At 58.1% G+C, this 226785-nt stretch carries 234 protein-coding genes, 1 other RNA gene and 9 pseudogenes (1 of these 244 only partly in view); 104 read left to right on the plus strand and 140 right to left on the minus strand.

Annotation, left to right across the window (positions count from 1 at the left end):
• Positions 1 to 194: 194 nt before the first annotated feature.
• Positions 195 to 893: a DUF2726 domain-containing protein gene (locus AC097W_RS10330; protein WP_479602443.1), complete on the plus strand. Its 699-nt coding sequence runs from the start codon at positions 195 to 197 to the stop codon at positions 891 to 893.
• Positions 894 to 922: 29 nt separating this feature from the next.
• Here the strand turns inward: AC097W_RS10330 and AC097W_RS10335 are convergent.
• The 3 genes and pseudogenes from AC097W_RS10335 to AC097W_RS10345 all read right to left on the minus strand — a co-directional run.
• Positions 923 to 1207 (minus strand): annotated as a pseudogene (locus tag AC097W_RS10335) (tripartite tricarboxylate transporter substrate-binding protein); the annotation flags it as partial.
• Between the two features lie 78 nt (positions 1208 to 1285).
• Complete coding sequence (locus AC097W_RS10340) at positions 1286 to 1960, minus strand: RloB family protein (protein ID WP_479602445.1); 675 nt, start codon at positions 1958 to 1960, stop codon at positions 1286 to 1288.
• Complete coding sequence (locus AC097W_RS10345; protein ID WP_479602446.1) at positions 1960 to 3228, minus strand: AAA family ATPase; 1269 nt, start codon at positions 3226 to 3228, stop codon at positions 1960 to 1962. The genes AC097W_RS10340 and AC097W_RS10345 overlap by 1 nt, the downstream gene beginning before the upstream one ends.
• A 214-nt stretch (positions 3229 to 3442) precedes the next feature.
• On the opposite strand from AC097W_RS10345, the gene AC097W_RS10350 reads away from it, so the two are divergent.
• The 29 genes from AC097W_RS10350 (at position 3443) to AC097W_RS10490 (ending at position 30114) form a co-directional block, all read left to right on the plus strand.
• Positions 3443 to 4249: a ParB/RepB/Spo0J family partition protein gene (locus tag AC097W_RS10350; protein WP_479602448.1), complete on the plus strand. Its 807-nt coding sequence runs from the start codon at positions 3443 to 3445 to the stop codon at positions 4247 to 4249.
• Positions 4250 to 4454: 205 nt separating this feature from the next.
• Positions 4455 to 4826, plus strand: coding sequence for a MarR family EPS-associated transcriptional regulator (locus AC097W_RS10355; RefSeq protein WP_479602450.1), 372 nt, complete (start codon positions 4455 to 4457; stop codon positions 4824 to 4826).
• Complete coding sequence (locus tag AC097W_RS10360) at positions 4823 to 5083, plus strand: GDP-mannose 4,6-dehydratase (RefSeq protein WP_479602452.1); 261 nt, start codon at positions 4823 to 4825, stop codon at positions 5081 to 5083. Before AC097W_RS10355 ends, AC097W_RS10360 begins: the two co-directional genes overlap by 4 nt.
• A 138-nt stretch (positions 5084 to 5221) precedes the next feature.
• Complete coding sequence (locus AC097W_RS10365) at positions 5222 to 6520, plus strand: nucleotide sugar dehydrogenase (RefSeq protein WP_479602454.1); 1299 nt, start codon at positions 5222 to 5224, stop codon at positions 6518 to 6520.
• A 41-nt stretch (positions 6521 to 6561) separates the two neighbouring features.
• A complete protein-coding gene (locus AC097W_RS10370) occupies positions 6562 to 7620 on the plus strand; it encodes a Gfo/Idh/MocA family protein (RefSeq protein ID WP_479602456.1) in 1059 nt (352 codons plus the stop codon).
• A gap of 1 nt (position 7621) precedes the next feature.
• A complete protein-coding gene (locus AC097W_RS10375) occupies positions 7622 to 8200 on the plus strand; it encodes an acyltransferase (RefSeq protein WP_479602459.1) in 579 nt (192 codons plus the stop codon).
• Positions 8201 to 8217: 17 nt separating this feature from the next.
• On the plus strand, positions 8218 to 9321 hold the full coding sequence (locus AC097W_RS10380) for a DegT/DnrJ/EryC1/StrS family aminotransferase (RefSeq protein ID WP_479602461.1): 1104 nt from the start codon (positions 8218 to 8220) through the stop codon (positions 9319 to 9321).
• Positions 9322 to 9326: 5 nt separating this feature from the next.
• Positions 9327 to 10601: a lipopolysaccharide biosynthesis protein gene (locus AC097W_RS10385; protein WP_479602463.1), complete on the plus strand. Its 1275-nt coding sequence runs from the start codon at positions 9327 to 9329 to the stop codon at positions 10599 to 10601.
• Between the two features lie 35 nt (positions 10602 to 10636).
• Positions 10637 to 11635 (plus strand): NAD-dependent 4,6-dehydratase LegB, encoded by a 999-nt coding sequence (locus AC097W_RS10390; RefSeq protein ID WP_479602465.1) that lies wholly within the window; start codon positions 10637 to 10639, stop codon positions 11633 to 11635.
• A 5-nt stretch (positions 11636 to 11640) separates the two neighbouring features.
• A complete protein-coding gene (locus AC097W_RS10395; RefSeq protein WP_479602469.1) occupies positions 11641 to 12807 on the plus strand; it encodes a LegC family aminotransferase in 1167 nt (388 codons plus the stop codon).
• A 41-nt stretch (positions 12808 to 12848) separates the two neighbouring features.
• Complete coding sequence (locus tag AC097W_RS10400; RefSeq protein WP_479602471.1) at positions 12849 to 13484, plus strand: PglD-related sugar-binding protein; 636 nt, start codon at positions 12849 to 12851, stop codon at positions 13482 to 13484.
• On the plus strand, positions 13481 to 14482 hold the full coding sequence (gene neuB, locus AC097W_RS10405; RefSeq protein WP_479602473.1) for an N-acetylneuraminate synthase: 1002 nt from the start codon (positions 13481 to 13483) through the stop codon (positions 14480 to 14482). The genes AC097W_RS10400 and neuB overlap by 4 nt, the downstream gene beginning before the upstream one ends.
• Positions 14479 to 15642 carry a UDP-N-acetylglucosamine 2-epimerase gene (gene neuC / locus AC097W_RS10410; RefSeq protein WP_479602475.1) on the plus strand — a complete coding sequence of 388 codons (1164 nt, stop codon included), beginning with the start codon at positions 14479 to 14481 and terminating at the stop codon, positions 15640 to 15642. Before neuB ends, neuC begins: the two co-directional genes overlap by 4 nt.
• 15 nt (positions 15643 to 15657) lie before the next feature.
• A complete protein-coding gene (locus AC097W_RS10415; RefSeq protein ID WP_479602477.1) occupies positions 15658 to 16713 on the plus strand; it encodes a nucleotidyltransferase family protein in 1056 nt (351 codons plus the stop codon).
• Between the two features lie 33 nt (positions 16714 to 16746).
• Positions 16747 to 18060, plus strand: a complete 1314-nt coding sequence (locus AC097W_RS10420) for an N-acetyl sugar amidotransferase (protein ID WP_479602480.1) — start codon at positions 16747 to 16749, stop codon at positions 18058 to 18060.
• Positions 18057 to 18827 (plus strand): imidazole glycerol phosphate synthase subunit HisF, encoded by a 771-nt coding sequence (gene hisF, locus AC097W_RS10425; protein WP_479602482.1) that lies wholly within the window; start codon positions 18057 to 18059, stop codon positions 18825 to 18827. Before AC097W_RS10420 ends, hisF begins: the two co-directional genes overlap by 4 nt.
• The gene (hisH, locus tag AC097W_RS10430; protein WP_479602485.1) at positions 18820 to 19461 is read left to right on the plus strand and encodes an imidazole glycerol phosphate synthase subunit HisH; all 642 of its coding nucleotides are present in this window, start codon (positions 18820 to 18822) and stop codon (positions 19459 to 19461) included. Before hisF ends, hisH (AC097W_RS10430) begins: the two co-directional genes overlap by 8 nt.
• Positions 19458 to 20171 (plus strand): acylneuraminate cytidylyltransferase family protein, encoded by a 714-nt coding sequence (locus tag AC097W_RS10435; protein ID WP_479602488.1) that lies wholly within the window; start codon positions 19458 to 19460, stop codon positions 20169 to 20171. Before hisH (AC097W_RS10430) ends, AC097W_RS10435 begins: the two co-directional genes overlap by 4 nt.
• A 173-nt stretch (positions 20172 to 20344) precedes the next feature.
• On the plus strand, positions 20345 to 21619 hold the full coding sequence (locus AC097W_RS10440) for a hypothetical protein (RefSeq protein WP_479602490.1): 1275 nt from the start codon (positions 20345 to 20347) through the stop codon (positions 21617 to 21619).
• Between the two features lie 40 nt (positions 21620 to 21659).
• Positions 21660 to 22268, plus strand: coding sequence for an imidazole glycerol phosphate synthase subunit HisH (gene hisH, locus AC097W_RS10445; protein WP_479602492.1), 609 nt, complete (start codon positions 21660 to 21662; stop codon positions 22266 to 22268).
• Complete coding sequence (locus AC097W_RS10450) at positions 22265 to 23032, plus strand: AglZ/HisF2 family acetamidino modification protein (protein ID WP_479602495.1); 768 nt, start codon at positions 22265 to 22267, stop codon at positions 23030 to 23032. Before hisH (AC097W_RS10445) ends, AC097W_RS10450 begins: the two co-directional genes overlap by 4 nt.
• Entirely contained in the window at positions 23029 to 24150 is a 1122-nt protein-coding gene (locus tag AC097W_RS10455) for an N-acetyl sugar amidotransferase (protein WP_479602498.1), read from the plus strand. Before AC097W_RS10450 ends, AC097W_RS10455 begins: the two co-directional genes overlap by 4 nt.
• Before the next feature lie 2 nt (positions 24151 to 24152).
• Entirely contained in the window at positions 24153 to 25220 is a 1068-nt protein-coding gene (locus tag AC097W_RS10460) for a hypothetical protein (protein WP_479602501.1), read from the plus strand.
• Positions 25213 to 26307 carry a glycosyltransferase gene (locus tag AC097W_RS10465; protein ID WP_479602503.1) on the plus strand — a complete coding sequence of 365 codons (1095 nt, stop codon included), beginning with the start codon at positions 25213 to 25215 and terminating at the stop codon, positions 26305 to 26307. Before AC097W_RS10460 ends, AC097W_RS10465 begins: the two co-directional genes overlap by 8 nt.
• Before the next feature lie 339 nt (positions 26308 to 26646).
• The gene (locus AC097W_RS10470; RefSeq protein WP_479602505.1) at positions 26647 to 27768 is read left to right on the plus strand and encodes a glycosyltransferase family 4 protein; all 1122 of its coding nucleotides are present in this window, start codon (positions 26647 to 26649) and stop codon (positions 27766 to 27768) included.
• A complete protein-coding gene (locus tag AC097W_RS10475) occupies positions 27765 to 28742 on the plus strand; it encodes a UDP-glucose 4-epimerase family protein (protein WP_479602507.1) in 978 nt (325 codons plus the stop codon). Before AC097W_RS10470 ends, AC097W_RS10475 begins: the two co-directional genes overlap by 4 nt.
• Complete coding sequence (locus AC097W_RS10480; protein WP_479602508.1) at positions 28726 to 29286, plus strand: sugar transferase; 561 nt, start codon at positions 28726 to 28728, stop codon at positions 29284 to 29286. The genes AC097W_RS10475 and AC097W_RS10480 overlap by 17 nt, the downstream gene beginning before the upstream one ends.
• Before the next feature lie 220 nt (positions 29287 to 29506).
• Positions 29507 to 29806 (plus strand): hypothetical protein, encoded by a 300-nt coding sequence (locus AC097W_RS10485; protein WP_479602509.1) that lies wholly within the window; start codon positions 29507 to 29509, stop codon positions 29804 to 29806.
• Positions 29807 to 29811: 5 nt separating this feature from the next.
• Complete coding sequence (locus AC097W_RS10490) at positions 29812 to 30114, plus strand: type II toxin-antitoxin system RelE/ParE family toxin (RefSeq protein ID WP_479602510.1); 303 nt, start codon at positions 29812 to 29814, stop codon at positions 30112 to 30114.
• Between the two features lie 131 nt (positions 30115 to 30245).
• Here the strand turns inward: AC097W_RS10490 and AC097W_RS10495 are convergent.
• From AC097W_RS10495 to AC097W_RS10580, 18 genes and pseudogenes are all read right to left on the minus strand, one after another.
• Positions 30246 to 30671 (minus strand): annotated as a pseudogene (locus tag AC097W_RS10495) (lysozyme); the annotation flags it as partial.
• 309 nt (positions 30672 to 30980) lie between these two features.
• A pseudogene (locus AC097W_RS10500) lies at positions 30981 to 31145 on the minus strand (Arm DNA-binding domain-containing protein); the annotation flags it as partial.
• Positions 31146 to 31553: 408 nt separating this feature from the next.
• Positions 31554 to 31838 carry a type II toxin-antitoxin system RelE/ParE family toxin gene (locus AC097W_RS10505; RefSeq protein ID WP_479602511.1) on the minus strand — a complete coding sequence of 95 codons (285 nt, stop codon included), beginning with the start codon at positions 31836 to 31838 and terminating at the stop codon, positions 31554 to 31556.
• Complete coding sequence (locus tag AC097W_RS10510; protein WP_479602512.1) at positions 31835 to 32122, minus strand: CopG family ribbon-helix-helix protein; 288 nt, start codon at positions 32120 to 32122, stop codon at positions 31835 to 31837. The genes AC097W_RS10505 and AC097W_RS10510 overlap by 4 nt, the downstream gene beginning before the upstream one ends.
• A gap of 438 nt (positions 32123 to 32560) precedes the next feature.
• Positions 32561 to 33178: a type IV toxin-antitoxin system AbiEi family antitoxin domain-containing protein gene (locus tag AC097W_RS10515; protein WP_479602513.1), complete on the minus strand. Its 618-nt coding sequence runs from the start codon at positions 33176 to 33178 to the stop codon at positions 32561 to 32563.
• A gap of 119 nt (positions 33179 to 33297) precedes the next feature.
• Positions 33298 to 33552, minus strand: a complete 255-nt coding sequence (locus AC097W_RS10520; RefSeq protein ID WP_479602788.1) for a YpsA SLOG family protein — start codon at positions 33550 to 33552, stop codon at positions 33298 to 33300.
• Entirely contained in the window at positions 33549 to 35441 is a 1893-nt protein-coding gene (locus tag AC097W_RS10525) for a hypothetical protein (RefSeq protein WP_479602514.1), read from the minus strand. The genes AC097W_RS10520 and AC097W_RS10525 overlap by 4 nt, the downstream gene beginning before the upstream one ends.
• 73 nt (positions 35442 to 35514) lie before the next feature.
• Positions 35515 to 35931 (minus strand): hypothetical protein, encoded by a 417-nt coding sequence (locus tag AC097W_RS10530; protein ID WP_479602515.1) that lies wholly within the window; start codon positions 35929 to 35931, stop codon positions 35515 to 35517.
• A gap of 21 nt (positions 35932 to 35952) precedes the next feature.
• A complete protein-coding gene (locus tag AC097W_RS10535) occupies positions 35953 to 36705 on the minus strand; it encodes a phage tail tube protein (protein WP_479602516.1) in 753 nt (250 codons plus the stop codon).
• Positions 36702 to 36917 carry a DUF7210 family protein gene (locus AC097W_RS10540; RefSeq protein WP_479602517.1) on the minus strand — a complete coding sequence of 72 codons (216 nt, stop codon included), beginning with the start codon at positions 36915 to 36917 and terminating at the stop codon, positions 36702 to 36704. Before AC097W_RS10540 ends, AC097W_RS10535 begins: the two co-directional genes overlap by 4 nt.
• Before the next feature lie 5 nt (positions 36918 to 36922).
• Positions 36923 to 37126: a hypothetical protein gene (locus AC097W_RS10545; protein ID WP_479602518.1), complete on the minus strand. Its 204-nt coding sequence runs from the start codon at positions 37124 to 37126 to the stop codon at positions 36923 to 36925.
• 12 nt (positions 37127 to 37138) lie between these two features.
• Positions 37139 to 38143: a major capsid protein gene (locus AC097W_RS10550; protein ID WP_209396597.1), complete on the minus strand. Its 1005-nt coding sequence runs from the start codon at positions 38141 to 38143 to the stop codon at positions 37139 to 37141.
• Positions 38144 to 38188: 45 nt separating this feature from the next.
• Positions 38189 to 38569, minus strand: a complete 381-nt coding sequence (locus tag AC097W_RS10555) for a head decoration protein (protein WP_479602519.1) — start codon at positions 38567 to 38569, stop codon at positions 38189 to 38191.
• 18 nt (positions 38570 to 38587) lie between these two features.
• A complete protein-coding gene (locus tag AC097W_RS10560) occupies positions 38588 to 39994 on the minus strand; it encodes a S49 family peptidase (protein ID WP_479602520.1) in 1407 nt (468 codons plus the stop codon).
• 2 nt (positions 39995 to 39996) lie between these two features.
• Positions 39997 to 41277, minus strand: a pseudogene (locus tag AC097W_RS10565) (phage portal protein); the annotation flags it as partial.
• 180 nt (positions 41278 to 41457) lie between these two features.
• The gene (locus tag AC097W_RS10570) at positions 41458 to 41949 is read right to left on the minus strand and encodes a hypothetical protein (RefSeq protein WP_479602521.1); all 492 of its coding nucleotides are present in this window, start codon (positions 41947 to 41949) and stop codon (positions 41458 to 41460) included.
• Between the two features lie 22 nt (positions 41950 to 41971).
• Positions 41972 to 43927 (minus strand): phage terminase large subunit family protein, encoded by a 1956-nt coding sequence (locus AC097W_RS10575; protein ID WP_479602522.1) that lies wholly within the window; start codon positions 43925 to 43927, stop codon positions 41972 to 41974.
• Between the two features lie 28 nt (positions 43928 to 43955).
• A pseudogene (locus AC097W_RS10580) lies at positions 43956 to 44273 on the minus strand (elements of external origin); the annotation flags it as partial.
• Positions 44274 to 44304: 31 nt separating this feature from the next.
• On the opposite strand from AC097W_RS10580, the gene AC097W_RS10585 reads away from it, so the two are divergent.
• The 4 genes from AC097W_RS10585 to AC097W_RS10600 are packed head-to-tail and all read left to right on the plus strand — an operon-like array spanning position 44305 to position 46775.
• A complete protein-coding gene (locus AC097W_RS10585; protein ID WP_479602523.1) occupies positions 44305 to 44730 on the plus strand; it encodes a DUF2924 domain-containing protein in 426 nt (141 codons plus the stop codon).
• Entirely contained in the window at positions 44727 to 46088 is a 1362-nt protein-coding gene (locus AC097W_RS10590; RefSeq protein ID WP_479602524.1) for a recombinase family protein, read from the plus strand. Before AC097W_RS10585 ends, AC097W_RS10590 begins: the two co-directional genes overlap by 4 nt.
• Complete coding sequence (locus AC097W_RS10595; RefSeq protein WP_479602525.1) at positions 46085 to 46522, plus strand: LacI family transcriptional regulator; 438 nt, start codon at positions 46085 to 46087, stop codon at positions 46520 to 46522. Before AC097W_RS10590 ends, AC097W_RS10595 begins: the two co-directional genes overlap by 4 nt.
• A gap of 25 nt (positions 46523 to 46547) precedes the next feature.
• Entirely contained in the window at positions 46548 to 46775 is a 228-nt protein-coding gene (locus tag AC097W_RS10600) for a hypothetical protein (protein ID WP_479602526.1), read from the plus strand.
• 416 nt (positions 46776 to 47191) lie between these two features.
• On the opposite strand, the gene AC097W_RS10605 is transcribed toward AC097W_RS10600, so the two are convergent.
• The 6 genes from AC097W_RS10605 to AC097W_RS10630 form a co-directional block, all read right to left on the minus strand.
• Entirely contained in the window at positions 47192 to 47614 is a 423-nt protein-coding gene (locus tag AC097W_RS10605; protein WP_479602527.1) for a hypothetical protein, read from the minus strand.
• Positions 47602 to 48207, minus strand: a complete 606-nt coding sequence (locus AC097W_RS10610; RefSeq protein ID WP_479602528.1) for a type II toxin-antitoxin system MqsA family antitoxin — start codon at positions 48205 to 48207, stop codon at positions 47602 to 47604. The genes AC097W_RS10605 and AC097W_RS10610 overlap by 13 nt, the downstream gene beginning before the upstream one ends.
• Before the next feature lie 7 nt (positions 48208 to 48214).
• Positions 48215 to 48622, minus strand: a complete 408-nt coding sequence (locus AC097W_RS10615) for a hypothetical protein (RefSeq protein ID WP_479602529.1) — start codon at positions 48620 to 48622, stop codon at positions 48215 to 48217.
• 143 nt (positions 48623 to 48765) lie between these two features.
• On the minus strand, positions 48766 to 49362 hold the full coding sequence (locus AC097W_RS10620) for an adenylyltransferase/cytidyltransferase family protein (protein WP_479602530.1): 597 nt from the start codon (positions 49360 to 49362) through the stop codon (positions 48766 to 48768).
• Complete coding sequence (locus AC097W_RS10625) at positions 49335 to 50228, minus strand: hypothetical protein (RefSeq protein ID WP_479602531.1); 894 nt, start codon at positions 50226 to 50228, stop codon at positions 49335 to 49337. The genes AC097W_RS10620 and AC097W_RS10625 overlap by 28 nt, the downstream gene beginning before the upstream one ends.
• 2 nt (positions 50229 to 50230) lie before the next feature.
• Complete coding sequence (locus AC097W_RS10630) at positions 50231 to 50884, minus strand: hypothetical protein (protein ID WP_479602532.1); 654 nt, start codon at positions 50882 to 50884, stop codon at positions 50231 to 50233.
• Between the two features lie 791 nt (positions 50885 to 51675).
• On the opposite strand from AC097W_RS10630, the gene AC097W_RS10635 reads away from it, so the two are divergent.
• The 10 genes from AC097W_RS10635 to AC097W_RS10680 all read left to right on the plus strand — a co-directional run bounded on the left by AC097W_RS10635 (position 51676) and on the right by AC097W_RS10680 (position 65487).
• A complete protein-coding gene (locus tag AC097W_RS10635) occupies positions 51676 to 53241 on the plus strand; it encodes a recombinase family protein (RefSeq protein WP_479602533.1) in 1566 nt (521 codons plus the stop codon).
• On the plus strand, positions 53238 to 54134 hold the full coding sequence (locus AC097W_RS10640) for a ParB/RepB/Spo0J family partition protein (RefSeq protein ID WP_479602534.1): 897 nt from the start codon (positions 53238 to 53240) through the stop codon (positions 54132 to 54134). Before AC097W_RS10635 ends, AC097W_RS10640 begins: the two co-directional genes overlap by 4 nt.
• A 1-nt stretch (position 54135) precedes the next feature.
• On the plus strand, positions 54136 to 55017 hold the full coding sequence (locus AC097W_RS10645) for a plasmid partitioning protein RepB C-terminal domain-containing protein (protein WP_479602535.1): 882 nt from the start codon (positions 54136 to 54138) through the stop codon (positions 55015 to 55017).
• A 4-nt stretch (positions 55018 to 55021) separates the two neighbouring features.
• Positions 55022 to 56437, plus strand: a complete 1416-nt coding sequence (locus AC097W_RS10650) for a YfjI family protein (RefSeq protein ID WP_479602536.1) — start codon at positions 55022 to 55024, stop codon at positions 56435 to 56437.
• A 442-nt stretch (positions 56438 to 56879) separates the two neighbouring features.
• A complete protein-coding gene (locus AC097W_RS10655; protein ID WP_479602537.1) occupies positions 56880 to 58376 on the plus strand; it encodes a type I restriction-modification system subunit M in 1497 nt (498 codons plus the stop codon).
• On the plus strand, positions 58373 to 59884 hold the full coding sequence (locus AC097W_RS10660) for a type I restriction-modification system subunit M (protein WP_479602538.1): 1512 nt from the start codon (positions 58373 to 58375) through the stop codon (positions 59882 to 59884). The genes AC097W_RS10655 and AC097W_RS10660 overlap by 4 nt, the downstream gene beginning before the upstream one ends.
• A 5-nt stretch (positions 59885 to 59889) precedes the next feature.
• Positions 59890 to 60447, plus strand: a complete 558-nt coding sequence (locus tag AC097W_RS10665; RefSeq protein WP_479602539.1) for a DUF6680 family protein — start codon at positions 59890 to 59892, stop codon at positions 60445 to 60447.
• Positions 60440 to 61624, plus strand: coding sequence for a restriction endonuclease subunit S (locus AC097W_RS10670; RefSeq protein ID WP_479602540.1), 1185 nt, complete (start codon positions 60440 to 60442; stop codon positions 61622 to 61624). The genes AC097W_RS10665 and AC097W_RS10670 overlap by 8 nt, the downstream gene beginning before the upstream one ends.
• The gene (locus AC097W_RS10675) at positions 61611 to 64610 is read left to right on the plus strand and encodes a type I restriction endonuclease subunit R (protein WP_479602541.1); all 3000 of its coding nucleotides are present in this window, start codon (positions 61611 to 61613) and stop codon (positions 64608 to 64610) included. The genes AC097W_RS10670 and AC097W_RS10675 overlap by 14 nt, the downstream gene beginning before the upstream one ends.
• A gap of 43 nt (positions 64611 to 64653) precedes the next feature.
• Positions 64654 to 65487, plus strand: coding sequence for a hypothetical protein (locus tag AC097W_RS10680; RefSeq protein WP_479602542.1), 834 nt, complete (start codon positions 64654 to 64656; stop codon positions 65485 to 65487).
• On the opposite strand, the gene AC097W_RS10685 is transcribed toward AC097W_RS10680, so the two are convergent.
• The 30 genes from AC097W_RS10685 to AC097W_RS10830 form a co-directional block, all read right to left on the minus strand.
• Positions 65441 to 65923, minus strand: coding sequence for a DUF488 domain-containing protein (locus AC097W_RS10685; protein ID WP_479602543.1), 483 nt, complete (start codon positions 65921 to 65923; stop codon positions 65441 to 65443). The two genes, AC097W_RS10680 and AC097W_RS10685, sit on opposite strands and share 47 nt — an antisense overlap.
• A gap of 148 nt (positions 65924 to 66071) precedes the next feature.
• Positions 66072 to 66527, minus strand: a complete 456-nt coding sequence (locus tag AC097W_RS10690; RefSeq protein WP_479602544.1) for a lysozyme — start codon at positions 66525 to 66527, stop codon at positions 66072 to 66074.
• Positions 66524 to 67000, minus strand: a complete 477-nt coding sequence (locus AC097W_RS10695; protein WP_479602545.1) for a hypothetical protein — start codon at positions 66998 to 67000, stop codon at positions 66524 to 66526. The genes AC097W_RS10690 and AC097W_RS10695 overlap by 4 nt, the downstream gene beginning before the upstream one ends.
• Positions 66997 to 67290, minus strand: a complete 294-nt coding sequence (locus AC097W_RS10700) for a DUF6127 family protein (protein WP_479602546.1) — start codon at positions 67288 to 67290, stop codon at positions 66997 to 66999. Before AC097W_RS10700 ends, AC097W_RS10695 begins: the two co-directional genes overlap by 4 nt.
• Before the next feature lie 70 nt (positions 67291 to 67360).
• Positions 67361 to 67711: a DUF2793 domain-containing protein gene (locus AC097W_RS10705; protein ID WP_479602547.1), complete on the minus strand. Its 351-nt coding sequence runs from the start codon at positions 67709 to 67711 to the stop codon at positions 67361 to 67363.
• An 11-nt stretch (positions 67712 to 67722) separates the two neighbouring features.
• Positions 67723 to 68319, minus strand: coding sequence for a glycosyltransferase family protein (locus tag AC097W_RS10710; RefSeq protein WP_479602548.1), 597 nt, complete (start codon positions 68317 to 68319; stop codon positions 67723 to 67725).
• 35 nt (positions 68320 to 68354) lie between these two features.
• Entirely contained in the window at positions 68355 to 68957 is a 603-nt protein-coding gene (locus tag AC097W_RS10715) for a glycosyltransferase family protein (protein ID WP_479602549.1), read from the minus strand.
• Positions 68954 to 71227, minus strand: a complete 2274-nt coding sequence (locus AC097W_RS10720) for a phage tail protein (protein ID WP_479602550.1) — start codon at positions 71225 to 71227, stop codon at positions 68954 to 68956. The genes AC097W_RS10715 and AC097W_RS10720 overlap by 4 nt, the downstream gene beginning before the upstream one ends.
• Positions 71228 to 71229: 2 nt before the next feature.
• Positions 71230 to 71472: a hypothetical protein gene (locus AC097W_RS10725; RefSeq protein WP_479602551.1), complete on the minus strand. Its 243-nt coding sequence runs from the start codon at positions 71470 to 71472 to the stop codon at positions 71230 to 71232.
• On the minus strand, positions 71469 to 71705 hold the full coding sequence (locus AC097W_RS10730; protein ID WP_479602552.1) for a hypothetical protein: 237 nt from the start codon (positions 71703 to 71705) through the stop codon (positions 71469 to 71471). The genes AC097W_RS10725 and AC097W_RS10730 overlap by 4 nt, the downstream gene beginning before the upstream one ends.
• Positions 71706 to 71729: 24 nt before the next feature.
• Positions 71730 to 72530, minus strand: coding sequence for a phage BR0599 family protein (locus AC097W_RS10735; protein WP_479602553.1), 801 nt, complete (start codon positions 72528 to 72530; stop codon positions 71730 to 71732).
• Positions 72531 to 72532: 2 nt separating this feature from the next.
• Positions 72533 to 74119: a hypothetical protein gene (locus AC097W_RS10740; RefSeq protein WP_479602554.1), complete on the minus strand. Its 1587-nt coding sequence runs from the start codon at positions 74117 to 74119 to the stop codon at positions 72533 to 72535.
• A gap of 30 nt (positions 74120 to 74149) precedes the next feature.
• Positions 74150 to 75217, minus strand: a complete 1068-nt coding sequence (locus AC097W_RS10745; RefSeq protein WP_479602555.1) for a hypothetical protein — start codon at positions 75215 to 75217, stop codon at positions 74150 to 74152.
• 3 nt (positions 75218 to 75220) lie between these two features.
• Positions 75221 to 77827, minus strand: a complete 2607-nt coding sequence (locus tag AC097W_RS10750; RefSeq protein ID WP_479602556.1) for a phage tail protein — start codon at positions 77825 to 77827, stop codon at positions 75221 to 75223.
• Positions 77827 to 78468, minus strand: coding sequence for a DUF6441 family protein (locus tag AC097W_RS10755; RefSeq protein ID WP_479602557.1), 642 nt, complete (start codon positions 78466 to 78468; stop codon positions 77827 to 77829). Before AC097W_RS10755 ends, AC097W_RS10750 begins: the two co-directional genes overlap by 1 nt.
• Positions 78465 to 78620, minus strand: coding sequence for a hypothetical protein (locus tag AC097W_RS10760; RefSeq protein WP_479602558.1), 156 nt, complete (start codon positions 78618 to 78620; stop codon positions 78465 to 78467). Before AC097W_RS10760 ends, AC097W_RS10755 begins: the two co-directional genes overlap by 4 nt.
• Positions 78621 to 78661: 41 nt before the next feature.
• Positions 78662 to 79051 carry a hypothetical protein gene (locus tag AC097W_RS10765; protein ID WP_479602559.1) on the minus strand — a complete coding sequence of 130 codons (390 nt, stop codon included), beginning with the start codon at positions 79049 to 79051 and terminating at the stop codon, positions 78662 to 78664.
• An 8-nt stretch (positions 79052 to 79059) separates the two neighbouring features.
• Positions 79060 to 79812 (minus strand): phage tail tube protein, encoded by a 753-nt coding sequence (locus AC097W_RS10770; protein WP_479602560.1) that lies wholly within the window; start codon positions 79810 to 79812, stop codon positions 79060 to 79062.
• Between the two features lie 53 nt (positions 79813 to 79865).
• On the minus strand, positions 79866 to 80294 hold the full coding sequence (locus AC097W_RS10775; RefSeq protein WP_479602561.1) for a hypothetical protein: 429 nt from the start codon (positions 80292 to 80294) through the stop codon (positions 79866 to 79868).
• Between the two features lie 7 nt (positions 80295 to 80301).
• Positions 80302 to 80628: a hypothetical protein gene (locus AC097W_RS10780; RefSeq protein WP_479602562.1), complete on the minus strand. Its 327-nt coding sequence runs from the start codon at positions 80626 to 80628 to the stop codon at positions 80302 to 80304.
• On the minus strand, positions 80586 to 81590 hold the full coding sequence (locus AC097W_RS10785; protein WP_479602563.1) for a major capsid protein: 1005 nt from the start codon (positions 81588 to 81590) through the stop codon (positions 80586 to 80588). Before AC097W_RS10785 ends, AC097W_RS10780 begins: the two co-directional genes overlap by 43 nt.
• Positions 81591 to 81621: 31 nt before the next feature.
• On the minus strand, positions 81622 to 82002 hold the full coding sequence (locus tag AC097W_RS10790; RefSeq protein WP_479602564.1) for a head decoration protein: 381 nt from the start codon (positions 82000 to 82002) through the stop codon (positions 81622 to 81624).
• Between the two features lie 3 nt (positions 82003 to 82005).
• Positions 82006 to 83331 (minus strand): S49 family peptidase, encoded by a 1326-nt coding sequence (locus AC097W_RS10795; protein ID WP_479602565.1) that lies wholly within the window; start codon positions 83329 to 83331, stop codon positions 82006 to 82008.
• 112 nt (positions 83332 to 83443) lie between these two features.
• Positions 83444 to 84949 (minus strand): phage portal protein, encoded by a 1506-nt coding sequence (locus tag AC097W_RS10800; protein ID WP_479602566.1) that lies wholly within the window; start codon positions 84947 to 84949, stop codon positions 83444 to 83446.
• Positions 84949 to 85170 carry a phage head-tail joining protein gene (locus tag AC097W_RS10805; RefSeq protein WP_479602567.1) on the minus strand — a complete coding sequence of 74 codons (222 nt, stop codon included), beginning with the start codon at positions 85168 to 85170 and terminating at the stop codon, positions 84949 to 84951. The genes AC097W_RS10800 and AC097W_RS10805 overlap by 1 nt, the downstream gene beginning before the upstream one ends.
• A gap of 8 nt (positions 85171 to 85178) precedes the next feature.
• Complete coding sequence (locus tag AC097W_RS10810) at positions 85179 to 85763, minus strand: hypothetical protein (protein ID WP_479602568.1); 585 nt, start codon at positions 85761 to 85763, stop codon at positions 85179 to 85181.
• 10 nt (positions 85764 to 85773) lie between these two features.
• On the minus strand, positions 85774 to 86565 hold the full coding sequence (locus AC097W_RS10815) for a hypothetical protein (protein ID WP_479602569.1): 792 nt from the start codon (positions 86563 to 86565) through the stop codon (positions 85774 to 85776).
• 19 nt (positions 86566 to 86584) lie between these two features.
• Positions 86585 to 86941, minus strand: a complete 357-nt coding sequence (locus tag AC097W_RS10820; RefSeq protein WP_479602570.1) for a hypothetical protein — start codon at positions 86939 to 86941, stop codon at positions 86585 to 86587.
• 16 nt (positions 86942 to 86957) lie between these two features.
• The gene (locus tag AC097W_RS10825; RefSeq protein ID WP_479602789.1) at positions 86958 to 88964 is read right to left on the minus strand and encodes a phage terminase large subunit family protein; all 2007 of its coding nucleotides are present in this window, start codon (positions 88962 to 88964) and stop codon (positions 86958 to 86960) included.
• A gap of 35 nt (positions 88965 to 88999) precedes the next feature.
• Positions 89000 to 89584 carry an elements of external origin gene (locus AC097W_RS10830; protein WP_479602571.1) on the minus strand — a complete coding sequence of 195 codons (585 nt, stop codon included), beginning with the start codon at positions 89582 to 89584 and terminating at the stop codon, positions 89000 to 89002.
• 98 nt (positions 89585 to 89682) lie between these two features.
• Here AC097W_RS10830 and AC097W_RS10835 point away from each other — a divergent pair, with 98 nt between their 5' ends.
• Genes AC097W_RS10835 through AC097W_RS10845 form a run of 3 tightly spaced genes read left to right on the plus strand, consistent with a single transcriptional unit; the run spans position 89683 to position 90840 of the window.
• Positions 89683 to 89919 carry a DUF6900 domain-containing protein gene (locus tag AC097W_RS10835; RefSeq protein ID WP_479602572.1) on the plus strand — a complete coding sequence of 79 codons (237 nt, stop codon included), beginning with the start codon at positions 89683 to 89685 and terminating at the stop codon, positions 89917 to 89919.
• A gap of 55 nt (positions 89920 to 89974) precedes the next feature.
• The gene (locus AC097W_RS10840; protein WP_479602573.1) at positions 89975 to 90469 is read left to right on the plus strand and encodes a DUF3489 domain-containing protein; all 495 of its coding nucleotides are present in this window, start codon (positions 89975 to 89977) and stop codon (positions 90467 to 90469) included.
• A gap of 11 nt (positions 90470 to 90480) precedes the next feature.
• A complete protein-coding gene (locus tag AC097W_RS10845) occupies positions 90481 to 90840 on the plus strand; it encodes a hypothetical protein (RefSeq protein ID WP_479602574.1) in 360 nt (119 codons plus the stop codon).
• A 66-nt stretch (positions 90841 to 90906) separates the two neighbouring features.
• On the opposite strand, the gene AC097W_RS10850 is transcribed toward AC097W_RS10845, so the two are convergent.
• Complete coding sequence (locus AC097W_RS10850; RefSeq protein WP_479602575.1) at positions 90907 to 91188, minus strand: HU family DNA-binding protein; 282 nt, start codon at positions 91186 to 91188, stop codon at positions 90907 to 90909.
• A gap of 171 nt (positions 91189 to 91359) precedes the next feature.
• Between AC097W_RS10850 and AC097W_RS10855 the strand changes: the two genes are divergently transcribed.
• Entirely contained in the window at positions 91360 to 91728 is a 369-nt protein-coding gene (locus tag AC097W_RS10855) for a hypothetical protein (protein ID WP_479602576.1), read from the plus strand.
• Here AC097W_RS10855 and AC097W_RS10860 read toward each other — a convergent pair.
• On the minus strand, positions 91719 to 93017 hold the full coding sequence (locus AC097W_RS10860; RefSeq protein WP_479602577.1) for a site-specific DNA-methyltransferase: 1299 nt from the start codon (positions 93015 to 93017) through the stop codon (positions 91719 to 91721). The genes AC097W_RS10855 and AC097W_RS10860 overlap by 10 nt on opposite strands.
• 48 nt (positions 93018 to 93065) lie before the next feature.
• Here AC097W_RS10860 and AC097W_RS10865 point away from each other — a divergent pair, with 48 nt between their 5' ends.
• On the plus strand, positions 93066 to 93287 hold the full coding sequence (locus AC097W_RS10865) for a hypothetical protein (protein ID WP_479602578.1): 222 nt from the start codon (positions 93066 to 93068) through the stop codon (positions 93285 to 93287).
• A 316-nt stretch (positions 93288 to 93603) separates the two neighbouring features.
• Here AC097W_RS10865 and AC097W_RS10870 read toward each other — a convergent pair whose 3' ends face one another.
• From AC097W_RS10870 to AC097W_RS10945, 16 genes are all read right to left on the minus strand, one after another.
• Positions 93604 to 94008 carry a DUF6362 family protein gene (locus AC097W_RS10870; protein WP_479602579.1) on the minus strand — a complete coding sequence of 135 codons (405 nt, stop codon included), beginning with the start codon at positions 94006 to 94008 and terminating at the stop codon, positions 93604 to 93606.
• Positions 94001 to 94213 (minus strand): hypothetical protein, encoded by a 213-nt coding sequence (locus AC097W_RS10875; RefSeq protein WP_479602580.1) that lies wholly within the window; start codon positions 94211 to 94213, stop codon positions 94001 to 94003. The genes AC097W_RS10870 and AC097W_RS10875 overlap by 8 nt, the downstream gene beginning before the upstream one ends.
• A 1-nt stretch (position 94214) precedes the next feature.
• A complete protein-coding gene (locus AC097W_RS10880; RefSeq protein ID WP_479602581.1) occupies positions 94215 to 94709 on the minus strand; it encodes a crossover junction endodeoxyribonuclease RuvC in 495 nt (164 codons plus the stop codon).
• A gap of 143 nt (positions 94710 to 94852) precedes the next feature.
• The gene (locus AC097W_RS10885) at positions 94853 to 97171 is read right to left on the minus strand and encodes a phage/plasmid primase, P4 family (RefSeq protein ID WP_479602582.1); all 2319 of its coding nucleotides are present in this window, start codon (positions 97169 to 97171) and stop codon (positions 94853 to 94855) included.
• Positions 97164 to 97442: a hypothetical protein gene (locus AC097W_RS10890; RefSeq protein ID WP_479602583.1), complete on the minus strand. Its 279-nt coding sequence runs from the start codon at positions 97440 to 97442 to the stop codon at positions 97164 to 97166. The genes AC097W_RS10885 and AC097W_RS10890 overlap by 8 nt, the downstream gene beginning before the upstream one ends.
• Positions 97439 to 98176, minus strand: a complete 738-nt coding sequence (locus tag AC097W_RS10895) for a hypothetical protein (protein WP_479602584.1) — start codon at positions 98174 to 98176, stop codon at positions 97439 to 97441. Before AC097W_RS10895 ends, AC097W_RS10890 begins: the two co-directional genes overlap by 4 nt.
• Positions 98173 to 98664, minus strand: a complete 492-nt coding sequence (locus tag AC097W_RS10900; RefSeq protein ID WP_479602585.1) for a DUF6511 domain-containing protein — start codon at positions 98662 to 98664, stop codon at positions 98173 to 98175. The genes AC097W_RS10895 and AC097W_RS10900 overlap by 4 nt, the downstream gene beginning before the upstream one ends.
• Positions 98661 to 99515, minus strand: a complete 855-nt coding sequence (locus AC097W_RS10905; RefSeq protein ID WP_479602586.1) for a P63C domain-containing protein — start codon at positions 99513 to 99515, stop codon at positions 98661 to 98663. Before AC097W_RS10905 ends, AC097W_RS10900 begins: the two co-directional genes overlap by 4 nt.
• Positions 99516 to 99525: 10 nt before the next feature.
• Positions 99526 to 100176: a hypothetical protein gene (locus AC097W_RS10910; protein ID WP_479602587.1), complete on the minus strand. Its 651-nt coding sequence runs from the start codon at positions 100174 to 100176 to the stop codon at positions 99526 to 99528.
• 14 nt (positions 100177 to 100190) lie between these two features.
• Positions 100191 to 101039 (minus strand): ATP-binding protein, encoded by an 849-nt coding sequence (locus AC097W_RS10915; RefSeq protein WP_479602588.1) that lies wholly within the window; start codon positions 101037 to 101039, stop codon positions 100191 to 100193.
• The gene (locus AC097W_RS10920) at positions 101036 to 101518 is read right to left on the minus strand and encodes a hypothetical protein (protein ID WP_479602589.1); all 483 of its coding nucleotides are present in this window, start codon (positions 101516 to 101518) and stop codon (positions 101036 to 101038) included. Before AC097W_RS10920 ends, AC097W_RS10915 begins: the two co-directional genes overlap by 4 nt.
• 14 nt (positions 101519 to 101532) lie before the next feature.
• The gene (locus AC097W_RS10925; protein ID WP_479602590.1) at positions 101533 to 101796 is read right to left on the minus strand and encodes a DNA-binding protein; all 264 of its coding nucleotides are present in this window, start codon (positions 101794 to 101796) and stop codon (positions 101533 to 101535) included.
• An 85-nt stretch (positions 101797 to 101881) separates the two neighbouring features.
• Positions 101882 to 102835 (minus strand): hypothetical protein, encoded by a 954-nt coding sequence (locus AC097W_RS10930; RefSeq protein WP_479602591.1) that lies wholly within the window; start codon positions 102833 to 102835, stop codon positions 101882 to 101884.
• The gene (locus AC097W_RS10935; protein ID WP_479602592.1) at positions 102825 to 104261 is read right to left on the minus strand and encodes a hypothetical protein; all 1437 of its coding nucleotides are present in this window, start codon (positions 104259 to 104261) and stop codon (positions 102825 to 102827) included. The genes AC097W_RS10930 and AC097W_RS10935 overlap by 11 nt, the downstream gene beginning before the upstream one ends.
• A 99-nt stretch (positions 104262 to 104360) precedes the next feature.
• Positions 104361 to 105188: a hypothetical protein gene (locus tag AC097W_RS10940; RefSeq protein WP_479602593.1), complete on the minus strand. Its 828-nt coding sequence runs from the start codon at positions 105186 to 105188 to the stop codon at positions 104361 to 104363.
• On the minus strand, positions 105189 to 105464 hold the full coding sequence (locus tag AC097W_RS10945) for a helix-turn-helix domain-containing protein (protein ID WP_479602594.1): 276 nt from the start codon (positions 105462 to 105464) through the stop codon (positions 105189 to 105191).
• 242 nt (positions 105465 to 105706) lie between these two features.
• Between AC097W_RS10945 and AC097W_RS10950 the strand changes: the two genes are divergently transcribed.
• From AC097W_RS10950 to AC097W_RS10970, 5 genes are all read left to right on the plus strand, one after another.
• The gene (locus AC097W_RS10950) at positions 105707 to 105910 is read left to right on the plus strand and encodes a hypothetical protein (protein WP_479602595.1); all 204 of its coding nucleotides are present in this window, start codon (positions 105707 to 105709) and stop codon (positions 105908 to 105910) included.
• Positions 105910 to 106365: a DUF2924 domain-containing protein gene (locus tag AC097W_RS10955; protein ID WP_479602596.1), complete on the plus strand. Its 456-nt coding sequence runs from the start codon at positions 105910 to 105912 to the stop codon at positions 106363 to 106365. Before AC097W_RS10950 ends, AC097W_RS10955 begins: the two co-directional genes overlap by 1 nt.
• The gene (locus AC097W_RS10960; protein WP_479602597.1) at positions 106362 to 107744 is read left to right on the plus strand and encodes a recombinase family protein; all 1383 of its coding nucleotides are present in this window, start codon (positions 106362 to 106364) and stop codon (positions 107742 to 107744) included. The genes AC097W_RS10955 and AC097W_RS10960 overlap by 4 nt, the downstream gene beginning before the upstream one ends.
• Positions 107741 to 108103, plus strand: a complete 363-nt coding sequence (locus tag AC097W_RS10965) for a site-specific recombinase resolvase (protein WP_479602598.1) — start codon at positions 107741 to 107743, stop codon at positions 108101 to 108103. The genes AC097W_RS10960 and AC097W_RS10965 overlap by 4 nt, the downstream gene beginning before the upstream one ends.
• 87 nt (positions 108104 to 108190) lie before the next feature.
• Positions 108191 to 108637, plus strand: a complete 447-nt coding sequence (locus tag AC097W_RS10970; protein WP_479602797.1) for a hypothetical protein — start codon at positions 108191 to 108193, stop codon at positions 108635 to 108637.
• 74 nt (positions 108638 to 108711) lie between these two features.
• On the opposite strand, the pseudogene AC097W_RS10975 reads toward AC097W_RS10970, so the two are convergent.
• From AC097W_RS10975 to AC097W_RS11050, 16 genes and pseudogenes are all read right to left on the minus strand, one after another.
• Positions 108712 to 108973: pseudogene (locus AC097W_RS10975) on the minus strand (copper-transporting ATPase); the annotation flags it as partial.
• Positions 108974 to 108975: 2 nt separating this feature from the next.
• On the minus strand, positions 108976 to 110238 hold the full coding sequence (locus tag AC097W_RS10980) for an MFS transporter (RefSeq protein ID WP_479602599.1): 1263 nt from the start codon (positions 110236 to 110238) through the stop codon (positions 108976 to 108978).
• Positions 110235 to 110885, minus strand: a complete 651-nt coding sequence (locus AC097W_RS10985) for a DUF6629 family protein (RefSeq protein WP_479602600.1) — start codon at positions 110883 to 110885, stop codon at positions 110235 to 110237. The genes AC097W_RS10980 and AC097W_RS10985 overlap by 4 nt, the downstream gene beginning before the upstream one ends.
• A gap of 70 nt (positions 110886 to 110955) precedes the next feature.
• A complete protein-coding gene (locus tag AC097W_RS10990; RefSeq protein ID WP_479602601.1) occupies positions 110956 to 111189 on the minus strand; it encodes a DUF2789 family protein in 234 nt (77 codons plus the stop codon).
• A 15-nt stretch (positions 111190 to 111204) separates the two neighbouring features.
• On the minus strand, positions 111205 to 111693 hold the full coding sequence (locus tag AC097W_RS10995; protein ID WP_479602602.1) for an SRPBCC family protein: 489 nt from the start codon (positions 111691 to 111693) through the stop codon (positions 111205 to 111207).
• The gene (locus tag AC097W_RS11000) at positions 111690 to 114125 is read right to left on the minus strand and encodes a heavy metal translocating P-type ATPase (RefSeq protein WP_479602603.1); all 2436 of its coding nucleotides are present in this window, start codon (positions 114123 to 114125) and stop codon (positions 111690 to 111692) included. The genes AC097W_RS10995 and AC097W_RS11000 overlap by 4 nt, the downstream gene beginning before the upstream one ends.
• Before the next feature lie 21 nt (positions 114126 to 114146).
• Positions 114147 to 114647: a TPM domain-containing protein gene (locus AC097W_RS11005; RefSeq protein ID WP_479602604.1), complete on the minus strand. Its 501-nt coding sequence runs from the start codon at positions 114645 to 114647 to the stop codon at positions 114147 to 114149.
• Between the two features lie 2 nt (positions 114648 to 114649).
• Entirely contained in the window at positions 114650 to 115522 is an 873-nt protein-coding gene (locus tag AC097W_RS11010; protein ID WP_479602605.1) for a TPM domain-containing protein, read from the minus strand.
• The gene (locus AC097W_RS11015) at positions 115519 to 116151 is read right to left on the minus strand and encodes a LemA family protein (protein ID WP_479602606.1); all 633 of its coding nucleotides are present in this window, start codon (positions 116149 to 116151) and stop codon (positions 115519 to 115521) included. Before AC097W_RS11015 ends, AC097W_RS11010 begins: the two co-directional genes overlap by 4 nt.
• A 35-nt stretch (positions 116152 to 116186) precedes the next feature.
• Complete coding sequence (locus AC097W_RS11020; protein ID WP_479602607.1) at positions 116187 to 116513, minus strand: heavy-metal-associated domain-containing protein; 327 nt, start codon at positions 116511 to 116513, stop codon at positions 116187 to 116189.
• A gap of 32 nt (positions 116514 to 116545) precedes the next feature.
• Positions 116546 to 117196, minus strand: a complete 651-nt coding sequence (locus AC097W_RS11025) for a methyltransferase family protein (protein ID WP_479602608.1) — start codon at positions 117194 to 117196, stop codon at positions 116546 to 116548.
• Entirely contained in the window at positions 117193 to 117489 is a 297-nt protein-coding gene (locus AC097W_RS11030) for a DUF2933 domain-containing protein (protein WP_479602609.1), read from the minus strand. The genes AC097W_RS11025 and AC097W_RS11030 overlap by 4 nt, the downstream gene beginning before the upstream one ends.
• A 32-nt stretch (positions 117490 to 117521) precedes the next feature.
• Entirely contained in the window at positions 117522 to 118571 is a 1050-nt protein-coding gene (locus AC097W_RS11035) for a YVTN family beta-propeller repeat protein (RefSeq protein ID WP_479602610.1), read from the minus strand.
• A 42-nt stretch (positions 118572 to 118613) separates the two neighbouring features.
• Complete coding sequence (locus AC097W_RS11040) at positions 118614 to 120206, minus strand: multicopper oxidase family protein (RefSeq protein ID WP_479602611.1); 1593 nt, start codon at positions 120204 to 120206, stop codon at positions 118614 to 118616.
• 69 nt (positions 120207 to 120275) lie between these two features.
• On the minus strand, positions 120276 to 120764 hold the full coding sequence (locus AC097W_RS11045) for a hypothetical protein (protein WP_479602790.1): 489 nt from the start codon (positions 120762 to 120764) through the stop codon (positions 120276 to 120278).
• Positions 120765 to 120910: 146 nt separating this feature from the next.
• Entirely contained in the window at positions 120911 to 121318 is a 408-nt protein-coding gene (locus tag AC097W_RS11050) for a hypothetical protein (RefSeq protein WP_479602612.1), read from the minus strand.
• Between the two features lie 91 nt (positions 121319 to 121409).
• On the opposite strand from AC097W_RS11050, the gene AC097W_RS11055 reads away from it, so the two are divergent.
• On the plus strand, positions 121410 to 121886 hold the full coding sequence (locus tag AC097W_RS11055; protein WP_479602613.1) for a hypothetical protein: 477 nt from the start codon (positions 121410 to 121412) through the stop codon (positions 121884 to 121886).
• A gap of 875 nt (positions 121887 to 122761) precedes the next feature.
• On the opposite strand, the gene AC097W_RS11060 is transcribed toward AC097W_RS11055, so the two are convergent.
• The 4 genes from AC097W_RS11060 to AC097W_RS11075 form a co-directional block, all read right to left on the minus strand.
• Complete coding sequence (locus tag AC097W_RS11060; RefSeq protein WP_479602614.1) at positions 122762 to 123121, minus strand: copper-binding protein; 360 nt, start codon at positions 123119 to 123121, stop codon at positions 122762 to 122764.
• Between the two features lie 26 nt (positions 123122 to 123147).
• A complete protein-coding gene (locus AC097W_RS11065; protein ID WP_479602615.1) occupies positions 123148 to 123639 on the minus strand; it encodes a cupredoxin domain-containing protein in 492 nt (163 codons plus the stop codon).
• A gap of 69 nt (positions 123640 to 123708) precedes the next feature.
• Positions 123709 to 125097, minus strand: coding sequence for a multicopper oxidase family protein (locus AC097W_RS11070; RefSeq protein ID WP_479602616.1), 1389 nt, complete (start codon positions 125095 to 125097; stop codon positions 123709 to 123711).
• Positions 125098 to 125127: 30 nt separating this feature from the next.
• Positions 125128 to 126234, minus strand: a complete 1107-nt coding sequence (locus AC097W_RS11075; RefSeq protein WP_479602617.1) for a TolC family protein — start codon at positions 126232 to 126234, stop codon at positions 125128 to 125130.
• A 141-nt stretch (positions 126235 to 126375) separates the two neighbouring features.
• On the opposite strand from AC097W_RS11075, the gene AC097W_RS11080 reads away from it, so the two are divergent.
• The 4 genes and pseudogenes from AC097W_RS11080 (at position 126376) to AC097W_RS11095 (ending at position 129540) form a co-directional block, all read left to right on the plus strand.
• Positions 126376 to 127062 carry a heavy metal response regulator transcription factor gene (locus AC097W_RS11080; protein ID WP_479602618.1) on the plus strand — a complete coding sequence of 229 codons (687 nt, stop codon included), beginning with the start codon at positions 126376 to 126378 and terminating at the stop codon, positions 127060 to 127062.
• On the plus strand, positions 127059 to 128471 hold the full coding sequence (locus AC097W_RS11085) for a heavy metal sensor histidine kinase (protein WP_479602619.1): 1413 nt from the start codon (positions 127059 to 127061) through the stop codon (positions 128469 to 128471). The genes AC097W_RS11080 and AC097W_RS11085 overlap by 4 nt, the downstream gene beginning before the upstream one ends.
• 188 nt (positions 128472 to 128659) lie before the next feature.
• Positions 128660 to 129241: pseudogene (locus AC097W_RS11090) on the plus strand (DUF6920 family protein); the annotation flags it as partial.
• The gene (locus AC097W_RS11095; RefSeq protein WP_479602620.1) at positions 129238 to 129540 is read left to right on the plus strand and encodes a hypothetical protein; all 303 of its coding nucleotides are present in this window, start codon (positions 129238 to 129240) and stop codon (positions 129538 to 129540) included. The pseudogene AC097W_RS11090 and the gene AC097W_RS11095, both read left to right, overlap by 4 nt.
• An 80-nt stretch (positions 129541 to 129620) precedes the next feature.
• Here AC097W_RS11095 and AC097W_RS11100 read toward each other — a convergent pair whose 3' ends face one another.
• From AC097W_RS11100 to AC097W_RS11115, 4 genes and pseudogenes are all read right to left on the minus strand, one after another.
• Positions 129621 to 132500 carry a cation-translocating P-type ATPase gene (locus tag AC097W_RS11100; protein ID WP_479602621.1) on the minus strand — a complete coding sequence of 960 codons (2880 nt, stop codon included), beginning with the start codon at positions 132498 to 132500 and terminating at the stop codon, positions 129621 to 129623.
• Positions 132497 to 133630, minus strand: a complete 1134-nt coding sequence (locus AC097W_RS11105; RefSeq protein WP_479602622.1) for an acetate/propionate family kinase — start codon at positions 133628 to 133630, stop codon at positions 132497 to 132499. The genes AC097W_RS11100 and AC097W_RS11105 overlap by 4 nt, the downstream gene beginning before the upstream one ends.
• A complete protein-coding gene (locus AC097W_RS11110; RefSeq protein WP_479602623.1) occupies positions 133597 to 135993 on the minus strand; it encodes a phosphoketolase family protein in 2397 nt (798 codons plus the stop codon). The genes AC097W_RS11105 and AC097W_RS11110 overlap by 34 nt, the downstream gene beginning before the upstream one ends.
• A pseudogene (locus AC097W_RS11115) lies at positions 135986 to 136678 on the minus strand (phosphohexomutase domain-containing protein); the annotation flags it as partial. The pseudogene AC097W_RS11115 and the gene AC097W_RS11110, both read right to left, overlap by 8 nt.
• Here AC097W_RS11115 and AC097W_RS11120 point away from each other — a divergent pair.
• A pseudogene (locus tag AC097W_RS11120) lies at positions 136677 to 138461 on the plus strand (copper-translocating P-type ATPase); the annotation flags it as partial. The pseudogenes AC097W_RS11115 and AC097W_RS11120 overlap by 2 nt on opposite strands.
• 1260 nt (positions 138462 to 139721) lie before the next feature.
• On the opposite strand, the gene AC097W_RS11125 reads toward AC097W_RS11120, so the two are convergent.
• The 5 genes from AC097W_RS11125 to AC097W_RS11145 form a co-directional block, all read right to left on the minus strand.
• Positions 139722 to 140396 carry an RloB family protein gene (locus AC097W_RS11125; RefSeq protein WP_479602445.1) on the minus strand — a complete coding sequence of 225 codons (675 nt, stop codon included), beginning with the start codon at positions 140394 to 140396 and terminating at the stop codon, positions 139722 to 139724.
• Positions 140396 to 141664: an AAA family ATPase gene (locus AC097W_RS11130; protein WP_479602446.1), complete on the minus strand. Its 1269-nt coding sequence runs from the start codon at positions 141662 to 141664 to the stop codon at positions 140396 to 140398. Before AC097W_RS11130 ends, AC097W_RS11125 begins: the two co-directional genes overlap by 1 nt.
• 193 nt (positions 141665 to 141857) lie before the next feature.
• Positions 141858 to 142475 (minus strand): type IV toxin-antitoxin system AbiEi family antitoxin domain-containing protein, encoded by a 618-nt coding sequence (locus AC097W_RS11135; protein ID WP_479602624.1) that lies wholly within the window; start codon positions 142473 to 142475, stop codon positions 141858 to 141860.
• 96 nt (positions 142476 to 142571) lie between these two features.
• Positions 142572 to 142982, minus strand: a complete 411-nt coding sequence (locus AC097W_RS11140; protein WP_479602625.1) for a hypothetical protein — start codon at positions 142980 to 142982, stop codon at positions 142572 to 142574.
• A 35-nt stretch (positions 142983 to 143017) separates the two neighbouring features.
• Complete coding sequence (locus AC097W_RS11145) at positions 143018 to 144124, minus strand: hypothetical protein (RefSeq protein WP_479602626.1); 1107 nt, start codon at positions 144122 to 144124, stop codon at positions 143018 to 143020.
• Positions 144125 to 144131: 7 nt separating this feature from the next.
• Here AC097W_RS11145 and AC097W_RS11150 point away from each other — a divergent pair, with 7 nt between their 5' ends.
• From AC097W_RS11150 to AC097W_RS11165, 4 genes are all read left to right on the plus strand, one after another.
• Positions 144132 to 144914 (plus strand): ImmA/IrrE family metallo-endopeptidase, encoded by a 783-nt coding sequence (locus AC097W_RS11150; RefSeq protein ID WP_479602627.1) that lies wholly within the window; start codon positions 144132 to 144134, stop codon positions 144912 to 144914.
• Between the two features lie 348 nt (positions 144915 to 145262).
• Positions 145263 to 145763, plus strand: a complete 501-nt coding sequence (locus AC097W_RS11155; protein ID WP_479602628.1) for a DUF2924 domain-containing protein — start codon at positions 145263 to 145265, stop codon at positions 145761 to 145763.
• Positions 145760 to 147121 (plus strand): recombinase family protein, encoded by a 1362-nt coding sequence (locus AC097W_RS11160; RefSeq protein WP_479602629.1) that lies wholly within the window; start codon positions 145760 to 145762, stop codon positions 147119 to 147121. The genes AC097W_RS11155 and AC097W_RS11160 overlap by 4 nt, the downstream gene beginning before the upstream one ends.
• Positions 147118 to 147567: a LacI family transcriptional regulator gene (locus AC097W_RS11165; RefSeq protein WP_479602630.1), complete on the plus strand. Its 450-nt coding sequence runs from the start codon at positions 147118 to 147120 to the stop codon at positions 147565 to 147567. The genes AC097W_RS11160 and AC097W_RS11165 overlap by 4 nt, the downstream gene beginning before the upstream one ends.
• Positions 147568 to 147917: 350 nt before the next feature.
• On the opposite strand, the gene AC097W_RS11170 is transcribed toward AC097W_RS11165, so the two are convergent.
• The 6 genes from AC097W_RS11170 to ompA all read right to left on the minus strand — a co-directional run bounded on the left by AC097W_RS11170 (position 147918) and on the right by ompA (position 152455).
• The gene (locus AC097W_RS11170; RefSeq protein ID WP_479602631.1) at positions 147918 to 148400 is read right to left on the minus strand and encodes a hypothetical protein; all 483 of its coding nucleotides are present in this window, start codon (positions 148398 to 148400) and stop codon (positions 147918 to 147920) included.
• A gap of 9 nt (positions 148401 to 148409) precedes the next feature.
• On the minus strand, positions 148410 to 149555 hold the full coding sequence (locus AC097W_RS11175) for a helix-turn-helix domain-containing protein (protein ID WP_479602632.1): 1146 nt from the start codon (positions 149553 to 149555) through the stop codon (positions 148410 to 148412).
• A gap of 393 nt (positions 149556 to 149948) precedes the next feature.
• Positions 149949 to 150337: a transfer-messenger RNA gene (ssrA, locus tag AC097W_RS11180) on the minus strand.
• A gap of 12 nt (positions 150338 to 150349) precedes the next feature.
• The gene (locus tag AC097W_RS11185) at positions 150350 to 151021 is read right to left on the minus strand and encodes an HAD-IA family hydrolase (protein ID WP_479602633.1); all 672 of its coding nucleotides are present in this window, start codon (positions 151019 to 151021) and stop codon (positions 150350 to 150352) included.
• On the minus strand, positions 151021 to 151740 hold the full coding sequence (ubiG, locus tag AC097W_RS11190; protein WP_479602634.1) for a bifunctional 2-polyprenyl-6-hydroxyphenol methylase/3-demethylubiquinol 3-O-methyltransferase UbiG: 720 nt from the start codon (positions 151738 to 151740) through the stop codon (positions 151021 to 151023). The genes AC097W_RS11185 and ubiG overlap by 1 nt, the downstream gene beginning before the upstream one ends.
• 70 nt (positions 151741 to 151810) lie before the next feature.
• The gene (gene ompA, locus AC097W_RS11195; RefSeq protein ID WP_479602635.1) at positions 151811 to 152455 is read right to left on the minus strand and encodes an outer membrane protein OmpA; all 645 of its coding nucleotides are present in this window, start codon (positions 152453 to 152455) and stop codon (positions 151811 to 151813) included.
• A 232-nt stretch (positions 152456 to 152687) separates the two neighbouring features.
• Here ompA and gyrA point away from each other — a divergent pair, with 232 nt between their 5' ends.
• The 12 genes from gyrA (at position 152688) to AC097W_RS11255 (ending at position 166836) form a co-directional block, all read left to right on the plus strand.
• On the plus strand, positions 152688 to 155327 hold the full coding sequence (gyrA, locus tag AC097W_RS11200; RefSeq protein ID WP_479602636.1) for a DNA gyrase subunit A: 2640 nt from the start codon (positions 152688 to 152690) through the stop codon (positions 155325 to 155327).
• Positions 155328 to 155400: 73 nt separating this feature from the next.
• Positions 155401 to 156528 carry a 3-phosphoserine/phosphohydroxythreonine transaminase gene (gene serC, locus AC097W_RS11205; RefSeq protein WP_479602637.1) on the plus strand — a complete coding sequence of 376 codons (1128 nt, stop codon included), beginning with the start codon at positions 155401 to 155403 and terminating at the stop codon, positions 156526 to 156528.
• Between the two features lie 7 nt (positions 156529 to 156535).
• On the plus strand, positions 156536 to 157618 hold the full coding sequence (gene pheA, locus AC097W_RS11210; protein WP_479602638.1) for a prephenate dehydratase: 1083 nt from the start codon (positions 156536 to 156538) through the stop codon (positions 157616 to 157618).
• Between the two features lie 23 nt (positions 157619 to 157641).
• Positions 157642 to 158517, plus strand: a complete 876-nt coding sequence (locus tag AC097W_RS11215; RefSeq protein WP_479602639.1) for a prephenate dehydrogenase — start codon at positions 157642 to 157644, stop codon at positions 158515 to 158517.
• Complete coding sequence (locus AC097W_RS11220; protein ID WP_479602640.1) at positions 158517 to 160523, plus strand: bifunctional 3-phosphoshikimate 1-carboxyvinyltransferase/cytidylate kinase; 2007 nt, start codon at positions 158517 to 158519, stop codon at positions 160521 to 160523. The genes AC097W_RS11215 and AC097W_RS11220 overlap by 1 nt, the downstream gene beginning before the upstream one ends.
• Positions 160524 to 160616: 93 nt before the next feature.
• On the plus strand, positions 160617 to 162299 hold the full coding sequence (gene rpsA / locus AC097W_RS11225; protein WP_479602641.1) for a 30S ribosomal protein S1: 1683 nt from the start codon (positions 160617 to 160619) through the stop codon (positions 162297 to 162299).
• A gap of 77 nt (positions 162300 to 162376) precedes the next feature.
• On the plus strand, positions 162377 to 162688 hold the full coding sequence (locus tag AC097W_RS11230) for an integration host factor subunit beta (RefSeq protein WP_479602642.1): 312 nt from the start codon (positions 162377 to 162379) through the stop codon (positions 162686 to 162688).
• A 38-nt stretch (positions 162689 to 162726) separates the two neighbouring features.
• Positions 162727 to 163026 (plus strand): LapA family protein, encoded by a 300-nt coding sequence (locus AC097W_RS11235; protein WP_479602643.1) that lies wholly within the window; start codon positions 162727 to 162729, stop codon positions 163024 to 163026.
• Positions 163016 to 164173, plus strand: a complete 1158-nt coding sequence (gene lapB / locus AC097W_RS11240; protein WP_479602644.1) for a lipopolysaccharide assembly protein LapB — start codon at positions 163016 to 163018, stop codon at positions 164171 to 164173. Before AC097W_RS11235 ends, lapB begins: the two co-directional genes overlap by 11 nt.
• Complete coding sequence (gene rfaE1 / locus AC097W_RS11245; RefSeq protein ID WP_479602645.1) at positions 164170 to 165120, plus strand: D-glycero-beta-D-manno-heptose-7-phosphate kinase; 951 nt, start codon at positions 164170 to 164172, stop codon at positions 165118 to 165120. The genes lapB and rfaE1 overlap by 4 nt, the downstream gene beginning before the upstream one ends.
• Positions 165121 to 165130: 10 nt before the next feature.
• Positions 165131 to 166150, plus strand: coding sequence for an ADP-glyceromanno-heptose 6-epimerase (rfaD, locus tag AC097W_RS11250; RefSeq protein ID WP_479602646.1), 1020 nt, complete (start codon positions 165131 to 165133; stop codon positions 166148 to 166150).
• 146 nt (positions 166151 to 166296) lie between these two features.
• Positions 166297 to 166836 (plus strand): ComEA family DNA-binding protein, encoded by a 540-nt coding sequence (locus AC097W_RS11255; RefSeq protein ID WP_479602647.1) that lies wholly within the window; start codon positions 166297 to 166299, stop codon positions 166834 to 166836.
• Positions 166837 to 166981: 145 nt separating this feature from the next.
• Here the strand turns inward: AC097W_RS11255 and AC097W_RS11260 are convergent, their stop codons facing one another.
• Entirely contained in the window at positions 166982 to 167380 is a 399-nt protein-coding gene (locus tag AC097W_RS11260) for a DinB family protein (protein ID WP_479602648.1), read from the minus strand.
• Positions 167381 to 167503: 123 nt separating this feature from the next.
• On the opposite strand from AC097W_RS11260, the gene AC097W_RS11265 reads away from it, so the two are divergent.
• From AC097W_RS11265 to AC097W_RS11275, 3 genes are all read left to right on the plus strand, one after another.
• On the plus strand, positions 167504 to 168286 hold the full coding sequence (locus AC097W_RS11265; RefSeq protein ID WP_479602649.1) for an SDR family oxidoreductase: 783 nt from the start codon (positions 167504 to 167506) through the stop codon (positions 168284 to 168286).
• A 23-nt stretch (positions 168287 to 168309) separates the two neighbouring features.
• Positions 168310 to 168690 (plus strand): fluoride efflux transporter CrcB, encoded by a 381-nt coding sequence (gene crcB, locus AC097W_RS11270; RefSeq protein ID WP_479602650.1) that lies wholly within the window; start codon positions 168310 to 168312, stop codon positions 168688 to 168690.
• Positions 168691 to 168756: 66 nt separating this feature from the next.
• Positions 168757 to 169251, plus strand: coding sequence for a hypothetical protein (locus tag AC097W_RS11275; protein ID WP_479602651.1), 495 nt, complete (start codon positions 168757 to 168759; stop codon positions 169249 to 169251).
• Between the two features lie 23 nt (positions 169252 to 169274).
• Here the strand turns inward: AC097W_RS11275 and AC097W_RS11280 are convergent, their stop codons facing one another.
• Positions 169275 to 170873, minus strand: a complete 1599-nt coding sequence (locus tag AC097W_RS11280; RefSeq protein ID WP_479602652.1) for a methyl-accepting chemotaxis protein — start codon at positions 170871 to 170873, stop codon at positions 169275 to 169277.
• A gap of 206 nt (positions 170874 to 171079) precedes the next feature.
• Between AC097W_RS11280 and AC097W_RS11285 the strand changes: the two genes are divergently transcribed.
• From AC097W_RS11285 to AC097W_RS11300, 4 genes are read left to right on the plus strand one after another with little or no spacing between them, the layout of a single operon-like run.
• Positions 171080 to 171679, plus strand: a complete 600-nt coding sequence (locus AC097W_RS11285) for a TRAP transporter small permease subunit (protein WP_479602653.1) — start codon at positions 171080 to 171082, stop codon at positions 171677 to 171679.
• A 14-nt stretch (positions 171680 to 171693) separates the two neighbouring features.
• Positions 171694 to 173472 (plus strand): TRAP transporter large permease, encoded by a 1779-nt coding sequence (locus tag AC097W_RS11290; protein ID WP_479602654.1) that lies wholly within the window; start codon positions 171694 to 171696, stop codon positions 173470 to 173472.
• 59 nt (positions 173473 to 173531) lie between these two features.
• Positions 173532 to 174212, plus strand: coding sequence for a ProQ/FINO family protein (locus AC097W_RS11295; RefSeq protein WP_479602791.1), 681 nt, complete (start codon positions 173532 to 173534; stop codon positions 174210 to 174212).
• Positions 174209 to 174871 (plus strand): ABC transporter ATP-binding protein, encoded by a 663-nt coding sequence (locus AC097W_RS11300; RefSeq protein ID WP_479602655.1) that lies wholly within the window; start codon positions 174209 to 174211, stop codon positions 174869 to 174871. The genes AC097W_RS11295 and AC097W_RS11300 overlap by 4 nt, the downstream gene beginning before the upstream one ends.
• A gap of 61 nt (positions 174872 to 174932) precedes the next feature.
• Here the strand turns inward: AC097W_RS11300 and AC097W_RS11305 are convergent, their stop codons facing one another.
• The 4 genes from AC097W_RS11305 to AC097W_RS11320 form a co-directional block, all read right to left on the minus strand.
• Positions 174933 to 176012, minus strand: a complete 1080-nt coding sequence (locus AC097W_RS11305; protein WP_479602656.1) for a TRAP transporter substrate-binding protein — start codon at positions 176010 to 176012, stop codon at positions 174933 to 174935.
• 196 nt (positions 176013 to 176208) lie between these two features.
• The gene (dxs, locus tag AC097W_RS11310) at positions 176209 to 178095 is read right to left on the minus strand and encodes a 1-deoxy-D-xylulose-5-phosphate synthase (protein WP_479602657.1); all 1887 of its coding nucleotides are present in this window, start codon (positions 178093 to 178095) and stop codon (positions 176209 to 176211) included.
• Between the two features lie 77 nt (positions 178096 to 178172).
• A complete protein-coding gene (locus AC097W_RS11315; protein ID WP_479602658.1) occupies positions 178173 to 179108 on the minus strand; it encodes a polyprenyl synthetase family protein in 936 nt (311 codons plus the stop codon).
• Entirely contained in the window at positions 179105 to 179368 is a 264-nt protein-coding gene (locus AC097W_RS11320; protein WP_479602792.1) for an exodeoxyribonuclease VII small subunit, read from the minus strand. Before AC097W_RS11320 ends, AC097W_RS11315 begins: the two co-directional genes overlap by 4 nt.
• A 238-nt stretch (positions 179369 to 179606) precedes the next feature.
• Between AC097W_RS11320 and AC097W_RS11325 the strand changes: the two genes are divergently transcribed.
• From AC097W_RS11325 to AC097W_RS11335, 3 genes are read left to right on the plus strand one after another with little or no spacing between them, the layout of a single operon-like run.
• Complete coding sequence (locus AC097W_RS11325) at positions 179607 to 180821, plus strand: aromatic ring-hydroxylating oxygenase subunit alpha (RefSeq protein ID WP_479602659.1); 1215 nt, start codon at positions 179607 to 179609, stop codon at positions 180819 to 180821.
• Positions 180821 to 181708, plus strand: a complete 888-nt coding sequence (locus AC097W_RS11330) for a DMT family transporter (RefSeq protein WP_479602660.1) — start codon at positions 180821 to 180823, stop codon at positions 181706 to 181708. The genes AC097W_RS11325 and AC097W_RS11330 overlap by 1 nt, the downstream gene beginning before the upstream one ends.
• 23 nt (positions 181709 to 181731) lie before the next feature.
• Positions 181732 to 182625, plus strand: coding sequence for a sulfurtransferase (locus AC097W_RS11335; protein WP_479602661.1), 894 nt, complete (start codon positions 181732 to 181734; stop codon positions 182623 to 182625).
• A 201-nt stretch (positions 182626 to 182826) separates the two neighbouring features.
• Here AC097W_RS11335 and lysA read toward each other — a convergent pair whose 3' ends face one another.
• Positions 182827 to 184104 carry a diaminopimelate decarboxylase gene (gene lysA / locus AC097W_RS11340; RefSeq protein ID WP_479602662.1) on the minus strand — a complete coding sequence of 426 codons (1278 nt, stop codon included), beginning with the start codon at positions 184102 to 184104 and terminating at the stop codon, positions 182827 to 182829.
• An 81-nt stretch (positions 184105 to 184185) separates the two neighbouring features.
• Between lysA and AC097W_RS11345 the strand changes: the two genes are divergently transcribed.
• Positions 184186 to 185148, plus strand: a complete 963-nt coding sequence (locus AC097W_RS11345; protein WP_479602663.1) for a LysR family transcriptional regulator — start codon at positions 184186 to 184188, stop codon at positions 185146 to 185148.
• On the opposite strand, the gene AC097W_RS11350 is transcribed toward AC097W_RS11345, so the two are convergent.
• The 4 genes from AC097W_RS11350 to AC097W_RS11365 form a co-directional block, all read right to left on the minus strand.
• Entirely contained in the window at positions 185136 to 185942 is an 807-nt protein-coding gene (locus tag AC097W_RS11350; RefSeq protein ID WP_479602664.1) for a ZIP family metal transporter, read from the minus strand. The genes AC097W_RS11345 and AC097W_RS11350 overlap by 13 nt on opposite strands.
• Positions 185943 to 186038: 96 nt before the next feature.
• Positions 186039 to 186950, minus strand: a complete 912-nt coding sequence (locus AC097W_RS11355; RefSeq protein ID WP_479602665.1) for a dienelactone hydrolase family protein — start codon at positions 186948 to 186950, stop codon at positions 186039 to 186041.
• A gap of 118 nt (positions 186951 to 187068) precedes the next feature.
• The gene (msrB, locus tag AC097W_RS11360) at positions 187069 to 187512 is read right to left on the minus strand and encodes a peptide-methionine (R)-S-oxide reductase MsrB (RefSeq protein WP_479602666.1); all 444 of its coding nucleotides are present in this window, start codon (positions 187510 to 187512) and stop codon (positions 187069 to 187071) included.
• Between the two features lie 16 nt (positions 187513 to 187528).
• The gene (locus AC097W_RS11365; RefSeq protein WP_479602667.1) at positions 187529 to 188125 is read right to left on the minus strand and encodes an RNA polymerase sigma factor; all 597 of its coding nucleotides are present in this window, start codon (positions 188123 to 188125) and stop codon (positions 187529 to 187531) included.
• 129 nt (positions 188126 to 188254) lie between these two features.
• Between AC097W_RS11365 and AC097W_RS11370 the strand changes: the two genes are divergently transcribed.
• On the plus strand, positions 188255 to 188968 hold the full coding sequence (locus AC097W_RS11370; protein WP_479602668.1) for a response regulator transcription factor: 714 nt from the start codon (positions 188255 to 188257) through the stop codon (positions 188966 to 188968).
• A gap of 10 nt (positions 188969 to 188978) precedes the next feature.
• Positions 188979 to 190571, plus strand: a complete 1593-nt coding sequence (locus tag AC097W_RS11375; RefSeq protein WP_479602669.1) for a sensor histidine kinase — start codon at positions 188979 to 188981, stop codon at positions 190569 to 190571.
• A gap of 49 nt (positions 190572 to 190620) precedes the next feature.
• Here the strand turns inward: AC097W_RS11375 and AC097W_RS11380 are convergent, their stop codons facing one another.
• The 3 genes from AC097W_RS11380 to polA form a co-directional block, all read right to left on the minus strand.
• A complete protein-coding gene (locus AC097W_RS11380) occupies positions 190621 to 190827 on the minus strand; it encodes a hypothetical protein (protein ID WP_479602670.1) in 207 nt (68 codons plus the stop codon).
• 184 nt (positions 190828 to 191011) lie between these two features.
• Complete coding sequence (locus tag AC097W_RS11385) at positions 191012 to 192571, minus strand: methyl-accepting chemotaxis protein (protein ID WP_479602671.1); 1560 nt, start codon at positions 192569 to 192571, stop codon at positions 191012 to 191014.
• Between the two features lie 103 nt (positions 192572 to 192674).
• A complete protein-coding gene (gene polA / locus AC097W_RS11390) occupies positions 192675 to 195500 on the minus strand; it encodes a DNA polymerase I (protein ID WP_479602672.1) in 2826 nt (941 codons plus the stop codon).
• A gap of 83 nt (positions 195501 to 195583) precedes the next feature.
• On the opposite strand from polA, the gene AC097W_RS11395 reads away from it, so the two are divergent.
• Genes AC097W_RS11395 through AC097W_RS11405 form a run of 3 tightly spaced genes read left to right on the plus strand, consistent with a single transcriptional unit; the run spans position 195584 to position 198104 of the window.
• On the plus strand, positions 195584 to 196576 hold the full coding sequence (locus AC097W_RS11395) for a homoserine kinase (protein WP_479602673.1): 993 nt from the start codon (positions 195584 to 195586) through the stop codon (positions 196574 to 196576).
• Positions 196573 to 197352 carry a BPSS1780 family membrane protein gene (locus tag AC097W_RS11400; RefSeq protein ID WP_479602674.1) on the plus strand — a complete coding sequence of 260 codons (780 nt, stop codon included), beginning with the start codon at positions 196573 to 196575 and terminating at the stop codon, positions 197350 to 197352. Before AC097W_RS11395 ends, AC097W_RS11400 begins: the two co-directional genes overlap by 4 nt.
• Complete coding sequence (locus AC097W_RS11405; protein WP_479602675.1) at positions 197349 to 198104, plus strand: FecR family protein; 756 nt, start codon at positions 197349 to 197351, stop codon at positions 198102 to 198104. The genes AC097W_RS11400 and AC097W_RS11405 overlap by 4 nt, the downstream gene beginning before the upstream one ends.
• A gap of 18 nt (positions 198105 to 198122) precedes the next feature.
• Here AC097W_RS11405 and AC097W_RS11410 read toward each other — a convergent pair whose 3' ends face one another.
• Positions 198123 to 200081 carry a PhoX family protein gene (locus tag AC097W_RS11410; protein ID WP_479602676.1) on the minus strand — a complete coding sequence of 653 codons (1959 nt, stop codon included), beginning with the start codon at positions 200079 to 200081 and terminating at the stop codon, positions 198123 to 198125.
• Between the two features lie 271 nt (positions 200082 to 200352).
• Between AC097W_RS11410 and AC097W_RS11415 the strand changes: the two genes are divergently transcribed.
• Entirely contained in the window at positions 200353 to 201984 is a 1632-nt protein-coding gene (locus tag AC097W_RS11415; RefSeq protein ID WP_479602677.1) for an ice-binding family protein, read from the plus strand.
• A gap of 93 nt (positions 201985 to 202077) precedes the next feature.
• On the plus strand, positions 202078 to 203238 hold the full coding sequence (locus AC097W_RS11420) for an outer membrane beta-barrel protein (RefSeq protein WP_479602678.1): 1161 nt from the start codon (positions 202078 to 202080) through the stop codon (positions 203236 to 203238).
• 33 nt (positions 203239 to 203271) lie between these two features.
• Here the strand turns inward: AC097W_RS11420 and AC097W_RS11425 are convergent, their stop codons facing one another.
• Entirely contained in the window at positions 203272 to 205716 is a 2445-nt protein-coding gene (locus AC097W_RS11425) for a UvrD-helicase domain-containing protein (protein ID WP_479602679.1), read from the minus strand.
• Between the two features lie 155 nt (positions 205717 to 205871).
• On the opposite strand from AC097W_RS11425, the gene AC097W_RS11430 reads away from it, so the two are divergent.
• A complete protein-coding gene (locus tag AC097W_RS11430; RefSeq protein WP_479602680.1) occupies positions 205872 to 206849 on the plus strand; it encodes a GMP reductase in 978 nt (325 codons plus the stop codon).
• 8 nt (positions 206850 to 206857) lie between these two features.
• On the plus strand, positions 206858 to 207727 hold the full coding sequence (locus AC097W_RS11435) for an NAD(P)-dependent oxidoreductase (RefSeq protein WP_479602681.1): 870 nt from the start codon (positions 206858 to 206860) through the stop codon (positions 207725 to 207727).
• 98 nt (positions 207728 to 207825) lie between these two features.
• Here the strand turns inward: AC097W_RS11435 and AC097W_RS11440 are convergent, their stop codons facing one another.
• Both AC097W_RS11440 and orn read right to left on the minus strand, forming a co-directional pair.
• The gene (locus AC097W_RS11440) at positions 207826 to 209742 is read right to left on the minus strand and encodes a DEAD/DEAH box helicase (protein ID WP_479602682.1); all 1917 of its coding nucleotides are present in this window, start codon (positions 209740 to 209742) and stop codon (positions 207826 to 207828) included.
• A 228-nt stretch (positions 209743 to 209970) separates the two neighbouring features.
• The gene (gene orn, locus AC097W_RS11445) at positions 209971 to 210540 is read right to left on the minus strand and encodes an oligoribonuclease (RefSeq protein ID WP_479602683.1); all 570 of its coding nucleotides are present in this window, start codon (positions 210538 to 210540) and stop codon (positions 209971 to 209973) included.
• Between the two features lie 37 nt (positions 210541 to 210577).
• On the opposite strand from orn, the gene AC097W_RS11450 reads away from it, so the two are divergent.
• The 3 genes from AC097W_RS11450 to rsgA are packed head-to-tail and all read left to right on the plus strand — an operon-like array spanning position 210578 to position 213175.
• Positions 210578 to 211870 (plus strand): M48 family metallopeptidase, encoded by a 1293-nt coding sequence (locus AC097W_RS11450; protein ID WP_479602684.1) that lies wholly within the window; start codon positions 210578 to 210580, stop codon positions 211868 to 211870.
• Between the two features lie 13 nt (positions 211871 to 211883).
• Positions 211884 to 212213, plus strand: coding sequence for a 4a-hydroxytetrahydrobiopterin dehydratase (locus AC097W_RS11455; RefSeq protein ID WP_479602685.1), 330 nt, complete (start codon positions 211884 to 211886; stop codon positions 212211 to 212213).
• 14 nt (positions 212214 to 212227) lie between these two features.
• Positions 212228 to 213175, plus strand: coding sequence for a ribosome small subunit-dependent GTPase A (gene rsgA / locus AC097W_RS11460; protein WP_479602686.1), 948 nt, complete (start codon positions 212228 to 212230; stop codon positions 213173 to 213175).
• A gap of 26 nt (positions 213176 to 213201) precedes the next feature.
• On the opposite strand, the gene AC097W_RS11465 is transcribed toward rsgA, so the two are convergent.
• From AC097W_RS11465 to rpsP, 6 genes are all read right to left on the minus strand, one after another.
• Positions 213202 to 214122 (minus strand): cobalamin biosynthesis protein, encoded by a 921-nt coding sequence (locus AC097W_RS11465; protein WP_479602687.1) that lies wholly within the window; start codon positions 214120 to 214122, stop codon positions 213202 to 213204.
• Between the two features lie 65 nt (positions 214123 to 214187).
• Positions 214188 to 214865 (minus strand): CoA pyrophosphatase, encoded by a 678-nt coding sequence (locus AC097W_RS11470; RefSeq protein WP_479602688.1) that lies wholly within the window; start codon positions 214863 to 214865, stop codon positions 214188 to 214190.
• A gap of 53 nt (positions 214866 to 214918) precedes the next feature.
• Positions 214919 to 215296 carry a 50S ribosomal protein L19 gene (gene rplS, locus AC097W_RS11475; RefSeq protein WP_479602793.1) on the minus strand — a complete coding sequence of 126 codons (378 nt, stop codon included), beginning with the start codon at positions 215294 to 215296 and terminating at the stop codon, positions 214919 to 214921.
• Positions 215297 to 215401: 105 nt separating this feature from the next.
• Positions 215402 to 216148, minus strand: coding sequence for a tRNA (guanosine(37)-N1)-methyltransferase TrmD (gene trmD / locus AC097W_RS11480; protein ID WP_479602689.1), 747 nt, complete (start codon positions 216146 to 216148; stop codon positions 215402 to 215404).
• Between the two features lie 11 nt (positions 216149 to 216159).
• On the minus strand, positions 216160 to 216729 hold the full coding sequence (gene rimM, locus AC097W_RS11485) for a ribosome maturation factor RimM (protein WP_479602690.1): 570 nt from the start codon (positions 216727 to 216729) through the stop codon (positions 216160 to 216162).
• Between the two features lie 53 nt (positions 216730 to 216782).
• Positions 216783 to 217034 carry a 30S ribosomal protein S16 gene (gene rpsP, locus AC097W_RS11490; RefSeq protein WP_479602691.1) on the minus strand — a complete coding sequence of 84 codons (252 nt, stop codon included), beginning with the start codon at positions 217032 to 217034 and terminating at the stop codon, positions 216783 to 216785.
• Positions 217035 to 217154: 120 nt separating this feature from the next.
• Here rpsP and AC097W_RS11495 point away from each other — a divergent pair, with 120 nt between their 5' ends.
• Together AC097W_RS11495 and AC097W_RS11500 are read left to right on the plus strand one after the other, a co-directional pair.
• Entirely contained in the window at positions 217155 to 217688 is a 534-nt protein-coding gene (locus AC097W_RS11495; RefSeq protein ID WP_479602692.1) for an N-acetyltransferase family protein, read from the plus strand.
• Positions 217685 to 218158: a TM2 domain-containing protein gene (locus AC097W_RS11500; RefSeq protein WP_479602693.1), complete on the plus strand. Its 474-nt coding sequence runs from the start codon at positions 217685 to 217687 to the stop codon at positions 218156 to 218158. Before AC097W_RS11495 ends, AC097W_RS11500 begins: the two co-directional genes overlap by 4 nt.
• On the opposite strand, the gene AC097W_RS11505 is transcribed toward AC097W_RS11500, so the two are convergent.
• The 6 genes from AC097W_RS11505 to AC097W_RS11530 form a co-directional block, all read right to left on the minus strand.
• Positions 218139 to 219149, minus strand: coding sequence for an inorganic phosphate transporter (locus AC097W_RS11505; RefSeq protein WP_479602694.1), 1011 nt, complete (start codon positions 219147 to 219149; stop codon positions 218139 to 218141). The two genes, AC097W_RS11500 and AC097W_RS11505, sit on opposite strands and share 20 nt — an antisense overlap.
• 19 nt (positions 219150 to 219168) lie before the next feature.
• Positions 219169 to 219816 carry a DUF47 domain-containing protein gene (locus tag AC097W_RS11510; RefSeq protein ID WP_479602695.1) on the minus strand — a complete coding sequence of 216 codons (648 nt, stop codon included), beginning with the start codon at positions 219814 to 219816 and terminating at the stop codon, positions 219169 to 219171.
• Positions 219817 to 219912: 96 nt separating this feature from the next.
• A complete protein-coding gene (locus tag AC097W_RS11515) occupies positions 219913 to 220278 on the minus strand; it encodes a DMT family protein (RefSeq protein WP_479602696.1) in 366 nt (121 codons plus the stop codon).
• Positions 220279 to 220364: 86 nt separating this feature from the next.
• Positions 220365 to 222962: a bifunctional aconitate hydratase 2/2-methylisocitrate dehydratase gene (locus AC097W_RS11520; RefSeq protein ID WP_479602697.1), complete on the minus strand. Its 2598-nt coding sequence runs from the start codon at positions 222960 to 222962 to the stop codon at positions 220365 to 220367.
• Between the two features lie 41 nt (positions 222963 to 223003).
• A complete protein-coding gene (locus AC097W_RS11525) occupies positions 223004 to 224053 on the minus strand; it encodes an HpcH/HpaI aldolase/citrate lyase family protein (RefSeq protein ID WP_479602698.1) in 1050 nt (349 codons plus the stop codon).
• 3 nt (positions 224054 to 224056) lie between these two features.
• Positions 224057 to 225043, minus strand: a complete 987-nt coding sequence (locus AC097W_RS11530; protein WP_479602699.1) for a malate dehydrogenase — start codon at positions 225041 to 225043, stop codon at positions 224057 to 224059.
• Between the two features lie 190 nt (positions 225044 to 225233).
• Between AC097W_RS11530 and AC097W_RS11535 the strand changes: the two genes are divergently transcribed.
• From AC097W_RS11535 to sdhD, 3 genes are all read left to right on the plus strand, one after another.
• Positions 225234 to 226040: a GntR family transcriptional regulator gene (locus AC097W_RS11535; RefSeq protein ID WP_479602700.1), complete on the plus strand. Its 807-nt coding sequence runs from the start codon at positions 225234 to 225236 to the stop codon at positions 226038 to 226040.
• Between the two features lie 104 nt (positions 226041 to 226144).
• On the plus strand, positions 226145 to 226588 hold the full coding sequence (gene sdhC / locus AC097W_RS11540; RefSeq protein ID WP_479602701.1) for a succinate dehydrogenase, cytochrome b556 subunit: 444 nt from the start codon (positions 226145 to 226147) through the stop codon (positions 226586 to 226588).
• Positions 226589 to 226644: 56 nt separating this feature from the next.
• Positions 226645 to 226785 carry the 5' portion of a succinate dehydrogenase, hydrophobic membrane anchor protein gene (sdhD, locus tag AC097W_RS11545; protein ID WP_479602702.1) on the plus strand. Its footprint extends 225 nt past the window's final position, so only the first 141 of its 366 coding nucleotides appear in the window; the start codon lies at positions 226645 to 226647; its stop codon lies off the right edge, out of view.

The raw sequence follows: 226785 nt of genomic DNA on the forward strand, positions 1-226785 counted from the left end.
ATATCGGTCACGATCCCCGGAATCGTCGGTCACGATCGCGGAATCCCAGATTTACCCCGTTTCGGGGCATCGGTCACGATCAGCGGAATGACCGGTCACGATCCTCCGGAATACCCACAATTACGATCAAAGCACGGTAAACTGCAATCGCTTGTAAAGCCCCGTTAGATGGCTGAGTAATCAGGGTAAATGAAATGTTTTATGCTTTTTTTGTCGGTTTGGCAGTAGGGGCGGGGCTACTCTACTGGCGCAACAAGATGGTTGCACGCGAGAGTCGGCGTATTCCCAAGGAATGGCCGCTGAAAGTGCGGCCGCTCGTCAATAACCGCGAAAGACGGGTGTGGGTATGGCTTACCAAGGTCATGTTTGACCAGCAAATACTCATAAAGCTGCCAGTCACCCGATTCACGACACCGTCCCACCAAGAAGAAGCAACGCATTGGTACAAGCTGCTCAATGGCGTTTACTGCACGTTCACCGTCTGCAATACCGAGGGTCAGGTGATTGGATGTGTGGATGTGCCAGGTCCCAAAGGGTTGTCGATGGGCAACCAGACACTCAAGCACACATTACTCTCGCAGTGCGGCATTCGCTATTGGGTGGTAGACCCTGCCAACTTGCCCCATCTGACGCAGATTCGCACGGCATTTCTGGGTGAAGACGCGGTCAAGGGAAATGAGCGCGATCATCTTGAGAGCCGCTTCAAGGACGTCAAGGACAACCTTCAGGCAGCGGTCACTCGGCAACGGCACAACAAGAGCAGCAGCTTTACCCGGCTGGAGTCCACGCTGGGAGACACTTCGGATTTCGCAGAAAGTCGGCTTGGATCCGGCTGGGAGCAAAACTCCTTCGTCACACCGCTGGACAGCCGGTCCGCACCTCTGGGCTCCTAGTCACAAGGCAATGGTTCCGATTGCCAGGGTTAGTCCACCTTGGCACCAGACGTTTTAACGATCTGCGCCCATTTTCTGGATTCTTTCTGAATATAGGCAGCGAATTCATCTGGCGTGTTGCCAATGGGATTTGCACCTTGCGCCATCAGCTTCTCCTTGACTGCCGGACTGGCCAGTGCGCGGGCGATCTCTTGCTGAAGTTTGATAACAATTTCCTTTGGTGTACCCGCAGGAGCCAGAATGCCAAACCAGGAACTGGCTTCAAAATTGGCAAAATCTCCACCACTCTGGGCGATAGGTGCCACCCCTACCAACTGCAAAGCAAGCGGCGTGACACGTTACCAGCTACTGCCTTGGACTGCAGCCTCAGGCAACTCTCACATTTCACGCATTCAGCCGCGAAGCGTAGTCAGCAGCTTTACCAGTTCAACAATGGCGGTGAAAGGCTCAGGGTCCGTGCGCGCGGTAAAGTGCACCGCCAATCGTTCTGCACGCTTGGTGGCGACGGCCAAATGCACATTGGTGGTCGCGAACGCGTTGCCCGCGCCTTTGTCATAGCCCGGCATGTGCAGCTTGAGGCGGCGCATCACTTCATCACGATGCAGCGGAGCCTGTATGTCCTCAAAATGCAGCAGCAGCCACAGCTCAAAACTGGGCACCGATGCAATGGCCTGAAAGGAGACCGGCTGCTTGGCATCATTCCTGAGCTTGCCGTCCAGCGAGGCTGCCAGCGTCAGAGCCTCGTGATAGCTGTCATGGTCGTCACGGTCAAACACGGCATAGACCTTCTCGAACGCACGACGCTGAATGTTCTTATAGCGGTCGCCATCCTCAAACAATTCTTTCGCATACTGCACAACCTGAATTGGCGCGGTCCCCAAGTCGCTAGGCTGAACCTCCACGTTGGCGGTGTGCAAGCGATGGATAGCGCGAATCTCGAGAAAATAATTCGGCTCCGTCTTGCTGCCCTCGGAAACGATCAGGATCCGGTCGTAGCTGGCACGCCGCCCCTGCTTACGCTCCAGCTGCTTTTGTTGGCGCTCCTTTGGGGAATTGTCGCGCGCCATCAGTGTTTCAACCCCAGTGTGTGGTCGAGAAATGGCACACCACCGTATCTACCCATCAGGTAGCCCCGCTCCATATCTTCATTCTTACGCGGGCTGAATTCTGACAAGCTGACCAATGCCGAGGTCTGATCGCGATTTTTTTCCACGAACCACACCTGATCTCGCCGAAACAGATCTGGCGCGTCCAGCAACGACGTGTCGTGCGTTGTGAAGATCAGTTGCGCACCGCCGGTGTTGATCTCGGGTCGGTGGAATAGTCGCACCAATTCGCGCACCAGCAAAGTGTGCAAACTGGTGTCGAGTTCGTCGATAACAAGTGTCAGCCCTTTGCTGAGGATATCCAGCACTGGCCCTGCAAGAAACAGCAGATTGCGCGTGCCGTTGGACTCGTCCATCAAATCAAACTCAGCTTTGCCCTGTTCGGTGACATGGTGAAAGCGCAGTTTGTGCTCTTCCATCTCTTCTGATCGCACTTCGGTTTTTCCGGCGACCAAGTCAAAGTGAACAGCCTGCCCAGGAACTTTGCGCGTTTCCACATCGATGTCGGCGATGCTGATGTCGGCGGCAGAGAGAAAGTTGCAAATTTCTTTGCGGCCTTCTGCCTGCTTGAGCATCTGAATAGACACCTGAGGACTGAGCTGGGCTTGCTCATTGAAGATGACCAGTCGACTCGTGAACCAGTCGAACACCGGGCGCAAGGCTTCGCTATTGAGTTGCACAGCCATTGACAGGAACAATGCGTTCGGTCGGGTCGCCCCTTCCCACAGATTCTTGGGACCTTTAAGACCAGGGCCAAATTCGTAGACATCTTTTCCGGTAACTGTGTCGAAGTGGCGCGTGAACCAGCGCTGGGGCTTGAAAGCCTTGTAAACCAGCAAATGCTCACTCACGATGCGCTGTGCGGTCATGGCAAAGCCATACTGGTAACGCACACCATCAATCAGGAAAGTTACTTCAAACTCGCTGGGCTGGCTGGCGGAATCGGCATCGAGTCGGAATGGCTGCACTGCAAAGGTCTGGCCAGGTTGGATCGCCGTCGCCGACTCAGTCACCACGCCACGCATATATTGCAGCGCTTTGATGAGATTGGACTTGCCGCTCGCGTTTGCGCCATACACCACCGCACTGCGCAACAGAGTCGGGGCAGCGCTGATGCCTGTTGTTTGTGTATGGGTGTCCTGCAGGGTCTTGTCCTTGGATGCAACAAGACTCAGCACCTGTTCGTCGCGCAGGCTTCGGAAGTTCTTAACGCGGAACTCTATCAGCATTGAATTCACCTTGAGACATGATAATAAATCAACATTTTGCAATAGTAGCGCAAAAAATCAAGTTATTAATGCGATAAAGTCATGTTTTTAGGTGCTCAGGAAGGCAACGTCGCCTGGCTGTGAGCGGGAGTCATGGCCGCGTCCAAGCTCAGTTGCTTCAGACGTGCTCGGTTCGATGCCGTCAGATTTCGACTCATGTTGTCACGTTTTCCAGATGCCCACCAAACCGCTCAACACCCTGCTTGGGTTTGACCTAGAAACCTATCAAATCCCGATTGACCAACTGCTGCCCAGCAAAAAGGTGCCAGACGGCATCATGAGCACGCGCAAATACAAGCAAATCGTCTCATCCATCCATGAAATTGGCCTGATCGAACCCCTGGCCGTCATCCAGCCCGATCCCAGCAAGTCTGAATACCTGCTGCTGGATGGCCATTTGCGCGTGCTGGCTTTCAAAGAACTGGGCCTGAACGAAGTGGCTTGCCTGTTTGCCAAAGACGACGAAACCTACAGCTACAACCACCGGATCAATCGCCTGTCAACCATTCAAGAGCATTACATGATCCGCCGCGCCATTGACCGGGGCGTGAGCAAAGAGCGCCTGGCGCGCGCCTTCAATGTGAATTTGAGCTCGATCAACCGGCGCATCAACCTGCTCTCAGGCATTTGCCCCGAAGCCATTGCCCTGCTGCAAGACCACCAGTTCACCCCGGATGTAACCCGCATTTTGCGCAACATGAAGGCCGCCCCCATGGAGCAACTGGTCAAGCTGGAGAAAGAGATGAGCCAGGTTCAGGCCACCTATAAAGATGCGGAAAGCAACTACGGCTCTGAATTGCTCAATCTGGTGGTGGCTAAAGGCTACTTGACCAAGTTGCTGGCCAATGCAGCCGTCAAAAGCTACATCGAACGCCGCGAACCGGAGATTTTGAGCCACCTGGAACTGGTGGCCAACACCGTCAGCACGGAAGAGGCGGTGCAGCAGCAACAGGGTGAAGCGGTGCTCAGCGTGGAGCGGTAAATGCTGGATAGGACGGTAGTCGGACGCGAAATTATTTTGCATCGCACCAAATTGGTAAATCCGAGGCTAAAATTGTTTGAAATCAAAACAATAACGCTTTACCGGCCAACCTGTCACACGCCCATCTGGGCGCCCACTGGCTGCGGTAGCTATTCTGAATTTACTTATTTTCAGCTCCCAGAACTTGCCAGACCGAATTTACCCGATGACCACACGCCGCCAGACCGCCAACGACGACACCCTATTTTGGACGCTCAAAGTGCTCCAGGAAAAACCTGGCGTGACGCAGCGCACCTTGGCAAAGGAAGTCGGCATCAACGTCAGCACCATCAACTTCTGCCTCAAAGCGCTGGTTGAAAAAGGCTGGATCAAAATGGGCAGCTTCAGCAAGAACCCCGACAAATTGAGTTACGCCTACCTGCTTACTCCCACCGGCATGGCTGAAAAAGCTGTACTGACCCGACGGTTCTTGCAGCGCAAGATGGCGGAATATGAAAAACTGCGTGAAGAATTTGAAGCGTTGCAGCTTGAAGCTGACCAGCCATCTCAATCCACATCAGCGCAATCCGGTTCATGAGCAACATCCAAAAAAATCTATGTAGCAGGCCGCCTTGGCATGGTTGGCTCACCGGTGTCAATGAAGTAGGCTATGCAGTCGTTCCTGGCGCATTGCGTGAGGCGGCAATAGTCCGCATCGACCCCCGCTACTTCCGCCCCACCGAAGTCGAGACCCTGCTCGGTGACCCCACCAAGGCCAAACAAAAACTAGGCTGGGGGCCTGAGATCACCGCGCAAGAAATGTGCGCTGAGATGGTCGCCAACGACCTGGCTTAGGCCAAAAAACACGCCCTGCTCAAGCACCACGGGTACAGCGTCAACGTCAGTATTGAATGAAATCGGCCTCTAACCCCTGTCCATCCTTCGTAAGCAGCTACTAGAACAGAAGCAAAATAACTTCACCGCCACCCTGTCATGAACCTGAACAACAACAACAAAATCGCCATCATCGGCCTTGGCTACGTAGGCTTGCCGCTTGCCGTTGAATTTGGCAAACAGTTTGACACCCTTGGCTTTGACATCAATACCCAGCGCGTCGCGCAATTGCGCAGCGGGCAAGACCGCACGCTTGAAACCACGTCTGAAGAGTTGGCGCTGGCCGCGCGGCTGCAATTCAGCGCCGATGCCGCGGCGCTCGCCGACTGCAACGTGTTCATCGTCACCGTGCCCACGCCCATTGACAAAGCCAACCGCCCCGACCTGACGCCGCTGGTCAAAGCCAGCGAAACGGTCGGCAAGGTGCTAAAGCCAGGCGACATCGTTATTTATGAGTCCACCGTGTACCCTGGAGCCACCGAAGAAATTTGCGTGCCTGTACTGGAACAATTTAGCGGGGAAAAGTTCAACGTTGATTTTTTTTGCGGCTACAGCCCCGAGCGCATCAACCCCGGCGACAAGGTCAACACACTCACCAAGATCAAAAAAATCACCAGCGGCAGTACGCCTGAAGTGGCTGAGGTCGTAGACGCCCTGTATAAAAGCATCATCACCGCAGGTACCTTTAAGGCAAGCAGCATCAAGGTCGCGGAAGCAGCCAAAGTCATTGAGAACACCCAGCGCGACCTGAACATCGCCTTGGTCAACGAGTTATCCGTCATCTTTGACCGCTTGGACATCGATACCACTGAAGTGCTTGAAGCGGCCGGCAGCAAATGGAATTTTTTACCGTTTCGACCTGGTATGGTGGGTGGCCACTGTATTGGTGTCGACCCGTATTACCTTACCCACAAGGCTGAAGAGGTGGGTTACCACCCGCAAGTCATTCTGGCCGGTCGCCGCATCAACGACAACATGGCGCGCTACGTTGCCCGCAACGTGATCAAACGTATGTTGCGCAACGGCATTGACGTCGCGCGCAGCACAGTCGGTCTGCTGGGCATCACCTTCAAAGAAAATTGCCCCGATATCCGCAACAGCAAAGTCGTGGACATGGTGCGTGAATTCGAAACATGGGGCATCAGAGTCGTGGTTACCGACTCATGGGCCAACGCTGAAGAAGTGGCGCACGAATATGGCGTTGAACTTGGCACAGTCGATGCCGACCACCCGGTGGACTCCCTTGTCATCGCCGTAGGCCACAGCGAATACCGCAATCTGACCCCCGCTGACCTGCGCCTGCTTTGCCGGGGTGACAAGCCCGTCTTGGCCGATGTCAAAAGCCTCTACAACCGCCACGAGGCCGCCGCAGCCGGTTTTACCGTCTTCCGTTTGTAGTTCTCATGCTGCAGCAACACCCAAGAAATTGAAGAGAAAAGATGTACAACTACGCCCCCATCACCAACCGAAAAATACGCCTCGCCCTGATTGGCTGCGGCCGCATTGCCAACAACCACTTTGCAGCCATCGAGAGCCACGCTGAAAACGTAGAACTGGTTGACGTGTGTGATGTCAACGCCGACGCCCTGGCGCAAGCCGTCACCCGCACCAAGGCCACCGGCCACAGCAACTTGGCTGACCTGCTAAAGACCACCACGGCAGACTTGGTGGTGTTGACCACCCCCAGCGGCCTGCACCCCGAGCAAGCGATTCAGGTAGCCGCGTCTGGCCGCCACGTCATGACCGAAAAGCCCATGGCCACCCGCTGGCACGACGGTGTGCGGATGGTCAAAGCCTGTGACGATGCCAATGTGCGCCTGTTTGTGGTCAAACAAAACCGACGCAACGCAACCCTGCAGCTGTTAAAGAAAGCTGTTGAACAAGACCGCTTTGGGAAAATTTACTCGGTGGCCATGAATGTGTTCTGGACCCGCCCACAAGCGTATTACGACAGTGCCAAATGGCGCGGTACCTGGGAATTTGATGGCGGAGCCTTCATGAACCAGGCCAGCCATTACATCGACCTGCTGCACTGGATGATTGGCCCGGTCGAAAGCGTTATGGCCTACACCGCCACGCTGGCGCGCAACATCGAAGTCGAAGACAGCGGTGTAGCCGCCATACGCTGGCGCAGCGGGGCCATGGGCACCTTGAACGTCACCATGCTTACCTACCCCAAAAACATGGAAGGCAGCATTACCATCCTGGGAGAAAAAGGCACGGTGCGCATTGGCGGCGTAGCGGTCAATGAGATACAGACCTGGGAATTTGCCGACACCCGCCCGGAAGACGCTGAGGTGGCTGCCAGCAGCTACCAAACCACCTCGGTCTATGGCTTGGGCCACCCGCTCTACTATCGCAACGTAATCGAAACCCTGCGCGGTGAAGCCGAACCGGAAACCGATGGCCGCGAAGGACTCATCACACTAGAGTTGCTCATCGCCATGTACCTATCGTCCCGTGACGGCAAGCGAGTTGCCTTGCCGTTGGAATACTGACATGAGCGTCACCATTCACCCCACGGCTATTGTTGACGAAGGTGCACAAGTTGGCGACGGTAGCCGCGTCTGGCACTGGGTGCACATCAGTGGTGGCGCCCAAATCGGCCGCGATTGCTCGTTTGGTCAAAACGTGTTTGTGGGCAACCGCGTGGTGATTGGCAACAACTGCAAGATCCAGAACAACGTCTCGGTCTATGACAACGTGACTTTAGAAGACGACGTATTCTGCGGCCCCAGCATGGTCTTTACCAACGTGTACAACCCTCGCAGCGCAGTGAGCCGCAAAGACGAATACCGTGACACACTGGTCAAACGCGGCGTTACCCTGGGGGCCAACTCCACGGTGGTTTGCGGCACCACACTGGGCGAATACGCTTTTGTGGCGGCTGGTGCGGTCATTAACCGAAACGTCAAACCCTACGCCTTGATGGCAGGCGTGCCAGCCAAACAGATCGGGTGGATGAGTCGGTTTGGCGAACGGCTGGGCTTGCCGTTGGGTGGTAATGCCGAGACGCTTTGCCCGCATACCGGGCTGAAATATGTGCTGCGCGACGGCTTCTGCAGCGTTCAAGAATAAATGACAGGAATAAAAAGATGGAATTTTGTGACCTCAAAAGCCAATATCAACGGCTGAAAGCTGACATTGACGCGGGCATCCAGCGCGTACTAGACCACGGCCAGTACATCCTCGGCCCCGAAGTGACGGAACTGGAAGAAAAACTGGCCGCCTTTACTGGTGCCAAATACTGCATTACTTGCGCCAACGGCACCGATGCACTGCAAATCGCCCAAATGGCCTTTGGCATTGGCCCCGGTGACGAAGTCATCACCCCCGGTTTTACCTACATTGCCACCGCCGAAACCGTGGCCCTGCTCGGCGCCAAGCCGGTGTATGTGGATATTGATCCGCGCACCTACAACCTGGACCCACAATTGCTGGCAGCCGCCATCACCCCGCGCACCAAAGCCATCATCCCGGTCAGCCTCTACGGCCAGTGCGCCGACATGGATGCCATCAACGCCGTTGCCGCCAAACACGGCATCCCGGTTATAGAAGACGCTGCTCAAAGTTTTGGCGCCACCTACAAAGGCCGCAATAGCTGCAACCTAAGCACAGTTGCCTGCACCAGCTTCTTCCCCAGCAAACCGCTAGGCGCCTATGGCGACGGCGGCGCCATTTTCACCAATGACGAAGAACTGGCCAAAGTGCTGCGGCAAATCGCCCGCCACGGCCAAGACAGGCGCTACCACCACATCCGCGTCGGTGTCAACAGCCGCCTGGACACCCTGCAAGCCGCCATTCTGCTACCCAAACTGGCCATTTTTGAAGAAGAAATTGCCCTGCGCCAGCAAGTAGCAGCTCGGTACGCATCCATCTTTGCGAGCGAGGCGCGGCAATCCATGCCCCCGACAGTCCTACCCCACATCGAACCTCACAACACCAGCGTCTACGCCCAATACACCATCCGCGTGCAGGACCGCGCCGCCGTGCAGGAAAAGTTGAAGGCAGCCGGTATCCCGACCGCCGTGCATTACCCGATCCCGCTGAACAAACAACCGGCGGTGGCTGATGCAGCTGTGCAACTGCCAAGAGGCGATGAAGCCGCAGAGCAAGTGATCAGCTTGCCGATGGGGCCGTATCTAACAGCACCGCAACAGCGCCAAATTGCGCAGAGCCTCGCAGCTATTGAGGCCTGATTGCTGTGAATCTTCGGAGCAAGCTTTTTGGCAATGCGGCGATTTACCTTGGGGCGAATATCCTCAATGCCGGAATTCCATTCCTGCTTTTGCCAATTTTGACTCGGGTGCTCACACCGGCCGATTACGGAACCGTAGCCATGTTTGGCTTGGTGCTCAGCGTGATGGGGGCATTCACTGGTCTGAGTGTGCATGGGGCTGTAGGCGTACGTTATTTTCAGCTGGAAAAGAAGGCACTCGCGGAGTATGTTGGCGCTTGTGTCGGGATATTGGTGATCAGCACGGCAGTGCTTTTTTTGCTGGTTGCGGTATTTGGGGTGTGGCTTGCGGGGGCCTCCGGGGTGCCCTCAGATTGGCTTCTGGTGGCGGTTGTGCTTTCAGGCTTCCAGTTTCTCGGTAACATTCGCTTGGCACTCTGGCAGGTTTCTGGCGAGGCTAAAAAATACGGTGCGTTCCAGATTAGTCAGAGTTTGCTCAATGCGGCCGTTTCGCTGGTCTTGATATTAATGGTTGGCATGGCTTGGGAAGGCCGGGTTCTGGGGCAGACTGTGGCAGTCATGCTGTTTGGAATAATTGCTCTGTGGTGGTTGATGAAGGATGGTCTGATGCGGCCTTCAAAAGGCTGGCGTGTGCATTCCCGTGATGCTTTAAAATTTGGTGTGCCTCTGATACCTCATGTGATTGGTGGGTTGTTGATCGTCGCTGCTGATCGGTTTGTGATTGTCAAGCTGCTTGATGTTGCGCAAGCGGGTATCTACATGGTTGCTTTGCAGGTCGGGCAAGCACTTGGCCTCATGACCGAGTCGTTTAACAAGGCCTATGCGCCTTGGTTAATGAAAAATTTATCAAAGCCAACCGATGCATTACGTGTAACGATTGTGCGTGGGACCTATCTTTATTTTGTCTTGGTGCTCGCGGCCGCCACGACGTTCGGCCTCTTGGCTCCGTTGTTTGTCGGTTTCCTAGTAGGCGAGTCTTTTCGGGCAGCAGGCGAACTTGTTATTTATATCGCCCTTGGCTTTGCATTTGGTGGCTGTTATTTCATGGTTACCAACTACATTTTTTTTGAGAGTAAAACCAAGGTTCTTGCTTTTGTAACCTTTGTCTCTGGCCTTGCAAACATTCCCTTAATGTTTGTTCTTGTCGGGCATAGCGGCATCACTGGCGCAGGGCAGGCATTCATGCTGACAAATGCACTTAGTTTCATCGGCACGTGGTGGCTTGCTCAGAAGCTGCACCCAATGCCTTGGTTGAAAGCATTCCGGTCAACGGCTGGCTGACGACCGCGTTTATGCGAATTTATTGAATGCGACTTATGAAGAAAATCTTGATTACCGGAGCCGACGGCTTCATCGGCTCCCACCTGACCGAAGCACTTGTACGCGCGGGCTACGATGTTCGAGCATTCGTGCTCTACAACTCGTTCAACTCCTGGGGTTGGCTCGACCGCTGCAGCGCGGACGTCAAAGGGAAGTTCGAAGTGTTTGCTGGCGACGTGCGAGATCCCAACGGCGTGCGTACCGCCATGAAAGACTGCGACGCGGTGCTGCACCTCGCGGCCCTAATTGCCATCCCTTATTCATACCACTCGCCCGACACCTACGTTGAAACCAACATCAAGGGGACGCTCAACATCGTCCAGGCGGCGCGCGACCTGGGCGTGAGCAAGGTGGTGCAGACTTCGACGAGCGAGGTGTACGGCACGGCGCGCTTTGTGCCGATAACAGAAGATCACCCGCTGCAAGGCCAATCGCCTTATTCGGCTAGCAAGATTGGCGCAGATCAAATTGCCATGTCGTTTTATTCATCGTTTGGTACACCAGTTACGCTACTTCGACCTTTTAATACCTTCGGCCCGCGCCAGTCCGCTCGCGCCGTGATCCCGACCATCATCACCCAGATTGCCCATGGTCAACGGCAGATCAAGCTCGGCGCGGTGTCCCCCACGCGCGACTTCAACTACGTGGCGGATACAGTGGCTGGCTTTATTGCTGCCTTGGAGTCGGACCGTGCCGTTGGTGAGGTCATTAACCTTGGCAGTAATTTCGAAATTTCCATTGGTGACACTGCCCACGCTATCGCCGAAGCCATGGGAACATCCATAGAAATAATTACGGACGAACAGCGTTTACGCCCTGAGAAAAGCGAAGTTGAACGTTTGTGGGCATCCAACACCAAAGCACGAGAACTGCTCGGCTGGCAACCGCAATACGGTAGCCGCGAAGGCTTCTTGCGTGGCCTGACCGAGACCATCGCCTGGTTCCGTGAACCCGCGAACCTGTCAGCCTACAAAGCTGACACCTACAACATCTAAGCGCCATGAATACGACCAGCAATCTACCGCAGGACATCGTTCAAGCCATTAAGTCGGTGGTGGGCCCTGGGCCGCTCGCCCTGCACGAACCTCGTTTTCGCGGTAACGAATGGGCCTACTTGAAGGAATGCCTCGATTCAACCTTCGTGTCCTCCGTGGGTAAGTTTGTTGACCGTTTCGAGGATGACTTGGCCGCCTTCACCGGTGCCAAACGCGCGGTAGCCGTGGTCAACGGCACGGCAGCGCTGCATGTATCTCTGCTCTTGGCTGGTGTGGAAGCGGGCGACGAAGTGTTGTTGCCGGCACTCACCTTCATCGCCACAGCCAATGCTGTGGCCTATTGCCAAGCAACACCGCATTTTGTTGACAGCGAGGCGCGCTCGCTCGGCATGGACGCTCACGCTTTGCGGGACTACCTCACCAGCACGACCGAAATGCGCGGCGGCCATTGCATCAACCGCAGCACCGGCCGCGTCATCCGCGCGATGGTGCCGATGCACACCTTTGGACATCCCGTTGACATTGAAGCGCTGCTCGCACTCGCGCACGACTTCCACCTGCAACTTATCGAAGATGCCGCCGAATCCCTGGGCAGCACCGTGGGCGGGCAGCACACCGGCACCTTTGGGCTGATGGGCACCTTGAGCTTCAATGGCAACAAGACTATTACCACCGGTGGCGGCGGTGCCATCCTCACCAATGACCTCGAACTAGGCAAGCGCGCCAAGCACCTGACCACGACGGCCAAGTTGCCGCATCGATGGAACTTTGTGCATGACGAGGTGGGCTACAACTACCGGTTGCCCAACCTGAATGCTGCGCTGGGCTGCGCGCAGCTTGAGCAATTGCCAGGTTTCTTGGCCGACAAGCGCCACCTGTATGAGCGCTATCAATCAGCATTTGCCGACGTTAAGGGTGTTCGCCTGGTCGCCGAACCGGCGGGGTGCCACAGCAACTTCTGGTTGCAGACGCTGTTGCTTGACGATTCACTCGCCGACCAACGCGACGCGGTACTGACCGCCACCAACGATGCTGGCCTGATGACACGCCCGGTCTGGTCGCTGATGAATCGCCTGTCGATGTACAGCAACGCGCCTAAGGCACCTTTGCCGGTGGCCGAATCGCTGGAGCGGCGCTTGATTAACATCCCGAGCAGCTCGGGTTTGCTCTAGTCCCGCGGCAATACTCAACCCACACGAAAAGTCAATCAACAATGAAATCCTTAGGCATCTTCGGCACATCCGGCTTCGCGCGAGAGGTCAACGACATTGCCAACGAGCTCGGATACCGGACTGTGTACATCGGCCGCGATCAGGCTGAGCTCGACGCATGGACCTCACCCGGCGACGTCATGCTGGAATGTGACGCCGGTCGGCACGGTGACATGCAGTTCGCGATCGGCATTGGCCAAAACACCGTGCGGCAAAAGGTGGCCCAACGCTTCGGTGACGAGCTGCGCTTCGTCAACCTGATACATCCGAGCGCGAGCTTCGGTAAGGGGCAGCTCAACGCTATTGGTACCAGCAAGGGCGTAATCGTCTGTGCAGGGGTGAGGTTCACCAACAACATCCGGGTCGGCGACTTCACGATTTTCAACCTGAACGCGACGGTCGGCCACGATGTAATTGTTGATGACTTCGTCAACGTGTCCCCAGGCGCGAACATCTCAGGCAATGTGCACATTGGCACGCGCTGCTGGGTGGGCACTGGCGCGGCGGTCAACCAAGGCACGGACAGATTGAGGCTAATCATTGGCGCCGATACCGTGATCGGGTCGGGGTCCGTGGTTGTGAAGGACTGCGAACCGAGCGCTGTGTACGTTGGCATCCCGGCAAAGAGGATCAAATGAAGACACTGATCATTGCCGAGGCAGGCGTGAACCATAACGGCGATCTCGCCTTGGCGAAGAAGTTGGTCGCAAGCGCTGCCGCTGCGGGCGCCGACTTGGTTAAGTTCCAGAGCTTCATCACGTCCAAGAGCATCGCGCTGCACGCTCCGAAGGCGCAATACCAAAAGGGCAGCACCGATCCCACTGAAAGCCAGTTCGATATGGTGCGCAAGCTCGAACTGACGAGGGTGGACCACGACGAACTGATTGAAGAGTGTCGTCGACACGGCATTGGATTCTTCTCCACCGCGTTTGACACCGATAGTTTCGATATGCTGATCGAGCTGGGGCTAGACCTTGTCAAGATCCCGTCTGGCGAGATCACCAACCTACCATTCCTGCGTCACATGGCGGGTTGTGGAAAGTCGATGATTCTGTCCACCGGCATGGCGACTCTGGGTGATATTGAAGCTGCAATCGACGTGTTGGAACAGGCTGGCACAGCGCGTGCCCAAATCACTGTACTCCACTGCACCACCGAATACCCCACGCCCATGAATGAAGTCAACCTGCGTGCCATGCAGAGCATTCATGCCGCCTTTGGCGTAGCGGTAGGTTATTCCGACCACACACCCGGCATCGAAGTGGCCATTGCCGCCGTGGCCATGGGTGCGACCGTGATTGAAAAACATTTCACGCTGGACCGCAATTTACCCGGCCCCGACCACCAAGCCAGCCTTGAGCCAACAGAGCTCAAAGCCATGGTGGCAGCCATTCGCAATATTGAAGTCGCACTGGGCGATGGCATCAAACGCCTAACACCAAGCGAGGCGCGGAATAAACCAGTTGCTCGCAAGTCAATGGTGGCCAGCCAAGCTATTAAAGCGGGCGACGCATTTAGTGCGCAAAACATCACCACCAAGCGGCCTGGTACGGGTGTCTCTCCCATGCGTTGGGATGAAGTGATAGGACGCATCGCGACGCGCGATTTCGCGGCAGACGAGTTGATCGAACTATGACCCGGAAAATCTGTGTCATCACCGGCACCCGAGCCGAATATGGTTTGCTGCGCTGGGTCATGCAAGGCATTAAGGACGATTCAGAGCTCACGCTACAGGTCATTGCCACCGGCATGCACTTGTCGCCTGAGTTCGGTTTGACTTACCGCGAGATTGAAAAGGACGGTTTTCAGATTGACCGCAAGGTCGAAATGCTCACCAGCTCAGACACGCCCGTGGGCATCGCCAAATCCATGGGCTTGGGGTTAATCGGTTTGGCCGATGCATTGAATGAGCTGAACCCCGACCTCATCGTGGTACTCGGCGATAGGTTCGAGATTTTTGCAGCAGTGGCAGCGGCTCTGGTTGCCCGTATGCCTGTCGCCCACCTGCATGGTGGTGAGACTACCGAGGGGGCTTTTGATGAAGCGCTTAGGCATTCGATCACCAAAATGTCGCACCTGCATTTTGTGGCGGCGGAAGTGTACCGCCAGCGAGTAATTCAGCTAGGTGAGCAGCCTGAACGGGTGTTTCTGGTCGGCGGCTTGGGCATTGACAACATCAAGCGATTGAAACTTCTCGACCGCGCAGAGTTAGAAGCGTCGATTGACTTCCAACTCGGCGCAAAGAACTTGTTGATTACCTTTCATCCGGTCACGCTTGAGACTTCAACGGCCGAAGATCAGATGGCAGAACTGTTAGCCGCCTTGGCAGAGCTGAAAGACACGCAACTTATTTTCACCATGCCCAACGCAGATACTGATGGCCGTACCTTGATCAAGATGGTGCAGCAGTTTGTGGCTCAACATCCTAACGCGCGCGCCTACACATCCCTCGGCCAACTGCGCTATCTTTCATGCGTAGCACAGATTGATGGCGTTGTGGGCAATTCTTCCAGTGGCTTGGCCGAAGTACCCAGCTTCAAGAAGGGCACCATTAACATTGGCGACCGTCAACGGGGACGGTTGCGTGCGACAAGCGTGATCAATTGCGAACCAACGCGTCAGGGTATCGCGGCCGCTTTGGAAAAGCTCTACACCGCAGCCTTTCAAGCGGGTTTGAGCCAGGTACAAAACCCTTATGGCGAGGGTGGCGCAAGTGAAAAAGTGGTTGAAACCATCAAGCACTGTGCGCTTGATGGCATCGCCAAAAAGTCTTTTTATGATCTACCTGCACATTGACATGGGGCGCAACAAGTGAATTCGACCGAACAAATCTGGCGCAAAGCCATCCTCCCCGCTCATGCCACCATTCAGCAAGCCATCAGCAACCTGGATCAGGTCGCGATCAAGATCGTCCTGGTGGTTAATGAGGCAGGTGAGCTGGAAGGCACGATATCTGACGGCGACATACGGCGCAGTTTACTCAAAGGACTGGACCTTAACAGCCCGATCACCAACGTCATCCATCGCAATGCGTTGGTCGTGCCGCCTGAAATGACGCGCGAGATGGTTATGCAGTTGATGGTGGCTAACAAGATCCAGCAGATTCCGGCCGTCGATGAGCATCACCATGTCGTCGGCCTGCATCTCTGGGATGAAATCGCCACACCACCCGTGCGCCCCAATCTGATGGTAATCATGGCCGGTGGCATGGGAACTCGGCTGCGACCACACACCGAAAACTGTCCTAAACCATTGTTGCCCGTGGCAGGCAAGCCGATGCTGGAGCACATCATTGAACATGCCAAATTGGAAGGGTTTAGTCATTTTGTGTTGGCAATCCATTACCTGGGCCACATGATTGAAGAACACTTTGGCAATGGCGAGCGACTTGGTGTGCAGATCGACTACCTGCGTGAACAGTCCCCGTTGGGCACAGCCGGTGCGTTAGGGTTGCTCAATCCACGCCCCGACGCTGCGTTTGTGGTCACCAATGGCGATGTGATCACTGATATCCACTACGGTGAACTGCTTGATTTTCACCTGCGTCACAACGCTGCCGCAACCATGGCGGTGCGCGTGCATGAATGGCAGCACCCCTTTGGCGTGGTGCAAACCCAAGGTGTTGAGATTGTGGGGTTTGAAGAAAAACCTGTGGCCCGCAGTCACATTAATGCGGGTGTCTATGCACTTGATCCGGATGCGTTGAATGCCTTGGCGGCTGATGCCCGCTGCGACATGCCCACCTTGTTTGAGCGCCTGCAAGAACAATCCAAACGCACGGTGGCGTATCCGATGCATGAACCGTGGCTCGACGTCGGACGCCCTGATGATCTGGAACGAGCGCGCAGCAATCACGCATCCATATAAATCCGAACCACCTCATTCCCCGAAGGAAACATAATGAAAATTGGCCCAAGCCCGAATACTGATCTGTCCCGATTTGCCAAACCTGAGCAAGAACTCGACGTGCTTTATGGGATGCCACGGTACGTAAAGTTTTGCAGGGTCTGCAATATGTCAAACCAGCAGCCAATGTCGAGCAATGAGTACACGCACAGCAAGGATTCAACTAAGACCACGTTGAGCTTTGACGACGAGGGCGTTTGCCACGCATGTCGCTTCAACATGCTAAAGGAAACCGGCGAGATCGACTGGGACGAACGCGAGCGCGAATTACTTCAACTGTGCAAACAGTTCCGCCGCGACGATGGCAGCTACGACTGCATCGTCGGCGGTAGTGGCGGCAAAGACAGCGCCATGCAGTCGCACCTGCTGAAATACAAATACGGCATGCACCCGCTTACGGTGACATGGTCACCTCACCTGTACACCGACATCGGTTGGAAGAATTTCCAGAATTGGCTGCACGTTGGCGGATTTGACAACTTCCTTTACACCCCCAATGGCAAGATCCATCGCATGCTAACGCGCAACGCGACGATCAACCTGCTGCACCCGTTCCAACCGTTCATCCTGGGCCAAAAGACCTTCGTCGCGAAGATGGCGGCACAGCTGAATATTCCTCTGATCTTCTATGGCGAAATGCCTGGTGAATACGGCGAGAAAATTTCCCACAAGACTTCCAGCTATGCGGCCGGTGCTGAAGGCGGCGAAAGCGAAGGCTTTTCGTTGGACTACATTGGCGGTCGGGACGTCCGCGACATTTTTCTCGGTGGAAAGCAGATCGGCGAGTACCTCGACGAAGGCGTGGAGATGGCCGACTTGAAAAGTTATCTACCGATGGACCCGGAGGTACTTAAGCGCAAAGGCATTGACTTCAAATACCTTGGCTATTACAAGAGGTGGGTGCCGCAGGAGGCCTACTACTACGCGGTGGAAAACACAGGTTTTGAAGCCAACCCAGTTCGCACTGAAGGAACCTACTCCAAGTACAACAGCCTAGACGACAAGGTTGACGGTTTCTTCTACTTCACACGCTGGATAAAGTTCGGTGTCGGCCGGGCGATGATGGATTCAGCGCAGGAGATTCGCAACCATCACATCAACAAGGACGAGGCAATTGCATTGATGCGCCGGTACGAGGGCGAATATCCTGCGCGCTACGAGAAGGAATTCCTTGAGTACATCAGCATGACGCGAGAAGAGTTCCTCGCGCATTGCGACCGCTTCCGCTCGCCGCACCTTTGGAAAGTTGAAGGGGGCCAATGGAAGCTGCGCCACAACCCGTGGGATCATGCGGTTCACACGGAATGAGCAATACGCGTCTCATTGCGAGACTCGATATAAAGGGTCCGAACCTGATCAAGGGGATTCACCTTGAAGGCTTGCGCGTGATCGGTCGACCCAATGACTACGCCAAGCTCTATTACGAGCAAGGTGCAGATGAGCTCATCTACATCGATTGCGTAGCCAGCCTGTATGGCCGTAACAGTCTGGGCGAAATCGTGCAAAGCGCAGCACAGGACGTGTTCATTCCGATGACCGTCGGTGGTGGCATCCGCTCAATCGACGACGCGACCCATCTGCTGCGTTGTGGAGCCGATAAGGTCGCGATCAATACTGCCGCGGTGGCCGACCCGAGCCTGATTACCAACATTGCCCGCCGCTTCGGCAGCCAATGCATGGTGCTGTCCATTGAAGCCAAGCGAATCGGACCGGATCGCTGGGAAGTCTTCACCGACAATGGCCGCGAGGATACCGGCCTGGACGTCATCGAGTGGGCCAAGCGCGGTGTCGCACTTGGCGCCGGCGAGGTGCTCCTAACCTCTGTTGACCAGGAAGGGACGCGCAAGGGATTTGACATCTCCTTGATTCGCGCGGTGACCAGTGAGGTGTCGGTGCCCGTTATCGCCAGCGGCGGTATGGGTGTGGCGGGGCATTTGATTGACGCGGTTCAGGCGGGTGGAGCAGATGCCGTGGCGATGGCTGACATACTTCACTATCGCAGAGCCACAATCGATGACATTCGCGCCACAGCGCGCAATGCGGGCATCCATGTCAGGAAATTTGGAAATGATTGACGTCACAGTTATCGACTACGGTGTGGGAAACTTGCTGAGTGTCAGTCGCGCACTCGAGCATTGCGGTGCCCGCGTGACTATCACGGACAATGCGGCGGTCATACTCGCTGCAGGCCGGGTGGTGTTGCCAGGCGTTGGATCCTTCGCAGAGGGCATTGCCGCACTGCAGGCCAAAGGCCTGGACTCGGTGGTAAGCCAGGTCGCAGCCACCGGCACGCCGCTACTGGGCATCTGCCTGGGTATGCAAATGCTGTTCGACGAAAGCGAAGAATTCGGTGCCACGGCAGGGCTGGGCCTGATACCCGGACGCGTGGTGCATATTCCTGCCACGACCACAACGGGCGAGCCGCACAAGATTCCCCACATCGGCTGGAACGAGCTGGTGCTACCGACTGGGCGCGCCTCTTGGCAGGGCGATCTTTTTGCCGACGTTGCGCCTGGCGAAGCGGCGTACTTCGTGCACTCCTTTATGGCGGAACCTGCGTCGCCTGAGTTCCGCTTGGCCGACTGCAACTATGGTGGAATTGCAGTCTCGGCGGCGGTAAAACGAGACAACGTGATGGGCTGCCAGTTTCACCCTGAAAAAAGTGGCGAAGTTGGTTTAAAAATACTACGCAGGTTCATCTTGCAATGAGAATTCTTGCCTTGATTACGGCACGTGGTGGCTCCAAGCGGCTCCCAGGGAAGAACATTCGTGTGCTCGGGCAAAAACCCCTGATCGTTTGGTCGATTGACGTGGCAAAAGACATTCCGGAAATTTGCGACATTCTCGTTAGCACCGACGACACCGCAATTGCTTCTGTATGTGCAGACGCTGGAGCCCTTGTGCCGTGGCTACGTCCGACAGAGTTAGCAACCGATACTGCAAGCTCAGTCGATGTTGCTCTGCACGCTTTGAATTGGTATGAGGCTGAGAAGGGCTCTGTTGACGGGCTTCTTCTATTGCAGCCGACATCGCCATTTAGATCCAGAGAAACCGTGCTCAGAGGTATGGAACTGTTTCAGAAGAATGGGCGGAAGCCAGTACTGGGCGTCTCGCCGACTCATACCCACCCGATGTGGACCTTGAAGATGGAGGGCAAGTATTTAGTACCGTTTATGCGGGAACACGGGATGGAAACACGGTCACAAGACTTGCTCCCGGCATTTGTAGTCAATGGTAGTTTTTATCTGATATCCCCCGCTGAGCTACGTGCGTGCCAGTCTTTTGTGGGGATCAAGACAATACCTTTATTAATAGAATCCACACAAGAAGCTTTGGATATTGATACGGATTGGGACTGGACAGTGGCGGCCGCAGCGTTGGCACTGACTACAAGTCGACAGGGGGCGGCATCAGAATGAGACGGGATACAACGCTGAGCGACATTTTACAGATCGAGGATTCCAAAGAGATTTCGGAGATTTGCTGTCCAGACACCGGCATACCCTTGTGGTCAACGATACGGAGTCCGTTTCTGCGTCTAATTATGGGTGACCTGCTTTACAGTGTGCCTATCGTTAGTAGAGTTGGGGCAATGGACGCTGGTTCGAGACTAAAACATATGTCGACGATCTTACGTGCCTTTGCGCACAATGCCATACGTCTCCATGCAGTCGATCAAAAGTATCCAATTATGTTGATGGCTACGGGCGCACGCTTAATTCAGCGCGAAGGGCGTTATTTCAATGCTCTGAGTGATTATTTAGTTTCAGCAGCATTGGATCGAACTTTTGTGGTTGAGGATCTGTTCAATTCGAATTGGCCTTTCCCTCGTCATCACCACAATGTTTTGCTTCACACACCTCTACGTGTGGAGGGGGTTTTGAAGGGTCGGCTAAGAGCGGGCAGCTATCGGGAGCCTGCTCGGGCTTTGGTTGAGTTGGTTAGTCAACGGGCGAAAAATAAAATCGGCTGGGATATAGGCAAGGAACGACGCCAGTGGGCTGAACGGCTCTGTACCAATGGGGCCGCGTCCTTATTGCCGCGCTACCGGAAGTATCACTCGATATTCAGAAAAATGGGAGCACGTTTGCTGATTAAGGAAGAGGCATGTTACGGCGGTGCCGATAACGCTACAGCCATTCTTGCGGCAAAGCATTTGGGGATGGTGACGGCGGAGTATCAACATGGTGCGATTTCGTCTGGGCACGATGCCTATAATTTTGCTCCAGCCATTTCGAATGATTACGCCTTTCAGCAGATTCTTCCAGACTACTTTTTGGCATACGGCTCATGGTGGGGAGAGCAGATCAATGCACCTGTCAAGAAAATCGCTATTGGTAACCCCCATAGGATTGAGACGCTTGATGTTTCGTCTTCCGTCCTCACGCATGGCCGGAAGATTTTGATACTCGGCGACGGTATCGAGACGACCGTCTACTTGGATCTGTGTGAACGTCTCTCTGCCGTGCTGCGGGACGCGGTTCAAGTGGTATTCCGACCGCATCCGTTGGAGCGCGCCAGTGTTTGGGCCAAGCATCCAAATGGGTTCGTGGGGAAGGTTCGGGTTGACGCCAACCAGGATATTTACAGTTCTTTCCGGGAAGTGGGAGCGGTTGTGAGCGAGGTTTCCACTGGATTGTTTGAGGCTATTGGTCTGGTACCCAAAGTTTTCATTTGGGACACTCCCAAGGCTCGTTTTTCCTATCCGGTGCATCCATTTCAGGGTTTTTCGGATGCTAGTGATCTGGCGCGGCTGGTTCTCGACGAAAGTGCCGGGCGAGTGAGTACCCAGCAGATGGAAAGTATCTGGGCGCCCAACTGGCAGCGCAATTATCTTGATTTCATTGAAAAAGCGGTTGAGCGATGAACTTTAATCTCACCAATGAATGCTGTCGGGAGTCATCATCATGATTGTCATCGTCGACTACGGTGTTGGCAATGTCGGCTCAGTATTGAACATGCTACGGAAGGTCGGTGCGAAAGTCCGTGTCAGCGGGGCGATCTCCGACATCGAGGCGGCTGACAAGTTGATCCTGCCAGGAGTCGGACATTTCGGCCACGGCATGAGCAAGCTAACCGCAACTGGACTCATCCCAGTGCTGGAAGAACAAGTGCTGGCTCAATCGAAGCCAATACTCGGCATCTGCCTTGGCATGCAAATGATGACGCGAGGCAGTGAAGAGCGCGACGTGCCGGGGCTGGGTTGGATCGACGCGTTTACTCACCGTTTCCCCGACGCACCCGACCTACGGGTTCCCCATATGGGATGGAACGTCGTTCGCCCGAGCGTGAACGCGCAGTTGTTCGGCCACGATGACGCAGAAGCCGAACGCTTTTATTTCGTGCATAGCTACTATGTGCGCACCGCTAACCCAGACCATGTGGCAGCGACCTGCCAGTACGGGGTTGACTTCGCTGCGGCGTTCGAAGTCGGAAACATCTTCGGTGTTCAATTTCATCCTGAGAAGAGTCACCTCTTTGGCATGGGACTGCTTCGCAGATTTGTCGCTCTATGACCGATTTGTTCAACCGTGTCATTCCCTGCCTGCTGCTGCAGGATGGGGGGTTAGTCAAGACCACTAAGTTCGGACGACCGCGCTATGTGGGTGATCCGATCAATGCGATCCGGATATTCAACGAGAAGTACGTCGACGAGCTCATTTTTCTCGACATCACCGCCTCGCGCACTGGCGCAGAGCCCAACTACGACTTGATCGCACGCATAGCCGGGGAATGCTTCATGCCGTTGTGTTACGGTGGTGGCATCCGCACATTGGAGCAAGCACGGCGCATTGTGGCGGGCGGAGTCGAGAAGATTGCCGTCAACAGCATGGCCATCGATCGACCGCAATTGTTGAGCGAGCTTTCGCAGGAGCTTGGCGCGAGCAGCGTTGTCGTAGCCATTGATGTCAAGCGCGATCTATTCGGACGCGAGCGGGTCTACCATCCAGGCCGGCGCCGCCTGACAAAACTGGACCCTGTGCAGCATGCAAAGGCGTCTGTAGACGCTGGCGCGGGCGAGGTCTTCCTAAACAATGTCGACCGTGATGGGCAGTGCAGCGGGTTCGACACCGCGCTGATCGCTAGGGTATCGGCTGCGGTGAATGTTCCCGTGATCGCTTGTGGCGGTGCGTCCAGCCTTGATGACATGCGTGCTGCCGTTGAGGCCGGCGCCTCGGCCGCTGCGGCAGGCAGCATTTTCGTTTTCTACGGGCCGCATCGAGCGGTGCTAATCAACTACCCGGACTACACGTCCATACGCCAATTGTTTCAACGATGAACGAGACATTTCAAGAATGCACGCGTTGCGTAATCGACGCGCACGCCGCCGATGTCGTCTTCGACAGCGCGGGCCGGTGCAACTATTGCACAGCCATGCTGGAGAAGTTGGCTGCATATCAGCCAACCGACCCAAAGGTGTTGGCTACCAAGCTCAACGCATTTGTGGAGAAGGTCCGCGCCGCAGGGAAAGGCAAGCGCTACGACTGCATTGTTGGCGTCAGTGGCGGCGCCGACAGCGCGTATGCCCTGTATCTGGCGAAGCAGCATGGTCTTAGGCCGCTGGCGGTCCACATGGACAACGGCTGGAACTCTGAGTTGGCGGTCAATAATATTGAGAACTTGGTACGCAAACTCGGCGTTGATCTCTACACCCACGTGGTCGAATGGCGGGAATACCGTGCCCTGCAGCAGGCCTTCTTCGATGCCGATGTCATTGATGTCGAATTGCTGTACGACAACGCGATGTTGGCGGTCAACTACGGGCTGGCGGCGCGATACGGGGTTAAATACATGCTCTCGGGTAGCAACACCACAACCGAGGGTATGCGGGTGCCGCGCAACTACAACTGGAACAAATTCGACCGCAAGAACATTCTCGACATCGCGCGCCGTGACGGCGTCAAGGTCCGCAGCCTGCCTACCATAGGTGTGAAGCGCTTCGTGTGGCATCGCATGGTACGCGGTACGCAGTGGGTACCATTCCTGGACTACATCGACTACAACAAGGAGCGGTGCATCGACGTGCTGGTCAAGGAGATCGGCTACCGGCCTTATCCGTACAAGCACTACGAATCCATTTTCACGCGCTTCTATCAAGGCTACCTGCTGCCGACCAAGTTCGGCGTCGACAAGCGCCGGTTGCACCTGTCCTCGCTGATCTGCTCGGGCCAGATGAGTCGGGAGCAGGCCAAGGAACTGCTGGCGCACAGCCCTTACCCGGACCCCGACGACCTACAAGCAGACATCGAATACTTCCTCAAGAAGATGGGTTGGACCGAACGGGGTCTTGCCACTTATCTGGCTCGCCCGGAGCGCCCGCATGACGACTTTGAAAGCGAAGCATCCCTGTATGCAAAGCTACTTGAACTGCAGAAGCGGTTCCTGCCAGGAAGGTGAGGATGTTCCACATGCGTGTGAGTACCCTCGTGCTGGGAGCCATCTTCTGTCTGCTGCTGGGGCTGTTGGTGATATTCCGGGATGCACTATTGGCGGCGCACATCGACGAGACTATTCATTACGTGGCCTCTGATGCAGCGACATACTTCAGTCTCTACCAAGACTTGTACTCACAGGTCGCAGTGGATGAAGACCCTGTGCTGTTCCTGATCGGTTCGCCAATCCTGTTTATGAGGTTGGCGGACGGTAATCTTTTCCTGATTCAGGCGTGCAACCTGGCGTTGATGGGCCTGACCCTTCGGATCGCACTTGACTGCTTCTCTACCCAGCAGGGGCGTATTGCGTTCATGGCTGGTGCCTTGGTTTTTCCATACTTCTTGCTCGGTTTTCTCAGCCTGAATAAGGAGGTCTACGCGATGTGCTCCGCCATTTTCTTCGCGAGCTACCTCGTGCGAGGCAAATCAATCCATTTGGTTTTTGCGCTTCTTCTCGCCGCGTTCTCTAGGTACTACATGCTTATCGCGATGTTGTCGCTGCTGGTGCTCATTCCGCGCAACCGCGACCCACGGTACCACTGGATTGTTGCCCTGCTCGTGTTCATCTCTCTGGCGGCACCGATCGCGAAGTCCTTGGTGCCGGAATACTCCAGCGAGGGTCTCCTAGACGTATCGGGGGCTTCGGGACTGATCTTCGCCAGCATCATCGATCACTATGGCTATGCGCTTGTCTATCCAATCAAGTACCTGGCGTTAATTCCGCAGCGCGCATACAGCCTTCTAATCGGGTCCGACCGCACCAGTGACGGCATGGAAGCTGTCGTCTCGATCGCTTCGCTCGTTGTAGTTGTGCTTGCTCCCCGCATCCTACTAACAAAGAGTTCCGCAAGCCCGCTCGTACGGAGACTGATCGTTGCGGGGTTTGTTGCACCGATTACGATCATGTGGAGCGATATTATGCATTGGCGCTACTTCTCGTTCGTCTATTTTTTCTTTTTGTTCGCCGTGGTACTGCACTTCGTCGAAAGACGCCGGCTAACCCCTTCGCGGCACGTCGCACCATCGCATGCGTAGCTACATAGTGCTTGTCTCGCCCTCGTACGGGGGCGCAGAAAAACGTTTCTTCGACGTCTTCACCAGCTTGCGGCGCAGCGGTGCAGACGTGGTCTTGGTTGCACCCTCAAGCCTCGTTGACCAACTGAAGACCGATCACCAGGATCGCCAGGACGTATTGGCGGCGCTGGTATCAGTGACTATGGGAGGATGGAGCCGTCTCGAGTTTGTGCGCAGGTTTCGCAGGCTACTACAAACCTTGCCGCGCGGCGGCAGCTACCACTACCCACTCAACTGCCTGTGGCCGCTACACATCGGGAGGGGCGACAGGGTATCGATGTCGGTTGCCGACTGCACGAGCGTGCCGGGCCCGTTCGCCTACAAGCGCACCAACGTCTGGGATTGGTTTTCGTTTTTCTTCGTCGCCAAGATCGATGTTCTCAGTCCTGCCATCTTTACGGCAATGAGAAGATACCGCATGGCTACGCGGATGAGTCTGACGCCCGGCGGCACTTACCTGGTTCCGCCGCCGCCCGTCGCATCCGGCAAGTCGCCAACGATTGTTTTTCTCGGGCGACTGGTCCCAGGCAAGGGCGTCGATCACTTTCTTGATGTGGTGCCGGACCTGTGGGCTCGACTGAGTGATACGGCGCCGCAGGGCTTTGCATTCCAGATCGCAGGCTATGGTTCACTGGAAGATCACGTGGCTATCCGCGTGATGACGCTGGCACGGTCAGGTGTGCCTATCACCTTTATCGGCTATGCGGCCGCAGAACCGCTGCTGGCGCGGGCCGCCGTCTTGTTGTCGATGCAGGAAGTCACCAACTACCCATCAAGGGTGGTAGCTGAAGCTTTGTTGGCCGGTTGCGGTGTCATCGTTCGCGATACAGGCGATTCCCGTGAGTTCGGTGACGACCTGCCTGGCTTGGTCTACTGCCAGGCCAAGTTGGATGCACGGGAGATGGCGGCCCAGCTCGCAATGCTGCTAGATAGCGTCATGTTCGATCCCGGATTCCCCGACGGGGTTCGCGATGCCGCCCTTGCAAGGTTCAGCTCGAAGCATTACATCGACTATTTCTACAATGTCATTTCTATCGAGACAACGTGACTCACGAGGGCAAGCGCAGCACTTGGAGGCAACATACGGTTTGTTTGAGCGATCTCTCCGGTGAGAACGTGTCAGTACTGCATTCGAAGAACGCGAATGGTTGAGCACCGGGTGTTCAAACAACTTGGGGCCGCAGATAATATGTGCCCAGCGATAGAGAAACGTCATTACGTCTTGCTACCCCTATATTTTCAGAGAACGCTCCGAATACACATGTTAGTTGAAATTCATTACGATGGGCCGCTAGGGAAAAGCATCAACAACACTTGCTACCAACACGTCGTGGTTCGGGGCGACACCAGTCTCAGCACAAGCACAGAAAAAGTATCTTATTAACGTATGCGTTTCGCACTAATAACAAGCCAAGCATTTTCTTTGTCAAATTTCCGTGGCCCATTAATTTCAGCCCTTGTTTCTCAAGGCATTGAGGTATTGGCAATAGCACCTGATTATGATGAATCGACGCGGGCATCTGTTCGCGCGTTTGGTGCCGTGCCGATAGATTGCTCGTTCAGCCGAACAGGCGTAAATCCAATTCGCGATGGCCTTGATACGCTAAGGTTGGCATTACTGTTGCGCCGTTTACGGCCCGACGTCACACTCGGTTATTTTATAAAGCCGGTTATTTTTGGTACATTGGCGGCCTGGTTGGCAGGTGTACCTCGGCGGGTGGCGATGATTGAGGGTTTGGGTTATGTCTTTACTGATTCAGGTAAACGTCAGCCCTTGCTACGCAAATTATTGCGTAGTTTGGTCAGCAGGCTTTACCGATTTGCACTTGCAAGGGCGCACAAAGTCATCTTTTTGAACAGTGATGACATTAACGAATTTGTTTCGGCAGGTTTGGTGCAAGAAGCCAAAGTCATCAAACTGGGCGGCATTGGGGTCGATTTGGAAGACTGGCCATTGACGAAACCCTTCAATCAACCAATAACTTTTTTGCTTGTAGCTCGATTACTGCGGGAAAAAGGTATTCTGGAATACGTTGAAGCGGCCCGACTGGTAAAGGGTCACTATCCTGAGGTGCGCTTTGTACTCTTAGGTGGGTTAGACCCCAATCCTGGCAGTTTAGATCAGTCTGAAGTTCAAGCCTGGGTAACAGAGGGTCTACTGGAATGGCCTGGCCACGTGGCGGTCAAGCCCTGGCTAGTACAGGCCAGCGTTTTTGTGTTGCCGTCTTATCGTGAAGGCGTTCCTCGCAGCACGCAGGAGGCCATGGCGATGGGGCGGGCCGTGATTACGACTAATGCACCGGGCTGTCGTGAGACGGTGGACGAAGGGGTTAACGGCATGCTGGTGCCCGTGCGTGATGTGCCTGCCTTGGCCAACGCCATGCTGCGCTTTGTGGAAACCCCCGCACTCATTGCGACACTGGGGCGTGAGAGTAGGCGTCTGGCTGAAGAGCGTTTTGATGTCTGCAAGATCAACGCACGCTTGTTAACCATTTTGGGGGCTTCGTGAAAGAGCCTTTGCTTAAGATTGCCGTTACTGGTGCTGCTGGTCTTGTAGGTCGGGCGCTCGTGGAGCAGTTAGTGGCGCTGGGGCGGGTTGATGTGTTGGCGTTGACACGGCACTCCATCGCGAATCCAGTGGCCGGGGCGGTGTACATTCCCGTTGGGGACTTAACTTCGCAAACTCAGTGGCATAGGGCGTTGGATGACGTTCATACCGTGGTTCACTGCGCCGCACGGGTCCACGTCATGCACGACACCGAGGCCGACCCGCTAACGGCTTTTCGCGCCGTCAACGTGCAAGGCACTTTGAACCTGGCCCGCCAAGCTGCAGCGGCAGGGGTCAAGCGGTTTGTGTTTATCAGTTCGGTCAAAGTCAATGGCGAGAGCACTGAGCCCGGCCGAGCGTTCACTGAAGCCGATACGTCGAATCCGCAAGACGCTTACGGCTTGAGCAAGCACGAGGCCGAGCAGGGTTTACGCCAGCTGGCTGTGAACACCGGCATGGAGGTGGTCATCATCCGCCCGCCGCTGGTGTATGGCCCCGGCGTCAAGGCCAACTTTGCCGCCCTCATGCGCGCCGTGCAGCGCGGCTGGCCCTTGCCGCTGGGCGCGGTGCGCAATCAGCGCAGCCTGGTGGCCCTTAGCAATTTGGTGGATTTCATCGTTACCTGCATCACCCACCCCCAAGCGGCCAACCAGACTTTTTTAGTAAGTGATGGGCATGACCTGTCCACCACTGAGCTGGTGCGTGGCATGGCGCAGGCATCCGGGGTGCCCGCACGTTTGCTGCCGGTGCCGGTGTGGGCCTTGCAAGCGGGTGCAACGCTATTGGGCAAGGGTGATGCGGTGCAACGGCTGTGCGGCAATTTGCAGGTGGATATTTCTAAAGCTCGCAGTCTTTTGGGCTGGGTTCCGCCGGTTTCGGTGCACGAGGGGCTGCGGCGGGCGGTGGGGAATGTGTTGCATGAAAAGACTGTTTGATTTGATCGCAGTCGCTTGCGCTGGGATTGTATTGTTGTTGCCGATTGTGCTGGTCGCCTTGGCGGTGCGCCTGACTTCAAAAGGGCCAGCCCTGTATTGGTCTGACCGGGTGGGGCGCAACAACACCATTTTCAAAATGCCCAAGTTCCGCAGCATGCAGATCGGTACCCCTGCGGTGGCGACCCACTTGCTAAGCAACCCGGATGCGTACTTTACGCCCATCGGCAGCTTCTTGCGCAAAAGCAGCCTGGACGAGCTGCCGCAGTTGTGGAGCATTCTGCTAGGCGACATGAGTTTTGTGGGGCCGCGCCCTGCCCTGTTTAACCAGCACGACTTGATTGAATTGCGTACCCAGCAAGGTGTGCATGCGCTGGTGCCCGGCCTGACCGGCTGGGCGCAAGTGAATGGCCGCGATGAGCTGCCAATCCCGGAGAAGGTCAAGCTGGATGTCGATTACTTGCACCGCCAGTCGCTGTGGTTTGATATGCGGATTTTGTGGCTGACGTTCGTTAAGGTGCTGCGCCGTGATGGGGTGTCGCATTGACGTGTGGGGTTGGATTCCAGCCGATTTATAGCTTTTAGGGCTGTAGCCCCCGTCAACACTGCGTGAGTAGCTATTATTTTTGAATAGTACGGCGATGTGACGCAGCGCTCGTGCGGTAATTTGTCGGCGGGTAAAAAGACCTGGACCTGTGTTAAATTCGTAAGGTAGTCAAATTTGACTACCTTACGAATTGGAGCAAGAAATGCCCAGCATCAGCATAGTGAGTAAACCCACAAGTTTGAAATTGCCTGTTGCGCTCAAAACGCAACTTGAAAATGACGCGCGGCGTGTGGGCTTAAGTCTGCACGCATTCATGGTGCAGACCTTGGCCGACTCGGTACGCCGCACACGTCTGCGTGAAGCATTTACGCAGGATGCCCTGACCGCATTGACCGACATGAAGGCCAGTGGGTTGGGCTACGAACTCGGTGATGTCCGTGCCTATTTTTCAGAGTTGGTCAGTCATCGCAAAGGGCTGCAAGCCAAGCCGCAAGACCTTGCGCCAACGCGCATGGGTTGATTTTTATGTCTGACGTATTTCTGAGCCAGGCCGCATTTGATGATTTGATTCGATTGGAGGAGTTTCTTGCCGCGTCAGATGATCCGATGGCTGGTGAGTTACTTGGTTTCATCCTGGATGCTTTGCAAGTTTTGACGCATCAGCCTGGTATCGGACGGCCAGTTGAGGGGGGGCTGCGAGAACTCATTATTTCGCGTAGGCGCAGCAGTTATCTGGCGCGCTACGAACTGGACGATGCCCGCGACCTGGTTCTTGTGGCACGCATTCGCCACCAACGGGAATCAGGGTACTCGGAGGGTGAGTTTTAAAGGGGACGCTCCGCTGCGGTGGCCCCTGCAATGTGCGCCGCAGCTGGCGGCCAAGGATGCAGCGGCGAAGACGCTGGCAGAGGCGGAGGTGTTTGGCTGATGGGGTGCGCCGAATGGTCGATGGGATGAATTCGTGCCACCAAGCCTGGCAACACCCGGCCACCACCATGAACCCATTTTCGCAGCTCCAGTGCAGCATTGGCCCAATCCATTTGGTTGATGCGTCGGCGCAGGGTTGAAGTCTGCAGCCGCCCGGCGCCCAGGTTGAAGGTGAAGTCCACGATGGCCGCAATGCGTACCTCAGGCTCGTTAGCGAGCACAGGGCAATACCGCAGTGTGGCAGCGAGCGCTGTCGTCAGGTCTTGGGCCAGATAGACCTCGGCTTCAGTTTCAGTGATCGGCGGGTGGTCTGGCTTGCACAGATGCCCAAACCCGATGGTGTGATATCCAGCCGGGCAGACGTACGGGTAAGCCCGCCCAGGGTCGTTCTTGGGCACCCTGTGAAAACCTTCGAACCGCTTGGCAAGCAGAACGGCTGCGGTGGGCACCTCAATCATGACTTCGCTCGATCCCAAACCCGACCGACGAACCGGAAATTCAGCACGCCAGACCACAGCGCCTGATCAGCACCCGTCCAGGCAACTTGCACAGCTTCAACCCAAGCAGCCCCACCATTAAGGGCCGCAAAGAAAGCCGTTCCTTTGGCCGTGCAGTACTGGTCCAGGCGACGCTGGCCTCCAAACCTCACGGTGCCAAGAAGGGCCAGGTTCGCACGGAACGCCCGGCATTGCTCAAGGGCTTGATCTTTACCTCTGACGGTCGCGCCATGACGCCACATTCGACCAAAGGCAATGGCGGGCGGCTATACCCAAAGCCATGCGCCCCTCTTTGCCATCTGCGTATGTTTTCCAAAACCACCGCTTTGACCCTGCCGGACTAACTTCCAGATACAAGCTTCCCACATCGGTGAAGCGTTCCCGCTTCTTGCCCGGTGGGCAAGTTGCATTTTTGCATTCTGAATCAGTCAGCATGGATTTCCCCTATGAAACCGGGGAACAAATCTAGAAAGTGTCCCGTTTACCCCGGTTGTTCCCCTATATGTTCCCCGGTTTCACCATGACAGCCAATAGCGGTCCATATAGGCTATTGAAATGTAAGTCATTGATTTACCAAAGAAAAAGGCCGCTAAGTGGTTATCCTTAGCGGCCTTTGTCAGGGGGTATGGTGGTGGGGCCGCACCCCCTGTCAAACCCAGCGAACTGGGCTCTTTTTAGCTGCCAATGGCTGCTGCGAAGAAGTGCGGAAACCCCTAACATCAGCGGCAGTCTATCAGAGGCTGATGGGCCGCCCCATCAAAAACTGCCTTCACCAGTTCAAATCCGCACTCGACACTTGAACCGCCGTCCGCAAATATCAGAACCCCGTGTCATTAGAGCTGCTCAGCGATCAGCAGGAGGCCACTGCATGGCAGCGTGGAGCACGCGCAGAATCCGTACCGAGTCTTCGGTGGTGTCGTAAATCAGGATGTAGTTTTTATGGACCACCAGCTCGCGCGTCCCTGTGACTCGGCCAATCCGCCCAAGTCCAGGGTGATCAATCAGATTGCGAACCTTCTGAGAAAACAACTCGTCCAGGTTCAACGCTGCCAGTGGATTGTCGGCTTCGATGTAGTCGTAGATTGCGCGGCGGTCATCAAGCGCTTCGGGGGTCCAGAAAAGCCTCACGATTTGACGTTAAGTTTTTGCCGGGTTTGCTCTCTGCGCTTGGCAAACTCTGCCTCAACATCTTCTGCCGCGACAAGGTTGCCCGAGTTCGCAGAATCCAATCCTTCCTGCACTTGGCGACGGAACCACAGATCATGGTCAGCCGCTTCTTGTTGCTTTTTCACGAAGTCGCGCATGAAGTCACGCAAGAGTTGTGCGCCAGTCCGGTCACGGGCCTTGGCAGCCGTTGTAAAACTTTCCTTCAGTTCTTCTTCGACACGAAAGGTAAAAGTAGCTTCAGTCATTGCATTCACCCGATGTGTTACAGGATAAGTGCAATGTAGCACAATCACTGGGGATTGTAATTCATCACTTGGCTTAGGGTTGAAAACACGCCTTCATGGAGTACCACCAACTCATTCGGAAGGAAACTCGTGGAAACCAAACATCTGGGGCAAAAACAACTGGCAGCCCGTTGGAGCATCAGCGAGGCCAGTCTTGAGCGCTGGCGTAGCGAAGGCATTGGCCCGAAGTTCCTAAAACTCCCTGGCCGCGTCCTCTACCGGCAAGTCGATATCGAAGCCTTCGAAGAGTCCTGTCTGTCAACATCGACAAAGACACTGGCTGGGCCGGTTACAGCAGACCCTCCAGACCGTAATGCGTCAGCGTCAAATTGAAGTCTTGCTTGGTCGCATCCGCGTGTTGCTTCAAACGCGCCCGGACCGATGCAGACAGATTTCGACTCATGTTGTCACGCTTTCCAGGTATGGGCGCATGACATTGGCCACGCGGTCAACCGTCGCGAAATGCCAGATTTCGTCCATTGTGAATTTTCGTTGCACCCAGCCATCGCGCAGGGCTTCCAGGGCAACGTCCAGTCCAATTTTGTTGCGGTATTTGAAGCAGTCCGCCACGGTTTTGGCGGCGTTAAAAACCTGCACGCTCACGCCATCAACCTGCAGTTGTTCAATGCCATCCGTGAATGCCACTCCTGACATCCGCACGGGGCGAATTTTGGGCTGGTCAAGTCTTGGAATGGGTGCCCGATGTTCAATGGCAAGCCAGACCTCAAAAGGTGCCTGCGTCCCGATGCCATGCACCCGCAGTGCCGAAAGTAGGCAAACAACTCCGTGCGGTACACGCAGCGCCACTTCCGCCAGGGACCGGTGCTCGCTGATTGCCTGCCCTGGCAGGCCATAAACTCCTCGGGCAACTCTTTCGAGCTTCCCTGCGGCGACCAGTCGGCTGAGCACTATGGTTGGCAGTTGCTGCTGCGCTAGGTCCCGAGCACGCAGCAGCGGTCTTGCCCTGGCAAGTTCAAGGACAGCCTGCTCATGCGTCGGATTGGGCCGAAAATTCATAGTGCAAGTATGTTGCAATATCTATGCATTTGTCAATAAATTACACACTATAGCAACAAACATGCTTACTTGATCATCCATTCTTCCTGACTTGGTACAAACGTCTGACTTGCGGTGACTCAAGATAGTGAGGCATCGACTTCGTTCAGCAATTCACGTGTCAGTCGGTATATGCCCGGTCGTTTGCTTTCTCGCGGGCCAGCGACATTCAGGGTCTTGATTTCGTGCTGACGCAGCCATTCGAGAACGCACTTCGCCGATTCCCCGCTAACGCCCTGATCGGCCTGAACCAGAAGGAACGGCTTGTTCAATCGCTCAGCGAAGACCTGGGTGGCCAGTGTCCCCCCATCCATTTCACCGCAATTAACAATCAGCGTGCCATCACTCTCCTCAACATTACGGCGTGTACGCTGCCGGTAACCGACGAGAACGTGACCGTGCCAGCTTCGAGGTCTGCGGAGTAGCCAGTATTGATGACATTGCCGTCTGCACCAATCACACGGACCCGGCTCAGGCGCACCCGAGCGCAGTTGATGACTTGGTTATTGGAGACCGTTGCAGTGATGCTGGCCGTGTGGCCCAGAACGGCAAAACCACCGGGTCGAAAGATTGACACTTTCCCGTCCTGTGGCAGGCGTACAGGGTCGAGTCCCAGGATGTCTGCATCCAATGGCAGGTAAGTGAACCCTACTGCGTTGAAGCGAATGGTGTCGGCAAACACGGGAGCGGGTTTGAAGATCTTGCCATCCGTTCCAACCCCGGAGGCCGAGTACCAAACTTGTGTCTCATTGCCAGCGGCCACCACATACGCGCCAAAGCGCAGGCGAACCACGCCCGTCTCATAGTCCACATGGCCGGAGACATCGACCCCAACGAAATCTCCAGACGTGTTGGCCGAGACACTAACCAGCCCACCGGCCAAGCGTGTGGCCAGCACTTGAACAGACCCGGTGCGCAGAGGTGCCACAGGCGCGCGAAAAGTCACCTCATCCACCGGATGACCATCCATAGAGGTCAACATCGATTTGACTGACACTGCCGAACTGGCCCCGGTGGTCCAAGCATCCAGGGTCACTTCGCCCGACTGGTAGTTCAGCGTGCCCGCCTTGGTGGCATTACCCGTGGCAACGTCCAGGTTGTAGTAAAGATTGCCAGCGCGGTCAAAGTAGGTCTTGCCGCCCATTGTGAAGTTGACGCTGCCCGGAACGATGTTCTCGGAATACTGATTGGTCAGGTCAAACTTGAGTGCGTCAGTGGAGATCGGTGCACTGATAGACGAATCCGCATCCATCGTGCGGTACTTCACGCTCACATGCGCCGATTCGTCGTTGGGCATATTGGCACCGACCGGGTAGTACTCCCATCCCTGAAAAAGCCACCGTCGCATGGCAAAGCCCTGCGGCGAATTCCCAAGAGAAACCCATGCGTACTGAGCCCGGGGCATCCCCACCGTGGTTTCCGTCTTCAAACTGAGAATCCCAGTGGTGTAGTTCACGGTGCCGTGGTCCGCACCGAGCGTGTCCCGCAGACGCCCCAGACCATCGTCGCGCACGGTCTTGTAAGGGTCGCGCGGGGGGAACGCCGTCATGGTCACCGGGTCATACGGGTTGTACAGAAGGTTCCAGGTGACCTCCACCGTGTTGGGCCGCAAATTTGCCTTGCTCAGCGTCAACGGCACCTCACCATTGATATCACGCAGCGGCGCAGGAAATTCCTGCACATCCGGTGGCCCATATGCGTAGCCCACGGTGTAGACCTGACCGCCAGCAGGTAACAGCGTTGGCTGCAGCTGAATCAATCCCGTTTGATACCGGATGGTGCCGGTGGCGCTACCGGAGATGTTTCCCTTGCCATCGTCTGAAGCCGTACGCGCGGTGCCGTCATTCCAAGTGATCACGACCGTGCCCGGCGTGATGCCTGTTTGCGCCAGTTGGAGTGGGATTTTGAGAGGCGGAAGATTGGCGGCAGCGCGGTTGATGTAATTCACCCGGGAGCCCCAGTTCAGGATGATTTCACCACCCACGTCGGGCAGTGCACCCAAGGTGACCGCCACCGTGCCGGTGACGTAGCTCACGGTTCCTGCACCGAACGCCACGTCTGCCCCCACCAGTTTGCCCCCACCGTTGTCGCGCAAGTCGTACCACTTCCCGTTGGATCGGTAGCTCACCCGCGTTGTGGCGGGCGCAGGTGGCGGACTGATGGTCTGGATGTAGTTGTAGGCGCGCGTTTCTTGTGAAACAAAGATGCCAGCCGAGTCCGCCAACTGCAGTGGTGCGCCAGCGGCCTTGTAGGTAATTGTCTTGGTGCCACCAATCGACGGAGATGGCCGTTCGCGATCAGGCGCTGGATGGCATCGAACCAGACGCCGGGGCCAGCGGCGCGGCCGGGACTGGAGCGAGGTTTTTGGCCTGCGTGAACAGACCGTCCAGTTTGGGCATCACCGTCCGGGTAAAAAAATCCGCGTTCACCTCAATCACCTTGGCTGCCAGCAAGATGGCCTCGTCGGCGGCCAGATCGTCGACCCACTGGCGCGGTTTGCCCACCGCAATGGCAATTGCGGACAGCAGATCGTCGCCACGCTCGCCAAATAGGGTGAGCCAGTCGATCTCGGTGCGGCTTAAGTGCTGCATTACCGGCGAAATCGTTCGCAAAAAGGCAGGCATCTGGCCAACCTTGAGTGGTTTGATGGCCAGCGTCTCGCCATTCACAGTCAACTCAAGCGCCTGCGGGATGAGTTTTTCCAGATCGGTCATGGTGATTTCCCCTTTTTTTGGCTACAACTGAATGATTCGGCCAAATTGGCCCAGCGCCGCGTCGAAGGGCTTGGTGGCATCGGCCAACAAAGAACCTTCCATTTCGAACTTGTTGTAGTCATCCGAGATGAAAGAGATTTCCTTCAAAGGATCGAAGGCCACGCGGTACAACTCGACCAGCACCTTGGCATTGCCTTGCGCGGTGTTGAGCCCTTCCAGACGCAAGTAGCGTTCTGGCAGCGGTTGCGTGAAAATTCCAATCTCGGTGGTCACACCAAAGCCGTAGCTGGCCTTGAACGGGGCCGTAAAACCGGTGACCTCCAGAAACTGGATGGCACCGAAATCAGTCTCGGCGGTGTAGTTTGTGCCCAGCGCCAGGGTTGCCGGTATGGCGGCCGAATCCGTGACGACCAAGGTCGAAACCTTGGGATGGGCCAGAAAATAGCGGTCCCCAATGACGGGGGCTGCCCCGCCAAGCGGCTCGCCGGTCACGGTACCGGCAGCACCTGTCACAAAGTTGCCGTACAGCGCCAGGGCGAGGTTTTCCTTGGTGAATTCCTCAATGGTCAGTTTGACCGTGGCGGACTTTTGCTTGACCATGCGGTGGTCCAGCGTGCGCTGACCGGTCTGGCTCTCGTAGTGCTCCAGCACATCGGTTTTGAGGGAGAGTTTGAGTTCGGCCACATTGCCGGGAGACCGGACTTCAATGGGCTCGCCATTGGCGTCGCGTTTACCGAGGTAGACACGGCCTTGGAAGGATGCATAGGTGCTCATGGCTTGGGTTCCTTAAAGTGTTTGGAAGGGTGGGACGGATTGACTGCGGCTGTCTCAGTGCTGGAGACAAATTTCTGGGTCGATGGTTCTGGTCGGGCGATACCCTGTGCCAGCAGCCACTCAAACGTTGGTGCATCGACCTCAAGTCGCGCACCGACCTGGAAGGTTTTGCCTGCGTGGGTGTGCGGTTTCAAAAGAACAAGTTGTGGCATCGTGGTCATCCAATCAGTGAAAGGTCATGGGCCATGGTTCGATAGCTGAACTGGTACCGGATGGCATAGTCCCGACTGACACCCAGACCGCTAAGCACATCCTCATCAGGTGCACGGAAGTCAACCATGACCTCCGTGCTTTCGAAGAAGGCCTTCTGAAGCATTCCCGCGTTGGCCGCCGCGCAGTAGAGAAATTCAACGCTGAGCATCAGACAGATTCGTTACGCCACGGTCAGCTTGACCAAAACACCCGGACGGTGGCACATGGGCAGCGGATTGGCCTGCGTATGCAGATCCGTGCCACGCTCGAACTTGCGTGGCTGCTGCTTTGCATACAGAACCTGCCCCAGCGTGTTGGCGGTCTCGTTAAAGTCCGCCGGTGCAAAGTAGGTACTGAAGGTGTCAATCGTGCCCAAGGGGAATGCGTGCGCCTCACCAGCGGCAATGAAGCGCCGCGATACACCGCTGAAGTCGGTTGCCTGACCACGGTATTCCTCGAAGGTGATACCCCCAAAGGTGAAGCCTGCGCGCATGTCGTTGATGAGCACAGCGCCTTGCTGCCAATAGGTGTAAGCCTTCTCGACCTTGGCGTGACCTGTGAGCGCATCAAAGAACTCGGGCGAGCACAGCACGTGAATTCCAGTCATGAATTCACCTTTGAGGTTGTCCTCCAGATGACGTAGCACCTCGGCGCATTTGGTCTTGACGTTGGTATTGGCATTGCCCAGATCGAAAGGCACGGTCGCAGGCGAGATGCCAAACTCGTCGTACAGGTCGTAGATCACCGAGCCGTCAGCGTCCAGGATCACACCCTTGAGTGCGCCCATGCGCAGATGTTCGAGTGTGATGGCGTGCTTGTTGCGCATGGTCTCCAGGTGGCGGGCCATAACGCCTGCCACGCTCTCCATCTCGGTCTCAGAGCCAAAGGCCCGGATGCCCTGGACTTCTTCCGGCAAGACCACATCGTCATGGGGAATATGGGGGATCACAAAGGAGCGCACCTTGCGCTTGCCACGGGTTCCCACCGTTCCGGGGGAGCCCGGAGGCATGGTGGGCAGCAGGTTCAGGACACCGTTTTGCTCTTCCACGATGACCTGGCGGGTGCGTACTGGCTTGACTGGAAAAAGGTTCAAGGCCTCCATGCGACCGTAACGGTTGGGGATGATGTTGATGGCGGCGGTGAGCGCGGCCATCGAAAACGCGGGAGTGTTGAATGGATTGTTCATGGTGAGGTGTCCGATCAAGGTTAAAAATCAAGCCAATCAGGCCAATCAAGCGGATTGGCGAATCAAGATGCCGAGTGACGCCAGCTGCGCGGTGATGGCTGCTTGCTGAGCGGTGGAAATCTCCACCGGCCAAACGACAGCTTTGGATGCGACCACGCCATGACGGGCGAGGATCAAAGCGTCTTCACGGTCGATGAGCGTGGCATCCACCGCTCCCAGAAGGATTCCCACCGGAAGGTTGGATCCATCTTCAGCGCCAGGGTCGAGTTGCTTGACCTTGGCGGTGGCAGTCACACGCCCGACGATGCAACCCAGCCCTAGGTTCTGGCCTGCCTCCACCGTGACTACATCGCGCGAGTAGTTGAGGCTGTCTTCCTCGTACTTAACGAGGTCGCCCAAGTTGAGGGCTTCATTGATGACGTTCATGGCTTGGATCCTTCCGAGTTAAATCTTTTGGGTGAGTTTTTTGACCGCTGCCATCAAGGCACCGGCGTCGCCAGCAGCGCCCGCACTTTTAGGTGCTGCGTCAGGGGCGATGAGTGAGGTGATCTCTTCGCTCTGTGCACGGCTGGCCAGCAGGGTCTGGCGCACCTGAGATGCCGAAAGGCCTTGGGTAAGAAACGTGGCAATGCGATTGCTTTGCCCGGCAAGTTGGCACAGCTCGGCAATGGAAATAGCCTGGGCAACGGCCTCCGCCTTGGCTGAATGGACCGCTGTTGAGATGGCGACGTCGTTCACTGTGGGTGCCAATGGAGGCAACGGTGTCGCTGGTGTCACTGGTGCCACTGACGGTGTTGGCGAGGGTGCCTTCACGGTCGTGTCAGCAGGTGCAGTTTCTTTGCGCTGCACCTGATCAGCTTCAGCAGTTGCGTCGTCAGGGTCGGCGATCGCCGTATCTTTCGTTGTTTCTGGATTCATACGAATCTCCTTGGAGTTGGTTTGGAGGACAAGGGAGGCGCTGGACTGAACGTCCAAGGTTTTGGCACTGATCACGCGGGAAGCCACTCCTCTCACGTTTCTTGCGCCCAGGTAGGCGGTGAACTCGGATACCACCTGATCCGCACTGGCAAGCGAGTCTGCAAGGCCACAGCGAACCGCATCTGGTCCGAAAAACAGACCGGCTTGGGTTTCGCGTATGGTTTTGGCTTGCATCCCTCGCATGGACACCACGTGGTCCACAAACAGGCCGTAGAGTCGATCCACTTCGGTCTGCAGTCGGCCAAGCGCTGCTTTGTCGATAGGCTCATGCGGGGACAGATCGTTCTTGAAGTCACCAGCAGATACCGCCGTGAAGCGGTACCCCTCTTGGGCATCGCGAACCGACTGGTCCACATGCATGGCAATGACACCAATGGAGCCAACACCAGCGGTCTGCGTGACAAACACCCGGGATGCTGCGCAGGCAATGGCGTAGGCTGCAGAAAACGCCGAGTCACACGCCAGCGCCCAGACCGGCTTGATGGCATCGACGCCGCGAATACGCTGTGCCAGCTCAAACACGCCACCAGCCTCGCCACCTGGAGAGTCGATGTCCAGCAAGATGCCAGACACCGTCGGGTCGGCCGCAGCCGCATCAAGCATCGCAGCAATGTCGCCGTAGGACGTCAACCCGGAAGCAGCATCCAGCGCAATAGCCCGGCGCACCAGCGAGCCGTGCACAGGAACAACCGCAATGCCGGTGGCAGCCATGTGTTGACCTGAAGGGGATGCACGGGGCGGCGGCAAGGCCAGTTCTGACTGAACGGGCCAGTCAATACGAGAACCCAGAACCGAGAGAATGATGTCGAGTTTGGTACGCGCAAGCAGAAGCGGCGTCCCGTACAAACGAGACGCCAGGTGTGGCAACAACATGGTCAGCGTCCTTGTGGAGGAGATTCGGGATGCGGCACCTGCACCTCTTCGGGGGCAGCTGAGGGGGACTTGGTCAATTCGTGCCGGGGGTCGGAATCAAAGACCAGCCCCAGGTCATCGGCGCGTGCGTTGTCGGCAGCAATTTCCCGGTCCACGTCTTCTGCGTCGTAACCGTTGGCGGATATGGCCTCCGAGCGGCTCATGAGGCCGGAGCGAATCGCGGCCTTCATGGCATCGGCCTCTTTGAGCGGATCCACCCACTGCCAGCCCTGTGGAATCCACTTGCAAGCCTGGTACTCACGGCGTTTGGGTTGTGCAGAGCCGTACCCTGGCAACGTCAGCGCGCCTTCGATAACCGCTTGGTCCATCCATGCCGCCCAGATCGGACGGCACAGTTGATGCACGATGACGCCGTGCTGCAAGGACTCCACCCGGCGTCGAAACTCCAGGAGCCCGGCCCGAATGGATGAGTAGTTGACCTGTGTCAGGTCGCCCGTGAGTTGCTCATAGGTGACACCCATGGCAGCGGCCACCGCGCGAAACTGCATACGCAGGAATTCGGAATAAGAACCGCCCACGTCTGCAGGCTGAGAAAATTTGATGTCTTCCCCTGGCTCGAGGATTTGCATCGTGCCGGGCTCCAAACCTGCCAGCGCGACTCCGTTGGAGTCAGCATTGCCTTCGCCCATCAGGCTGTCCTCGGGTGACAGACGGGTCACAAAGCCCGCGAACATGGCGGCAGTTTTCTTGCGCACCAGTTCTGCGTCGTCGTATTGGTCCAGTTCGTTAAGTTTGACCAGCGCACGCGCCAGCCAAGGCTCACCCCGAATCTGGCCCGGGCGAAGCGGCCGGAACAGGTGAATGATCTCTGCAGCATCGACCCGCACGGTGCTCAAGCCACCATCACCCGACATGGGCGCAAGCAATCCGTCCTCCGGGTGCGAGCGATACAGGTGGTACGCCACCCGCCGCCCCAGCCGATCAAACTCAATGCCTGCGCGAATCAGGTTGCCGTTTTCTGCCGTGATGTTCATCTGAACGGGAAGATGCTCGGGCTCTAAAACCTGGATTTGCAGTGCAACACTCAGGACATCGTCAGGCCTGCGGTACCGAAGGCGAATCAGTGCCTCGCCACCTTCGAGCATGGCGCGGCAGGCCATCGCCTGCAGTCCATAAAAGTCGGTGAGTCCAGCTGCATCGGCTTCGACGGTCCAATTGCGCCACAGCGCTTGGACCGCCTCGCGTTGCTGCGCATTGGCCAGCATCGACTGGGGTTTGATACCGACCTACCGCTGTGCGCACCACACTGGCGACGTTGTGCGAACCGTGGGTCACCACCTGACCACCCACGTAGCCAAAGCTCACCCAAACCCTGGCAATACCAGGATGCGTCGCGTCGATCTTGGTTTTGACCTCGAAGCCGATACGCGCAGCCAGGGCAGCAATGCCGGACGCAAGACTCATCAGACCAGTGCCCCATTGAAGATCAGGACAAAGTCGGTATCGGTGTTGCCCACATCGCTGGTTGCGACTGCCCCAATGTTGGTGCGGGCCTGAAGCTGTTCAGCCACCGTCAAGGTCTGCGCCGCATCGAAGCGCACGCGCAAATTGACGGCACTCAGAATCGCGTCTAGGCCGCTTGTGCCGTTTTGCAGAGCCTGCTGGATCTCCAGCAGAGTGTCATAGGCGGCATCTGCGCCACCCAAAATGTCGGCCTTGAGCGCGTCCAGCAGAGAAACGATCTTGTTGGACGAGTAGGTGCTGGTAGTGGCGATCTGGTTGTCGTCGATGGCCATCGCAGATAAGACTGCTGCCTTGAGTTCGTTAATGGCAGCAACCAGGCTCGATTTGTCGGTCGTAGACAGGCTGGCCAAACTGCCTGCGGTGGCGCGGACGTCGTTAAATTCCTGAGCAACCCGGATGACCAGGCTCTCAATACGGGTAGCAAGACTCATAAAAACACTCCTTTAAAAAGATTCATGACAGCCATCGGCTGCGCACCACACGCCTGGCGACCCTGCGCCCGTCAGAAACAACAAGGCCACCGCTAGGGGTGGCCAGGATTTCAGTGGGGGTTGCAACGGGTTCGGGCGGTAGTGCCAGACCAAGTTGCTTTTCCAACTCGCGCCAATGGCGCTCCTCGAATCGGTCCAGGCCCGCCGCACTGGCACTGGCCCGGGCATACACATAACAGTCCAGCGCTTCGTTGCGCTCGCGCATCTTTTGCCACTCACGGATGGCGAAACCATTGCGGTCGCGCCGGGTGACCAACTGCTCAGCACAAAGCTGCTGTACAAATTCGGCGTCGACCTTGGGCAAGTGGACGAAGCCAGCGGGGTACTTGACCGTGGTTCCGTTCTCCTGGACATCTGCGGCCTTGCGCAGGTTGTTGTAAAGCTCCAGCTTTGCCATGCCCACCGTGACAGAGAACACTTTGATACCTCGGCGCAGCTTCTTGCCGCCCTGCGTAATGTCCACAGCCGTTGGCGTGCCGATCAAGGCTGCACCGCGCGCTACGCCTTTGACCGCCATCACGCGGGAGTCACGGCAGGCACGCACAAATGCATACGCCTCTTGCGTGGCAAAGCCGGTGTCCAATGCAAACCGCACCAGGGGCAGCGACGCACCTGACTCGTGTGTCCAGGTCTCGGCGAGCATTGCCTGGAGTTGCTTCCAAACTGCGTCTCGCGCGGTGTCACCCATAAGAACCCGGTGTTCGACCAACCAGCATTCCTTGCCTCTACCGAAGGCCCAGACCGAGGCTTCGATCCGGTCCTTCTGTACGTCCGCACCGCCCACCAGTAGTAGGCCGCCTAGGGGCACAGTGCCTATCGAATAGTCTTCCCGACGCTCAATGAGTCGCTGCCAGTCTGGCGCTTCACCTTCTTCGACCCAGGTCTCACCCAGTTCGGTGTTCTTGAAGGTCTTGATGGCCGCAGCTGACCCAGACACCTTGCTCACAGCGCCTTCCCACGCCACAGCAATGTCCTTCCAACTGCGCCAGCCCACTGGGCTGTACAGGCTGGAGAGATGAAAGCCTGCAGTCTTGGTGCCGTGCTCCAGCACCATGGCCCGCCACTCACCGTGCTCGAGCATCCAGGTCTTGTGGTGCTCAAGGATGGCGGTATCACAGGACTCGCAGATATAGGCAGCGGTCTCGGCATGCCCCTTGTCCCAGCGCAATTGCTCGAATCGCAGCCATTGGCGGTGTGCGCAGTGCGGACACGGCACGAAATAGCGCTGCTGGTCAGATGCCTCGTACTCCCGCTCAATAGCACTCACACCAGAGATCGTCGGCGTCGAGACGATAAAAATCTTGCGCCGCGCGAAGGTCCGGGTGCGGGCCTCGGCCAGCGAAATCGCATCGCCTTCGCCTTCCACGTCCAGCGGATAACCATCAACCTCATCCAAAAAGAGATAGCGCACTGGCATCGAGCGCAGACCCACCGCGCTGTTGGCACCAGTCATCACCAGCACACCACCCCGAAACTCCTTGGCCAGGATAGTGTTGCCCGAGTCACGTGAGCGTGCTGGCGAGATCAGTGCCGACAAGGCTGCGGACTCCTCAATCAACGGATCGATCCGTTGTTTAGAGTTGCGCTTGGCCATGTCCACCGTGGGCCACACCGCCATCATGGGCCCTGGCGCATGGTGAATCACATAGCCAATCCAGTTCGACCCCATCTCGGTCGCACCCAGCTGCGCCGCTTTCATGAACACCACCCGTTCCACCGCCGAGGTGGGCGACAGGCAATCCATGATGGCCCTCAGGTATGGCGTGCGGCTGGTGCGCCAGCGGCCCGGCTCAGCTGACGCTTTGCTGGAGAGCATGCGGTGGCGGTCGGACCATTCCGAGACTGACAGCAGCGGATCTGGAGTCAACCCCTCCCGCCATGCCCTCTCAATTTCTTGGGCACCTTCGTAATCTTCCATATGCCGTGCCCCAACTTATTGCTCGGATTCAATCTACCCGGGGACGCAAGTCACCCAGTTCCTGCAGGTGTTCGCGCAAGGCGGCCTCCAGGGCCACGTGCATGGCGTGCGCATCCACACTCAATTTGGCTGCCATCTGGGCCGAGACCCGTGCTGGCCAATTCAGCCAGGCATCGCGCTCCGAGCGCGCAAGCTTGAAAACATGTGCGATTGCCTGCGGCCGATCCACCAGTTCACCCTTGAGCCTGGCCAGTCGGACCTTATTTGTTTGCGCTTTGACCACTTCGTTGACGGTGCGCGCCTGCAGTAGCGAGGTTCCGCCAGTGCCTTGGGAGGCTGGTAACCCTGCGGTCGCGTCACCATTGCCCGAACTGGCCATGGCGGACATCAAGTCGCTTTGGCAACGGCTGTTCCACGCTGCGAACCCCACCCACAACCGGCAATTTCTGGAACGCCGGATTGCCTACAAATTGCAGGAAATCGAGTTTCGCAAGGTCGACCCAGGACTTCTTGATCGCAATAAGCGCCGCATCGAAAACTTGATTGAAACCGGCAAGGTCAAGACTCGCGATCCTGACTACCGTCCTGTGGCTGGCACCATGCTCACCCGCGAGTACCAGGGCAAGGAATATTGCGTCATTGCCAGCGCCGATGGCAATTACAACTTTGACGGCCGGACATTCCAAAGCCTGTCCCAGATCGCGCGGGAAATTACGGGCACGCGTTGGTCTGGGCCGGTATTTTTTGGTCTCAAAGCGCGTACTGAGAAAAAGGCAGCGACTAGGAAGGGAGGTCGGTCATGAGCGACGTGCTGAAACGGCGCATGCGCTGCGCCGTCTACACCCGTAAGTCCAGTGAAGAAGGGTTGGATCAGGAATACAACTCGATTGATGCGCAACGTGACGCAGGCCATGCCTATATCGCCAGTCAGCGCGCCGAGGGCTGGATTCCGGTCGCCGACGACTATGACGACGCGGCCTTCTCCGGCGGAAATATGGAACGCCCCGGACTCAAGCGTTTGATGGTCGACATTGAGGCGGGCAAGATTGATGTTGTTGTGATCTACAAGATTGACCGGTTGACGCGCAGCCTGGCCGACTTTTCCAAGATGGTCGAAGTGTTTGAGCGCCAGGGTGTGTCCTTTGTCTCCGTGACGCAGCAATTCAACACCACAACCTCCATGGGGCGACTCATGCTTAATGTGTTGCTTTCGTTTGCACAGTTTGAACGCGAAGTTACAGGGGAACGGATCCGGGACAAGATCGCCGCCAGCAAGCGCAAAGGCATGTGGATGGGCGGTGTCCCACCCCTTGGCTACGATGTGGAAAACCGACGCTTGGTCCCCAATCCACAGGAGGCCAAATTGATCCGCCACATCTTCACCCGGTTCGTTGAACTCGGGTCCAGCACCAAACTGGTGAAGGAACTGAAACTTGATGGCGTGACCTCAAAGGCGTGGACCACGCAGGACGGCAAGGTTCGTGAGGGCAAGCCCATTGACAAGGGCCTGGTGTACAAGCTTCTGGGCAACCGAACCTACCTGGGCGAACTTCGCCACAAAGAGCAGTGGTACCAGGCCGAACACCTGCCGATCGTCGATCAGCCTGTTTGGGACAGCGTGCACGCCATCTTGGCCACCAATGGACGCTCTCGCGCCAATGCCACACGAGCGACAACTCCATTCCTGCTGAAAGGTATTGTCTTTGGCCATGACGGTCGGGCATTGACACCTTGGCACAGCACAAAGAAAACAACCGGAAAGCGGTACCGCTATTACTTGCCCATGCGCGACCTCAAGGAGCATGCTGGTGCATCCGGATTGCCTCGTATGCCAGCGGCTGAATTGGAGTCGGCGGTACTCGACCAACTGCGCAACATTCTGCGCGCCCCAAATTTGCTCAGCGACCTGGTGCCGCAAGCAAAGAAACTGGATCCAACTCTGGACGAAGCCAAAGTCACGGTGGCCATGACGCGCTTGGACCTGATCTGGGATCAGCTGTTTCCGGCAGAGCAGACTCGCATCGTGAAGATGCTGATCGAGAAGGTGATTGTGTCGCCGAGTGACCTTGAGGTCAGGTTGCGGGCGAATGGCATTGAACAGCTGGTCCAGGAATTACAGGCGGATCGTGCGAGCACAAAGCGTGAAGAGGCAATGGCATGAATGAGGTGCGCATCCACAAAACAGGGGAGCCAGAAATCATCCAGTCAAGCGACGGTAGGCTGACTTTGTCGGTTCCCATCCAGTTCAAACGGCGTGCTGGACGCAAGCAAGTGACGCTGCCAAATGGTGAACCCGGTCTACCCCGACCGTGGGATACGGCTGCGACTTCATTGCAACTGGCTCTGGCCAGGGGCCACAAATGGCTGGCAATGATGGAGTCTGGAGAGGTCAGCACCTTGACCGAAATTGCCAAGAAGGAGGGCATCGACAACAGCTACGTCAGCCGGATGGTCAACCTGACAACCCTGGCACCGGACATCATTGACGCCATTCTGCTCAATGAATTGCCGGACCATCTGACACTGTTTGATCTGGCTGTGGATCCCCCGTCGTTGTGGGAAGATCAGCGCGCCAGAATCATAGAGAAAATGTGACAGATCAGAACAGAGGGAGAGCACTATGGCTGCATGCAACGCTTGTAACGAACTATCCAATAAGGGGAAAGAGGTCGAACCTCACCCTACGCTCGTACTGAAAAGTTCTGTCAATCTCGGCAGACTTTCGATGGGACAAGCCAAGGGTAATGTCAATCACTATGTGTGTTCTGTCTGCGGAACAAAAATGAGCTGCGACACGGACAAGCACGACAAGTTTGCCGGTTGGTGGATTTCTGGTGATGCCAAATGAAATGTCGGCTAACTCAATTTGCGAATCTCCTACCAATGCCGTTAATCAACCGATTGATTAGTCCGCGCGTAAACCATTGATTTTTATGGGTATGAACGGTGACTCTTGCGGACTTCGGCCCGTTTGGAGTGCTCTCCACCACGGAGACTATTGGCCCGGAGAGAGCAAAAGTGGCGAATCTCTGGGTGCCCGGAATAACCGCGAAGTCCGCAAGAACCCTCGGGAACCCCAATAAACACGCGGGTATAGGCGAAAAAAATCCAACCGGAGGACCGGTTGGATTTGATATATGGTGGTGGACTGCGGACCACAGTTCAAATCCACCCTTCCAACAGTTGCGCATAGCTTACTGCGATTGTCCCTTGATTGCGGAAATCGTCCATTTCACATCTTGAATTATTGAAAGGTGCGAAAGTTTAGATGCCTAAAGGCAAGTCATGCGCATTTACGCCAAACGACTGCAACTCCCGACGAAAATGTGTCATGGCCAGCGGAAACGACTGAGCAACCAACATGTATTGGTATGTCTCTTGGTCTAAGAGTGGCGCAAGTTGCTCTTCAACCACTCCAGGCGCATAGTCATACTTGCCCTCGTAATTTGCTGTGAACTCTGCTGCTTTATCGCCCGTATCCGATTGCTTCGCAATCGCGATCAAGTCAATTTTGACAATCGCCTGGAACTGATTTTCCTGCCCCGTCGTGACGGCAAGTCCAACTTCAATGGTCTGCGTAAGTTCTAAAGTTAAGGGCTGCGCCTTATTGGTCGAAACTGGGTTCTCACCATGGAATCGAGTTGCTCTGAACGAGACCAGTTTTGGTCGCAAGTTCACTGCTTCCATCTCAAAGCCTCGTCCATCCTGGTTGCTGGCTGATAACGATGTGCTGCAGACATCCGCGTGGTCGTTGAATCACCGTTACCGAATTGCACACTAATAACGTTAGTAGAAGTTGACTTGTAAACACGCCGGATTCCACCAACTGACTTTGTCACCTTTGGAGCCAACTCAGCGGTCATACCAGCCTGCTCCACGAGTGCCCAAAAGGCGTGCTCGCTCTTCAAGACTAGGCGCAAGAGCTTATCCATTGACTCTGAATGCGCAACATCATCATTTTCATATTTACTGAAGGCCACTGGGCCTCCGCCAAATAGACGAGACGCCTGCTTTTGGTTGATCTCATATCGATCGCGTAATGCACAAATTTCGGTGCCGGTCAGCAATCCATCAATGGACTTGCGAAAAGCTAGGACAGCACGCTTATTCAAGCGACTTTCATCAGCCTCAGCGAAATCAGACCCGCACGCATCGCAGGTCTTGTAGTGCATAGGCACCAGCGCTTTTGTTCCTCTGTACTCACTCTCTACTTGGTCCACGTGACTAGTCACGTGACCTTCACCACAAATTGAGCAAAGCTCATTGGTTTTCATCTTCATCCCCAGTTCAAATGTGACAGGAAACCGTCAACACCATCGTGCCAAGCTTGTTAATTGCAAACTTGACGAAGTAGCTGATATTCATTTCCCTATCGGCAGTTGGAACCCATTCACGTACATTGACTCGATATGCATCACAGGCCGCCCATGCGCCTTTCCCGTTCTCGCACCATTCAGAATCAATATAGTCACTAAAGCTAAGTCGCCTAACCAAATTAATGACGTCAATGTTCTCCCAACCGAGTTCCTGAACGTCTTTTACGCAATCCTTAGTCCAAAGGGAAAGGCCATTTCCATCCTTGGTAATCGACTTCACTCGCACCAAGTCGTACAACGGTCCACCCGCTATCTTTTCACCACCGCCTTTAGTAGGCAGAGTTGAACTGTACTCCGAAATGACGTGAAAAGTTACCATGGTGGTAATTTTAAGGGTTAATCCCAATCAGACACTGTGTTTTTGAACATGGATGTGATGCACTGCAACAACGCTTCTTTTGGGGGGACACGCTACGCATCCAACGCGCTACGTTTATAGAAAAACTAAGCCATCCAGGGAATTTAAGGCGCGGCATCAGGTCCATTCAGTGAATCGGCTTGTGAGAACTCCCGAATTCTCTCGGCTATGTCCCACTTCACCAATAGTTCAGCAACTGATGGAAGCACCATGTCGCGCCAAACAGGATCATTGTTGGCAAGGTGTCGACGAATTGTGGAACCATCAAATGGCTGCTTTGTACACTTCTCAAGTACTTCGACAACATAGCCTTCGTTTTCCAAACGGCGGATCTTTTCTTCATTCCATGCATACAAACGCGTGGTTGCGCATTTCATCGACTTGCCCACGTAATGTTTGAGAAGAGAGGGCTCGTCTATGGGAAACGGCGAAAACTCGATCCGAGCATCTGGAATACCCAATTCACGGCAGCAAGCACGAATCAGCAAAGTCCGCTCTAGATAAGTTAACGGATTGGCTGAAGGCTTGTTTCTGTGCTCGACGCCTGGAAAGCTCAAAGGCACTGGCGTGGGAGCAGCAATTCCAACAACAATGGATTCCCATTGCGACAGTGCAGCGGTCAGGTAATCGACGTGGCCGAGATGAAACGGCTGAAAGCGTCCATGGATGCAGGCTACGGAAGATAGTTCTTGAAATCCCATTCGGTCCCCTTTGCAGATTCCCACATTTCGTCGAATAGCCCTTCAAGAGCACCATAGAGTTGCTGATCCGGTGCTCGATCACTTGGCCGCTGCAAAACAACACAGGAATTGCTCTTCTGTTCAAACTCATTGGTTCCGGGTGTTGCAGCAGTTTCGGTGTAATGCCCCAGCCAACACACTGCACCATTTGCAAACATCAGGCGCAGACTTGGGCGCTCAGAATAGAAACGCACTTCAATCTCCCCACTGAAATCTAACTTTATGCGTTTAATTTTCTGCAAAGAATCAACCTGCTTCGCCTGAAACGTAGTGCGATTCAAACCACGTCGAGCTGCACCCACTTGCAACCAACCGGCGTTCGGCGAAACGAGCAGCAATCGGACTGGCTTAGCCGACGTGCCACAACGCGAAACCATATGCTGAAATACATCGAAATCTCGCGTAAGTTTTTCCGCTCCGACCCCAAGAAACGAAAATGAACTGTTGGCCGCTTTCAAAAAATCTTGATAATCGGCGATATTCGGCTGCTTAATAGCTCCATGAACCCCGGCAGCCCGGAGCATTCTTAATTGATTCAATCCGCGAAATGACATACCCGCTGCGGGTAAAAGACTGAATAAAAAAATCAATGGTGTCCAGTGGCTAACCATGCCCTGTGCAAGGGTGAGCAAAGCTATGGCCACTGGCGGCAACGTTAAAATTACCCAACCCAAGCCAGTTACAAATTTGCTGGAAAGCGCCCAATAACGCTTCACCAAAGTTTGAATGAGTCCGAGCCCAATTTGGCTGATCAGAAACACTAGAGACGCATACAAGTTTTGGTTGACTGGCTCCGTCCAACCTTCAGGAATGAATGGGTACTGCAAAGTCACTCCTGCGTCAACATCTTCAAGAAAAATTCAGATTCCAGCAAAAGCCTAGTCCAAGAAGTAAATTTGTCGTATGCCGCACGAATATCCGGCAACGCCTCAAACTTCGCGTCTGTAATCAATCCAGGCTCGAGAACTGTGAACTCTTCCTGCGCGTGAACCACATAAACTAGACCAAGGTGCTGCTTACCGAAATCATCGACTGGCTCCCAAATTGCACAGCGCAGTGAAATGGGACTTTCTGAAGATACACGCACCTTTATCTCTTCTGCCAATTCACGATTAGCATAGCCACTCGATGCACTCGGGTGAAACATGTCCCGCGTGGTCAGTGCGGGAAGATCCGCGACCGTCATATGACCGCTAAGTCCGAGCGCCTTGATTGCTGTCAACCGCTTTTCCGGCTGTCGTCGAGTCCGTCGATGGGTCAAGATACGACCACCGCTGACAACCACATAGTACGCAATAAGCTGGGTAACCAACGTCGTTTGCTCAGCGTCACCACGCCGCATCATCGACGGCATAGAGATCAAGCCCAGCAGTGCCTCCGAAATTGGCCAAACCCCTACGTCCGGCAAGATCGCATTGACGGCTTCGTTGGGAACCACTAGCAGCGATTCCTGAGCATATTTCCTTGGGAGATCGGTACTCATAGAAGTGTCAACGGCGACTCCCGATATTGAAGTGAGATATTTATGAATTCAAATGAATCCTACCAAATTCGATTTGAACTGAGCTGCTAATCACCAATCGCTACATCAAACCTTCAAGGGCCGCAGTGACCGCCCTCCTCGCCCAGTTCCCATACGCAATTTCGTATGGAGAATTAAATGGCAACAAAAATCTGTCCGTGCTGCGGCAAAACCTTCCAGCCCCATCACAAAGTCCCAAATCAAACCTACTGCTCATCGCCAGACTGCCAGCGGGAGCGACGACAACTTTGGGATCGAAAGAAGCAACAAAGCGACCCTGAATACCGTGACAACAAAAACCGGGTTCAGCGTGCATGGACTGAACGCAATTCAGACTACTGGCGCAAGTATCGCAAATCAAATTCCGACCCTGGCGGAACAACCGTCCCAAACACACGACAAACGGCCCTGATTGCGCCATTGCCCGTCAAGATGGACGACTTGGCTCGGCTCCAGAATATCCCAGCTGGTCTCTACCGAATCAGGCCAGTCTGCACAGAGAACAGCCTGGTCAACGGTGGCAGTTGGATCATAGAAATCACCCCAGCGTGCTGTAAATGCCCATGTCAAGCGGACGACTGTCAAGACAGGATGTGATGGCATTTTGGCAACACTGGCGGTAACGTAGTGCCCAAATGAGCTCTCGATCACCCGATAAGAACTTAGCTCTTGACCGTCGATGGTCAAGACAAGCACCTATCTGACGGTGGCCCCGAGAGCCCATGTCCATCCAACATGAGTGATCGGGTTTTATGCAAGCAAACGCGGTAGCAGAAGATGGGGCGGATCAGCCGAAACGGTTCCGTGCAGTGGAATACGTCCGCATGTCCACGGAGCACCAGCAATACTTGACAGAAAACCAGGCTGACAAAATCCGAGAATACGCCGCACATCGGAATATCGACATTGTGCGGACCTACGCCGACGCGGGCAAAAGCGGGCTGCGCATCGATGGGCGACAGGCCCTGCAGCAACTGATCAAGGATGTCGAGTCAGGATCCGCAGACTTCTCGCTAATATTGGTCTATGACGTCAGCCGCTGGGGGCGCTTCCAGGATGCTGATGAGTCAGCTTATTACGAATACATCTGCAAGCGCAAAAACATCCACGTCGCATATGTCGCCGAGCAGTTCGAAAATGATGGTTCGCCTGTAGCTACTATCGTCAAAGGGGTCAAGCGTGCGATGGCCGGTGAATACAGTCGAGAGCTCTCGGCCAAGGTGTTCGCCGGTCAATGTCGGTTGATTGAGTTGGGTTATCGCCAGGGTGGTCCAGCCGGTTACGGGCTGCGTCGCGTGCTTTTGGACCAGACCGGATCCGTGAAGACGGAGCTGGCGCGCGGAGAGCACAAAAGCCTACAAACCGACCGCGTCATCCTAATGCCTGGGCCCGACGCGGAAGTCGAGAATGTGCTCCAGATTTATCGCTGGTTCACCGATGACTGCCTAACCGAATCAGAAATTGCGTTTCGCCTCAACGAAAAGGGAGTCCGCACCGACCTTGCCCGCGACTGGACCCGCGCCACCGTGCGAGAGGTACTGACGAACGAAAAATACATCGGCAACAACATCTACAACCGCCGGTCGTTCAAGCTGAAAAAGCTCCGGGTAGAAAACACACCCGATATGTGGATCAAAAAAGAAGGTGCGTTTGAGTCGGTCGTCACGCCTGAACTTTTTTACACCGCCCAGGGCATCGTGCGTGCCCGGGCATACCGGTTTTCCAATGTCGAACTCATCGATCGCCTGCGGTCGTTGTACCAAGACCGTGGATTTCTGTCTGGGCTGATCATTGATGAGACTGAGGGCATGCCCTCGACTTCGGCCTACATCCACCGATTCGGCAGCTTGATCCGTGCCTACCAGACGGTGGGATTTACGCCCGACCGGGACTACCGCTATCTAGAGGCCAACCAATTTCTCCGACGATTGCACCCACAAATCATCGCTCAATCAGAGAAAGCAATTGGTGACTTGGGTGGCACCATTGAACGTGATCCCGCTACAGATCTGCTTCTGGTCAACAAAGAATTTACCGTGTCGCTGGTGCTAGCGCGTTGCCAAACTCAGGATAACGGGCGCAACCGCTGGAAGGTTCGGTTTGACACTGGCTTGGCACCCGACATCACGGTAGCCGTGCGGCTCAATCATTCGAACGACGCGCCATTGGATTACTACCTTCTGCCACGTTTGGATTTTGGACTTCCACGCATCAATTTGGCCGATCACAACGCCATCGAAATTGAGAGCTACCGCTTTGACACCCTAGATTATTTCTATGGCATGGCCCAGCGCACGCGCATTCGGAGGGCAGCATGACTCAAAAACAAAAATTAGGTGATCTGCGCATGATCCCTGTCGACCGGATCGAGGTGCTCAATCCGCGTGATCGCAACAAGCAAGTCTTCGAGCAGATTATTGAGAACATCAAGTCCGTCGGTCTCAAAAAGCCGATCACTGTGACACCACGCCCCGGTGACGATGGTGAAGAAAAATACCTGCTCGTCTGTGGCGAGGGCAGGCTCAAAGCGTTCATGGCCTTGGGTGAGACCACCATTGCGGCCCTCGTGGTTGACGTCAGCGAAGAAGATGCCTTCATCATGAGCATGGTGGAAAACATCGCCCGCCGCAAATCCAGTCCCCTCGAACTACTGGCGGGCATCCAGCAACTGGTGGCCAAGGGATATGACAAGAAGACCATCGCCAAAAAAACTGGCCTGAGCGTCGAATACGTTCAGGGAATCATGCTCCTCATCAAAAATGGTGAGGAACGATTAATGGTGGCGGTTGAGAGTGGCCGCATACCGCTGAATGCTGCCCTGGCCATTGTTGGGGCGGGAAACAGCAACGAAGCGGTGCAGGCTGCACTTCAGGAAGCCTATGAGTCTGGTCAACTGCGGGGCAAGCAACTGATTCAAGCCCGCCGAGTGATCGAGAGGCGTCAGACATTTGGACGCGCCTTAGGGCGCGGTACGCCACGAGTTGCCGTGGACATCACCGCATCAAGCCTGGTCAGAACCTATCAAAAGGAAGTCGACAGGCAAAAGCTGATGGTCAAAAAGGCGGGAGCCGCCCAGCAGCGACTTATGTTTTTGATCGGCGCATTGGCGCAGCTCCTGGGCAGTGAAAACTTCACCAACTTGCTCCGGGCGGAGGGATTGGACACATTGCCGACCTACCTGGCAGAACGCGTTTGGCCGAAAGGAACCTGAAATGGCTCAACTATCACTTGCTTTTCTACCTGACCCACTGTCCATTCCCCTGGACATGATTCTTCCGTCGCGTAAGGCGCTCGCCAGAGTATTGACCACCCGGAAATTCATGCAAATCCAGGCCTCCATCAAGTCAGTCGGACTGATAGAGCCATTAACCGTCGGGCCAGCTGAGAAAAAAACCGGTCACCGTATCCTGCTAGACGGTCATTTGCGACTGCTGGCACTCAGAACGTTGGAGCACACCGAAGCGCCATGCCTGGAATCGACCGATGACGAAAGCTATACGTACAACACACGCATCAATCGACTGTCCTCCATTCAAGAGCACGTGATGCTTTGCCGGGCAGTGGAGAAAGGCGTAACAGCGCAGCGTTTGGCAGACGCGTTAGATCTGGACATATCGACGATCACCCGAAAGCTCAATTTGCTGGACGGCATCTGCGCCGAGGCGGCATCGCTGCTGAAAGACCAACAGTTCGCATCGGACCTGGGCTCGATTTTGAAAAAGATGAAGCCGATGCGCCAGGTGGAGTGCGTGGAGCTGATGGTGGACGCCAACAGTGTCACCTTGGCCTACGCCAACGCGCTGTTTGCTGCAACACCCGCCAGTCAGCTTGTCGATGCCGGAAAGCCCAAAAAAGTCGCTGGCGTGAGTCCGGCACAAATGGCCAATATGGAACGTGAGATGGGAAGTCTGCAGGAGCAATACAAACTTGTGGAGCAAAACTTCAGCCAGGATGTTCTCAATCTCTGTCTGGCAAGTACCTACCTGTCCAAATGGCTCAAAAATGTCGAGATTGATCGGTACTTGCAGCAGAACCACCCGGACATTCTGACGGAGATCAAATCTATCGTTGAGTCCGAGTCACTGGACGCATAGATGAATGCCGAACCATCATTTTTTGCAGCCACACCCTACGCATGGTTTGAATGGCGGAACAAACGCGCAGTCAATTTCCTTTGATGATCCTATTGACGACGACTCGCCAGATAACCATCGAAACGCACCGCAACCGGATCCGCTCTGTCTGTATGGCTTGGTTGGCGACGTGGCCAGAGCTGGCAGTGAAGGCACGGAGGCCAGCCCCTATGCGATAGCAGCCAATTTCATAGCCTACTTATCTTGCGCCATCGGACGAGGCCCCTACCTGCCAATTGGCAACACATGGCATCACACCCGACTTTTTATCTTGCACATTGGCCGATCTGGTCGTGGACGCAAAGGCGATGCGGTTTCGCTGGTCAGCCGTTTGGATACGGCGCTGCGTGAGTTGAGTGAATCTGCGGCACCGCCCATTCACCGGGGCGGCCTGTCCAGCCGCGAAGGCCTGGTTTCACTGTTCCACGATGGATACAAGAATGGCAAAGTGGACATTCCGGGCATTGAAGACAAGCGCCTGTGGGTCGTCGAATCAGAATTTGCCAACGTGCTGCATCAAGGCAGACGCGAGGGCAACACCTTGTCGGCGGCCCTGCGTGACTGCTGGGATGGCGTTAGCCTGAAACCAGCCACCAAATCGAACCGCCTTTATGCCAGCCATCCCCACCTGTGCTTAAGTGGCGCGATTTCACCCAGTGAACTCCTGTCGCTGATGCGTGCGCGGGAGTTAACCAATGGTTTTGCTAATCGGTTCTTGATGATTTGGGCTGAGCGCGAAAAAATCGTTCCGTTTCCAAAAGCCACACCACAGGAGTCCGTGGACGCTTTAGCCTCACGAATTCTCGAGGTTCTTGACTTCGTACAGGCCGAACGCGTGTCTGAGCGCGACCACCTGCAAATAGGACTAACAGCATCGGCGCAAGACATCTACGCCCGCCTCTATCGAGGGGAGCTGAGTGACGACAGTAGCGGCGAACGCGTCACAGCGTTATTGGAACGGCGAGCGCCAATGTTGATGCGATTGGCCATGCTCTTTGCCGTTAGTGATCTAAAAACGCTGATTGATGCCCAACATATTCACGCCGCAATGGGGTGGATCCGCCATGGTGTCGAATCAGCCAAATTTGTATTTGTCAAGGCCACCGACGCGGCAGACTCGGATAGAACTCATGCCGCAGCCAAGAAAATTGTGGCGTTTCTGCGGCTTAAAGGAATGGCTACCCGATGGCAGATCACCACCGAGTGTTTTCAGGGGCACGTCGCCAAGACTGTGATTGACACGGCCCTCGAGCAGTTGCTGCTGGCATCACCAGCCCAAATCGTTGTTCAAACCCTGCCAAGGGCAAAGGGTGCGCGTGGTCCACAGACAAAAACTTATGCATTGTCCGGCACAGAACCCGCACGCTATTCTCCAAATTGAAAGACTCCCAATACCGGCCGTGGAAATGAGGATTCGTGACGGCGAATCTAAAACTTCGCTTTCTTCGCAGAGCCTGCGAACAGATTCTTCGCTGTAAGGCGTTGATCTATTTGGATTTAAATCTCTTCGCACTCTTCGCTTGATTTCAGTCGCTATTCTGCTCATAAGGTCGGCGTCCACAAGCGTCAAATTTTTCAGACTGGATTTGACTTGTAAAAACTTCGAACGCCGTCGACATCGCATGCGAACAGAACGCGAACGCTGTACTCGGACTCGATCGTTGCAATGCGCTGCTGAATCTCAGTTCGTATCTTTGGGTCAATGGGGTGTGGACTCGACGTCACTTTGGTAGGTTTCCTAAAAATCAGGGTCACAGGCTGACTTGCGCCATATGGGCAGGATAATGCCATTTGTATTCATAAAAACCATAGCAAGGCAACACTTGTCCGTCGAAACTGTCACGCTCAACCTGATCGAATCTCACCTCTGGGAATCCGCCAACATCCTGCGCGGCCCGGTAGACGCAGCCGACTTCAAGACCTACATCTTCCCGTTGCTGTTTTTTAAGCGCATTTGCGACGTTTGGGACGAGGAATACCAGGAAATCGTTGACGAAACCGGGGATGAGCAGCTTGCCTGGTTCCCTGAGTCGCATCGCTTCCAGATCCCCGAAAATTGCCATTGGAACGACGTCCGTACCAAGGCCACCAACGTCGGTACGGCACTGCAAGTCGCCATGCGGGAGATTGAAAAGGCTAATCCGGACTCTCTGTATGGCGTTTTTGGCGATGCCCAGTGGTCTAACAAAGACCGACTGTCTGATCCCCTGCTAAAAGACCTGATTGAGCACTTTTCCAAGCTGTCGTTCGGCAACCGCAATGTCAACTCCGATCTGCTCGGTGATGCCTACGAATACCTGATCAAGAAATTTGCCGATGCCACCAACAAGAAGGCTGGCGAGTTCTACACGCCGCGCAGTGTGGTGCGGCTGATGATCGAGATGCTGGACCCGCGTGAGGGCGAAACCATCTATGACCCAGCCTGCGGTACCGGCGGAATGTTGCTGGCCGCCGTTCAGCACGTGAAAGACACCCATGGTGATGTCAAACGGCTGTGGGGCAAGCTCTTCGGCCAGGAGAAAAATCTCACCACGTCGTCCATCGCGCGGATGAACTTGTTCCTGCACGGCATTGAGGATTTTCAGATCGTGCGCGGCGACACCCTGCGCAACCCGGCATTTTTCGATGGCGACCGCCTGGCTAATTTCGATTGCGTTATCGCCAACCCGCCGTTTTCACTGGAAAAGTGGGGTGAAGAGCAATGGGTCAACGACCCGTTCGGCCGCAATTTCGCCGGTCTGCCTCCCTCCAGTTCTGGCGACTTTGCCTGGGTGCAGCACATGGTTAAGTCGATGGCCGAGGTCAAAGGACGCATGGCCGTTGTTCTTCCGCAGGGAGCACTGTTCCGCAAAGGTGCGGAAGGCGCTATTCGCCAGAAACTGCTGGAAATGGATTTGGTCGAGGCCGTCATTGGCCTGGCACCCAACCTGTTCTATGGCACCGGACTGGCAGCCTGTATCTTGGTGCTGCGCAAGAAAAAGCCCGTTAAGCGGCGCAAGAAGATCATGATTGCCGATGCGTCCCGCCTGTTCCGTCGTGGTCGTGCCCAAAACTACCTGGAACCTGAGCAGGCCTTGGAAATTCAGCACTGGTTCGAAAAATTCGAAGATGTGCCCGACGCTGTGCGCATCGTCAGCCAGGATGAAGTCAAGGCAGAAGACTGGACGCTCAACATTTCACGCTACGTGCTGCCGCCATTGCAAGAGGACATTCCGCCCCTGCCCGAGGCTATCGCTGCATTCAAAGATGCACTCACCCGCTGCCAGGAGGCCGAAACACGGCTGGCCACGGTGATGGAAGAAGGAGGTTGGCTGCAATGAGTGCACGCATCACCCAACAAGAACTCGAAAGCTACCTCTGGGGTGCCGCTGTGCTGCTGCGTGGCCTGATCGACGCTGGCGACTACAAGCAGTTCATTTTTCCGCTGCTGTTCTACAAGCGCGTTGCTGACGTCTGGGAAGAAGAGTACCAAGCGGCCGTCGCTGACACGGGCGGTGACTTGTCGTATGCCAAGTTCTCAGAAAACCATCGTTTCCAGATCCCGGACGGCGCGCACTGGAACGACGTGCGACAGACCCCGAAAAACGTAGGTGCTGCCATTCAGCGCGCCATGCGTGCCATCGAGTCGGCCAACCCCGACATGCTGGATGGCATCTTTGGCGATGCGCCTTGGACCAACCGCGAGCGCCTGCCCGACGAAACGCTAAAGAACCTGATCGAACACTTCTCGACCCAAACGCTGTCCGTTGCCAGCGTGCCTGAAGATGAACTGGGCAATGCCTACGAATATCTGATCAAGAAGTTCGCCGACGACTCCGGCCACACAGCCGCCGAGTTTTACACTAACCGCACCGTCGTCCACCTGATGACGCAACTGCTGAGCCCCCAGCCCGGCGAGTCCATTTACGACCCCACTTGCGGCACCGGCGGCATGCTGATCTCGGCACTAGACGAGGTGAAACGCTCTGGCGGTGAGTACCGCACGCTCAAACTATACGGCCAAGAGCGCAACCTGATCACGTCAAGCATTGCGCGCATGAATCTGTTCCTGCATGGCGTGGAAGACTTCGCCATCATCCGTGGCGACACGCTGGCGGACCCCCGGCATATTGAAGGCGACCGCCTTCGGCAGTTCGATGTCATCCTGGCCAACCCACCGTATTCCATCAAACAGTGGGATCGCGAGGCATGGACCCAAGACAAATGGGGGCGCAACTTCTTTGGCACACCGCCACAAGGCAGGGCTGACTATGCGTTTCAGCAGCACATTCTGGCCAGCCTGACCTCCAAGGGGCGCTGCGCAGTGCTGTGGCCACATGGGGTGTTGTTCCGCAATGAAGAGCAGGCCATGCGCGCCAAGATGATTGAGCAGGACTGGGTTGATGCCGTCATAGGCTTGGGGCCCAACCTGTTCTACAACTCCCCGATGGAGTCATGTGTGCTCATCTGCAACCGCAAGAAGCCCGCCAAGCACAAAGGCAAGGTCATTTTCATCGACGCCTTGAACGAAGTCACCCGCGAACGGGCACAGAGCTTTTTGAAACTGGAGCACCAGCAGCATATTCTGGACACCTTCAAAGCCTTCGCCGACGTACCCGGTTTTGCCAAGGTGGCAACCCTGGCCGAGATCACCGCCAACGCTGGCAACCTGTCGATTCCGATGTACGTCAAGCGCCTGGCTGCCACCGCCAGCCTGGACAGCAACGGACAACCGGCTTCATTGCAATCGTCCTGGGCACAGTGGCAAACCGAAGGCCGGTCGTTCTGGCTGCAAATGGATGCCTTGGTTGAAACATTGACCGGGATAGAAAACGGAGAGATGGAATGAATTGGATGAACACTATTGATGGCAAGGATTGGTTGGTTGTAGTTGCTACTCTGCTGTCTCCACTTATTGCAGTTCAAGTTACAAAGTGGCTTGAACGAAGAACCCAGGGACGCGAAGAACAGGTACGTATCTTCAAAACATTGATGGCAACAAGAGCAGCCAACTTGGACCCACGACACGTTGAATCCCTAAACGTCATCGATGTAGTTTTCCACTCAAACGAAAAGCAAGAAATCGAAATTCGACGACTCTGGAAACAGTATCTAGATCATCTCAATGATCGTGCTTATCCGCGTGAATCGTGGGGAGTCAAGCGCGTTGAACTATTGGTAGAGCTTTTGCACTCGATAGCAAATTTTTTAGGTTTTGATTTTGATAAGACTCACATCAAAAATCAAGCCTACTTTCCTGAAGGTTACGGAGACTTGGAAAACGATCAAACAGTGACCCGCAAAGCACTTCGCGAGATTCTTACCGGGCAACGCTCGCTGCCTATGTGGGTTACGAATTTTCCCGCTCAGGACTCCAATGATGCTAAGCCTTTGCCCAATAGCAATGAATAAAAATATCGACAAAAGCAGTGGCTGGCGTCGTGTGAAGTTTGGCGATGTGGTGCAGTTGTCCAAGGCGCGTTGCGCTGATCCCCTGGCCGAAGGCGTGGAGCGATACGTTGGTCTGGAGCACTTGGAGCCAGGCGAATTGCGGATTCGCAATTGGGGCAATGTTGCCGACGGAGTCACCTTTACGAGCGTTTTCCGGCCCGGGCAGGTGTTGTTCGGCAAGCGTCGCGCTTACCAGCGTAAGGTAGCGGTAGCGGACTTTTCTGGTGTGTGTTCGGGAGACATCTACGTGATGGAGACCAAGGACGCAGAAGTATTGCTTCCCCAGCTGCTGCCGTTCATTTGCCAGACCGACTCCTTCTTCGAGCATGCGGTAGGAACATCGGCAGGTTCACTGAGCCCTCGTACCAACTGGACGAGTTTGGCAAACTTCGAGTTTGCGTTGTCATCGTTGGATAAGCAGCGAAACTTGTTGGCGGTATTGTCCAGTCTTGAGAACTGCTTGGATTCGGCTGAAGAGCTGGCAGTTTCTGCCGAACGCCTTCGCCATTCATTGATGATTGACCATTTTGAAGCCCAGCATCCTGAATACAGGAAGGTCTCTGAAATCGGGAAGTGGCACAGTGGCGGAACGCCTTCGCGCGGAAACACAACATATTGGGGAGGTCCAATTCCATGGATCAGCCCAAAAGACATGAAGCGTTCGGAGCTAGATGCAGCAGAGGAAACTCTCACCAAAGAGGGTGTGGAGGCTGGTTCGAAGTTAATGCCAAAAAACACGATATTCATCGTTGTCAGGGGAATGATCCTGGCTCATACATTTCCAGTTGCTCGAACTTTGGTCCCTGCCGCATTCAATCAAGACATGAAGGCGCTGGTTGTTGACGATGCATTTCGACCAAAGTACATCCAATACTGGTTTGAATACGCGGCCCAGCGGTACCTCCGGCTCGTGTCTGAGTCGTCACATGGCACGAAGCGTCTGGAGAGTGACAAATTGTTTTCACTAACAGTGCCAAAACTGTCGATTGAGGAGCAAGACATCCTAGTCGAGCGAGTGGATGAGGTTCGGAATGCGGTAGGTAAGGCTGATACGAGGCGAAAGAATGCACTTGTCATGAAACGCCAATTCCTTAGTCTGAACTTGGGATCCTTAGGAAGCAGCAATGTCAGCATTTAACGAAGCCAACACCGTCGAAGCCTACGTTCGCGACTTGATTGCCGGGCAAGTAAAAGCAGTTCCTGCAAATATTGTGCAAGAGCCTCAAGCCAGTTATGGCACTAGTCCAAAAGGCATCGGCTGGCGTTACAAGGCACCGTCGGACGTGCCACGCCAGATTCAGGAGGTGTTGGTCGAATCCTGGCTGCGTGATGCGCTGATCCGTTTAAACCCCGAGATCGCCGCCCAGCCTGACCGTGCGGACGAAGTGCTCCATAAGCTGAGGGCCATCGTGTTGTCGGTGCGGTCCGACGGTCTGATTCGCGCCAATGAAGAAATGACTGCTTGGATGCGTGGTGAACGCTCCATGCCCTTTGGCGACAACAACCAGCATGTGCCGGTGCGGCTGATTGACCTGGACGACCTGACGCAAAACCAATACGTCGTCACCCAGCAGTACACCTACCGGGCCGGGCCCAATGAGCGCCGTGCCGATTTGGTGCTGCTGGTCAACGGCCTTCCATTGGTGCTGATTGAGGCCAAAACCCCAGTCAAGAAGTGCATCAGCTGGGTAGATGGTGCCGTGCAGGTGAACGCGGACTACGAGAAGTTTGTGCCCGAGTTGTTTGTATGCAACGTGTTCTCGGTGGCCACCGAGGGCAAGGAGTACCACTACGGCTCCATTGGCCTGCCAATAAAGGACTGGGGGCCATGGCATCTGGATGCAGGTAAAGAAGCGGACGGTGCCCAACACCACCCGCTGAAAACTCTCAAGTTGTCGGCAGAGAGCATGTTGCGACCCAACGTGGTGTTGGACATTCTGGGCAGCTTCACGCTGTTCGCCACGGATAAGAAAAAGCGCCGCATTAAGATTATTTGCCGCTACCAGCAGTACGAGGCCGCTAACAAGCTGGTGGAGCGCGTGGTGGCTGGTTACCCCAAGAAGGGGCTAATCTGGCACTTTCAGGGGTCCGGCAAATCCCTGCTCATGGTGTTCGCGGCGCAAAAACTGCGTATGCACCCGCACCTCAAAAATCCGACTGTGATCATTGTGGTGGACCGCATCGATCTGGATAGTCAGATCACCGGCACGTTCACTGGCGCTGATATCCCCAATTTGGAGAAGGCGGACACCCGAGAGAAACTGCAACAGTTGCTGGGGCAGGACGTCCGTAAGATCATCATCACCACGATCTTCAAGTTTGGTGAAGCCACCGGTTGCCTGAATGACCGCAGCAACATCATCGCGCTGGTGGACGAAGCCCATCGCACACAAGAAGGTGACTTAGGCCGCAAGATGCGGGAGGCGTTGCCCAATGCGTTTCTGTTCGGCCTAACCGGCACGCCAATCAACCGCTCGGACCGCAATACCTTCTACGCCTTTGGTGCGGAAGAAGATGCTTTGGGCTACATGAGTCGTTACGGTTTTGAGGAATCCATCCGCGATGGCGCGACGTTGAAACTGCATTTTGAGCCGCGATTGGTCAACCTGCACATCGACAAGGCCGCGATTGAGACGGCGTTCAAGGAACTGACCGGTGGTTTGTCAGACCTAGACCGCGACTCTCTGGGTAAGACCGCCGCCAAGATGGCCGTCTTGGTGAAAACGCCTGAGCGCGTTCGGCGCGTGTGCGAAGACATTGTGCTGCACTACCAAACCAAGGTAGAGCCTAACGGCTTCAAAGGGCAGATCGTCACCTTCGACCGCGAGTCTTGCCTGCTCTACAAAGCAGAGCTGGACAAGCTGCTGCCCCCCGAGGCAACCGACATCGTCATGTCGATTCAGGCCGCAGACAAGAAAGAGCACCCCGAATACGCGGCCTATGAGCGCAGTCGGGATGCGGAGGAGCGATTACTGGACCGTTTTCGTGACCCAGCCGACCCGCTGAAACTGATCATCGTCACAGCCAAGTTGCTGACCGGCTTCGATGCGCCCATCTTGCAGGCGATGTATCTGGACAAGCCACTGCGCGACCACACACTGCTGCAAGCCATTTGCCGGGTCAACCGCACATATTCAGACCAGAAGACGCATGGCCTGATCGTGGACTATCTTGGCATCTTTGATGATGTTGCGGCAGCGCTGGAGTTTGATGATCAGAGCGTCAAGCAGGTGGTCAGCAATATTCAGGAGCTGAAAGATAAGTTGCCAGAGGCCATGCAGAAATGCCTGGCATTCTTTACCGGCGTGGATCGCAGCCAGACTGGTTACGAAGGTCTGATTGCGGCGCAGCAATGCCTGCCCAACAACACGGTGCGTGACAACTTTGCTGCCGAATACAGCGTACTTGGCAAGATCTGGGAAGCGCTGTCGCCAGACTCCGTGCTCGGTCCATTTGAGAAAGACTACAAATGGCTGTCGCAGGTCTACCAGTCGGTGCAACCATCCAGTGGCCATGGCAAGTTGATCTGGCATTCACTGGGTGCCAAGACCATTGAGTTGATCCACCAGAACGTGCATGTCGACGCAGTGCGCGACGACCTGGACACGCTGGTGCTGGATGCTGACTTGCTTGAGGCTGTGCTATCCAACCCGGACCCCAAGAGCGCCAAAGAGATCGAGATCAAATTGGTGCGGCGCATGCGCAAGCACCTAGGCAATCCAAAATTCAAAAAACTGTCTGAACGCCTGGACGCACTGAAAGACCGCTTTGAATCTGGGCAGATCAACAGCGTCGAATTTTTGAAGCAGCTGCTGGAAATTGCCAAAGAAACGCTGCAGGCCGAAAAGGAAGTTCCGCCCGAGGAGGATGAGGATCGCGGCAAGGCGGCGCTGACAGAGCTATTCAACGAGGTCAAAACAGCTGAGACGCCGATCATGGTCGAGCGCGTGGTGACCGATATTGATGAAATTGTGCGTCTCGTCCGATTCCCTGGCTGGCAAGGCACGCAGGCCGGTGAGCGTGAGATCAAGAAGGCGCTACGAAAGGCCCTCTTTAAATATAAATTGCATGCGGATGAGGATCTGTTCGAGAAGGCTTATACCTACATCCGTCAGTATTACTGACGAAAGAGAACTACTACATAAGCATTTAGGGGGGAGTGAGATCATGGCTTTAGGGCGAATGGAGCGCATCCTTATTCTGGCAAAGACGTATCCGTCTCCCAGTGCACAGTACATGGAGACATCCTGCGTCGCAGGCATCAGCCAGGATGGCTCAATGCGACGACTTTTCCCAGTTCCATTCCGGATGGTCGAGCATGGCCAGCAATTCAAAAAGTGGCAGTGGATCGATGTCCGTGTCGAAAAAGCCAATAAGGACCATCGACTAGAAAGCCACAAACTCTGGGTCGACACTATCGCCTGCAAGGAGGTGATCGATCACAAAAAGGGCTGGTCAGATCGTTGGCCGTGGCTCGACAAAATTCCGACATTTAGCAGTATTGACGCCATCGACACTGCTCGTTTGCAAGACGGACTTTCCATTGCCCTCCTACGGCCCAAGAAGCTGCTGGGACTGGAGATCACCAAAGCACGCAATACCGAATGGACAGAAGAAGAAAAAGAGAAATTGGTCCGTGAGCAGATGCAGGAGGATCTATTTTCTGACATCGATGCCAAGCGCCAGGTCAAGGAATTACGCAAAGTACCGTTTGATTTTTACTACCGGTATGTATGCGACACCCCTGAGGGCGAAAAAGAACATCGCCACAAGATCGTCGATTGGGAAGCCGGTGCGCTGTATTGGAATTGCCGAGAAAGCCACGGCACATACTGGGAGGCACCCTTTCGGGCCAAGCTAGAGGGTCAGCTCGGCACCAAGGACTTGATGTTTCTGATGGGCAACCAGCACCGCTTCCAAGAACAATGGCTGATCATCAGCCTGGTCTATCCACCTAAGCGTAAGCCAGTGGAAGAGTCTTCGCAGGGCCAGCTTTTTTAGCAGCCGCTTTAATGTGCGTTACCTTGGCGCCGCTGTAGTCTTTCACCGCATTTGCGACCATGGAGCGATGGCAAAAATTCGAATCCGCTTCAAAGCACAGCAACGCGCAATTTGCGCCACTAGTCAGAATTGACAGTTCGGTGATGGCGTCGTCTTGGGTTTTGAGGTGCTTCATGAACCCCTCGGTGTAACGCTTCCAGTTGCCATCTTCGCGGTACTGATCACGCACGGGCTTGGGGCAGCCTAATTCGGACATATGGACGTATTCCCGCCCAGAAATGTTTAACAAATTGGCGAGCGCATTTTTGGAGAATCCAGCCTTGCGCGACAGAGGTAGCTCACGAACGTCGACGATCGTGTCAATGTCGTGCTCTGCAAGCAGCGACATGAACCCGTCGATATCGAGTCCTTCGTAGCCAATGGTAAAAACGTTCATTCAATAACCCCTGTATCGGTTGATTTTAACGGTGCAGCGCTCTGGGCATCTGACCGAATACCCTTGGTGGCGACTGCACTGGGGGTATCGGCTTTGGGCGCCACTCACGCCGTGAAGTTGCGTCAATTTGGTGCGCGTTAAAGCGAAATCAACGTAGCAGCAAGGCCTCAGCCTGTCGGCGCAGCACCAGTCCAGGTAGCACTTTGCCGCCGCCATGCACCCATTTGGAGATTTCTTTCACCGCCCCTGGCCAATCCAAGAGATTCACCCTGCGGCGTAAAGTGGATGTCTGAAGTCGGCCAGCGCCAAGATTGAATGTGAAGTCCACGATCGCCGCGAGCCGATTGTCGGAAACGGTAGCGAGTATGGGGCAGTAGCGCAGGGTTGCTCTCAACGCTATTTCCAGGTCCGAAGCTAAGTACGCCTCCGCTTGGTCCCGAGTAATCTGCGGATGGTCGGCCGCGCAAAGATGCCCATACCCAATGGTCCAGAAACCTGCCGGGCAAACATAGGGATAGGCCCGATCTGGATCCAGCTTGGGCGTTCGATGAAACCCCTCGAATCGCTTGGACAGATCCACCGCGGCCTGCGGCACCTGCATCACCGACCGCCTTTGTCAAATACACGCCCCAGGAACCAAAAATTCAGCACTCCGGCCCACAGGGCTTGGTCCGCCTCACTCCACGCCTGCAGGGCCGCAGAGCCCCACCCGGCCCCACCGTACAGAGCAGCCGCGAAGGCAGCTGTCTTGGCCGCGCAGTACAAGGACATGAACCAGTAGGTGATGATGGGCCGAACACTGGCAGACAGCGCATCGACCCAGCGCACGCCCGTTTTCTCACCCTGGGTGCGTATAGCGTCCTTAATGGCATCGATGGCGCCGGTGTTCCAGGCAGCATCGGCACTGGCACCGATTTCTGCCATGCGCGAGGCGCCACGCAGCTTTTCGAACTCCAGCGCCTTGTCCTGCATCGCCAGCTCATGACCGCGCTCGCCATTTCGGTCCATCCATTTGAGAATCTCGGGAGCCAGACGGAAAGCGCCACCCAGCAACCCACCGAGTAATGTTTCAATCATTGGCCACCTCCAAACAACTTGAATTTAATCGCCGCGCCCGTCACCAATGCCAGCAATAAGCCCGTGGTGATAGCCTTTACAACCGTGCGCCACGCTGTGAGACGTGCCTCTCGCCATGCATCCAGCAGGTTGCGCAAAGCGCGGATGTCCCGCGCGGCGTCCTCACCATCAAGACCTACTTCGTGCAGTGCATGCAAAGCTCCCTTCTCTGCTGCTTGTTCCAACATGGCTGCAAACTCTTCCTGCGGCACTGTCACCATGCGCCGCCGCTCAACTTGTGTGGTTTCCATCGTTTTCCCTCCAGACATTAAAAAACCCGCCAATGGCGGGTCGGGTTGGGTTTATGGGTTTCCTACTCATTCAAATGGCAATGCCAGCGCTCCAGCCAGCCGCTTTGTAGGCACTCAGTACCGCCTCGTCTTCGATAAAGCAAAGCCATCCCAGCTTGGGCAGGTGGTACTCCCAGGCATCGCCAATGCGCACCGCAATCTGACCCGCTTTTCCAGCCCAGACGCCGGTAGCTCCGGTGGGAACGATGTAGCGGTCGCCGTTGACGGGGCTGGCTGGTGGTGTTGCAAGGCCTCGGTCTTTGACAGACAGTCCGACCACCGCCCCTAAGCGTTTGAGGTTGGCGTCCATGCCGGTATCCCAGCCGGATTCACCCAGCGTCCAGTTGTAGTTCAGTCCCAGATTGGGATCGGTCAGTGACATTGGTATCTCCTTTAGTTCGGTGCTGCCAACACGCGGCGGCAAATTTCAGCGTCGTCATAACCAGTGCGGCGATGGGCTTGGTTGGCGTGCTGTCGCCAGTAGCGACCCACGATGGGGAGGTGCAATACAGCACCGCGCTGGGCCAGCCTTTGCGTCAGCATCCAGATCTGGCAACCATGCATGGTCATTAGCAAAGGCTGCTCGCGTAAGACGGCTTCCCTTCGCATAACGATTAGGCCGTGTACGTGGCTTGCGCTGTTTGCGTGCTGCCAGCGGCTATAGGTATGGGGGCGTCGTTCATATCGCTTGCCCTGCGCATCCATGTGCGCCTCGTCGGTGTAAGCCATCAAGGCCTGTGGACAGGAATGCAGCGCGTCGGCGAGTTTCGCAAATGCACTGGCCTCGTACCGGTCATCGGGGTCCACGAAGGACACCAATGGCAATTCGCCACAGGCAAATCCCAGAGCTCTGGCTTGACCGATATGTCCAGGAATGCCAGGCAAGACGTGCAATTCAATGGGTGCTCCTTGCAGGCTCTGAATACATTCCTCTCGCCAATCGCTGGGCTCGTCCAGTGTCAGCAGGTGAACATCAATCCGGGGAGTCATAGCTGGTACACGCCTTTGCGACCTACAAACATTGACTAAACGCGAGTGCGCAGTTCCCGCCGGATCGCATCAATTTCTGCCTGGCCTGATTTCAGGTGGGCCTGGCGGGCATGCTGGCGCCAGTGGCGACCAATGATGGGCAGGTGCACCACGGGACTGGATCTGGTGATGCGCAAGGTCAGCATCCACTCGGCGTACACCTGCATAGTCGCAATGGAACTCAAATGCTCCTTTGCGGCACTTCGGCGATAGACCACCAGGCTGTGAACCAGGCTGGGTGAATGGGCATGGGCGTAGCGGCTGTAAGCAAGGTTTCGGACCGTCCTGTCTTCTGCCTGGGCATCCATGATGGTTTCGTCGGTATAGGCCAAGCCTGCGACAGAACTTTGATCAAGCGCATCGGCCAGTTGGGCGAACGCAGCGGGCTCATAGAGGTTGTCCGGATCGAGAATGACGGCATAGGGGCAACCTGCCTGGGCGAAATAGTGCGCCATATCGGCACCAATGGTGGTTCCCCGGTCCGTCGCAATCACGTTGAGGTTGATCTCTGCGCCGCGCAGGCTCTCCAGCGCAGCTCGCTGCCACTCTGGCGGTTCGTCCAGCGTCAGCATATAGGCATCAATGCGTATGTCACTCACACACCACCCCAGTACTGGCCATAGCGCAGGCCATAGCCTGCACGCTGTAATGCGCGGCGCTGCATCTGCCAGCTTTCCCAGGCATCGCGCACCGATTGGATTTCAACCGAGACGGTGTCGGCCAGGACTCCACCCTCTGCGGCAGCGGTGGCGACATCCCATGTGTAGTTCGTGCCCGCTGTGGCTGCACTGGTGTGAATCAGGGTGCCCGCTGAATTGCGCAGGTACAAGACATAGGTCGTGGCGGGCTCGGGGCCCACATTGCCAGCGTCCTGATGCACCAGATAGGCAGTTTGCTGCGTGCGGTCCCGATGGGCCCAACTGACGGTAAGGTCGCCAGCAACCACTGCCGGGTTGGCTGCGCCATTGATGCGCACCCGACCTGGTGGGTACGGCAGACCTTGGCGCCCCAGCAAATCTATGGGATTGGCGTTGTCCGCCGGATAAGCGGCACCTTGTTGGAAGCTGGTTTTGGGGATCATTGAGACGTACACGGATTCACCTGGTGCACGGTCTATGCCCTCGCTGGCGGCCCAGTCTCCGACAGCAACCAATCGGGTGCCTGCAGCGTGGGATTGCGGTGTGGTGTCCAACACGCCGCGTGCCAAATCGACCGTGGATCCGTTGAGATCGACAGCGAGTATCTCCACCGCCTCACGAATCTGGCTGCTGGCATCCACCAGGTAGCCATAGTCGCCCACTTTGATGCGGTCTACATGGATGGCGGCACTGAAAGGAACGCCTATGGCGTGCGACTCCAAAAGCGCCAAAGCGTCGGTCAAAGTGACCATGCCCGCATAGTCCGCCGTTGCCCGGCTTTGCAGATCCGCCGCTGCCATCCCTGTAGTGAGCTGCCAATTGAGTTGCGCGCTGCCCGCGTTGACCGCCAATGCACCAATCCAGGTATCGGTGTCATTCACATAGGCCATGTCCGAGCGGGACAGTCGCCGGGCGATTTCCCAATACGGCAACTCAAAGGCGAGCGCAAGGGCGGGAGCTGTGGGTACAGTGACCGGCGCTTGCCAGGCCTTAGGCTCATCGCGTACCGCAGTCGCATCGAGCCCAAATACGTCCTCCACCGCCTCGACCAGCAGTTCGGGTGCATCCAAGGTTCCTGCATCCACGCTGACCACGCGCACCACCATTTGCTCAATACCCAGTCGCGGCCAATACAGGTTGAACACATCTCCGGGTAATGGTTGGGCCGCAAGCGTGCTTCTGGACACACGCATGCTCAGGCGTGCCAGCGGAGTTCCCAGCGCACGCAAGTCCCGCATCGCAAGCCGGGCGGCCAGCGGTGCGTAGCTCACGCCGGGGTAGTCGCGCCTTTGGTTGATCACGCCACCTTGCAAATGGATGGCGGCCAAGTTTTCTGCGGCGACGGTGCGTTCTCCACCCGAATCCCAATCGGTATAAACCACCGTGATTTCATTGGGAAGTTCACCCCATTGAGCACGCTCAAAGCGGTCGAGTGACACGATCTCATCCGGCCCCAAAACCGGCAGTGACGCCGCCGAGTAATCAGCGCGCACGAGCTTAATTTCAAAGTATCCAGTCTGCGGATCGGTGTACAGGATTGCGCCCACATGGTCGAGCACTTGGGAGATGAATGTCTCGATGGGCTGCTGGCGGGTCCACAACAAATTCAACCCAAAGCCTTCGCTTTGAAATGTCCAAACTGCATTCCAAAAGCTCGACCCCAAGCTGCTATCGGGGTATCCCATGCCCCAATGCGGATTGGTCAGGCACTCTGCCAGGATTTGCGCCGGGTTCATACCCACGGTCACGGTGTCATTGCGCTCAGAGTCCCAAACGGTGACCTCTGCAGACATTGCCATCCAGTTGGACGTTCCCCAACCTTGGGTGAATCGCCGCACCCGAACCGCCCAGGGTTTGAGATAGGGATTGTTGGCTGCAAACAGAATGCGTCGTGCAACCAGACTGAGCACGCCCCGAAACGCGGGGATGAGTGCTCCCAGGTGTGCCTGCAAGTAGTCATTGGGTGCTTGGCTCGCCTGGCCTGACAGGACATCCACCACGCCCACCACACCGCCTTCACGTTCATCACCGCCGAACAGTTCCGGCTGATTGATGCCGATCTGCGAGAGGCCATACCCCACCGGCAGCGGTCCCTGATCGGCATCGCCCCACGCGGTGCGCTCACCAATGCGGATCTCTTGCACCGCATCCACCGGCCCATGGCACAGCACCAGATGCAGCCCGATGCTGTAGCGGTAGCCGACGGTCTTGGAACTTCCTCCACCACCCATGGCTAGGTCCTCTTGCCTTGTGCATAGACCACCACGCGCTCTGCCATGGCGTCACCCGTGGCCAGCAAATCGGCAGAGTCGAGCCCGTCGCGCAAGAAGGCTTTGAAGTCCAAGCCATGGCGCTCCATAAACGTGCGGGTGCCGCCCACGCAAAAGCCGAGTTCACGGGCGTCCTGGATCGTGACGCGCACAGGAGTGACTTCAGACAGGGATGGCATATCTGGGGCAGCAGGATGTGCGCTCATTTCTTGCCACCTCCCTTGCGGATGGGGTCGGTCGCCAAATCGCCGTACCAGACGACGTTGGCACCGGTGATCAGCACAGCACCAAAAACCACAGGGATGGGCCTACCCTCTTCCGCGGTAGGGACCTGAACATCGCTCAGGGCTGCAGGTTTGGGTGCAGGCGGTTTGGGGGCCAGCGCTGCGCTGATCAGGCTGGTAACCAGCAGTACGGCAAGATAGGTAAACGGTTCCATGGATTTGTGTTCTTCTCTTGGTTCTTAAAAGACACCGGCAGAAAACGGGTTCTTGGGCGGTATGCCCGGAAACCCACCAAAGTTGTTCAGGTTGTTGAACCGGGAGGTGCAAGTTGACGTGGTGTGGTCACAACCGGAGACCAAATCCACCACCTCACCGGTTTGAATACCGACGGGATAGAGCAGCTCCACTGAGAAGTCGTCGCTCGCACTGACCATGTGGCGCGCACCGCTGGCCAATTGCAGCCATCCACCTGCCATCGCATTCACCACAGCAGCCGGAACTCCACCCACCATGAACACCCGTCGTGCATCGACTGATTCCACGGTGGCAGTAGCACCAAGCTGGGATGCACCGCAAATCGTGGAATACAACACGTGCGAGCACTTGCGGCTGTAGAGCCGACGCAGTCCCACACGTTTGAGACTCACATGGGCACTTTCACAACGCAAGGTGGCTTCAATTTCCCCCACTTGCGCGCCCAACACCCTGCCCGTCCAACGTGTCCCCGCAATCGACCACCCAGAACCCCATGGATCTTTTTGGGCCACGCGCAGAATCAAGGTAATGACATCGCCGCCTGGCGCGGCTTGCATGGCGGCGCGCACGATGGGCAGATTGGATTGAACGTTGAGGTCGAGTGCTGACTTGGACGCCTCAGCGGTAAGTGCCAAACGGCTGCGAGCTATCTGTACCGATTCATAGACCCGGCCCGCCAAATCCAGTGCGAATTCGTGGGGTGTGTAGTACCAGGCCTCTTCGCCACGCGCAAACTCGTAGATTTCGGCTTCAATGACCGCAGGTACATTGGTATTCGCGTTCATATTTAGTATCCCCCGTAGTAGCTCATGCGGTCATTGCCCCGCGGCTCTGGCAGGGTCGCGAAGGACAGTGCGATCTCCACAATAGAGTCGGTGTGCCACGTCAAATCGATGGCGTCATGGGCCAAACGGCAGCGCTGCATGCGCACGATGCGCGCACCCCTCGTCACTAATTCATCCAAGGGGCTGCGCAGTACCAAGGCATGTGGCTCTCCGTATTGCACAGGCCCCGTCAACGCATACAAGACCGAACCATCCGGGTTGTAAATCGCACAGGCTGCCGGGCGATGCCAAAACGCAGCAAGGCCTGAGCCATCCACCACCAAATACCCGCTGTCGATGTCTGCATCGCTCTGGACAGTCAGGACAGGTGCAATCCCATCGGGCAACCAGAAACTTCCATACTGGCCTTGCGCCACCCACAAGCGCCGCATCCATTCGGCATACGCGTCCGTTCCTGTGACCAGGTACCTGCGCGCCAGGGTGAGATTGAGCACAGGGTCCGCACGCCTGATCCACGCATCTGACACGCTGCTGTCGAGCTGGTGCACGTCGGCACTGCTGCTTGCGCGTGGTGAATCGCGCCAATTGCCATCCGGCCAAATTGGAATAGCGTCCAAAAGGGTGTCTGCAGGGTAGTCCGGCAGCGTCAGGTCGTTCCATGGCCGGCGCTGAACCTGCAACACCGCCGCAACTTCACCATTGAAGACTCCCGGCACAAACTGCTCAGCACCCATGTCTTCAATGCATACCCCTTGCGTCAGGGGCACTACCAGGCTGCCCACCGGCGCACTGCGTGCCAGCGGCTCCATCAACCACAGTACACCGGGTTCTGTGGAGTCAACGCGCGCCAATTGCCAACCATCCGGTGCATCAATCCAGACCCAGCGATCGCTCAAATCCCAGCCGTACAGGCCCCACGAATCAACCGTTGCGTCCGCACGCAAGGGGCCAAACGCAGAAATTCGCCCATTCGGGTCATCCACCGTCAGCGTCCAGGCACCTTGCTCTGCAGCCTCCACCAATCGCACAGACGATTGCGGCTCCGGCCACCAGGCTTTTCTGGCCATGTGGTCTGCGAGCCAATCTGCTACCAGCGCATCTGATCGGCTACCGTTTCCAACCGAGTAGCGCAGACTGCGCCGGGGCAGCATGCGCAGGGCTTGTCGTTGCTCGTTTCCGCTCGCAACCCGCTGCACCGAGGTCTTCCACTCCAGCCGCTCCACCAAGGGCTGCGACCAGTCATGCCGAAAGGCGAAGACACCCACGCCATCTTCTGGTCCAGCCAAGTCACCAAAGGCGTCGTAGCCAGTGGCATTGATTCCTGACGAGGATGTTTCTTTGCGCAACACTTCAAGCCATAGTGTCTGTACTTCAGTCGCCACCATGGGAAGCGTGGCAACTTCGGCAACAAACTCCGCAGCACTCAGGTTCGGTGCGGCGATAGACGCTACTTCCAGTGGCTGTTGGCGCAGACTGGTGCGTGCAGCTGGACGCGTCGCACTCTCCAGGCGCTCCCCAACCAGCGCAGAGCGTGCGGCAGCCCGAGAAGCAACTTCAGTGCGGAGGTCCTGTACAACGGGTGCGGTCATGGGGATGGCGCTCCTAAGTGGGCTTCAGCACTACGCGGATTCGACACCGAATTCCGCTGAATTGAGCGTGGCCTCGGTCCAGACTGCCGCGCCGTTGGGATTGCGCTCAATCACCGCGGTGTTCCAGGCGGCCTGCTCTTGCAGGTTGATGGCTGCGGAGGTGGACGTACTGGCACCACTAACGGCCAAGGCTTTCATAGTCGTGGAGCCAGCGTCCGTCTTGCGTGCCAGGCTGGTCACCTGCACACCACAAATGGCCGGGGTGCTCATGGTGGGCAGCGCAGCGAACCCAAAACTTTGCCGCTGGCCAGCGGCCGTGGCGGTCAGGAGCGTTGCCTCGTCGTTGTCAGCAGCGATCTGCCACGGTGTGGCCCCGCTGGGCGTCGGCGAAAACTGGTTCAGCGTGCCTGCCTCGTTGGGCAGCAACAGATCCACGCGCACGTCACCCAGAAAGGTGTTGTTGATGGTGCCGCTGGTGTCGGCCATGTAGAAGTCATCGATATCCACCGCGGCCAGGGCCGCCTGGCTGGGCACCGCACCCAGGAACGCTGTGAGCAAGGGGCCAGCTCCGTACTGCGTGTTTTGACCGGTGAGGTTGATGGCAATGCTGCCGTTGAGTCGGACCTGTACGGTACCGGCGCCACTGGATTGGGTCAGCAAAAATTCCAGGTAATGCCAACCCCGGTGCGCTGCGGTGGACACCGAAGCCGACAGCAGCTGATCCCAGCCGTTGGTGCCATCGCGCCGGTACAGACGCAAGCGGGCATCGTCCCCGAGCTTGACCAAGTACAGCACCTGGGTGCTGGTGTCCCGAATACCCATGAGAACCGGCTCAATGCCACTGCCCGCATCAAAGGGGCTGACGCGAATAGCAGCGCCGACAAGCATGCTGGTCACACCCACGTCCAGATTCTTGACATAGCCACCGCCATTGCCCTGGGGCAAACGCAATGCCCAGGATGCGGGGCGGCGCCCGGCAATGCGGGTGGCGTAGCGGCTGAGGTACGCGGCCTTACCCCGGGCCAGTAGTGGATCTCCCAAAGCGTCCAACGTTTGTGGGTCGTAATGGTCAAACCCATCGATAAATAGCAGTGCCATGGTTCAGTTTCCCAATGCGGCGCGAATCGCGCGTGAGTTGCGTCCAATGACGTTGACGATGACCCGCTCCCCCGCTGGGGTCTGCAGCTGGTCGTGAATGAGACCGGGATCGACGGAATTGACAATGCGCACAGACTGATTCACCTGAGCCTGAGCCGCAGCCTGTGGTACCAGCCCACCATCCGCAAAAGCCAGGCGGCCCTGGTGAACCCGCGGACCCCGCGCCATGCCGTTGATCGACTCCAGCAGCCCAACGCCCACGCGACGCACAGCGGCCGCCCGCACCACGTACTCTCCGGCCGACAGCCGCGCAGGAATAGAGTCCGACGTAGAGGTACCTGGTCCACTGACATAGCCACCGCGCGCAAAGCCTGCGGCAAACAAGGCAGAGACAAAGCCACCTAGCCCACCACCGCCCGCACCACCAGCACCCGCGCCACCACCTCCCGCCGTAGAAAACAGCGACTGCGCCAGCTTCTGCGCCGCGATCTGCGCAATCGCCTGCAAGACCGATCGGGCGAACTGGTTGAAAGCCTCGCTGGCGGTCGCAGCACCAGTGGCCAGCGACTCGAACATCTGCTCAAAAGCCCCTTCCACCTTGGTGTTGATGGCCACTGCCACGTCATCCACCACCAAGCGGGTGCGCTGCAGTTCGTTGCGCCAAGCTGCCAAACGCGCCACTGCCTCGGGGCCAATGGCCGTTGCTGCTTTCTCCATGGTGGGAAGCAGGCGTTCCATCTCGGCCGCCGATTGCTTTTGCACATCGACCAGCTGAGTGCGTGCCTGCGATTCGGACAACAGACCGGACTGCTGCTGCACCCGGATACTGTCCTGGGCATTGCGCAGACGCTCAGTCACCAGCTTCCACTCGGCTTCCACCTCGTTCAGATTGGCCTGGGCCGCTTTGACATCGATCAGCCGATCGACCAGAGACACCCCCTGCGTATCGCCTTGGGCATTCAACCGCGCCTTGAGATCAGCGAACTGGCGCTCCACCGCAGCGCGGCGGTCACCATCGGTTCCAGTGTTGGTGATTTGCAGGAACTCATCGCGTACACGGGCCAGCGCGTCAGCGAGTTCTTTTTCGGCCTTGGCTGCCGCGTAGGCATTGACCACTTCGCTCTCAGCACGTTGCAGATTGAGGACCTTGATTTCGCCCTCGAGCTTCTTGACCTCGGCTTTAGCGCGCAAGCGCTGGACTTCGTCCTTGCCATTGGTCGCCACCGCGGATTGGGAGTTGAGTTCTTCCTGGCGGGCGCGAATCTCCTGGTCAATCGACTGCTGCTCCACCCGCTGCTTGCGCGCGTAGTAGTCCTTGATGGAAATCAGCCGGTCTTCCAGCGACCGGTCCAAAGCCGCCTTCTGCAAATCGAAGCCTTGCTTAAGCAGCTTGAATTCCGCTTCGGCCTGCGCCTTGATGACCGCTAACTTGGCACCAGTGGTGTCCTGGTCAGTCGGTCCTTTGCCGGTTTCGCGTTTGACGCACTGGCCACCCACCCATTGGCCACCTGAGACCACGCAGGCAATGCGTTGCATGTCGTCGGTGGGCTTACCCTCGGGCTTTTTGGCCTCTGGGCGGTTGGACTCGGTCAGCGACTTCAGGCGCCCTTGGGCCGCCGCCAGTTCGCCTTCCCATTGACCCAGGTTCTTGCGCAAGGTTGCCAGGGCCTGGTCGTTGAACTTGATGTCGAAGGGCAGGAATGGTATGGGTGCCTTGCCACTTTGCAATTTTTGGCGGGCGCCCTCGACCAATTCCTGCAGGCGCTTGATCTCGCCCTGGGCCTGGCTGACCTCGGTGCCGTTGAAGATCAGATTGCCCACGCCCCCAAGGCCAACCCACAGCGCATTGAGCTTGCCGCCCTCCGCCACGGCTTCACGCATGGCATTGCTGATGTTGATCAGCTCCGGCAGAAATTCGCGCGACAGGGATATTCCGAGTGCCGAAGAGGATGCCTTGAGGGCAGTCAGGTTGTCATTGAAGACTTCAGCAGATTGGGCGGTTTCGGTACTGAGCTTGAGGCCCAGGCGCTCGGCCTCCGCTGTCAGCTGGTTGATGCCAGCCGCACCCTGGTTCAGGAATGGAATCATCTCCATCCCGCTCTTGCCGAAGAGCTTGACGGCCAGGGAGGTCTTGACGGCGCCGTCTTCCAGGTTGGCAAAGACATTCGCCACCTGCAGCAGCACGTCCTGGGTGGACTTCATGCTGCCATCGGCATTTTTCACAGAGATGCCCAAGGCATCAAAGACCACCGCCCCATCGCCAATGCCGGTGTTGGCCTCGGTCATCAGTTGCGACAGTCCCTTGATACCCTTTTGCAAAGTCTCTAGGCTCACATCCGAGAGCTGGGCCGCAAAGCGCAGAGTCGACAGGGCCTCGACTGAAATGCCAATCTTCTGCGACAGCTTATTGAGCTCGTCGGCGGTGTCGATGGCCTGTTTGATCATCGCCACAAAACCCACTGCCGACAGGGACACGCCCAGACCCGCCAACAACCCCTTGACCCGATCGGATTGGTCTCCCAGCTTGGCCAGGTTGTCTCGGACCGAGTTGAAGGCGTCGCGGGTCTGGTCCACCGCCGTGATCAGGATCTGCGCACGGTTGTTGGCCATCAGGTTTTCTCCAAGGCGTTTTCAATGGCTTGGGCTAGACCGGGCAAGCTGCTTTGCACCGCATCCACCAAACCCAATCGGCGCTTGAGGTTGACTCGCTTGACCAAAATCGCGATGGGCACCTCCTGCCCGCGCTTGATCTTCTTAGTCCCCGTGCGCCCGCGCTCTGCCTTTTTGAAGCGGGAGAGTTGTCTGCTGTTCTCCTGAATGTTCTCGGCCATCAAAATAACCTTCCCGCCCTTCTTGATGAAGAAGGCATTGCCCGAGCGCATCAAGGCGTCGACGATCTGGGCGAATTTCTTCGGACCCATTCGGTTGGGCACCAGCGGAATCAGCATGTTCCCGGTCACCGTGCCCCCGGTCTCATGCAAACCCAGCCAAGGGATGCGGCTGCCTACCAAAAGGGAAGGAAGCCGTGTAGGTTTCTTATCCAGGACCTTGGCCTGCATGGAGTTCACAAACCCGGACCGAGCGACTTTGAAGGCCGCGCGCATGCGGGCACGCGCCGCGTCACGGACCTCCGCGCCACCGTACTTCATGCCCTGGGCAACGGCCGTTCGAATGGCCCTTTTGCGCTCCGAGGTCCAGGCGGCCAAGGTCCCCGGATCCAGCAGTCCGGTCTGGGTCAAAGAAAGCTTCATGGGGGTTCTGGGGTATGGGTGATATCGCGGCGCAAGCGGTCCATCGCCGCCTTGTCGCCCTGCGCGGCCACCGCATGCAGGGTTAACTGGTTGGCCAGGTTTTCGCGTTCCAGGCGCTGGTGGGCTTCAAGAAACGCGTGCACCTGGCGCACGGTGTAGTGCAGGATGTCGCTGTAGCGGTGGCCACAACGAATCAGCTGGGCAAGGGCGTCGTCCCAAGCGAGGCGGTGACGGTCCGAACCTTGAGCGCGGCCTGTTGAATGGCCGGAGCGACCCGGCGCACGAAAAAATCCGCATTCACCTCAAACACCGCCTCCGCCAGACGCACCGCATCGTCGAGCTGCAGTGACTCCACCCAGACCAGGTCGCTGCGTGCGGCCAGAGCCACGGCTTTGAGCAGTGCCCGACCATGCACCGCCATCAAGGACAGCCAGTCCGGGTCTTCAGAAAAGACTTCGGAAATGGGCTGCACTGCAGCTAGGAATTGCGGCAGCTCACCCACCCGCAAGGGCGTGATTTCTACCGTAGTACCAGCCACAGTCAGCAGATGCGGCGCCATTGGCAAGGTGTCCATTTGTTCCATGGCGCACATCACAGCAGAACGAGACGACCAAACTGACCCAGATCGCTACCGATCGGCTTGGTCAGATCGGCCAACACCTGGCCAGAGAGTTCGAACTTGAGCAGTTCTTCGGTGATCACCGAAAGTTCCTTGGCCGGGTTGATGGCCACGCGGTACAGGTCAATCACCACTTCACGGTTCCCGTCGGCTGTGTTGAGCCCTTCAAAACGCACCCAGCGTTCGGGCAGGGCCTGGGTGAACATGGCGGTGCTGCTGGAGGCCCCATAGGCGTAGTCCACGGTGAAGGGCTCCACATACGGCCCGCCATTGGTGGCATCCAGGAATACCAGAGAGCCGTGCTTTCCATTGACCGTGTACTGATCATCCGGCAGAACCTTCGGCGTCGCACTGGAGTCGCTGACCACCACGGTACTCACGTTCTGCTTTGCCAGCAGATAGAGGTCCCCCGGTATCAGGGGATTGGGCATCAGCTCCTCGGTCACCGTGCCTGCGGTCATCACGGTGGTGTGACCGTACAAGGCCAAACCCAGATTGACCTGGATGAGTTCTTCCAAGGTGCAGGAGAACTCACCCTTCTTGGTTTTGATGAGCTGCAAGTCGACTAGTCGCTGGCCACTGACCGATTCTTGGTGCTCCATGGTTTCCACCGACAGGGCGACCTTGAGTTCGGGCACATTGCCCACGTACTTGAGTCCTTGGGGCTCGCCGAGCAACGAGCGCTCACCGATCCAGACACGGCCTTGGCCAGAAAAATAGGGCATGGTTGGTTTCCTTGGGTTGGGTTAATTGGGAGGATGGGGGCCACCGATCGGGATCAGCCGATCTGGGTGAGGTCGGCTACCAAGGTGCGGTAACGGATCTCGTAGCGGGCGGGTAAGGCCAACGATCCGGCGTCCAGGTCATCGGTATCCCAATCGGCCTCGACTTCGCGGATACCGAGCGACAGTCCCTCTAGGTTGGGGGCCTGCATCAGGGCCGCGTGGGCAAGGACCAGCGCACTGTCCGCTGCTTCAGCAGCCGAGGGTCCTTGGGCCACCACCGTTAGCCGGATGCGCAGGCTGCGGTCCGCCACCGCATTGGCATGGGCATCGATACCGTCGCCATCCAGCGTGAGCAGCACCGTCACACCGGCATCGCGCGTGACAGGAACCGTCGGTGGACGGATCACGGGTACCGGTGCTACCGCCACCGTGACGCGCTGGTGCACCGCACGCACGATGCGTTCACGTACCGAGAGCGTCATACGGGTCTTACAGTCGGGTCAGCGAGGCCTGGACCTCGCTGGCATCCGGCAGTTGGCGAATCTCGAGCACGCGGTAGCTCTGTCCCCCGATGTCCAGTACCGCACCCGAGGCCAGGTCGGACCACCAGGTGCGGGGGTAGCGCATCGTGTAATTGCGGCTCAACCCCAATCCCCCCAACACCTCCTCATCGGGCGCACGAAAATCCACCAGGACCTCCCTGCTCCCGATGCGGGCCGGTGTGAGCAGACCGGCGTTGGCGGCCGCCAGGTACAGAAACTCCGCGTTGACCATCAGGCCATCGTCAGTTTGACCAGCACACCCGGGCGATGGCACATCGGCAGCGGATTGCTCTGCGTGTGCAAATCCGTGCCACGCTCGAACTTGCGCGGCTCCTGCTTGGCGTAAAGCGGCTGACCCAGGGTGTTGGCGGTTTCGTTGAAGTCGGCCGGCGCATAGTAGGTGCTGAAGGTGTCGATCGTGCCCAGAGGAAAGGCATGGGCTTCACCGGCGGCGATAAAGCGCCGGGTCACACCATTCACATCGGTGGCCTGACCCCGGTATTCCTCAAAGGTCACGCCCCCAAAGGTGAAGCCGGCACGCATATCGTCAATCAACACCGCACGCTGCTGGCTGTAGGCAAAGGCGTCCTTGACTTTGACATGGTCGGTCAATGCGTCATAGAACTCGGGCGAGCACAGGCAGTGCACGCCGGTCATGAATTCGCCCTTGAGGTTGTCCTCAAAGTGGCGCAGCACATCGGCACACTTTTTCTTGACGTTGGAATTGGCATTACCCAGATCAAAATTGATCGCGGTCGGCGTGATGCCGAACTCGTCAAACAGGTCGTAAATCACCGAACCATCGGCATCCAGGATCACGCCTTTCAAGGCCCCCATGCGCAGGTGCTCCAGGGTGATAGCGTGCTTATTGCGCATGGTCTGCAGGTGGCGCGCCATCACCGAGGCAATTGTCTCCATCTCGGTTTCCGAGCCAAAGGCACGGATGCCCTGCACTTCTTCGGGCAGCACCACGTCGTCGTGTGGGATGTGGGTGATCACAAAGGAGCGCATGGCGCGCTTGCCACGCCGACCCACCGTGCCGGGCGAGCCCGGTGGCATGGAGGGCAGCAGGTTGAGCACACCGTTTTGCTCTTCCACCAGGATCTGGCGGGTGCGCACCGGCTTGTCGGGGAACAGTCCCAGGGCTTCGATGCGGCCGAAGCGGTTGGGGATGATGTTGATGGCTGCAGTCAGCGCTGCCATCGAAAACGCGGGGGTATGGAACGGGTTGTTCATGGGGAGGTTTCCTTCTGAGTTCGTGAGGGGATCAGGCAGCAGCGCGTATCAAGATTCCGCGGGCTTCCAGGGCAGCGGTGGCCACCAACTTCTGTTCGTTGGTCGTACCGACAGGCCAGACCACGGCATGGGATGCCACGACGCCATGGCGGGCCAGGATGCTTACGTCATCGCGTTCGATCAAGGTGGCGTCACAGGGCTGCAGCAACACACCGGCGGGATGCTCTGAACCGTCGGCGGCCAGCGGATCGAAACGCTTGATGCGGTCGGTCGCGGTGACGCGACCCACCACGGCACCGAGCTCCAGGTTCTGGCCAACGGCGACGGTGATTTGTTCGCGCGAGTAGTTCAGGCAGTCTTCTTCGTACTTGAGCAGATCGCCCAGGTTCATGGGTTCTTGCAATGCGGTCATGGCTTAGTCCTTTGCGGTGAGTTTTTTGACCGCGGCCATCAACGGGCTCTGGTCGGGGGATGTCGCTTTAGCGGCGGCATCGGGATGGATGACAGACGAGATTTCAGGACTCTGGGCACGGCCTTCGAGCAGCGCCTTGCGGACTTGCTGGGCGTCTGCACCCGACGCCAGGAAACCCACGGTGCGCTGGGGCTGACCGGCTAACTGGCAGAGCTCGGCAATGGCCAAGGCATCGGCGCGAGCTAACTGGCTGGCGTTGGAACTGGCCTGGGCTGATATCTGGCGCAGAGCAGCCTCTGCAGTGGCCGCGTCCGGGGCCGCAGGTGTGGTGGTTGCTGAAGGCGGATCAGTCGGTTCTGCAAGGGGTGCAGCTACCTCAGCCGGCGGCTTGGTTGGGGCGACCTTTTCATCGGCCGCTGGGGATTGAGCTTCCAGACTCATAACGATCTCCTTGGGGGTTGGTGCGGAATGGGACAAACTCAGGCCCGTCGCATTCCGCGAACGACGTACCGTCAAAAATTGGGAGAGATCCGCCAGGGCCTGGTCCAGATTTCCCTGGACGTCCGCCAGACCAGACGCCACCGCCTCGGGCCCGAAATACAGTCCCGCCTGGGTCGAGCGCACAAATCGCGATTCCAGGTTGCGCATAGCAGCGACGTGGTCGACAAACAGTCCGTACAGGCGATCGACTTCGGTTTGCAATCGGGCCGACGCTGCAGAGTCCAGTGGCAGATGGGGCGAGAGGTCGTTCTTTTGGGCACCCGCGGTGATTGCGGTAAAGCGGTAGCCCTCCTGGGCATCGCGCACCGATTGGTCCACATGCATGGCGATCACGCCGATCGAGCCCACACCGCCGGTTTGGGTAACGTACACCCGAGAGGCCGAACAGGCAATGGCGTAGGCCGCAGAAAACGCAGAGTCCGCAGCCACCGCCCATACCGGCTTGATGGCGTTGGCCGCGCGCACACGCAGTGCCAGATCGAACACTCCGCCGGCCTCACCGCCGGGAGAGTCCACGTCCAGTACGATGGCGCCGACCATGGGGTCGTTGAGGGCGTCATCGATTGCGCTGGCAATTTCGGCGTAAGACGTCAGCCCCGATGCCGCCTCCAGACCGACGGCCCGCCGTACCAAAGTCCCGTACACCGGAATAACGGCAATGCCCGACGGTGCAGCAGAGGGTGTGCGGGCCATCGGCACCGGAATGGCCGCATTGGGCTCCGGCCATTCAATTCGGTTGCCCAGCACTGACAGGATCACATCCAGTTTGGGACGGGCAATCAAAAGCGGCGTGCCGTAGAGACGGCTCGCAATGTGTGCAAGTTGCATGGCTTGGTTTCTTTCAAAGTCCAAAGTGGGACTTCTTGTGTTTTGGGGGCGGGTACCAACACCCAACCTGGCGAAGCGCCTGTCCCGCCCTCATGGGAATCGAGCCTCTGACTTACTCAACCAGCGGAGTTGTTGCATCCGATGTGGCGCTTGGCTTGGGCGAAGCAATTAGTGTTGGTTGGTCGTGCCGAGGATCCGAATCAAAGACCAGGCCGAGGCCATCGGCGCGCGCGTTGTCCGCAGCAATCTCGCGGTCCATGTCTTCGGCGTCATAGCCATTCGATGAAATCGCCTCCGACCGCGACATCAATCCCGATCGGATCGCAGCTTTCATGGCATCAATTTCTTTGAGGGGATCGACCCACTGCCAACCCTGCGGAATCCATTTCACGCCTAGGTACTGGCGCCGAGTCTGCGGATTGCCTGCGGCAAAGCCAGGAAGATTCAATGCCCCTTCCAATACCGCTTGCTCCATCCAGGCTTGCCAGATGGGTCGGCACAGTTGGTGCACGATCACACCGTGCTGCAGCGATTCCACACGGCGACGGAACTCCAGCAGTCCGGCACGGATGCTGGAGTAGTTCACCTGGGTCAAGTCACCGGTCAGCTGTTCATAGGTCACGCCCATGGCCGCGGCCACTGCACGAAACTGCATCCGCAAGAATTCCGAGTACGAACCGCCCACATCAGCTGGCTGAGAGAACTTAATGTCTTCTCCCGGCTCCAGCATCTGCATGGTCCCCGGCTCCATACCCGCCAGTGCAATGCCATTGGCATCCGACAGCCCTTCACCCAGCAAGTTGTCGTCGGGTGCCAGGCGGGTCACAAAGCCCGCAAACATGGCTGCCGTTTTTTTGCGCACCAGTTCCGCATCGTCGTACTGGTCCAGCTCATGCAACTTGACAAGGGCCCGGGCCAGCCAGGGTTCCCCCCGAATCTGTCCAGGTCGCATCGGTCGGAACAGGTGCACGATCTCAGAAGCATCCACCCGCACCGTGCTCAACCCACCCGCCGCCGACATGGGTGACAACATGCCTTCCTCCGGATGCGAGCGGTACAGGTGGTAGGCCACGCGCCGCCCCAGCCGGTCAAACTCAATCCCCGCCCGGATCACATTGCCGTTGTCCGCAGTGGTGTTGAGCGTCATCGGCAGGTGCTCGGCTTCCAGCACCTGGATTTGAATTGCCACTGCCAGACCGTCTTCGGGTCGGCGGTAGCGCAAACGCACCAGCGCTTCTCCACCTTCGAGCATGGCTCGGCAGGCCAGGGCTTGCAATCCGTAGAAGTCGGTCAATCCGGCCGCATCGGCATCCACCGTCCAATCCCGCCAGAGTGATTGGATCGCCTCGCGCAGTTGGGCGTCCTGCACCATAGACTGCGGTTTGATACCTGTACCCACGGCATTGGCGACATAGGATTCGAGCGCCGCATTGGCCCAGGCATTGCGCCGCACTAGGTCTCGGCTTTTGGCGCGCAGCTCGTTCTGGGTGGTGAGCAAGGCCATGACGGCCCCAGGGTTGCCCACCGACCAGGCTTGGGCACGCCGGCCCCCGCCCACACCGTCATAGGTCGGGCCGCCGCCAAACATCCTGCGGCGAATCGTGGCAAACCACCCCATCAGGTCCCCTTGGAAGTGGTGACACGGACCTGCCGCGGCGAGCGAGGCCACAGCCCGGTAGCAGTTGCTTGCTCAAACAGGCCCCGGCGCACATCCCGGATGGCCATCCGCAACTCGTCAATCGACCGGTACTCGACGGTCTTGTCCCCCAGGGTGACGCGCTTCTCGCCCTTGGCCAGGGCAGATTCCAGGGCACTCAGTTGTTCTTGGGTATAGGCCATGGAAATTCTCAGAGGACCTTGGTCGCCACCAAGTTGCTACCGGCCTTGACCACCGCGTTGGATGCCGCAACTTCGGAAGCAAAGCGGATCTGCAGGACGCCGCCGGTGGTGCCGGTAATGACGATCAGCGCCCCGGTGGCCAGCGTATTGGCATTGGCGGTATCCACCCCGGTGGTTGCAGCCCCCGCATCGGCCGCACGCTGGTTGGCCGCGGTAGTGGCGGTCAGCGACGTCGGTGTGTTCCACTGCGCCACCACCGTCGCACCGGCAGGCACGGTCTGGGACAACCGAATGCCGGTGGTGGTCGCCGCGGTCTGGAACATCACCCGGGCGTCGACCGCATAGGTGCTGTTGGCGTCCAGGGTGAGCGCCAGCCCAGTGACATTGGCCAGCGTGGTAGTGGCATTGGTGACATCGGCCGTCAGGCGATCCGTAATCAGCCGGGTGTCGATGCTGAGATCAAACCAGGCAGTGCCATCACACCAGTAGGGCTTGTTGTCCGTGGCCAGTCGAACCACAACCCCAGCCAAGGCAGCCGAAGCTGCTGGTAGCCCCGCTACGGCCGGATCAATGCGATAGGACAGGTCACGCATATCTCCCCCATCAACCCATCACGACCACGCGGTAGGCATTGCTGGCCGGCGCCGATGCAAAGTTCAGGCGTGCGGTGTTGGTGGTGGGCAGGCTGATGTCGCAGTTGACCTGCTCATAGCTGCCCGAAGCCTGGTAGACCTGCACGATCACATCGCGGCTAGCGAAGTTGTGGTTGATGTCGATCTGGGTGCTGGAGCCATCGCCGATCGTGGCTTGCGCCCGGCGGGTCTTGTTGGACCAGGTGTTGAGCTTCAGCGGCGTGACGATGCGCAGGTCATCGGTGCCAGCATCGGTCTCGGCCTGCGTGGCCAGTTCGGCAATGCCAGAACTGGTCTCGGAGGCTGCACCAATGGAGGTACCGAACTGCAACCAGTTGACCGAACCGGTTCCCAATACAAAGTTCACCACCGACTGGCGCCAGCTGGTGCCTGCCGAGGTGCCCTCTTCCACGGTGGTGATGGCCTGCTCCAACTCATCGCTGGAATTGGCATCGAGGCTGCGGGTCATGGCCACCGCCGCACCATTCCAGATGTAGATGCCGTTTTCTGCACCGACGGTCTGGGCTTTGATCAGCACCCGGTCGCCCGAGGCCAGGGTGACACCATCGATGGACGCGCCAGGAGATGCCAGGTTCACATTCGACTGGCTGGCCACCCGGGTGGAATCCTTCCAGGCCAGACCTTCGACGGCCGAGTTCAGGTCCTGCTGTCGCACTGGCTCATCCGGATTCACCGGAGCGGGCAGATTGCGAATGCGGGCGACCCCACCAAAGTCCAAATCCGAGAGCTGTTTACGGGACATGCAAGTTTCCTTTCAGGGTTTAGGTAAGCCGTGCCAACCCGGTGAAGGGAATGGCAAAGCGGATCAGTAATTGGTTGGCGCTCATGTGCACCACGTCGGCTTCAACTTCATTGCCACCGCTGTCGACAATCGCCACGGCCGGTCGGGTACCCAGGTTGTGGTTCACCGTCCAGACCGCCAAGGGCACCGACTGCGTGTGCGTGTAGGCCACACCACTGCTGCTGGTGCTGCGCGCTGCGATCTCATTGATGGCAGTGACCAGGTCGGCTTTGGCGGTGGTGTCCAGACGGTCCAGGCCACCCATACGGCCGTCGACCGCCTGGAACATTTCTGCGACGCGTTCAACAAAGCTGTAGATCTGCGCTTGCAGCGACATGGCGTATCCAGACTGTTTAAGAGAACCAGCGGCTGCGAATCACCCTTCGTGTGGGTTGGCGGACTTCAGAAGTAACAAGGCCACCGCGGTGGGTGGCCTGGGTGGGTTGTTCTGCTATTGCAGATTCCGGTGGCGGCGCAGAAGAAACCACAGGGGGCGCCAGACCAAGCTGTTTTTCTAACTCGCGCCAATGGCGTTCTTCAAAGCGGTCCAGACCGGCCACACTGGCGCTGGCCCGGGCATACACGTAGCAGTCGAGGGCTTCATTGCGCTCGCGCATTTTTTGCCACTCACGGTGCTGAAAACCATTGCGGTCACGCCGGCTGACCAGCTGCTCTGCACACAGCTGCTGCACAAACTCGGCATCGACCTTAGGCAGGTGCACAAAACCGGGTGGGTAACGCAAGGTGACACCGTCCTCTTCCACGTCCGCACCTTTGCGCAGGTTGTTGTAGAACTCCAGCTTCGCAATGCCACCGACCACGGTGAAAAGCTTCATGCCCCGGCGCAATTTGCGGCCGTTCACATTCGCGTCTACCGCGGTGGGGCTACCGACCAAGGCCGCACCACGGGCCACACCCTTGATGGCCATCAGACGCGCATCCCGCATGGAGCGTACAAAAGCATAGGCCTCCTGGGTCGCAAAGCCGGTATCCAAAGCGATGCGGGTCAAACTCATCTGCACCCCACTGGCATGGGTCCAGCTCTCTCGCAGCATGCTGCCCAGCGCGGTCCAAACCTCTGCGCGGGCGGTATCACCCATCAAGACCCGGTGTTCGACCAGCCAGGATTCTTTGCCGCGGCCAAAGCTCCAGACCGAGACTTCGATGCGGTCCTTCTGCACGTCAGCGCCGGCCGTGAGCAGCAAGGCACCCTGGGGCACGGTGCCCATCCGGTAGTCTTCGCGGCGCTCCAGCAGGCGCTGCCAGTCCGGGGCTTCGCCCTCCTCCACCCAGGTCTCCCCGAGTTCGGTGTTCTTGAAGGTCTTGATGGCGGCTACCGATCCAGTTTCTTTGGAAATCGCACTCTCCCACGCCAAGGCAATGTCCGCCCAGGAACGCCATCCGATCGGGCTGTACAGGCTCGACAGGTGGAAGCCCGCGGTCTTGCGGACCACTGACAGGTCGCCATCGGCTGTTTCCAGTACCGAGCGCCATTGCCCCTGGCCCAGCATCCAGGTCTTGTGGTGCTCGGCGATCGGGGTCGCACAGGACTCACACACGTAGGCAGCTGTCTCGGGTCGGCTGCCGGACTCACTGCGGTCCCAGCGCAGCTGCTCAAAACGCAGCCATTGCAGGTGGTTGCAGTGCGGGCACGGCACAAAGAAACGCCGCTGGTCCGAGGCTTCGTACTCCCGCTCAATGGCGCTCGCCCCCGACACCGTCGGAGTCGACACAATAAAAATCTTGCGCCGGGCAAAGGTGCGTGTCCGCGCCTCAGCCAGCGAAATGGCGTTGCCCTCCCCGTCCACGTCCACGGGGTAGCCATCCACCTCGTCGAGGAACAGGTAGCGCACCGGCATCGAACGCAGTCCCACCGCACTGTTGGCACCGGTCATCACCAGCACCCCGCCACGAAACTCCTTGCCCAGGATGGTGTTGCCAGAATCCCGGGCCCGGGCCGGCGCGATCAGGGTGGACAGCGTCGGGCTCTCTTCGATCAGCGGGTCAATTCGCTGCTTGGAGTTGCGCTTGGCCATCTCCACCGTGGGCGCCACCGCCATCATGGGTCCGGGTGCCAGGTGGATGACATAGCCAATCCAGTTGTTCCCACACTCGGTACCACCGACCTGGGCGCCTTTCATGAACACCACGCGCTCCACCGGGGAGGTCGGTGAGAGGCAATCCATGATCTCTTTGAGGTACGGGGTGCGTGCGGTGCGCCACTGCCCCGGTTCAGACGCCGACTTGCCCGAGAGCATCCGGTACTGGTCGGCCCATTCGGAAACGCTCAACAGCGGGTCTGGGGTCAGCCCATCGCGCCAGGCCTCGGCAATGGCATCGAAGCCGTCATAGTTTTCCAACACATTCCACAACGTATTCAAGAGGTTGCAAAGGCTTACTCCAGGCGCACGGCCAGGTCACCCAAGGCGGTGAGCTGGTCACGCACCGCTTTTTCTAAGAGGACATGCAGGGCATGGCTGTCGGCACCGAGCGCACTGGCCATCTGGGCCGCCACACGGGCCGGCCAGTTCAGCCAGGCATCGCGTTCGGCCCGTGCCATGCGAAACACATGGGCTACCGCCTGGTCTTTGTCGACCAGCTCACCCTTGAGCCGTGCCAGGCGCACCTTGTTGGTCTGGGCCTTGAGCACCTCATTGGCGGTCTTGGCCTGCATCAGCGTGGTACCGCCAGCGTTAGTGCCAGTGCCGGTGCTGGCGCCCATGCCACCCAAGGGTGAAGGCGTGGCCGACAGGGCTTCACGCACACTGGTCACTGCTTCCTGCGGCACCTCCCGCTGGGGCACAGCCTTGCGCTGCTGCGCGGCATCGGTGTTGACGCTCCATTGGGCGTCGGCGAGCTGCGGGTCAATCCGGCCGTCGTCTCCCAAGGTGATGCGGCCGCTCTGGATGGCTTTGCGCACCGCGGTATCGGAAACCCCGCGGTGGCGCGAATACGCGCGAATGGACAGGCGCTCGGACATACCCAAGTGAAGCAGTCTGGCTAATCAAAAGACTTGATGTTGTTCGTGAATGAAGCGTTCATACGGCCACCCCAACCACACTTTTTTTGGAGCGCCGCATGAACCACACCACCACCACCGCCAAGACCATCACCGCCCCGGCTTCGCTTTTGGAGCAGATCGCCCGCCAGCACCTTTTGGTGCAGACGCTGCAGACCCAGCACGCTGACCGCTTGGATTTCCACGAGGTGTCGGTGTGGGGGATTGAGGCTGCTCTGCAGGCTGCGTTTGCAGCGGGGCAGCAGGCTGCGGCGAAGAAGCTACAGGCCGAACAAAAGGATTCCAAAACCGCTTGATTAACGAGCGAACTGAAGCGTTCATCACACCACCATTTTTTAAAGAGGAAAAACCATGAAACTGACGGATACCCAAAGCAAACTGCTGCACGCCGCAGCCCACCATCCTGAGCACCTGCTGACCGATTTCCCGGCCAACCTCAAAGGTGGTGCACGGCTCAAAGTGCTGACTGCCCTGCAAAACTCCGGATGTATTCACCCGCTAGGCAAAGCCGATGACGGAGCCATCCGGTTTGCCATTACCGCTGCCGGCTACGATGCGCTGGGCCTACAGATGCCACAAGCCGCGTCCACCCCAACTGCGCTACCAACGGCACAACCTGCGTCCACCCAGGTCTCCCCGGTCACCCGCGAGGGCACCAAGCAGGCCACGCTGATCGGTCTGCTACGCCGCCCAGAAGGCGCCACGCTGGGACAAATGGTGGACGCCACCGGCTGGCAAAGCCACACGGTGCGCGGCACCCTGGCGGGAGCGCTCAAGAAGAAACTGGGCCTCACCATCGTCTCGGCCAAGTCAACCGGTGCCGAGCGCACCTACCGGATCGCTTGAGAGGACTTGCCATGACCACGATGACCATCACCATCGAGCGCACGCCCCAGACTCTCACCGTGGAGGGAAAAACCATCCAAGTCGAGGCCCTGAGCCTGCGCCTTCCCTTTGCGCGCAAGCCCTGCGACTTGCGCGATATGTGCGCCTCCGGCGACTACCCCATCTTTGTCACCGAAACACGGGAAATGCGCCCGGAGGAATTCGATGCCTTTGCTAGCAAGATGCTGGTCTCGCGCGACTGGCTTGCGGGCAAAGGCGGCTTCGTCGGCGAGGGGCGCCTCTGTATCGAGATCCACGCCCCTGGCAGACCTTACCTGTACGTCGACCCCTCCGGCAGCGACTACGCGCGTTATGTCGCCCGCCTGGGATAAGGGTGCCACCCATAAAAAAAGCGGCGGGTCGCAAGGACCTGGCCGCTTTGTGGGGACTAAGAAAGATTACTTCTTCTTGTTCACCGATGCCTTGAAGGCGGCGCCCGGTGTGAACTTGGGCACGGTCGCTGCTGCAATTTTGAGCGGCTCGCCGGTGCGGGGATTCTTGCCCTTGCGTGCTGCGCGCTTGGTGGCCTTGAAGGTTCCAAAGCCCATCAGCTGGACGTCTTCCTTCTTGGTCACGGTCTTGGTGATGATGGCCACCAGGGCGTCCACCGCACGACCGGCCGCGGCCTTGCTCATATCGGTTTCTTTGGCCAGTGCTTCCACCAGTTCAGATTTGTTCACGTTCCACTCCTTGTTCGTTTTTAACCATGGGGGGGTGGATTTTGTCATGACCAGAAAAATGGGATCTCCGTCAGATAGATGTGACTTTCTAAATCATTTTGGTGATTTGCTTTACTTCACTCGGAAGTAGAGCGTTCATAGCGGTGTCGCAAACAACTACCGGAACACACCATGCAAACCACACTGCAAACCACCCACCTGCTGCCCGCTACCCAGAACCAAGATTGGGGCTTTTGGGGCACCATGGGCGACCAGGCCAGCGTCGCCTGGCCAATTGCGCTCACCGAAATCAGCCGGGCCACCGGCGAATCCCCTGAGGAGGTCCGCCCCTTCCTGGACAGCCGCCATGGCCGCCACTTTGCGGACACGGTGCGCGACGCCCTGGCACAAGGCCACGGCATGCACGCCGCGATCACCCAGGCCATTGCACAGTGGATGAGCTGGAAGATCGGTCGCCTGACTCGCCGCGACTACGGCATCCCCCAAGGCCTGCCCTACCTGACCGGCTTTGTGATTCACTGCAACCTCCATCAGGACTGAGCGGCAGCGGCCTCGGCAACAGGGAGGCTTACATCGCCCTGCACGAGCTGCTGCGTAGCCAGCTGCCCAGCCTCTGCAAACCCCGCGCCGTCGGCCTCACGCACCGCCTTCTTACCGGTGTACGCCTCCCAGCGTTGGACGATCACATCCACGAACTTGGGATCGAGCTCCATCAATCGCGCCTGGCGATTGCTCTTCTCGCAGGCAATCAAGGTGGTGCCGGATCCACCAAAGAGGTCCAGCACGATGTCCCGGCTCTTGGACGAATTCTGCAAGGCCCGTTCCACCAGCTCCACCGGCTTCATGGTGGGGTGCAGATCGTTGACCCGAGGCTTGTTGTAGTTCCAGATATCTGACTGGTTGCGATCACCACACCAGAAGTGGTTGCTGCCCTGCTTCCATCCATACAGGATGGGTTCGTACTGGCGCTGGTAGTCAGCCCGGCCGAGCGTGAAGGTGTTCTTGGCCCAGATGACAAACGTCGACCATTTACCTCCAGCGTCCAGCCAGGCCTTTTGCAGGGTGTGCAACTCGGAGGAGCTCATGCACACATAGCAGGCGCCCTTGGTTACCAGCAGCAGGTTCAAGCAAGCGTCGTAGAGGAATTGGTAGAAGCCATCCCCCAGAGCATCGTTGAGGATGCGCCGGTCTTTGCCGCGCATCTTGTCTTTGGCACTGTTGCCATAGTCCACGTTATAGGGTGGATCGGTAAAGGCCATGTCGGCCAGCTGCCCGTCCATCAAGCGCTCGACATCGGAGAGCACCGTGGAGTCGCCGCACAGCAAACGGTGCTGCCCCAGGATCCACAAATCCCCGGTGCGCGATACCGGCTCCACGGGTGCTTCGGGAACGGCATCGTCTTCGGTCAGGCCGGCCTGTTCAACATGGCCATCGAGCAATCGGTCCAGTTCCTCATCCCCAAAGCCCATCAGGTCCAGATTGAATTCCGCGTCCTGCAGCTCCGCAAGTTCGAGCTTCAAAAGTTCCTCATCCCATCCGGCGTTTTCCGCGATGCGGTTGTCGGCCAGGATGTAGGCTTTTTTCTGGGTCGGCGTCAGGTGCGCCAATTCGATCACCGGCACTTCGGACAGAGCGAGTTTGCGGGCAGCGGCCAGACGGCCATGGCCGGCAATCACACCTTTCTCGCCATCGGTCAGGATGGGGTTGGTGAAGCCGAACTCTGCAATTGAGGCCGCAATTTGGGCGATCTGGGCGTCACCGTGGGTGCGGGCATTACGGGCGTAGGGGATGAGCGCATCCACCGCGACCATTCGGATCTCGGGTGTCATGGAATCTTTCGTTTACTATTTCTGAAACAACAACGCAGAACCGTCCCTGTGGAGATTCACGTCATCAGGGGCTTCAATGCCCGCAAGCCCAAATTCGCCGATGGCAAGGACGCGGGCTTTACCCCACTCCTGCCGGGTCACTATTCGGGAGAAATCAATGCCGATGGCGACCTCTGCCTGAGCAGATCCAACGGGGACGTGGCTTTGATCTCGGTGCAAATGCGCGAGGAAAAAATCGCAGGGGGCTTTATGGTGGTCACCTCACCCTGAGCGCAAACCGCCGGGCTGCCTGCAACCCCGGTGCAAACTGCAAACCCGGTTTTCAGGTCTGGCGCTATCGAGATTGCGGGCCTCTCCCCCCCGCATGCATTTTTGGCGTGGAAGGACCCGTGAAATCTGTGTCAGCGGCGTCGGCTGCGTCAGTCAGATTCAAACTCTGAAGAGCATCTTTGCCGTCTCGCAATTTTCACAACCATAGCCGTAAATGTAGGCCAAACCACCCCGAAATGCGACACCCCGAAAGGGTGCTAAAAGGGACAAAGAAGGCAAGGCGTGGACAAGCTCCAAAGCCGTTGCCCTCCTTGGCTCAAATTGTGGAACTGCCTTTGCCATTGAGTTGCTCCACCACTTCAAAAATCGACATCTGCCAATGCCGCTGCGCCGTGCGGGTGCAGCAGGCAAAGCGGATCCCGATCTCACGCCAGCCATACCGCTTGGCCCGCATCCAGACCAGGTGGCGCTGCTCGACCTCCAGCCACAGTACCCAGCGCATGGTCTCCAGCATCCGCTCGATGTCTTGTGGCGTAGGTGGAAACCGTACCCGCGGTGCTTCTTCGGCCGAGTAGGCTTCCCACTCGCTGCGTGCCAGCGCTGGCCAGCAGTTGAAGTAGCCCTGCACTTTCACAGGTGGGAGGCGCCGTGCGGTCGCGGCCGCATCCGTGAAGCGATCAGCGACCTGGTCGCATGTCCAAAGCAATGTTTCCTTAACCATGGCGTGGCCCTCCCCGGTTGCCGTAGAGCCGCTCACCGATGCGTTGCACCAGTTCACGCTCACAGAAGTCCAGGCGGGCATCTGCCACGTTGACTACCAGGATGTGCTGCTCCTGCCAGCCAGAACGCTTCATGGCGTCCAGATCGGTCACTTGGGGCTGCATACGTGCCAGTGCGCAGCGCAGGGGTTGTGTGGGGACTTTCATATCATGCCTCCTGGGTGTCGATGGCCCAATGCAGGAGGGCCAGGGCATCGGCTTCGTTGTCATCGCTGACCGGGTGGTCCAGTGCCCGCATAGCGGAAATCACCATGTCTTTGCCGGCATTACCCTTGCCGGTGGCGTGCTTCTTGATCGTACCCACAGGCACGCCTTGGTACGGGATGTTGTGGTGCTCGCACCAGGCGGTGAGAGTGGCCAGCAGGCCGCCATAGACATGGGCGGCATCCACCCCTGCGTGGCGGCGCACTTCCTCAAAGTACACCGACTGGACCTCGCCGGTCATGGCCTGCAGTTCGGAGAGCCAGCGCTTGAAGCGCAGATAGCGCATGCCCCCGCCTTCAAAGCGCTGCGGCTTGAGGCTCACAAAGCCGTGGGCGATGTTCCCAATGCGTGGCCGCAGGGCCCAGCCAGTGGTGGTGCCCAAGTCGAGAGCCAGAGTGGTGGTGACTTGGGTGTTGCTGTCGTTGGTGGTGTTTGTCATGGTCGTCAGTTCCTCAGTTTTGGGGGTCACTGACGCAGCTGACGCAGCCTCCGGTAACTTTCTCATGTGTGTGCGTACGCGCACGCGCGTGAGAAGTAACCAGCATCTGCGTCAACTGCGTCAGTCGGGTGGTTTTTTGGGGTTCAATGGTCGGCATATGGGACGTATCCAGAACGTGTCGGCTCTTTCAAACCAACGCCCTGAAAACCTCGGATGCCCGAGGAATTGCGCCATTTCTCGGTGCCCCGGGCCATCAGCAGGTCAGAGAAGCGGCGTTGCGTGCCCATGAACTCCCCGGCCGCTTCTGCCCACTGCTTCCAGTCGGTGAACAACTCGGTTGTCAGGGACTTGGCGGTGGGTGTACGCACACAACGCTCTTCCAACCAACGACCCATGGCGTCCTCCGACTCAAAGTATTCCTCCGTCGCATCGAGCACGCACTGCGGTGCCTTCAACCCTTCGCGCTGCCAGGCCAGGCAACCCTGCACGCCCCAGGCAAAGATCGCATTGCGCTCGGTCAGCAACTTGGACTGGAGCTGCTTGTCGCGCTGTTCGGGCGGCACCGTGATGGTGAATGGGATCAGGTGCAAGCGGCGCCGCATCGCCTCGTCGATATTGCGGATCGCTGGTTTGTGGTTGCCCGCAATGACCAGCTTGAACTGCGGAAAGAACGTGAAGAAGTCCTGGCGCATAAAGCGCGCCGAGACCTGGTCGCCACCGGTGATCTCCTTGACCTTGGACTCGTTCCAGCGCCGTCCCTGCTCTGTCTCGGTCGCCGCCACAAAGCGTGCTCCGCGCAAGCCCGCGAGATCGGTGGGATGGCGGTCGTTGCGCGACTCCATGAAGGTGTCCATGGGCGCGTTGGCTGCATAGTCGCCCAGGATGGTGGTGAGCACATTGACAAACACGCTCTTGCCGTTCGCCCCGGTGCCGTACAGAAAGAACAGCGCATGCTCCTGGGTCGAGCCCGTCAGGCAGTAGCCGAACACCTTTTGCAGGTAGTGCATCTGCGCCGCGTCCGACCCCGTCACCTGCTGCAGGAAAGCTAGCCAATGGGGGCATTGCGTGCCAGGCTCCAGCGTCGCGGTGCATATCTTGGTCATGCGGTCGGTGCGTGCATGGGCGCGCATCCGTCCAGTGCGCAGGTTCACCACCCCACCCGGGGTGTTGATCAACCAGGCATCCGCATCCCACTCATCGGTATTGCCTGCATGGCGGCGATCGGCACGGGCCAGGCGCTCCACCCCACCGATGGTGCTGGCACCGGCCAGCTTGACCGCCAGCTTGGGGTTGTCGGCCTTAAGGGACGCATGGCGGCAGACATGGCGCACCAGGTCAGAAGCGGCCAGCGTGTCTTCCGAACGCCAGCGCTGGCCATCCCACATCAGCCATTTTCCCCACGCCGCAACGTAACGCCAGTCATGTTGGTAGCGCCGGGTGAAGGTCAGTGCCAGGGCATCCTCGGTGCCCCACACGGCGTTTTCCTGTGCACCGACATCGTCGTCAATGGCCATTGCGCCGGCCCGGGTGTCTTCACTGCCCTCGTACGGCAGCCGCATCTGGATTCGCGGACCGCTGGCAATCGCCTGCAGTGCATCCCAGCCTTCGGCGATCGCATCGGCAGCGTCCCAACCTTCGGGTTTGTCCTCGGGTGGGTACAGGATGGCGCAGGACTGGGCACCGGCCGCCAGAATGGCCTGGGCAGCGCGGTCGGCGTACTCCCAGCCCGGCTTGTCGCGGTCCGGCCAGATCAGCACTGCCTTGTCTTTGAGGGGCGACCAGTCGGTCTTGTCGACCGGTGCATTAGCGCCGTGCATCGCGGTGGTGGCACAGATGCCTGCAGCAATCAGGGCCTGGGCACACTTCTCCCCTTCGGCCAGGACCACCCGATCGGATATGGCCATGCCAGCCTGGTTGTACAGCGGCCGCGGATCCGGTGGCACCATCTTGCGGCGTTTGGCATCCCAGGGCCGGAACTCCTTGCGACCATCCGGCGGGTCGTAACGGTAGACCACCGCGATCAACTTGCCGCTGGCGTCCAGGTAGTCCCACTTGGCGGTGGCCGGCCCCAGATCGTCGACCGGCTGCTCGCCCTTACGTTTGCGTGCGGGCACCGACGGCGCACGTCCCAAGAGCTCGGCGGTCTTGGCCAGTACAGCCGCAAAGTCACTCTGCCAGTGGATCCCAAAGTGGCCACCGATCAGTGCGAACATATCGCCGCCCGAGCCGTTTTCGCGGTCGGTCCAGAGACCGGCTTTGTCACCCTGCAGAACAATCTCCAGACTGTCGCCAGGGCTACCCAGAATATCGCCAATCAGGAACTTTCCACGGCGCAACTTGCCGGCCGGGAACAGGGTTAGGAGCACGGATTCCAGCCTGTCTAGCAAGGCGGCGCGGATGGCTTCGCGTTGGGACGCGCTGATCGATGTGGTTGTGGGCGCTGCATCGTTGAAATCAATCACGCGCACCTCCCGCATCCTGGGGGCTGTCGGCGCTGCGGCCCTGGACCACATTGCTCTGGGCCGCCCAATGGGACAGCTCCGACATCCGAAAACGCACCAAGCCACCGAGCAGGTAGTGGGGAATGCGAAACTTGGTCCGCATGCGTGGGTCGGCAAACCAGTAGTAGGGCAGGCTCAGTGCACTGGAAGCCTGGTGGGCATCGCTCATGGTCTCGATCTCTTCAGATGTGGGAGGGTTGGGTTGAGGATGGTGGGTAGGCGTGTCATTCACAAGGAGGTCCTCCAGCAACGGTCCTGCCATGCGCAGAACTTGCATTCAAAGTGGGTCGGATCGACAAAGGCCCGGGGCAACAGTTCACCGGCATCCGTGGCCGAGATGACGCGCACACCGCGGTCGGACATGCGCTGAGCCAATGCCGCATCAAAGGGCACCAGCTCGGCGTAGATCTCCATGGTGTCTGCGTTCACCGCGGTGAAAAGTGCCGGATGCTCGCTGAGCTCCAGGTAGGCCTGGTAGATCGCCACCTGGGCGGCGTAGACCGGTTTGGATGCCGCCAATCTCTTCTTGACCAGATCGTTCCAGGACTTGGAGCCCAGGCATTTGTTCTCCCACAGTGCGGGATAAGCAAAGCCATCGGGTCCCGCCACCAAGACACCGTCGATATGCCCTTGCAGGCGACCATCGGCCACCGAAAAGCCAAACTGTTCGCCATTGGCTTTGTGGGTGCGCAGCTCAAAACCGGCAGCCCGCAACCAACGCACCATGCAGTCCTCATTGAGGTGGCCACGCTCGAAGATGCGCAGAATGCGTCCCGTAATGTCACGCCCCAGATCCACTGGTGCCTGGACATACTCAAACTGCAGGGCGCGTTCACAAGACACACCGAGGCGAGATGCGCCGAGGTACTGGCGAGGCTTCTCCCGCCCTCGCCCCTGCTGCAGTCCAGCATCGACCAGGGCCATCACTTGGTCCGAAAAGCTGGAACTGGAATTGAAGTCCATCATGGTGTGACCTCCCAGGGTGTGTCACTGGCCATGTCGGCAAACGGACTGGCGACCGCGTCCGTGGCCATGGGATCGGCTGTCATGGGCAAGCCGCGCACAGGTGGAAACTTGGACTGCTCGTGGTACGCGACCATGGCCTCGGAGAAGCAGGTCACGATGGCCTCGATCACGCGCAGTGCTTCGTCTTCGGTGTAGTCCCCCAGTGGTTTGGTGAAGCCGATGCTGGACGCCGCTGTGCCAAAGGCTTTGAGGCATTGGCGGGTGGCACCGAGTTCAATATCAGAGAGTGTGAGCATGGTCACCTCCTGCAGTGGGGCGCGCCCGCCTTGCGCACGGGTCCAGTTGCCGTACAGCGCATGGAAGGCTGCCTGACAGCGCTGAGAGCAGAACACCCAATCCAGCGGGTAGCGCTGTGCCCGTCCGATGCCGTGCCGGTTGTCGGAGTGGCCAAAGCCACGGGCTTGTCGTTTGCAGACCCAACATTTCACACGCCCTCCCCGAAGTCTTCCTCGATCAAACACAGCTGCAGAGCCGCGCCAGCAAAAGCCGCCTCGCAGCGACAGTTGAAGTCGCGGTAGCTGGTGGAACTGCGGGCAATCGCAGTCACCGCATGGATCTGGGTCTCCAACCGGGCCAGACCCTGCTCCGACAACCACTGGTGGTGCTTATGGGCCACGGCCTTGCGCTCGCGCAAGGTGGCGATCAGCTCGGGTGGCAGGACCGGGCCGTACACCCATCGCGCGGTGATCTGTCCCACGATATGGGGCGGGTTCTGCACATGGCCCAGGTACTTCCAGCCAAACAGTCGGTACAGGGCCCGGTAGTAGTCCGGCTGGAAGCGCCGCTCCCAGGTGGCACAGGACTGGCGCAGCAACTTTGCAATCACTTCCTGCAAAGCGTCCGGTGCGCGGCTGTACTGGTAGCCGGTAGCCTCATCAATGAGTGCAACTTCCCCCGTTGTGGCCAGCGCGCGCATGATCTTTAGGCAATTGGGAACAATGCCCTGACGTGCTTTGTGCAGCCGACCGTGGATCGCCGCCTCCACCACCGAGGTTGCCAGATCCGCAATGATGCCTGCTGGGAAAAATTGGGACTGGCGCCCCGAGGGCAGCAAAATCGGCCCATGAGATTTTTCTAGTGCTGGCGCGGACTTAGGCACAAAATCCCCCAAGAATCGGAGAAATCGGCCACCCTTGTGGCCCTCGTCAAAGCCTAGCAATTTGGCGAGTTGTTTTCGCACATAGCCGCGCTCACCCCCAGTAAGTACCACGGCTTCACACTCCATATCCCCAAAGCGCACGATGCCGTAATGGCTCACTGTCATGACAGATGTTTGCATGGCGATCTCCTTATTGCGCCCAAGCGGGCTTGCCGGAAACGGCAGGACGTGCGGCTGCCTGCACCGGTTGTGCGGGGGTCGCAGACGCTACGGCAGCTGGGGCTGGACTCACACCGGGTTTGGGCGTCACGCCCATTAGGCGGGCATAGTCGGGATGGTCGGGCTCAACCGCGACCTTGACCACATTGCGGTCTTCGCCCTTGGTGTCTTTTTCAATATCAACTCGCACCAGAAACTCGATGCCGTCGAGATCGGCAAAGCCCTGGATGCGGCGTGCTGCCGCAGCTTGGGGGCTGTTGTCCTGGGGATGCACATTTCGCGCGCTGTTGAGCACCGCGCGGATGAAGGTTCGGCCCATCTGGCCCCAAGTCGGTCCTTTGGGAGACTGCAGTCCGATGTTGGACCACATCTTGCGTTTGGCATGTGCCCCCGCGGTAACCACAAACTCGGCCGAGAGGTAAATGGCACCGGTGTCAAAAGATTGCGTGGCATAGCCACCAGTCCAGCCCAGACTGAGGTCGTCATAGCTGCCGGGCTTGATGGTCATGCGGACCGGCACCAGCGTCCCCTTGGGGATCAGGTTGAAGCCCGATTGCTGAGCTTCGGCATCGTTGAAATCGCCCCAGGATTGGGGGGTGTTGGTGTGATCGTTGGTGTTCATAGTGATGTTTCCTATCAAGCGGATGTAGGGTGAGAGACGGCGGATGAAGTAGCGGTTTGGGCTGCGGTGTGGGCTGCACACTTGGCAATCAGCGCACCGAGGTCAGGTGGTTCGACCAGATCCAGCCGCCCACTGCGGTCCTTGGCCGGAAAGCCATAGGGGTTGAGCGTCTGGGTGACAAAGGCCCGGTAGGAGCTACCGTCCTCGGCCTTGATCTCGGCCAGCGTGACCACCTCGTCGACGATGCCGGGCAACTCCAGGCTGGTCTTGCTGCCCTCGATCTGCGGCACGAACACCTTGCGGTTGAAGTCATCCAGGCGCTCGTCCAGAATCGCCACGAACACGACGTTCTTGCCCCGAGCGTGTTGCAGGTGGGTCAAGGCACTGATCATTTCCTGGCCCAGCAGTCCGTAGGCAGCACGCAGATCCGGTTTGCCAGAACGGTCACTCACGGCTCCGGGCTGGCACTTGCACCAGGCAAAGCACTGTCGTGAAAGTTGGGTGATGGAGTCCAGGAAGAAGGTGCTGTAGCGGGCCAATTGCAGCGGATCACCGAACTTCTCGATCACATGGTCGTAATGCGCTTGGGAAAACGCGCTGTCCGCAGGCAGTGATTTATCGGGTCCTGCCAGGAAAACAAAGAAGTCGCGGCTCTCGGGCCAGGAGGCCGGACGAATGGCGTCACCCGGCCAGTCCGAAACCGCCAGATCCCCGGCTTCGATATCGATAAACAGAGTCGATTGGGGATCCAGGTCCTTGAGGCGCGAGGTCTTGCCAATCCCGGTTTTACCCAGCATCAGAAGCTTCACGCCCTTGGTTTCAGCCATGCGTTCCATGGCGGTCACGATGGGAAGGGATTTCATGACTCACCCCCTTCCAGTTGCAGAGTGAAAGTAGGCTTGCCTGCCTCGACGGTGCGGGCGGCAGCGAACTGCTCCTGCAGGGCTGGCGGCCAGTTGGTGTAGCGGGACTCGGGGACGGACAACTTGATGTCAAGGTAACTTTGCACCTTCTCGCCCGATGCAACTACGCGCTCGGCAATATCGCTGAGGGTCTTTTGCGTCCAGGTGACTTTCTTGGGCAGTTCGAACTTAATGTGCAAGGGCCCATCGCTGATATGGGCTGTGCCAAAGTCACGGCCGGATTCCCGCAGCGCACTGCGGGCCTGTTCGCCGTAGCACTGCTCCAGTGCGGTGTCGAACTTGGTTCGGGCCTGTTTGAGCCAGGCAATGGCCTGGTCAAGATTGACGTCGACTTCGCGCTTTTGCTCTGGGGTGAGCTTGGCGAGTTGGTTCACCGACATTTCGGCGATGTGCGCGGGGAAGATGGTGATATCGGTCATGGTCACGTCCTCCTTCACTGGTACACCGGCGAGAAGGTCGAATGACGCGAGACGCGACGCTCATAGGCTTCCACCTCAACGATCAAATACGTGACCCGTGAGCCCATCTTGCAAAAGATGGGACCGAGCGCGTTTTGGCGCCAGCGGCGCAACGTCTTGACCGACAGGCCCCAGCGATTAGCGAGCTGGGTCTCGTCGATGGCGAGGCGTGCGGGAGGATTGGTGTGGGTCCGGTAGGGGTTCCGGGCGGATTGAACAGATGAGACTTGTTTCTGCATTTCGATGTGCCTCCTTTAAGAAATGGGCACATCGAAGTCTCCGCACAGGTTTATGGGCAGTGCATGGTTGCGTTTATGGAAAACTTTATGGATTGCGCCGGACGCGGTACTTTGCGCGACCAAATTTCTCAATCAAGATATCCCGTTGCGCTCGGTCAACGAACGCGTCGTCCAGAGATTGGTAGCCAGTATTGGCAAGGCGATTGATCTCTGCCCAAGACATTAGGGGTGGTGGTTTGCCCTCCTGCCCCCACATCGCTTTGATGATCCTGGCCTGTGCATCCGAGAGCTCGCGTGACTGGGCAAAGTGCGACAATTTCAGGCGACTTCCTTGCAGGAATTGCTCGGGCTCGGGCACACCCTGCGCCGTCGCATACCCCCGCAAAACCCGGTCAAATGCCGCCGTATCAAAGCTCTCCTGGCCAGCATCCAGTCGGATGAAGTCCGCCACACTGCGCACCACATGCTCCCCAGGCGGGCTTTTCACCGGCGTTTGACGAAAGAACAACACGCCGCCACGCGGCCAGATGGGATCGCAAAGGTGACGGGACATTGCGTCAGGTTGGGCACGCTCCCATAAACGGCCCATAAACACCGGTGCGAAATCATGGGTACCAGCAATACGCACCTGCCCCAGATGCCACAAGTGCTCAGGAATGCACACCTGCTGGTGCGGCACCTGGCGTGGCTCGATACCCATCAATTTGCCCAGACTCTCCAGAAAGCGATCCATCCGGAAGGCATAAAGCGTGATCTCCGACAGGGGACGCACAACCATGCGCGTACGCTGCTGCGGACTAGCGTACCGAAAAACACCGGCGTCCTCGTCAATATCGACATCCACCTCTTCAAGCGAGTCCCCGAACGGCACTTGAGGACAAGTGAGATAGCCATCGGCCTGCACCCACCCGCGCTGAAGATACGCATCGCGATGGCTGCCGAGCACCATAGCATCCACGCGAGGAGCCACACTGCGCACCCGCTCCAATACATCGAAAAAGGCCGCGGTGACCGACGGGGTGCGGCGCTCAGAACTCACGAAGCACCCCAAGTTCAATCAGTTGCGCAATGACGCGCTTCCCATCTTCTGCCGACTTGCTCTTGTCGTTCAGTCCATTGGGCGTCGTGATTTGCACCACGACGTTGTGCGCCTTACGGTAGGGCTGCTTGGAAAGGCCCATGACCAGCTTCACATGGGACACGACGTAACCGGTGAGGTCATCTAAGCCATAGTCGTCGTAGGCCACCTGGTAGATGTCCCGGTTATCACGCCGGTCTCGACAGACGGTGAGTGAGCTTTCCAGCCGACGCACCTGCGCACGTTGCGGAAAAAACCGCTGCATCACTTGCTCAAAGGGACGAACAATTTTGAATTGCTGAATGTGGATGTGGTCCACGCCCTCAATGCAACCGTTCTTCAATCGCTCCAGCATAGAGGGGCTTGAGAAGCCCAACAGGTCAAATTCGCGCATGGGCATGTCATTGATGGTCCCATCACACGCCAGCACCGTATCCCTGAAGACTGTGGCCAAATTACGACGCAATTCCTTGTCTTCGCAAAACACGCCCAATGCCCCAGTCTCCGGCTCCCACGAAAAACTCGCCGACGTCACAGCAGGCTCTTCATGGGACACCACCTCACCATCCGCCACTTGCCTGAAATTCGCCGTGGTTCCATTGAATGTGGCCGTGAGGGTATGGATTGGCGCTGATGGCCGCTCTTCTCCCTGCTCTCCGTCCTGTGATTCAGCAGGCGAGGACTCCACCCGGGTAAAGAGTTCAATCAAGATTTGGTCGGCCTGCACATGGGGATAGAGCGCCGCAATACGCGTGCGCAAGGTGTCCTGCACTGCGCTGTCGAATTGTGGCGCGATGCCTTTAGGTCCGAGGTAGTGGGAGGAGTAGTTCTCACTTTTCCACTGGCGGTGCATGACTTGTAAATGTTCGGCATGCTCGAAGCGACGCTCTGCCAAGGCTCCCTGTGGAAGGAATTCCTGCAGCAGGTACAGATGCAATGCCCGGCTGGTGCGGTCGCTGGGGGCATCCAGCACGTCGGCATCAATGCCCTCTCCTTCCACCAGCAAGGACTGCACCGCCAGTGCACCGTAGTCATCGTCCAGCAGAAGCACCTGTTCGGCCGCGCGCTCTAGATGCTGCCGGCTGTCCTCAAGCTTGACGGCAAGCTTTTGAAATAAGACCTTGCGCACCACCATCGGCACTACCGCATGCGCATCGGTCACCAGCGCGGCCATCTCCGGCCATGCCTCTTTTGAAACTTGCTCTACCAGGCGCAGCAACAGCCCGGGTCGTTTGACCTTGCGCGCAAGGGCCACAAAGTGTTGCATGCCGGGCAGGATGTCAGGTCCGCCGTCGGTTTGCCGTGGGGCCCGTGGGGCTTTGTGCGCGCGCTGGCCTACTTCCGGTTTGGCATCGGATGCGGCATTGTTTTTATGGGTGACCGTCATGTGAATTCCTCTCTTTACTAAGTGCGCGTTTGCGCGAATAGTTAATTGCAAGTTTCAAAAAATGCCGACGCGAAGTCGGCAGCCAAGTGAGTGCTGAAATCAGGTGATCCCGGCCCCCGTTCCCAGAAGTCCATAGCGCTCCATCCGAACCTGGATGAAGCGTCGGTTCACGCCGAAGCGTTTACCCAAGGCCTTCTGCAAACTCTCCATATCGAAGGCGCCAATGCCCCCTTCGGTACTCAATTTCAAAGCCATGCCGGGGAAGTCCGGATCCAGTGACGGGCTGCGGTGGATCGTGACGTCATACATGGGCGCCAGTTCTTCAATGGCACGGCACAAGGGCTGACGTGGCACCAGCAAGGAACCCATGAATTCATTGGCACGCAGTTCTGCGAAGTGAATGCTTTTTTCGAGTTCGGTGTTGCGTACGGGAGCTGCCTTGGCCAGGTGCTCCGCATCCCGCGTTGTGGTGCGGTAGGCCCTGCGGGCCTCAGCTGCCTGGTCATCAAACAGTCCAGGACTGTCATTGGCAGCCGCAACAATCCAAGCGGGTGCATCAAAGACAGCGTGGCCCAATTCGTGGGCGAAGGTGCTGAGCACCAATGCCTGGGACGCTGCATTGACGGCCGGTGATACTGAAAGCATGGCCGCATTCGGCGCTGCATCCGGATCCACTTCACACACGCCCAACACCGGCTGACCCTGTTCATCGGTGACTTGGTGCTCGGTATCGACCCAGAGGTCAAACTCCACCCCATTGATTTTGAGTTTGCTGATGTCGCGCAGGACTGACAGTCCAATTGCATCGGCTGTATCGTCCACTAGTTGGCGCCGGGCCTGAACAGCGATCCCCTCGACTTCGGGGTGTTTGATGTATTTGGGTAATTTACGGTCGCAGCACCGGTATCCGAGGGTCAATACCGCCATTCACTTGGCCCCTGTGCTTTTGCGATACATCCGAACGACGTCCCCCACGTTGTCGCGCATGTCTGGGGGCAGCCGACTGGCTTCGGCGAAAGCGTCATCCGGGTTTTCTTCCAGGATTTCTGCCGCCTTGGCGATCAGTTCGTCTTTGGGTGGTTTTTCCATCTCGCGCTCTATGCGCGACCAGTAGGCAGGGGAAATATCGAGCTGGCGTGCGAAATCATTCAGAGCAATCTCTTTGGCCTCTCGCTTGCTACGGATGTAGGAACCGAATCCCATAGTTTTGACCCCCGCAGTGGGGCTCGCGTGTTTTCAATAGCTGCATGGTAGCCATTCGGCAACTCATTGTCAACTGTTTACTAAACGCGCAACCCAATCATTTCAGTGAACTGGGCCGGTGCCCAAAAACTGCCCAATGCCAGAAGTGGCTTTCCCAACTGCTACGCATTGCCCTGCTTTGCTATCCGCTTCGGAGCTTTGCCAAGATGATTTGAGACAGTTTCAATTTCCCAATACTCCCCATGAAAACCCTCGCCCTTCTTCTACCCCAGCAGATGTCACCTGCCGCAAGGGTCGCTGAAATCACCGCCATCTTGGCAGCCGCTGTTGTTCGCACCCATCTGTCGCAAATTGAGCACACGTTGAGCGCACAGCGAGACAAAACTCTTGGCTTTTTGCCCGGGCAGAGCGTTCATACAAACCCCTATCAACCGGAGTCATTGTGATGAACGCCACCCAGCAAACCATATCGGCCCAAGTGGTCGCTCTGCCCTCAATTCCAATTGCAGATCTCTGGGCCCTGTGGGACAAGTATTTCCCGCGCCGCCCGGAGAACCCCAATCGCCGCTTCATGGAGTCCCGCATTGCGTACAAGATCCAGGAAGAAGCATTTGGTGGCTTGTCTCAGGATACACAACGCAAGCTGATCAACATCGGCATGCGCCACTCCAAGATTAAAGGCCGGCAAAAGCTTGCCGACATTCACCTCGCACCGGGTACCGTCCTTGTGCGGGAATGGGGCGAGCGCGACCACAAAGTGACGGTGACCGTTAATGGCAGCTTTGAGTACGCAGGCCAGAACTTCAAAAGCCTGTCGTCAGTGGCACGCCACATCGCTGGCACTCCGTGGTCAGGACCCGTGTTCTTTGGGTTGCGCTCTACCCAGAAGGAATCCGCATGAACGCCACCCTGCCTATTGCAGCGACCAAGGCGCGCAAACGCTGCGCCGTGTACTGCCGCGTGTCGTCCGATGAGCGACTGCAGCAAGACTTCAACTCGATTGATGCCCAGAAGGAATCGGGCCAGGCCTACGTTGCCAGCCAGCGTGCCGAAGGCTGGATCCCGGTAGCCGATGACTACGATGACCCGGGTTTTTCCGGCGGAAATACCGAACGACCCGGGCTCAAGCGCCTAATGGTCGATATTGAGCGCGGCTTGATCGATATCGTGGTGGTGTACAAGATCGACCGGCTCACCCGCAGCCTAGCAGACTTCTCCAAAATGGTGGAGGTATTTGAGCGTTGCAAGGTGTCGTTTGTATCGGTCACCCAGCAGTTCAACACCACCACATCCATGGGCCGGCTGATGCTCAACGTGCTGTTGTCCTTTGCGCAGTTCGAACGAGAGGTCACAGGGGAGCGGATCCGCGACAAGATCGCGGCCAGCAAACGCAAAGGAATGTGGATGGGCGGTGTGCCGCCACTGGGATATGACGTCAAAAACCGGCTGCTGGTCATCAACGAAGCCGAAGCAGCCACTGTGCGGAGAATCTTTGGTGACATGCTGACCGTGGGATCGCCCACGGAGATTGGCCGCGCCCTGGCGCGTGAGGGCATCACCACCAAATCCTGGACTACCCAGGATGGCCAAGACCGTCAAGGCGGCCCCATCGACAAGAAGTACCTGCACAAGCTGCTGCGCAACCGCATCTACCTTGGTGAAATCTCTCTCAAGGGCAATTGGTACCCCGGTGCGCACCCGCACATCATCGACCAGGGACTCTGGGACCAGGTGCACGCAGTGTTTGCCAAGAGCCCGCATGCTCGCGCGATCGACACCAAGACCCGAACCCGATGTGACGCCCTTTTGCGCGGATTGCTGCATGACCCAAATGGCGTGCGTATGTACGCCACCTACACCAAGAAAGATGACCGAGTCTACCGCTACTACGTCACCAAGTCCGAGATGCGTTTTGGAGCAAAAGGTAAAACCCACGAACGCATCCCGGCAGACGAAATCGATGCGGCCACGGTGGCACAGATCAAGACGGTGCTGACCAGCCCGGAGGCGATTGCCAGTGTGTGCACGCTGATCCAGAAAAACGGTGCCCAGGTGGATGAAGCCGCAGCCGTCATGGCCATGCGCAATCTCGGTGGCATGTGGGAGCATCTGTACGACGCAGAGCGCCACCGCATTGTCAATTTGATGATCGAGCGGGTAGATTTGGTGGCCGGAGGCCTGCGGGTCAAATGGAATGCGCTGGGGTGGCGTGACGTCTTTGGCGAGTTTGCCCCCAACAGCATCGGCGCTGAATTGCTGGAAATGGAAGCCGTTTCATGATCAACGGGGCAGATACTTTCATTCCCATGGAGTTTGTACAGCGTGGTGAAGAGTTGCTAACACGCACAGAGGCGCCGGCATTTGATACCAAGCTTTTGGAAGGACTTGCGCGGGCGTTTTACTGGAGACACCTGATAGACACCGGAGTTGTAGCAAGTGGATCCGATATCGCCCGGCGGGAGGGCCTTCACTTCTCCGTTGTCAATGAGTTGTTGCGCATGACTTTACTGGCCCCCGACATCATTGACCAGTTCCTCGTGGGGCGTCAGCCCAGGCGCCTGACTCTGATGTGGTTTCAGCGCAATCGCCTGCCAGTAGATTGGTCTGCGCAGCGCGCGATCCTGGCAGCACTTAAGTAGGAGAACAGCATGTCAAAGAGAGGAAGAGGCGCGATGACCGGCGCTGCTACGACGTACCAAACACCGTGCCCCGCTGGCGGAGTCAAGATGGAGACATTCGTGCCCTGGAAGTTTGTCAGGCGGGGCATCAAACGTCAGGTAATACTACCCACAGATGCGCCTGCATTTCAATCGGGGCAATCCACAGAGCGGGCCCCTACGCTGCCTCCGGTCAAGGATTCAGCCCTGCTGCGTGCGATCGGACTGGCGCACTATTGGCAATTGCTGATCGACACTCATAAGGTTCAAAGCGCTGCTGAAATAGCTGCTCATGAAGAAGTCAACATAACGCAAGTTCGCCGTCTGATGCGCCTAACATTACTCAGTCCAAGTCACATTGAATCCATAGCATCCCAAGCTACCCAAGAGGCAACTTTGGATTGGATATTGCGGCAGTCCTTGCCGAATGACTGGTGCCAGCAAGACAGTCAATTTCCATCGCGGTTAAATAAAGCTTTAATGACCGCAAACGTGAAGTCACTTCGGACAGCTTGAACTTCGCGTTTTGACCAAGGTCTCCGCAGCCACGTGAACCGTGGCTCCCTGATAGCAGCGAAACTGAGTGGACATATCCGTCGCTGCCGCAAGCGCAGTGCATTACCAATCACCGAAGCGGAACTGAAGCTCATTGCTAAGGCTGCGATCAATTGCGATAGCAGCCAGCAGCTCTATGGGAGCAGAACACCGGCAGCTACGGTGATGCCCAGGGCGTTGTACAGAAAGCAGAAAGGTAAACATCAAGTTTTGCTTTATATTAGGCACGGTGTTCTCGGTGGGGGGCGCGCGTGCAATGGCAATACCTCGCAAGTCGCCTTTGACCAATGTGACCTGCGTTAGAGGTTGAATGTTTTCATGCATTTGCGCAAACTGCGTCTAAAGATGATTAGCACGAACAACAGAGCGAGGGGAATGGCAAGCCAACCGAAGCCATGCTGCGGGGAAACACCGAACAGCCACCCACCAGCAACCGAACCAAGAGTTTGACCAAGGCTGGTCCCAGCGGCCAGGCCTCCCATCGTCACGGCCAGGTCGGAACGTGCAACGCCAGCAGCAAGGTACGCTACGACGGGCAAAACCAACCCCGTTCCGGCGGCGGTCAGGCTCACCCCGAGGTACATCCAGCCGTGCGCTGCTTGGTTAGAGAGCACAGCCAGGCCTGCCATGGCGAGAAGCAGGCCCATGCCCAAGAGCCGGTAGGCCGACTTCGAGTTCAGTATCGGCGTGAAGAACAGCAGCGCGTTCACTCCCAGCATGACCAGACTGCATTCGGCGAACATCAACGACACGTCCCTGGAAGACACTTGGGGGTTGCGCAGGCTTTCCAGAAGGATGCCCAACTCAAAGGCAGCCAGTACAAACATCACCACTGCGACTAGCCCCCAGAGTGCCAGACCGCTTTGGTAGCGCGGGCCCGCGTCGGGGCTCCCTGGCATCGGCGCAGCCACAGGTAGTGTCCGAAGAACGCGCAGCAGCCCGATCATCGTGACACCTGCGAATGCAGCGGTCAGCAGGACCACGATATGTGCCAATGATGCGGGTGCCAGCGCGCGCGCGCCGACCAATGCTGCGATCCAGCCCGCAGCGGCAATTGCGGCGGGGCCCACCAGAAACCCGAGCAGGGACATGGATCCGAGCCACGCGAAGCGGCGCGCGCGCTGCGTCTCGGTGGTACGTTCCGCCACGATCACAGAGACGAGCGGGACGATGGCGGCTACGAAAAACCCCGCGCTGCCCCGCAGAATGTAGAGGCTCTCTATGTTGACCAACCCTGGGACGAGGAGCGCGGTCAGGCTGACCACATAGCCTGCAAAGCCCGTGATCAGGACCAGGTTTCGCCCGACGCGGTCCGAAATGATGCCCCACAAAGGGGCACCGACTAACACGCCCATGGCGTACACGCCACTCGCGAAACCAATGTGGCGGGTGATTTCCACGGGCGTTGCTGCGGGCAGCATCAGCACCAGCCAACCCGGCAGCACCGGCAGAAGCGCGCCGTAACCAGCGGATACAACGAAGACCGCCATGGCGAGCCAAGCGACCTCTGAACGCCGCAGGCTCTTATGGCCCACGGGCATCGCCGCTAATTGTGCGGTCATGCTGCGCCCGCTTTGGTTCGCCGCATTCCCGAGGTCAACTGCGCACATAAGACAAGGCTCAGGATCGCGGCAAAGAGGCACCACACGGAGATGAACCACTGTGCGTAAAAGTAATAAGCCGCCGCAAATGACACCAGCGCGAGCACGCCAAACACCTTCACCCAACGGTGCGTGGAGACCATCGGGCTAATGGCTGTTGACAGCAGGTACATGCTCATTACCGCGGCTGCAAAGAAATGGGGAGAGACATACTCGATATGCTGGCCTGTGGCACGCGAGACCACTGGGAACGCCACCAGCATGTACATGAAGTACGCCGCCAGGGCCGCGCCCGCTGCACTGATTCCCCATAAAGTGGTGCGACGCCAGCCCGGCGGTTCAATCAGTAGCACAGCCACGGGGATATACACCGGCCAAAGGACGTGGGAGAAAAACGAGTAGGCATGCGTCATCGCGGCGTTGAGCAGTGGTGCCTCAAAACGGAACGTCAGCCAGACAACCCCTTCGATGAGTTGCTGGACAGCAAAAAACAGTGGAATCGCAGCGAGTGGCAGCTCACGCGGGCCACGCGCAGACTTGACCGCCAGAACGCCGACGCTCAGTAGAACAATCCCCGCTGAAAAACTTGCAGTCGCAGAGAAGCACATTCAATTCAATTCGCTGTAATTGCGACAGAACCCGTTTTAATGCATCCAAACCAAGGGTTTGAAACCGGTTTCATGACCCAGTGAGCCGCACCGAGAGCGCATCGACCGCCTCGCACCAGTCCGAGTCATCGGCAAGCGCACGCCCCAAAAAATGGGCCTGAACGGGGCTCCAAAACGCCGCATCAGGCAAGGCCGTGCTAGCTTCCAGTCGGTGTGTGGCAATAAAGATTTCGATGTCTTCAGCCTCACCAGAGTAGCCCAGTTGGCGAAACAGATTACTCAGATCATGTTGATTGGTTTCCATACCATTTTTCCTCTTTCAAAATGCTTGTGCTGCATCGGTAGCCATGCGTTGCACGCACCAGTCGGCATAGGTTTGGCCCAACAGCTTCCCGAGCAAACGTGCCCGTCGCCCCGCAGGCCAATGGTAGTCAATCCACACGCGCAATTGCGAAGCCTCAGCCTCCGCAGCGAGCACAAAGCCCATCCGATAGGCCCCAATGACCAAGAGGTGCGGATCACCAATTGTCTCCCACGTCTTGCGCAGAGGCGGCGCATATTCGGTCACTTTTTCCGAAACCGACAAGGCCATGCCGAGCACTTGTCCTGTCACGGTGATCAACGAACCCAGAGCTTGGCCCTTTTGGCTGTCCGTCTTAATCGCCATGGTGGCCCCCGCCATCATCAGCGAGGGTTTCTGCATGTGCGCCGCTAGCCGTTGATGGTCGTCCAGCAACGCGAACACCACATGGGGCCGCGCCGCCACGCGCACGGTGGTTTCACGGTGAAATGGGATCTGTGCACTCATTCCCGACGTCCGCGCAGTCGCAAGGCGTTGCCAATCACCGACGCAGAGCTGAAACTCATGGCCAGGGCGGCAATCAACGGTGACAGCAACCAGCCCGTCCAGGGGAACAACACCCCTGCGGCCACAGGAATTCCCAACGCGTTGTACAGAAAGGCAAACACCAAATTTTGCTTCATATTGGCCACGGTGTTCTCGGAGAGGGCGCGTGCAATGGCGATGCCCCGCAAGTCGCCTTTGACCAATGTGACCTGCGCACTGTTCATGGCCACATCGGTCCCCGTACCCATGGCCACACCCACATCGGCTTTGGCCAAAGCTGGTGCGTCGTTGATGCCGTCACCCGCCATCGCCACCACACGCCCCTCTTTCTGCAGGCGCTCGACCAAAGCGAGTTTGTCTTGCGGTTTGACTTCACCATACACCTCGTCTATGCCCAGTTTGGCACCCACCGCTTTGGCCGTGGTCAGGCCGTCACCCGTGGCCATGATGATCCGCAGGCCTGCGGTTTTCAAGGTTGCCAGCGCCTCGGGCGTACTGGCCTTGATGGGGTCGGACACGGCCAGTAGCCCCGCCAATTTACCGTCCACCGCCAGGTGCATCACACTGGCGCCTTCGACGCGTAAAGCCTCGGCCTGCGTCACCATGGATGCCACTGACACACCGATTTGATCCATGAGCGTGGTGTTACCCAAAGCCAACTGTCGCCCGCCTACTTTGCCGCGAACGCCAATACCGGAGCCCGACTCAAAGTTTTCGGGCTTGTCCAGCGTCATGCCTTGCGCGCGTGCCGCACGCACGATGGTTTCTGCCAAGGGGTGTTCGCTGCCTTGGTCCAGGCTGGCAGCCAGGCGCAGCACTTCGCCCGCTTCAAACCCTTGTGCGGGTACTGCGCGGTCAAACGATGGTTTACCTTCGGTGAGCGTGCCGGTTTTGTCAATGATGAGGGTGTCGATCTTGCGGAAGTTCTCAATCGCGGCGGCATCGCGGAACAACACCCCCTGGGTCGCCCCCCGGCCGGTGGCCACCATGATGGACATCGGTGTGGCCAAGCCCAGCGCACAAGGGCAGGCGATGATGAGCACCGCCACCGCATTGATGAGGCCATACACCCAGCTGGGCGCAGGACCAAAGAAGCCCCAGACGAAGAAGGTAAGCAGCGCAATGGCCACCACCGAGACCACAAAGTAGCCCGCCACCACATCCGCCATGCGCTGCATGGGCGCCCGGGAGCGTTGGGCCTGGGCCACCATTTGCACGATTTGCGAGAGCACGGTGCTGGAGCCAACACGTTCGGAGCGCATGATCAGTGCACCACTGGTATTGAGTGTGGCGCCGATGACTTTGTCACCCACCCTTTTGCTGACCGGCAACGGCTCGCCGGTCAGCATGGACTCGTCCACCGCGCTGCCGCCCTCGGTCACCACGCCGTCCACTGGCACCTTTTCACCAGGACGAATACGCAAGAGGTCGCCGATGTGGACATGCGTGAGGGCCACATCTTCTTCCGTGCCATCCGGGCGAATGCGGCGCGCGGTTTTGGGAGCTAGACCCAGCAAAGACTTGATGGCCGCAGACGTTTGCGAGCGGGCTTTGAGTTCCATCACCTGACCCAGCAGCGTCAGGGAAATAATGACCGCCGCTGCCTCAAAATACACCGCCACCCGACCCATGGAAATGAATGAGTCTGGAAACGCCTGCGGCGCGATGGTGGCCGCTACGCTGTAAACATAGGCCGCGCCAGTACCCAGGCCAATCAGCGTCCACATATTGGGGCTGCGATTGACCACAGATTGCCAACCGCGGGTGAAAAACGGCCATCCAGCCCACAGCACGATGGGTGAGCCCAGGGCCAACTCCACCCAGCTCTGCGTTCGCATGTCCATCAGTTGCAGCCGCTCGCCGAACATCGCCAGCGCAAAAACGATGACGGTCAAAGGCAGGGTCCACCAAAAGCGGTGCTGGAAGTCGCGCAGCTCGGGGTTGTCGTCATCCTCCAGGGAGGGCATGACGGGTTCGAGCGTCATGCCGCACTTAGGGCAGTTGCCAGGGTGGTCCTGGCGCACCTCGGGGTGCATGGGGCAGGTGTAGACGGTGCCGACTGCGGCTGGCGCGGGTGGTGTTTCAGGCGACGGCACAGGCACCGCTGGTTGCACCGCATTGGGGCCTGCGGGCACTGCACCGGGTAACACCGTCATGTATTGCATGGGGCTGGCATCAAACTTTGCTTTGCATTTGGTACTGCAAAAAAGGAAGCTGCGCCCCATGTGCTCGGACTGGTGTAGTGACTGGGCCGTGACGGTCATGCCGCAGACCGGGTCTTTCAACTCAGCACTCGCACCGGCCTTGCTGCCTGAGGGAGGTGCTGCAGGATGGGCGTCGCCATGGTGATGGGAATGTTCAGGGGCGTGGTCTGAGTGTGGATTGGTGTTCATGGCAAGGTATTTCGATGGAGTTCATGTCAAGACGACGGGGGTGTCAGGCAACTCGTTGGTGCGTTTGTCTTGCGCGGGAAAGTGTTGGCCAATCACTTGGGCAATGGAGGCAATGCCCGTCAAGGTGCCCGGCAAAAATTCGGACTTCGAGAAAGCAAGCTCCATAGCACTGCAAATGGTGGCCCAATGCTTGCCATCGGTGCGCGCGTGAATGCCTCTGTCAGCAACAATTTCAACGGATCGGTCCGCCAGCAGCAGGTAAATCAACACACCGTTGTTACCCTCGGTGTCCCATATCCGCAACTGAGAGAACACGTCAATGGCCCGCTCGCGGGTGGTTTGCCCCGTCCAGAGCGGTGCGCCTTCCAGACTGGCTTCGACCACAAAGCGGATTTCCCCGCCATGCGTCTGCTCGCTGGCGTGGATCGCTTGCGCGATGGCATCCAGACTGCCCTTCGAAAACGCCTGCTGTACCTGCCAATCCAAGAAAAACAAATGTTTGAGGATGCGTAAGACGTTCACAGCTACCACCTCCCCGATGCACCACCGCCGCCAAACCCGCCGCCACCGCCCCTAAATCCGCCACCACCGCCCCTAAATCCGCCACCACCGCCCCGACCGCCGCCCATCGCAGCCATGCCATACAGCATGCGTGTGCTGCCCACCAAGGTAAATACCAGTGCGCCCAGCCCCGCCACGACGGAGAGGAACAGCGTGCCGATCACAAACCAGGCCAGGACAGACACCACAGCGCCCGTGACCAGTGCGCCAGGGACTTTGCCCAAGGCGCTGCGCAATATGCCGCCGACGGCCAATGCCACGATAAAAAGCACAGGCAGCATTTGACGCACATCGTCATAACTTCCTGTGGGCCTGCTGCTGGGGGCGGGCAGTGGCTCACCCTCTACCACCTTGATGATCTGCGCAACGCCAGACTGAATACCGCCAAAGAAGTCGCCTTGCTTGAACCGCGGCGTGATGGTCTCGCTGATGATGCGTTTGCTGGTGATGTCAGACAGCGCACCTTCCAAGCCGTAGCCCACCTCAATGCGCAGCGCACGGTCGTTCTTGGCCACTACCAGAATCGCACCATCGTCCACTTTTTTGCGCCCCAGCTTCCATTGCTCGGCCACGCGCAACGCAAACTGCTCGATCTCTTCAGGCGCGGTGCTGGGAACAATCAGCACCGCCAGTTGGCTGCCCTTACGCGCCTCGAAGGCCGACAAGGTTTGCTCCAGCGCGGCAATTTGCTCCGGTGCCAGGGTTTTGGTCTGGTCCGTCACGTGCCCCACAAGCGCAGGCACTGCGACCTGCGCCGTGGTGGCGCATGGAACCAGCAGCGCCAGTGACAGCGCAAGGGCTGTGCCGAGTCGGCGTGCCAGCCCCTGAAGACTCACTTGACTGCTCCCGATACGGCACCCTGCGCTGCGGCGGCTGGGCTGTCAAAACTGACGGTGGGTGGACGGGCAATTTCCCTCTCGTTCTCCACGGTGAAGTTGGCTTTTTCTTTGTAGCCCAACACCATTGCCGTCAGGTTCGATGGAAACGAGCGTACGGTCACGTTGTAGTCTTGCACCGATTTGATATAGCGGTTGCGCGCCAAGGTGATGCGGTTTTCTGTGCCCTCCAGTTGGGCTTGCAAATCGCGAAATGCTTGGTTGGCTTTGAGGTTGGGGTAGTTCTCGGACACCACCAGCAGGCGCGACAAAGCGCCGGTCAGCTGACCTTGTGCCTGTTGAAATTTCAGAAATGCCGCAGGGTCATTGACCAGCTCGGGCGTAGCCTGAATGGCCGTTGCTTTGGAGCGCGCCTCGACCACCTTGGTCAAGGTGTCCTGCTCAAACTTGGTCTCGCCTTTGACGGTGCTAATCAAGTTGGGAATCAGGTCGGCCCGGCGCTGGTATTGGTTTAGCACCTCCGCCCAACTGGCCTTGATTTGCTCGTCCGTGCTTTGGAAGGTGTTGTAACCACAGCCCGCCAGGGTCAGGGTTGCTGCAGCCAAAAAAATAGAAAGAATTTTCCGCATAGGGGTGCCTCTGATGTCAATGAGAATAAAGCGGGCTATTTGCAGCAACAGCCGCCCTTATTGCCTTGGGCTGCTTTGCCACCTTCGCCACTTTGGCTGCCTTGGCTGTTGTGGCAGCCAGAGGCTTTGGGCGCTGGCGTGGGCTCCGCGCTGGATGCCAGCTGGGCCGGATAGTCTTCGCTGGCCAATGCAGCGATCAGGGGTGCCGCCCCCGACGGCAGATCGCCCTCGACCGTCGCGCGCCCGTTGGCCAAGTCCACCTCGACCCGGTTTACGCCGGCAACCGATTGCAAGGCCTTGGTGACGTGCTTCACGCAAGAGCCACAGGTCATGCCTTGAACTGAAAGTTCTACTGTTGTCATGGAATACTCCTTTAGGTTTCAATCAATCCGGATCATTGCGCTGCAGGCCCTTTGGCAAGGCGCGGAAAGAAGCGTGGTGTTCGCATCGCATACCGGTCAAATTCCGCGCCAAACTGCGTCCGCATTTCAGCCTCTTCGGTCACCGCCAAACGCCCATACATCACCAGCAAAATGGGGAACATGAGCAGGGTTAACAAGGTGGGCCACTGCAATAAAAAGCCCAACAAAATCAGGACAAAGGCCACGTACTGCGGGTGACGAATGCGCGCGTAGGGACCGGCCGTGGCCAAGGTATGCCGACGTTGCGCGTGGTAAAGCACGTTCCAGGCGTTTGACAGCAGGTAAAACCCGAAACCCAAAAAGACATAGCTTGCAATATGCAGGACGCCGAAGTGCGGATCCCCCTTTTCACCCAGCACCGTGGACCACAAATGCCCCGAGTTGTGGGACAAAATGTCCAGCCCTGGGAATTGTGTTTGCAGCCAACCAGACAGCAGATAGATGGTGAGCGGAAAGCCATACATCTCCACAAACAGCGCCACAATGAACGCAGAGAACGCGCTGAAGCTGCGCCAGTCCCGCGCGGTGGCGGGCTTGAAGAAGCTGTAGGCAAACATGATGAAGATCGCGGAATTGAAAATAACCAGCGTCCAAAGCCCGTAGGCCGGTTGGTCATGGCTCATGATCGGTCTCCCGTTTGGGATGGGGTCGACTTCCCGGAGGCAGCCTCCGAGGAGGCGTCGCCGTCGTGATGCTGCCCATGGCCGCCGTGGCCGCCGTGCCCGTGGTGCATGAACACATGCATCAGTGGGCAAGCCAAGAGGATCAACAGCGGCAGCGCCCCCACGACATGCGCCAGGTGCTCTGTGAGCAGAAAGTAGGCGGCTATCGCACCGAGTACGGCCAGGCCGATGGCGTATCGCGATCGCCAAAAACTCGGAGGCTGAGCATCATGCGAATGATGGTCGTGGTTCATAGGATTCTCCTTGTCGTTGGTTATGGCTATGGTTATGGTGCAACCGTAATACCGTTGGGGCTGCGGCCTACGGCGAGTGTTTTCAAGGCTTTGCCCGCTGGGATGTCGATGACCGTGACCGTGTTGGCATACACATTGCTGACATAGGCGTAACGCCCATCCGCGCCGATGGCCACGCCGTGTGCGCCACTGCCCGTGCCGATAGTTTTGATCCGCTCAACATTGTTGAGGTCAATCACACTGACGGTCTTTCCCGGGGCTTTGCGGGTGCCCTGATTGGCCACGATCAAGAAGCGGCTGTCCGGTGTGACAAAGAGCTGGATGGGCGTGGCCCCGACAACAATGGTCTGAAGTACCTTGCGGCCTACCGGGTCTATTACCGCGACCCGGTTTTCTTGCGAGAGCGACACAAAGGCGAATCGACCGTCGGGTGTGAACCCGACTTGGGCCGGACCTTTGCCTACGGCAATCTGGGTGAGTTCTTTTCGGCTTTCCATATCGATCACCGAGACCGTTCCACCCTTCATGTTCGCAACGTACGCCTGCTTGCCATCCGGGCTCACGCGGATGCCGTGGGGGAACGCGCCAGTCGGTAGGGTGTCTACCACCTTCAGTGTGGCGGTGTCCACTACGCTCACGGTGTTGTCGCCACCGTTGGTCACCCAGGCGTAGCTGCCGTCATTTGTCAGCACCACATGGGCCGGATGTTTGCCAACCGATACTTTGGCAACGACCTCGTCCGTGGCCGTGTCAATGGCCCAGACCTCTCCTGTGGTAGACATGTCGCCGTGCTCTGCCTCGGTCATGCCTTTGTGCGACGCACTGCCCGCAGCGCGTGGGGGCAAGCCATTGTTGGTCACCCAGACGCGTTTGCCATCGGGCGCACTTTGGACATTGTGCGCGCCCTTGCCCACCGCGATGCTGCGCACCGTTGTGAGCGACGCCCCGTCAATGACGCTCAGTGTGCCGGCATCTTCATTGGCGACATAGATTTTGCGGTCGGCGGCAAAAGAGGTCGCGCCCCCAGCAAGCAAAAAAACTTGCGCCGCTAACCACAGCCATTTGTGCATTTTTAGGTCCATATCTTTCTCCCTTTTGTGTTCGCGTTGTGTTCAAAGAGCCAGCTATCCAACGACCCGGTAATTGATCATCATGCCGGCGTCCTCGTGTTCAAGGTTGTGGCAATGGAACAGGTAAGTTTGACTGCCGGGAAAGTCATGAGCGAAGTCAATCGCAATCCGCACCGTTTCGCCAGGCCACACCAGCACGGTGTCCTTCCAGCCCAGATCGCTCACGGTGCGGCCTTTGCCGAATTTGGCTATGGCTGATATCTGCTTGGGGCTGTGCAGGCGCTCAAGCACCTGAAAGGAAAAGCCATGCAAATGAATTGGATGGGGCATACCCAGTTTGGGGTTGCTAATGCTCCATACCTCTCGTGATCCACGTTTCACGTCAAAGACGATTTCGTCCATCTTGAACGTGCGACCATTGATCAAGAAGTTCATTCCCTTGAGTGACAACTTGATATTGCGCTTGCCTGCACCAACCAATGGAATGGGGGTAATTTGCGACAGCGTGGTTGGCAATGTCGTTGCCACGCGCTCGCCTTCAGCCACCACCAGCTTCAGGATATTGAACTCCGCCCCCATACCCAGACGTGACGTACTCTCGCCCATGCCGGGCATGCTTCCAGCTTCGCCTTCGTTCTCCATGGGGTCAAACGGCAGGCTCTTGAGGAACACCGCCTCACCCGCCTTAGCCTGACCGGCATCAAACAGAATGTCCAGACGCTCACCAGGCGCAACAAATGCTTCCGTTGTGGTTTGCGGACGTTCTATCAGCCCACCATCGGTTCCGATGACTGTGTAGTTCAGCCGCTCTTTACCTTTCAGAAATGCCAGCCGGTAGATGCGGGCGTTGGAGCCATTGAGAATGCGCAAGCGGTAGCTGCGCGGTGCGACGGTCTGGTAGGCATTGGGCGTCAGGTTGGCGATGATGATGTCGCCCAGCCAACCCATCATGGCCTCCTGCCCGTTGGGTTGGTAGTGCAACTTGCCTTGGGCATCGAACTGCTTGTCCTGAATGACCAGCGGCAAATCGGTTTCGCCCAGCTTGAGATCGACCGCTTGGGCCAATCGGCGCTGGTCTTCATCCTCCACCAGAAAGAAACTGGCCAAGCCGTTATAGGCCTGTTTGGCGGTGAGGTTGTGCGCATGGGTGTGATACCAGTAGGTGCCTCCGCGATTGCGCACTTTGAAGTCGTACTCAAAAGACTGGCCAGGGGCTATTGTGCTGGCAGGGTGTCCATCCATCTTGGCCGGTGTGTGCAAACCATGCCAGTGAATGATGGTCGGCTCTTCCAGTGCATTGCGCAGTGTGACTTTGAGATTTGCACCACTTTCCAGGCGCAGGATAGGGTTCTGGTACGCCTTGCCGGACTGCTCTGTTTGGTACAGGAGAAATGGCGACGGATTGCCTGGCAGGAGGGGAAAACTGGCCGCAGTCGCCCGCATGGTCAGTGGCCCGGTAACATCCAGCACACCGAATGGACCGCTGCCGACTGGAATAAACAGCTTCTGCAAAAAGTTTTCTGCAGCCACCGGGTCAAACGGGTAGTGGCGAAATGGCTTGACTGCTACCGTCTTGGCGTGGCCTACACTGGTAGCCATCAGGGCTGTGGCACCCAAAAAATGGAATAGCGCTCGTCTTCTCAACATAAGAATCTTTCTTTCAATGCACGAAATTCAGCGGGATTGCGGCACCCATCTGATGGGTGCCAAAGCAATCTATTGGGCGGCCGGAGCGGGCAGGCGATCCATCATCATTTGCATCATTGACGTCATCATTTCCATGCGCTTTTCCATCATGTCGTGATGGGCCATCATGTCCATCGACATACCGCCCTTCTTGGCGTCAGCGCCCATGCCTTTCATATCGCCCATTCCAGACATTGCACCCATGGAACCCATTTTTCCCATCATGGACATACCGTCTTGCATGGCCTTCATGTGGTCGCCCATGAGTGCTTTACGTTCCTCAGGTGTTTTGGCTGCCATCATTTTTTCGTGCATCTCACGCATGGTTTTCATCTGGCTGTCCATGGCTGCCATTGACTCTGTGGACTGAGTTGGCGCTTTGGGTGCAACTGCTTTGGTGGCTTTTTTCGCAGGCTCCGCGGGGTGATGCTGGGTGTGTTCTGCAGCGGTCTGGGCAAATGCTCCGAGAGAAGCTGCTGCAATGGCAATTGATAGAACGGTATGGCGAAGATTAGTCATATGGAACTCCATTTAAAGAAACAAGGAACGAGAAACTGGCAAGAATTAGGTGGCATCCGGTCAACCCGTTGAAGGGACCAGAGGCATGGAAGCAGACGGGCTATCCAGCGTCTGTGCGCTGGGTAACAACCGCTGCAAAAAGAGATTTAAATTGTCAGCCGCAGAAAGCGGATCGACACAGGTGGCTCACGCCAGTCGGGGACTACTGACGGAACAGTACGATCATTGAGATCGAGCACCGCTACAGTGAGGGCGGAGCAATGTGCAGCAGGAACGGTCTGCAGATCTAAGTGAACGTCTACTGGCTTGGTCTTGTAAACGGCCGTGTGCTGCGCATCACAGACTGTGAGACAAACGGCTTTGTCGGATGCAATTGGCTGCTGATTAGCATTTTCATGATGCGACAATTGGAACTGCGACGCAGATGTATGGTGCCCCAATGCATCCGAAACAAGGCATGCATTAGCGATGCCAATCCCCAGTGTCATCAGCCAAACGAAAACCACCGCGATCGCGGTGTATCGTGTGTGGTGGACGTTGAAGAATGACTTCATGGGGTTAAGTTCAAAAGAAACTTATTGCAATAAGTTCACTATATACGCCGCAAAGAATCGCACATTGATCCACATCAACTTCTGAATCTCTATGTTTAACCCATCGCTGCCACTGCACAACTTCGCTGAGCGAAAAAAGTTTGTCCTTCAGTACATCGCTATCACTGCCTTAGTGAACTTGGTTTGGGAAGTGTTTCAGTTGCCTTTGTATACCTTGTGGAACGAAGGCACGCCATCGGCCATTGGATTTGCCGTAGTGCACTGCACGATAGGCGACGTACTCATTGCTGCATTGAGTTTCACTGCCGCACTGATATTGGTTGGATCCAAAAAATGGCCCCGAGAACGGTTCCTTCCAGTGGCACTTCTCGCGGTCACCTTTGGCGTTTCCTATACGGTATTCAGTGAATGGAATAACACCGTTGTGACACGCGCCTGGTCCTACTCTAGCCTGATGCCTACGATTTGGAGCATAGGACTATCACCGCTTGCGCAATGGTTCATCGTTCCAGGCTTCGCTTTTTGGTACCTGAAGCTGAATTTGAAATCTGAAGGTGCCAACCTGTAGAGCTGGCACCTCCGATTTAGTTACTGCGTTGACTGAATGTCGATCACGATCATTTGACGTCTTCGCGAATCACAACGAACTTCACTTTGCCACTGGACTTGCCCTTCTATGACATAGCCACTTCAACCAAGTGGTATGGCTTGAACCGAGTTGTGCTGGAATTACCATTACTGCAAGGCACGTACGGCATTATTTTCGGGCTCAGGGACCGGAACGTCAAAGCCCGACTTCTCTAAACGCGCAATTCAGTCCTCGCAGCATCCACATGTCGAATCCTTCCAGACCTCAATAGGCGATCCGTGGCTGGCAGCCTGTGCGCGAGGAACAACCAGAATCAAGGGGGGGGAAGACCAGCACTGGACGCTTTGACCATGTCTCAAATAAGGCGTTCATGGCTCGATACTGTGCAGTTTGAAGGCAGCCCAAAGCGGTGCTTGGCGCGGTTATCTCCCAGCGCGCAGGCCGCCGTTGTGTGACCATGTATGAGGCCGTAAACGGTAACAAAGGGGCATGCCCCTGCAAGTCTCGTTGCCTTCAGCATTACCTCGAACCCCAAGATACTTAATACCCGCATGGAGTTTTAGGCCAGCACGTTTAAACACATTTTTGCGGTAATGTTGAGTAGCCGCTGTGTGAAGAGGTGCGTGTATCCCATCTAACTTTTGAGCGGACCAAACACGGGCTCAACGGTTCAACGCCTTATCGCCATTGACTGCCGTCTCAATTGCTACCAGATACCGCCCGATCCTCGGACTACTTGCCGGCCTATGGCTGCATACCGTCTCCTTTGCGACCAGCCCCCACGAAATAAAGCCGGACCTTTTCAATGAAACGGTCCGGCGCTCCATTCCATCCAGTAAATCAGCCGGTCAACATTATTTCCCGGGCTGCATGTCGGTGACGACCATCTTGCCGGCATCCATGACGACGACGAACTGGATCTTCTGACCCACCTGAACCTTGTCTAGCATGGCCTTCTCCTTGACATTGAACACCATGGACATCGGGGGCATATCCAGGCTCTTGATCTCGCCGTGCTTAATAGTGATCTTGGCGTTTTCTTTGTCGATCTTGCGGATTTCACCGTCGGTCATGCCCGGTGAGGCTGCAGCAGCAGACACTGCGGTCATGCTCATCTTGCTCTGGTCCATGGGCATTTGTGCCATGGCCGATCCAGCAAGAGCGAGTGAGCAAGTGATTGCTGTTGTGGCCCAAGCACGCTGAATGGTTTTCATGATCTTTTCCTTTAAAAGCTGATGAGTTATTTGGCAGCGACTTTTACCTGGCCCTTCATGCCGGCGTCGTAATGACCGGGATGCAGGCAGGCGAAGTCAACGGCGACGGCGTTAGTGAAGTGCCAGATGACCTCACCTTGTTTGCCTGGCGCAAGTGAGATCTTGTTCGGCTCGTCGTGCTCCATGTTCGGAAACTTCTTCATCACCTCGTAGTGTTCCAGCAATTCCTTCTGTGTGCCCAAGCTGAACTCGTGTTTGACGGTATCGGTGTTCTTCAACACGAAGCGGATCGTCTCGCCCTTTTTGACTTGGATGTCCGATGGTTTGAAGCGCATGCCGCTGGCCATGTCGACTTCAATGGTACGGGTGACTTTGGCTGCAACGCCGGGCTTGCCGATCGGGGACTCGTGGTGTCCTCCGGCGTGGTTGCCCGCTGCCGATGCAGCGAATGCAGCACCGAGGGCGACGGCAAGAACGACGGCGGAACGCTTGGAGAGCAGGGTGCGTGAGATTTTCATGTGAACCTTTGAAGGGGGTGGATTGAGAAAACAGGAGGCGAGGAGAAATCTACAGGTTTCGTACCGGCGTCAATGCGCCATACCTTTGCCAGCCGGCTTGACGGCTTTGGCCAACGCCGGGGTCGTGTCAACACTTGCCTTGGGCCTGACCGCTGGCAAGGCAGCGCCGGTCCATTCCTGAGCGACCGTACCTTCGGGAAATTTGTATGACCCCGGATCTTTGTAATCGCCCGGCTTCTGATCCTTGCGCACCTTGAACACGGTAAACATGCCACCCATCTCCAGCGGGCCGAACTGACCCGTTCCGGTCATCATGGGGGCAGTGTTATCGGGGATGGGCATCTGCATCTCGCCCATGTCGGCCATCCCACGTTCGCCCATCAGCATGTAGTCGGGTGCAACCTTCTGGATCTTCTTGACCAGCCCCCGGTGGTCCACGCCAATCATGGTGGGGACGCTATGGCCCATGGCGTTCATGGTGTGGTGGCTCTTGTGGCAGTGCATAGCCCAATCGCCTTCTTCATCGGCAATCAGCTCGATCTGGCGCATCTGGCCCACTGCCACGTCAGTGGTGACTTCATACCAACGCGTGCTGGGCGGCGTTGGGCCGCCGTCGGTGCCTGTGACCAAAAATTCATGCCCGTGCAGGTGAATGGGGTGATTGGTCATGGTGAGGTTGCCCACCCGGATACGCACGCGGTCGTTCAGCCGCACGTTCAGGGTGTCGATGGCCGGGAAGACGCGGCTGTTCCAGCACCAGATGTTGAAATCCAGCATCGTGTTGATCTTGGGGGTCTTGCTGCCTGGCTCTACGTCGAAGGCGTTGAGTAGAAAACAAAAGTCGCGGTCCACCTCGCTGATGTGCGGATGCTTCGCTTTGGGGTGGGTCACCCACATACCCATCATCCCCATGGCCATCTGGACCATCTCGTCTGCATGTGGGTGGTACATGAAGGTGCCGGGGCGGCGCGCTTCGAATTCATACACGAAGGTCTTGCCCACGGGGATAGCGGGCTGGTTAAGTCCGCCCACACCGTCCATGCCACTAGGCAAGCGCTGGCCGTGCCAGTGAATGGTGGTGTGCTCGGGCAGCTTGTTGGTGACAAAGATGCGCACGCGGTCGCCCTCAACCACTTCGATGGTTGGACCCGGGCTTTGGCCGTTGTAGCCCCACATGTTGACCTTGAAACCCGGCGAGACTTCGCGCACCACCGGCTCGGCCACCAGGTGGAATTCCTTGACGCCGTTGTTCATCTTCCAGGGCAGGGTCCAGCCGTTGAGCGTCACCACCGGGTTGTAGGGCCTGCCGGTGGTGGGCACCAACGGGGGCGCTGTATCTACTGATGTTTGGTAAACAGGTTCAGGCAAAGCGGCCATGGCAGACCGCGCAACGGCCAGTCCGGCCACCGACGCGGCAGCACCTGCAAAAAATTGACGACGTGAATTGAGGAGACTCATGCTATTTTTCTTTCAATGCGTTCGACGCAATCAGTGGCCAGCGGCAACAGCGGATTCACCGCCACCACCGCCTAAGGATACGAAGCTACTCGGGGCACCGCCCTGCAGAACCCACTGCAAATCGGCCTCCGCGATCCAGAAGTCGCGTTGTGCACCAATGGCATCGGCCGTGGCCTGCGATTGGTTGCGAGTCGCTTCCAGCAGGTCCCACACGCTTTTGAGCATGCCGTTGTAATGCAGCACAGTTTCTTCGGTGATGTACTCGCGCTCTTTGAGTACGAAGTTGCGGCTGTCCAGCGCCTGGTTGTGCGCAGCCAAGTAGGCTTCAATGGCCGACTGGGCGAGTGCCTTGTTGCGCAGCTCCTCCGCGTATGGGAGCTGCCCCCGGATGGCAGCAGCGCTTTTTTGCAGATCGGCCTCAGACATAGCGTTGGCCGGCACGTCGGGCAACTGTTCTGGTAAGACCAGCGAGGTTTCAAAGCCAGCCAGACCCAGCAGCTTGATCATTTTGGACTGCGCCTGGGTGGCGGCCAACTTGGCGCGCCGCAGCTCCATGCGGGCTTTGGCCTCGGCTAGTTGCACAGGCGACTGTTGCAGCCGGCTCCAGTTGCCCAGGGCGACCATCCGCTTACCCAGATCGCTGGCGGCTTGGGCTGCCTCCAGACTGGCTTGCTGGTGGCCCACGATCTGACGCGCCGTGACAGCTTCCACCCAAGCCTTTCGTGCTTGCATGGCCACTTCCAACAACTCCCCCATGTCTTCCACCCTGCGTTGCAAACTAGGGTCTAGGTCCACCCAGCGCCCTGTGGCGATCATCTGCACGTTCTGCGCACCCAATCGAGACTGAACCTGCGCCAGCTCACGATGGACCAGCCAAGCACGGCGCACGGCATCTTCAATGGTGAGTAGCACTGTTCCCTGGGGCTTGGCAATCTGGGGCGATTCGGCGGGCAGGTTGGCCTGCTCCCACTTGAGGATGTCGACATGGCCCCGCTTAAACGCGCCAACGGCATCATTGGCTCGGCGCCAGTCGGTCTCTTGGGGTAGCTGCTGTGCAGACACCGAACCCACCAAAACGCATAGGGCGAGCGTCGCTAGACGTAACGGTTTGCGTCGCAGAATCGGAACACGATGCATGGCATTGCCTTTAAGGTTATTTCAAACTGCCCGAACTGTATCGGGGGGTACCCAACATCAAGCTGTCGTTTAGATTACAAATTTGTAATTTACGATGTCGGGCGTTCCAATCGGGGCACACTCGGGAAAAGGATGCCGACTGTGAAGATATTGATCATTGAAGACGAGCCCAAGACGGGCGAATACCTGCGCCAAGGGCTCAAGGAAGCTAGCTTTACCGTGGATCTGGCCCAGAACGGCAATGACGGACTGCACACAGCGCTCGAAGGTGAGTACGACTTGGTCATTCTGGATGTGATGCTGCCCGGGCTGGATGGCTGGGATGTGCTGCGCAGCTTGCGCAGGCAAGGGCGCAGCGTGCCGGTGCTTTTTTTGACGGCCAAAGACCAGGTGGAAGACCGGATCAAGGGCTTGGAGCTGGGAGCGGATGACTATTTGGTCAAGCCGTTTTCCTTTGCAGAGTTGCTGGCCCGGGTGCGAACGATCTTGCGCCGGGGAAAGTCCGGGGTCGAAGCTACCGCGCTGAAGGTGGCCGATCTAGAACTTGATTTGTTGCGCCGACGCGTGAGTCGTGCGGGGAAGCGCATAGAGCTCACCTCTAAAGAGTTCGGCTTGCTGGAACTGCTGATGCGCAGGCAAGGTGAAGTGCTCCCTCGGTCCCTGATTGCATCGCAGGTCTGGGATATGAACTTCGACAGCGATACCAATGTGATTGAGGTGGCGGTACGTCGCTTGCGCAGCAAGATTGATGATCCGTTTGAGCCCAAGCTGCTCCAGACGGTGCGGGGCATGGGGTATGTTTTGGAATCACCACTATCCAACCCATGACGCCGCGTTTCTCACTGACGACCCGTCTCACCCTTTTTTACACACTGGCATCAGCAACTGTTTTGCTGGGCCTGGGTTGGTTGACGTCGTTGACTATGAACCAGCACTTTGAGGATCTGGACCGCGGCATCCTGCAGGACAAAATCCACCTCATCCAGGAGGTAGCTGCCAAAGCTAGCTCGAAGGCAGATCTGCAGGAGCGTCTGAGCGAGGTGCTGCACAGCCACGAAGGCCTGATCGTAACCGTCGGGGCCAATGGGGTGCCCCTGTACGCGACAGAAGATCTGAAAATTCCTCATGAGTCCGTTCGAAATGTAGGCAAAGACCTGCAGGCTCAAACCATGCTGAACTGGCAAAACGAGGGACATCAGTACCGTGCCTTGGGTGCATTAGTGTCATCGCCCTTGCAAAAAGACGAACCTTTGACCGTCTGGGTCGCACTGGATACCAAGCTGCATGACCATTTCCAGATGCATTTCCAGGCAACCCTGACGATCTATGTGATTCTGGCCACCCTATTCAGTGGTGTGCTGGGCTGGATTGCGGCCAACCGAGGGCTGGCGCCACTGCGAACCATGAAGAGTAGAGCCCAAGCAGTGACTTCCAACAAATTGGGGGAGCGCATGCCAGTGGACGCTGTTCCAGTGGAAATGGCAGACTTGGCCACCACTCTGAACGACATGCTGGACCGCCTGCAGGAAGACTTTCGCCGACTGTCCGAGTTCTCGTCGGACTTAGCGCACGAACTCAGAACTCCCATCAGCAATCTTCTGACGGAAACCCAGGTCACTTTATCTGCCAAAAGAAGCAATGATGACTACCAGGACGTGCTTGCCTCCAATTCGGAAGAGCTCCAGCGTTTGGCCCGAATGGTGTCGGACATGCTGTTGTTGGCAAAGACCGAGCATGGTCTCGCACTCCCCAGCCGAGAAGCCATCGTCGTAGCCACAGAAGTGCAGGCCTTGTTTGACTTCTACGAGGCTTTGGCCTCGGAGAAAGGTATTCGCCTGGAACTGATCGGGAACGGGACGGTGAGCGGTGACCGCTTGATGCTTCGGCGCGCACTGAGCAACCTGCTTTCCAATGCACTGCGTCATGCAGATCCCCAAACGGCTGTAACTATCCAAATTGAGACATTGGACCAAACTACAGAAGTGCGAGTGATCAATCATGGGGCCAGCATCAGTCCAGAGATGCTGCCGCGCCTGTTTGATCGATTCTTCCGGGTGGACAAGTCTCGGGCTCATCCTGAGAGCGATGGTGCAGGCTTAGGATTGGCGATCACGCGCGCGATCATGGAAGCCCATGGTGGTGGGATCATGGTGTCATCAAAGTCAGGGAAGACATACTTTTCGCTGCGTTTTCCAAATACGGAGGTACATACAGCAGATACGCGCGCCATCTCCTGATGGTGAAAACTGCTTCGGACATCCTGTCGCCATGTTGTCAGCCACGTGACCGACCTGTAACCCACAGATCATTCTTCTGTAGGGGACAAATTTCCACATTGGAGTCAACGGTGCAGCGATTGCATCGTTCCCCACGAATTACCTCGTGGGGCAGTACACGCCATTGAAGGAGTTTCAAACACGCGGAGCAATGGAAGCCGTTCACATCGCATCAGCGGGTAGTCACCTCAGTGGCCGGTTCACGGCTAGGCTTCTTGTGGGACGCCCAGGCGGCCATGTTCCCCGGTGTGCCCGCGCGCGTCGTGGACAGCTACGTCGCAGGCACGGGCCAGTTGATTGCCAAGCTGCTCGGTCTGTTCACGGTGGCCGACGCACACGGTGGCGGCGAGCTGGCCCGCGGCGAGTTCATGTACTACTTTGCCGAAGCAGCGTGGTACCCCACCGCGCTGTTGCCCAGCCAGGGCGTACGCTGGCAGGCGGCGGGCGACACTTCGGCCAAAGCCACCCTCGTTGATGGCCCGATCACGTTGACCTTGCTGTTCAGCTTCAACGAAGCCGGCTTGATCGCCTCGGTGTGCGCCGAGTCGCGGGGCGCCGGGGTGGGCAGAGACATGGTCATGCTGCCTTGGGGCTGCGCTTTGTCCAACTACAAGCCGCAAGACGGCATGCTGCTTCCGATGACGGGTGAGGCCGCCTGGATGCGGTCTGGCAGGCGCAAGCCGTACTTCGTCGGGCGCGTCAACAAGCTGAGCTACGAGTTCATGCCATGAGGCCCGCAACGCGTCGCGGCGGCAAGGCGCTGATGGCCCTGGCCCTGGCACTTGTCGGGGTGGCCGTCCTGACCGGATGGCTCTTCAGCCGCGACATGCAGCGGGCCCGCGCCCATGCCGCGCAGGGCAGCGTGCTGATCGCAACAAGCTGCGGCCCGATCGAGTACCAGGAGATCGGAACGGGCATTCTCTTGCTGGCCATACACGGCGGCGGCGGTGGACACGACCTGGGCATGGCATTCGCAGGCGCTCTGGCGACACAAGGCATCCGGGTGATCGCGATGTCGCGCTTCGGCTAAGCACCCAACAGTGCATAGGCGCAGACGATGAAGAGGCACAATTTGGCTATGTCCACCACGATGTTGAAGAACATGCTTCATTAACCCCAGCGGCGCCTCAGGAGTTTTTGCCCTTCGCTGTAGATCAACACCACGCTGGCCATCGCGGCGCACACCAGCCACTGGTCCAGCGCCAGCGGTGCCGTGCCGAAGGCGATGTTCAGGAACGGGACGTGGACGACAGCCACCTGCAACACCAGCGATAGTGAGACGGCACCCCAAAGCCAGGGGTTGACGAACAGATTGGCGAAAGCACTGGTGGTGTCAGAGCGCGCGGTGAAGCAGGTGTACAGGCTCGTGAACACCAGGACCGTGAATCCTGCCGTGCGGGCCGTCGTGAGGTCACCCGTGCCGGCAATCAATCCGCCAGGCAGGTAGAAGTCCATCGTCAGCAGGCTGACCAGCGCGATCACCAGACCGGTCTGGATCACGCTGGACCACATCCGGGCATCGATCAGGCGCTCGTTCACATGCCGCGGTTTGCGCGCCATCAGGTCGTCGGTAGCCGGGTCCACACCCATCGCCAGTGCGGGCGCCGAATCCGTGATGAGGTTGATCCACAGCAGCTGGGTGGCAAGCAACGGCAGCACGACGGCGCCACCATCGGTGGACTTCAAGCCAATCACGCCAGCCCCAACCACACCCAGGAATACCGTGAGCACCTCGCCCATATTGGACGACAGCAGGTAGCGCAGGAACTTGCGGATGTTGTCGAGGATGGCGCGTCCTTCGCGCACGGCTTCGACGATGGTGGCGAAGTTGTCGTCGGCCAGGATCATCTTGGCCGCTTCCTTGGTCACTTCGGTGCCGGTCACGCCCATCGCGATGCCAATGTCGGCGGCCTTCAACGCAGGCGCGTCGTTGACGCCGTCACCGGTCATCGCCACGATGTTGCCGTCAGCCTGCAGCGCGTCAACGATGCGCAGCTTGTGCGCCGGCGCAACGCGGGCGTAGACCGAGGTCCTGCGCACGGCCTCGGCGAAGGCTGTCTCGTCGAGCGCATCGATCTCGGCGCCCGTCAAGGCTGGTGAGCCCGCGTCGACGATGCCGAGATCGGCAGCGATGCGCGCGGCCGTCTTAGGGTGATCACCGGTGATCATGACGACGCGGATGCCGGCCCGGCGCGCTTCGCGGATGGCCACCGCCGCCTCTTCGCGCGGCGGGTCGATCATGCCAACGGTGCCGACGAAGATCAGATCGCGTTCCAGTGCTTCCGCATTCGCGGGGTCTTCACCCGCTTCATCAGGCAAGAGCGGCCGGTAGGCCACCGCCAGCGTGCGCAACGCGGCGTCGGTAAGGGTGTCGACGTCGGCCAGCAGACGCGCCCGCAAGGCTTCATCGAGTGCGACGACCTCCATCCCAACCCGCGCCCGAGTGCAGCGGCCGAGCAGCACGTCGGGCGCACCCTTGGTCATGGCCACGAGCGCATCGCTGTGTTCATGGTCGCGTTCGATCGTCGTCATCAGCTTGCGCTCGGACGTGAATGGAACCTCGCCGACACGTTCGAAGCGACGCTCGCGCCGCTCCGTCACCCCCAGCTTGCGCTCGGCCACCAAGAACGCGGCTTCGGTGGGGTCACCATGGATCTCCCACTCGCCACCTTCCGCCTGGCGCAAGTCGGCGTTGCCGGCCAGGCTGCCCCCGCTCAGCACCACGATGGTTTCATCGCGCAGCGGACCGGCGGGAAGCTCGGCACCACCCTGGCCGCCTTGGGGCACCGGGTGGAACTCGCTGACTTGGCCCTGGGGCGCGTACCCCACCCCGCTGACCTGGGTGCTGCCCGAGACCGTCATCACGCGTTCGATGGTCATCTCGGAGCGGGTCAACGTGCCGGTCTTGTCCGAACAGATGACCGACGCCGAGCCCAGCGTCTCCACCGACGACAGGTTCTTGACGATGGCGTGGTGCTTGGCCATGCGCTGCACACCCAGCGCGAGCACCACCGCCAGGATCGCAGGCAGCCCCTCAGGCACTGCGGCCACGGCCAGCGACACCCCCAACAGCAACACATGCACCACATCGGCGGTGTTGCGGATTTCGGAGATGAGCAGGATGGTGCCCACCACCACGATAGCGATCGCCACCACCGCCAGGCCCAGCGTGCGCCCGATGCGCGCCACCTCCTTCTCCAGCGGCGTCGGCTCCTCGACAGTCGCCTCCAGCAGCGCCGCAACGTGGCCCATCTGGGTGGCCATGCCGGTGGCCGCCACCACCGCGAGGCCCGTGCCCTGCGCCACTGCAGTGCCCTTGAAGACCATGTCGAGCTGGTCGCCCAGGGCCGCCGGCTTGGGCAGCGTGGCGGTGGCCTTGAGCACGGCTTCGCTCTCGCCCGTCAGCGCGGCCTCCTGCACACGCAGCGTCGTGGCTTGGAGCAAGCGCGCGTCGGCGCCGACGGCGTCGCCTTCAGCCAGCACCAGCACGTCGCCGCGCACCAGCTCGGCGCTGGGCACGCGCTGTGGCTTGCCGTCGCGCAGCACGGTTGCAGTGGCAGCCGTCATCTTCGCCAGCGCGGCCACCGCGTTCTGCGCCTTCGCTTCCTGCACATGGCCGATCACCGCATTCAGCAGAACCACGGCGGCGATTACGATCGCGTCCACCGGCCAGCCCCTTCCTTCCGCACCCGCACCCACGCCTTCGACCCACCAGGCGACCAATGCCACCACCACCGCCGCCAGCAGCAGGTAGATCAGCGGGTCCTGGAACTGCGCCAGCACGCGCCGCCAGGCCGGTGCCCGCGGCGCCGAACGCAGCTCATTGGGACCGTTGCTGGCAAGCCGGCTCGCGGCTTCCTGCGCGCTCAGGCCGGTCTCGACGTTCACACCCAGCGCTGCCGCAACGGCAGCGGCGTCCATGACAGACGCGTCGGCGATGTCGCCGCTGTTGCCAGCGTCGCGGGGGCGGCCGGCCGCTGCCTGCGTCATGCGAGCAACGCCCCGGTGTGGCGGGCGATCTGCTCGTCCTCTTGCGAGGCCAGCACCAGCACCTGGCAGCGAGATGCACCGGCGCTGATGAGCGGGCTGCTCACGTCACGGTTGCGCACTTCGTCGAGGCTGATGCCGGTCCACGACAGGCCGCTGCAGATTTCCGTGCGCACCTGCGCATCGTTCTCGCCGATGCCGCCGGTGAAGACGAGCATGTCCAGGCCACCGAGTGCGGCGCTCATCGCGGCCACCTGCTTTCGCACCGAATAGCAGAACATCTCAATGGCCAGACGCGCATCACGGTTCGACGCAGCAGCTTCATGCAGGCGCCGCATGTCGCCGCTGACCCCCGATATGCCCAGCAGGCCGGAGTGTTGATCGATCAATGCTTCGAGCTTGGCGGCATCGAGCTTCTTCTCGCGCATCAGGTACACCAGCACACCCGGGTCGAGATCGCCACTCCGTGTGCCCATGATGACCCCGCCGCTGGGCGTCAAGCCCATGCTGGTGTCGATCGACAGTCCCGCCTTCACCGCGGTGATGCTAGCGCCATTGCCGAGGTGGGCGATGACCAGGCGCTCAGGCAGATCAGGCCCCAGTTGCCGCACGATCGATTCGAGCGACAGGCCATGGAATCCGTAGCGTTGTATGCCTTCCGACAGCAGCTCTCGGGCAATCGGCAGCACCCGCGCCACGTCTGGCAAGCCGGCGTGAAACTGGGTGTCGAAACACGCCACCTGCGGAATGCCGGGAAAGTGCGTCTGCGTGGCTCGGATCAGCGCCAGTGCGGCGGGGGTGTGCAGAGGCGCAAAGGCCGCCGCAGCGTGCAATTGCCGAAGCACCGCATCGTCGATGCGAACGTGCCGGCGCAGCGCAGGCCCGCCGTGAACGATGCGGTGCCCGATGGCGTCGGGTGACGGCATGCCGGACGCTGCGAGACCGCTGGCGACACGGGTCAGCGCGTCCTGATGGTCGGCCGTGGCGGCTGTGGAGACCGTCTCGCTGAGCAGTTCCTCGACTCCAGCCGCATCGACGCGGTACAGGCCGAACTTGAGCGACGACGAGCCGCTGTTCAGCGCCAGGATGTTAAGCGCGCTCACGCTTCGGTCTTCGCGGGCGACCATCGCCATTCCAGGATCTCGGGCATGTCGTCGCCATGCTCGCCGATGTAGCGCTTGTGGCGTTGCAGGGTTGCCTCGAAGCGCGCGGTTTCCGCCTTGACCTGGCCTGCCAGCCGCGGGATGCGCCGGATCGCGTCCAGCGCCAGTTGATAGCGGTCCACGTTGTTCAGCACCACCATGTCGAACGGCGTCGTCGTGGTGCCCTCTTCCCTGTAGCCGCGCACGTGGATGTTGTCGTGGTTGTGCCGCCGGTAGGTCAGCTTGTGGATGATCGCCGGGTAGCCATGGAAGGCGAAGATCACCGGCTTGTCGGTCGTGAAGAGCGCATCGAACTCGTGGTCGGCAAGGCCGTGGGGATGTTCTGAGGGCGGTTGCAACACCATCAGATCGACGACGTTGACGAAGCGGATGCGGATGTCGGGCACGTAGCTGCGCAGCAGGGTCACGGCGGCCAGCGCCTCCAGCGTCGGCACGTCGCCGACGCAGGCCATCACGACATCAGGGTCCGAGGCGTCGTTGCTCGCCCACCCCCAGATGCCCGCACCCGCCGCGCAGTGGCGCACGGCTGCGTCCATGTCCAGCCACTGCGGCGCCGGTTGCTTGCCGGCAATGATCAGGTTGACGTAGTTGCGGCTGCGCAGGCAGTGGTCGGCCACCGACAGAAGCGTATTCGCGTCGGGCGGCAGGTAGATGCGCACCACGTCTGCTTTCTTGCTGGCCACGTGGTCGATGAAGCCCGGGTCCTGGTGCGAGAAGCCGTTGTGGTCTTGCCGCCAGACATGCGAGGTGAGCAGGTAGTTCAGCGAGGCGATCGGCTTGCGCCAGGGGATCTGGTTGCACACCTTCAACCACTTGGCGTGCTGGTTGAACATCGAGTCGATGATGTGGATGAAGGCCTCGTAGCACGAGAACAGGCCGTGGCGGCCGGTCAGCAGGTAGCCTTCGAGCCAGCCTTCGCACAGGTGCTCGCTCAACACTTCCATCACCCGCCCGTTGGCGCTGAGGTGGTTGTCACGCTCCTCCTGCACGCCGTCCAGCCAGGCCTTGCCGGTGACTTCGAACACGGCATCCAGCCGGTTCGATGCGGTTTCATCCGGACCGAAGAGTCGGAAGTTGGCCGCCTTCAGGTTCAGCCGCATCACGTCGCGCAGGAACTTGCCCAGCACGCGGGTGGCCTCGGCGTCCAAAGCGCCGGGTGTGGGCACCGCGACGGCATAGTCGCGAAAAGAAGGCATGTCCAGCGGCTTCAGCAACGCGCCGCCATTGGCGTGAGGGTTGCAGCCCATGCGGCGCTGGCCGGTCGGTGCCAGCGCTGCCAACTCATCGAGGAAGCGGCCGTTCTTGTCAAACAGCTCCTCGGGCCGGTAACTCTTAAGCCAGCTCTCGAGCTGCTGCACATGCCCTGCGGTCTTGAACTCGGCGATCGGCACCTGGTGCGAGCGCCAGCTGCCTTCGACCGGTTTGCCATCGACGAGCTTGGGCCCGGTCCAGCCCTTCGGCGTGCACAAGACGATCATCGGCCAGCGCGGGCGCTGCGGCGCCTGCCCTGCGGCGAGGGCTCGCGCCTCACCTTGGATTTGTTGAATCTGCGCCAGCACCGCATCGAGCGTGCCGGCCAGCGCCTGGTGCACCAGCGCCGGGTCGTCGCCTTCGACGAAATGCGGCTCGTGGCCGTAGCCGCGCAAGAGGTCGGTCAGCTCTTCGCGGCTGATGCGCGCCAGCACGGTGGGGTTGGCGATCTTGTAGCCGTTGAGGTGCAGGATCGGCAGCACCGCGCCGTCGCGCGCCGGGTTCAGGAATTTGTTGGAATGCCAACTGGTGGCCAGTGCACCGGTCTCGGCCTCGCCGTCACCGACGACGCAGGCGACGATGAGGTCGGGGTTGTCGAAGGCCGCACCATAGGCGTGGGCTAGCGAGTAACCCAACTCGCCACCTTCATGGATCGAGCCCGGCAACTCGGGCGACACGTGGCTGGGAATTCCCTGCGGCCACGAGAACTGCCGAAACAGCCGCTGAAGGCCGCTGCGGTTGCGCTCGATGGCCGGGTAGTGCTCGGTGTAAGACCCTTCCAGGTAACTGTGCGCCACGACGCCCGGCCCGCCGTGGCCGGGCCCCATGACGTAGATCATGTTCAGGTCCTTGTCCTTGATCAGCCGGTTCAGGTGAACGTAGAGCAGGTTCAAGCCGGGTGTCGTGCCCCAATGCCCCAGCAAACGGGGCTTGATGTGTTCGAGCTTGAGCGGGGCTTCGAGCAGCGCATTGTCTTGCAGGTAGATCTGCCCCACCGAAAGGTAGTTCGCTGCACGCCAGTAGGCGTGCATCTTCTGCAGGGTGGCGGGTGTCAGGGTGTCGCGTACTGAGGTGTCAGACATGGGAGCCTTTCTGGATCTTTGAATTTGACGATGACGGCACGGGCGAAATCGCTCTGTCAACAATGGTCTGCGCCTCCTGCAGCAGGCGCTTCAGGTGTTCGGCCCCCAGAAAACTCTCGGCGTAAATCTTGTAGATGTTCTCGGTGCCGGACGGTCGCGCAGCGAACCAGCCATTGGCGGTGTTGACCTTGATGCCGCCGATAGCTTCGCCATTGCCCGGGGCTTGGCTGAGGACGCTCTCGACCTTTTCACCAGCCAGCTCGGTCGAGGTGATCTGCTTTGGTGTGAGCGCCGCCAACTGCTTCTTCTGCTGCACAGTCGCGGCGGCCTCAACCCGCCGCGCCACCGGGCTGCCGAACTCATCGGCCAAAGCCGCATACCGCTGGCCGGGGTCGCGGCCGGTGCGCGCGGTGATCTCGGCCGAGAGCAGCGCAGCAGCGATGCCGTCCTTGTCGGTCGTCCAGACCGAGCCGTCACGGCGCAAAAATGTGGCGCCAGCACTCTCCTCACCACAGAAGCCGAGCGCGCCGCTTTGCAGACCAGCGGCAAACCACTTGAAGCCGACCGGCATCTCGACCAGTTGACGACCGAGCCTGGCGCTGAGCCGGTCGATCAGCCGGCTGCTGACGACAGTCTTGCCAACACAAGCTTGCTTACCCCAACTCGGCCGGTGTTGGAACAGGTACCTGTTCAGTGCCTTCACCACGTTCTTCTACAAAGAGGGCGGGCAATTCTTCGAGGCGGTCTCTGTGCTGCTGGTGTTCATCCTGCTCGGGCATTGGCTGGAAATGCGTGCCCGAGCAGGTGCTTCGTCGGCCATCAAGGCGCTGATGAACCTGACGCCGACCAAGGCCAATGTCATCCGCAAAGGTGCCGAGATCGAAGTGCCGACGGCCGAGGTTTTGGCCGGTGAGATCGTCGTCATCCGGCCAGGCAACAAGATCCCGGTCGATGGCGTCATCGAAACCGGTGAATCGCTGGTGGATGAATCGATGCTCACGGGCGAGTCGATGCCGGTGAAGAAAGGGCCGGGCGCTGCGGTGGTCGGTGCCAGCATCAACAAAAGCGGCAGCTTCCGCTACAAGGCCACCAAGGTCGGTGCCGACTCGGCCCTGGCCCAGATCGTGAAGTTAGTGCAGGAGGCGCAGAACTCGAAAGCGCCGGCGCAATTGCTGGCTGACAGGGCCGCGCAATGGCTGGTGATTGCCGCCATCCTCATCGGCCTTACCACCTTCGCTGTGTGGTTCTGGGTGATCGGCGAGACGCTGCTGCTGGCGGTGACGCTGACTATCACGGTGTTTGTCATCGCCTGCCCCGATGCACTCGGGCTGGCTACGCCGATGGCCGTGATGGTGAGTACCGGACTGGGTGCCGCAAACGGCATCCTGTTCAAGAACGCGTCGGCGCTGGAAGACGCTACCAAGCTCGACGTCATCGTTTTCGACAAGACGGGCACGCTCACCGTCGGTCAGCCCGAGGTCGTGGAGATCATCACCGCCGAAGGCGTCACCGAAGATGTTGTGTTGACCGCCGCTGCCGCCGTCGAGCAAGGATCTGACCATCCCTTGGCGCAGGCCATCGTACGCCGTGCGTCCAAGCTGAAGATCGTCGCGCCAACCGGCTTCGAAAGCCTCGACGGCATGGGCGCGCGGGCCGAAACTGCCGCTGGCACCGTGTATCTGGGCAACCGACTGCTGATGGACAACCAGAAGCTCGCGCTCGGGCCCCTGGAGGCGCAAGCCAAGCGACTGCAGGGCGACGGCCGCACGGTGGTGCATGTGGCGGAGGCCGGGCGGGTGGTCGGCCTCATTGCCATTGCCGATGCGATCCGGCCCACGTCTAAAGCGGCCATCGCCAAGTTGCGCGAACGCAAGATCGAGGTCGTGATGCTGACCGGCGACAACCTGGCCACGGCCACGCGCATCGCCGCCGATTTGGGCATCGACAAAGTCCTGGCAGACGTGCTGCCTGGCCAGAAAGCCGAGAAGGTGAAGGCGCTGCAGGCTACTGGGAAAAAGGTGGGAATGGTCGGCGACGGCGTCAACGATGCGCCAGCGCTGACCCAGGCCAATGTGGGATTCGCCATCGGCGCCGGCACCGACGTGGCGATGGAAAGCGCCGATGTGGTGCTGATGAAAAGCGACCCCTACGACATCGTCGGCGCGATCGAGTTGTCAAGCGCGACAGTGCGCAAGATGCACCAGAACCTGTGGTGGGCGGTGGGCTACAACACGATCGCGTTTCCGCTCGCGGCCGGCGTCTTGTACCCGTTCGTGCTGAGTCCTGAAGTCGCCGCGATTTCCATGTCGGGCAGCACACTGATCGTGGCGATCAATGCGCTGATGCTGAAGCGCACCAAGCTGGCAGGCATCCGCCAGCCAGGAAAGGCGGCGGTTGCGAGCAAGCCCGTCGCACCCGTCATCACCCAGCCCGCCAAGACGTCAGCGCAACTGACCACGCCGCCCTGATACTCAGTTTGGCCGGGCCGCGGACACAACGCGATGCCGGGTCGGGATCGGACAATACGCGTGTTATTCGAACCGCAAGCCCTTGCTTCGGTCATGTTGTCTCGGCTCGAACTGACCAGAGCAGTGTGTCCGACCTACACATTCATGCCAACGGTCCTGCTGACGATGTGGCCATGGCAGACTGCATCGAGGTGCTGAATGCTGTGGACCTGGGGCACCGAAACACCTGCACCACAATGGGTATCCCATGCAGGGGTAGGCTGAAATACCAGCGAATCTCAGACTTGTGGGGTCGTGAACCATCGGAGGCTATCGCGGACTCGTCACTGCACTTCACAGAATCAAGCGAGCACTCCGGATAGAACATCTGCTGTAACGAACACGATGACGCATAGCTCCTGCACAGCGATCAGCAAGCGCGACAAACTGCCCACAACCGGCACGCGGGATCGTCAGGATTAAGCACTTAGCTCTCGTCAAGGAATGACTGCTGGTAAGCAGTTTTCAGACCCAACCACGCTGTTGTAAGTTGTTGATTTATATAGAGAGACCCTAGCGAGTATGCGCGAGGGTCTCAGAGAACAGAGAGAGAAAAACGCATAGAAATGCCCATTTCTTGCCGTCATGCGGTGACAGCGCTCGCGAGGGGGGCAAGATCAGTAAAGTGCGCTTTCGCTGGGGAAAACGTAAAAAAAGACCTCTCACCGTTGCGGGTGAGAGGCCAGTTTTTGAGGGAATATGGTGGTGGGGCCGCACCTCCCGTCAAACCCAGCGAACTGGGCTCGTTTTTGCTGCCAATGACTGCTGCGAAGAACTGCGGAAACCTCCAACTTGAATGGCAGTCTATCAGAGGCCGATGGGGCGACCCATCCAAAGCTGCTGACCCCAGTTCAAATCCGTATTCCACACTTGAACCGCCGTCCGCATTTTTTTCACAACACCACTTGGCTTTGGGACGAAAAAACGCCTTCATGGAGTACCACCAACTCATTCGGAAGGAAACCTGTGGACACCAAACATCTCGGGCAAAAACAACTGGCAGCCCGTTGGGGATTAAGTGAAGCAACGCTGGAGCGATGGAGGTCAGAGGGAATCGGGCCGATGTACCTCAAACTGCTTGGACGGGTCTGTTACCGACTCTGCGACATAGAAGAGTTCGAGTCATCCTGCTTGAGGATACCAACTGCAAAGCACGCGGCGTGACACGTTACCAGTACTGCCTTGGACTGCAGCCTCAGGCAACGTTCACATTGCACGTATTCAGCCGCGAAGCGTGGTCAGCAGCTTTACCAGTTCAACAATGGCGGTGAAAGGCTCAGGGTCCGTGCGCGCGGTAAAGTGCACCGCCAATCGTTCTGCACGCTTGGTGGCGACGGCCAAATGCACATTGGTGGTCGCGAACGCGTTGCCCGCGCCTTTGTCATAGCCCGGCATGTGCAGCTTGAGGCGGCGCATCACTTCATCACGATGCAGCGGAGCCTGTATGTCCTCAAAATGCAGCAGCAGCCACAGCTCAAAACTGGGCACCGATGCAATGGCCTGAAAGGAGACCGGCTGCTTGGCATCATTCCTGAGCTTGCCGTCCAGCGAGGCTGCCAGCGTCAGAGCCTCGTGATAGCTGTCATGGTCGTCACGGTCAAACACGGCATAGACCTTCTCGAACGCACGACGCTGAATGTTCTTATAGCGGTCGCCATCCTCAAACAATTCTTTCGCATACTGCACAACCTGAATTGGCGCGGTCCCCAAGTCGCTAGGCTGAACCTCCACGTTGGCGGTGTGCAAGCGATGGATAGCGCGAATCTCGAGAAAATAATTCGGCTCCGTCTTGCTGCCCTCGGAAACGATCAGGATCCGGTCGTAGCTGGCACGCCGCCCCTGCTTACGCTCCAGCTGCTTTTGTTGGCGCTCCTTTGGGGAATTGTCGCGCGCCATCAGTGTTTCAACCCCAGTGTGTGGTCGAGAAATGGCACACCACCGTATCTACCCATCAGGTAGCCCCGCTCCATATCTTCATTCTTACGCGGGCTGAATTCTGACAAGCTGACCAATGCCGAGGTCTGATCGCGATTTTTTTCCACGAACCACACCTGATCTCGCCGAAACAGATCTGGCGCGTCCAGCAACGACGTGTCGTGCGTTGTGAAGATCAGTTGCGCACCGCCGGTGTTGATCTCGGGTCGGTGGAATAGTCGCACCAATTCGCGCACCAGCAAAGTGTGCAAACTGGTGTCGAGTTCGTCGATAACAAGTGTCAGCCCTTTGCTGAGGATATCCAGCACTGGCCCTGCAAGAAACAGCAGATTGCGCGTGCCGTTGGACTCGTCCATCAAATCAAACTCAGCTTTGCCCTGTTCGGTGACATGGTGAAAGCGCAGTTTGTGCTCTTCCATCTCTTCTGATCGCACTTCGGTTTTTCCGGCGACCAAGTCAAAGTGAACAGCCTGCCCAGGAACTTTGCGCGTTTCCACATCGATGTCGGCGATGCTGATGTCGGCGGCAGAGAGAAAGTTGCAAATTTCTTTGCGGCCTTCTGCCTGCTTGAGCATCTGAATAGACACCTGAGGACTGAGCTGGGCTTGCTCATTGAAGATGACCAGTCGACTCGTGAACCAGTCGAACACCGGGCGCAAGGCTTCGCTATTGAGTTGCACAGCCATTGACAGGAACAATGCGTTCGGTCGGGTCGCCCCTTCCCACAGATTCTTGGGACCTTTAAGACCAGGGCCAAATTCGTAGACATCTTTTCCGGTAACTGTGTCGAAGTGGCGCGTGAACCAGCGCTGGGGCTTGAAAGCCTTGTAAACCAGCAAATGCTCACTCACGATGCGCTGTGCGGTCATGGCAAAGCCATACTGGTAACGCACACCATCAATCAGGAAAGTTACTTCAAACTCGCTGGGCTGGCTGGCGGAATCGGCATCGAGTCGGAATGGCTGCACTGCAAAGGTCTGGCCAGGTTGGATCGCCGTCGCCGACTCAGTCACCACGCCACGCATATATTGCAGCGCTTTGATGAGATTGGACTTGCCGCTCGCGTTTGCGCCATACACCACCGCACTGCGCAACAGAGTCGGGGCAGCGCTGATGCCTGTTGTTTGTGTATGGGTGTCCTGCAGGGTCTTGTCCTTGGATGCAACAAGACTCAGCACCTGTTCGTCGCGCAGGCTTCGGAAGTTCTTAACGCGGAACTCTATCAGCATTGAATTCACCTTGAGACATGATAATAAATCAACATTTTGCAATAGTAGCGCAAAAAATCAAGTTATTAATGCGATAAAGTCATGTTTTTAGGTGCTCAGGAAGGCAACGTCGCCTGGCTGTGAGCGGGAGTCATGGCCGCGTCCAAGCTCAGTTGCTTCAGACGTGCTCGGTCCGATGCCGCCAGATTTCGGCTCATGTTGTCACGCTTTCCAGATAAGGGCGCATGACATTGGCCACGCGGTCAACCGTCGCGAAATGCCAGATCTCGTCCATTGTGAATTTTCGTTGTGCCCAGCCATCACGCAGTGCTTCCAGGACAACGTCCAGACCGATCTTGTTACGGTATTTGAAGCAGTCGGCCACGGTTTTGGCAGCGTTAAACACCGGCACGCTCACGCCATCGACCGACAGATGTTCAATGCCCTCAGTGAATGCCACCCCTGACATGCGCACGCGGCGAATTTTGGGTTGGTCAAGCCGTGGAATCGGTGCGCGATGTTCAATGGCAAGCCAGACCTCAAACGGTGCCTGGGTGCCTATGCCATGCACGCACAGTGCCGAAAGCAGACAAACCACCCCCTGCGGTACACGCAGCGCCACTTCCGCCAGTGACCGGTGTTCGCTGATGGATTGACCTGGCAGGCCATACACCCCTCGAGCAACTCTTTCGAGTTTTCCTGCAGCAACGAGTCGGCTGAGCACAATGGTTGGCAGTTCCTGTTGTGCAAGATCCCGGGCACGCAGCAGCGGTCTTGCCCTGGCAAGTTCCAGAACAGCCTGCTCATGCGTTGAATGGGAGCGAGGGTTCATGATGCAAGTATGTTGCAATATATAGGCACTTGTAAATAAATTACATGCAATAGCAACAAGCAGACCAATTCAAACACGACGGCTCCATTCTCAGGCCTAAACCGCCGTCGGCATTACCGAAGCGCCACGTCGCCTTACCCTGCCAACAATCTGGCCAGGATCCGTTCCTTTGAGGTTGGCTGATCGCCCGTCATCTCTAATTTCCAACCAATCGCACGGCAAAGTTGCCCCACCGAACATGGATTCGACGACGCAGCAGTCCTTCCACACTCGCTGACCATCAATCTCCTCAGTTGGTTGGAAACCCAAGTCTGTCCACTCTTCGATGAGAAACTCAATGTCACCTGGATTCATGGCTCCGTCTCGAAGCAGGTGCTCATCAAACCAAACCCGACCGCCGATCAAGTTTTCATGGTCCTTCAGACACTGATCCCAGCCCCCCGGATATTTTTGCTTGATGGCCGCGATCGGCACGATGAAGTCTATGAACTCAAGTGAAACTGCCATATCTTTATCTCCCCACGATTGCCTTAGTTCGCAACTTATCCTGCAATTTGTAATGTGGGTGACCGTTCAAGGGCTCGCTTGCCACTGGGGCCAGCCCTCGTTTCAAGAGATTCAACGGCTCTCTGGAGGGCCTCGTATCGCTGTCGCTTGTTGCCACCATACGAAGCAAGCCAACGTGATCCGACTCCAACCGCAAGTCCGAGCCACCATGTATTGGTCGCAATCAGCACAGTCTTGGCAGCCGCACCGGTAACGCCTGCTTTGGCTGCGCGGTCACCAAACTCGGCGCCCTTTTGTTCCAGTGACAAGCTCTTGTCCATGAATGACGACAAAGCTATCACGGCCAGGCCAATTGAGGACGGCACAAGATCACCTGCATCAAGATGGTGGTGTCCAGCAGCAACGGCCGCCTCCACCTTCTGTTGAAGGACAGCCTCGCTGAAACCACCGTTGGTGACATGATCAGCAGCGCCAAGTGCCACCAGTTGGGCATGTACCTCTGTCGTAGTGGTGACGTCGATATCTGGATAGCGTTCCAAAGCATCCTTAACGTATGCGACTGACTCTGTGGCTTTGGCCTGCAGAACATCGACCGTATGGCCATCGGCATCCAGGATTTTTATGTCGTATCCGGGCTGAGTTGCAGACCCGGCGAGTTCAGCATGGAGACCGTCCGGCAAGTTGCCCGCATTCATATGGTCAACCAATTCGATCTCAAACAGCTTGCCCTTCACTCCGTTCACAAGTCCCACAATGTCGTCCGCAGGCAGTCGCTGAACAACGTCTGAAAACATTTCGCCATGACTTGCCAGCCCGGGATAGGCAAGTTCAAATGCCTTTTCAACATCGGCAGGCACTTTGGACGGATCACGAACGATTTCACCAAGCGTCACTCCACCCACAACCAACAGGTCAAGCAAATCCTTTTTCCGTCGCTCACGTTGTGCGAGAGCGATCGATGCAAGCTTGCGCTTCGACTTCTCCCGCACAACAAAGCTTGCCCTTTGCAAACGCCGCCGAAGTCTTTCAAAGTCACCTTCCGTAATCGCTACCGAGTCAACAGCGCCAGAAACTGTCCCTACGACACCGCTCACGGCACTGCCAGCCGCTCCACCGATTGCAGGAGACGCTTTTTGAGTCATTGTTCCGATGCCGCCTGTAGACAAGGTTGACGGACAGGATCTCGACGGCTTTGAAGGAATGCTCGCGGTAAATAAGGCTCGGTCAAAGTGGCTGATTCTTTACAACAGCGCAGTCATCTCGCAGGGGCGCCAGCGCTTCACGATAGCCCATGAGCTTGGCCATTACCTTCTGCACCGCCACCAACAGGATCAATTTCAATGTGGTCACGATGACATTGAGACCGGAGAACGTAACAAGAAAGACATCGAGACTGAGGCAGACCAGTTCGCATCAACGCTATTGATGCCGCTGGATGATTTTGGGAAACAAATTCACGGGCATCCGGTAAGTTTCGATTTGCTGGGCCACTGCGCCGACCGCTACGGCGTGTCGTTGACTGCTGCCGCATTGCGCTGGATCGAGATTGCCGACAAACGTGCCATTTTGGTAGCCAGCCGAGACGATCACATGTTGTGGGCAAAATCGAACGAAGCTGCATTCAAGTCTGGCGCATTTTTTGCCACCCGAAAGCGCACCATCGAATTACCGCGTGACGCTCTTGCTCACAGCGAAAACGGCTCGACAACCACCCAATCACAAATGCTCCAGGCCAAAGCCTGGTTTCCGCGTGAGCCGTCACATGTTGAGTTGACTGAGATGACGAAAGTTGCCGGTAACTACGACTACACACTCACCTTACTGCTGATGCCTGATGCAGAGTGGCGGCAGCCGCAACACGATGATGAGGAGCCAGAGGAAGACACCTTCGATCGCTTCATTAATAACGGCCAGCTTCCCGACAGAAAATAGGCCCTGACCGTGTCGCGGTTTCAGCATTGACCCGCAGCAACCAGCATGCTTCCGTAACTCCCTCATGGTGTCAGAGGCGGTCTTTTAGGACAATTTTGCTTCAAGCAAGTTGGACAACCAGGACCGCTACCCGATGCATGAAATCAACCACACCCCACCCGAGCGAATGACACCAGAACAGCGTCGATGCGAGATCGCATTGACACTGGCAAAAGGACTGGCACGCCTTCGCATGGTGTCTTTGCCACAGTCCGCAAGCATTCTCAATACAACAGAAATATCACTTGGCTTTACTGGCCACCAGAGCGTTCATACAGACCCCGTCAACAACAGATATTCGGAGTCCTGATGAGATCGCCAAAACCCATGCCCGCCACACCGCCATCGGTGACATCACAAATCGCACAGTTGCCTGAACTGCCCATGACAGAGATCAAATCACTCTGGCAGCGACTTTTTCATGGCGACACGCCCACCCACAACCGGCAGTACCTGGAGCGTCGGATTGCTTACAAATTGCAGGAGATCGAGTTTCGCAAGGTGGACGCGAGTTTGCTGGATCGCAACAAGCGACGCATCGAGTCCCTGATTGAGACCGGCAAGGTCAAGACACGCGATCCGGACTACCGCCCGGTCACTGGCACGATGCTCACCCGTGAGTACCAAGACAAGGAATACCGTGTGATCGCGACTGCCGATGGCAATTACGACTTCGATGGCAGGATGTACCAGAGCCTGTCACAGATCGCCCGCGAAATTACCGGCACACGCTGGTCGGGACCGCTCTTCTTCGGACTCAAGACTCGGGCCGCCAAGGCTGCACCTACCAAGAAGGGAGTTCGGACATGAGCGAAGTTCTGAAAAAGCGGGTTCGTTGCGCGGTCTACACCCGCAAGTCCAGTGAAGAAGGGCTGGACCAGGAGTACAACTCCCTGGATGCCCAGCGCGACGCAGGTCACGCGTACGTGGCCAGTCAACGTGCCGAGGGCTGGACCGCTGTCACCGATGACTACGATGATCCGGCGTTCTCGGGCGGCAACATGGAACGACCTGCGCTCAAACGCCTGATGGCCGACATTGAAGCCGGAAAAATTGATGTGATCGTGATCTACAAGATCGACCGTCTGACGCGCAGCTTGGCAGACTTTTCCAAGATGGTCGAGGTATTTGAGCGCCAAGGCGTGTCATTTGTGTCAGTCACACAGCAATTCAACACCACCACGTCCATGGGGCGCTTGATGCTCAACGTCCTGCTGTCCTTTGCACAGTTCGAGCGGGAGGTGACCGGCGAGCGGATCCGCGACAAGATTGCGGCCAGCAAACGCAAGGGCATGTGGATGGGTGGCGTTCCGCCTCTGGGGTACGACGTTGACAATCGGCGATTGGTGCCCAACGCCAAGGAGGGCAAACTTATCCGTCACATTTTCGAGCGATTCGTCGAACTCGGATCAAGCACCACACTGGTCAAGGAACTCAGGCTTGATGGCGTGACATCGAAGGCGTGGACGACCCAGGACGGTAAAGTCAGGGAGGGCAAGCCAATCGACAAGGGTTTGATCTACAAACTGCTGTGCAATCGAACCTACCTCGGAGAACTGCGCCACAAGGAGCAGTGGTACCAGGCAGAGCACCTGCCTTTGGTCGACCAGGTGCTTTGGGATAACGCGCACGCAATCTTGGCCACCAACGGCCGCGTGCGTGGCAATGCCACTCGCGCCACCACACCGTTTCTGCTCAAGGGCATCGTTTTCGGTAATGACGGGCGCGCACTGACACCCTGGCACAGCACAAAAAAAGCGACAGGAAAGAGATACCGCTATTACCTGCCCATGCGCGACATCAAAGAGCACGCCGGTGCGTCAGGTTTGCCGCGTCTGCCAGCAGCCGAACTGGAATCAGCGGTACTAGACCAACTTCGTGGCATCCTGCGTTCGCCAGACTTGCTCGGTAACGTGCTGCCACAGGCGATAGCGCTGGATCCGACTTTGGACGAAGCGAAAGTCACCGTCGCCATGACACGGCTCGATGCCATATGGGACCAACTGTTTCCGGCGGAGCAGACACGGATTGTGAGATTACTGGTCGAGAAGGTGATCGTGTCGCCCAATGACCTCGAAGTACGGTTGCGCGCCAACGGCATCGAACGGCTGGTATTGGAACTGAAGCCTGATAACGCAAAACCAACGCGTGAAGAAGCACTGGCATGAACGAGGTACGTATCCATAAAACCGGTGCGCCAGAAGTCATTCAGTCCAGCGATGGACGTCTGACATTGTCGGTACCCATCCAGTTCAAACGGCGGGCCGGGCGCAAACAGGTTACGTTGCCCAGCGGCGAGCCTGGTAAACCTCGACCGTGGGACAGTGCCGCCACAGCGTTGCAGTTGGCCCTGGCCAGAGGGCACCGCTGGTTACGGATGCTGGAGTCCGGCGATGCCAAATCACTGCGTGAAATCGCCGCGCTGGAGGGTGTCGACAACAGCTACGTGAGTCGCATGGTCAACCTGACCACGCTGGCGCCGGACATCGTCGACGCCATTTTGCTGAACGAACTGCCCGACCACCTAACTCTATTTGATATTGCGGTTGACCCACCTGCGCAGTGGGATGCGCAGCGGGCGCGAATTTGGGCTGTCGGACACGGACCGAAATGAAAAAAAGCCTTCAGGTTTGAAGAGCCTAAAGGCTTTTACTGTCATCGCCTCTTTACAGGCGCTTTCGCGGGTGCTGGTTGTCGGACTGGCACGCGTTCGACAACAGTCTCACGTGGATTGTGTTTTGCTTCGCTCAGTTTCACAAATGTGCCATCAACTGCGCTGCGTGCGCGTGGAGTAGTTTTCATACGAGGTCTTTCTGGCTATTGCCATTCAAAACCGGCCAATAGTCAAAAATCAGGTTATGCTTGAAAGCTTGGGGGCGATTGGCACTTGCTGATCTTTGCCCACACCGGGCCGGTAACGGTTTGGGCGATAGGCCAAGGGTGTAACCTTGGCCTTTTCGTTTTTTATGCCGCCTGTTCGTCCTCGTCCGGTGAGTTTCTACGCCAAGCTATATCTTCAGTGAAATCCATAGGCATGACGATGGGTTCTTCACTTGCGTTTACGCTGTTCCAGTGATCAACGTCGAAGGTAAGTTGCAATCCATCACCTACCATTTGCTCACGGCGCTGAACAAATGACTTGTGAACATGACGGCGGGGGGCTTCATCAATGTCCACCCAGAACGTAAGCTGCTTTGGCCCCTGCCATGTTGTTACCGCGTGATTCACCCGGTAAGGGCGTCCGGTATTCGGGTCGAGGCGTACTTCTTCTCGCGCAGCAATAGAAAACTGCTTAGCGAGTCTATCAAGCGCGGTTTCAGGCTTGGGCATAGGCCAGCCCTTTTTCATGGCGAACATGGCAACTCGGTGCATGTCCACCTCTTTTTCGCCGGTCTCTTCTTTGAAGATACGGATGAGACTTTGCATTTCTTGACGTTTCGTAGGCATCGTTAACTCCTAAATATCGACAGGGGCAATGTCTCCCCAACCATCCACCACGGCGCTGGGCGCGACGTTTGACCTTACTTTGACTTGGTGCGCACGAAAGCGGTCATGACGGCCAGTTTTATGCTGAAGCTGCCCCGCAACGAGGCCTGGATGAATGCCAAGTGTTTTCGCAAAACCCAGCAAATCGCGCTCCGCGAAGAAGGGGGCTTTCCGCAAGATGAAGCTGTCCATCGACTTAGAGGGGACACAGAATTCAGCGGCGGCCCCATTGGCAAAACGCTCTGCCTCAGGTATTGCCGCGCTGGTGCCGGCCCGCTCGCCTTCAAGTTCTGCATCAATAATGGGACTGATCTTTCCGTCACCTCTGATGACATGTTCCAGCTCGTGTCGGAGAACGAACCAGAAGTTGTCGATCCGGTCGTATCGAATGGACATACCTATGACGGGCGACGCATCATTCAGCCACATGCAAATACCGTCAATCTTTGCAGTTGGTAGCGTCTCCACAATCACATACCTAATACCTGCTTCGGCCAAGATTTTCGGAACCTTCCGCGTCTCTTCTACCGCCGAAAGCAATGGCGTCAGCTTTTTAACGGCAGCTTTCGCAGCGTCAATTGAAAAACGCGGTACCAACATCTCGGAAGCGATTTGTCTGACACGATGCATCCAGGCGATTTGCACCAGCGTCGAGTCCGACAACGGGTCGGCCTTTTTTGCGGCGTGAGGCAACGCCTCAATCGCTTCGGAGGACTCAACGTGAAAGAAATCATGTAGCGCCTTTTCCACCGCCGGTATATCTTTGCTGTTTTCCGCCAGGAGCCAGCCACGCTTAATCATTTCGTTGACGGGCAACCCACCAAACAACTTTGCGCGAGTCGAGCGCTTTGGGTCTGGCTGCGCAGCAATTCGTGCCTGTGCCAGTTCAAAACTTTTTTGGAGGGTCATAAAGCTTTCCGCCGGCACTTCAAACACCTCTTCCAGCGCAACGGCCAGCTCAGCGGATAATGGGCGCTTACCTGAGATGATCCGGCTTAATCCTGCCTCGTCCATCTCAAGAACGATGCCCAAAACTTTTTTGGTCCAACCACGTTCTGCCAAAAGCCACTCCATGAGTTGCCCAGGAGTCTTGAAGTTGGTCGGTAGATGATCCATAGCGCCATTATGCACTAAATTGTTTTTTTGGACAATTTGGCAATTTTATGACAAACGAAATCGACCGAATCTGATGGGTGCCCCTACCCAATCTTCGCCTACTCTCGTGGGAGGTTGGCACTTCTCCCGCGCCTACCAATGCCGGAAATCAACTGCTTGATTAGTCCGCGCGTAACCCATTGATTTTCATGGGGATGAACGGTGACTCTTGCGGACTTCGGGTCGTTTGCGATGCTCTCCGCTGCGGAGACTATTGGCCAAGAGAGAGCAAAAGTGACGGATTTCTGGGCGCCTGGAATAACCGCGAAGTCCGCAGGAACCCGCGTGAACCCCACGGAACACGCAGGTATAGGCAAAAAAAATCCAACCAGATGAGTGGTTGGATTTCATATATGGTGGAGCTGGGGGGATTTGAACCCCCGTCCGCAAGCCTTCTTCGAACAGTTCTACATGTGTAGCCCTCTGATTTAAGTCTCGCCTTTTGCATCGCGCAGTGGCACGCTATGCAAAACGCCAGTAACCTATTTTCTCGACCCGCCCTAAGTCACCCAAGGCAGGCCCAGCCAAATGAAGTTACCCCGCAGCCTGGACTGTGACACCTTGCGGCACCACAACCCTTGCCCAGCCTATTGGCTTGCTGTTGCGAGGCTCACGCGCAATTAAGCGGCGAGTGCGAAACGTTCGTCGTTTGCAGTTAGTTTTTTTCTGCGGTTTAACGAGGTGACAGAACCTCGACATGCCCTGCTGCGCGTCCGAACCCACGTCGAAACCAGTGCAGCCCCAAGGCTCCTATTTTAGGCGTTTGCGAGCAATTGCAATAGGGCCAAGGGATAATTAATCTGCGCATGCGCGCCCCAACCCCTGATTTCCGCCTTTTCCCCCAAATATCCATAGGTCGCAGCCACCGTTTGCATGCCAGCGGCAAGGCCTGCGACGATGTCACGCTCATCATCCCCTACGTACAGGCACTGTGCGGGAGCCACTCCAATCCGGCGCGCAGCCTCTAGCAACGGCTCCGGGTGGGGCTTGGCATGCGCAGTGGTATCACCGCTGACAATCACCTTCGCGCGGTCGAACAAAGGCATTGCGCGAGTCAGCGGATCCGTAAATCGGGACGCCTTGTTGGTTACTACTCCCCAAAGCAGGCGCCTCTGTTCAATCTGGGCAATCAGTTCCGCAACCCCATCAAATGCGACAGTACGTTCGGTCATACAGCGCTCATAGTTGGAAAAAAATTCCTCGCGCATGGTTTCATACCCTGGATGATCGACTCCAACGCCAAAGGCAACGCCCAACATGCCACGGGCGCCCGCACCGGCCATGGGCCGATAACCTTCCAGAGGAAGCGAAGGCATTCCACGCTTCAGGCGCATTTGGTCAGCTGCAGCGCCCAAATCCGGCGCGCTATCGATTAGCGTGCCGTCCAAGTCAAACAATACCGCAGCAATATCCTGAAAAACAACCATCACCTCACCCCGCCAGGTCTTTGGGTCGCAAACATGTAATTCACCCCAGTGTCCGAACCCAGGGCATAGCGTTTGGTCAGCGGGTTGTAGTCCAGACCGCGGGTATGGCGAACATCCAGATCCGAACGACGGCAATACCCCGCGAGTTCGCTTGGCCGGATCATCTTTGCGAATTCATGCGTTCCCCGGGGAACCAGATTCAACAGGTACTCTGCCCCCAATATGGCGAACAGAAAGGACTTCGTGTTTCTGTTGATCGTTGAAAAAAACACCCATCCGCCGGGCCTGACGAGGGTCGCACATGCCTGAACCACGGAGGCGGGATCGGGTACGTGTTCCAGCATCTCCATGCAGGTCACCATATCAAATTGACCCGCAGCTTCGGCGGCTAACGCTTCGGCGCTGACTTCACGGTAGTCAACACGGGGGGTTTGCGCTTCCAAAGCATGCATTTGCGCGACTTTGAGCGCTTTAGTCGACAAATCAATGCCCAGCACATCCGCACCCTTGCGGGCCATGGAGTCTGCAAGAATTCCGCCGCCACAGCCTACATCCAGCACGCTTTGCCCCTGAAGCGGGGAAATGCCGTTGATCCACTCCAGCCGCAGCGGATTGATCTGATGCAATGGGCGGAACTCGCTTTCCAGATCCCACCAATGGTGGGCCAGCTCGGAGAATTTGGCCAACTCAGCCGGATCTGCATTCAAGATTTTGTTCATGCTGCAATTATGTACACAACAAAAAACCCGCCGAAGCGGGTTTTTTGACAAGATCGGAAAACCGGGCTAATTACTGAGCGCGTGTACCAACCAATTCGATTTCAACGCGGCGGTTCTTTGCGCGGCCTTCACTGGTCTTGTTGTCAGCGACTGGGTTCTTTTCGCCCTTGCCTTCAGTGTAGACGCGATTTTTCTCGATGCCCTTGGAAACCAAGTAAGCCTTGACAGCTTCCGAACGGGCAATAGACAACTTCTGGTTGTAGCCATCAGTACCGACCGAGTCCGTGTGACCCACGGCAATGATCACTTCCAGGTTGATGCCCTTGACCTTGCCAACCAGATCGTCCAGCTTTGCTTTGCCTTCGGTTTTCAGAACCGATTTGTCAAAGTCAAAGAACGCGTCGGCAGCGTAAGTTACCTTGGCTGCAGCAGCAGGTGCAGGTACAACCACGGGAGCTGGTGCTGGGGCAGGTGCAGCCATGGGAGCTGCGGGTGCTGGTGCAACCACGGGTGCTGGTGCGGGTGCAACGATTGCGCCATCGCATCCAACAGCGGCGGTAGCTGGAGTCCAGCTTGCATCACGCCAGCACTCGCCGGCTGCGTCTTTCCAGACGTCGCCAGCAGCACTGCGCCAGTTGTGGATTTCCTGCGCGCCAGCGATGGTGGACAGTGCTGCAGCAGCAATAACGATGGCCACTCGATTCAATTGTTTCATGATTTTCCCTTTGCGGAACAAACTGCAGCAGCGCTGCGGATGATTGGAAGGCGCTTTACATGCCAAGCATATAAAGCGACTGACTAATTGTGCCACAGCCCGAAAGGCATTCAAGCCAGCCGATTGAGGTAAACAGGGGCAAAAGTCCGCATTGCGCAAAATTGTTGCCGCCATGCGACATCCTGTGGGCCGTAGAATCACCGGTTGTCCCAGACACAGCACAGATCACCCCATGACTCAGTTCGCCAAAGAAACCCTGCCCATCAGCCTTGAAGAGGAAATGCGGCGCAGCTACCTTGATTACGCGATGAGCGTGATTGTGGGTCGTGCCCTGCCCGATGCCCGGGATGGCCTCAAGCCGGTGCACCGGCGCGTGCTGTTTGCCATGCACGAGCTGAACAACGACTGGAACCGGGCCTACAAGAAGTCCGCCCGTATCGTCGGCGACGTCATTGGTAAATACCATCCGCACGGTGACAGCGCGGTGTATGAAACCATCGTGCGCATGGCGCAGGATTTCTCCCTGCGCCACATGCTGGTAGACGGCCAAGGCAACTTCGGATCGGTCGACGGTGACAACGCAGCCGCGATGCGTTACACCGAAATCCGCATGTCCAAAATTGCCCACGAGTTGCTGGCCGACCTGGACAAGGAAACGGTTGATTTCGGCCCCAACTACGACGGCAGCGAGCAAGAGCCGCTGGTGATGCCAGCCCGGTTTCCCAATTTACTGGTCAACGGATCGTCCGGCATCGCGGTGGGCATGGCCACCAACATCCCCCCCCACAACCTGAACGAAGTGATCGATGGCTGCCTGCATTTGCTGCGCAACCCGGAGGCCAGTGTTGACGAGTTGATGGAAATCATCCCGGCACCGGACTTCCCCACCGCCGGCATCATTTATGGCATCAGCGGCGTAAAAGACGGCTACCGTACCGGCCGTGGCCGCGTCGTCATGCGAGCCAAATGCCACTTTGAAGACATCGACAAAGGCCAGCGCCAGTCGATCATCGTCGACGAGTTGCCCTACCAGTGCAACAAGAAGACGCTGCAGGAGCGCATGGCCGAACTGGTCCACGAAAAGAAGATCGAAGGCATCAGCCACATCCAGGACGAGTCCGACAAGTCCGGCATGCGCCTGGTGATTGAGCTCAAGCGCGGCGAAGTGCCAGAGGTGGTGCTGAACAACCTGTACAAGCAAACCCAGCTGCAAGACACGTTTGGCATGAACATGGTGGCATTGGTCAACGGCCAGCCCAAGTTGTGCAACCTGAAGGACCTGATCGAGGTGTTTCTGGAGCACCGGCGCGAGGTTGTCACCCGCCGCACCATCTACAACCTGCGCAAAGCCCGCGAACGCGGCCATGTGCTGGAAGGCCTGGCTGTAGCGCTCGCCAACATTGACGATTTCATCGCTTTGATCCGCAACGCGCCTACACCGCCCGTGGCGAAGGCCGAGTTGATGAGCCGTCCGTGGGACAGCAAATTGGTGCGCGAAATGCTCACCCGTACCCGCACCGACGGTGGCGTCATCAATGCCGATGATTACCGGCCCGATGGCCTGGAAAAAGAATTCGGCATGGGCGCTGATGGTTTGTACCGCCTGTCGGAAACCCAGGCCCAGGAAATTCTGCAAATGCGTCTGCAACGCCTGACCGGGCTGGAGCAGGACAAGATCGTTGCCGAATACAAAGAGGTGATGGGCGAGATCGAAGACTTTCTGGATATTTTGTCCAAGCCCGAGCGCGTGTCCACCATCATTAGCGAAGAGCTCACGGCCGTCAAAATCGAATTTGGTCAAATCAAGGTCGGCGCACGCCGCAGCCTGGTGGAGTACAGCTCCCATGACCTGAGCACGGAAGATCTGATTACGCCCACTGACATGGTGGTGACGCTCAGCCATAGCGGCTACATCAAGAGCCAGCCGCTCAGCGAGTACCGCGCCCAAAAGCGCGGCGGGCGCGGCAAGCAGGCCACGGCGACCAAAGAAGACGATTGGGTGGACCAGCTCTTCATTGCCAACACCCACGACTACATCCTGTGCTTCTCCAACCGCGGCCGTCTGTACTGGCTCAAGGTGTGGGAAGTGCCGCAAGGCTCGCGCGGCTCGCGCGGTCGCCCTATCGTCAACATGTTCCCACTGCAGGAAGGCGAAAAAATCAACGTGGTGCTGCCACTGACCGGCGAGAAGCGCAGCTTCCCCGCCGACCAGTATGTGTTCATGGCAACCAGCATGGGCACGGTCAAGAAGACAGCACTCGACGAATTCAACAACCCGCGCAAAGGCGGCATCATTGCCGTGAATCTGGATGACGGCGACTACCTGGTTGGTGCAGCACTCACTGATGGGCAGCACGACGTCATGCTCTTCAGCGATGGTGGCAAGGCCGTTCGCTTTGACGAAAACGACGTGCGTCCCCTGGGTCGCAATGCCCGCGGCGTGCGCGGCATGATGCTGGAAGATGGCCAGGGCGTAATTGCCATGCTGGTGGCCGAAGACGAGCAACAAAGCGTATTGACCGCCACGCGCAATGGCTTCGGCAAACGCACGAGCATCACGGAATACACCCGCCACGGACGCGGCACCAAAGGCATGATCGCCATTCAGCAGAGCGAACGCAATGGCAAGGTTGTGGCCGCCACTCTGGTCCATGCGGACGACGAGATCATGCTGATTACCGACAAAGGCGTGCTGGTGCGCACCCGGGTCAGCGAGATCCGCGAACTGGGCCGAGCCACACAAGGTGTGACCTTGATCGGCCTGGACGAAGGCTCCAAGCTCAGTGGCCTGCAGCGCATTGTGGAAAACGATGCCAATCCGACGGTGGACGAAAACCCTGACGAGGACACCGGCGAAACCGAAAATTCTTGATTGCTATATTTTTGATAGCTGCTCACGCATAATCGGCGGGGGCAAGACCCCTATTTGATTAAGAAGTACCGTGATGCAACGCCCTTTTAATTTTTCGGCAGGCCCCGCCACTATTGCTCCGGAAGTGCTGGCTCAGGCCGCGTCAGAGATGCTGGACTGGCCGGACGCAAGCGGTCGGCATTGCGGCATGGGCGTCATGGAGATGAGCCACCGCGGGAAAGAATTCCTGTCCATTTATGAACAGACAGAGTCCGATCTGCGCGGGTTGCTGGCGATCCCGGCGCATTTCAAAATTCTGTTCATGCAGGGCGGCGGTCTGGCAGAAAACGCCATTGTTCCACTGAACCTGAGCCGCCTGCGCACAGCCGATAGTGCAACCGGCGCTGCGGATTTTGTCGTGACCGGCAGCTGGAGCGATAAGTCCCAGAAAGAAGCCCGCAAGTACTGCGAGGTCAACATTGCAGCCAGCAATGCGGACGATGGCCATACCCGCATACCGGCAGCGTCCGGCTGGCAGCTGACCGACAATGCCAGCTACTTGCATATCTGCACCAATGAAACCATCAACGGTGTGGAATTTCACACCTTGCCCGACCTGCGTGCCATGGGGTCCAAGGCTGAGCTGGTGATTGATTTTTCTTCCCACGTTGCCTCCAGGCCGGTGGACTGGAGCCGTGTGGGCCTGGCTTTCGGTGGCGCCCAGAAAAATCTGGGCCCTGCCGGGCTGACCCTGGTCGTGGTGCGTGAAGACCTGCTGGGCCACGCCATGCACGTGTGCCCCAGCGCGTTTGACTACAAAACCGTAGCGGACAACCAGTCCATGTACAACACGCCACCCACCTATGCCATCTATATGGCGGGGCTGATTTTCCAGTGGCTCAAGCGCCAGGGCGGTGTGGCGGCCATGGAGGCGCGCAATATCGCCAAGGCAAAACTGTTGTACGAAGCCATTGATGGGTCCGGTTTTTACTTCAACAGGGTCCAGCCCGATTGCCGTTCGCGCATGAATGTGCCCTTCTTTTTGCGCGACGAATCGCGCAACGACGCCTTTCTGGCGGGTGCCAAAACGGCGGGGCTGCTGCAGATCAAAGGCCACAAATCGGTGGGAGGCATGCGCGCCAGCATCTACAACGCCATGCCCCTCGAAGGCGTGCAGGCGCTGGTGAACTACATGCAAGAATTTGAGCGTACCAATGGCTAACGGTCCCATGGCTAAAACACTCCCCGAACTCCGCATCCGGATTGACGCCGTCGATCTGGAACTGCTGGCCCTGCTCAACCAGCGCGCAGCACTGGCGCATGACGTCGGCGAAATCAAGCGCGTGGAAGGCTCGGCGGTGTTTCGTCCGGAACGCGAAGCACAGGTCATCGGCAGTTTGCAGCAAGCCAACCCGGGTCCGCTGAAGAACAGCAGCGTGGCCATGATCTGGCGTGAAGTTATGTCGGCTTGCCGCGCACTGGAAGCACCGCAGCGGGTGGCCTACTTGGGGCCTTCCGGCACGTTCAGTGAAGAAGCCGCGCTGCGATTTTTTGGCTCCAGCATCCAGCACATTCCGTGCGGCAATTTCGACGAGGTCTTCCATGCAGCCACTGCGGGCTCTGCCGAGTTTGGCGTGATTCCCGTAGAAAACAGCACCGAGGGCGTGGTTACGCGTTCGCTGGATCTCTTGCTGCACTCACCCTTGCACATCGTGGGGGAAATCAGCCTGCTGGTGCGCCACAACCTGCTGCGTACCACGCCTTCCCTGGAGGGAATTCAGGTGGTTCTGGCCCACCCTCAGGCCCTTGCCCAGTGTCAGCAATGGCTCAACACCCATTTGCCGGATGCCGAGCGACGAGCCGTTTCCAGTAACGCCGAAGGCGCGCGCCTGGCTGCCGAAAACCCGGCATGGGTCGGCATTGCCAGCGAGCGGGCGGCCTCTGAGTTTGGCTTGCATATAGCGGCCCTCGCCATTCAGGATGAGGCCTTCAACCGCACCCGTTTCGTCGTGGTGTGTCTGCCCAGCACCATGCCGGCGCCACAGGCAACCGGCAAGGATTGCACCAGCCTGGTGGTCTCCGTACCCAACCGCCCCGGAGCCGTCCATGACATGCTGGTGCCGCTCAAAAAGCACGGCGTGTCCATGACGAGATTTGAGTCGCGTCCGGCCCGCTCGGGCCAGTGGGACTACTATTTTTATATTGATCTGCAGGGCCATCCTTCGCAGCCCCATGTGGCGGCGGCGTTGAAGGACTTGCAGGGTCTGTGCGCTTTTTACAAAGTGCTGGGCACTTACCCCTTGGCCGACTGATGCAGAATTCTCCAGGAACCCCTATGTTTGAACAGCTTGGCTTGATCGGATGCGGCTTGATGGGAGGCTCGTTTGCGCTGGCCCTCAAACGCGCGGGTCTGGTCAAACGTGTTGTGGGGTACAGCAAGTCACCCAGCACCACCGAGCGCGCCCGGCTGATGGGTGTGATTGACGTCGAGGCACCATCGGCGCTGCTGGCGGTATCGGGGGCCGACATTGTGTTGATTGCTGTGCCGGTGGCAGCGACCGAGGCCACCTTCAAGGCTATCAAGCATCTGGTCACCCCCAACATGCTGGTCATGGATGTGGGATCCACCAAACGTGACGTGATCGACGCGGGACGCCGTGCCTTGCGCGAGCAGATCGGGTCCTTTGTCCCTGCGCACCCCATCACGGGCAAAGAGGTCTCGGGTGTCGAGAATGCAGACCCAGACCTGTACGCGGGCCGCCAGGTCATCCTCACACCGATTGAACGCACCCTGACCGTGCAGTTGCAAAAAGCCATGGATGTGTGGACCGCACTGGGATGCCAGGTACTGAAAATGTCACCCGAGCAGCATGACGCCGCGTTTGCCGCCGTCAGCCATCTGCCCCACCTCATTGCGTTCGCCTTGATGAATGCCATCTCGGGCCAGCCTCAGGGCAAGGACTATCTCTCGCTAGCCGGCCCTGGCTTCAGGGACTTCACCCGCATTGCCGCCAGCGACCCCAAAGTGTGGCGGGACATACTGGCCTCCAACCGGGAAGAACTGCTGGCGCAGTCCAAGATCTTTCAACGCAACCTGCACGCATTGGAACTGATGATTTCCAGTGGCAACACCGAGGCTCTGGAGGGCCTCATTGAGCAAGCCAGCAACACACGCGGAAGCTGGAGCATGACCTCCAAGATCAACAAGTAATGTTCTCCACTGAATTTCTGGATATTCCCGCGCTGGCCAGTGCATCAGGAACCGTTGTCCTGCCGGGCTCCAAAAGCATCTCCAACCGGGTTTTGTTGCTGGCCGCGCTGAGCGAGGGCACCACGTCCATCCACGATTTGCTGGATTCGGATGACACCCGCGTCATGCTGGAGGCCTTACAGACGCTGGGCTGCGGACTGCGCCGAGAAGGCAGCATCCTTCACATGGATGGTTTGGGCGGCAAACTGGGTTCCGCGCAAGCAAAGCTGTTTCTGGGCAATGCGGGTACCGCCATGCGGCCGCTGACGGCTGCACTCGCGGTTCTTGGTGGCGACTTTGAAATGAGCGGAGTGCCCCGCATGCACGAGCGCCCCATTGGCGACCTGGTGGACGCCCTGCGCCAGTTGGGCTGCTGCATCGACTACCTGGGCCACGACGGCTTTCCGCCCCTGCATATCGGCATGCCGGTGCTGAGCGTTGAGGCGCCCATTCAGGTCCGGGGTGATGTGTCCAGCCAGTTCTTGACTGCCTTGCTGATGTCGCTGCCTTTGGTGGCGAAGCAAGATATCGTGATCGAGGTCGTGGGCGAATTGATTTCACGACCCTACATAGAAATCACGTTGAACCTGTTGGCACGCTTCGGCGTACACGTTCGGCGGGATGGCTGGCAGCGATTCACGATTCCTGCGGGCTGCCGCCTGCGTTCGCCGGGCGCGATTCACGTCGAAGCCGACGCCTCGTCTGCTAGCTATTTCATAGCGCTTGGGGCAATAGCGACGGGGGCTAGTGGTCAAAAAGGCATAAGAATTCTAGGCGTTGGCGCGGATTCGATCCAGGGCGATATCCGCTTCATGGACGCTGCGCAGCAAATGGGCGCACATATTGAAAGTGGTCCCAACTGGCTGGAAATCTCGCGTGGAGTCTGGCCGCTCAAAGCCATTGACCTGGACTGCAACCACATCCCCGATGCCGCCATGACACTGGCCGTGATGGCGCTGTACGCCGACGGCACGACGACCCTGCGCAACATCGCCAGCTGGCGTGTCAAGGAAACTGATCGCATCGCTGCCATGACGATCGAGTTGCGCAAGCTGGGGGCATCCGTCGTCGAGGGACCCGACTTCATCCAGGTCACTCCTCCCGCCGCGCCAGGTGACTGGCGCGCTGCCAGCATCCACACCTACGATGACCACCGGGTTGCCATGTGCTTCTCACTGGCCGCATTCAATCCGGCCGGCTTGCCGGTGCGCATAGAAGACCCCAAATGCGTTGCAAAAACGTTCCCGGACTACTTTGAGGCCCTTTTTTCGGTTGCGCAGACGCCGGATCAGGCGATTCCTGTGATCTGTGTGGACGGCCCCACCGCGTCAGGCAAAGGCACGCTGGCCGTGGTGCTGGCACACAAATTGGGCTACCACTTTCTGGATTCGGGTTCGCTGTACCGCATTACCGCACTGGCTGCATTGAGAGCCGGATTGCGACTGGATGCAAGCGGCGAACAGGCTATTGCCGAACTGGTTCAGCAACTGCACATCCAGTTCACCAACGGTCGGGTACTGCTGAACGGTGACGACGTGAGCGATACCATCCGGACCGAAGACGCCGGCATGAACGCCTCCAAAGTGTCCACCCTCCCCTGCGTTCGGGATGCCCTGATCGACCTGCAGCACAGTTTTCGTCAATTGCCTGGACTGGTCGCAGACGGACGCGACATGGGCACGGTGATCTTTCCGCAGGCGGCCCTGAAGGTCTTCCTCACGGCAAGTGCCGGGCGCCGCGCTGAGCGTCGTCATAAACAGTTGATTTCAAAGGGGATTTCCGCTACACTCGACAGTCTTCGCGCTGATCTGGAAGCACGTGACGCCAGGGACTCATCCCGGGCGGTTGCGCCTCTCAAACCAGCAGAAGATGCCCAGTTGCTGGACAACTCGGATTTGACGGTTGAAAAATCGGTCGATCTGGTGTTGAACTGGTGGCAAAGCAAACAGCCTTTTCGAACCGTTTGAACGGGCTGGTCGGTCCACACACCCCCTCTCGCGCAGCAGCGCATCGGTTGTGTGGTTCAACAACTTAACCCCGCGACCCCTGTCGCAAAAAAAATGTCTGAATCTTTCGCAGAACTATTTGAAGAGTCGCAAAAGCGCTCTGAAACCCGCATTGGTGAAGTCGTTACCGCCGAAGTCGTGCGCATTGAGCACAACTTCGTTGTGGTTAACGCTGGCCTGAAGTCGGAAGCCTACGTTCCCCTCTCCGAATTCAAGAGCGACAAGGGTGACCTCGAAGTTCAAGTCGGTGAATTCGTTTCTGTCGCCATCGTGGCTATGGAAAACGGCTACGGCGACACCATCGTCAGCCGTGACACCGCCAAGCGTCTCGCTTCGTGGATGTCCCTCGAAAAATCTCTCGAATCCGGCGAGTTTGTCACGGGTACCACCAGCGGCAAGGTCAAGGGTGGCCTGACCGTTCTGGTCAACGGCATCCGCGCATTCCTGCCCGGTTCGCTCGTCGATACACGTCCTACCAAGGATCTGTCTCCGTACGAGAACAAGACCATGGAATTCAAGGTCATCAAGCTCGACCGCAAGCGCAACAACGTTGTGCTGTCACGCCGTGCCGTGGTGGAAGCCTCCATGGGCGAAGAGCGCGCAAAACTGATGCAGACTCTCAAAGAAGGTTCTGTCGTTCAGGGCGTGGTCAAGAACATCACCGAATACGGTGCATTCGTGGACCTGGGCGGTATCGACGGCCTGCTGCACATCACCGACATGGCGTGGCGTCGTGTGCGTCACCCATCCGAAGTGGTGACTGCTGGTCAGGAAATCACGGCCAAGATCCTGAAATTTGACACCGAGAAAAACCGCGTGTCTCTGGGTCTGAAGCAAATGGGTGATGATCCATGGATGGGCGTGAACCGCCGTTACCCACAAGGTACGCGCATGTTCGGCAAGATCACCAACATCGCCGACTACGGCGCATTTGTGGAACTCGAACCCGGAATCGAAGGCTTGGTGCACGTCTCTGAGATGGACTGGACCAACAAGAATGTTGCGCCTTCGAAGATCGTTGCCCTGGGCGACGAAGTCGAAGTCATGGTTCTGGAAATCGACGAAGACAAGCGTCGCATCTCCCTGGGCATGAAGCAGTGCAAGGCCAACCCATGGCAAGAGTTTGCTCAGAACACCAAGCGCGGCGACCGCGTGAAGGGCCCGATCAAATCCATCACCGATTTCGGCGTGTTCGTCGGATTGGCTGCTGGTATCGACGGTCTGGTGCACCTGTCTGACCTCTCCTGGAACGAGACCGGCGAAGCTGCTGTGCGCGAATTCAAGAAGGGCCAGGAAGTTGAGGCTTTGGTCTTGGCGGTTGACGTGGACCGCGAGCGCATCTCCCTGGGTATCAAGCAGTTGGATTCCGATCCATTCACCACCTTCGTGTCGATCAACGACAAGGGCCAGGTTGTGACCGGCAAGGTCAAGACCGTGGATGCCAAGGGCGCTGAAATTGATCTGGGCGAAGACATCATCGGTTACCTGCGTGCTTCCGAAATCAGCCGTGACCGCGTTGAAGACGCTCGCAACGTGCTGAAAGAGGGCGACGAAGTGACTGCTGTGGTTGTCAATGTGGATCGCAAGACCCGCAACATCCAGTTGTCGATCAAAGCCAAGGACGCAGCGGACCAGAACGAAGCCATGGCTACTTTGAGCCAGTCGTCTGCCCGTGAAAACGCCGGCACCACCAGCCTGGGCGCTCTGCTGCGCGCCAAGCTTGACAACAACAACTAATCCTTGCTGTTGAACTGAATGAACGACCGGCTGCCTGTGTGCACCGGTCGTTTTTTCATTAATGGACAACCCTTCTCATGACACGCTCTGACCTTGTTGAAGAACTCGCCAACCGGTTTGGCCAGCTCACCCATCGTGACGCAGAATTTGCCGTCAAGGCCATTCTGGACGCCATGAATGACGCATTGGTGGCTGGACATCGCATCGAGATTCGCGGTTTTGGCAGTTTCTCCATCAACCACCGCCCGCCCCGCATGGGTCGCAATCCGCGCAGCGGCGAAAGCGTGGCCATCCCTGAGAAACGCGTACCCCATTTCAAACCGGGCAAAGCCCTGCGCGAAGCCGTGGATCAACGTACCGCTGAGCTTGAAACCAAGCCCAAAGGCTGACCGGCAACGGTAGAATCACCTCGACACCGGGGAGACAGATGAAACAGCTTGCATGGTTCTTTAAGTGGACACTTAAAGCAGCCATTTTTTTTACCCTTTTCGCTTTCGCGCTGAACAACCAGCACGATGCGACCGTGCGCTTTTTCTTTGGACAACAGTGGACTGCGCCCCTGGTTCTGGTGGTACTGAGCGCGTTTGCGGCTGGCCTGGTCATCGGTGTTCTGGGTATGGTTCCGCGCTGGTGGCAGCATCGCCGAGCGGCCGCGATGGCCCGCCAAGCCCCTCCCGTGCCAACCGATTCTGAAAAGCCTTCTGCGACGCCCCCTTATGGAATTTGATTTGAGCCTTTTGTTGCTTGCCCTGCCCATTGCCTTCGTGCTGGGATGGATGGCCTCCCGGCTGGATGTGCGTCAACTGCGCATGGAAAATCGCCAAGCACCCAAGGCTTATTTCAAGGGCCTGAATTTCCTGCTCAATGAGCAACAGGATCAGGCCATTGACGCCTTTATTGAAGCCGTCCAGAACGACCCCGATACGTCTGAGCTTCATTTTGCTTTGGGCAACCTGTTTCGTCGACGGGGTGAATATGAACGCGCGGTGCGCGTGCACCAGCACCTGCTTTCGCGCGGCGACTTGAGCCTGGATGACCGCCATCGGGCGCAGCACGCGCTTGCACTGGACTACCTGAAAGCGGGTTTGCTGGACCGCGCGGAGGAAGCGCTGCTCAAACTCGAAGGAACGCGTTTTGAAGCCCAGGCCCGCCTGGCCTTGCTGGCCAACTACGAGCGCTCACGTGACTGGGAACATGCCGCGCAGATTGCCCAAAAGCTGGAGTCTTCAGGACAAGGCAGTTTCGCGGGGCGTCTGGCGCACTACTTGTGCGAGCAGGCGGCAAGCTGCATCAGTGCCAACGATATGTCTCAGGCCCAAGCCCACCTCCAGCAGGCAGTACAAATCGCTCCAGAGGCACCGCGCCCGCGCATGGATATGGCGCAGCTGCAGAACCAGCAAGGGAATCCAGCACTGGCTTGTGAGACGCTGGCCGAAGCCCTGACTTTGGCGCCCACTGCCATTGGGCTGATCGCGTCGCCGCTGTCGCAGTACGCCGTGGCATCCCATCAAGGGCCCCGGATTCTGGAACTGCTGAAAGCGGCCTATGCGCAGACGCCATCGCTGGACGTACTGGACGCCATTGTCACCCTGGAAGGAGCCAGTGGTGCCCCTTCTGCGAGCGCACGCGAGTGGTATGCGCGCCATCTGGAAAGAGAGCCCTCGCTGGTGGCGGCAGCCAAGTGGATTGCGGGCGAAAAGCTGGAGCATGAACAGTTTCACCCCCAAGTGCAGCGCGCACTCGATCACGCAGTCAAGCCTCTCACCCGCTACCGTTGCGCGGCCTGCGGCTTTGAGGCCAAGCAGCATTTTTGGCAATGCCCGGGATGCCAGGCCTGGGATAGTTACCCCGCACGACGGGTAGAAGAGTTATGACCCACAACGTAAACAACAGGGCTGTGACCCGAGAACAAATGGCAGCGGCACGCGTGCTGGTGGTCGGCGATGTCATGCTCGACCGCTACTGGTACGGTGCCGTCGACCGCATCTCCCCCGAGGCACCGGTGCCTGTCGTGCGCATTACCCGCGAAGAAGAACGCAATGGGGGCGCGGCCAACGTGGCCTACAACGTGGTGACACTGGGCGCACAGGCATCCCTGCTGACGGTTGTGGGGGATGACGAAGCCAGTCACAAACTTGAAGCACTGGTGGCAAAAACCGGCATCGAAACCCACTTTGGTCGGGACGCCGATCTGAAAACCACCGTTAAGTTGCGTGTGATCGGCCGCCAACAGCAACTGCTGCGACTGGATTTTGAAAACACCCCAAAAAACGAAATTCTTGCTTCGCAAACTGCCGTTTTTGAGCAACTGCTGCCGCAACATAATGCCGTGCTTTTCTCGGACTATGGAAAAGGCGGGTTGGCGCATATTACCGACATGATTGCGCGTGCACGCGCTGCAGGCAAACCCATTCTGGTAGACCCCAAAGGCAGCGACTACACACGCTATAAAAATGCCAGTGTTATTACGCCTAACCGGGCTGAATTGCAACAGGTGATCGGCGTGTGGCGCGACGAAGACGATTTGCGTGCCAAAGCCCATCAGCTGCGCGAAGCCTTGAATTTGGACGCTGTGCTGCTGACCCGCAGTGAAGAGGGTATGACCCTGTTCGATGCCCAAGGCGAATTGCACGTGAGCGCCCAGGCCCGCGAGGTGTTTGATGTCACCGGTGCGGGCGACACGGTAATTGCCACGATGGCTGCGCTGGTAGCCGCTGGTATGACCCTGCGCGAAGCCCTGCCGTTCGCCAACCGGGCGGGTGGTCTGGTCGTTGGCAAGTTTGGTACGGCGACCGTGAGCTTTCACGAATTGTTTGCATAAAGGCAACCCCATGACCCGCATCGTTGTAACCGGCGCAGCCGGCTTCATTGGCAGCAACCTCATCAAGGGGCTCAACGCCCGCGGCATTGACGACATCATTGCCGTAGACGACCTCAAGCAGGGTGACAAGTTTCGCAACCTAGCGGATCTGCGGATAGCTGACTATGTTGACGCCGACACGTTTTACGATGAATTCGCATCGGGCAGCTACGGACAAGTAGAAGCCGTTTTCCACGAAGGCGCTTGCAGCGACACGATGGAGCCAGACGGCAAGTACATGATGGCCAACAACTACACGCTGTCATGGCACCTGTTTCAAGCCTGCCAAAAGCGGGGGGCACGTTTGCTCTATGCCTCGTCGGCGGCCACCTACGGCGGATCTGACACTTTCCGCGAAGACCCAGCTTTCGAGCGACCGCTCAACGTGTATGGTTATTCGAAACTGCTGTTCGACCAGCGCATGCGCCGCGAATGCGGCACCGATTTTCAGCGCACCAAGGCCGGCAAGACCCACCAGGTGGTGGGCTTTCGGTATTTCAATGTGTACGGTCCACGCGAGCAACACAAAGGCCGCATGGCCAGCGTGGCGTTTCACCAGTTCAACCAGTTCCATGCCGAGGGCAAGGTCAAACTATTTGGCGAGTACGGCGGGTATGCCGCGGGTGGACAGATGCGCGACTTTGTATTCATTGACGACGTGGTGGCGGTCAACCTGTGGTTCTTTGACCATCCGGACCAATCCGGCATTTTCAACCTCGGTACCGGGCATGCGCAACCGTTTAACGATGTTGCGGTCTCGGTCGTCAACACGCTGCGCAAACAACGCGGCGAGAGCACCCTTTCACTGGATCAGGCTGTCTCGGCTGGCTTGATTGAATACATTCCTTTTCCCGATGCGCTGCGTGGCAAATACCAGGCCTATACCCAGGCCGACCTGAGTGCGCTGCGTAGCACCGGCTGCCAGCATGTGTTTGCCGATGTGCAGAGTGGCGTGCGCAGTTACGTAGAGGCCCTTGCCGCCTCCACCTGATTCCAAATTCCGTCGGACAAGGGTTTCTCCTGAGCGATTCAGAAAACTTGCGTCAACCGGGGCGAACCAATGCACGTTGTGTACAAGACATCAGGCTTCTGGTGCCACTCTTCCACGACCTATCCCTATTCCGAAGGAACTGACCCATGTTGAAAAAGATTCTGGCCCTCGTCGCCATGCTGTCCGCCGCCGTTGCCTTTGCCGCTGTCGATGTCAACAAAGCCACCGCCGCTGAGCTGGACGGCATCAAAGGTATCGGTCCCGGTATTTCAACCAAAATCATTGATGAGCGCAAAAAGGGCAGCTTCAAGGACTGGACTGATTTTGTGGACCGCGTCAAAGGCGTGGGTGAAGGCAATGCGGCCAAGTTCTCCGCCGAAGGCATGACTGTCAATGGCGCTGGCTTCAAGGGAATGGCTGCTGCACCTGCGGCCAAACCGGCAGCAGCCGCCGCACCAGCCGCTGTTGCACCAGCCGCCAAAGAAGAAAAGAAAGATCCCAAAGCGGAAGCCAAAATGAAGGCGGACGAAGCCAAAAAGGTCAAGGCCGAAGAAAAAGCCAAAAAAGCAGAAGAAGCGAAGGCCAAAAAAGACGCTGCCAAACAAGCCAAGGAAGACGCCAAGAAAGCAAAGGCTGACAAGAAAGCGGAGGCTCCCCAAGCTGCCGCCAGCGCTGCCAAGAAGTAATTCACTTTCGGCATCAACAAAACCCGCTCCGGCGGGTTTTGTTGTTTTATCAGGTAAAAATATGCCTCAAGTCCCCGTAGATACTGGGGAAGCAGCTACCAAAAACATAGCAGACTACACGTGCGCCAAGACGATTAAATCGGTGTCACCCGGATCCACACCCGCTTGCATCAGCAAAGTCGTGGCCTGCCCGCGGTGGCATGTCGGCTACCCAGGCATCAATAGCCGCGTCTAGGCGTGCGCGATGGGCACGCAGCGCAGAGAAATCTCCAAATAATTCCGTTCGGTGATTCGCGCCTTGCGGCAAGCGCAGTAACGGGGCGGAGAGCGATGCAAAATCGCAACCCTGGCGGGCGAAGCGACCCAACCAGACCGTATCAGCCCAGACCAGATGGTTCAGCGTCAAATGGATCGAACCAAAGAATGCGCCCCGATCACGCTTGCGCTCGGCATCACTCAGGCTCTCACAGGCGGCATACAAGCGCTCATTGAACCAGCGGCTGTAACGGGACAGGAAACGGTCGTTCTCGGCCAGGGCATCCATGCGTGCGATTGTGCCGCGATCCGGCCGGGGTGCCACTTAGGTGACGGCCAACCCGTGGTCTTGCGGCTACGCTTTGTGTGTGCTTTGAATCCAGCCCACCTTCGTATGGCCAAGGAAAACCCGATGAATACCAGCGAACTCTTCTCTCTCAAAGGCCGAACCGCATTGATTACCGGCGGCTCTCGCGGCATTGGCCGCATGATTGCCGCAGGCTTTTTGGCCCAAGGTGCTACGGTCTACATCACCGCACGCAAGGCCATGGCCTGTGACCAGACCGCCACGGAACTGTCGGCCTTGGGCAAGTGCGTTTCGCTGCCGATTGATGTGTCCACGGTCGAGGGGGCCAAGGCCCTGGCGGCGGCCTATAGCCAGCACGAATCGTCGCTCGACATTCTGGTCAACAACGCTGGCGCCGCCTGGGCCGCGCCGTTCGATGAGTTTCCCGAATCGGGTTGGGACAAGGTGGTCGACCTGAACCTCAAAACCCCATTTTTCCTGACCCAGGCCCTGGCCCCTTTGTTGCGCAAGGCGGCATCCGCCAACGGTGGCGCCAAGCCGGCCAAGGTCATCAACATTGCGTCCATTGATGGCGTGTCGGTGAACCCGATGGAAACGTACTCCTATGCCGCCAGCAAGGCCGGCCTGATCCACCTGACCCGGCGCATGGCCTTGCGGCTGATTGAGGACAACATTGTGGTCACGGCCATTGCGCCTGGGGCGTTTGCATCCGACATGAACAAGGACGCGCGCGACCATGGCGACGAGGTCGCCAGCCGCATTCCAGCCCGGCGCGTGGGTACCGATGAAGACATTGCTGGCGCAGCCATTTACCTGGCCTCCCGCGCAGGGGACTATGTGGTGGGCTCCACACTGGTGGTGGACGGCGGCGTTACGCACGCGCGCTGAAAAAACAATGGCAAACTAGGCCCATGTGGTCTGTTATTGCAATTTGTATCGGCGCCAGTGTGGGTGCACTCGCACGCTGGGGTCTTGGTCTTTGGCTGAGCCCTGGCGGCGTCATTCCCTGGGGCACGCTGGCGGCCAACCTGATTGGCGGCTACCTGATCGGCATCTGTGTCGCAGTGTTTCAGGCCATGCCCCATGTGGACCCCGTGTGGCGCCTGGCTCTGGTTACCGGTTTTCTGGGCGCCCTCACCACCTTCTCCAGCTTCAGCGTCGAAGTGGTCACCCTGCTGATGCAGCAACGCTACGCGCTGGCGCTGGGCACCGCAGGTGTTCATCTGATCGGGTCACTGCTGTTGACGGTGGCAGGCATCTGGACGGTTCACCAGTTGCTATCGTTTCAATAGCTGGCTGCGCATGATTGGCGGGGGCCAACACTGCAGAAGCCTTTCTTCAGGCACACTGTGGAGCCTATGTCGTTCCTCAAACGCCTTCTCACTGCACTGTTCAACGCCACGCTGGCACCGCTGCTCGCGCTGCTGCTGATTTTTGAGGAATGGGGATGGGAGCCGCTGTCGCGGTGGTTAGCCAAGCTGGCCCGCCTTCCGGTATTTGCGCAACTGGAGAGGATGATTGTCCGCTTTCCGCCGTATGTGGCACTGGTGGCATTCCTGGTCCCCATGCTGCTGCTGTTGCCCGTCAAATTGCTCGCGCTGTACTGGATCAGCCGCGGCCACGCGGTGTTGGGCCTTGCGGTGGTGCTGGTGGCCAAGATGCTGGGTACGGCAGGCGTGGCCCGACTCTTCACACTGACCCAGCCGGCCCTGATGCGACTCGCCTGGTTTGCAAGCCTGTACAGACGCTGGATGCCGTGGAAGGACGCGCTCATTGCACAGGTCAAGAATTCGAGCCCCTGGCGCAGCATGGCCGCCATGGTGCACGCCATGCGCAGGTGGATTGGCCTCTAAATTGCTACGCCTTTGATAGCTGCTTACGCATAATTGGCGAGGGCTAGCGGCCTGAAGTCCACATGTTCGCCTGCCAGCTTGAACACCGAGACCGCTCCGCGCAGGTGTTGGGTTTGCTGCGAAAGCCCCTGTGCCCCCGCAACGGACTGCTCCACCATTTTCGCGTTGTGGCGCGTCGCCTGATCGATGCCGCCCATGGCCGCACTGATCAGGCTGATGCCCTCGTGCTGGCCATTGGCGGCAACCCGGATAGCATCAATCACTCCCGAGACACGTTCCACACTGGCCACAATCTCGTGCATGGTGCGCCCCGCATCGGCTACCAGTTCGGACCCCTGCTTCACCTTCTCCACGGAGGACGCGATGATGGACTTGATCTCCCGCGCCGCATCAGCCGAGCGTCCGGCCAGACTGCGCACCTCGGTGGCGACAACAGCAAAGCCGCGTCCCTGTTCGCCGGCACGGGCCGCTTCCACAGCGGCGTTGAGCGCAAGAATGTTGGTCTGAAATGCAATGCTGTCGATCACGCTGACGATGTCGGCAATCTTGCGGGAAGACGCGTTGATATCGTCCATCGTGGTGACAACCCGGGCCACCACAGCGCCCCCCTGGGCCGCCACCTGTGCAGCGCTACTGGCCGTGTCGACGGCCTGACTGGCTGAATCGGACGTGTGCTTGACCGCCACCAGCAGGTGCTCAATCGACGCGGCTATTTTTTGTGACGCGCGCACGGCCCGATCCGAACGCCCCGAGAGTTCTTCGTTGGCGCGCGCAACTTCAGATGTATTGCCGTTCACCATTTCAACCCCGAAGTGCACCTGAGCGACCAGCGTGGACAGCGACCGGTGCATCTTCTCCAGGTCGCGTTTGGCATCCGCAATTTCATCTCGCCCGTTAACGTCCACTGTCGCCGTCAGATCACCCCGCCCCCACGCACCCGCGGTGGCCTGCAGATCACGAATGGGCATCAGAATGGACTTGACGATTGCCAAGGCCAAAAGGGTGGCGAAGACCGACATCAGGCCGGTTGCCATGAGCACGAGCCACGGGGCCTCAGCCGCCGTCAAGGCCAGCCTTTTGCGACGTTCCCCGGCCCTGCTCTCCACCATGGCGCTCAGGTCCGCAAAGGCTTTGTCGGCTTTGCGAAATTCATCCTTGAGTGGTGCCATCGACGCATTGGCGGCCCACGGATCATTCAATTCGCCTCGCTCCAGTTGGCCCAGAATGCCTTTGAAGCCTGCGGAGTAACGGTCCATACTCTTTTGCATGTCGGCGAGCAGCGCCACTTCGGTCGGCTGAGAAACCTCTGTTGCACGGGCGATGGCACTGCCAATATGAACCCACTCGGCCTTCCACAGCCAAACGTAATGCGCAGTCTCTTTTTCATCGCCCATGGTGAGAAAGATATCTTTCTCATACCTGCGGGCGTTGCCAACCGCTGCGCGTACGTCGCTCAGCGCTTGTACCGAAGCAAATTCGACATCGATAAACGCAGTGGAGCGATCGGCTTCGCGCTTGATCATCCAGGACGAAAACCCACCCAAAAACACCAACGAAAACACCGAGAAAACCAGAAGCAAAAGTAACCGCGAACGAATGCGGAATTGGGCTAGCCATGACATAACAACATCCTTGACGGTCAATGACCAGTCGTCTGATCTTGCCCCTGGAATATGACAAATTCATGAAAACCCCGGGTTTACCCGACCTCAAAAGCCCGAATCCCGTCAGCTTTTCTAAAGCCATTCCGGGTAATAGGCTATAGACTTTGCCGCTGGCCCAGCCCACCCAGGGTGGTGGGTAACACCCTCTTGCTTCCGGAGAAAAAATGAACGCCTTACTCAAATTTTCCAAAGCCGTGGATTGGCTTAATAGCCTGATCGGCAAATACGTGATCTGGCTCATTCTGGCGTCCACCATCATCAGCGGCGTGAACGCCATCATCCGCAAAGTGTTCAACGTGGGCTCCAACGCATTCCTGGAAGTGCAGTGGTACTTTTTTGCCGCATCGTTTCTGCTGGCTGCGGGCTACACCCTGCTCCAGGGTGAACACGTCAGGATTGACGTGGTGTCCAGCCGCATGTCCAAGCGCACGCAGATGTGGCTCGACGTCTTTGGCTTCACGGTATTCCTGACGCCGGTGTGCCTGGCCATCCTCTGGTACGGCGTACCCTTTTTCCTGAAGGGCTATCAGTCGGGCGAAATCTCGTCCAATGCCGGGGGCCTGATCCGCTGGCCGGTGTACGCCATGATTCCGCTGGGCTTCTCCCTGCTGTTGCTGCAGGGCTGGTCGGAGCTGATCAAGCGTCTGGCGTTCCTGCAAGGTTTGATTGAGGACCCCACCGCCAAGAAAGCCGAAAAAACCGCCGAAGAAGAGCTGGCTGAGGCGATTCAACGCCTTGCTGAATCCAAAAACAAAGCCGCTTGATCCTGGAGCCACTCATGGAATTTTTTGCAAACAATATGGCCCCGATCATGTTCGCGGGCTTGGTCGTCTTCTTGCTGATGGGCTTTCCCGTCGCGTTCAGTCTGGGTGCCTGCGGCCTGTTCTTTGGCTTCATTGGTGTGGAACTGGGCGTGCTGCCCGAAGCCCTGCTACAAGCCTTGCCGCTGCGCCTGTTTGGCATCATGCAGAACGACACGCTCCTTGCCATCCCGTTCTTCACGCTCATGGGGCTGATTCTTGAGCGAAGCGGCATGGCCGAAGACCTGCTGGAAACCATTGGCCAGCTATTCGGCCCGGTGCGCGGTGGTTTGGCGTTTGCCGTGATTTTTGTGGGTGCCCTGCTCGCCGCGACCACCGGAGTGGTGGCTGCATCCGTCATCTCCATGGGTCTGATCTCGTTGCCCATCATGCTGCGCTATGGCTATGACCGGCGCATTGCGTCGGGTGTGATTGCCGCGTCGGGAACGCTCGCGCAGATCATTCCGCCTTCGCTGGTGCTGATTATTCTGGCTGACCAATTGGGCCGTAGCGTCGGCGACATGTACAAGGGTGCGTTCATCCCCGGTTTCATGCTGACGGCGATGTACGTGGTATTCGTCATTTTGGTGGCGATCTTCCGCCCGGCACTGGTTCCAGCGCTGCCGATTGAAGCGCGCACTATTCGCGAAGATGACGGCAAAAGTGGTCTGATGTCCTTGCTGGTTCTGACGATCGTCTCCACCGGTGTCGCCGTGTATTTTGGTGAACACTACGCCAGCGTGCTGACCTGGTTCAAGGGCGAATTGGTAGAGACGGTTGCTACCGATGAAACCATCGTGGTGTCGATGTGCTCCGGTGTCATGCTGGCCTTTGTGATCGCGTCGATCAACAAGATTACCCGCATGGGCCTGCTGTCGCGCATGGCCGAGCGCGTGACCTTTGTGCTGATTCCGCCGCTGCTACTGATCTTCCTGGTGCTGGGCACGATTTTCCTGGGGATCGCGACTCCGACGGAGGGCGGCGCCATGGGTGCATTGGGCGCCTTCATTCTGGCAATGGTCCGTGGTCGTTTGAGCTTCAAATTGCTTAAACAGGCGCTCACATCCACCACCAAGCTGGCGTGTTTTGTCGTGTTCATTTTGATTGGCTCCACCATCTTCAGCCTGGTCTTCCAGGGTGTCGATGGACAGAAATGGGTGGAACATTTGCTAACCGGCCTGCCCGGCGGCCAGACCGGTTTTCTGATCGTAGTCAACCTGTTGATTTTCTTCCTGGCGTTTTTTCTGGACTTCTTTGAACTGTCTTTTATCGTAGTGCCCTTGCTGGCTCCCGTGGCCGAGAAGCTGGGCATTGACCTGATCTGGTTCGGTGTGCTGCTGGGCGTCAACATGCAGACATCCTTCATGCATCCACCGTTTGGTTTTGCCCTGTTCTTCCTGCGCAGCGTGGCTCCGAACAAGGAATACACCGACCGTGTCACCAGCAAGACGATTCAGCCCGTAACCACCATGCAAATCTATTGGGGTGCCGTACCGTTTGTGGTCATCCAGGTGATCATGGTGGGCCTGATCATCTTCTTCCCCGGCATTGTGTCCAGCGGCCTCGACAAAACTGTCAGGGTAGACCTCAACCAGGTTCAAATACAGATGGAAGCCGACATAACGGCACAAGACGCACCTGCGGCCGCTATTCCAGAAGCCGGGGCTTCGGCAGCGTCTGCTGCAGAAGGCGTGCCGGCCGAAGACGACCCCATGAAAGCCATGCAGGATTCCATGGACAAGGACGTCAAAAAGTAACAACGCGCGTTACTGGCATGATGGAGGGCTTTTCTCCTGACTCCCCCACTCTTTTGCCCATGACCGACACCACGCCAGACACCGCAGTCACCGCCGAGAACGCGGAAAATATTCCATCGGCTGCAACTGCAGCCAAGCCCCGTGCACCCAAGCCCGACGTTTTCCCGGTGCTCGAAAAATTGGCCGCGCTGTACCCCAATCTGTTTGGTGCCGTTTTCCTGCCACTCAAGCGCGGCATTTTTCAAGACCTGCTTGAAGCCCACCCAGAGGTCTTCGAACGGGAAGCCCTCAAGGCGGCGCTATCGATGCACACCCGCTCCACACGCTACCTTGCTGCCGTAGCGGCCGGCCAGCAGCGTCATGACCTTCTGGGGCAGGCCGTAGAGACCATGGCACCCGAGCATGTGCACCACGCACTGTTGGAGGTGTTTCGCCGCCGCCAGGGCCGCTCCAATGAAGACTTGCGTCCCAGACTGCGCGCACGTGTTGCACAAGCCTTTGAGGAGTCGGGGTTGTCGGCCCTCGCCTATGCTGCGCTCGTTCACAGCCGGGACGAAGCGGCCAATGCCATGCTGGACGAAGTGCTGACCGAGGCCGAGGCCCAAGGCGCAAAGAACGAAGCGCTGCTGCGGGCATTTGAGGCGAGTGGCCAGACCGTTGAGGTGTTTGCCGACATGTACGGCATGGACCCCCGCGCCGTCACCCGCATGCTGGAGCGTGCCCGCCCCGCCAACACGTGAGCCCCCTCCATTCGGCCCAAGCGGCGGCCGGTACGGCCTCCCACATCCTGGAAATCGAGGGCCTTTCTTTCCATTACCCGCAGCGCGCATTGTTTTCGGACTGGTCTATCTGCATTGCGCCCGGTGTCACGGCAGTGCGAGGCGACGAAAGCAGTGGAAAGACCACCCTGTTGCGCTTGATGGCGGGCGATCTGCCAGTCCAGGCGGGTCGTTTGCGAATCAACTCCAATGACCTGCTCCGCGACCCGGTCGCGTACCGCGCGCAGGTATTTTGGGTCGATCCACGGTCAACCGCGCTTGATCAGATCACGCCCGTTGATTACTTCAAGTCCCTACTTCCCCGCTACGCATTTTTCGACCCGAAAATGCTGGATGAATTGGTAGACCGCTTCTCGCTGCTGGAGCATCAGCACAAGCCGATGTACATGCTGTCAACCGGGTCCAAACGCAAAGTATGGCTGGCGGCTGCTTTTTCATCCGGTGCGCCTGTCACGCTGCTGGACGAACCCTTTGCAGCACTCGACAAAGCGTCCATCCTGGTTGTGAAGACGCTTTTGAACAACGCTGCCGCTCACCCTGCACGCACATGGGTGCTAGCGGACTACGAAGCGCCTGACGATGTCACCCTGGCGGCAACAATCGACCTGGACAGTCAGTAGTTTGAACGGAAAAAAGCCCCGCAGTGCGGGGCTTGTTGACAGGGCCGAAGCACCCGGACGATTACAGCTTCTGCGCTTGCATGAATTGATCGAAACGCATTTCGGTGAAGCGGAACCACAGGTTCTGGTCGCGGCGGAACGCTGCGTAGTCGTCGTAGACTTTTTTCCAGTTGGGGTTCTTGGCGCTGATCTCGGAATACAACTGCATCGACTCCTTGAAGGCCAGGTCCAGCACATCCTTGGGGAACGGCAGCACCTTGACTTTGGCACCCACCAACTGCTTCAGTGCGGTCGGATTCTTGGCATCGTACTTGGCCTGCATCTCCGAGTGTGCCAACGCGGCAGCGCACTCCACAATGGCCTTGTTCTCGGGAGACAAAGCGGCAAACGCCTTGTCATTGATGAAGAAGTCCAGCTGTGGACCGCCTTCCCACCAGCCTGGGTAATAGTAAAACGGAGCGACCTTGTTGAAGCCCAGCTTCTGGTCATCGTAGGGGCCCACCCACTCCGCTGCATCAATCGTGCCTTTTTCCAGCGCCTGATAAATTTCGCCACCAGGAATGTTTTGTGGCACGCCACCCATGCGTTCAAACACGCGGCCAGCAAAGCCACCCACGCGGAACTTCATGCCATTGATGTCTTTGACCGACTTGATTTCCTTGCGGTACCAGCCACCCATCTGGGCACCGGTGTTGCCGCCCGGGAAATTGATAATGTTGTACTTGGCATAGAACTCGCGCATCAGCTTGAGGCCATTGCCCTCGTACATCCAGGCGCTCATCTGGCGGCTATTCAAGCCAAAGGGAATTGCGCAACCCAGCGCAAAGGTTTCGTCCTTGCCATGAAAGTAGTAAGGCGCCGTGTGGCACATCTCGACGGTACCGTTCTGCACCCCATCCACCACGCCGAATGCTGGCATCAACTCGCCTGCAGCATGGGTGGTGATGGTGAACTTGCCACCCGACATTTCGCCCACTTTTTTGGCAAACGTTTCTGCCGCGCCAAAAATGGTGTCAAGCGACTTGGGAAAGCTGGAAGCCATGCGCCAGCGAATGGCGGATTGCGCATGCGCTGCAGGCGCAGCGCCTGCAGCCAGCACGCCAGCGACGCCTGCGTGCTTGATGATTGAACGACGATCCATTTGTTTTACTCCGGTAAGGATTTATTGAACAATCTTGCAATGCAGATGTTTTCGGCGTTGCAACGACTGCCACGAGTCAGCCGCAATTGTAGAAACCTCAGTGACACCAATCGTGGGGGTTTTCCCTTGAAAACACCCAAACCGGCCGTTCCCTTCAGTATTCTGAAAGCTACGGCACCGCCTGCATGGGGCCGCGTCAGGCCGCGCGCACCAAGGGGGTGAGCAAAGCGGGAAAGCGCTGTGTGATCGATGCCTGAATGCCCGCAGCATCGAGCCCCTGGAGGGACAGCAGGCGAACCGGATCGCCATGCTCGATAAATGTGTCCGCCAAGCCCAGTTGCAGCACCGGCACCATAACGCCCGCCGCCTGCAGCGCTTCGTTCACCGCACTGCCTGCGCCGCCCATCACCGCGCCCTCTTCCAATGTGACCAGCGCCTGGTGACTGCGGGCCACTTGCAAAAGTAACGCGGTGTCGAGCGGCTTGGCCCAGCGCATGTTGACGACCGTCGCACCCAAGGCTTGTGCCGCCTCCAGCGCAGGGTGCAGCAAGGTACCAAAGGCCAGTATGGCAATACCACTGCCCTGGCGACGAATTTCGCCCTTGCCGAAGGGCAAACCCTCCAGAGAGGCCTGCACCGCCACGCCAGCGCCGGCACCACGCGGATAGCGTACTGCGACCGGATGGTTTTGCGCAAACGCGGTACTCAGCAACTGGCGGCATTCGTTTTCGTCCGACGGGCAGGCCACGCTCATGTTGGGAATGCACCGCAGGTATGCGATGTCATAGGCTCCGGCGTGGGTAGCGCCATCGGCACCCACCAGTCCTGCACGGTCCAGCGCAAACACCACCGGCAGATTCTGGATGGCGACGTCGTGAATGAGCTGGTCATAGGCGCGCTGCAGAAACGTGGAGTAGATCGCCACCACCGGCTTCAGACCTTCAGTGGCCAAGCCACCGGCAAAGGTGACGGCATGCTGCTCCGCGATGCCGACGTCAAAGTAACGCGCCGGAAAGCGCCTTTCAAACTCCACCATGCCAGAGCCTTCGCGCATGGCCGGTGTAATGCCAACCAGCCGCGGATCGTGCGCAGCCATATCGCACAGCCACTGACCAAAAACCTGGGTGAAGGTCGTCTTGGGAGCCACTACAGACTTTTGCAGACCCACCGCGGGATCGAACTTGCCAGGGCCGTGGTAGGCCACCGGATCGGCCTCAGCCAGCTTGTAGCCCTGGCCCTTTTTGGTCACCACATGCAGGAACTGCGGACCTTTGAGCAGCTTGATGTTCTCCAGCGTGGGAATGAGCGAGTCCAGGTCGTGCCCATCAATCGGGCCGATGTAGTTGAAACCGAACTTTTCGAACAGCGTGGCGGGCACCACCATGCCTTTGGCGTGCTCCTCGAACCGCTTGGCCAGCTCAAACAAGGGTGGTGCACCTTTGAGCACCGTCTTGCCCGCGTTCTTGGCCGCCGCATAAAATTTTCCGCTCATCAATTGGGCCAGGTAGCGATTCAGTGCCCCCACCGGCGGGCTGATGCTCATGTCGTTGTCGTTCAGGATCACCAGCAGATTGCAATCCGCCACACCAGCGTTGTTGAGCGCTTCAAAGGCCATGCCTGCGGTCAGTGCGCCATCCCCAATAATGGCCACGGCATGCCGGTCTTCACCCTGGATGCGCGCCGCCACCGCCATGCCCAGCGCGGCCGAAATGGATGTGCTGGAGTGTGCGGTACCAAAGCTGTCGTACTCGCTTTCCTCGCGCTGCGGGAAACCACTCAAGCCCCCCAACTGGCGCAGGGTGGACATGCGGTCACGCCGCCCGGTCAGGATTTTGTGCGGGTAAGTCTGGTGACCCACATCCCAAACCAGACGGTCCTGCGGGGTGTTGTAGACGTAGTGCAACGCAACGGTCAGCTCAACGGTTCCCAGATTGGAACTCAGGTGGCCGCCGGTTTTAGCAACACTGTCCAGCAGGTAGGCGCGCAGCTCGTCCGTGAGTTCGCGCAACTGCGCCCGCGGCACCTTGCGCAGGTCTGTCGGGTCGTTGATGGTGTGCAGCAAGGGATACAGATTTTTCGACATATGCTATTGTTTTAGGAGCTGCTTACGCATAAAAATAGGTGGCTAGCGGTTCTTTCCATACAAACAGGTCAGCCCAATCAGCAGGTCCGGTTGACCACCATGTCTGCCAATGCGCGCAAGGCTTGGGTCTGGGCGAGCCCACTGGAGTCCAGCGCTGCCAGGGCCTTCGTCAGCAACTGCTGCGCATAGTGCTGGCTGGCCTCCAGCCCCAACAGAGACACATAGGTGGGTTTGTCGTTATGGGCATCTTTTCCCGCCGTCTTGCCCAGCGTAGCGGAGTCGGCGGTTACGTCCAGAATATCGTCCACCACCTGAAACGCCAACCCGATGGCCGCCCCATAGGATTCCAGAGCCGACAGGGCCTGCGCGTCGGGCGCACCACAATGGGCACCCATCACCACGCTGCCCTGCAACAAGGCGCCGGTCTTGAGTTCATGCATTTCGCGCAACTGCCGCTCCGTCAGCGGCTGGCCCACGCTGGCCAGATCAATCGCCTGCCCTCCGGCCATGCCGGCACTGCCTGCGGCACGCGCCAGCAAGGCACACAGGCGCGCCTGCGTCACTGCGGGCACCGAGCCGTCCAGCGGCGTCAGCAATTCAAAGGCCAGCGCCTGCAGGGCGTCTCCGGCCAGCAAGGCGCTGGCTTCGCCAAATTGCACGTGCACCGTGGGCTTGCCACGGCGCAGGACGTCGTTGTCCATGCAGGGCATGTCGTCGTGCACCAGTGAATAGGCGTGGATGAGTTCCACAGCACACGCTGCCCGGATGGCCGCTTCAGCGGATGCCGCGTCGGGTGCGCTGCTGCTCACCGCCTCATGCGCCGCCAGTACCAGCAGGGGACGCAGGCGCTTGCCGCCGTCCAGCACCGCGTATCGCATGGCTTCAACCAATTCTTGGGGAGCTCCATGGTCCAGCCCATAGGGTGCGTCCGCTGTTACCCAGCGGTCCAGGGCCTGCTCCACCTGCGTGAGCCGTATGCGGCTCCAGCCCTCCAAATCAAAAACAGGGGTCATTGGGCCTTCCACGCTTTCAGGGTTCCGCCGTCCAGCACTTTGATCTGGTCTTCCACAGCCTGCAGTTTGTCGCGGCAAAACTGCAGCAGCTGTGCACCGCGCTGGTACCCCGAGAGCAGTTGCTCCAGCGGCATCTCGCCCGAATCCAGGCGGGAAACCAGCTGTTCGAGCTCCTGCATGGCGGCCTCATAGCTGGCAGGCAGTGCCTCGGCGGGAGACCCGGGGGAAGCGGATGAGGAAGCGGCGCGGGCCTTGGGCATGGGAACAGACATAAAAGTGGTACCTGCTGATTTTAGGCTTTCTATTGGGAGATGGCCTTCCGGGCGGAGCGCACCGCCCTTGCGCCTGTGTGAACGACCAAAAACCGGAAGGCATTACAATCGCAGCTTCTGGCAGCTCTCAAGGTAGCTGTCTCCCAAGCCCCTCCATGGAGGGGCTTTTGCTTCTTAGAAGGACCGAGTTGTGCAAAACTTGTGCAAAAAAAATAGTTCACAGCCATTGCGTAAAGAGCCAGCTAACCTGGCATCCCTGCGGATTCCTGCCGCAGTCCTTTCCAGCAGCTCCCAGCTACCCGTTTCAAGTTATTTTGATGAAGCGCTGTACCAGCGCGAGATGCAAAGCATCTTTCAGCAGGGGCCCCGCTATGTGGGACATGCTCTGAGTGTTCCCAACATCGGGGACTATTACGCATTGCCGCAGGAACTGGAGGGCCGTGCTCTTGTGCGCAATGCCGCAGGGGTAGAACTCGTTTCCAATGTATGCCGCCACCGCCAGGCGGTCATGCTGAAGGGGCGCGGGTCGCTCACAGGCGCGCAAGGCGCATCCGGCAATTCCGCTGGCAATATCGTTTGCCCCCTGCACCGCTGGACTTACAGCTCCAACCAGACGGGCAACGGCGTGCAAAAGGCCGGCACCCTGATTGGTGCACCGCATTTTTCGCAGGACCCGTGCCTGAACCTGAACAACTATCCGCTGCAAGAGTGGAACGGCTTGCTGTTTGAGGCCCATGGTCGCAACGTGGCCGCCGATCTTGCCGGCATGGGCCCGCGTGCAGCACTCGACTTTGAAGGCTATGTGCTCGACAAGGTCGAAATGCACGAGTGCAACTACAACTGGAAAACCTTTATCGAGGTGTACCTGGAGGACTACCACGTAGGCCCCTTCCACCCCGGACTGGGCCAATTTGTCACCTGCGACGACCTGCGCTGGGAATTCAAGGACAACTACTCGGTACAGACCGTGGGCGTGGCAAAAGGCCTGGGCAAGGCCAACCCGGCGGGTGGGTCCCCGGTCTACGAGCGCTGGCAAAAGGCTTTGCTGGCCTACCGCAACGGGGTCGCGCCCCAACAGGGCGCCATCTGGCTCACCTACTACCCGCACATCATGGTGGAGTGGTATCCGCATGTGCTCACCGTCTCCACGCTGCACCCCATGGGGCCGAACAAAACCATGAACATGGTGGAGTTCTATTACCCCGAAGAAATCGTGGCGTTCGAGCGCGAATTTGTCGAAGCCCAGCAGGCCGCCTATATGGAAACCTGCATCGAAGACGATGAAATCGGTGAGCGTATGGATGCCGGTCGTCGCGCGCTGTTCGCTCGTGGCGACAACGAAGTGGGCCCCTACCAGAGCCCCATGGAAGATGGCATGCAGCACTTCCACGCGTGGTACCGCCGTCAGTTAGGCCAAGTAAACCAGGTGGGCCCGGTTTAGTGCAAGCCCTCTGGATGGTTCTGGCCTCGTTCCTGTTTGCCACCATGGCAGTAGGAATCAAGGTGGCCTCAGCGAGCTTTGGCACGCTGGAACTGGTCTTTTACCGCGGCCTGGTCAGTATCGTGTTCATGGCGCTGGTCGTGCGGGCGCGCGGTGCCACCCTGCGCACCCCCGTACCCATGATGCATCTTTGGCGCAGCACCATCGGCGTGCTCTCGCTGAGTTCCTGGTTTTACGCGATTGCCCACCTGCCACTCGCCACCGCCATGACGCTGAACTACATGAGCGGTGTCTGGGTGGCCGCGTTCATTGTGGGCGGCGCCCTGCTCTACGGCGCCCCGCAGAAGCAGGGGTCACTCCTGGGCACCGTGCTACTGGGCTTTGCAGGAGTGGTGATGACGCTTCGCCCCACTATTGATCAGAACCAGCTCTTTGCCGGGGTGATTGGCCTGCTCTCAGGCATGGGAGCGGCCATGGCCTATCTGCAAGTCACGGCTCTGGGCAAAGTGGGTGAACCCGAGGAGCGCACGGTTTTTTACTTCTCGGTCGGCACCGCCGTGGTCGGCGCAGTGGGCACGCTGTTTACCGGCCTGACGCCCTGGTCTGCAGTCAGCTGGCAAGCCGCCGCGTGGGTGATTCCCATTGGCGTGCTGGCGTCACTGGGCCAATGGTGCATGACGCGCGCGTACCGCCACGGCGCCACACTGGTGGTCGCCAGCATGCAATATGCAGGCATTGTGTTTGCTTCGTTTTACAGTCTGGTACTGTTTGGCGACCATATTGCGCCCATCGGCTGGGCGGGCATTGCAGTGATTGTGGCCAGCGGCATTCTGGCAACCGTGCTGCGCTCCCGCGCCCTGCCCAATACGCCCGCTGAAGAACACTGACACACCCTGGAGGACATGAAGCCATGTACACCACCCTGATATCTGCATCCGAACTCAAGACACTACTGGAGAGCCCACAAAAAAGCAGGGTGTTTGATTGCAGCTTTGACCTCATGAAGCCCGAGGCGGGCGAGGCCATGTACCAGGAGGCGCACATTCCCCAAGCGGTCTACGTGCACCTGGACAAGGCCCTCAGTGCCCCCAAAGATCCCGCAACGGGCAAAGCGCGGAACGGCACTGCCGCCTCCGGTGGCCGCCACCCCCTGCCATCGCGCGAAATCTTCGCCGCCTGGCTGGGCTCCGTGGGGTTTGACAACGCGATGCAGGCCGTGGTGTATGACCGCCAGGGAGCCAACTATTGCGGGCGCCTGTGGTGGATGCTGAAATGGGCGGGCCATGAGAATGTGGCCGTGCTCGACGGCGGCTTGCAGGCGTGGCAAGCAGCGGGCGGCGCCGTTGCCAGCGGCACTGAAACCCCCGCTTCAGCATCGAATTACGTGCTAGCCCCCGCGCTGCTTGCGCTGACAGCTACTGAAACCATAGCAAAAAACCTGTACAACGGTATGGGGCCACAGGCCCAAACGATGGTCGACGCCCGTGGCGCACCGCGTTTTCGCGGCGAGGTGGAACCCATTGACCCGGTTGCGGGCCACATTCCCGGCGCGCTGAATCGGCCGTTCACCCAGAACATGACGCCCGAGGGCACATTCAAACCCGCCGATCAACTCAAAGCCGAGTTTCTGGCGCTACTGGGCAGCCGCGACCCTGCCACCGTGGTGCACCACTGTGGCAGCGGTGTCAGCGCCGTACCCAACATCATTGCCATGGAAGTGGCCGGCCTGGGCCGCACCGCGCTCTATGCCGGAAGTTGGAGCGAATGGTGCAACACGCCGGGTCTGCCGGTGGCGCAGGGCTGAGGCCTGCCGTGAACGCACAAGCACTCAGCCCCGGCGCAGACGCCCCTTAGCGCGGAGCGCAGCTCTTGATTGATTGCGTAACTACAAAAGCGGCCAGGAAGGCTGGGTACGCGATTCAGTGAGGTCAAGGAGGAGGCCAACGGCCGGGGGACACGAACAGAATCGCGCACCCAGCTTTCCTGCCCCCCAAAAATCAATCAATCAATCAATCAGCTCCAGCGACAGCAGTTCCGCGACCGTCTGCTTGCGCCGAATCAGGCGAGCCTGGCCGCCCATTGCAGCGGTATCCACCAGCACTTCAGGAATCAGCGGACGGGTGTTGTAGTTCGATGACATGGACGCGCCGTAGGCACCCGTGTCATGCAACACCAGTAAATCGCCCACCTTCGCCATGGGCAGGGGCCGGGTCAGCGCGACGCCGCCCTCGCCTTGCGTGAACACATCGCCCGACTCGCACAGCGGGCCACCCACCACGGTTTCCTGCAGCGCGCCTGTGGCGGGGGTGCCGTCGGTATGGATGATTTCCATGCCGTGGTAACTGCCATACATGGCCGGGCGCATCAAGTCGCTAAAACCGGCATCCACCAGCACAAAGTGTTTACTGCCCTGCATCTTGGTGGCGCGCACTTCGCTCACCAACACGCCGGACTCGGCCACCAGATAACGCCCGGGCTCCAGCTCCAGCGTCACGGCGTGGCCCAGCAATTGGGCGACCTGCTGGCGGGCTGCGTCCCACAGCGCAAAATAATGCGCGGTGTCGATGGGTGGCTCGCCCGCTTGGTAGGCAATGGACAAGCCACCACCCGCCGAAATGGCCTGCAAATTCATGCCCTGGGCCTTGACGGTTTCGACCAGGGCCACCATGGCACCACAGACTTCTTGCAAATGACTGTAATCCACACCCGAACCAATGTGCATGTGCACGCCGATCAGGTTCAGGCCATTGGCGCGGACCCGGGCCAGGGCCTCAGGCAAATCGGTGTGCCAGATGCCGTGTTTGCTGTGCTCGCCACCGGTATTGGTCTTGTTGCTGTGACCGTGGCCAAAACCGGGGTTGATGCGCAGCCACACCGGGTGGCCGGGTTGAACCGCGCCCAGTTGATCCAGCATGTCGATGGAGCCGCAGTTGACGGGAATGTTCAGCTCCACCACACGCGCCAGCGTCGCACGGTCCAGCAGGTCGGCAGTGAACACGATTTCGGCATGACCCACGCCGTCAATCGTGTGCCAGCCCGGGGTGTAGCCCGCGGCCAGCGCCCGCTCAATCTCGCCCAGTGACACCGCATCCACCACCACGCCCTGGCTCTTCATGAGCCGCAGGATGTGGGTGTTGGAATTGGCTTTTTGGGCAAAACGCACCACATCAAACGCGCGCAAATTGGCAATGCGTTGGGTGATGGTGGCGGCGTCGTACACCCACACAGGAGTGCCAAATTGCTGGGCCAGAGCAGCCAATGTAGAAGGAGTAAATGGGTTCATGGGTTACATCATGCCCACTTCAATTCATTCAATCAATGCCATTTATTTATTACATCCATTCATATTGGATATAGTTATCAGGTGAACCCTCTGCACGCACCTGCGCCATCCCCCTTGCCCGCACCGGCTATCACCCACCGCCAGCTCACGCTGTTTCGGGCCATCATGCTGCACGGCAACCTGAGCCGCGCGGCCGAGGTCACCAATAGCAGCCAGCCCACGCTGAGCCGCGAACTGGCACGGCTGGAGCAGCTGCTGGGGTTCGATCTGTTTGACCGCGTGCGTGGCCGCCTGCGCCCCACGGTGCGGGCGATGGCCCTGTTGCAGGAGGTGGAGCGTTCGTTCATCGGGCTGGAGCACATTGCTGCGCGCGCCCAGGAGCTGCGCACCCAAACCCGCGGGCGCCTGCGCCTGGCCTGCCTGCCCGCACTGGCGCATGCGCTGGTACCTCGCGCGCTGGTGCACTTGGCACGTGTCCTGCCCGAGGCCGCGGTGAGCGTGCACCCACTGGAGTCTCCCTGGCTGGAGCAGGCACTGGGCGAGCAACGTTTTGATCTCGGCCTGAGCGAAGCCACCCAGCCCCCCACGGGTGTGGAGCTGCGCACCCTCCTGCAAGTCAATGAAGTGGCGGTGCTGCCCCGCGGCCACCGCCTGTGCAGCAAAGCCGTTTTGAACGCCACAGATTTTGAAGGCGAACGCTTCATCAGCCTCGCCGCAGGCGACCCCTACCGCCACGCTATCGACCAGATGTTTAACGAGGCGCAGGTCAGCCGCAACATGTGCCTCGACACCGAAAGCGCCGTGGCGGTGTGCGCAATGGTGCGTCAGGGCCTGGGCGTGGCCATTGTCAACCCGCTGACGGCTCTGGAGTTGTCCGGCCCTGATGTGGTGGTGCGGCCCTTGCGCGTGGCGATTGCGTTTCAGGTGAGCCTGCTGCTGCCGCAAGTCGCAGCGCCCCACCCTCTGCGCGGTGCCTTGGTGGATGCCGTCATGCGCGCTGCGGACGAATTGGGCCAGCTTGCCGCCAGCCTTCAATGCCCGTGAGCGATGCCACTCAGCAAAGTAACCATGCCGATCCCCAACGCCAGCCAGGTGATCTGCGCAAAAGTCTGGCGCAGCGTCAAACGCGTCTGCAACTGGGGAATCAAATCGGCCAGCGCCACATAGACAAAACTGCTGGACGCCACCACCAGAAAATACGGCAGGTAGTCTTGCAACTGGTCCACCAGCCAGAAGCCCACCAACCCGCCCAGAGCCGTTACCGCACCGGCTAGCGACACCTTGACCAGCGCCATGCGTTTGTTACTGGCGCCAGTGCGCAGCACCATCAGGTCCCCCATGTGGTGCGGCACCTCATGAGCCAGTACCGCCAGTGCGGCAATGGCGCCCAGGCGCATGTCGGCCATGAAGGCCGAGGCAATCAGAATGCCGTCGCCAAAACAATGCACGCTGTCACCGGTCAGCACAGCCCAGCTTCCCGGCTGGGGTGCGTGACTGTGTCCGTGATCGTGTCCATGGCCGCTGTGCACATTGGTTTCGTCGCCGGGGTCAGGCAGGTGGTGGTGCTCGTGACCGTGGTGCCACAACTCCGCCTTGTCCAGCAGAAAGAAAAACACCAGACCCAGCAACAAGGTCATGAACAAGTCGTGGGCGCTGGCCTGGCTTTCAAAGGCTTCGGGCAACAGGTGCATGAACGCAGTGGCCATGAGCGCACCTGCTGCCAGGCTCAGCATGTGTTGGGTGTAACGGGCCAGCACACCAAAACTCAAGGCGGCCGCCAGCCACACGCTGCCAATGCCGGCAACCAGGGTTCCGATGATAATTGCTATTAAAATCATAGCGTTCTACGCATATTGCACGGGGGCTAACGCCCAAAATGATCACCAAAAAGAAAACCGCCCCTCAGAGCGGTTTCTGCCAGAAGACCGGACAGCTTAACCGACCCCGTTGGCCTTGAACCACTCCAGCGCACGCTTGAATCCATCTGCCGCCGCTTCCTTGCGGTAGCTGGCACGGTAATCCGCATGAAACGCGTGGCCGACATCAGGATAAACAACAAATTGTGACGCCTTGGCGGCCGCATTGCCCTTGGCACCCGCTTGTGCCAATGCGTCTTTCATCTGGTTGATCGTCGTCAGAGGAATTCCACCGTCCTGACCACCGTAAAGGCCCAGCACCGGCGCCTTGAGGCTGGACGCCATGTCAATCGGGTTTTTCGGACTGAACTCCGAAGGTGTGCCGACCAGGCGACCGTACCAGGCCACTCCAGCCTTGACGTTTTTGCTTTGCTCGGCATACAGCCAGGTAATGCGTCCACCCCAGCAAAAGCCGGTGATGCCCACTTTTTTCAGGTTGCCGCCATTTTCGCCGGCCCATTTGACCGCACCGTCCAGGTCACCCATGACTTGCGCATCGGGTACTTTGGACACCACTTCGGCGATCAGTTTGGCCATTTCGCCGTACTTGCTCGGGTCGCCCTGGCGGGCATACAGTTCCGGCGCGATGGCCAGATAACCCGCTTGGGCAAAGCGGCGGCAGGTGTCGGCAATGTACTCATGCACGCCGAAGATTTCCTGAATCACCAGAATCACGGGCAGGTTTTTCTTACCTGCGGGCGCTGCATAGTAGAACGGCACCGAAAAGCCTTCCACGTCATAAATTGCCTCGCCAGTGGTCAGTCCATCCGCAGACGTCTTGATTGCAGTTTGCGCCATGATGGGTGCAGCCGCCGCGGCATAACCCGCTCCCAGGGCCACCTTGAGGGCGGTGCGACGGGTCGCTCCGCTTGCGCTGGACTTGCCAGGCAGCAGTGAGTCGAGTTCATTCATCTGGTCACGGTGAAGCATGCGTCTGTCTCCTGAAAATGAAAAAAGAGAGTGTAGGCAGCCTCCAGCAGATGGACGCATTCTGGGGTTATTTCCAAGGGGAAACACGTACCCTGACTGACTGCACCCAACCGCCTGCTCAGGTTGCAACAAACTCCAGCGCCACTCCGTTGTTGCAATACCGCTTCCCGCTGGGCGGCGGGCCGTCGTTGAAAACGTGCCCCTGGTGGCCACCGCAATGCAGGCAGTGGTACTCGGTGCGCGGGTAAACCGCCTTGAAGTCGATACGCGTGTCCAGCACGCCGGGCAGTGAAGAATGGAAGCTGGGCCAGCCCGTGCCACTGTCGTATTTCATCGCCGACGTGAACAGCGCCAACTGGCAGCCTGCGCAGCGGTAGGTGCCCACCCGCTTCTCGCTATTCAAGGGGCTGGAAAACGCCCGTTCGGTACCCTGCTCCCGCATGACGTGGAAGGCCAGCGGAGGCAGCTTGGCGCGCCATTGCGCGTCGCTCAAAGTCAGCCCGTAGGCAACGCGGCCCAACGCAAGGGGCAACAGGGAGGTCAGCAGGTGTCGGCGTTTCATGAGTCTGGTACTCCGTTCAATGCAAAACCATGGACAGGTTCGCGGCCAGCGTCTGGCGGGCACGAAACATGCGCTGGAACAGGTTATTTTCCGTTATTGCCAGCGCTTCGCAAACCTCTTGCGCAGTCTGGTCCTGCAATACGCGCAGCTCGATGGCATCACGCAGGCTTTTGGGCAGTTTCGCGATACCGGCAAGTACGTGGCGAACCGTCTCGCGCTGCTGCAGGACTTCGTCAGGCCTTGGCTGCGAGCATGCGATTGAAAAGGCGGGGCATTCTTTACCGTCCACGCACTCCGCGCCGTCCAGGCTTTCGGTGCCTGATCTCTGGCGCACCAGGTCCACAATTTTATTTTTGAGCACCGCCGTCAGCCATGAACGCAGCGCCGAGCGGCCACCAAAACTGGCCCGCCCGGTAGCAACCGCTTCAAAGACGTCATGATCCAGGTCTTCGGCCAGTGCGGGATCGTGTAGTTTGCGTTTGGCAAAGCGAATCAGGTAGTCGCGGTGGGGCAGCAAGTCGTCCCACAACACAGTCAAGGTCAACCCGGGCAAGCCCGGAACAGCGCCAGGCTGGCAAGAGGAACTTGAAGCAGAAGGGATGGCAGTGATCATGGCAGGGTCTCCAAAGCAGCGGGTTGCGTTGGATTGAAGTTTGGTTGGCATGCATCGCACCAAGCTCACCAAACATCACATTCCGATAACATTTGCGTAAGAAGCCGCGCGCTTGCCCGACAATTCCGCATGGCTTATCACTTACTCGTTGCAGAAGACCAGGACGACATCCGCGACATGATCGTGCTCAACCTGCGCAATGCGGGCTACCAGGTCACTGCGGTGGCGGATGGGCTGGCGGCTCTGGCCAGCCAGACCGAGCAGGTTTTCGACGCGTTGATTCTTGATCGGATGATGCCCGGCATGGACGGTCTGGAGGTCTGCAAGACCCTGCGCGCCAAGGGCCGCAATGCGCCCATCCTGATGTTGACCGCCAAGTCCACCGAGCTGGACCGCGTGCTGGGCCTGGAGTTGGGGGCGGACGACTACCTCACCAAACCCTTTTCCATGGCCGAGCTGCTGGCGCGGGTCAAGGCGCTGCTGCGCCGCGCCGAGTTGTTACAGGCCGCCCAGGCAACGGCCCACGCCCAACCCGCAACCCTGCGCAACGGCGCGCTGGAAATTTTGCCAACCAAACGCCAGGTGCGCATGCAAGGCACCGCGCTTGACTTCACCGCGCTTGAATTTGACTTGCTGCTGCACTTTGCGCAGCATCCGGGCCATGTGTTTTCTCGCAGCCAGTTGCTCACGGCGGTATGGGGTTACAGCCATGACGGCTACGAACACACGGTAACGACGCACATCAACCGCTTGCGCGCCAAGCTGGAGCACGACCCGCTGCGCCCCGAACTCATACTGACCGTGCGGGGAGCGGGCTACAAAATGCGTGAAGCCCCTTTGTGATGGCGCAACCGTGACCGTACGCTTCAAAATTGCACTGACGATTCTTGTCACGGGGTTACTCACCGCTCTTGGCGTGATTGGCATGGTGGCATTGGCGTTTGACCGCTTTGAGCGGGAAACAACGTTTGAGCGGGCCAATGTGTTCCTGAGCCGCGTGGTTGCGACCTACGACAACCTGCTCGACATGCAGGACCGCTTTCCCGACGATGTCAACACCTTGCTGCGCAACCTGCTGCTCTTTGAAGCCGACACGCAGCTCTATCTGCTGGATGCCAACGGCACGGTGCTGTCCAGCACCGGCAGTGCCAAACTTTCCGGTGGGTTCAAGGTCGCACTGGCTCCCGTCAGGGCTGCGGCATTGGGGAACACATCGGATACCCGCATGCCCTATGTCATGGGTGACGACCCGGAACGCATGGACGCCAATGCCGTCATTGCCGCGCGCGCATTGAGCCGCTCCGTCATTCGCAAAACCGAATCTGTAGCAGGCTACCTCTACCTGGTCACCCATAAGGAGCCGGCACCCGCCGGGCGTCTTGCCGTGTTTCGCTCGGCCTTCGCCGGTCCGGCGCTGGGCGCTGTGGCCGCCGTGGTGGCGCTAACCACGCTGTTGGCCGCGTGGATTATTGCGGCGGTGATTCGCCCCTTGCGGCGCATCAGCAACGAAGTCGCGCGGGCCACCCGCGACGGCCTGAGTTCCGCCAGCCTTGAGGACCCGAGCCCCCTCTTTTCGAGCGACGATCCAGCCCTTGCACTACCGCGCAAGCGCGCTGAAAAACGCGACGAATTTGACCAGTTGCGCGAAGGCTTTCACACCATGCTGGCCACGCTGCGCGCGCAATGGCAGGCGCTGCGCCAGCTGGACCAGTTTCGCCGCGAAGGCGTCAGCAACCTCTCACACGACCTGCGCTCACCGCTGACCGCCACGGTGGCGTGCCTGGAAACCCTGGAGCAACGCTGGGCCAACGAAGCCACTCCCATCGACCGCACCGAAGACGGCCGCCTGGTGGAAATGGCGCTGCGCAATACCCGCAATGCCGCGCAACTGGTGCGCTCCATGGGAGACCTGGCGCAACTGGACGAGCCCGCATTCGAACTGCATTGTGAGGTGCTGGAACTGGGCCAGATGGTGGACGACATTGCTCTGCGCTTTGGCGAGCGCGCCGCGCAAAAAGGCGTTGAGCTGCACTGTGAACTGCCAGGCATTGGGGACACCGTGGCTCCGCTTTATGCCTCCGTCGACATTGAACTACTGGAGCGCGCACTGGCTAACCTGATGGACAACGCGCTGAAGTTCACGCCCTCTGACGGGTGCATCACGCTTTCAGCCACGCGCAGGCCCAAGTCAGGGACTGACGCTGACGAGTGGGTTCAGGTCTCGGTGACCGACACAGGCCCTGGTATTGCAGAAGCAGACTTGCCCCACCTCTTTGACCGCCTGTACCAAAGCCGCGCCAGCGTTGCCCCGGCCAGCAGCGAAGGCGGAAAAGGCCTGGGCCTGGCTATTGTGAAACGCATCGCCGAGTTGCACGACGGTAGCGTCACGGTGCGCAGTGCACTGGGGGCAGGAACGTGTGTGACGCTGGATCTGCCAGCCCGCTGATTTCGTCAGCGAGGACTCCAAGTCTGAAGAATTCCGAAATCCTGCAAGGCTAGATCCAGTTTTTTTTACCTTCAGGCATGGCATTCAGGACGCCCCAATCCGTATCGAGGTCGCTGTCCGCCAGCTCACCCACTGGAAATCGGCGGAGGTTTGTACTGGGCGGCGAAGGTGCCAAATCGGCCGGCAGAAAAACGTCATTGAATGCCTTCAAAAGACCCGGATTGGACAGGCTGAGCGACTCGATAGAAGTAAGCATTTTGTTCCCCGTTCGGAAATGTGGATACGGAGCCAATGTCGCATCTTGGGCGCGTTTTGTCGGTGCGGCGCCGCACGAATAGGTCAAATGGCGCCTGAAAATGCTGGCCTTGCTTATTCGGTTGGCTCGCTATATCGCGCTATCCTTGGCGAGAATGGAGATCCCTGCAGCAACAAGCGTCTTTCTACCGCTGACCGTCTGCACCCAACTTGAATACGGCCACCGTCTGCACCAGATCCTGCGCCTGGCTCTTGAGGCTGGAGGCAGCCGCCGCCATCTCTTCCACCAGCGCCGCATTCTGCTGCGTCGCCTGGTCCATCTGCATCACCGCTTCACCCACCTGGGCCACGCCCAGGGCCTGCTCGTTGCTGGCCGCACTGATCTCGCCCATGATGTCCGTGACTCGCCGAATACTGCTCACCACCTCGGCCATGGTGATTCCGGCCTGATCCACCAGGGTGGTGCCGTGTTCCACGCGATCCACGCTGTCGTTGATCAGATTTTTGATTTCCTTGGCTGCCTCGGCTGAGCGCCCCGCCAGAGAGCGCACTTCCGAAGCCACCACGGCAAAGCCTCTTCCCTGTTCGCCGGCACGGGCCGCCTCGACGGCTGCGTTCAAGGCCAGAATATTGGTCTGAAAGGCAATGCCGTCAATCACTCCGATGATGTCGGAAATCTTGCGCGAGGATTCGTTGATCCCCTTCATGGTCTCCACCACCTGACCGACCACCTCACCGCCCTTGACGGCTACGGAACTGGCGCTCAGGGCCAGCTGATTGGCCTGGCGGGACGAGTCGGCGTTTTGCTTGACCGTGGTGCTCAACTCCTCCATGGAAGCAGCGGTTTCCTCCAGGGCGCTGGCCTGTTGTTCGGTGCGGGCTGAAAGGTCATGGTTGCCCTGGGCGATTTCCGAACTGGCGGTGGCCACCCCTTCGGAGCCTTGGCGCACATTCGAGACCACACCGGCCAAGCTTTGGGTCATCGCGCCCAGGGAATGCAGCAGTTGCCCAAATTCGTCGGTGCGCCGGGTGGCGATCACGGAACTCAAGTCACCACGGGCAATGCGGTCTGCCGCCTCATTAGCCTGCTCCAGTGGTTCTCGGATGGAGCGCACCAGCCAAGCTGTGCCTGCGAAGACGACCACCACAATAACCGCCAGCGCCACCAGGATGCCGAAATTATTGGCCTGGCGGCGTGCCTGTATGTCCGCCTCAACTTCCTGGACACGCTTGCGCTGCAAGGCCGTCAGTTCCTTCTGGCTGCCGGCAAAAGCCGCCGCGGCGGGCAGGTACTGGGCATTCATGAGCTGAAGGGCTTCCTCGGTCCGGCCTTCGACTTTGAGTTGACGCACTTTTTCTCGCGCAGCCAGAGTCGCCTTGCGCAGGTCCGCAATTTTCTGCAACTGCGACCGGTCGGCGTCCGTCAGCGGCATCGCCTCCATTTTTTTTTGCAATTCTGACACCTGATTAGCGGTCGCGGTAATCACATCCTTGAAGGCTGTTGAAATCGCCGGCCCATCGCTCAGGATGATGGCCTGGTTGCGGGTCGCATTGTTCTCGGTCAGCCCATTCAACTCCGTGGTGACCTGCACCAAGCCGAGCGCTGTCGCTTGGGCTGCATCCCCCTCGGCCAGAATGGCTGTGGTGCGTATCAGCCCCACCACGGCGACCGCGCAAATGGACACGATGACCAGGGTAATGAATACCCACAGCTTGGCGGCAATTTTTAGGTTTTTCAGGTTCATGGCGTTATATCGGCTTCTTTTGATCATTGCGTATGCCAACGATCCTATTTTCAAAAATATCGGCGGAGCAAGGCACCCATAGCCCGCCTCACATTGCTGTGTTTCAGTGTGCCTTGTCCCAATTCGGTCCAAGTCCGATCTCGGCCAGCAAAGGCACTTTCAAATCGGCCACACCGGCCATCAGCCGCGGGATCTCGGTTTTGACCCATTCCACCTCGGCCTCGGGCACTTCAAACACCAACTCATCGTGGACCTGCATGATCATCTTGGTGCCCTTTTTCTCAGTGTCCAGCACCTCTTGCACCTTGACCATGCTGAGCTTGATCAGGTCTGCCGCCGTTCCCTGCATGGGCGCGTTGATGGCCGCGCGCTCAGCACCCGCGCGGCGTGGGCCGTTGGGCGAATTGATCTCGGGCAGGTAGAGTCTGCGGCCCATCACGGTTTCCACATAGCCCTTGCTCTTGGCACTGAGGCGGGTTTCATCCATGTACTGTTTGACGCCAGGGTAGCGGTCAAAGTAGCGGGTGATGTAGTTCTTGGCAGCCGTATTGTCGATACCCAGATTGCGTGCCAGACCATAGGCGCTCATGCCGTAGATCAGACCAAAGTTGATCACCTTGGCGTAACGGCGCTGTTCGGGCAGCACCTGGTCCACGGGCACACCAAACACTTCGGCGGCGGTGGCGCGGTGCACGTCCAGCCCCTCTCTGAACGCATGCAATAGGGCTTCATCGCCACTGATGTGCGCCATGATGCGCAACTCGATCTGGCTGTAATCAGCGCTGGCAATCAGGCTGCCTGCGGGCGCCACAAAGGCTTCGCGCACACGCCGCCCCTCCGGCGTACGGATAGGGATGTTCTGCAGGTTGGGATCGTTGCTGCTCAGGCGACCGGTCACGGCCACGGCCTGCGCGTAATGCGTGTGCACGCGGCCGGTGCGCGGGTTGGCCAGCTGGGCCAGCTTGTCGGTGTACGTGCCCTTGAGTTTGGCCAACCCGCGGTGCTCCAGAATCTTGGCGGGCAACGGGAAATCTTCGGCCAGTTTCTCCAGCACTTCTTCGTCGGTGCTGGGCGCGCCGGTGGCGGTTTTCTTGACGACGGGCAGGCCGAGTTTGGTGAAGAATATTTCACCAATCTGCTTCGGAGAACTCAGGTTGAAAACCTGCCCGGCCAGCTCATGCGCTCCGGTTTCCAGCTGCAGAATGCGCAGGCCCAGCTCATGGCTTTGTGCGGCGAGGGTGGGCGCATCAATCAGCACGCCGTTGCGCTCGATGCGGTACAGCGCTTCGCTGCTGGCAATCTCCAGTTCGTACACGGCGCGCAGTTTGGCATCAAGCTGCAGGCGCGGCCACAGGGCCAGGTGCACGTCCAGCGTCATGTCCGAGTCTTCGCACGAATATTCAGCGGCCTTGGCCACGTCGACCTGGTTGAACGTCAGCTGGTTCACACCCTTGCCGCACAGGTCTTCAAAGCTGATACCCGTGCGCCCGACATGGCGCTCGGCCAGACTGGACAGGCCGTGGGGCTTGTGCACTTCGAGCACATAGCTTTGCAGCATGGTGTCGTGTACGTAGCCCTGCACTTCGATGCCGTGATTGGCAAACACGTGGCGGTCGTATTTGATGTTCTGGCCAAGCTTGTGCCTGGTGGCATCTTCCAGCCAGGGCGTGAGGCGCGCCAGCACCTCGTCGCGCGGCAACTGGGCGGGTGCACCCGGGTAGTTGTGGGCCAGCGGAATATAGGCCGCTTCGCCGGGTTTGACGCTGAAACTGATGCCCACGATTTCGGCGCGCATTTCGTCCAGCGAGTTGGTTTCGGTATCCAGCGCCACCAGTTCAGCCGATTCAAGGCGCGCAAGCCAGGTCTCGAACAGAGTCCAGTCGAGCACCGTGTCGTAGGCCAGATTGCTGACCTGCGTACTCGCGGAACCAGGCTCATCAAACAGGCCCGGTTCGTTGGCGTTGGCACGGGCAGATTGAGGGGCCGCAACGGCTGCTTTGCGCGGGGCAGCGTCGGCGTCTGCGCCTGCACCGGTCGCGCCACCGTTGGTTTCCATGGCGCGGGCTAGCCCCTTGAATCCATATTTCTCATAAAAAACCTTGAGAGCCCCCGTATCCATTGCGCCGATAGCTATCGAATCCATAGCAGGCAGGCCATCCACGTAGTCGACCAGATCGCAATCTGTCTTGACTGTCAGCAGGCGGCGCCCCAGGGGTAGCCAGTCCAGGGCCTTGCGCAGGTTTTCACCGGCTACGCCTTTGATCTCGTCGGCGCGCGCCACCAGCGCGTCCAGCGATCCATATTCCTGCAGCCACTTGGCAGCGGTCTTGGGGCCCACCTTCTGCACGCCGGGCACGTTGTCAATGACATCACCCACCAGTGTCTGAAAGTCCACCATCAATGTGGGCGGCACGCCAAACTCCGCCGTCACACCCGCCACATCGCGGCGCCGGCCGTTCATGGTGTCGATGATGGTGATGTGCTGGTCCACCAACTGGGCCAGGTCTTTGTCGCCGCTGCTCACAATCACTTCAATGCCCTGGCGGGACGCCATCTCGGCCAGGGTACCGATCACGTCGTCGGCCTCCACGCCGGGCACGGCCAGCACCTTCCAGCCCATCAGGGCCACTACTTCATGGATGGGCTCAATCTGCGCACGCAGGTCATCCGGCATGGGAGAGCGGTGCGCCTTGTATTCGGGGTACCACGCATTGCGAAAGGTGGGGCCCTTGGCATCAAACACGCAGGCGGCGTAGTCGGCCCGCACCTCTTTGCGCAGGCTTTGCATCATGTTGATCATGCCGCGAATGGCCCCTGTGGGGCTGCTCGCGGGGTCGCCGGGCACGGCGCGCAGGTCGGGCATGGCATGGAAGGCGCGGTAGAGGTAGCTGGAGCCATCCACCAGCAGCAGTGTTTTCTTGTCAGTCATGGCTGCATTTTGCCTGCCTCCTGTGCCCGACCGGCCACCTCTACAATCGGCGACAACATTCTGACTTTCGGGCGCGTTGATTCATGGCGGTTTACACAGAGGTCTCCTTCGAGGAGGCCAACAGTTTCTTGCAAAGCCTCCATCTGGGAACCCTCCAATCCATGGCAGGGTGCTCCGGAGGCATCGAAAACACCAACTACTTCGTCACCACCGACCAGGCGCCGTATGTGCTGACCCTGTTTGAGCGCCTGACGGCCGAGCAGTTGCCGTTTTACCTGCGGCTGATGAAGCACCTGGCCCACCACGGCATTCCCGTGCCCGACCCGGCCGCCAACCGGGATGGTGATGTGCTGCACACGTTGAACGGCAAGCCGGCGGCCGTGGTGAACCGACTCAAAGGCAAGAGTGAACTGGCTCCTACCGCGGTGCATTGCGCGCTGGTAGGCGAAATGCTGGCCCGTCTGCACCTGGCCGGGCTGGAATTCACCATGAGCCAGCCCAATTTGCGCGGGCTTTCCTGGTGGAACGAAACCGTGCCGGTGATACTGCCCTATCTGCAACCCGACCAGGCAGCCCTGCTGCAAAGCGAGCTGGCCTTCCAGAACCACGTCGCAACACTGTCTGCGTGCACGGCCTTGCCACGCGGCCCCATCCACGGCGACCTGTTCCGCGACAACGTGATGTTTGAAGCCCCCGGGGAGGGACAAGGCAGCCCTGCCCTGACCGGCTTTTTCGATTTCTATTTTGCGGGTGTGGACACTTGGCTGTTTGACATTGCGGTGTGCCTCAATGACTGGTGTATCGACCTGGCAACCGGCGCCATGGATACCGAGCGCACCCAGGCACTCCTCGCAGCCTATGAAGCGGTCCGCCCGCTGCGGGCGCAAGAGCGCACGCTGTTGCCCGCCATGGCGCGCGCGGGCGCGTTGCGGTTCTGGATTTCGCGGTTGTGGGATTTCTACCTGCCGCGGGAAGCCTCCATGCTCCAGGCCCATGACCCTGGCCACTTTGAGCGGGTGCTGCGCCAGCGTATCCTGTTCCCTTTGACACTTAACACCACTGACACCACCGCATGAAACTGAACATCGTCCCAGCCAGCAGGGGCATCCAATGGGTCAAGCTGGGGATGAAAACCTTTTTTCGTCAGCCCCTTGCATTGGCGGGCCTGTTTTTTCTGTTCCTGGCCGTGATGTCGATTCTCAGCATGGTGCCCTTGCTGGGCAACGTGCTGGCGTTGGTGCTGTTGCCGGGCGCCACGTTAGGCCTGATGGCCGCCACTGCGGAGGCCAGCAAAGGCAACTTTCCCATGCCCTCCATCCTGATCAGCGCCTTTCGCGAAGGGCGCCAGCAATTGCGTGCCATGCTGGCGCTGGGCGGTCTGTATGCACTGGGCTTTCTACTGGTGCTTGGGTGCTCGGCTTTGATAGATGGCGGCAAATTCGCAAAGCTCTACCTGATTGGCGGAAACATGACCGCGGAATTGCTGCAGGAAGGCGATTTTCAGACGGCCATGCTGGTCGCCATGGGCTTGTATGTGCCACTGTCCCTGATGTTCTGGCATGCACCGGCGTTGGTGCATTGGCATGGGTTGCCCCCGGTTAAAAGCCTGTTTTTCAGCATGGTCGCCTGCTTGCGCAATTTCTGGGCATTCACGCTGTACAGCATGGCATGGATGGGCGTGTTTTTGTTGATGGGCCTTGTCATCTCCATCATTGCCGCCCTGACGGGCAGTGCCGAAGTGATGGGTGCAGCCCTGTACCCGGCTGCCATGCTGATGGCGGCCATGTTTTTTACCTCTATCTACTTCACGTTTGTCGACAATTTCGACACCACCCCAGGAGAAACGCCATGACCCAGCACCTATTGCAAGGCCGGTCTGAAAAAGAACTGTTGTGGTTTCAGCGTCGCAGTTTCTTGCAAGCGGCTGCGGCATGGACGGCCGCGGGCAGTCTGGGGGGCGCCCAAGCGCAGTCCCGTGGCAACGTTGTGGAGCTGATGGGCGACGCCACGGTCAACGGCCAGCGTCTGACTCCGCGGCAGTCGGTGCAAACGGGTGACCAGATTGCCACCGGGCCCGGCTCCAGCCTGATCTTTGTGATTGGCAGTTCCGCATTTCATGTGCGCCAGAACTCCATGATGACCGTGGAGCGTGGTGCCACCCTGAACGCCGTCAGTCTGCTGCGCCTGCTGACTGGTGCCGTAGTCAGCGTCTGGGGCAAAGGGACCAGCCGGCAAATCATCACACCCACCATGACCGCGGGCATTCGCGGCACCGGCGTGTACACCGAAATCTTTGCCGACCAGGGTGGTCGCAGCTATTTCTGCAACTGCTATGGCACGGTCGACATCGCATCTGGCGCGGACAGCACGGTGAGCCGCTCCGACTATCACCAGGCTTTCTGGGGGGAGGTCAACCCAAAAGAGGGCCGCTCACTTACACCTGCCAAGGCCATCAACCACACCGACGAGGAGCTGGAATTCCTGGCCCGTCTGACCCATCAGCGCACCGCGTGGCAGATTTCAGGCAAAAAAGGCGTGAAAGACGGCAAAGGTTATATGGACGAAAAGGCCGGGCAGATGCACCCGGCCGACATGCTCAAGTAGCCAGCGCACGGGCCCTGATCAGCCCAGCTTGATACCCATGGGGTCGGCAGTGAGGTAACCCACGGCGGCACCAAAGCGGTCTTTGTAGTTGGCGCGCACCAGGGGGTCCAGCGTGGCCTGCACCTTGCCATGCAACTTGGGCAACCAGTCACCGGGGTGCTGGAAATTGGTGGTGATGTAGGTCCAACCGTTCAGATCATCCACCACGCCCAGGCCAGTAGCTTCAGCGCCGGAGGGCATCGACATCAGGCGACTGAGGTGCTTGGTGTCGACGTTGTAGGCCCACACGAAGTTGTTGACGTGGGTGCTGCTGTCTTCACCGATAAACAATGTGCGCAGTTTCTCGGAGAATTTCAGGTTATCGGGGTTGGACACTTTGTCGGGGTTGGCCAGGTTGCCCAACGCATCCGGCGCAATGTCTTCACCCACGAACAAGGCACGGGTTAGCGCTGGCACCCATTCGCTCTTGATGGCCGCACCGCTCTGGTCCAACTGGCCGCCAGTCAGGCTGTGGGCCATGACGCCACCGGCGATCAAGGCTTTGTCCAACCCAATGCCGCTGGCCGCGTCCCAGCCTTTGCCGGTTTTGACCATTGAGTCCTGCATGTTTTGCAGTGCCGAATAGGCCACTTTGTCCTTGATGTTGAGGGTGGTGCCTTCCATCTTGGAGAAGCCCATGCTGCCACCCATGAGGTAGGCGTAGCGCTGGGTTTCCAGGAAAGCAGCCGCCTTTTCCATGCCGGGCTTGACCTTGATCCAGTTGACATTGCCGTTGTAAAAAATCTTGGTGAAACTGGCATCACCCGGGTCAGTTTTATGCACCGTCATGATGTCTGTGGGTTTCACGGTATTTGCCAGTTTTTCAATCTCGTCGCTGCTTGCATGGCCCAGCTTGATCCAACTGAGCCGGGTGGCCGGCGCGGCGGGGTCGATGGAGAAGCCGCTGCCGAGTTTGGCCACATACAAGGTACCGGCGGACAGAGTTTTTTCCTTGTCGGCAACGAACATGAACAAGCCGCTGTTGGTGGCGTCGTTGCCCATCAAGGCGGTACGGTTGTCAGGCATGACCTGGATCAGCTCATGCGAGAGGCGACCCATGCAATAGTGCTTGGTCAGCATGCCGCTGCCATCGGGGTTCACGGTCACTTCCGGTTGGTGGCCATAGTGGTACGGATTGGCGATACTTTCATCACCAAAGAGGTTTTTGCTGAAGGCCTTGAAGACCTTGTTCTCCGATACAAAGAAGGCATCGGGTTCGTACTCTTCACTGGACAAATGGGTATTCCAGGGAGACAGGCTGGAGCCGCAGGTGATCCACAGGCCCTGCGCTTGCGAGGTATCCACGTTGTGGTATTTAACCAAGGTGAGCTTGCCTGTGGTCGTGTCTTGATCCAGAGTCAGCACGGCAATGGGCGACGGCAGCATGCCGTAGGTGTCCATACCGCTCTGGTCGGCATTGGTGTATTCGAACTGCACCACGGCAAAAACAGCCTTGCCCTTGATACCCTTGACAGTGGTGGTCGGCAGTTGCAGCAGCGAAGTGCCATCCGGACAGTCCGAGAAGAATTGGCGCTCTTTGCCCGTCACCGATTTATCGATGACGGGTTTGTTCAAAATGTCTACATAACCACCTGCCAGCATCGTTCCACCCTTGCCATCCGGCACCTGGTCACCCGTCAGGAAGAAGGGCTGGTAGGCCAGCTTATAAGCGCGTGTGGTGCCGTCCTGCAAAGTCACCTGAAGGCTGGAGGCCACGGTAGTGGTTGCCATGGCTGCCGGGTTCGCCAGCGAAGGCGCCGCCATGGACGAGAACACCGCAGAAGCAAACGGCGCTGTTGAAAACGCTGCACCAGTGGCAGCTGCAGTTGCACAACCCGACAACAGTGAGCTGGCGCCCATCACACCCAAGGGCAACATGGGCGCAGCGGCGATGAATTTGAGTGCGGTACGACGCGAAGGTTGGTCTAGTTGTGACATGGTCTGTGGTTCCGGAATGAGATGAGTTGCACCACCTATCCTAAAAAAACTGTGTGACAGATTCATGACGAACGCACGACACCGAGCGAGCGGCACCCATCGGGAATGGCGTCCAGTAGCAGGCCAACGTACGTTGGCGCACAGACGCTTCGCTCACAAAACTTCAGACTGCGACCACCGTACGACGCTTTTTTGCGATCGTCAGGTTGCAGGCTGGAACTCGGCTTGCGCGTGCATGCGGTGTCTCTTATCCGTTGGTCAGGAAAACTCAATGAACAAGTCCGAAATCTATTTCAAGCAATTCAAGTGGTGTGCTCCACTTTTAATCACCGCTTTGGCGACAGGATGTGGCGGAGGCGGTGGCGGGCGAGACCCCATCCTGGGCACAGGCAACGCTTCACCGGTGTTCACCGCCCAGTCCATCAAAGACGTGATCGCGCCCCGCATTATTGGCACTGGGGCGTACCCTTCTGGCAATGCACAGAGTGGCGCCACCAACGTTCCAACTAACCGCGCAATCACGGCGGTGTTCAGCGAGGCGATGAATCCCGCAACGATCATTGCAGCCAACTACATACTGAGTTGCGCCTTGCCTTGCGTCGCTCCAGTTGGCAATGTGAGCTATGCGGCCAATAGTCGCACCGCCGTGTTTACACCCGCCAGCACGCTCAAGCCCAGTACCCTCTACACCGCAACCATCAAGACGGGTGCCCAAGACCTTGCAGGCAACCCAGTGGCCAGTGACTACATCTGGAGCTGGACAACCGACGTGGGACCCGACGCTACGGCACCCATTGTCGCTTCAACCAACCCGCCAGACCTGGCGACAGGCGTTTGCACCAGCCAAACGATCAACGCCACCTTCAATGAGCCCATGGACCCGCTTTCAATTACCCCGAGCACGTTTCTGCTGGCGGTAACTGCAGGCGTCCCGGTCACTGGCGTGGTTTCTTATGATTCCCAGACCAATGTCGCATCCTTCAACCCGGCTGCCGACCTTACGGGCCCACCGGCAACCAATTACACAGCGACCGTGAAAGGTGGTGCCAGCGGAGTCAAAGACCTGTCTGGCAATGTGCTGGCGGTCGATAAGGTTGTGACCTTTACAACGGCCGCAGCAGCCTGCACATCACCTGTTATCAAGCCAGTGGCGCTGGGTGCTGCAGCATCGTTCGGCACATTTGGTGGCAGTGCTGGGATGACCAGCCAGGGGCTGCTCACCGTGATCAATGGAAACATAGGCACGACCGCTGTATCCACAAAGGTCACTGGTTTCCATGATGCTGGGCCGGGTTGCACGTACACGGAAACGCCACTAAATGTAGGGACTGTCAACGGCCTGATCTATACCGCTGCACCGCCGCCCACGGTCGCCTGTCCTACTGAAGGCACTGCGAACACCTTCGTGATTGCCTCGCAAGCCCGTGCCGACGCATTGACGGCATATAACGCATTGGTCGCAATACCGAACGGTGCTAACGTTGGCGGCGACTTGTCCCACTTGACTCTTGTTCCCGGCGTTTATAAAGCACCCGCTGGATCGTTCATTATTCAAGGCAACAATAGTGTCGAAAATTTGACACTGGACGCCAAGGGTGATGCCAACGCGGTCTGGGTATTCCAGATGGCTACCACACTCACTGTGGGGGGTGCATCAATAGCGGAATCCCGAAGCATCACCCTTATTGGTGGTGCACAGGCCAAAAACGTCTTCTGGCAAGTCGGTAGCGCTGCGACCATCAATCCAGCCGGCGGCGGAACCATGGTGGGAACCATCATTACCCAGGAGGGTGCAGTTTTCTCGACAGCAGGGACTCCGCCCATCTTGACTCTCAATGGCCGTGCAATTTCACTGGGTGCCTCCGTGACACTGGTCAACACTGTCATCAATGTGCCCCAGTAAGACTTGAAGCCTTCCAGCAAGCTCACCTTTTAAAAACAATTCACCGGTATCCCAAAGCGTTTTGGGTGCCGGTGACTCCACTTGGAGAAGAACATGAAATCACGTAAATCGAAATTGGCAACTACCTCCGGCACGATGGGCTTGATGGCTCTGGCAGTGCTCGCTACGCCGCTGGCGTTTGCCGACGATGCAGGCTGGTACGGCGGTGCGAGCGCAGGCCGGTCCAGCGCAACCATTGACGACGCCAGAATTACCAGCGGACTGCTGGGACAAGGGCTGACAACGAATTCAATCGCTGATCGCGACCGTGACACTGGCTACAAGGTCTTTGGCGGCTACCAGTTCAACAACAATTTTGCACTGGAAGGCGGCTACTTCGATCTGGGAAAATTTGGCTACACCGCCAATACAACGCCGCCCGGCACGCTGAGTGGTGACATCCGGCTCAAGGGCCTGAACCTGGACGCCGTTGGAACCCTGCCGATTACGGAAAAACTGTCCGTTTTGGGTCGTGTAGGCGTGAACTACACCGAAGCATCCGACGCGTTTACCGGAACCGGTGCTATCAGCGTGCTCAACCCCAACCCCAGCAAGAGCGAGGCAAACTACAAGGTCGGACTGGGACTTCAGTATGCATTCACCGAAAACCTGGCCATGCGTGTCGAGGCCGAACGGTACCGGGTCAACGATGCGATTGGCAACAACGGCCATGTGGACCTGGTGTCCGTGGGCCTGATCTACCGCTTCGGCGCCAAGTCACCGACACCCGTGCCCCGTGCAGCTGCACCCGAGCCCGTTCGTGAAGTGGTTGCCGTAGCGCCGCCTCCGCCACCACCACAACCCGTGGCAGTTGTTGCGCCACCGCCCCCGCGCTTCGAGAAGTTCACGCTGTCGGCCAATGAACTGTTTGGTTTTGACAGCGCTGAACTGCACATGCCACAACCCAAACTGGACGAAATCGCAGCTGAACTGGGCAAGCATGGCGAGGTCGGCAGCGTCGACATCAACGGCTATACCGATCACCTCGGCACGGCCAAATACAACCAGAAATTGTCAGAGCAGCGTGCGAACGCGGTCAAGAACTACCTGACCAGCAAAGGCATTGATCCCGCGCGCCTGAAGGCGCAAGGCTTGGGCGAGGCCAACCCCGTGGTCGTGTGCACCGAGAAGAAACGGGCCGCCCTGATCCAGTGTCTGGAGCCCAACCGCCGGGTGGAAGTGGAGAAAATCACGATTGAACGCCGCGTGATGTAAAGCGTGGTGTAAATCCTCTGGATTTGCAGCATCTCAAATCGGAGTGAGCTTGGCCACGCTCAGAGCCAGCCACTTCGTGCCATGACGCGGAAAATTGATCTGCGCACGGGCGTCGTCCCCAGCACCCTCCAGCGTCAAGACGGTGCCCTCGCCAAACTTGGCGTGGAACACTTTCATGCCCAGACGCAAACCGTGGGCAGACTCCTCCTTGCGGACAACTTTTTGACAAAAAGAGCCTGTAGCCCCCGCGGAACCTGCGTAGCCAGCTCCTGAATTCATAGCAAAATCTGAACCTGACCCGGCATTCCATCCCCGGCCGATGTTTTGATTTTTGGGCGTCAGCCACTTGAGCGACGCTTCTGGCAGCTCTTCAAAAAAGCGGCTCTTGAGGTTAAAGCGCGTCTGCCCGTGCAGCATGCGCGACTGCGAGTGGCTCAGGTACAAGCGTTTGCGGGCGCGGGTGATGGCCACGTACATCAGGCGGCGTTCTTCCTCCAGACCCTCACGGTCGTTCATGGAGTTCTCATGGGGGAACAAGCCCTCTTCCATGCCCGTGATGAACACACAATCAAACTCCAGTCCCTTGCTGGAGTGCACGGTCATGAGCTGAATGGCATCCTGCCCGGCCTGGGCCATGTTGTCGCCAGCCTCCAGCGCTGCGTGGGTCAGGAAGGCCACCAAGGGGGACAGGGTCTCGCCGGTGTCGCCAAAGTCATCTGCGGGTGCTTCACTCATCTGCGCGGCGCCGACGCTGGTGACGGGCTCGGCAGAGTCGGAGAAATCCATGCCCTGGCTGGCCGGGCTTTGGCTCAGCGGGTTGGCTGCGCCTGCCAGCATGGCAGCGGCATCACGGCCGAAACCTTCCTGCATGACAAAGCTCTCGGCGGCGTTCACGAGCTCTTCCAGATTCTCCACCCGGTCGGCGCCTTCACGCTCGGCCTTGTAGTGCGCCATGAGGCCGCTTTGTTCCAGCATCAGCGACATGATGTCGCGCAGATTCATGTCCACCGTCTGCTCCCGCAGGATGTCTATCTTGGCCACAAAGCCCGCAATCGCCGCGCCCGCCCGCCCGGTCAGGGTGCTGACCGCATCGTGCAGAGAACAACCGGTGGCGCGGGCAATATCCTGCAACTGCTCGATGCTGCGCGCGCCGATCCCACGCGCCGGAAAGTTGACCACGCGCATGAAGCTGGTGTCGTCGTTGGGATTTTCCAGCAGCCGCAGGTAGGCCAGTGCGTGCTTGATTTCAGCCCGCTCAAAAAAGCGCAGCCCGCCGTACACGCGGTAAGGCATGGCCGCATTGAACAGTGCAGTCTCGATCACCCGGCTTTGGGCGTTGCTACGGTAGAGCACCGCAATCTCCTTGCGCTCGAATGCTGGTTCCGTTCCGTTGTCGCGCACGAGCTGCTTCATCTCCTCCACCATCCACTGCGCCTCGGAAAAGTCCGTGGGTGCCTCGTACACCCGCACCGGTTCGCCTGGGCCCTGGTCGGTGCGCAGGTTCTTGCCCAGACGCTTGCTGTTGTGGCTGATGAGGGCGTTGGCCGAATCCAGAATATTGCTGTAGCTGCGGTAGTTTTGTTCCAGCTTGATCTGGTGCTGCACATGGAACTCGCGCACAAAGTCGGCCATGTTGCCCACACGCGCACCGCGAAACGCATAGATGCTCTGGTCATCATCGCCCACGGCAATCACGGCCCCCCCCACGGTATCGGGACTCGCGTTGGCGCCCTGTCCGGCCAGCATTTTTATCCAGGCGTATTGCAGCTTGTTGGTGTCCTGAAACTCGTCGATCAGAATGTGGCGGAATCGCCGCTGGTAGTGCTCGCGAACCGGGTCATTGTCACGCAGCAGCTCATACGATCGCAGCATCAACTCGCCAAAATCGACCACGCCTTCGCGCTGGCACTGCTCTTCGTAGAGCTGATAAAGATCGACCTTTTTACGCGTCTCGTCATCGCGCACTTCCACCATGTTGGGGCGCAGCCCATCTTCCTTGCAGCCCCCAATAAACCGCTGCAACTGCTTGGGGGCAAAGCGCTCGTCGTCATCAGTCACACCGAACTGCTTGCACATGCGCTTGATGGCGCTGAGCTGGTCTTGCGTGTCCAGAATCTGGAAGGCCTGCGGAAGGTTGGCCATCTTGAAATGCGAGCGCAGCAGGCGGTTGCACAGCCCGTGGAAGGTGCCAATCCACATGCCACGCACATTGATGGGCAGCATGGTGCTCAGTCGGGTCACCATTTCCTTGGCGGCCTTGTTGGTAAACGTCACCGCAAGAATGCCGCCAGGCGACACATAACCGTTTTGCAGCAGCCAGGCAATGCGCGTAGTGAGCACCCGCGTCTTGCCGGATCCGGCACCCGCCAAAATGAGCGCGTGTTCAGCGGGTAGCGTGACGGCTGTGCGCTGCTCGGGGTTAAGGTTGGAAAGCAGGGGCGACAACGAAGCGTCTGAAGAGGCAGGGGTAAAGAGCATGCCCTGATTGTAGAAAGGCAAATGGGTTTTCAGGTTTTGTATACAATCGGTCACCGGGCCCAAGCAATTGGGACCCGGTTTTTTTATGGCCGGTTCCAGTCCAAGCGCCCAGTGTTTGAAGATTTATCTTGAAATGGGAATAAGGAGCTTGGGCCATGGAAATTTTTGACTACGACAACATCCTGCTACTGCCACGCAAATGCCGTGTGGAAAGCCGCTCGGAATGCGATGCCAGTGTGGAGCTGGGCGGACGCCGATTCCGCATCCCCGTGGTTCCCGCCAACATGAAGACGGTGGTCAGCGAGTCGATTTGCATCTGGCTGGCACAAAACGGTTACTTTTACGTGATGCACCGCTTCGACTTTGACAACGTGCAGTTCGTCAAAGACATGAAGGCCAAAGGTCTGTACGCCTCCATCTCGCTGGGCGTCAAAGCACCAGACTACGCCACCGTGGACACCCTGGTTGGCCTGGGACTGGTACCCGAATACATCACCATCGACATCGCCCATGGCCATGCCGACAGCGTGAAGAACATGATCGCCTACCTCAAGGAAAAGCTGCCCGCGAGCTTCATCATTGCCGGCAACGTGGCCACGCCCGAAGCAGTGATTGATCTGGAAAACTGGGGTGCAGATGCCACCAAGGTGGGCATTGGCCCCGGCAAGGTGTGCATCACCAAGCTCAAAACGGGCTTTGGGACAGGCGGATGGCAACTGAGTGCGCTGAAATGGTGTGCCCGCGTGGCGACCAAACCCATCATTGCCGACGGCGGTATCCGCGAGCATGGCGACATTGCCAAGAGCATCCGCTTTGGCGCGACCATGGTCATGATTGGCTCGATGCTGGCAGGCCACGAAGAGAGCCCTGGCCAGACCGTTGAGGTGGACGGCAAGCTGTACAAGGAATACTACGGCTCGGCCAGCGACTTCAACAAGGGGGAATACAAGCACGTGGAAGGCAAGCGCATTCTGGAGCCCATCAAAGGCAAGCTGGCGGAGACCATGATTGAAATGGAACAGGATGTGCAAAGCTCTATCAGCTATTCCGGTGGCAAGAAGCTGATGGACATCCGTAAGGTGAACTACGTCACGCTGGGTGGCGACAACGCAGGCGAACATCTGTTGATGTAGGAGCTTTGATGAAAATTTCGGTTTTAGGCATTGGGTTGATGGGCTTTCCCATGGGGCGCCTGTTGTGCGCGGCCGGGCATGAGGTCCATGTTTGGAATCGGACACTCGCGAAGGCGCAGCGCCTGGCGGCTTTCGGTGCAGTGGTGCATGCCACACCGGGCGAGGCGGTCAAGGATGCTGACCTGGTCATAACGCTGCTGGAGAACGGCGGCGTGGTGGGCCAGGTTCTGTTTGACCTCGGAGCCGCTGCGGCCATGAAGCCCGGTAGTCTGCTGATCGACATGTCATCCATCAAGCCGATGGAAGCGCGCGACCATGCCGCGCGCTTAAGTGAAATGCACATCGACTATCTGGATGCACCCGTTTCTGGTGGCACGCTGGGTGCAGAGCAAGGCACGCTGGCGATCATGGCCGGAGGAAAAGTCGCCGATTTCGAGCGTGCTCTACCTGTGCTGAAGGTCTTTGGCCGCGCCACCCATGTGGGCTCTACCGGCGCGGGGCAACTGGCCAAGCTGGCGAATCAGATGATTGTTGGAATCACGATCGGCGCCGTTGCTGAGGCCTTATTGCTGTGCGAGCGCGGCGGTGCAGATATGGCCAAGGTCAAGGAAGCCATCACCGGGGGCTTTGCCGACAGCCGTATTCTGCAAGTGCACGGCCAGCGCATGGTGGAGCGTGACTTTGCGCCCCGGGGACGCATGTCAGTGCAGCTCAAAGACTTGCGCAATGCACTGTCAACAGCCCATGAAATCGGTTTCGATGCCCCCATTACCCAGCTGTTCGAGCAGTTGTACGCCCAAGGCATTGATCACGGCCTGGCCGACCTGGACCATTCGGGACTGTTTGTGGAGCTGGCAAGCCGCAATGGCCTGACCTGAGATCGCCAGACAAAAAAAATAGGCCCTCTTGCAGGGCCTATTTTTGCGAACCGATTCGAACCCCTGTTCGCTATCGGCCAGTCAGTCGTCAGACTGGATTAGTCAAACGTGCGTGCGGCACGCTTTTTGGCGTCACGTGGCACAAACACCTTGCCAGCATTGCCGGGCTTCACACCCATGGGCTTGCTGAATGCCGGCTTGCGAGCGGCGAAGTCCGCACCGCGGGGAGCTGCGTCAGGACGACCTGCGCCAGCGAAACGGTCGTTAAAACCACCCTTGCGAGCGTAGTTGAATCCGCCGTTGTCGCCACCGTCGCGTGGGCCGTTGTCACGGGGACCATTGTCGCGATTGAAACCACCATCACGGTTGCCGCCGAAGCCGCCACCATTATTCTGGTAATTGCCTGGTCCTGCGTCACGGGGAGCGCCACCATTGCGGTCGCCGAAGCTGGGGCGTCCACCGCCACCGCCATCACGGTTACCGCCGCCGAAGCTGCGGGGTGCGCGGTCAGCATTGTGGCTACCACGGCCGCCGAAGCTGGCACCGGTTCCAGGACGTGAGTCAGGGAAACGCTGCTGTGGCTCCAAGCCAGGAATGGTTTCGGACTTGAAGTGTTGACGGGTCGTCGCTTCGATGTCGAAAATCTTGCGACGATCACGCACTTCAGCAAACGTGACTGCCAGACCATCGCGCCCGGCGCGGCCTGTACGACCAATGCGGTGGGTGTAGTCATCGGCCTTCATCGGCAAGCCGAAGTTGAACACGTGGGTGATGGTGGGCACGTCAATACCGCGGGCAGCCACGTCGGTAGCCACCAGAATTTGCACCTGGCCTTGGCGCAGGGCCATCAGGCGACGGTTACGCAAACCCTGGCTCAGGGCACCGTGCAGGGCGACGGCATCAAAGCCTTCTTGCTGCAGATCGTTGGCCAAGCCATCGCACTCAATCTGTGTGCTGGCAAAAACGATGGCCTGGTTGATGGTGGTATCGCGCAACCAGTGGTCCAGCAACTTGCGCTTGTGGTGGGCGTTGTCGGCCCAGAACAGCACTTGCTTGATGTTGGCGTGTTTTTCGGTTGGGCTGTCAATGGTGATGCGCTGTGGCTCACGCATCACGCGGGCAGCAAGCTGCTGAATGCGGGGTGCGAAGGTGGCGCTGAACATCATGGTCTGCTTGCGGCCGATGGTGAGCTGGTTGATTTCAGCCAGATCGTCGGAGAAACCGAGGTCGAGCATGCGGTCGGCTTCGTCCACCACCAGGAACTGAACCTGGTCCAGCTTGATTTGCATGGAGCGTTGCAGGTCCAGCAAACGGCCGGGAGTAGCCACCACCAGATTGGCGTTTTGCAGCTTGGCAATTTGCAGCTGGTAAGGCATACCGCCGACGATGTTGGCGATGCGCAGACCGCGGCAATGTTGCACCAGGTCAATCGCATCATTGGCAACTTGCTGAGCCAGTTCGCGGGTTGGGCACACGATCAGTGCGCCAGGCGCTGGCGCCTTGAAGTTACGCACATTGGTGGGGTCTTTGCGCTTGGGGCGCTTGGGAGGTGCCTCGCCCTTGGCTACGGCTTCAGCCACTTCGCGTTCGAACGCAGCACGCTCGTCGATTTCCGCTTGTGCCAGTTGCTTCAGCAGGGTGTGCAGCACGGGCAACAAGAAGGCGGCGGTCTTTCCGCTACCGGTCTGGCTCGAGACCATCAAGTCGATGAAACGGGTGGCTTGCTGGTCAGCGTTTTCGCTTGGCAGCGCCAAAGGAATGGTTTTGAGCTGAACCGTTGTAGGCTGGGTATAACCCAGGTCTTTGACGGCGTGAACCAGCTCGGGAGCCAGGCCCAGCAGGACGAAGCCATTCGGCAATTCGGGGGCGGCTTCAACGGCGTCAACCGCATCGGCAGAAACCAGTTCGGCAGCGATGCCAACAGGGGTTTCTTGCACTGCGAGATCAGCAGGAACAATAGTGGAAAGGGTTTCGTCAGGCGCAAAAGCGCCCGACACTGCGAAAGCGTCAGTCATGGTTTTACTCACACGCGAGTGCCACAGGGTATGCGACTGCTCCGTCAATGGTTAAAAAACATCAACCATCAAACGGAACCTGCGGCGAATTCAATCAGCGCTTGGGGCCCAAATAGGCGGACCCGATGAATGAAGGGAGATGTGCAATATGCGCCACTGTTTGTAGCGCAGCCTCGAATTATGGCACGGATTCGGGTTTCTACCTAATTAGATCGCAATTTAGGGAAATCAATCCAGTTTCAAGAAGTGCTGGCGGTAGTGTTCCAGCTCATCAATCGACTCATGCACATCGGCGAGTGCAGTGTGACGCTGCTGCTTCTTGAACGATGCATAGACCTCGGGACGCCAGCGTTTGGAGAGCTCCTTGAGCGTGCTCACGTCCAGATTGCGGTAATGAAAAAACGCCTCCAGCTTCGGCATGTACTTGACCAGAAACCGGCGATCCTGCCCGATGGAGTTGCCGCACATCGGCGAACCATTTTTAGGCACGTATTGGCTCAGAAAAGCAATCAGCTCCTCCTGGGCCTGCTCCTCATCCATCGTGGAGGCCTTGACCTTGTCAATCAGCCCGCTCTTGCCATGGGTCCCCTTGTTCCAGGCGTCCATCTGGTCCAGCAGGGCATCAGTTTGATGAATCACCAGCACGGGACCTTCAGTCCTGCACTCCAGCAGGGGACCGGTGACAACCACTGCGATTTCAATGATGCGTTCGACCTGCGGGTTCAGTCCGGTCATCTCGCAGTCGAGCCAGACGAGGTTCTTATCTGATTTGCTCAGAGGGGTGTTGTTTTCTGCCATGGCTTGGATTGTCGCCGATGGCCTAAACTCTGGCGCCATGACAGAACTCTTCACCAGCGCCTCCGCGTCCCTCACAACCACCCTGGTTTTCGCATTGACTCTATCTGTGAGTCTGATGTTGAAATTCTGGCTGGCCACACGGCAAATTCGCCATGTGGCGACCAACCGCAACGTCGTACCGGCAGCATTTGCAGCCAAAGTCACCCTTCATGCACACCAAAAGGCGGCTGACTACACCGTGACCAAGGTACGGTTTGGGCTGATAGAACTGGCTTGGGGCGCCGCGATTGCCCTGTGCTGGACCTTGCTCGGTGGCCTGTGGCTTTTGAATCAGCTGCTTGTCGATTGGATGGGAACCGGTGTTGCACAACAAGTCGCTCTGTTGGCCGCCTTCATTGCCATCAACGGTTTGCTGGATCTGCCGTTCACGCTGTACCAGACCTTTGTTATCGAGGAGCGATTTGGCTTCAATAAAACCAGCTTCGCCCTGTGGCTGCAGGATTTTGGAAAGTCGCTTGTGCTGGGTGCCGTAATCGGTCTGCCGTTGGTGGCGCTGGTCGTGTGGATGATGGGCGCGACCGGGCCTTGGTGGTGGCTGTGGGTGTGGGGCGTGTGGATGGGGTTCAACTTGCTGATGCTGCTGGTGTACCCCACCTGGATAGCACCCTTGTTCAATAAATTCCAGCCCTTGAAGGACCCTGACATCCAGACCCGGGTGACGCAGCTGATGGCCCGTTGCGGCTTTCAGTCCAAAGGGTTCTATGTGATGGATGGCAGCAAGCGCAGCGCCCATGCCAATGCTTACTTCACCGGATTTGGTGCGTCCAAACGCGTGGTGTTTTATGACACGCTGCTGGCCCAACTGGCCCCATCCGAGGTCGACGCGGTATTGGCGCATGAGCTGGGACACTTCAAACACCGGCACGTCATCAAGCGGATGGTCGTCATGTTTGGCATCAGTCTGCTTGGGTTTTTTGTGTTGGGTTGGGTTAGCCACCAGGCCTGGTTTTTTACTGGCTTGGGGGTCGCCCCCAATCTGAATGGCGCCAACGATGCACTCGCCCTGCTGCTCTTCATGTTGGTATTGCCATTGATGGGCACGTTCATGGGTCCTCTGATGGCACAAATGTCGCGGCGGGACGAATTCGAGGCCGACGCCTACGCGGTTCAGCAGACAAGTGGCACGGCCCTGTCCAGCGCATTACTGAGGCTGTTTGAAGACAATGCATCCACCCTGACGCCAGACCCGATTTACGTCAAGTTTTACTACTCGCACCCGCCCGCAACCGAGCGACTGGCACGGCTGCAAACCCCTGCTACTGCAGCCTGATCCGGATCACACTTTGAAACAAAATACCCCTCCGGCCCCCGCCAAACGTGCGTTGACCGCTACACAAGTGATAGCACAGCTCGCCCAGCTGGATAACTGGAAGCTGTTTGGCGATGGCCCTGATGTGGCTATTGAAAAGACGTTTCATCTCGGCGGCTATCTGGAGACCATGGCGTTCGTAAATGCCGTGGCGTTCATAGCCCATTCGCAGCACCACCACCCGGAGTTGCTGGTGCACTACAACCGTTGCAGTGTGCGGTGGTGTACACACGACGTGCAAGGTATTTCAACGGCTGATTTTGTGTGCGCCGCCAAGGTTGACGCACTTCTGACACAAGATTGAGCAGAGGTTCTACTTTGGCTACATCCCCCACTTTGGAAGCCGGTTTGGTCATTGCCGGGCACGGGCGCCACGTTTGGGTCGAGACACCTGATGGCCGGCGACTGATCTGCCACCCGCGTGGAAAAAAGAGCCAGACGGTGGTAGGTGACCGCGTGCTGTGGCAAGCCTCCGAAGACGAGGGCACCATCGAAAAGGTGCTGCCACGCAGCAATCTGTTCTACCGACAGGACGAAATCCGCACCAAATCTTTCGCGTCCAACCTGGACCAGATCCTGATACTGATTGCGGCCGAACCCGAATTTTCCGAAAGTCAACTGACACGTGCTCTGATCGCCGCAGAGGCCGAGCACATCCGCCCCATCATTGCGCTCAACAAGAGCGATCTGGCGGTACCTTTTGACAAAGCCTGGCAGCGACTCAAGGTGTACCTCGACATGGGCTACACGGTGCTGCCCATGGCATTGAAGCCACGCGGAGACAGCGAGGCCAACCCCGAGCACCATCTGGATGCAGTGCTCAAGGGAAAAACCACCCTGGTGCTGGGACCCTCCGGATCGGGCAAGAGCACCCTGATCAACCGCCTGATTCCGCAAGCGCAGGTGTTGACCAATGCCATATCCACCGCGCTCAATTCCGGCAAACATACGACTACCAGCACCACCTTGTACTGGGTGGACGATGCCAAGACAACTGCAGTAATCGACTCACCGGGATTTCAGGAATTTGGCCTGAACCACATCGAGCCCATGCACCTAGCGAGTTTGATGCCCGATATAAAAGCCCATGCGTCGGATTGCAAGTTCTACAACTGCAGCCATCTGCACGAACCGGGGTGCGGGGTCATTGCTGCGCTGCAACCGGCATCTGAAGCTTATTCAGTCGCCAGCCCCGATCAAATCAGCGCGAACCGCTACAAAATATATAGCGACCTGTTTGCTGAACTGTCCCAGAAGCGCTACTGATCAGCTTCAGAATTCCCCTTGCAACCTCAGCCCAGGAGGCGTGCCAGCGACAGCAGCGCGAGAAACACCATCCACATCACGACCGTGCGCCAAACCAGGCCGACGACCGCCCGCAGGTGGAGGGATTGCGGCGTCTGCCCAGAGCCTGCACGCTCCCGCGATCCCAGCTGAACATTGACGGCTCCAGACGTCGCCGCCAGGATGACACCGTCAGTGTCTCCAGGGAATTTGGCTTCATGTTGACGCCAACTGTCCACCGCCTCTTCAAAACTGCCGACAAATGCAAAGCCGAGCGCTGTGATGCGGGCAGGGACCCAATCCATGGCGTTCCAGGCCGTATTGGCTGCCAATTGCAGCGAGGCACTCACCGGAGTTCCGGAAGGGTGCGACGGGCGATTGACGTATTGAACAAAATACCCGGCAACCCGGTATAAAACGGCACCAGCGGGTCCCAAACCCAGCGCAGCCAGCAGGGCATACCAGGCGAACACGCCAAAGACATGGCGATGGGCGCTGAGTACGGAGTACTCGATGACGTGCCGCACGATCTCGCTGCGTGGAAGCGTGCTCGCATCGATGCGCATCCACAGCGCGAGGCGCTCACGCGCAAGGTCTTCATCTCCCGCGTCCAGCGCGTCCCGGATTTCCGTGAAGTGGTGGCTGAACTGACGAAAACCTAGGGTCGAATACAGAATGACCACACTCCAGATGATTGCAGCCACCCAGCCCAGTGACCACACCAGTAACCAGTGCAGTGCAAAGACCAGCAAGGCGGGCGTTGCCACCGCAACCCACCATGCCAACCAGCCATGGAATGGCATTCCCGCATCCAGATTCCGGATGACCCAGCGAACCCAGTTTCTTACGCCGTTGTGAACAGGATTCACCTGTGCCAGTGGCCTCGCCTGCTCCAGCAGTAGCGCCAATAAAATGGAAATGAAACTCATAGGTCAATCATAGCGACCCGAATTGCCGAGAGCGTAGGCTGAACCCTCAGTTCCATAGCCGAACCTCAATCCAGCAAAAAGCGGTAGAAATTACGCAACATTCCTGCCGTTGCACCCCAGATATAGCGCTCGGTTGTTCCGTCCTGGTACGGAATGGACAGCCATTCGCGCCGTTGCCCCGCCCATTCGATAGCGTGGCGACGGTGGTTAGCCGGATCCATCAGGAAATTCAGTGGCACCTCAAAGATATCTGCGACCTCATGGGGATTGGGTGAGATGGCAAACCCAGGGCGCACCAATGCGACCACCGGCGTCACGATGAACGCACTGCCGGTTGTGTAGATTGGCAGATCGCCGAGCACATCAACAAAGCGGCGATCCAGACCAATCTCTTCCTCAGCCTCCCTGAGGGCCGTCACCGTGGCACTGGCATCTTCCGGATCGGCCTTTCCACCAGGGAACGCAACCTGCCCCGAGTGACTTGAAAGATGTTGGGTCCGCTCGGTTAGCAGCACCGTCAATCCCTGCTCACGCATAACCATGGGAATCAGCACCGATGCATGAACAGGAACCCGCTCGGAAAAGCGTGGCTCTGCCAACAACTCGGGTGTCCACGCATGCGCGGTGGCAAACCGAAGGACCATAGCCATGGGTTGCAGAGATTGCGGGCGCACCTTTGGCAGATGGTCGTCAATGCCGACCACTGGAACGCTATGCGGATCAAAAACCGGGAATTGGGTCATAAAAAAACCGCCACAAGCTTGCGCCGGGCGGTTTCTGTTCAATACAGAACGTCTTATTTTGCGCCAGCTGTTTTCTTTGCTGGCAATTTTTCTTTGATACGTGCCGACTTGCCGCTGCGATCGCGCAGGTAGTACAGCTTGGCGCGGCGCACATCACCACGGCGCTTGACTTCGATGCCTGCAATCAGGGGGCTGTAGGTCTGGAACGTACGCTCAACACCCTCACCGCTGGAAATTTTGCGAACGATGAAGCCGCTATTCAGACCGCGATTGCGCTTCGCAATAACGACGCCTTCGTAAGCCTGCACCCGCTTGCGGGTACCTTCAACGACGTTTACGCTGACAACGATGGTATCGCCGGGAGCGAATTCGGGAAGGGTCTTCCCAAGACGAGCAATTTCTTCCTGCTCAAGAATTTGTATCAGATTCATGATTTCCTTCGTGATCGTGTATGCGCCAGCACCGAAATGGCACCAATCAAGCACAAGGCTGATCTGGCCGTACAGAGGATCGATAAGCCTTCTATTATAGCAAGCTCAACTCGACTGTGACAATGCCGATTCGTCTTTTGGCCCCAGATGCCCTACCTTTCGGGCGGCTTCCAGCAAATCGGGGCGGTGCAAGGCTGTGAGTTGCAAGCGCTGGTCACGCCGCCAACGCTCTATCTGTTCATGGTGTCCGGACATCAGAACCACTGGGACTTTTTCGCCCTTCCATTCTTCAGGACGGGTGTAATGCGGGCAATCCAGCAGACCGTCCAGAGCCGGATTAAAGCTGTCAAATTGATGGCTGTCGGGGTCTGACAACACACCTGGCTGCAATCGCGCCACAGCATCCAGCAAGGCCATGGCGGCCACTTCCCCACCGGAAAGAACGAAATCACCGAGACTGATCTGCTCATCGACACAGGAATCAATAAACCGCTGATCGATCCCTTCGTAGCGGCCGCAAATCAAGATGGCTCCCGCGCTACTGGACCACCGCTGAACTGCAGCGTGGTCCAACCGCTTCCCGATTGGGGAAAACAGAACCACCGGCGCCCCATCTTTGCGCGCAGCCTTGATTTCTTCAACGGCCTTGGCCATCGGCTCCGCCATCATGACCATGCCCGGTCCACCGCCAAACGGACGGTCGTCCACCCGGCGGTAATTGCCACTGGCAAAGTCACGGGGATTGGAAAGATGCACGTCCACCTGACCTGATTCGAAAGCACGTCGGGTAATGCCCGTAATCAGGAACGGAGCGAAAAGCTCCGGGAATAGCGTAACCACATCAAAGCGCATGCGCCGTTGGCTCAGTAGTCGGACTGCCAGTCAACGCGAATACGTCGTGAGGCCAGATCAACATCATCAACATAAGCGGCAACAAAGGGAATCATTCGTTCACAGACTTTGTCGTCTTGCGCATACTCCAGCACCAGTACCGTTTGCGCGCCCGTTGACAGCAATTCTCTGACGGAACCCAGCGACTCATCCTGACGGTTGACCACGTCAAGACCAATCAAATCAACCCAGTAATACTCGTCCTTGGCCGCAGCGGGAAAACTCCCTCGCGACACAAAGATGCGCGCGCCGCGCAAAGCTTCAGCGGCGGAACGGTCGTCCACGCCCTGCGCGCTTGCGACCACAGACCCGGAGTGATCCTTCGCCTCTTTGACAGCCAGCTTCATGGTCCCGTCAAACGTTTTCAGACCTCTTTCGGTCGGAAGAAGAAACCAGGTCTTGGATGAAAAAAGCGCCTCAGGATGGGCGCTATAAGGCAGGACCTTGAACCAGCCCTTAATACCCCACGCGTCCGCAATTCTCCCGATTTCGATGGCATCGGCTGGCAGTGCAGCAGATTCGAGTCCGGGTAGCGTGGGCATAGGGCATTTCATGTCAAACGCTCACGCATAGTGAGCGCCTGACACTTTTTTGATCAAGCAGCTTTTTTAGCAGCCTGGTTGATCAGGCGTTCCACCGTGGGAGAAGCCTGGGCACCAACACCTCTCCAATACGTCAGACGATCCTGAGCGATACGGATGCTTTCTTCGTTGGCTGCGGCGATGGGGTTGTAGAAACCAATACGCTCGATAAAGCGACCATCACGGCGTGTGCGCTTGTCAGCCACAACAATATTGAAAAACGGGCGTGCTTTTGCACCGCCACGGGCGAGTCGAATGACGACCATGATTTATCCTTTGGGTGGCGGAAATTTCTTTCAACCATTAAATTCAGAGTTGAGACACGCAACTGACCACCCGGCCAGTGACACTTTGAATAGCTTTCCATTATAACCTTTAACCAGTCCATGACCAAAATTCGCCCAAGCGTTGATGCCGATATCAATGACATCACTACAATTTATGCCCATCACGTGCTCCATGGGACGGGAACGTTTGAGACCACACCGCCCAGCGCACAGGACATGGCATCGCGTCGTTCGGATGTGCTGTCCAAGGGTCTGCCCTACCTGGTCCTCGAAGATGCCACAGGCGTATTGGGCTTCGCTTATTGCAATTGGTTCAAACCGCGACCTGCTTACCGCTTTTCGGCCGAGGACTCTATTTATCTGGCCCCAGCAGCACACGGCAGAGGGTTGGGCCGACTCATGCTTGAGGAGCTGATGGCACAAGCGGAGCGGGCGGGGGTGCGAAAATTGATCGCAGTCATTGGCGACTCGGCCAACAAGGGATCCATCGGGGTGCACCGGACGTGCGGCTTCAGCCACGTTGGCGTACTCGCCGACTGTGGCTGGAAGTTTGATCGCTGGCTGGATGTCGTTCTGATGGACAAAGCCCTCGGCATGGGCAGCACCTGCGCTCCGGCACAATCAGTGGAATGAAAAATAAAACCGTTGCGACCTGGCTTGCATTTGTCGGTGGGCCCATGGGGCTTCACCGGTTCTACCTGTGGGGCAGGTCCGACCGCCTGGGTTGGCTGTTGACAATACCGACTCTGATTGGCTTATACGGCGTACTGCGTGCACGGGAGTTCGGCCTGGATGATCAATGGAGTTGGGTATTGATTCCCCTGTTGGGATTTACGATGGCTGGATGCGCGCTCAATGCCCTTGTTTTTGGCCTCATGGACGTCGAAAAATGGAACAGGCGCTTCAATCCGGATGCACCTCTGGATGCGGTCGAGGGTCGGACCAACTGGCTGACCGTGGGAGCGTTGGCCACGTCGCTGTCGATTGGAACGACGGTTCTAATCGCCACCATCGCTTTCAGTTTTCAGCGCTACTTCGAGTATCAGGTGGAAGCGGCTCAACAGATTTCCCAGCCAGAAAGCGCTAAAAAATCTGGAGACTGATCCAATAGGCAACAGCAGCAACGAATGCACTGGCAGGGATGGTTAAAACCCAGGCCCAGACTATGGTGCCAGCGACGCCCCAGCGGACGGCGCTGGCGCGCTGGGTGGAGCCTACGCCAACAATGGCACCTGTAATCGTGTGTGTCGTCGACACGGGAATACCCAGCGCAGTAGCCAGAAACAGGGTGATCGCGCCACCGGTTTCAGCACAAAATCCACCCACTGGTTTAAGTTTGGTGATGCGCTGCCCCATGGTTTTGACAATCCGCCACCCTCCAAACATGGTGCCTGCGCCTATCGCGGTGTAGCAACAGACAACAACCCACATAGGCGGCGTTTTGTCTGCCGCCGCGGTATAACCAGTGGCGATCAGCAGCATCCAGATGATGCCAATGGTTTTCTGGGCGTCATTGCCGCCATGCCCCAGGCTATAGGCACCGGCGGACACCAACTGCAAACGTCGAAACCATTTGTCCACGCGCGACGGCCGTGATCGGCGAAAGACCCAGGCGACGATCAGCATCATCATGGACCCGAGCAAAAAACCCAGTAGAGGTGATACAAAAATAAAGGCCACCGTCTTGAGAATACCTGCTGAAACCAGTGCGCCCGCGCCCGCCTTGACGATCACGGCTCCCACAATGCCTCCAATCAAGGCGTGCGATGAACTGCTGGGAATGCCGTAGTACCAGGTAATGACGTTCCAGGTGATGGCACCTACCAAGGCGCCAAACACAACATGGGTGTCAACAACCCCCGGCTGCACAATACCTTTGCCCACCGTAGCCGCAACGGACAGGTGAAAAACGAAAATCGCGACCACATTGAAAAATGCCGCAAAAAGAATAGCCTGCCCCGGCTTCAAAACGCCAGTTGACACCACGGTGGCAATCGAATTGGCGGCATCATGAAATCCATTCATGAAGTCAAACAGAAACGCCAGAACCACCAGCAAAATAACCACCCACAAGGACGCTTGTACGGTTTCCATCGTCGTGTCGCCAGCCAGATCAGGAGTTTTCGAGGACGATGCCCTCAATGACGTTGGCTACGTCTTCGCATTTGTCCGTAATGGTCTCCAGCAACTCGTAGATCGCCTTGAGCTTGATGACTTCACGCACATCCGGCTCTTCCCGAAACAACTTGCTCATGGCCGTGCGCATCACGCGATCTGCGTCTGATTCGAGTTTGTCGATTTCTTCGCATGTCTTCAAAGCGGCCTCGGCGGTGGATTGATCCGCAATATTTCCCAAAAGCTTGACCGCATCACGCAAACGCTCGCAGCACTTGACGCTGAGGTCCGTCAGGCGGGTGATTTCTTCCGTCATATGGCGCACGTCGTACAGCGCCATTGTTTCTGCAGAGTCCTGGATCAAGTCCGCTACATCGTCCATTGTGTTGATGAGCGTGTGAATCTGCTCGCGGTCAATCGGCGTGATGAAGGTGATGTGAATGGCTTTATTGCATTCATGCGTCACACGGTCGGCGGCACGCTCCGCATCGTCGACTTCCTGGTTGTATTTGGCCCGCAAGTCCAGGTCGTTGTAGTTGGCAACCAGTTTGGAAAATGCATGGGCTGCCTCCACAATCCGATCCGCATGCTGATTGAACATCTCAAAAAAATTGCCCTCTCGGGGCAAAAGCTTTCCAAACAGCATCGCAAACTCCTAACCAAGAAATGTGTCAATAATCTGACCGTTTTGTGACTGCAGGCAGTTTAACCGCAGGCGCTCAAAGAGGGACCATGACCCCAATCAGCTTCTAAAAATAAAGTACACCGCGCCCACCATGCACAGCCCGGCCCAGAGATAGTCCAGCTTGAACGGCTCATCCATGTAGAGCATGGCAAAAGGCACGAACACGCTGAGTGTGATGACCTCCTGCAATATCTTGAGTTGTGCTACTGAAAAGCCGGCCTGCTGAAAACCAATGCGATTGCCCGGCACCTGCAACAGGTACTCAAACAGCGCAATGCCCCAGCTGACCAGCGCAGCAAGGTACCAGGGAGCAGTCGCCATATTCTTGAGATGCCCGTACCAGGCAAACGTCATGAAGACGTTGCTGGCAATCAGAAAGCAAACCGTTTGCAGTGAAAAAGGGAGTGCAGCAAGAAAATTCATACGCTGGATTATCCGTTGCACCAATAAAAAAGCTCCGCAGCTTTCACTGCGGAGCTCGATCCAGACGACCCTTCGAATCGTCAGAATCAGACGATGCCGTCTTCCTTGACGGTCGCAGCGATTTCCGTGAAATCTGCGATCTTGTCGAAGTTCAGGTACTGGTACACCTTGTCGCTGGCAGCCGTCAACACGCTCATGTCGGTCATGTATTCTTCCTTGGTCGGAATACGACCCAGCTTGGAACAAATGGCTGCGAGCTCGGCCGAGCCCAGGTACACATTGCTGTTCTTGCCCAGGCGGTTCGGGAAATTACGGGTGCTGGTGCTGAACACGGTGGCACCCTCTTTCACCTGCGCCTGGTTACCCATACACAGGCTGCATCCCGGCATTTCCATGCGGGCGCCAGCACTGCCGAGAACACCATAGTGACCTTCGTCACTGAGCTGTTTGGCATCCATCTTGGTGGGCGGAGCCATCCACAGTTTCACGGGGATGTCGCGCTTGTTTTCCAGCAGCTTGGAGGCCGCACGGAAGTGACCGATATTGGTCATGCAGCTGCCGATAAACACTTCGTCGATCTTTGAGCCCGCAACGTCAGCCAATGTCTTGACGTCATCCGGGTCATTCGGGCAGGCCACGATAGGCTCGTGGATGTCGGCCAGATCAATCTCGATCACAGCGGCATAGTCTGCATCTGCATCGCCTTTGAGCAATTGGGGATTGGCCAGCCAGGCTTCCATAGCCTTGATACGGCGGTTGATGGTGCGCACGTCCGAATACCCCGTCGCAATCATCCACTTGAGCATGGTGACGTTGCTATTGATGTATTCAATGATGGGCGCCTTGTCCAAGTGCACGGTACAACCGGCAGCCGAACGCTCAGCCGACGCATCGCTCAACTCAAACGCCTGCTCCACCTTCAAATCAGGCAGACCTTCAATTTCCAGGATACGGCCCGAGAAAATATTGACCTTGCCCTGCTTGGCCACCGTCAGCAAACCGGCCTTGATGGCGTACAAGGGAATCGCATTCACCAGGTCACGCAGGGTGATGCCCGACTGCAACTTGCCTTTGAAACGCACCAGAACACTCTCAGGCATATCCAGCGGCATGACGCCGGTCGCGGCACCAAAAGCCACCAGACCGGAGCCAGCAGGGAAGCTGATGCCGATTGGGAAACGGGTGTGGCTGTCGCCGCCAGTACCGACGGTGTCAGGCAACAACATGCGGTTGAGCCAGCTGTGGATGATGCCGTCGCCAGGACGCAGGGGAACACCGCCGCGGTTGCTCATGAACTCGGGCAATTCGTGGTGCATTTTCACGTCAACCGGCTTGGGGTATGCCGCGGTGTGGCAGAACGATTGCATGACCAGATCGGCGCTGAACCCCAAGCAAGCCAGGTCTTTCAACTCGTCGCGGGTCATGGGGCCGGTGGTGTCTTGTGAACCGACTGAGGTCATCTTGGGCTCACAGTAGGTACCGGGGCGAACGCCCTGCCCTTCAGGCAAACCGCACGCGCGACCCACCATCTTCTGTGCCAGCGTGAAACCCTTGTGGGTGTCGGCTGGATTGGTGGGCAGGCGGAACAAGGTGGAAACGGGCAAGCCCAGTGCTTCACGGGCCTTGGCAGTCAAGCCGCGACCAATGATCAGCGGAATACGGCCACCGGCGCGCACTTCGTCAAACAGCACGTCGCTCTTGACTTTGAACTCGGCGATCACCTTGCCATCCTTGAGCGCCTTGCCGTCGTAAGGACGCAATTCGACCACGTCGCCCATGGCCATCTGGCTCACGTCCAACTCGATTGGCAGTGCGCCAGAGTCTTCCATGGTGTTGTAGAAAATCGGGGCAATTTTGGAGCCCAGGCAGACGCCACCAAAGCGCTTGTTCGGCACAAAGGGAATGTCTTCCCCCGTGAACCACAGCACGGAATTGGTGGCTGACTTGCGGCTGGAACCGGTACCGACCACGTCACCCACATAGGCCACCAAGTCGCCACGGGCGCGCAGGTCCTCAATGAACTTGACCGGGCCACGCTTGCCATCCTGCTCGGGCGTGACGCCAGGTCGCGCGTTTTTGTGCATTGCCAGCGCATGCAATGGAATGTCGGGGCGGCTCCAGGCGTCAGGCGCAGGGCTCAGGTCATCGGTGTTGATTTCACCGGCGACTTTAAAAATACTGACGGTGATGCTTTGTGGCACTTCGGGGCGGCTGGTAAACCATTCGGCATCGGCCCAGCTTTGCAGCACGGCCTTGGCGAAAGCATTGCCCTTGTCGGCTTTTTCCTTGACGTCATGGAACTGGTCAAACATCAACAGGGTTTTCTTCAGGCCTTCTGCAGCTTGGGCGGCCACGACAGCGTCGTCCAGCAAGTCCACCAGGGGGCTGATGTTGTAGCCACCCAGCATGGTGCCTAGCAACTCGGTTGCACGTTCACGCGAGATCAAGGAACATTTTTCACTGCCATGGGCTACAGCGGCCAGATAACTGGCCTTGACCTTGGCCGCATCATCCACACCGGCGGGGACGCGGTGGGTAATGAGGTCCAGCAGGGTCGCCTCTTCGCCAGCGGGCGGGGACTTGAGCAGCTCAATCAACTCTGCGGTCTGCTTGGCAGACAAAGGCAGCGGGGGAATACCCAGTGCGGCACGTTCGGCCACATGGTCACGGTAAGATTGCAACATGGTAATGACTCCTTCTAAAACAACAAAAATTTCTTGAATTTCTACGGCCGCACGAAATACATCCGCACGGGCTCTGGCAGGACACACCCAGTCTGGTGCGCACGCTCCAAGACCTGCCAAAAATACCGAAAACTGGCACGGTCATGCAGTTTGCCTTTCACGGCAATAGGCGCCCAATCCTGTCTACTGGCTTCAAGCACAATGTGTGCCGCCAAATCCAACGCTTCAGCAGACGGCGTGAAGGCCGCCAAAATGGGCCTGATCTGACTGGGATGAATGCTCCACATGCGGGTGTATCCGAGCGCGGTGGCTGCCCTGCGGGCAGACCGCTCCGTCGTCATGGCATCGCGCAGATCCGTGACAACACAGTGCGAAGGTACTTTGCCATAAGCATGGCAAGCACTGGCAATTTCCGCTTTGGCACGGACCACGAGCGGGTGGTGAAACTGGTCGAGTGTGTTCGTATCGTCCGCAGCGCGAACGTCCATTGCCGTATGGGGAATCGCCCCGCCATGGGAAGACACAAAATCCATCAGCCCAAAGCTCAGGGACTGCACCCGTGGATGTGATGCAATCTCGAACGCCCGGTGTACTGCGTGGGGCGACTCGATCAGTACATGCAAAGGCAATGCATCTGCACGCTGCTTGGGCGGTACCGCGGCATCCACTGCAGCCAGTGCGCGCTCCACATCGGCGAGCGATTCCACTTTGGGAATCATCACGTAACTCAGGGACTGCGCCGCGCCGCCAACCACGAGCTCCACATCCGCTTCAAAAGCCGGGTGGTCTACCGCGTGAAGCCGGACACCAATCCGGCGCAACGGCCCATTTGCTATCAAATTAGTAGCTGCTTGCGCAGCATTGGCAAGGGCTACGACCCGATTTGCCTGCTCTCCCTCGCCACCAGCGGGCGCCCCGTCTTCGCAGTCCAGTGTCACGTCGAAGACGCAGACACCGAACTCCTCCATCATCTCTGCCTGCAATTGCAGGCTTTTGATCATCCGCGCTTCGACACCGCTGTAGTGGTCGCATACGGGCAGCAGGCCCGCAGCACCCTGTGCGCCGAGAAGAACGTCACGCGGATGTTCCACTGTTTACAACAGGTGGGCTACACCAGCTTGCTCGTCTTGCAGTTCTTTCAGGGTCTTGTTGATGCATTCCTGGCTGAACGCATCCACTAGCAGACCTTCGACCACTTTGTACTCGCCGCCTTCGCAAGTCACAGCAAAGCCAAACATGGTGTCCTTGGGAATACCGTATTGACCATCAGACGGAACACCCATGGTGACCCACTTACCGTTGGTGCCTAACGCCCAGTCACGCATGTGATCGATTGCAGCATTGGCAGCCGACGCTGCGGATGACACGCCACGTGCAGCAATGATGGCTGCGCCACGCTTGCCAACGGTGGGGAGAAAGGTATTGGCATTCCAGTCCTGGTCATTGATCATGTCCTTGACGCTGGCGCCGCCAACGGTAGCAAAGCGGTAATCGGCATACATGGTGGGGGAATGGTTACCCCAGACCGTCAGCTTCTCGATGTCGGCAACGGCTTTACCCGTCTTGGTAGCGAGCTGGCTCAAGGCGCGATTGTGGTCCAGACGCAGCATCGCGGTGAAGTTCTTGCGTGGCAGGTCGGGAGCGCTCTTCATGGCGATGTAAGCGTTGGTGTTGGCAGGATTACCCACCACCAGGACGCGAACGTTGCGGCTGGCCACCGCATTCAGGGCCTTGCCTTGTGCGGTGAAGATTTCGGCGTTCACGGCGAGCAGTTCAGCGCGCTCCATGCCAGGGCCACGGGGACGTGAACCGATCAACAGTGCGTAATCCACATCCTTGAAAGCCGTCATCGGGTCGCTATGGGCTTCCATACCCACCAGCAGCGGGAATGCGCAGTCTTGCAGTTCCATCATCACGCCTTGCAGGGCTTGCTGGGCTTTCTCAAAGGGAACCTCCAGCAAACTCAGAACGATTGGCTGGTCTTTGCCCAACATCTCGCCAGAGGCGATACGGAAAAGAATGGCGTATCCGATTTGGCCAGCGGCTCCAGTGACGGCAACGCGAACGGGCTTCTTGCTCATGGTGATAACTCCAGGAAGTGTTGTAAAAACGGCGACTGTCCGGGAACCCAGGCGAAAGGTTGAGTCCCGCAGAATGCGAGCGAGTTTACCCCCGAATTTGTGCCAAAGTCAACTTGTCTTATGTCTTATATAAGATATGATTGTTGTTAATTTCAAGACTGACTCGCAGCTGACTCCAAAACCCTTTTCTATGTCTGCAACGCCCCCCTTTCCCAGCAACAGCGCCGCCACCAACCTGGTGGATGCGGGCGCACTGGCGACGGCGCAGCCAACACCCGCCTTCAGTCCGCTGTACCAGCAAATCAAGGTGCTGATGTTGAAAAGCCTGCAGTCAGGCGAATGGAAGCCGAGTGAAGCCATACCCAGCGAAATCGACCTTGCCGCACGGTACAAGGTGAGCCAGGGCACCGTTCGCAAGGCGATTGATGAACTGGCGGCAGAAAACCTGCTGATTCGCCGACAGGGTAAAGGCACCTTTGTTGCAACCCATGCGGAACACCAGGTTCAATATCGTTTTCTAAAGCTCGTTCCGGATAACGGCGACCCAAACAGCGAAGGACCGGCGCAACGCCAGATCATCGATTGCAAGAAATCCCGTGCATCCGCAGACGTTGCCCGAGCACTGGCAATCCGGTCGGGTGACGCGGTGCTGCAGGTGCGCCGGGTACTGTCGTTCTCGGCAGTACCCACGATTCTTGAAGATCTGTGGTTGCCCGCCATGCCGTTCAAAGGGCTTACGGCTGAGCGACTTACCGATTATGACGGCCCCATGTATGCTCTGTTTGAAACCGAATTTGGCGTGCGCATGGTCCGCGCCGAAGAGAAAATCAGGGCCATTCTGCCCGATGCAGAGCAATGCGGATTGCTAATGATCGGACCCCAGACACCATTGTTAAGCGTGGAGCGCATCGCTTACACCTACAACGATGCTCCCATGGAGATGCGACGCGGCCTGTACTTGACCGACACACACTACTATCGAAATGCTCTAAATTGAAATATGGCTGACTGCAAGTACAGTGTCAGCCTGCTGCAGTGCAATAGAATTTTGCTCGACCGCATCAATAATTACAAACAGTTACCTCCAAAGAAAGCCCACACATGACTGAGCTTAGTTCCTCTCCCCGCCCAAAACGCCCTGAGTTTCGCAACATCAATGCGCTGACAGACCTGCCCTCCTACCGGTTGCCGCTGGCTGGCTGGGTTTCCATATTGCACAGGGTCAGTGGCGCCATCATGTTCATCCTGATGCCGTTCATCATCTGGATGTTTGACACGTCCGTTTCGTCTGAGATTTCTTTCGCCAGGTTCACCAGCGTATTCACTGCGGGAGTCGGGCTTATTCCTGGCTGGTTCATCAAGCTGGTGGCTTTAGCCATCATCTGGGCTTACCTGCACCACTTCATAGCAGGCGTTCGCCACCTCTGGATGGATATCAACCACGCGGTCAGCAAAGAGTTTGGCAAGAGCTCCGCTATCGTCACATTGGCTCTGGGTACCGGGCTGACAATTCTTTTGGGCGCAAAGCTGTTTGGTCTTTACTGACCAAGCCCGGCGCATCAATCATCCATCCAGTTGTAACTCATTGAGGAATATTCACCATGGCAGTTAACTACGGCTCCAAACGCATCGTTGTGGGCGCACATTACGGTCTGCGCGATTGGCTTGCCCAGCGCGTGACCGCAGCTTTGATGGCGATTTTTACCATCATTCTCCTCGCGCAAGTCATCTTTTCAAAAGGC

This window comes from Rhodoferax sp. GT1R46, assembly GCF_056521285.1.

Coding starts and splice junctions, on each gene's coding strand:
- AC097W_RS10330 (WP_479602443.1), top strand. CDS start 195: ATGTTTTATGCTTTTTTTGTCGGTTTGGCAGTAGGGGCGGGGCTACTC.
- AC097W_RS10340 (WP_479602445.1), bottom strand. CDS start 1,960: ATGGCGCGCGACAATTCCCCAAAGGAGCGCCAACAAAAGCAGCTGGAG.
- AC097W_RS10345 (WP_479602446.1), bottom strand. CDS start 3,228: ATGCTGATAGAGTTCCGCGTTAAGAACTTCCGAAGCCTGCGCGACGAA.
- AC097W_RS10350 (WP_479602448.1), top strand. CDS start 3,443: ATGCCCACCAAACCGCTCAACACCCTGCTTGGGTTTGACCTAGAAACC.
- AC097W_RS10355 (WP_479602450.1), top strand. CDS start 4,455: ATGACCACACGCCGCCAGACCGCCAACGACGACACCCTATTTTGGACG.
- AC097W_RS10360 (WP_479602452.1), top strand. CDS start 4,823: ATGAGCAACATCCAAAAAAATCTATGTAGCAGGCCGCCTTGGCATGGT.
- AC097W_RS10365 (WP_479602454.1), top strand. CDS start 5,222: ATGAACCTGAACAACAACAACAAAATCGCCATCATCGGCCTTGGCTAC.
- AC097W_RS10370 (WP_479602456.1), top strand. CDS start 6,562: ATGTACAACTACGCCCCCATCACCAACCGAAAAATACGCCTCGCCCTG.
- AC097W_RS10375 (WP_479602459.1), top strand. CDS start 7,622: ATGAGCGTCACCATTCACCCCACGGCTATTGTTGACGAAGGTGCACAA.
- AC097W_RS10380 (WP_479602461.1), top strand. CDS start 8,218: ATGGAATTTTGTGACCTCAAAAGCCAATATCAACGGCTGAAAGCTGAC.
- AC097W_RS10390 (WP_479602465.1), top strand. CDS start 10,637: ATGAAGAAAATCTTGATTACCGGAGCCGACGGCTTCATCGGCTCCCAC.
- AC097W_RS10395 (WP_479602469.1), top strand. CDS start 11,641: ATGAATACGACCAGCAATCTACCGCAGGACATCGTTCAAGCCATTAAG.
- AC097W_RS10400 (WP_479602471.1), top strand. CDS start 12,849: ATGAAATCCTTAGGCATCTTCGGCACATCCGGCTTCGCGCGAGAGGTC.
- neuB (WP_479602473.1), top strand. CDS start 13,481: ATGAAGACACTGATCATTGCCGAGGCAGGCGTGAACCATAACGGCGAT.
- neuC (WP_479602475.1), top strand. CDS start 14,479: ATGACCCGGAAAATCTGTGTCATCACCGGCACCCGAGCCGAATATGGT.
- AC097W_RS10420 (WP_479602480.1), top strand. CDS start 16,747: ATGAAAATTGGCCCAAGCCCGAATACTGATCTGTCCCGATTTGCCAAA.
- hisF (WP_479602482.1), top strand. CDS start 18,057: ATGAGCAATACGCGTCTCATTGCGAGACTCGATATAAAGGGTCCGAAC.
- hisH (WP_479602485.1), top strand. CDS start 18,820: ATGATTGACGTCACAGTTATCGACTACGGTGTGGGAAACTTGCTGAGT.
- AC097W_RS10435 (WP_479602488.1), top strand. CDS start 19,458: ATGAGAATTCTTGCCTTGATTACGGCACGTGGTGGCTCCAAGCGGCTC.
- AC097W_RS10440 (WP_479602490.1), top strand. CDS start 20,345: ATGGACGCTGGTTCGAGACTAAAACATATGTCGACGATCTTACGTGCC.
- hisH (WP_479602492.1), top strand. CDS start 21,660: ATGATTGTCATCGTCGACTACGGTGTTGGCAATGTCGGCTCAGTATTG.
- AC097W_RS10450 (WP_479602495.1), top strand. CDS start 22,265: ATGACCGATTTGTTCAACCGTGTCATTCCCTGCCTGCTGCTGCAGGAT.
- AC097W_RS10455 (WP_479602498.1), top strand. CDS start 23,029: ATGAACGAGACATTTCAAGAATGCACGCGTTGCGTAATCGACGCGCAC.
- AC097W_RS10460 (WP_479602501.1), top strand. CDS start 24,153: ATGTTCCACATGCGTGTGAGTACCCTCGTGCTGGGAGCCATCTTCTGT.
- AC097W_RS10465 (WP_479602503.1), top strand. CDS start 25,213: ATGCGTAGCTACATAGTGCTTGTCTCGCCCTCGTACGGGGGCGCAGAA.
- AC097W_RS10470 (WP_479602505.1), top strand. CDS start 26,647: ATGCGTTTCGCACTAATAACAAGCCAAGCATTTTCTTTGTCAAATTTC.
- AC097W_RS10480 (WP_479602508.1), top strand. CDS start 28,726: ATGAAAAGACTGTTTGATTTGATCGCAGTCGCTTGCGCTGGGATTGTA.
- AC097W_RS10490 (WP_479602510.1), top strand. CDS start 29,812: ATGTCTGACGTATTTCTGAGCCAGGCCGCATTTGATGATTTGATTCGA.
- AC097W_RS10510 (WP_479602512.1), bottom strand. CDS start 32,122: ATGACTGAAGCTACTTTTACCTTTCGTGTCGAAGAAGAACTGAAGGAA.
- AC097W_RS10515 (WP_479602513.1), bottom strand. CDS start 33,178: ATGAATTTTCGGCCCAATCCGACGCATGAGCAGGCTGTCCTTGAACTT.
- AC097W_RS10530 (WP_479602515.1), bottom strand. CDS start 35,931: ATGACCGATCTGGAAAAACTCATCCCGCAGGCGCTTGAGTTGACTGTG.
- AC097W_RS10535 (WP_479602516.1), bottom strand. CDS start 36,705: ATGAGCACCTATGCATCCTTCCAAGGCCGTGTCTACCTCGGTAAACGC.
- AC097W_RS10540 (WP_479602517.1), bottom strand. CDS start 36,917: ATGCCACAACTTGTTCTTTTGAAACCGCACACCCACGCAGGCAAAACC.
- AC097W_RS10545 (WP_479602518.1), bottom strand. CDS start 37,126: ATGCTCAGCGTTGAATTTCTCTACTGCGCGGCGGCCAACGCGGGAATG.
- AC097W_RS10550 (WP_209396597.1), bottom strand. CDS start 38,143: ATGAACAATCCATTCAACACTCCCGCGTTTTCGATGGCCGCGCTCACC.
- AC097W_RS10555 (WP_479602519.1), bottom strand. CDS start 38,569: ATGAACGTCATCAATGAAGCCCTCAACTTGGGCGACCTCGTTAAGTAC.
- AC097W_RS10560 (WP_479602520.1), bottom strand. CDS start 39,994: ATGTTGTTGCCACACCTGGCGTCTCGTTTGTACGGGACGCCGCTTCTG.
- AC097W_RS10570 (WP_479602521.1), bottom strand. CDS start 41,949: ATGAGTCTTGCTACCCGTATTGAGAGCCTGGTCATCCGGGTTGCTCAG.
- AC097W_RS10575 (WP_479602522.1), bottom strand. CDS start 43,927: ATGGAAGATTACGAAGGTGCCCAAGAAATTGAGAGGGCATGGCGGGAG.
- AC097W_RS10585 (WP_479602523.1), top strand. CDS start 44,305: ATGGCGGACATCAAGTCGCTTTGGCAACGGCTGTTCCACGCTGCGAAC.
- AC097W_RS10590 (WP_479602524.1), top strand. CDS start 44,727: ATGAGCGACGTGCTGAAACGGCGCATGCGCTGCGCCGTCTACACCCGT.
- AC097W_RS10595 (WP_479602525.1), top strand. CDS start 46,085: ATGAATGAGGTGCGCATCCACAAAACAGGGGAGCCAGAAATCATCCAG.
- AC097W_RS10600 (WP_479602526.1), top strand. CDS start 46,548: ATGGCTGCATGCAACGCTTGTAACGAACTATCCAATAAGGGGAAAGAG.
- AC097W_RS10605 (WP_479602527.1), bottom strand. CDS start 47,614: ATGGAAGCAGTGAACTTGCGACCAAAACTGGTCTCGTTCAGAGCAACT.
- AC097W_RS10610 (WP_479602528.1), bottom strand. CDS start 48,207: ATGAAGATGAAAACCAATGAGCTTTGCTCAATTTGTGGTGAAGGTCAC.
- AC097W_RS10615 (WP_479602529.1), bottom strand. CDS start 48,622: ATGGTAACTTTTCACGTCATTTCGGAGTACAGTTCAACTCTGCCTACT.
- AC097W_RS10620 (WP_479602530.1), bottom strand. CDS start 49,362: ATGGGATTTCAAGAACTATCTTCCGTAGCCTGCATCCATGGACGCTTT.
- AC097W_RS10630 (WP_479602532.1), bottom strand. CDS start 50,884: ATGAGTACCGATCTCCCAAGGAAATATGCTCAGGAATCGCTGCTAGTG.
- AC097W_RS10635 (WP_479602533.1), top strand. CDS start 51,676: ATGCAAGCAAACGCGGTAGCAGAAGATGGGGCGGATCAGCCGAAACGG.
- AC097W_RS10640 (WP_479602534.1), top strand. CDS start 53,238: ATGACTCAAAAACAAAAATTAGGTGATCTGCGCATGATCCCTGTCGAC.
- AC097W_RS10645 (WP_479602535.1), top strand. CDS start 54,136: ATGGCTCAACTATCACTTGCTTTTCTACCTGACCCACTGTCCATTCCC.
- AC097W_RS10650 (WP_479602536.1), top strand. CDS start 55,022: ATGCCGAACCATCATTTTTTGCAGCCACACCCTACGCATGGTTTGAAT.
- AC097W_RS10660 (WP_479602538.1), top strand. CDS start 58,373: ATGAGTGCACGCATCACCCAACAAGAACTCGAAAGCTACCTCTGGGGT.
- AC097W_RS10665 (WP_479602539.1), top strand. CDS start 59,890: ATGAACACTATTGATGGCAAGGATTGGTTGGTTGTAGTTGCTACTCTG.
- AC097W_RS10670 (WP_479602540.1), top strand. CDS start 60,440: ATGAATAAAAATATCGACAAAAGCAGTGGCTGGCGTCGTGTGAAGTTT.
- AC097W_RS10675 (WP_479602541.1), top strand. CDS start 61,611: ATGTCAGCATTTAACGAAGCCAACACCGTCGAAGCCTACGTTCGCGAC.
- AC097W_RS10680 (WP_479602542.1), top strand. CDS start 64,654: ATGGCTTTAGGGCGAATGGAGCGCATCCTTATTCTGGCAAAGACGTAT.
- AC097W_RS10685 (WP_479602543.1), bottom strand. CDS start 65,923: ATGAACGTTTTTACCATTGGCTACGAAGGACTCGATATCGACGGGTTC.
- AC097W_RS10695 (WP_479602545.1), bottom strand. CDS start 67,000: ATGATTGAAACATTACTCGGTGGGTTGCTGGGTGGCGCTTTCCGTCTG.
- AC097W_RS10700 (WP_479602546.1), bottom strand. CDS start 67,290: ATGGAAACCACACAAGTTGAGCGGCGGCGCATGGTGACAGTGCCGCAG.
- AC097W_RS10705 (WP_479602547.1), bottom strand. CDS start 67,711: ATGTCACTGACCGATCCCAATCTGGGACTGAACTACAACTGGACGCTG.
- AC097W_RS10710 (WP_479602548.1), bottom strand. CDS start 68,319: ATGACTCCCCGGATTGATGTTCACCTGCTGACACTGGACGAGCCCAGC.
- AC097W_RS10720 (WP_479602550.1), bottom strand. CDS start 71,227: ATGGGTGGTGGAGGAAGTTCCAAGACCGTCGGCTACCGCTACAGCATC.
- AC097W_RS10725 (WP_479602551.1), bottom strand. CDS start 71,472: ATGAGCGCACATCCTGCTGCCCCAGATATGCCATCCCTGTCTGAAGTC.
- AC097W_RS10730 (WP_479602552.1), bottom strand. CDS start 71,705: ATGGAACCGTTTACCTATCTTGCCGTACTGCTGGTTACCAGCCTGATC.
- AC097W_RS10735 (WP_479602553.1), bottom strand. CDS start 72,530: ATGAACGCGAATACCAATGTACCTGCGGTCATTGAAGCCGAAATCTAC.
- AC097W_RS10740 (WP_479602554.1), bottom strand. CDS start 74,119: ATGACCGCACCCGTTGTACAGGACCTCCGCACTGAAGTTGCTTCTCGG.
- AC097W_RS10745 (WP_479602555.1), bottom strand. CDS start 75,217: ATGGCACTGCTATTTATCGATGGGTTTGACCATTACGACCCACAAACG.
- AC097W_RS10750 (WP_479602556.1), bottom strand. CDS start 77,827: ATGGCCAACAACCGTGCGCAGATCCTGATCACGGCGGTGGACCAGACC.
- AC097W_RS10755 (WP_479602557.1), bottom strand. CDS start 78,468: ATGAAGCTTTCTTTGACCCAGACCGGACTGCTGGATCCGGGGACCTTG.
- AC097W_RS10765 (WP_479602559.1), bottom strand. CDS start 79,051: ATGGAACAAATGGACACCTTGCCAATGGCGCCGCATCTGCTGACTGTG.
- AC097W_RS10770 (WP_479602560.1), bottom strand. CDS start 79,812: ATGCCCTATTTTTCTGGCCAAGGCCGTGTCTGGATCGGTGAGCGCTCG.
- AC097W_RS10775 (WP_479602561.1), bottom strand. CDS start 80,294: ATGACGCTCTCGGTACGTGAACGCATCGTGCGTGCGGTGCACCAGCGC.
- AC097W_RS10785 (WP_479602563.1), bottom strand. CDS start 81,590: ATGAACAACCCGTTCCATACCCCCGCGTTTTCGATGGCAGCGCTGACT.
- AC097W_RS10790 (WP_479602564.1), bottom strand. CDS start 82,002: ATGACCGCATTGCAAGAACCCATGAACCTGGGCGATCTGCTCAAGTAC.
- AC097W_RS10795 (WP_479602565.1), bottom strand. CDS start 83,331: ATGCAACTTGCACACATTGCGAGCCGTCTCTACGGCACGCCGCTTTTG.
- AC097W_RS10800 (WP_479602566.1), bottom strand. CDS start 84,949: ATGGGGTGGTTTGCCACGATTCGCCGCAGGATGTTTGGCGGCGGCCCG.
- AC097W_RS10805 (WP_479602567.1), bottom strand. CDS start 85,170: ATGGCCTATACCCAAGAACAACTGAGTGCCCTGGAATCTGCCCTGGCC.
- AC097W_RS10810 (WP_479602568.1), bottom strand. CDS start 85,763: ATGCGTGACCTGTCCTATCGCATTGATCCGGCCGTAGCGGGGCTACCA.
- AC097W_RS10815 (WP_479602569.1), bottom strand. CDS start 86,565: ATGTCCCGTAAACAGCTCTCGGATTTGGACTTTGGTGGGGTCGCCCGC.
- AC097W_RS10820 (WP_479602570.1), bottom strand. CDS start 86,941: ATGTCGCTGCAAGCGCAGATCTACAGCTTTGTTGAACGCGTCGCAGAA.
- AC097W_RS10830 (WP_479602571.1), bottom strand. CDS start 89,584: ATGTCCGAGCGCCTGTCCATTCGCGCGTATTCGCGCCACCGCGGGGTT.
- AC097W_RS10835 (WP_479602572.1), top strand. CDS start 89,683: ATGAACCACACCACCACCACCGCCAAGACCATCACCGCCCCGGCTTCG.
- AC097W_RS10840 (WP_479602573.1), top strand. CDS start 89,975: ATGAAACTGACGGATACCCAAAGCAAACTGCTGCACGCCGCAGCCCAC.
- AC097W_RS10845 (WP_479602574.1), top strand. CDS start 90,481: ATGACCACGATGACCATCACCATCGAGCGCACGCCCCAGACTCTCACC.
- AC097W_RS10855 (WP_479602576.1), top strand. CDS start 91,360: ATGCAAACCACACTGCAAACCACCCACCTGCTGCCCGCTACCCAGAAC.
- AC097W_RS10860 (WP_479602577.1), bottom strand. CDS start 93,017: ATGACACCCGAGATCCGAATGGTCGCGGTGGATGCGCTCATCCCCTAC.
- AC097W_RS10870 (WP_479602579.1), bottom strand. CDS start 94,008: ATGGTTAAGGAAACATTGCTTTGGACATGCGACCAGGTCGCTGATCGC.
- AC097W_RS10875 (WP_479602580.1), bottom strand. CDS start 94,213: ATGAAAGTCCCCACACAACCCCTGCGCTGCGCACTGGCACGTATGCAG.
- AC097W_RS10880 (WP_479602581.1), bottom strand. CDS start 94,709: ATGACAAACACCACCAACGACAGCAACACCCAAGTCACCACCACTCTG.
- AC097W_RS10895 (WP_479602584.1), bottom strand. CDS start 98,176: ATGATGGACTTCAATTCCAGTTCCAGCTTTTCGGACCAAGTGATGGCC.
- AC097W_RS10905 (WP_479602586.1), bottom strand. CDS start 99,515: ATGCAAACATCTGTCATGACAGTGAGCCATTACGGCATCGTGCGCTTT.
- AC097W_RS10910 (WP_479602587.1), bottom strand. CDS start 100,176: ATGAACACCAACGATCACACCAACACCCCCCAATCCTGGGGCGATTTC.
- AC097W_RS10915 (WP_479602588.1), bottom strand. CDS start 101,039: ATGAAATCCCTTCCCATCGTGACCGCCATGGAACGCATGGCTGAAACC.
- AC097W_RS10920 (WP_479602589.1), bottom strand. CDS start 101,518: ATGACCGATATCACCATCTTCCCCGCGCACATCGCCGAAATGTCGGTG.
- AC097W_RS10925 (WP_479602590.1), bottom strand. CDS start 101,796: ATGCAGAAACAAGTCTCATCTGTTCAATCCGCCCGGAACCCCTACCGG.
- AC097W_RS10935 (WP_479602592.1), bottom strand. CDS start 104,261: ATGACGGTCACCCATAAAAACAATGCCGCATCCGATGCCAAACCGGAA.
- AC097W_RS10940 (WP_479602593.1), bottom strand. CDS start 105,188: ATGGCGGTATTGACCCTCGGATACCGGTGCTGCGACCGTAAATTACCC.
- AC097W_RS10945 (WP_479602594.1), bottom strand. CDS start 105,464: ATGGGATTCGGTTCCTACATCCGTAGCAAGCGAGAGGCCAAAGAGATT.
- AC097W_RS10950 (WP_479602595.1), top strand. CDS start 105,707: ATGAAAACCCTCGCCCTTCTTCTACCCCAGCAGATGTCACCTGCCGCA.
- AC097W_RS10955 (WP_479602596.1), top strand. CDS start 105,910: ATGAACGCCACCCAGCAAACCATATCGGCCCAAGTGGTCGCTCTGCCC.
- AC097W_RS10960 (WP_479602597.1), top strand. CDS start 106,362: ATGAACGCCACCCTGCCTATTGCAGCGACCAAGGCGCGCAAACGCTGC.
- AC097W_RS10965 (WP_479602598.1), top strand. CDS start 107,741: ATGATCAACGGGGCAGATACTTTCATTCCCATGGAGTTTGTACAGCGT.
- AC097W_RS10970 (WP_479602797.1), top strand. CDS start 108,191: ATGGAGACATTCGTGCCCTGGAAGTTTGTCAGGCGGGGCATCAAACGT.
- AC097W_RS10980 (WP_479602599.1), bottom strand. CDS start 110,238: ATGACCGCACAATTAGCGGCGATGCCCGTGGGCCATAAGAGCCTGCGG.
- AC097W_RS10985 (WP_479602600.1), bottom strand. CDS start 110,885: ATGTGCTTCTCTGCGACTGCAAGTTTTTCAGCGGGGATTGTTCTACTG.
- AC097W_RS10990 (WP_479602601.1), bottom strand. CDS start 111,189: ATGGAAACCAATCAACATGATCTGAGTAATCTGTTTCGCCAACTGGGC.
- AC097W_RS10995 (WP_479602602.1), bottom strand. CDS start 111,693: ATGAGTGCACAGATCCCATTTCACCGTGAAACCACCGTGCGCGTGGCG.
- AC097W_RS11000 (WP_479602603.1), bottom strand. CDS start 114,125: ATGAACACCAATCCACACTCAGACCACGCCCCTGAACATTCCCATCAC.
- AC097W_RS11015 (WP_479602606.1), bottom strand. CDS start 116,151: ATGCGGAAAATTCTTTCTATTTTTTTGGCTGCAGCAACCCTGACCCTG.
- AC097W_RS11020 (WP_479602607.1), bottom strand. CDS start 116,513: ATGACAACAGTAGAACTTTCAGTTCAAGGCATGACCTGTGGCTCTTGC.
- AC097W_RS11025 (WP_479602608.1), bottom strand. CDS start 117,196: ATGAGCCATGACCAACCGGCCTACGGGCTTTGGACGCTGGTTATTTTC.
- AC097W_RS11030 (WP_479602609.1), bottom strand. CDS start 117,489: ATGAACCACGACCATCATTCGCATGATGCTCAGCCTCCGAGTTTTTGG.
- AC097W_RS11035 (WP_479602610.1), bottom strand. CDS start 118,571: ATGGACCTAAAAATGCACAAATGGCTGTGGTTAGCGGCGCAAGTTTTT.
- AC097W_RS11040 (WP_479602611.1), bottom strand. CDS start 120,206: ATGTTGAGAAGACGAGCGCTATTCCATTTTTTGGGTGCCACAGCCCTG.
- AC097W_RS11045 (WP_479602790.1), bottom strand. CDS start 120,764: ATGACTAATCTTCGCCATACCGTTCTATCAATTGCCATTGCAGCAGCT.
- AC097W_RS11050 (WP_479602612.1), bottom strand. CDS start 121,318: ATGAAGTCATTCTTCAACGTCCACCACACACGATACACCGCGATCGCG.
- AC097W_RS11055 (WP_479602613.1), top strand. CDS start 121,410: ATGTTTAACCCATCGCTGCCACTGCACAACTTCGCTGAGCGAAAAAAG.
- AC097W_RS11060 (WP_479602614.1), bottom strand. CDS start 123,121: ATGAAAACCATTCAGCGTGCTTGGGCCACAACAGCAATCACTTGCTCA.
- AC097W_RS11065 (WP_479602615.1), bottom strand. CDS start 123,639: ATGAAAATCTCACGCACCCTGCTCTCCAAGCGTTCCGCCGTCGTTCTT.
- AC097W_RS11070 (WP_479602616.1), bottom strand. CDS start 125,097: ATGAGTCTCCTCAATTCACGTCGTCAATTTTTTGCAGGTGCTGCCGCG.
- AC097W_RS11075 (WP_479602617.1), bottom strand. CDS start 126,234: ATGCATCGTGTTCCGATTCTGCGACGCAAACCGTTACGTCTAGCGACG.
- AC097W_RS11085 (WP_479602619.1), top strand. CDS start 127,059: ATGACGCCGCGTTTCTCACTGACGACCCGTCTCACCCTTTTTTACACA.
- AC097W_RS11095 (WP_479602620.1), top strand. CDS start 129,238: ATGAGGCCCGCAACGCGTCGCGGCGGCAAGGCGCTGATGGCCCTGGCC.
- AC097W_RS11100 (WP_479602621.1), bottom strand. CDS start 132,500: ATGACGCAGGCAGCGGCCGGCCGCCCCCGCGACGCTGGCAACAGCGGC.
- AC097W_RS11105 (WP_479602622.1), bottom strand. CDS start 133,630: ATGGCGATGGTCGCCCGCGAAGACCGAAGCGTGAGCGCGCTTAACATC.
- AC097W_RS11110 (WP_479602623.1), bottom strand. CDS start 135,993: ATGTCTGACACCTCAGTACGCGACACCCTGACACCCGCCACCCTGCAG.
- AC097W_RS11125 (WP_479602445.1), bottom strand. CDS start 140,396: ATGGCGCGCGACAATTCCCCAAAGGAGCGCCAACAAAAGCAGCTGGAG.
- AC097W_RS11130 (WP_479602446.1), bottom strand. CDS start 141,664: ATGCTGATAGAGTTCCGCGTTAAGAACTTCCGAAGCCTGCGCGACGAA.
- AC097W_RS11135 (WP_479602624.1), bottom strand. CDS start 142,475: ATGAACCCTCGCTCCCATTCAACGCATGAGCAGGCTGTTCTGGAACTT.
- AC097W_RS11140 (WP_479602625.1), bottom strand. CDS start 142,982: ATGGCAGTTTCACTTGAGTTCATAGACTTCATCGTGCCGATCGCGGCC.
- AC097W_RS11145 (WP_479602626.1), bottom strand. CDS start 144,124: ATGACTCAAAAAGCGTCTCCTGCAATCGGTGGAGCGGCTGGCAGTGCC.
- AC097W_RS11150 (WP_479602627.1), top strand. CDS start 144,132: ATGCCGCCTGTAGACAAGGTTGACGGACAGGATCTCGACGGCTTTGAA.
- AC097W_RS11155 (WP_479602628.1), top strand. CDS start 145,263: ATGAGATCGCCAAAACCCATGCCCGCCACACCGCCATCGGTGACATCA.
- AC097W_RS11160 (WP_479602629.1), top strand. CDS start 145,760: ATGAGCGAAGTTCTGAAAAAGCGGGTTCGTTGCGCGGTCTACACCCGC.
- AC097W_RS11165 (WP_479602630.1), top strand. CDS start 147,118: ATGAACGAGGTACGTATCCATAAAACCGGTGCGCCAGAAGTCATTCAG.
- AC097W_RS11170 (WP_479602631.1), bottom strand. CDS start 148,400: ATGCCTACGAAACGTCAAGAAATGCAAAGTCTCATCCGTATCTTCAAA.
- AC097W_RS11175 (WP_479602632.1), bottom strand. CDS start 149,555: ATGGATCATCTACCGACCAACTTCAAGACTCCTGGGCAACTCATGGAG.
- AC097W_RS11185 (WP_479602633.1), bottom strand. CDS start 151,021: ATGGTTGTTTTTCAGGATATTGCTGCGGTATTGTTTGACTTGGACGGC.
- ubiG (WP_479602634.1), bottom strand. CDS start 151,740: ATGAACAAAATCTTGAATGCAGATCCGGCTGAGTTGGCCAAATTCTCC.
- ompA (WP_479602635.1), bottom strand. CDS start 152,455: ATGAAACAATTGAATCGAGTGGCCATCGTTATTGCTGCTGCAGCACTG.
- gyrA (WP_479602636.1), top strand. CDS start 152,688: ATGACTCAGTTCGCCAAAGAAACCCTGCCCATCAGCCTTGAAGAGGAA.
- serC (WP_479602637.1), top strand. CDS start 155,401: ATGCAACGCCCTTTTAATTTTTCGGCAGGCCCCGCCACTATTGCTCCG.
- pheA (WP_479602638.1), top strand. CDS start 156,536: ATGGCTAAAACACTCCCCGAACTCCGCATCCGGATTGACGCCGTCGAT.
- AC097W_RS11215 (WP_479602639.1), top strand. CDS start 157,642: ATGTTTGAACAGCTTGGCTTGATCGGATGCGGCTTGATGGGAGGCTCG.
- AC097W_RS11220 (WP_479602640.1), top strand. CDS start 158,517: ATGTTCTCCACTGAATTTCTGGATATTCCCGCGCTGGCCAGTGCATCA.
- rpsA (WP_479602641.1), top strand. CDS start 160,617: ATGTCTGAATCTTTCGCAGAACTATTTGAAGAGTCGCAAAAGCGCTCT.
- AC097W_RS11230 (WP_479602642.1), top strand. CDS start 162,377: ATGACACGCTCTGACCTTGTTGAAGAACTCGCCAACCGGTTTGGCCAG.
- AC097W_RS11235 (WP_479602643.1), top strand. CDS start 162,727: ATGAAACAGCTTGCATGGTTCTTTAAGTGGACACTTAAAGCAGCCATT.
- lapB (WP_479602644.1), top strand. CDS start 163,016: ATGGAATTTGATTTGAGCCTTTTGTTGCTTGCCCTGCCCATTGCCTTC.
- rfaE1 (WP_479602645.1), top strand. CDS start 164,170: ATGACCCACAACGTAAACAACAGGGCTGTGACCCGAGAACAAATGGCA.
- rfaD (WP_479602646.1), top strand. CDS start 165,131: ATGACCCGCATCGTTGTAACCGGCGCAGCCGGCTTCATTGGCAGCAAC.
- AC097W_RS11255 (WP_479602647.1), top strand. CDS start 166,297: ATGTTGAAAAAGATTCTGGCCCTCGTCGCCATGCTGTCCGCCGCCGTT.
- AC097W_RS11260 (WP_479602648.1), bottom strand. CDS start 167,380: ATGGATGCCCTGGCCGAGAACGACCGTTTCCTGTCCCGTTACAGCCGC.
- AC097W_RS11265 (WP_479602649.1), top strand. CDS start 167,504: ATGAATACCAGCGAACTCTTCTCTCTCAAAGGCCGAACCGCATTGATT.
- crcB (WP_479602650.1), top strand. CDS start 168,310: ATGTGGTCTGTTATTGCAATTTGTATCGGCGCCAGTGTGGGTGCACTC.
- AC097W_RS11275 (WP_479602651.1), top strand. CDS start 168,757: ATGTCGTTCCTCAAACGCCTTCTCACTGCACTGTTCAACGCCACGCTG.
- AC097W_RS11280 (WP_479602652.1), bottom strand. CDS start 170,873: ATGTCATGGCTAGCCCAATTCCGCATTCGTTCGCGGTTACTTTTGCTT.
- AC097W_RS11285 (WP_479602653.1), top strand. CDS start 171,080: ATGAACGCCTTACTCAAATTTTCCAAAGCCGTGGATTGGCTTAATAGC.
- AC097W_RS11290 (WP_479602654.1), top strand. CDS start 171,694: ATGGAATTTTTTGCAAACAATATGGCCCCGATCATGTTCGCGGGCTTG.
- AC097W_RS11295 (WP_479602791.1), top strand. CDS start 173,532: ATGACCGACACCACGCCAGACACCGCAGTCACCGCCGAGAACGCGGAA.
- AC097W_RS11305 (WP_479602656.1), bottom strand. CDS start 176,012: ATGGATCGTCGTTCAATCATCAAGCACGCAGGCGTCGCTGGCGTGCTG.
- dxs (WP_479602657.1), bottom strand. CDS start 178,095: ATGTCGAAAAATCTGTATCCCTTGCTGCACACCATCAACGACCCGACA.
- AC097W_RS11315 (WP_479602658.1), bottom strand. CDS start 179,108: ATGACCCCTGTTTTTGATTTGGAGGGCTGGAGCCGCATACGGCTCACG.
- AC097W_RS11320 (WP_479602792.1), bottom strand. CDS start 179,368: ATGCCCAAGGCCCGCGCCGCTTCCTCATCCGCTTCCCCCGGGTCTCCC.
- AC097W_RS11335 (WP_479602661.1), top strand. CDS start 181,732: ATGTACACCACCCTGATATCTGCATCCGAACTCAAGACACTACTGGAG.
- lysA (WP_479602662.1), bottom strand. CDS start 184,104: ATGAACCCATTTACTCCTTCTACATTGGCTGCTCTGGCCCAGCAATTT.
- AC097W_RS11350 (WP_479602664.1), bottom strand. CDS start 185,942: ATGATTTTAATAGCAATTATCATCGGAACCCTGGTTGCCGGCATTGGC.
- AC097W_RS11355 (WP_479602665.1), bottom strand. CDS start 186,950: ATGCTTCACCGTGACCAGATGAATGAACTCGACTCACTGCTGCCTGGC.
- msrB (WP_479602666.1), bottom strand. CDS start 187,512: ATGAAACGCCGACACCTGCTGACCTCCCTGTTGCCCCTTGCGTTGGGC.
- AC097W_RS11365 (WP_479602667.1), bottom strand. CDS start 188,125: ATGATCACTGCCATCCCTTCTGCTTCAAGTTCCTCTTGCCAGCCTGGC.
- AC097W_RS11370 (WP_479602668.1), top strand. CDS start 188,255: ATGGCTTATCACTTACTCGTTGCAGAAGACCAGGACGACATCCGCGAC.
- AC097W_RS11380 (WP_479602670.1), bottom strand. CDS start 190,827: ATGCTTACTTCTATCGAGTCGCTCAGCCTGTCCAATCCGGGTCTTTTG.
- AC097W_RS11385 (WP_479602671.1), bottom strand. CDS start 192,571: ATGAACCTGAAAAACCTAAAAATTGCCGCCAAGCTGTGGGTATTCATT.
- polA (WP_479602672.1), bottom strand. CDS start 195,500: ATGACTGACAAGAAAACACTGCTGCTGGTGGATGGCTCCAGCTACCTC.
- AC097W_RS11395 (WP_479602673.1), top strand. CDS start 195,584: ATGGCGGTTTACACAGAGGTCTCCTTCGAGGAGGCCAACAGTTTCTTG.
- AC097W_RS11400 (WP_479602674.1), top strand. CDS start 196,573: ATGAAACTGAACATCGTCCCAGCCAGCAGGGGCATCCAATGGGTCAAG.
- AC097W_RS11405 (WP_479602675.1), top strand. CDS start 197,349: ATGACCCAGCACCTATTGCAAGGCCGGTCTGAAAAAGAACTGTTGTGG.
- AC097W_RS11410 (WP_479602676.1), bottom strand. CDS start 200,081: ATGTCACAACTAGACCAACCTTCGCGTCGTACCGCACTCAAATTCATC.
- AC097W_RS11415 (WP_479602677.1), top strand. CDS start 200,353: ATGAACAAGTCCGAAATCTATTTCAAGCAATTCAAGTGGTGTGCTCCA.
- AC097W_RS11420 (WP_479602678.1), top strand. CDS start 202,078: ATGAAATCACGTAAATCGAAATTGGCAACTACCTCCGGCACGATGGGC.
- AC097W_RS11425 (WP_479602679.1), bottom strand. CDS start 205,716: ATGCTCTTTACCCCTGCCTCTTCAGACGCTTCGTTGTCGCCCCTGCTT.
- AC097W_RS11430 (WP_479602680.1), top strand. CDS start 205,872: ATGGAAATTTTTGACTACGACAACATCCTGCTACTGCCACGCAAATGC.
- AC097W_RS11435 (WP_479602681.1), top strand. CDS start 206,858: ATGAAAATTTCGGTTTTAGGCATTGGGTTGATGGGCTTTCCCATGGGG.
- AC097W_RS11440 (WP_479602682.1), bottom strand. CDS start 209,742: ATGACTGACGCTTTCGCAGTGTCGGGCGCTTTTGCGCCTGACGAAACC.
- orn (WP_479602683.1), bottom strand. CDS start 210,540: ATGGCAGAAAACAACACCCCTCTGAGCAAATCAGATAAGAACCTCGTC.
- AC097W_RS11450 (WP_479602684.1), top strand. CDS start 210,578: ATGACAGAACTCTTCACCAGCGCCTCCGCGTCCCTCACAACCACCCTG.
- AC097W_RS11465 (WP_479602687.1), bottom strand. CDS start 214,122: ATGAGTTTCATTTCCATTTTATTGGCGCTACTGCTGGAGCAGGCGAGG.
- AC097W_RS11470 (WP_479602688.1), bottom strand. CDS start 214,865: ATGACCCAATTCCCGGTTTTTGATCCGCATAGCGTTCCAGTGGTCGGC.
- rplS (WP_479602793.1), bottom strand. CDS start 215,296: ATGAATCTGATACAAATTCTTGAGCAGGAAGAAATTGCTCGTCTTGGG.
- trmD (WP_479602689.1), bottom strand. CDS start 216,148: ATGCGCTTTGATGTGGTTACGCTATTCCCGGAGCTTTTCGCTCCGTTC.
- rimM (WP_479602690.1), bottom strand. CDS start 216,729: ATGCCCACGCTACCCGGACTCGAATCTGCTGCACTGCCAGCCGATGCC.
- rpsP (WP_479602691.1), bottom strand. CDS start 217,034: ATGGTCGTCATTCGACTCGCCCGTGGCGGTGCAAAAGCACGCCCGTTT.
- AC097W_RS11495 (WP_479602692.1), top strand. CDS start 217,155: ATGACCAAAATTCGCCCAAGCGTTGATGCCGATATCAATGACATCACT.
- AC097W_RS11500 (WP_479602693.1), top strand. CDS start 217,685: ATGAAAAATAAAACCGTTGCGACCTGGCTTGCATTTGTCGGTGGGCCC.
- AC097W_RS11505 (WP_479602694.1), bottom strand. CDS start 219,149: ATGGAAACCGTACAAGCGTCCTTGTGGGTGGTTATTTTGCTGGTGGTT.
- AC097W_RS11510 (WP_479602695.1), bottom strand. CDS start 219,816: ATGCTGTTTGGAAAGCTTTTGCCCCGAGAGGGCAATTTTTTTGAGATG.
- AC097W_RS11515 (WP_479602696.1), bottom strand. CDS start 220,278: ATGAATTTTCTTGCTGCACTCCCTTTTTCACTGCAAACGGTTTGCTTT.
- AC097W_RS11520 (WP_479602697.1), bottom strand. CDS start 222,962: ATGTTGCAATCTTACCGTGACCATGTGGCCGAACGTGCCGCACTGGGT.
- AC097W_RS11530 (WP_479602699.1), bottom strand. CDS start 225,043: ATGAGCAAGAAGCCCGTTCGCGTTGCCGTCACTGGAGCCGCTGGCCAA.
- AC097W_RS11535 (WP_479602700.1), top strand. CDS start 225,234: ATGTCTGCAACGCCCCCCTTTCCCAGCAACAGCGCCGCCACCAACCTG.
- sdhC (WP_479602701.1), top strand. CDS start 226,145: ATGACTGAGCTTAGTTCCTCTCCCCGCCCAAAACGCCCTGAGTTTCGC.